Annotated in this window: 218 protein-coding genes, 3 tRNA genes and 1 other RNA gene (2 of these 222 only partly in view); 87 read left to right on the top strand and 135 right to left on the bottom strand. The window is 72.5% G+C overall.

Annotated elements, in window-relative coordinates:
• Together FHU40_RS11845 and FHU40_RS11840 are read left to right on the top strand one after the other, a co-directional pair.
• Window positions 1–536, top strand: the 3' portion of a protein-coding gene (locus FHU40_RS11845) for a hypothetical protein (protein ID WP_183592535.1). 136 nt of this gene lie to the left of the window's left edge; the window shows 536 of its 672 coding nt (coding positions 137–672); the start codon falls outside the window, past its left edge; it ends in the stop codon at window positions 534–536.
• 70 nt (window positions 537–606) lie between these two features.
• Window positions 607–1,617, top strand: coding sequence for a carboxypeptidase-like regulatory domain-containing protein (locus FHU40_RS11840; protein WP_183592534.1), 1,011 nt, complete (start codon window positions 607–609; stop codon window positions 1,615–1,617).
• 6 nt (window positions 1,618–1,623) lie between these two features.
• On the opposite strand, the gene FHU40_RS11835 is transcribed toward FHU40_RS11840, so the two are convergent.
• From FHU40_RS11835 to FHU40_RS11820, 4 genes are all read right to left on the bottom strand, one after another.
• Window positions 1,624–3,078 (bottom strand): DUF7059 domain-containing protein, encoded by a 1,455-nt coding sequence (locus tag FHU40_RS11835; protein WP_183592533.1) that lies wholly within the window; start codon window positions 3,076–3,078, stop codon window positions 1,624–1,626.
• Window positions 3,075–3,881, bottom strand: a complete 807-nt coding sequence (locus FHU40_RS11830; RefSeq protein WP_183592532.1) for a metallophosphoesterase — start codon at window positions 3,879–3,881, stop codon at window positions 3,075–3,077. The genes FHU40_RS11835 and FHU40_RS11830 overlap by 4 nt, the downstream gene beginning before the upstream one ends.
• Before the next feature lie 103 nt (window positions 3,882–3,984).
• Window positions 3,985–6,366 (bottom strand): sodium-translocating pyrophosphatase, encoded by a 2,382-nt coding sequence (locus FHU40_RS11825; RefSeq protein WP_183592531.1) that lies wholly within the window; start codon window positions 6,364–6,366, stop codon window positions 3,985–3,987.
• A 390-nt stretch (window positions 6,367–6,756) separates the two neighbouring features.
• The gene (locus FHU40_RS11820) at window positions 6,757–7,095 is read right to left on the bottom strand and encodes an anti-sigma factor antagonist (RefSeq protein WP_183592530.1); all 339 of its coding nucleotides are present in this window, start codon (window positions 7,093–7,095) and stop codon (window positions 6,757–6,759) included.
• Between the two features lie 223 nt (window positions 7,096–7,318).
• Between FHU40_RS11820 and FHU40_RS11815 the strand changes: the two genes are divergently transcribed.
• Both FHU40_RS11815 and FHU40_RS11810 read left to right on the top strand, forming a co-directional pair.
• Window positions 7,319–9,646 carry a DEAD/DEAH box helicase gene (locus FHU40_RS11815; RefSeq protein WP_343057830.1) on the top strand — a complete coding sequence of 776 codons (2,328 nt, stop codon included), beginning with the start codon at window positions 7,319–7,321 and terminating at the stop codon, window positions 9,644–9,646.
• Window positions 9,647–9,655: 9 nt separating this feature from the next.
• Window positions 9,656–9,955, top strand: a complete 300-nt coding sequence (locus FHU40_RS11810; protein ID WP_183592529.1) for a hypothetical protein — start codon at window positions 9,656–9,658, stop codon at window positions 9,953–9,955.
• Window positions 9,956–10,063: 108 nt separating this feature from the next.
• Here FHU40_RS11810 and FHU40_RS11805 read toward each other — a convergent pair whose 3' ends face one another.
• The 7 genes from FHU40_RS11805 to ssd all read right to left on the bottom strand — a co-directional run bounded on the left by FHU40_RS11805 (window position 10,064) and on the right by ssd (window position 14,902).
• Complete coding sequence (locus tag FHU40_RS11805; protein ID WP_183592528.1) at window positions 10,064–10,405, bottom strand: Rv3654c family TadE-like protein; 342 nt, start codon at window positions 10,403–10,405, stop codon at window positions 10,064–10,066.
• On the bottom strand, window positions 10,402–10,836 hold the full coding sequence (locus FHU40_RS11800) for a TadE family protein (protein ID WP_221199819.1): 435 nt from the start codon (window positions 10,834–10,836) through the stop codon (window positions 10,402–10,404). The genes FHU40_RS11805 and FHU40_RS11800 overlap by 4 nt, the downstream gene beginning before the upstream one ends.
• Window positions 10,833–11,036, bottom strand: coding sequence for a DUF4244 domain-containing protein (locus tag FHU40_RS11795; protein WP_183592527.1), 204 nt, complete (start codon window positions 11,034–11,036; stop codon window positions 10,833–10,835). The genes FHU40_RS11800 and FHU40_RS11795 overlap by 4 nt, the downstream gene beginning before the upstream one ends.
• Before the next feature lie 161 nt (window positions 11,037–11,197).
• Entirely contained in the window at window positions 11,198–11,911 is a 714-nt protein-coding gene (locus FHU40_RS11790; RefSeq protein WP_343057829.1) for a type II secretion system F family protein, read from the bottom strand.
• Complete coding sequence (locus FHU40_RS11785) at window positions 11,908–12,684, bottom strand: type II secretion system F family protein (RefSeq protein WP_183592526.1); 777 nt, start codon at window positions 12,682–12,684, stop codon at window positions 11,908–11,910. The genes FHU40_RS11790 and FHU40_RS11785 overlap by 4 nt, the downstream gene beginning before the upstream one ends.
• Window positions 12,681–13,850: a TadA family conjugal transfer-associated ATPase gene (locus FHU40_RS11780; RefSeq protein WP_183592525.1), complete on the bottom strand. Its 1,170-nt coding sequence runs from the start codon at window positions 13,848–13,850 to the stop codon at window positions 12,681–12,683. Before FHU40_RS11780 ends, FHU40_RS11785 begins: the two co-directional genes overlap by 4 nt.
• The gene (ssd, locus tag FHU40_RS11775; RefSeq protein ID WP_183592524.1) at window positions 13,847–14,902 is read right to left on the bottom strand and encodes a septum site-determining protein Ssd; all 1,056 of its coding nucleotides are present in this window, start codon (window positions 14,900–14,902) and stop codon (window positions 13,847–13,849) included. Before ssd ends, FHU40_RS11780 begins: the two co-directional genes overlap by 4 nt.
• Before the next feature lie 120 nt (window positions 14,903–15,022).
• Here ssd and FHU40_RS11770 point away from each other — a divergent pair, with 120 nt between their 5' ends.
• A complete protein-coding gene (locus FHU40_RS11770) occupies window positions 15,023–15,814 on the top strand; it encodes an HAD family hydrolase (protein WP_183592523.1) in 792 nt (263 codons plus the stop codon).
• A 552-nt stretch (window positions 15,815–16,366) separates the two neighbouring features.
• Here the strand turns inward: FHU40_RS11770 and FHU40_RS11765 are convergent.
• Window positions 16,367–17,086, bottom strand: coding sequence for a Fic family protein (locus FHU40_RS11765; RefSeq protein ID WP_183592522.1), 720 nt, complete (start codon window positions 17,084–17,086; stop codon window positions 16,367–16,369).
• A 35-nt stretch (window positions 17,087–17,121) separates the two neighbouring features.
• Here FHU40_RS11765 and FHU40_RS11760 point away from each other — a divergent pair, with 35 nt between their 5' ends.
• The 11 genes from FHU40_RS11760 (at window position 17,122) to FHU40_RS11710 (ending at window position 28,539) form a co-directional block, all read left to right on the top strand.
• The gene (locus tag FHU40_RS11760) at window positions 17,122–17,964 is read left to right on the top strand and encodes a class I SAM-dependent methyltransferase (RefSeq protein WP_183592521.1); all 843 of its coding nucleotides are present in this window, start codon (window positions 17,122–17,124) and stop codon (window positions 17,962–17,964) included.
• Between the two features lie 15 nt (window positions 17,965–17,979).
• The gene (locus FHU40_RS11755; protein ID WP_183592520.1) at window positions 17,980–19,095 is read left to right on the top strand and encodes a sensor histidine kinase; all 1,116 of its coding nucleotides are present in this window, start codon (window positions 17,980–17,982) and stop codon (window positions 19,093–19,095) included.
• Window positions 19,092–19,847 (top strand): LytR/AlgR family response regulator transcription factor, encoded by a 756-nt coding sequence (locus tag FHU40_RS11750; protein WP_183592519.1) that lies wholly within the window; start codon window positions 19,092–19,094, stop codon window positions 19,845–19,847. Before FHU40_RS11755 ends, FHU40_RS11750 begins: the two co-directional genes overlap by 4 nt.
• Window positions 19,844–20,221 (top strand): DUF485 domain-containing protein, encoded by a 378-nt coding sequence (locus tag FHU40_RS11745; RefSeq protein ID WP_183592518.1) that lies wholly within the window; start codon window positions 19,844–19,846, stop codon window positions 20,219–20,221. The genes FHU40_RS11750 and FHU40_RS11745 overlap by 4 nt, the downstream gene beginning before the upstream one ends.
• A complete protein-coding gene (locus FHU40_RS11740; RefSeq protein ID WP_183592517.1) occupies window positions 20,218–21,723 on the top strand; it encodes a sodium/solute symporter in 1,506 nt (501 codons plus the stop codon). The genes FHU40_RS11745 and FHU40_RS11740 overlap by 4 nt, the downstream gene beginning before the upstream one ends.
• 46 nt (window positions 21,724–21,769) lie before the next feature.
• A complete protein-coding gene (locus FHU40_RS11735) occupies window positions 21,770–22,420 on the top strand; it encodes a histidine phosphatase family protein (protein WP_183592516.1) in 651 nt (216 codons plus the stop codon).
• A gap of 166 nt (window positions 22,421–22,586) precedes the next feature.
• Window positions 22,587–22,943, top strand: coding sequence for a DUF485 domain-containing protein (locus FHU40_RS11730; RefSeq protein ID WP_252274994.1), 357 nt, complete (start codon window positions 22,587–22,589; stop codon window positions 22,941–22,943).
• Window positions 22,940–24,544 carry a sodium:solute symporter family transporter gene (locus FHU40_RS11725; protein ID WP_183592515.1) on the top strand — a complete coding sequence of 535 codons (1,605 nt, stop codon included), beginning with the start codon at window positions 22,940–22,942 and terminating at the stop codon, window positions 24,542–24,544. The genes FHU40_RS11730 and FHU40_RS11725 overlap by 4 nt, the downstream gene beginning before the upstream one ends.
• 88 nt (window positions 24,545–24,632) lie before the next feature.
• On the top strand, window positions 24,633–26,645 hold the full coding sequence (gene acs / locus FHU40_RS11720) for an acetate--CoA ligase (protein ID WP_183592514.1): 2,013 nt from the start codon (window positions 24,633–24,635) through the stop codon (window positions 26,643–26,645).
• 145 nt (window positions 26,646–26,790) lie between these two features.
• Window positions 26,791–28,098 carry a Na+/H+ antiporter NhaA gene (nhaA, locus tag FHU40_RS11715; protein WP_183592513.1) on the top strand — a complete coding sequence of 436 codons (1,308 nt, stop codon included), beginning with the start codon at window positions 26,791–26,793 and terminating at the stop codon, window positions 28,096–28,098.
• 21 nt (window positions 28,099–28,119) lie between these two features.
• Window positions 28,120–28,539 (top strand): phage holin family protein, encoded by a 420-nt coding sequence (locus FHU40_RS11710; RefSeq protein WP_183592512.1) that lies wholly within the window; start codon window positions 28,120–28,122, stop codon window positions 28,537–28,539.
• A 128-nt stretch (window positions 28,540–28,667) separates the two neighbouring features.
• On the opposite strand, the gene FHU40_RS11705 is transcribed toward FHU40_RS11710, so the two are convergent.
• The 4 genes from FHU40_RS11705 to nth are packed head-to-tail and all read right to left on the bottom strand — an operon-like array spanning window position 28,668 to window position 31,933.
• Window positions 28,668–29,843 carry a MarP family serine protease gene (locus FHU40_RS11705; RefSeq protein WP_183592511.1) on the bottom strand — a complete coding sequence of 392 codons (1,176 nt, stop codon included), beginning with the start codon at window positions 29,841–29,843 and terminating at the stop codon, window positions 28,668–28,670.
• Entirely contained in the window at window positions 29,840–30,577 is a 738-nt protein-coding gene (locus FHU40_RS11700; protein ID WP_183592510.1) for an NUDIX hydrolase, read from the bottom strand. Before FHU40_RS11700 ends, FHU40_RS11705 begins: the two co-directional genes overlap by 4 nt.
• Window positions 30,574–31,176 carry a TlpA family protein disulfide reductase gene (locus FHU40_RS11695; protein ID WP_183592509.1) on the bottom strand — a complete coding sequence of 201 codons (603 nt, stop codon included), beginning with the start codon at window positions 31,174–31,176 and terminating at the stop codon, window positions 30,574–30,576. The genes FHU40_RS11700 and FHU40_RS11695 overlap by 4 nt, the downstream gene beginning before the upstream one ends.
• A gap of 28 nt (window positions 31,177–31,204) precedes the next feature.
• Window positions 31,205–31,933 carry an endonuclease III gene (nth, locus tag FHU40_RS11690; RefSeq protein WP_252274992.1) on the bottom strand — a complete coding sequence of 243 codons (729 nt, stop codon included), beginning with the start codon at window positions 31,931–31,933 and terminating at the stop codon, window positions 31,205–31,207.
• Between the two features lie 150 nt (window positions 31,934–32,083).
• Here nth and FHU40_RS11685 point away from each other — a divergent pair, with 150 nt between their 5' ends.
• Window positions 32,084–32,761: a Crp/Fnr family transcriptional regulator gene (locus FHU40_RS11685; protein WP_183592508.1), complete on the top strand. Its 678-nt coding sequence runs from the start codon at window positions 32,084–32,086 to the stop codon at window positions 32,759–32,761.
• 67 nt (window positions 32,762–32,828) lie between these two features.
• Here FHU40_RS11685 and FHU40_RS11680 read toward each other — a convergent pair whose 3' ends face one another.
• From FHU40_RS11680 to sp36, 4 genes are all read right to left on the bottom strand, one after another.
• Window positions 32,829–33,569 (bottom strand): MBL fold metallo-hydrolase, encoded by a 741-nt coding sequence (locus tag FHU40_RS11680; RefSeq protein ID WP_246390564.1) that lies wholly within the window; start codon window positions 33,567–33,569, stop codon window positions 32,829–32,831.
• A 65-nt stretch (window positions 33,570–33,634) separates the two neighbouring features.
• Window positions 33,635–34,504: an NUDIX hydrolase gene (locus FHU40_RS11675; RefSeq protein WP_183592506.1), complete on the bottom strand. Its 870-nt coding sequence runs from the start codon at window positions 34,502–34,504 to the stop codon at window positions 33,635–33,637.
• Window positions 34,505–34,514: 10 nt separating this feature from the next.
• Entirely contained in the window at window positions 34,515–34,979 is a 465-nt protein-coding gene (locus FHU40_RS11670; protein ID WP_183592505.1) for a RidA family protein, read from the bottom strand.
• 1 nt (window position 34,980) lies between these two features.
• Window positions 34,981–35,139 (bottom strand): Sp36 family protein, encoded by a 159-nt coding sequence (gene sp36, locus FHU40_RS11665; protein ID WP_183592504.1) that lies wholly within the window; start codon window positions 35,137–35,139, stop codon window positions 34,981–34,983.
• Window positions 35,140–35,221: 82 nt separating this feature from the next.
• On the opposite strand from sp36, the gene FHU40_RS28940 reads away from it, so the two are divergent.
• The 4 genes from FHU40_RS28940 (at window position 35,222) to FHU40_RS11645 (ending at window position 40,278) form a co-directional block, all read left to right on the top strand.
• Window positions 35,222–36,373 (top strand): DUF7134 domain-containing protein, encoded by a 1,152-nt coding sequence (locus tag FHU40_RS28940; RefSeq protein ID WP_221199818.1) that lies wholly within the window; start codon window positions 35,222–35,224, stop codon window positions 36,371–36,373.
• Window positions 36,370–37,038: a response regulator gene (locus FHU40_RS11655; protein ID WP_183592503.1), complete on the top strand. Its 669-nt coding sequence runs from the start codon at window positions 36,370–36,372 to the stop codon at window positions 37,036–37,038. Before FHU40_RS28940 ends, FHU40_RS11655 begins: the two co-directional genes overlap by 4 nt.
• A 64-nt stretch (window positions 37,039–37,102) precedes the next feature.
• On the top strand, window positions 37,103–37,870 hold the full coding sequence (locus tag FHU40_RS11650) for an ABC transporter ATP-binding protein (RefSeq protein ID WP_183592502.1): 768 nt from the start codon (window positions 37,103–37,105) through the stop codon (window positions 37,868–37,870).
• Window positions 37,867–40,278 carry an ABC transporter permease gene (locus FHU40_RS11645; protein WP_183592501.1) on the top strand — a complete coding sequence of 804 codons (2,412 nt, stop codon included), beginning with the start codon at window positions 37,867–37,869 and terminating at the stop codon, window positions 40,276–40,278. The genes FHU40_RS11650 and FHU40_RS11645 overlap by 4 nt, the downstream gene beginning before the upstream one ends.
• Window positions 40,279–40,385: 107 nt before the next feature.
• Here the strand turns inward: FHU40_RS11645 and FHU40_RS11640 are convergent, their stop codons facing one another.
• Window positions 40,386–41,255, bottom strand: a complete 870-nt coding sequence (locus FHU40_RS11640; RefSeq protein WP_183592500.1) for a sigma-70 family RNA polymerase sigma factor — start codon at window positions 41,253–41,255, stop codon at window positions 40,386–40,388.
• Between the two features lie 186 nt (window positions 41,256–41,441).
• Between FHU40_RS11640 and FHU40_RS11635 the strand changes: the two genes are divergently transcribed.
• Window positions 41,442–42,815 (top strand): MFS transporter, encoded by a 1,374-nt coding sequence (locus FHU40_RS11635; RefSeq protein ID WP_221199817.1) that lies wholly within the window; start codon window positions 41,442–41,444, stop codon window positions 42,813–42,815.
• A gap of 9 nt (window positions 42,816–42,824) precedes the next feature.
• Here FHU40_RS11635 and FHU40_RS11630 read toward each other — a convergent pair whose 3' ends face one another.
• From FHU40_RS11630 to FHU40_RS11620, 3 genes are all read right to left on the bottom strand, one after another.
• Complete coding sequence (locus FHU40_RS11630; protein ID WP_183592499.1) at window positions 42,825–43,553, bottom strand: SDR family oxidoreductase; 729 nt, start codon at window positions 43,551–43,553, stop codon at window positions 42,825–42,827.
• Window positions 43,554–43,625: 72 nt separating this feature from the next.
• Window positions 43,626–44,252: a CoA transferase subunit B gene (locus FHU40_RS11625; RefSeq protein WP_183592498.1), complete on the bottom strand. Its 627-nt coding sequence runs from the start codon at window positions 44,250–44,252 to the stop codon at window positions 43,626–43,628.
• Window positions 44,249–45,022 carry a CoA transferase subunit A gene (locus FHU40_RS11620; protein ID WP_183592497.1) on the bottom strand — a complete coding sequence of 258 codons (774 nt, stop codon included), beginning with the start codon at window positions 45,020–45,022 and terminating at the stop codon, window positions 44,249–44,251. Before FHU40_RS11620 ends, FHU40_RS11625 begins: the two co-directional genes overlap by 4 nt.
• Before the next feature lie 103 nt (window positions 45,023–45,125).
• On the opposite strand from FHU40_RS11620, the gene FHU40_RS29475 reads away from it, so the two are divergent.
• The 3 genes from FHU40_RS29475 to bagB are packed head-to-tail and all read left to right on the top strand — an operon-like array spanning window position 45,126 to window position 48,146.
• A complete protein-coding gene (locus FHU40_RS29475; RefSeq protein WP_215526172.1) occupies window positions 45,126–45,884 on the top strand; it encodes an IclR family transcriptional regulator in 759 nt (252 codons plus the stop codon).
• Between the two features lie 22 nt (window positions 45,885–45,906).
• A complete protein-coding gene (bagA, locus tag FHU40_RS11610; RefSeq protein ID WP_183592496.1) occupies window positions 45,907–46,920 on the top strand; it encodes an ATPase BagA in 1,014 nt (337 codons plus the stop codon).
• The gene (gene bagB / locus FHU40_RS11605; RefSeq protein WP_183592495.1) at window positions 46,917–48,146 is read left to right on the top strand and encodes an ArsA family ATPase; all 1,230 of its coding nucleotides are present in this window, start codon (window positions 46,917–46,919) and stop codon (window positions 48,144–48,146) included. Before bagA ends, bagB begins: the two co-directional genes overlap by 4 nt.
• A 17-nt stretch (window positions 48,147–48,163) precedes the next feature.
• On the opposite strand, the gene FHU40_RS11600 is transcribed toward bagB, so the two are convergent.
• On the bottom strand, window positions 48,164–48,454 hold the full coding sequence (locus tag FHU40_RS11600; RefSeq protein WP_183592494.1) for a WhiB family transcriptional regulator: 291 nt from the start codon (window positions 48,452–48,454) through the stop codon (window positions 48,164–48,166).
• A 222-nt stretch (window positions 48,455–48,676) separates the two neighbouring features.
• On the opposite strand from FHU40_RS11600, the gene FHU40_RS11595 reads away from it, so the two are divergent.
• The gene (locus tag FHU40_RS11595; protein WP_183592493.1) at window positions 48,677–51,073 is read left to right on the top strand and encodes a penicillin-binding protein; all 2,397 of its coding nucleotides are present in this window, start codon (window positions 48,677–48,679) and stop codon (window positions 51,071–51,073) included.
• 15 nt (window positions 51,074–51,088) lie between these two features.
• Here the strand turns inward: FHU40_RS11595 and FHU40_RS11590 are convergent, their stop codons facing one another.
• On the bottom strand, window positions 51,089–51,550 hold the full coding sequence (locus FHU40_RS11590; RefSeq protein WP_183592492.1) for a GatB/YqeY domain-containing protein: 462 nt from the start codon (window positions 51,548–51,550) through the stop codon (window positions 51,089–51,091).
• A gap of 26 nt (window positions 51,551–51,576) precedes the next feature.
• On the opposite strand from FHU40_RS11590, the gene FHU40_RS11585 reads away from it, so the two are divergent.
• The gene (locus FHU40_RS11585) at window positions 51,577–52,527 is read left to right on the top strand and encodes a metallophosphoesterase (protein WP_183592491.1); all 951 of its coding nucleotides are present in this window, start codon (window positions 51,577–51,579) and stop codon (window positions 52,525–52,527) included.
• 64 nt (window positions 52,528–52,591) lie between these two features.
• A tRNA-Pro gene (locus tag FHU40_RS11580) sits at window positions 52,592–52,668 on the top strand.
• An 81-nt stretch (window positions 52,669–52,749) separates the two neighbouring features.
• On the opposite strand, the gene FHU40_RS11575 is transcribed toward FHU40_RS11580, so the two are convergent.
• The 3 genes from FHU40_RS11575 to FHU40_RS11565 form a co-directional block, all read right to left on the bottom strand.
• Window positions 52,750–52,980, bottom strand: coding sequence for a DUF2249 domain-containing protein (locus tag FHU40_RS11575; protein ID WP_183592490.1), 231 nt, complete (start codon window positions 52,978–52,980; stop codon window positions 52,750–52,752).
• A gap of 48 nt (window positions 52,981–53,028) precedes the next feature.
• Window positions 53,029–53,583, bottom strand: coding sequence for a hypothetical protein (locus FHU40_RS11570; protein ID WP_183592489.1), 555 nt, complete (start codon window positions 53,581–53,583; stop codon window positions 53,029–53,031).
• Between the two features lie 90 nt (window positions 53,584–53,673).
• On the bottom strand, window positions 53,674–54,324 hold the full coding sequence (locus FHU40_RS11565; protein ID WP_183592488.1) for a DsbA family oxidoreductase: 651 nt from the start codon (window positions 54,322–54,324) through the stop codon (window positions 53,674–53,676).
• A gap of 39 nt (window positions 54,325–54,363) precedes the next feature.
• Between FHU40_RS11565 and FHU40_RS11560 the strand changes: the two genes are divergently transcribed.
• On the top strand, window positions 54,364–55,083 hold the full coding sequence (locus FHU40_RS11560; protein ID WP_183592487.1) for a helix-turn-helix domain-containing protein: 720 nt from the start codon (window positions 54,364–54,366) through the stop codon (window positions 55,081–55,083).
• A 123-nt stretch (window positions 55,084–55,206) separates the two neighbouring features.
• On the opposite strand, the gene FHU40_RS11555 is transcribed toward FHU40_RS11560, so the two are convergent.
• The 7 genes from FHU40_RS11555 to ffs form a co-directional block, all read right to left on the bottom strand.
• Window positions 55,207–56,244 carry an aspartate-semialdehyde dehydrogenase gene (locus FHU40_RS11555; RefSeq protein WP_183592486.1) on the bottom strand — a complete coding sequence of 346 codons (1,038 nt, stop codon included), beginning with the start codon at window positions 56,242–56,244 and terminating at the stop codon, window positions 55,207–55,209.
• A 124-nt stretch (window positions 56,245–56,368) separates the two neighbouring features.
• Complete coding sequence (locus tag FHU40_RS11550; protein ID WP_183592485.1) at window positions 56,369–57,643, bottom strand: aspartate kinase; 1,275 nt, start codon at window positions 57,641–57,643, stop codon at window positions 56,369–56,371.
• Window positions 57,644–57,682: 39 nt separating this feature from the next.
• On the bottom strand, window positions 57,683–58,294 hold the full coding sequence (locus tag FHU40_RS11545; protein ID WP_183592484.1) for a DUF5063 domain-containing protein: 612 nt from the start codon (window positions 58,292–58,294) through the stop codon (window positions 57,683–57,685).
• The gene (gene recR / locus FHU40_RS11540; protein ID WP_183592483.1) at window positions 58,287–58,886 is read right to left on the bottom strand and encodes a recombination mediator RecR; all 600 of its coding nucleotides are present in this window, start codon (window positions 58,884–58,886) and stop codon (window positions 58,287–58,289) included. The genes FHU40_RS11545 and recR overlap by 8 nt, the downstream gene beginning before the upstream one ends.
• 8 nt (window positions 58,887–58,894) lie before the next feature.
• The gene (locus tag FHU40_RS11535; protein WP_183592482.1) at window positions 58,895–59,281 is read right to left on the bottom strand and encodes a YbaB/EbfC family nucleoid-associated protein; all 387 of its coding nucleotides are present in this window, start codon (window positions 59,279–59,281) and stop codon (window positions 58,895–58,897) included.
• Between the two features lie 16 nt (window positions 59,282–59,297).
• On the bottom strand, window positions 59,298–61,340 hold the full coding sequence (locus tag FHU40_RS11530; RefSeq protein WP_183592481.1) for a DNA polymerase III subunit gamma and tau: 2,043 nt from the start codon (window positions 61,338–61,340) through the stop codon (window positions 59,298–59,300).
• Window positions 61,341–61,532: 192 nt separating this feature from the next.
• An RNA gene (gene ffs, locus FHU40_RS11525) (signal recognition particle sRNA small type) lies at window positions 61,533–61,623 on the bottom strand.
• Between the two features lie 127 nt (window positions 61,624–61,750).
• Between ffs and FHU40_RS11520 the strand changes: the two genes are divergently transcribed.
• Window positions 61,751–61,838, top strand: a tRNA-Ser gene (locus tag FHU40_RS11520).
• Here the strand turns inward: FHU40_RS11520 and eccB are convergent.
• The 4 genes from eccB to FHU40_RS11500 are packed head-to-tail and all read right to left on the bottom strand — an operon-like array spanning window position 61,827 to window position 65,230.
• Entirely contained in the window at window positions 61,827–63,275 is a 1,449-nt protein-coding gene (gene eccB / locus FHU40_RS11515; protein ID WP_183592480.1) for a type VII secretion protein EccB, read from the bottom strand. The two genes, FHU40_RS11520 and eccB, sit on opposite strands and share 12 nt — an antisense overlap.
• Window positions 63,275–64,585 carry a type VII secretion integral membrane protein EccD gene (eccD, locus tag FHU40_RS11510; RefSeq protein WP_183592479.1) on the bottom strand — a complete coding sequence of 437 codons (1,311 nt, stop codon included), beginning with the start codon at window positions 64,583–64,585 and terminating at the stop codon, window positions 63,275–63,277. The genes eccB and eccD overlap by 1 nt, the downstream gene beginning before the upstream one ends.
• Complete coding sequence (locus FHU40_RS11505; protein WP_183592478.1) at window positions 64,582–64,884, bottom strand: WXG100 family type VII secretion target; 303 nt, start codon at window positions 64,882–64,884, stop codon at window positions 64,582–64,584. The genes eccD and FHU40_RS11505 overlap by 4 nt, the downstream gene beginning before the upstream one ends.
• 28 nt (window positions 64,885–64,912) lie before the next feature.
• Window positions 64,913–65,230 (bottom strand): WXG100 family type VII secretion target, encoded by a 318-nt coding sequence (locus tag FHU40_RS11500; RefSeq protein ID WP_183592477.1) that lies wholly within the window; start codon window positions 65,228–65,230, stop codon window positions 64,913–64,915.
• A 229-nt stretch (window positions 65,231–65,459) separates the two neighbouring features.
• Between FHU40_RS11500 and eccCa the strand changes: the two genes are divergently transcribed.
• On the top strand, window positions 65,460–69,434 hold the full coding sequence (eccCa, locus tag FHU40_RS11495; RefSeq protein ID WP_183592476.1) for a type VII secretion protein EccCa: 3,975 nt from the start codon (window positions 65,460–65,462) through the stop codon (window positions 69,432–69,434).
• Between the two features lie 69 nt (window positions 69,435–69,503).
• On the opposite strand, the gene FHU40_RS11490 is transcribed toward eccCa, so the two are convergent.
• The gene (locus FHU40_RS11490) at window positions 69,504–69,953 is read right to left on the bottom strand and encodes a nuclear transport factor 2 family protein (RefSeq protein WP_183592475.1); all 450 of its coding nucleotides are present in this window, start codon (window positions 69,951–69,953) and stop codon (window positions 69,504–69,506) included.
• Window positions 69,954–70,124: 171 nt separating this feature from the next.
• Here FHU40_RS11490 and FHU40_RS11485 point away from each other — a divergent pair, with 171 nt between their 5' ends.
• The 3 genes from FHU40_RS11485 to FHU40_RS11475 all read left to right on the top strand — a co-directional run bounded on the left by FHU40_RS11485 (window position 70,125) and on the right by FHU40_RS11475 (window position 71,200).
• Entirely contained in the window at window positions 70,125–70,295 is a 171-nt protein-coding gene (locus FHU40_RS11485) for a hypothetical protein (RefSeq protein ID WP_183592474.1), read from the top strand.
• Between the two features lie 81 nt (window positions 70,296–70,376).
• On the top strand, window positions 70,377–70,673 hold the full coding sequence (locus tag FHU40_RS11480) for a type II toxin-antitoxin system VapB family antitoxin (protein WP_183592473.1): 297 nt from the start codon (window positions 70,377–70,379) through the stop codon (window positions 70,671–70,673).
• Window positions 70,673–71,200, top strand: a complete 528-nt coding sequence (locus tag FHU40_RS11475; protein WP_246390562.1) for a LytR C-terminal domain-containing protein — start codon at window positions 70,673–70,675, stop codon at window positions 71,198–71,200. The genes FHU40_RS11480 and FHU40_RS11475 overlap by 1 nt, the downstream gene beginning before the upstream one ends.
• 27 nt (window positions 71,201–71,227) lie before the next feature.
• Here the strand turns inward: FHU40_RS11475 and FHU40_RS11470 are convergent, their stop codons facing one another.
• Complete coding sequence (locus FHU40_RS11470) at window positions 71,228–72,715, bottom strand: potassium/proton antiporter (protein ID WP_183593760.1); 1,488 nt, start codon at window positions 72,713–72,715, stop codon at window positions 71,228–71,230.
• A 141-nt stretch (window positions 72,716–72,856) separates the two neighbouring features.
• Between FHU40_RS11470 and FHU40_RS11465 the strand changes: the two genes are divergently transcribed.
• The 7 genes from FHU40_RS11465 to FHU40_RS11435 all read left to right on the top strand — a co-directional run bounded on the left by FHU40_RS11465 (window position 72,857) and on the right by FHU40_RS11435 (window position 80,397).
• The gene (locus tag FHU40_RS11465) at window positions 72,857–74,329 is read left to right on the top strand and encodes an FAD-binding protein (RefSeq protein WP_183592472.1); all 1,473 of its coding nucleotides are present in this window, start codon (window positions 72,857–72,859) and stop codon (window positions 74,327–74,329) included.
• A gap of 371 nt (window positions 74,330–74,700) precedes the next feature.
• Window positions 74,701–75,882: a pyridoxal phosphate-dependent aminotransferase gene (locus tag FHU40_RS11460; RefSeq protein WP_183592471.1), complete on the top strand. Its 1,182-nt coding sequence runs from the start codon at window positions 74,701–74,703 to the stop codon at window positions 75,880–75,882.
• A gap of 73 nt (window positions 75,883–75,955) precedes the next feature.
• The gene (locus tag FHU40_RS11455) at window positions 75,956–76,402 is read left to right on the top strand and encodes a hypothetical protein (protein WP_183592470.1); all 447 of its coding nucleotides are present in this window, start codon (window positions 75,956–75,958) and stop codon (window positions 76,400–76,402) included.
• Complete coding sequence (locus FHU40_RS11450; protein WP_183592469.1) at window positions 76,399–77,778, top strand: alpha/beta hydrolase family protein; 1,380 nt, start codon at window positions 76,399–76,401, stop codon at window positions 77,776–77,778. The genes FHU40_RS11455 and FHU40_RS11450 overlap by 4 nt, the downstream gene beginning before the upstream one ends.
• Before the next feature lie 13 nt (window positions 77,779–77,791).
• Window positions 77,792–78,205 (top strand): hypothetical protein, encoded by a 414-nt coding sequence (locus FHU40_RS11445; protein ID WP_343057826.1) that lies wholly within the window; start codon window positions 77,792–77,794, stop codon window positions 78,203–78,205.
• Between the two features lie 9 nt (window positions 78,206–78,214).
• Window positions 78,215–79,111, top strand: coding sequence for an ESX secretion-associated protein EspG (locus FHU40_RS11440; RefSeq protein WP_183592468.1), 897 nt, complete (start codon window positions 78,215–78,217; stop codon window positions 79,109–79,111).
• The gene (locus tag FHU40_RS11435; RefSeq protein ID WP_183592467.1) at window positions 79,108–80,397 is read left to right on the top strand and encodes a hypothetical protein; all 1,290 of its coding nucleotides are present in this window, start codon (window positions 79,108–79,110) and stop codon (window positions 80,395–80,397) included. Before FHU40_RS11440 ends, FHU40_RS11435 begins: the two co-directional genes overlap by 4 nt.
• A gap of 94 nt (window positions 80,398–80,491) precedes the next feature.
• On the opposite strand, the gene FHU40_RS11430 is transcribed toward FHU40_RS11435, so the two are convergent.
• The 3 genes from FHU40_RS11430 to FHU40_RS11420 form a co-directional block, all read right to left on the bottom strand.
• A complete protein-coding gene (locus tag FHU40_RS11430; RefSeq protein WP_183592466.1) occupies window positions 80,492–81,856 on the bottom strand; it encodes a vWA domain-containing protein in 1,365 nt (454 codons plus the stop codon).
• Window positions 81,853–82,725, bottom strand: a complete 873-nt coding sequence (locus tag FHU40_RS11425; protein ID WP_183592465.1) for an AAA family ATPase — start codon at window positions 82,723–82,725, stop codon at window positions 81,853–81,855. The genes FHU40_RS11430 and FHU40_RS11425 overlap by 4 nt, the downstream gene beginning before the upstream one ends.
• 125 nt (window positions 82,726–82,850) lie before the next feature.
• Window positions 82,851–83,378: a gamma carbonic anhydrase family protein gene (locus FHU40_RS11420; protein WP_183592464.1), complete on the bottom strand. Its 528-nt coding sequence runs from the start codon at window positions 83,376–83,378 to the stop codon at window positions 82,851–82,853.
• Between the two features lie 76 nt (window positions 83,379–83,454).
• Here FHU40_RS11420 and FHU40_RS11415 point away from each other — a divergent pair, with 76 nt between their 5' ends.
• Complete coding sequence (locus tag FHU40_RS11415) at window positions 83,455–83,904, top strand: hypothetical protein (protein ID WP_183592463.1); 450 nt, start codon at window positions 83,455–83,457, stop codon at window positions 83,902–83,904.
• Between the two features lie 226 nt (window positions 83,905–84,130).
• Here FHU40_RS11415 and FHU40_RS11410 read toward each other — a convergent pair whose 3' ends face one another.
• The 7 genes from FHU40_RS11410 to FHU40_RS11380 all read right to left on the bottom strand — a co-directional run bounded on the left by FHU40_RS11410 (window position 84,131) and on the right by FHU40_RS11380 (window position 92,866).
• Window positions 84,131–85,708, bottom strand: a complete 1,578-nt coding sequence (locus tag FHU40_RS11410) for a hypothetical protein (protein ID WP_183592462.1) — start codon at window positions 85,706–85,708, stop codon at window positions 84,131–84,133.
• Between the two features lie 372 nt (window positions 85,709–86,080).
• A complete protein-coding gene (locus FHU40_RS11405; protein WP_183592461.1) occupies window positions 86,081–86,524 on the bottom strand; it encodes a hypothetical protein in 444 nt (147 codons plus the stop codon).
• A complete protein-coding gene (locus FHU40_RS11400; RefSeq protein ID WP_183592460.1) occupies window positions 86,521–88,449 on the bottom strand; it encodes an AAA family ATPase in 1,929 nt (642 codons plus the stop codon). The genes FHU40_RS11405 and FHU40_RS11400 overlap by 4 nt, the downstream gene beginning before the upstream one ends.
• Before the next feature lie 324 nt (window positions 88,450–88,773).
• Window positions 88,774–90,222 carry an argonaute/piwi family protein gene (locus tag FHU40_RS11395; RefSeq protein WP_183592459.1) on the bottom strand — a complete coding sequence of 483 codons (1,449 nt, stop codon included), beginning with the start codon at window positions 90,220–90,222 and terminating at the stop codon, window positions 88,774–88,776.
• Window positions 90,219–91,547 carry a DUF4365 domain-containing protein gene (locus FHU40_RS11390; RefSeq protein WP_183592458.1) on the bottom strand — a complete coding sequence of 443 codons (1,329 nt, stop codon included), beginning with the start codon at window positions 91,545–91,547 and terminating at the stop codon, window positions 90,219–90,221. Before FHU40_RS11390 ends, FHU40_RS11395 begins: the two co-directional genes overlap by 4 nt.
• A 584-nt stretch (window positions 91,548–92,131) precedes the next feature.
• Window positions 92,132–92,500 carry a hypothetical protein gene (locus FHU40_RS11385; protein ID WP_183592457.1) on the bottom strand — a complete coding sequence of 123 codons (369 nt, stop codon included), beginning with the start codon at window positions 92,498–92,500 and terminating at the stop codon, window positions 92,132–92,134.
• Between the two features lie 171 nt (window positions 92,501–92,671).
• The gene (locus FHU40_RS11380) at window positions 92,672–92,866 is read right to left on the bottom strand and encodes a hypothetical protein (protein WP_183592456.1); all 195 of its coding nucleotides are present in this window, start codon (window positions 92,864–92,866) and stop codon (window positions 92,672–92,674) included.
• A 718-nt stretch (window positions 92,867–93,584) separates the two neighbouring features.
• Here FHU40_RS11380 and FHU40_RS11375 point away from each other — a divergent pair.
• Together FHU40_RS11375 and FHU40_RS11370 are read left to right on the top strand one after the other, a co-directional pair.
• On the top strand, window positions 93,585–94,895 hold the full coding sequence (locus tag FHU40_RS11375; protein WP_183592455.1) for a hypothetical protein: 1,311 nt from the start codon (window positions 93,585–93,587) through the stop codon (window positions 94,893–94,895).
• Window positions 94,892–97,018, top strand: a complete 2,127-nt coding sequence (locus FHU40_RS11370; RefSeq protein WP_183592454.1) for a hypothetical protein — start codon at window positions 94,892–94,894, stop codon at window positions 97,016–97,018. Before FHU40_RS11375 ends, FHU40_RS11370 begins: the two co-directional genes overlap by 4 nt.
• A gap of 255 nt (window positions 97,019–97,273) precedes the next feature.
• Here FHU40_RS11370 and FHU40_RS11365 read toward each other — a convergent pair.
• From FHU40_RS11365 to FHU40_RS11345, 5 genes are all read right to left on the bottom strand, one after another.
• Window positions 97,274–97,363, bottom strand: a tRNA-Ser gene (locus FHU40_RS11365).
• A gap of 58 nt (window positions 97,364–97,421) precedes the next feature.
• Window positions 97,422–98,030, bottom strand: coding sequence for a TIGR03086 family metal-binding protein (locus FHU40_RS11360; protein ID WP_221199815.1), 609 nt, complete (start codon window positions 98,028–98,030; stop codon window positions 97,422–97,424).
• A 19-nt stretch (window positions 98,031–98,049) separates the two neighbouring features.
• Window positions 98,050–98,661: a LutC/YkgG family protein gene (locus FHU40_RS11355; RefSeq protein WP_425490176.1), complete on the bottom strand. Its 612-nt coding sequence runs from the start codon at window positions 98,659–98,661 to the stop codon at window positions 98,050–98,052.
• Entirely contained in the window at window positions 98,645–100,087 is a 1,443-nt protein-coding gene (locus tag FHU40_RS11350) for a LutB/LldF family L-lactate oxidation iron-sulfur protein (RefSeq protein ID WP_183592452.1), read from the bottom strand. Before FHU40_RS11350 ends, FHU40_RS11355 begins: the two co-directional genes overlap by 17 nt.
• Window positions 100,084–100,809 carry a (Fe-S)-binding protein gene (locus FHU40_RS11345; RefSeq protein ID WP_183593757.1) on the bottom strand — a complete coding sequence of 242 codons (726 nt, stop codon included), beginning with the start codon at window positions 100,807–100,809 and terminating at the stop codon, window positions 100,084–100,086. Before FHU40_RS11345 ends, FHU40_RS11350 begins: the two co-directional genes overlap by 4 nt.
• A gap of 151 nt (window positions 100,810–100,960) precedes the next feature.
• On the opposite strand from FHU40_RS11345, the gene FHU40_RS11340 reads away from it, so the two are divergent.
• The gene (locus tag FHU40_RS11340; protein ID WP_183592451.1) at window positions 100,961–101,359 is read left to right on the top strand and encodes a nuclear transport factor 2 family protein; all 399 of its coding nucleotides are present in this window, start codon (window positions 100,961–100,963) and stop codon (window positions 101,357–101,359) included.
• Entirely contained in the window at window positions 101,356–101,553 is a 198-nt protein-coding gene (locus tag FHU40_RS11335; RefSeq protein WP_183592450.1) for a hypothetical protein, read from the top strand. The genes FHU40_RS11340 and FHU40_RS11335 overlap by 4 nt, the downstream gene beginning before the upstream one ends.
• 9 nt (window positions 101,554–101,562) lie before the next feature.
• Here the strand turns inward: FHU40_RS11335 and FHU40_RS11330 are convergent, their stop codons facing one another.
• Entirely contained in the window at window positions 101,563–101,994 is a 432-nt protein-coding gene (locus FHU40_RS11330; protein WP_183593756.1) for a nucleoside deaminase, read from the bottom strand.
• A gap of 23 nt (window positions 101,995–102,017) precedes the next feature.
• Window positions 102,018–102,503 (bottom strand): tRNA adenosine deaminase-associated protein, encoded by a 486-nt coding sequence (locus FHU40_RS11325; RefSeq protein WP_183592449.1) that lies wholly within the window; start codon window positions 102,501–102,503, stop codon window positions 102,018–102,020.
• 112 nt (window positions 102,504–102,615) lie between these two features.
• Between FHU40_RS11325 and upp the strand changes: the two genes are divergently transcribed.
• Together upp and FHU40_RS11315 are read left to right on the top strand one after the other, a co-directional pair.
• Window positions 102,616–103,257 (top strand): uracil phosphoribosyltransferase, encoded by a 642-nt coding sequence (gene upp / locus FHU40_RS11320; protein ID WP_183592448.1) that lies wholly within the window; start codon window positions 102,616–102,618, stop codon window positions 103,255–103,257.
• Between the two features lie 51 nt (window positions 103,258–103,308).
• Entirely contained in the window at window positions 103,309–104,805 is a 1,497-nt protein-coding gene (locus FHU40_RS11315; protein WP_183592447.1) for a calcium-binding protein, read from the top strand.
• Between the two features lie 15 nt (window positions 104,806–104,820).
• Here the strand turns inward: FHU40_RS11315 and FHU40_RS11310 are convergent, their stop codons facing one another.
• On the bottom strand, window positions 104,821–104,997 hold the full coding sequence (locus tag FHU40_RS11310; protein ID WP_183592446.1) for a hypothetical protein: 177 nt from the start codon (window positions 104,995–104,997) through the stop codon (window positions 104,821–104,823).
• 73 nt (window positions 104,998–105,070) lie between these two features.
• Between FHU40_RS11310 and FHU40_RS11305 the strand changes: the two genes are divergently transcribed.
• Entirely contained in the window at window positions 105,071–105,829 is a 759-nt protein-coding gene (locus FHU40_RS11305) for a GTP pyrophosphokinase (protein ID WP_252274982.1), read from the top strand.
• Here the strand turns inward: FHU40_RS11305 and thpR are convergent.
• Entirely contained in the window at window positions 105,793–106,371 is a 579-nt protein-coding gene (gene thpR, locus FHU40_RS11300; protein WP_246390560.1) for an RNA 2',3'-cyclic phosphodiesterase, read from the bottom strand. The genes FHU40_RS11305 and thpR overlap by 37 nt on opposite strands.
• A gap of 10 nt (window positions 106,372–106,381) precedes the next feature.
• Entirely contained in the window at window positions 106,382–107,119 is a 738-nt protein-coding gene (locus FHU40_RS11295) for a VIT1/CCC1 transporter family protein (RefSeq protein WP_183592444.1), read from the bottom strand.
• A gap of 167 nt (window positions 107,120–107,286) precedes the next feature.
• Here FHU40_RS11295 and glgX point away from each other — a divergent pair, with 167 nt between their 5' ends.
• From glgX to treZ, 3 genes are read left to right on the top strand one after another with little or no spacing between them, the layout of a single operon-like run.
• Window positions 107,287–109,464 (top strand): glycogen debranching protein GlgX, encoded by a 2,178-nt coding sequence (glgX, locus tag FHU40_RS11290; protein ID WP_183593754.1) that lies wholly within the window; start codon window positions 107,287–107,289, stop codon window positions 109,462–109,464.
• Between the two features lie 4 nt (window positions 109,465–109,468).
• Entirely contained in the window at window positions 109,469–111,811 is a 2,343-nt protein-coding gene (gene treY / locus FHU40_RS11285) for a malto-oligosyltrehalose synthase (RefSeq protein ID WP_183592443.1), read from the top strand.
• Between the two features lies 1 nt (window position 111,812).
• Window positions 111,813–113,585 (top strand): malto-oligosyltrehalose trehalohydrolase, encoded by a 1,773-nt coding sequence (treZ, locus tag FHU40_RS11280; protein ID WP_183592442.1) that lies wholly within the window; start codon window positions 111,813–111,815, stop codon window positions 113,583–113,585.
• On the opposite strand, the gene FHU40_RS11275 is transcribed toward treZ, so the two are convergent.
• From FHU40_RS11275 to FHU40_RS11255, 5 genes are all read right to left on the bottom strand, one after another.
• The gene (locus FHU40_RS11275; protein ID WP_183592441.1) at window positions 113,569–114,279 is read right to left on the bottom strand and encodes a hypothetical protein; all 711 of its coding nucleotides are present in this window, start codon (window positions 114,277–114,279) and stop codon (window positions 113,569–113,571) included. The two genes, treZ and FHU40_RS11275, sit on opposite strands and share 17 nt — an antisense overlap.
• Window positions 114,280–114,467: 188 nt before the next feature.
• Entirely contained in the window at window positions 114,468–115,157 is a 690-nt protein-coding gene (locus FHU40_RS11270; RefSeq protein ID WP_183592440.1) for an NAD-dependent deacylase, read from the bottom strand.
• Between the two features lie 7 nt (window positions 115,158–115,164).
• On the bottom strand, window positions 115,165–115,785 hold the full coding sequence (locus tag FHU40_RS11265) for a class I SAM-dependent methyltransferase (RefSeq protein ID WP_183592439.1): 621 nt from the start codon (window positions 115,783–115,785) through the stop codon (window positions 115,165–115,167).
• Window positions 115,782–116,930, bottom strand: a complete 1,149-nt coding sequence (locus tag FHU40_RS11260) for a GTPase family protein (protein WP_221199813.1) — start codon at window positions 116,928–116,930, stop codon at window positions 115,782–115,784. The genes FHU40_RS11265 and FHU40_RS11260 overlap by 4 nt, the downstream gene beginning before the upstream one ends.
• A 71-nt stretch (window positions 116,931–117,001) precedes the next feature.
• A complete protein-coding gene (locus FHU40_RS11255) occupies window positions 117,002–118,738 on the bottom strand; it encodes a hypothetical protein (protein ID WP_183592438.1) in 1,737 nt (578 codons plus the stop codon).
• Window positions 118,739–118,996: 258 nt separating this feature from the next.
• Between FHU40_RS11255 and FHU40_RS11250 the strand changes: the two genes are divergently transcribed.
• Both FHU40_RS11250 and FHU40_RS11245 read left to right on the top strand, forming a co-directional pair.
• A complete protein-coding gene (locus FHU40_RS11250; protein ID WP_183592437.1) occupies window positions 118,997–119,743 on the top strand; it encodes a FadR/GntR family transcriptional regulator in 747 nt (248 codons plus the stop codon).
• Window positions 119,740–120,474, top strand: a complete 735-nt coding sequence (locus tag FHU40_RS11245; RefSeq protein ID WP_183592436.1) for a cache domain-containing protein — start codon at window positions 119,740–119,742, stop codon at window positions 120,472–120,474. The genes FHU40_RS11250 and FHU40_RS11245 overlap by 4 nt, the downstream gene beginning before the upstream one ends.
• A 77-nt stretch (window positions 120,475–120,551) precedes the next feature.
• Here the strand turns inward: FHU40_RS11245 and FHU40_RS11240 are convergent, their stop codons facing one another.
• The 8 genes from FHU40_RS11240 to FHU40_RS29470 all read right to left on the bottom strand — a co-directional run bounded on the left by FHU40_RS11240 (window position 120,552) and on the right by FHU40_RS29470 (window position 130,205).
• Window positions 120,552–121,946: an ammonium transporter family protein gene (locus FHU40_RS11240; protein ID WP_183592435.1), complete on the bottom strand. Its 1,395-nt coding sequence runs from the start codon at window positions 121,944–121,946 to the stop codon at window positions 120,552–120,554.
• The gene (locus FHU40_RS11235; protein WP_183592434.1) at window positions 121,946–122,983 is read right to left on the bottom strand and encodes an NAD(P)H-dependent amine dehydrogenase family protein; all 1,038 of its coding nucleotides are present in this window, start codon (window positions 122,981–122,983) and stop codon (window positions 121,946–121,948) included. Before FHU40_RS11235 ends, FHU40_RS11240 begins: the two co-directional genes overlap by 1 nt.
• Before the next feature lie 12 nt (window positions 122,984–122,995).
• On the bottom strand, window positions 122,996–123,286 hold the full coding sequence (locus FHU40_RS11230; RefSeq protein ID WP_215526127.1) for a hypothetical protein: 291 nt from the start codon (window positions 123,284–123,286) through the stop codon (window positions 122,996–122,998).
• The gene (locus FHU40_RS11225; RefSeq protein ID WP_183592433.1) at window positions 123,283–124,797 is read right to left on the bottom strand and encodes an FAD-binding protein; all 1,515 of its coding nucleotides are present in this window, start codon (window positions 124,795–124,797) and stop codon (window positions 123,283–123,285) included. Before FHU40_RS11225 ends, FHU40_RS11230 begins: the two co-directional genes overlap by 4 nt.
• Window positions 124,794–126,080: a (Fe-S)-binding protein gene (locus FHU40_RS11220; protein WP_183592432.1), complete on the bottom strand. Its 1,287-nt coding sequence runs from the start codon at window positions 126,078–126,080 to the stop codon at window positions 124,794–124,796. The genes FHU40_RS11225 and FHU40_RS11220 overlap by 4 nt, the downstream gene beginning before the upstream one ends.
• An 11-nt stretch (window positions 126,081–126,091) precedes the next feature.
• On the bottom strand, window positions 126,092–127,528 hold the full coding sequence (locus tag FHU40_RS11215) for an aminobutyraldehyde dehydrogenase (protein WP_183592431.1): 1,437 nt from the start codon (window positions 127,526–127,528) through the stop codon (window positions 126,092–126,094).
• A 74-nt stretch (window positions 127,529–127,602) separates the two neighbouring features.
• Window positions 127,603–129,174, bottom strand: a complete 1,572-nt coding sequence (locus tag FHU40_RS11210) for an AMP-binding protein (RefSeq protein WP_221199812.1) — start codon at window positions 129,172–129,174, stop codon at window positions 127,603–127,605.
• The gene (locus FHU40_RS29470) at window positions 129,171–130,205 is read right to left on the bottom strand and encodes a hypothetical protein (RefSeq protein WP_221199811.1); all 1,035 of its coding nucleotides are present in this window, start codon (window positions 130,203–130,205) and stop codon (window positions 129,171–129,173) included. The genes FHU40_RS11210 and FHU40_RS29470 overlap by 4 nt, the downstream gene beginning before the upstream one ends.
• Before the next feature lie 468 nt (window positions 130,206–130,673).
• Here FHU40_RS29470 and FHU40_RS11200 point away from each other — a divergent pair, with 468 nt between their 5' ends.
• Window positions 130,674–131,831: a Fic family protein gene (locus FHU40_RS11200; RefSeq protein ID WP_183592430.1), complete on the top strand. Its 1,158-nt coding sequence runs from the start codon at window positions 130,674–130,676 to the stop codon at window positions 131,829–131,831.
• Window positions 131,832–132,081: 250 nt separating this feature from the next.
• On the opposite strand, the gene FHU40_RS11195 is transcribed toward FHU40_RS11200, so the two are convergent.
• Window positions 132,082–132,999: a 1,4-dihydroxy-2-naphthoyl-CoA synthase gene (locus FHU40_RS11195; protein WP_183592429.1), complete on the bottom strand. Its 918-nt coding sequence runs from the start codon at window positions 132,997–132,999 to the stop codon at window positions 132,082–132,084.
• Between the two features lie 56 nt (window positions 133,000–133,055).
• Between FHU40_RS11195 and FHU40_RS11190 the strand changes: the two genes are divergently transcribed.
• Window positions 133,056–133,499, top strand: a complete 444-nt coding sequence (locus tag FHU40_RS11190; protein WP_183592428.1) for a nitroreductase family deazaflavin-dependent oxidoreductase — start codon at window positions 133,056–133,058, stop codon at window positions 133,497–133,499.
• A gap of 21 nt (window positions 133,500–133,520) precedes the next feature.
• Here FHU40_RS11190 and FHU40_RS11185 read toward each other — a convergent pair whose 3' ends face one another.
• A complete protein-coding gene (locus FHU40_RS11185) occupies window positions 133,521–134,141 on the bottom strand; it encodes a collagen-like protein (protein ID WP_183592427.1) in 621 nt (206 codons plus the stop codon).
• A 140-nt stretch (window positions 134,142–134,281) separates the two neighbouring features.
• Between FHU40_RS11185 and FHU40_RS11180 the strand changes: the two genes are divergently transcribed.
• The gene (locus tag FHU40_RS11180) at window positions 134,282–135,607 is read left to right on the top strand and encodes an MFS transporter (protein ID WP_343057824.1); all 1,326 of its coding nucleotides are present in this window, start codon (window positions 134,282–134,284) and stop codon (window positions 135,605–135,607) included.
• A gap of 7 nt (window positions 135,608–135,614) precedes the next feature.
• On the opposite strand, the gene FHU40_RS11175 is transcribed toward FHU40_RS11180, so the two are convergent.
• Window positions 135,615–136,691 (bottom strand): class I SAM-dependent methyltransferase, encoded by a 1,077-nt coding sequence (locus tag FHU40_RS11175; protein WP_183592425.1) that lies wholly within the window; start codon window positions 136,689–136,691, stop codon window positions 135,615–135,617.
• 104 nt (window positions 136,692–136,795) lie between these two features.
• Here FHU40_RS11175 and FHU40_RS11170 point away from each other — a divergent pair, with 104 nt between their 5' ends.
• Window positions 136,796–137,722, top strand: coding sequence for a LysR family transcriptional regulator (locus FHU40_RS11170; protein WP_183592424.1), 927 nt, complete (start codon window positions 136,796–136,798; stop codon window positions 137,720–137,722).
• Here FHU40_RS11170 and FHU40_RS11165 read toward each other — a convergent pair.
• From FHU40_RS11165 to FHU40_RS11135, 7 genes are all read right to left on the bottom strand, one after another.
• Window positions 137,676–138,569, bottom strand: coding sequence for an LLM class flavin-dependent oxidoreductase (locus FHU40_RS11165; RefSeq protein ID WP_183592423.1), 894 nt, complete (start codon window positions 138,567–138,569; stop codon window positions 137,676–137,678). The two genes, FHU40_RS11170 and FHU40_RS11165, sit on opposite strands and share 47 nt — an antisense overlap.
• Before the next feature lie 4 nt (window positions 138,570–138,573).
• Window positions 138,574–139,200 (bottom strand): ACT domain-containing protein, encoded by a 627-nt coding sequence (locus FHU40_RS11160; protein ID WP_183592422.1) that lies wholly within the window; start codon window positions 139,198–139,200, stop codon window positions 138,574–138,576.
• Between the two features lie 59 nt (window positions 139,201–139,259).
• The gene (recD, locus tag FHU40_RS11155) at window positions 139,260–141,071 is read right to left on the bottom strand and encodes an exodeoxyribonuclease V subunit alpha (RefSeq protein ID WP_183592421.1); all 1,812 of its coding nucleotides are present in this window, start codon (window positions 141,069–141,071) and stop codon (window positions 139,260–139,262) included.
• 81 nt (window positions 141,072–141,152) lie between these two features.
• Window positions 141,153–144,455 carry a UvrD-helicase domain-containing protein gene (locus FHU40_RS11150; protein ID WP_343057823.1) on the bottom strand — a complete coding sequence of 1,101 codons (3,303 nt, stop codon included), beginning with the start codon at window positions 144,453–144,455 and terminating at the stop codon, window positions 141,153–141,155.
• A complete protein-coding gene (gene recC, locus FHU40_RS11145) occupies window positions 144,452–147,745 on the bottom strand; it encodes an exodeoxyribonuclease V subunit gamma (protein ID WP_183592420.1) in 3,294 nt (1,097 codons plus the stop codon). The genes FHU40_RS11150 and recC overlap by 4 nt, the downstream gene beginning before the upstream one ends.
• A 114-nt stretch (window positions 147,746–147,859) precedes the next feature.
• Window positions 147,860–148,678: an ABC-2 transporter permease gene (locus FHU40_RS11140; protein ID WP_183592419.1), complete on the bottom strand. Its 819-nt coding sequence runs from the start codon at window positions 148,676–148,678 to the stop codon at window positions 147,860–147,862.
• Entirely contained in the window at window positions 148,675–149,613 is a 939-nt protein-coding gene (locus FHU40_RS11135; protein WP_183592418.1) for an ABC transporter ATP-binding protein, read from the bottom strand. The genes FHU40_RS11140 and FHU40_RS11135 overlap by 4 nt, the downstream gene beginning before the upstream one ends.
• A gap of 115 nt (window positions 149,614–149,728) precedes the next feature.
• Here FHU40_RS11135 and FHU40_RS11130 point away from each other — a divergent pair, with 115 nt between their 5' ends.
• From FHU40_RS11130 to FHU40_RS11090, 9 genes are all read left to right on the top strand, one after another.
• The gene (locus FHU40_RS11130) at window positions 149,729–150,220 is read left to right on the top strand and encodes a cupin domain-containing protein (RefSeq protein ID WP_183592417.1); all 492 of its coding nucleotides are present in this window, start codon (window positions 149,729–149,731) and stop codon (window positions 150,218–150,220) included.
• A gap of 35 nt (window positions 150,221–150,255) precedes the next feature.
• Window positions 150,256–151,191, top strand: coding sequence for a Dyp-type peroxidase (locus FHU40_RS11125; RefSeq protein WP_183592416.1), 936 nt, complete (start codon window positions 150,256–150,258; stop codon window positions 151,189–151,191).
• A 73-nt stretch (window positions 151,192–151,264) separates the two neighbouring features.
• Window positions 151,265–151,579 carry a LapA family protein gene (locus tag FHU40_RS11120; protein ID WP_183592415.1) on the top strand — a complete coding sequence of 105 codons (315 nt, stop codon included), beginning with the start codon at window positions 151,265–151,267 and terminating at the stop codon, window positions 151,577–151,579.
• Between the two features lie 102 nt (window positions 151,580–151,681).
• Complete coding sequence (locus FHU40_RS11115) at window positions 151,682–153,076, top strand: hypothetical protein (RefSeq protein WP_183592414.1); 1,395 nt, start codon at window positions 151,682–151,684, stop codon at window positions 153,074–153,076.
• A gap of 296 nt (window positions 153,077–153,372) precedes the next feature.
• Window positions 153,373–154,521 (top strand): cupin domain-containing protein, encoded by a 1,149-nt coding sequence (locus FHU40_RS11110; RefSeq protein WP_183592413.1) that lies wholly within the window; start codon window positions 153,373–153,375, stop codon window positions 154,519–154,521.
• Window positions 154,518–155,336 carry a fumarylacetoacetate hydrolase family protein gene (locus FHU40_RS11105; protein WP_183592412.1) on the top strand — a complete coding sequence of 273 codons (819 nt, stop codon included), beginning with the start codon at window positions 154,518–154,520 and terminating at the stop codon, window positions 155,334–155,336. The genes FHU40_RS11110 and FHU40_RS11105 overlap by 4 nt, the downstream gene beginning before the upstream one ends.
• Window positions 155,333–155,956 (top strand): maleylpyruvate isomerase family mycothiol-dependent enzyme, encoded by a 624-nt coding sequence (locus FHU40_RS11100; protein ID WP_183592411.1) that lies wholly within the window; start codon window positions 155,333–155,335, stop codon window positions 155,954–155,956. Before FHU40_RS11105 ends, FHU40_RS11100 begins: the two co-directional genes overlap by 4 nt.
• Window positions 155,953–157,197 carry an FAD-dependent oxidoreductase gene (locus FHU40_RS11095; protein ID WP_183592410.1) on the top strand — a complete coding sequence of 415 codons (1,245 nt, stop codon included), beginning with the start codon at window positions 155,953–155,955 and terminating at the stop codon, window positions 157,195–157,197. Before FHU40_RS11100 ends, FHU40_RS11095 begins: the two co-directional genes overlap by 4 nt.
• Window positions 157,198–157,245: 48 nt before the next feature.
• Window positions 157,246–158,625: an NAD(P)-binding protein gene (locus FHU40_RS11090; protein WP_183592409.1), complete on the top strand. Its 1,380-nt coding sequence runs from the start codon at window positions 157,246–157,248 to the stop codon at window positions 158,623–158,625.
• A 9-nt stretch (window positions 158,626–158,634) separates the two neighbouring features.
• Here the strand turns inward: FHU40_RS11090 and FHU40_RS11085 are convergent, their stop codons facing one another.
• The gene (locus tag FHU40_RS11085) at window positions 158,635–160,005 is read right to left on the bottom strand and encodes an FAD-binding oxidoreductase (protein ID WP_183592408.1); all 1,371 of its coding nucleotides are present in this window, start codon (window positions 160,003–160,005) and stop codon (window positions 158,635–158,637) included.
• 225 nt (window positions 160,006–160,230) lie between these two features.
• On the opposite strand from FHU40_RS11085, the gene FHU40_RS11080 reads away from it, so the two are divergent.
• Entirely contained in the window at window positions 160,231–160,494 is a 264-nt protein-coding gene (locus tag FHU40_RS11080) for a GlsB/YeaQ/YmgE family stress response membrane protein (RefSeq protein WP_183592407.1), read from the top strand.
• An 815-nt stretch (window positions 160,495–161,309) separates the two neighbouring features.
• Entirely contained in the window at window positions 161,310–162,008 is a 699-nt protein-coding gene (locus FHU40_RS11075) for a hypothetical protein (RefSeq protein ID WP_183592406.1), read from the top strand.
• On the opposite strand, the gene FHU40_RS11070 is transcribed toward FHU40_RS11075, so the two are convergent.
• The 4 genes from FHU40_RS11070 to FHU40_RS11055 are packed head-to-tail and all read right to left on the bottom strand — an operon-like array spanning window position 161,930 to window position 165,828.
• A complete protein-coding gene (locus FHU40_RS11070) occupies window positions 161,930–163,303 on the bottom strand; it encodes a hypothetical protein (RefSeq protein WP_183592405.1) in 1,374 nt (457 codons plus the stop codon). The genes FHU40_RS11075 and FHU40_RS11070 overlap by 79 nt on opposite strands.
• A gap of 19 nt (window positions 163,304–163,322) precedes the next feature.
• Window positions 163,323–163,979 carry a 3-oxoacid CoA-transferase subunit B gene (locus tag FHU40_RS11065; protein ID WP_183592404.1) on the bottom strand — a complete coding sequence of 219 codons (657 nt, stop codon included), beginning with the start codon at window positions 163,977–163,979 and terminating at the stop codon, window positions 163,323–163,325.
• The gene (locus tag FHU40_RS11060; RefSeq protein ID WP_183592403.1) at window positions 163,976–164,632 is read right to left on the bottom strand and encodes a 3-oxoacid CoA-transferase subunit A; all 657 of its coding nucleotides are present in this window, start codon (window positions 164,630–164,632) and stop codon (window positions 163,976–163,978) included. Before FHU40_RS11060 ends, FHU40_RS11065 begins: the two co-directional genes overlap by 4 nt.
• Entirely contained in the window at window positions 164,629–165,828 is a 1,200-nt protein-coding gene (locus FHU40_RS11055) for a thiolase family protein (RefSeq protein WP_183592402.1), read from the bottom strand. Before FHU40_RS11055 ends, FHU40_RS11060 begins: the two co-directional genes overlap by 4 nt.
• A 70-nt stretch (window positions 165,829–165,898) precedes the next feature.
• On the opposite strand from FHU40_RS11055, the gene FHU40_RS11050 reads away from it, so the two are divergent.
• Window positions 165,899–166,780 carry a LysR family transcriptional regulator gene (locus FHU40_RS11050; protein ID WP_183592401.1) on the top strand — a complete coding sequence of 294 codons (882 nt, stop codon included), beginning with the start codon at window positions 165,899–165,901 and terminating at the stop codon, window positions 166,778–166,780.
• A gap of 297 nt (window positions 166,781–167,077) precedes the next feature.
• On the opposite strand, the gene pcaDC is transcribed toward FHU40_RS11050, so the two are convergent.
• From pcaDC to pcaH, 4 genes are read right to left on the bottom strand one after another with little or no spacing between them, the layout of a single operon-like run.
• Window positions 167,078–168,274: a bifunctional 3-oxoadipate enol-lactonase/4-carboxymuconolactone decarboxylase PcaDC gene (pcaDC, locus tag FHU40_RS11045; protein WP_183592400.1), complete on the bottom strand. Its 1,197-nt coding sequence runs from the start codon at window positions 168,272–168,274 to the stop codon at window positions 167,078–167,080.
• Window positions 168,271–169,368, bottom strand: coding sequence for a lyase family protein (locus tag FHU40_RS11040; RefSeq protein WP_183592399.1), 1,098 nt, complete (start codon window positions 169,366–169,368; stop codon window positions 168,271–168,273). The genes pcaDC and FHU40_RS11040 overlap by 4 nt, the downstream gene beginning before the upstream one ends.
• A 4-nt stretch (window positions 169,369–169,372) precedes the next feature.
• Entirely contained in the window at window positions 169,373–169,888 is a 516-nt protein-coding gene (gene pcaG, locus FHU40_RS11035) for a protocatechuate 3,4-dioxygenase subunit alpha (protein ID WP_183592398.1), read from the bottom strand.
• Entirely contained in the window at window positions 169,885–170,670 is a 786-nt protein-coding gene (pcaH, locus tag FHU40_RS11030; protein ID WP_215526098.1) for a protocatechuate 3,4-dioxygenase subunit beta, read from the bottom strand. The genes pcaG and pcaH overlap by 4 nt, the downstream gene beginning before the upstream one ends.
• A 69-nt stretch (window positions 170,671–170,739) precedes the next feature.
• Here pcaH and FHU40_RS11025 point away from each other — a divergent pair, with 69 nt between their 5' ends.
• From FHU40_RS11025 to FHU40_RS11010, 4 genes are all read left to right on the top strand, one after another.
• A complete protein-coding gene (locus FHU40_RS11025; RefSeq protein ID WP_183592396.1) occupies window positions 170,740–171,513 on the top strand; it encodes an IclR family transcriptional regulator in 774 nt (257 codons plus the stop codon).
• A gap of 33 nt (window positions 171,514–171,546) precedes the next feature.
• Entirely contained in the window at window positions 171,547–172,719 is a 1,173-nt protein-coding gene (locus FHU40_RS11020; protein ID WP_183592395.1) for a 4-hydroxybenzoate 3-monooxygenase, read from the top strand.
• 68 nt (window positions 172,720–172,787) lie between these two features.
• On the top strand, window positions 172,788–174,074 hold the full coding sequence (locus FHU40_RS11015; protein ID WP_183592394.1) for a trypsin-like peptidase domain-containing protein: 1,287 nt from the start codon (window positions 172,788–172,790) through the stop codon (window positions 174,072–174,074).
• Between the two features lie 89 nt (window positions 174,075–174,163).
• Window positions 174,164–174,931 (top strand): hypothetical protein, encoded by a 768-nt coding sequence (locus FHU40_RS11010; protein ID WP_183592393.1) that lies wholly within the window; start codon window positions 174,164–174,166, stop codon window positions 174,929–174,931.
• 278 nt (window positions 174,932–175,209) lie between these two features.
• Here the strand turns inward: FHU40_RS11010 and FHU40_RS11005 are convergent, their stop codons facing one another.
• The 10 genes from FHU40_RS11005 to mftA form a co-directional block, all read right to left on the bottom strand.
• On the bottom strand, window positions 175,210–175,689 hold the full coding sequence (locus FHU40_RS11005; RefSeq protein WP_183592392.1) for a PGPGW domain-containing protein: 480 nt from the start codon (window positions 175,687–175,689) through the stop codon (window positions 175,210–175,212).
• 152 nt (window positions 175,690–175,841) lie between these two features.
• Window positions 175,842–176,504: a hypothetical protein gene (locus FHU40_RS11000; protein WP_183592391.1), complete on the bottom strand. Its 663-nt coding sequence runs from the start codon at window positions 176,502–176,504 to the stop codon at window positions 175,842–175,844.
• 237 nt (window positions 176,505–176,741) lie between these two features.
• Entirely contained in the window at window positions 176,742–177,419 is a 678-nt protein-coding gene (gene npdG / locus FHU40_RS10995) for an NADPH-dependent F420 reductase (protein WP_183592390.1), read from the bottom strand.
• Window positions 177,420–177,432: 13 nt separating this feature from the next.
• Window positions 177,433–178,833, bottom strand: a complete 1,401-nt coding sequence (gene mftF, locus FHU40_RS10990) for a mycofactocin biosynthesis glycosyltransferase MftF (RefSeq protein ID WP_183592389.1) — start codon at window positions 178,831–178,833, stop codon at window positions 177,433–177,435.
• Entirely contained in the window at window positions 178,830–179,555 is a 726-nt protein-coding gene (locus tag FHU40_RS10985) for a mycofactocin-coupled SDR family oxidoreductase (RefSeq protein ID WP_183592388.1), read from the bottom strand. The genes mftF and FHU40_RS10985 overlap by 4 nt, the downstream gene beginning before the upstream one ends.
• A complete protein-coding gene (gene mftE, locus FHU40_RS10980) occupies window positions 179,552–180,217 on the bottom strand; it encodes a mycofactocin biosynthesis peptidyl-dipeptidase MftE (RefSeq protein ID WP_183592387.1) in 666 nt (221 codons plus the stop codon). The genes FHU40_RS10985 and mftE overlap by 4 nt, the downstream gene beginning before the upstream one ends.
• A gap of 601 nt (window positions 180,218–180,818) precedes the next feature.
• Window positions 180,819–182,018, bottom strand: coding sequence for a pre-mycofactocin synthase MftD (mftD, locus tag FHU40_RS10975; protein WP_183592386.1), 1,200 nt, complete (start codon window positions 182,016–182,018; stop codon window positions 180,819–180,821).
• A gap of 45 nt (window positions 182,019–182,063) precedes the next feature.
• Window positions 182,064–183,245, bottom strand: a complete 1,182-nt coding sequence (gene mftC / locus FHU40_RS10970; protein WP_183592385.1) for a mycofactocin radical SAM maturase — start codon at window positions 183,243–183,245, stop codon at window positions 182,064–182,066.
• Window positions 183,242–183,526: a mycofactocin biosynthesis chaperone MftB gene (gene mftB, locus FHU40_RS10965; RefSeq protein WP_183592384.1), complete on the bottom strand. Its 285-nt coding sequence runs from the start codon at window positions 183,524–183,526 to the stop codon at window positions 183,242–183,244. Before mftB ends, mftC begins: the two co-directional genes overlap by 4 nt.
• A gap of 15 nt (window positions 183,527–183,541) precedes the next feature.
• On the bottom strand, window positions 183,542–183,649 hold the full coding sequence (mftA, locus tag FHU40_RS29465) for a mycofactocin precursor MftA (RefSeq protein WP_252274969.1): 108 nt from the start codon (window positions 183,647–183,649) through the stop codon (window positions 183,542–183,544).
• 93 nt (window positions 183,650–183,742) lie between these two features.
• Between mftA and mftR the strand changes: the two genes are divergently transcribed.
• On the top strand, window positions 183,743–184,342 hold the full coding sequence (gene mftR / locus FHU40_RS10955) for a mycofactocin system transcriptional regulator (RefSeq protein ID WP_252274967.1): 600 nt from the start codon (window positions 183,743–183,745) through the stop codon (window positions 184,340–184,342).
• On the opposite strand, the gene FHU40_RS10950 is transcribed toward mftR, so the two are convergent.
• Window positions 184,313–184,888, bottom strand: coding sequence for a TetR/AcrR family transcriptional regulator (locus FHU40_RS10950; RefSeq protein WP_183592382.1), 576 nt, complete (start codon window positions 184,886–184,888; stop codon window positions 184,313–184,315). The two genes, mftR and FHU40_RS10950, sit on opposite strands and share 30 nt — an antisense overlap.
• 66 nt (window positions 184,889–184,954) lie before the next feature.
• Here FHU40_RS10950 and FHU40_RS10945 point away from each other — a divergent pair, with 66 nt between their 5' ends.
• Window positions 184,955–186,127 (top strand): acyl-CoA dehydrogenase family protein, encoded by a 1,173-nt coding sequence (locus FHU40_RS10945; RefSeq protein ID WP_183592381.1) that lies wholly within the window; start codon window positions 184,955–184,957, stop codon window positions 186,125–186,127.
• Window positions 186,128–186,137: 10 nt separating this feature from the next.
• Here FHU40_RS10945 and FHU40_RS10940 read toward each other — a convergent pair whose 3' ends face one another.
• Window positions 186,138–186,908, bottom strand: coding sequence for an IclR family transcriptional regulator (locus FHU40_RS10940; RefSeq protein ID WP_183592380.1), 771 nt, complete (start codon window positions 186,906–186,908; stop codon window positions 186,138–186,140).
• A 69-nt stretch (window positions 186,909–186,977) separates the two neighbouring features.
• On the opposite strand from FHU40_RS10940, the gene FHU40_RS10935 reads away from it, so the two are divergent.
• From FHU40_RS10935 to dmpG, 3 genes are read left to right on the top strand one after another with little or no spacing between them, the layout of a single operon-like run.
• On the top strand, window positions 186,978–187,790 hold the full coding sequence (locus FHU40_RS10935) for a 2-keto-4-pentenoate hydratase (RefSeq protein ID WP_183592379.1): 813 nt from the start codon (window positions 186,978–186,980) through the stop codon (window positions 187,788–187,790).
• Window positions 187,787–188,743, top strand: a complete 957-nt coding sequence (locus FHU40_RS10930) for an acetaldehyde dehydrogenase (acetylating) (RefSeq protein WP_183592378.1) — start codon at window positions 187,787–187,789, stop codon at window positions 188,741–188,743. The genes FHU40_RS10935 and FHU40_RS10930 overlap by 4 nt, the downstream gene beginning before the upstream one ends.
• The gene (gene dmpG / locus FHU40_RS10925) at window positions 188,740–189,741 is read left to right on the top strand and encodes a 4-hydroxy-2-oxovalerate aldolase (protein ID WP_183592377.1); all 1,002 of its coding nucleotides are present in this window, start codon (window positions 188,740–188,742) and stop codon (window positions 189,739–189,741) included. The genes FHU40_RS10930 and dmpG overlap by 4 nt, the downstream gene beginning before the upstream one ends.
• A 68-nt stretch (window positions 189,742–189,809) precedes the next feature.
• On the opposite strand, the gene FHU40_RS10920 is transcribed toward dmpG, so the two are convergent.
• From FHU40_RS10920 to FHU40_RS10830, 19 genes are all read right to left on the bottom strand, one after another.
• The gene (locus tag FHU40_RS10920; RefSeq protein WP_183592376.1) at window positions 189,810–189,956 is read right to left on the bottom strand and encodes a DUF1059 domain-containing protein; all 147 of its coding nucleotides are present in this window, start codon (window positions 189,954–189,956) and stop codon (window positions 189,810–189,812) included.
• A 145-nt stretch (window positions 189,957–190,101) separates the two neighbouring features.
• Window positions 190,102–191,190 (bottom strand): ABC transporter permease, encoded by a 1,089-nt coding sequence (locus FHU40_RS10915; RefSeq protein WP_183592375.1) that lies wholly within the window; start codon window positions 191,188–191,190, stop codon window positions 190,102–190,104.
• Window positions 191,187–192,722: a sugar ABC transporter ATP-binding protein gene (locus FHU40_RS10910; protein ID WP_183592374.1), complete on the bottom strand. Its 1,536-nt coding sequence runs from the start codon at window positions 192,720–192,722 to the stop codon at window positions 191,187–191,189. Before FHU40_RS10910 ends, FHU40_RS10915 begins: the two co-directional genes overlap by 4 nt.
• Window positions 192,723–192,789: 67 nt before the next feature.
• A complete protein-coding gene (locus FHU40_RS10905) occupies window positions 192,790–193,866 on the bottom strand; it encodes a sugar ABC transporter substrate-binding protein (protein ID WP_183592373.1) in 1,077 nt (358 codons plus the stop codon).
• Window positions 193,867–193,943: 77 nt separating this feature from the next.
• A complete protein-coding gene (locus FHU40_RS10900) occupies window positions 193,944–194,783 on the bottom strand; it encodes a DODA-type extradiol aromatic ring-opening family dioxygenase (protein WP_183592372.1) in 840 nt (279 codons plus the stop codon).
• A complete protein-coding gene (locus FHU40_RS10895; RefSeq protein WP_183592371.1) occupies window positions 194,780–195,760 on the bottom strand; it encodes a DODA-type extradiol aromatic ring-opening family dioxygenase in 981 nt (326 codons plus the stop codon). Before FHU40_RS10895 ends, FHU40_RS10900 begins: the two co-directional genes overlap by 4 nt.
• Before the next feature lie 115 nt (window positions 195,761–195,875).
• Entirely contained in the window at window positions 195,876–196,640 is a 765-nt protein-coding gene (locus FHU40_RS10890; RefSeq protein WP_183592370.1) for an IclR family transcriptional regulator, read from the bottom strand.
• Window positions 196,641–196,727: 87 nt separating this feature from the next.
• Window positions 196,728–198,821 carry a hydantoinase/oxoprolinase family protein gene (locus FHU40_RS29460; RefSeq protein WP_183592369.1) on the bottom strand — a complete coding sequence of 698 codons (2,094 nt, stop codon included), beginning with the start codon at window positions 198,819–198,821 and terminating at the stop codon, window positions 196,728–196,730.
• The gene (locus FHU40_RS10880; RefSeq protein ID WP_183592368.1) at window positions 198,818–200,590 is read right to left on the bottom strand and encodes a hydantoinase B/oxoprolinase family protein; all 1,773 of its coding nucleotides are present in this window, start codon (window positions 200,588–200,590) and stop codon (window positions 198,818–198,820) included. The genes FHU40_RS29460 and FHU40_RS10880 overlap by 4 nt, the downstream gene beginning before the upstream one ends.
• Window positions 200,591–200,617: 27 nt before the next feature.
• Window positions 200,618–202,042, bottom strand: coding sequence for a M24 family metallopeptidase (locus FHU40_RS10875; protein WP_183592367.1), 1,425 nt, complete (start codon window positions 202,040–202,042; stop codon window positions 200,618–200,620).
• Between the two features lie 71 nt (window positions 202,043–202,113).
• Window positions 202,114–202,524, bottom strand: coding sequence for a Rid family hydrolase (locus FHU40_RS10870; protein ID WP_183592366.1), 411 nt, complete (start codon window positions 202,522–202,524; stop codon window positions 202,114–202,116).
• Window positions 202,521–203,303 carry a 2-keto-4-pentenoate hydratase gene (locus FHU40_RS10865; protein ID WP_183592365.1) on the bottom strand — a complete coding sequence of 261 codons (783 nt, stop codon included), beginning with the start codon at window positions 203,301–203,303 and terminating at the stop codon, window positions 202,521–202,523. Before FHU40_RS10865 ends, FHU40_RS10870 begins: the two co-directional genes overlap by 4 nt.
• Entirely contained in the window at window positions 203,303–204,781 is a 1,479-nt protein-coding gene (locus FHU40_RS10860) for a 2-hydroxymuconic semialdehyde dehydrogenase (RefSeq protein ID WP_183592364.1), read from the bottom strand. The genes FHU40_RS10865 and FHU40_RS10860 overlap by 1 nt, the downstream gene beginning before the upstream one ends.
• A 67-nt stretch (window positions 204,782–204,848) precedes the next feature.
• Window positions 204,849–205,106 (bottom strand): EutN/CcmL family microcompartment protein, encoded by a 258-nt coding sequence (locus FHU40_RS10855; protein WP_183592363.1) that lies wholly within the window; start codon window positions 205,104–205,106, stop codon window positions 204,849–204,851.
• Window positions 205,107–205,110: 4 nt separating this feature from the next.
• Complete coding sequence (locus FHU40_RS10850; RefSeq protein ID WP_183592362.1) at window positions 205,111–205,428, bottom strand: BMC domain-containing protein; 318 nt, start codon at window positions 205,426–205,428, stop codon at window positions 205,111–205,113.
• Window positions 205,429–205,441: 13 nt separating this feature from the next.
• Window positions 205,442–205,732: a BMC domain-containing protein gene (locus FHU40_RS10845; RefSeq protein WP_183592361.1), complete on the bottom strand. Its 291-nt coding sequence runs from the start codon at window positions 205,730–205,732 to the stop codon at window positions 205,442–205,444.
• Window positions 205,733–205,835: 103 nt separating this feature from the next.
• Window positions 205,836–207,602: a hydantoinase B/oxoprolinase family protein gene (locus FHU40_RS10840; protein ID WP_183593747.1), complete on the bottom strand. Its 1,767-nt coding sequence runs from the start codon at window positions 207,600–207,602 to the stop codon at window positions 205,836–205,838.
• A gap of 5 nt (window positions 207,603–207,607) precedes the next feature.
• Entirely contained in the window at window positions 207,608–209,737 is a 2,130-nt protein-coding gene (locus FHU40_RS10835; protein ID WP_183592360.1) for a hydantoinase/oxoprolinase family protein, read from the bottom strand.
• Window position 209,738: 1 nt separating this feature from the next.
• Window positions 209,739–211,001: a M24 family metallopeptidase gene (locus FHU40_RS10830; protein ID WP_183592359.1), complete on the bottom strand. Its 1,263-nt coding sequence runs from the start codon at window positions 210,999–211,001 to the stop codon at window positions 209,739–209,741.
• 198 nt (window positions 211,002–211,199) lie between these two features.
• Here FHU40_RS10830 and FHU40_RS10825 point away from each other — a divergent pair, with 198 nt between their 5' ends.
• The 8 genes from FHU40_RS10825 (at window position 211,200) to FHU40_RS10790 (ending at window position 216,645) form a co-directional block, all read left to right on the top strand.
• Window positions 211,200–212,609 carry an FAD-binding oxidoreductase gene (locus tag FHU40_RS10825; RefSeq protein ID WP_183592358.1) on the top strand — a complete coding sequence of 470 codons (1,410 nt, stop codon included), beginning with the start codon at window positions 211,200–211,202 and terminating at the stop codon, window positions 212,607–212,609.
• A gap of 12 nt (window positions 212,610–212,621) precedes the next feature.
• Window positions 212,622–213,416 carry an aspartate/glutamate racemase family protein gene (locus FHU40_RS10820; RefSeq protein ID WP_221199808.1) on the top strand — a complete coding sequence of 265 codons (795 nt, stop codon included), beginning with the start codon at window positions 212,622–212,624 and terminating at the stop codon, window positions 213,414–213,416.
• Window positions 213,413–213,589: a hypothetical protein gene (locus FHU40_RS10815; RefSeq protein WP_183592357.1), complete on the top strand. Its 177-nt coding sequence runs from the start codon at window positions 213,413–213,415 to the stop codon at window positions 213,587–213,589. The genes FHU40_RS10820 and FHU40_RS10815 overlap by 4 nt, the downstream gene beginning before the upstream one ends.
• Window positions 213,590–213,733: 144 nt before the next feature.
• Window positions 213,734–213,907: a substrate-binding domain-containing protein gene (locus FHU40_RS10810; RefSeq protein WP_183592356.1), complete on the top strand. Its 174-nt coding sequence runs from the start codon at window positions 213,734–213,736 to the stop codon at window positions 213,905–213,907.
• 64 nt (window positions 213,908–213,971) lie between these two features.
• Window positions 213,972–214,223 carry a hypothetical protein gene (locus FHU40_RS10805; protein WP_183592355.1) on the top strand — a complete coding sequence of 84 codons (252 nt, stop codon included), beginning with the start codon at window positions 213,972–213,974 and terminating at the stop codon, window positions 214,221–214,223.
• 25 nt (window positions 214,224–214,248) lie between these two features.
• Window positions 214,249–215,121: an AAA family ATPase gene (locus FHU40_RS10800; RefSeq protein ID WP_183592354.1), complete on the top strand. Its 873-nt coding sequence runs from the start codon at window positions 214,249–214,251 to the stop codon at window positions 215,119–215,121.
• The gene (locus tag FHU40_RS10795; RefSeq protein ID WP_183592353.1) at window positions 215,114–216,241 is read left to right on the top strand and encodes a VWA domain-containing protein; all 1,128 of its coding nucleotides are present in this window, start codon (window positions 215,114–215,116) and stop codon (window positions 216,239–216,241) included. The genes FHU40_RS10800 and FHU40_RS10795 overlap by 8 nt, the downstream gene beginning before the upstream one ends.
• Entirely contained in the window at window positions 216,238–216,645 is a 408-nt protein-coding gene (locus FHU40_RS10790) for a hypothetical protein (protein WP_183592352.1), read from the top strand. Before FHU40_RS10795 ends, FHU40_RS10790 begins: the two co-directional genes overlap by 4 nt.
• On the opposite strand, the gene FHU40_RS10785 is transcribed toward FHU40_RS10790, so the two are convergent.
• The 10 genes in view from FHU40_RS10785 to FHU40_RS10740 are tightly spaced (at most 10 nt apart) and all read right to left on the bottom strand, a layout consistent with a single transcriptional unit that may run on beyond the window.
• A complete protein-coding gene (locus FHU40_RS10785; protein WP_183592351.1) occupies window positions 216,624–216,992 on the bottom strand; it encodes a hypothetical protein in 369 nt (122 codons plus the stop codon). The two genes, FHU40_RS10790 and FHU40_RS10785, sit on opposite strands and share 22 nt — an antisense overlap.
• Window positions 216,989–217,276 (bottom strand): hypothetical protein, encoded by a 288-nt coding sequence (locus tag FHU40_RS10780; RefSeq protein ID WP_183592350.1) that lies wholly within the window; start codon window positions 217,274–217,276, stop codon window positions 216,989–216,991. The genes FHU40_RS10785 and FHU40_RS10780 overlap by 4 nt, the downstream gene beginning before the upstream one ends.
• 1 nt (window position 217,277) lies before the next feature.
• On the bottom strand, window positions 217,278–217,532 hold the full coding sequence (locus FHU40_RS10775) for a hypothetical protein (protein ID WP_183592349.1): 255 nt from the start codon (window positions 217,530–217,532) through the stop codon (window positions 217,278–217,280).
• 2 nt (window positions 217,533–217,534) lie between these two features.
• Window positions 217,535–217,762, bottom strand: a complete 228-nt coding sequence (locus FHU40_RS10770) for a hypothetical protein (RefSeq protein ID WP_183592348.1) — start codon at window positions 217,760–217,762, stop codon at window positions 217,535–217,537.
• Between the two features lie 4 nt (window positions 217,763–217,766).
• Complete coding sequence (locus tag FHU40_RS10765) at window positions 217,767–218,018, bottom strand: hypothetical protein (protein ID WP_183593745.1); 252 nt, start codon at window positions 218,016–218,018, stop codon at window positions 217,767–217,769.
• 10 nt (window positions 218,019–218,028) lie between these two features.
• Window positions 218,029–218,613, bottom strand: coding sequence for an SRPBCC domain-containing protein (locus FHU40_RS10760; protein ID WP_183592347.1), 585 nt, complete (start codon window positions 218,611–218,613; stop codon window positions 218,029–218,031).
• 3 nt (window positions 218,614–218,616) lie between these two features.
• A complete protein-coding gene (locus FHU40_RS10755) occupies window positions 218,617–219,504 on the bottom strand; it encodes an XdhC family protein (RefSeq protein WP_183592346.1) in 888 nt (295 codons plus the stop codon).
• Window positions 219,501–221,903 carry an aerobic carbon-monoxide dehydrogenase large subunit gene (locus FHU40_RS10750; protein ID WP_343057820.1) on the bottom strand — a complete coding sequence of 801 codons (2,403 nt, stop codon included), beginning with the start codon at window positions 221,901–221,903 and terminating at the stop codon, window positions 219,501–219,503. The genes FHU40_RS10755 and FHU40_RS10750 overlap by 4 nt, the downstream gene beginning before the upstream one ends.
• Window positions 221,900–222,427, bottom strand: coding sequence for a (2Fe-2S)-binding protein (locus FHU40_RS10745; protein ID WP_183592345.1), 528 nt, complete (start codon window positions 222,425–222,427; stop codon window positions 221,900–221,902). Before FHU40_RS10745 ends, FHU40_RS10750 begins: the two co-directional genes overlap by 4 nt.
• Window positions 222,424–222,598, bottom strand: the 3' portion of a protein-coding gene (locus tag FHU40_RS10740; protein WP_183592344.1) for an FAD binding domain-containing protein. 704 nt of this gene lie beyond the right edge of the window; only the last 175 of its 879 coding nucleotides appear in the window; its start codon lies off the right edge, out of view; the stop codon is at window positions 222,424–222,426. The genes FHU40_RS10745 and FHU40_RS10740 overlap by 4 nt, the downstream gene beginning before the upstream one ends.

The raw sequence follows: 222,598 nt of genomic DNA, 5'->3' as shown, positions 1-222,598 counted from the left end.
CCGCGCTGGGCGTGCTCGCCGTCGGCGGCACCGTCTTCGCGGCGCTGAGCGGCGACGACGGCGCCGGCCAGAGCGTCGCGGTCGACCCGCCCGCCCGCGAGCTGGTGCTGACCCGGCCCGACGGCTCGACGTACGCCTTCCACGACATCGAGGTGACCTGCAAGCCCCCGGTGGAGGACGAGGCGGCGGGTGGCGGGCCGCAGCGGATCTGGGCGGTCAGCCCGCGCGCGGTCGAGGGCGACCGGGTCATCGAGCCCTTCGTCTACTTCGAGGGGATCGTGCCGAAGATCGAGGGCGATCGGACCTTCACGTTCCCCCACGAGTGGGACATGCGCTCCGACCGCTTCCCGATGGTGCTGTTCGTCGCGGACACCGACGGCAACGAGGCGGCCAGCAGCGCCGGCGGGGAGTCGGGCACGGTCCGGGTCCTCGAGGCGTCCTGCGAGCCGGCGCCGGTGCTGCGGCTGGAGGTCGACATGACGCTCGGCAGCGAGGAGCAGCAGCAGCCGCTCGAGGTGGCCGGCCAGCTCCGCTGACCGGCCTGGACCGGCGACCGGTTCTCGGGATTCGGCTACGAACCGGGGCCGCATTGCCGACCATTCAGGTATGCGCTCCCCCGTCGGCGCCGCCCCGCGCGCGCCCAGGCTCCTCGTCGCCCTGCTCGGCCTCCTCCTGGCCGCACCCGCGCCCGCCGTCCTGCTGGCGCCCGCGGCGACCGCGGTCGAGCCGTTCGTGCTGTCGGGCACGGTGTCCGACCCGGACGCCGAGCCGCTGGTGGGCGTCACCGTGTCGGTGCTGCCTGCAGGCGGTGGCTCCGCCGTCGCGACCGGCACCTCGCAGCTGGTCGACGACGAGGCGGTCTACGCGGTGCGCGTGCCGGCCGGCAGCTACTGGCTCAGCTTCGGCAAGACCGGGTACGCCACGGCGTACCTCGAGAACGACGCGGACGACGACCCGGCGACCGTCGACGTCGACGCCGCGGGCCGGGTCACGTCGTCGGGCGTCGAGCTCGAGGACGGGCTGCTGCCCGACGTCTCCCTGCTGCTGACGGCACCGACGGTGCAGCAGGCGCCGCGGCTGAGCGGCGAGGCGGCCGTCGGTCGGACCCTCACGGTCAGCACGGGCTCCTGGAGCGGCATCACCGTCGACACGGACTACGTGACCGTCGAGTGGTTCATCGGCGGTGTGGTGGCCGACGAGTACAGCGACGGCGCCTGGTGGCAGCGGTTCGAGGTCCCCCTCGAGGCGGTCGGCGCGAAGGTCGGCTTCCGGCTGACCGTGGAGGACCCCGAGGGCGCCCGCGCCGACGCCGTCTACGAGGACTCCTCGGCCGTGGTGCCCCGACCGGTCTCGTCCGTCGCCGCGGCCGTGCGGAAGACCCGGCTCACCGCCGTCGTGACCGTTCCGGGCGTGCCCCGGCCGGTCGGCACGGTGTCGGTCACCGACGGCAGCCGGAGCATGGGCCGGGCCAGGCTCACCGCGCGGAGCAAGGGCAAGGTGGTCGTGAAACTGCGCAAGCTGAAGCCCGGCAGGCATCGGCTCACCGTGGCCTACGCCGGGCCGGCCGCGATCGTCGCGTCGAAGACCGTGGTGAGGGTCAAGGTCCCGCGGCGGTAGCCCGGCTCAGGACTCCAGGAAGCCCTCGACCACGAGCTCCCGCACCACCGGCAGGTAGGTATCCCGGGTCTCGGCCGGGTCCAGGTCGAGCAGCTGGGCGAGCGCGTCGAGGATCTGGCCCACGGACAGCTCGCCGTCGCAGGCGCCGACCAGCGCCGCCTCGACGGTGTCGGCACGGCGCGCGCGGCGCAGCCCGCGCTGCTGCCGGAGCACGACGGTCTCGGGGTCCTCGGCGCCCGGCGCGCCCAGGGTCTCCTGTCGTACGTCGGAGCGGAGCACCAGCCGGGAGTCCAGGTCGACCTCGCGGTCCCCTGCGATCGCCCAGTCGTGCAGGGCCGGGGCGATCGGCTGCTCGACGTCGTAGGGCCACTCCAGCAGCTCGCGCACCGGCCGCTCGGCGCCCGTCCGGCGCAGGTTGATCCACCCGAAGCCGACCGCCCCGATGCCCTGCTCCTCGAACCACGACAGCCAGGTGTCGTAGCGGGTGGCGTAGTCGGGGCCGCCGTGCCGGCCGGCGTCCTTGAGCCAGAGCTCGACGTACGACGCCGGGTCGACGACCTCGCGCTGCACGACGTACAGGTCGCACTCGGGATCCGCCCAGCCGGCCAGCCGGTCCTCCCAGGAGGCGCCGACAGGGATCACCCAGTTGGCGAGCACCTGGCACCAGCCACCGTCGCTCAGGTGCGCGGGCGCGGCGCGCACGATGTGCTCGACCGCACGGTCGCCGGGCAGGCCGGAGTCGCGGTAGACGAGGCGTTCGCCGGTCGCCGGCGAGATCACGAACGGCGGGTTGGTCGCGATCAGGTCGAAGCGCTCCCCCGCCACCGGCTCGAAGAACGACCCGCTGCGCACGTCGACCGGCGTGCCGAGGTCGTTGAGCGCGACGTTGAAGCGGGCGATCCGCAGCGCCCGCTCGTTGACGTCGGTCGCCACGACCGCGGCGCTGTGGCTCGCGAGGTGCAGGGCCTGGACCCCGCAGCCGGTGCCGAGGTCGAGCGAGCGGCCGACCGGCTCGCGGATCGTCAGCTGGGCCAGGGACGTCGACGCCGAGCTGATGCCGAGCACGTGGTCGGGCCCGACCCGGCTGGGGCCGCCGTCGAGCCCGGGGGTCAGGTCGCTGACGACCCAGAGGCTGTCGCCGTCCGCGGCGTACGGGCGGACGTCGAGGCGGGCCGCGACCTCGCCGACGGACCGCTCGAGGAAGCCCTCCGCGGCCAGCCGGTCGACGAGCCCGGGCAGCGCCCGCTCGGCGGCGTCGAGGTCGACGACCGTCTGCAGCAGGAAGAGTCGCACCAGGGTCTCGAGCGGACTCCCGCCCGGCGTACGTCGCAGCGCGGGCGTGGTCTCGTTGCGTCCCAGCGCGTCGTGCGCGGCCGGGCCCAGCAGCTCCGCGACCCGGTCGTAGGTGAAGTCGGCGGCGACCAGGGCCGATCGCAGTCGTGTGGGCAGCGGGGTGCTCATGCCGGAACCCGCTCGTGGTAGCCGGTCGGGCGCTCGCCGGCGCGCCACTGGGCCAGGCCGCCGCGGTAGAGGCCGTGCCGCAGCTCCAGCTCGTAGCCGTCGTACTCCGGCATCCCCAGCTCGCGGGCGGCGGCGAGCTCGGCGTCGACGTCGTAGGGCACCCGGACGTAGGAGACCGACCACGGGGCCGTCTGCTCGCTGTCCACGACGCCCTCCAGCACGCAGTAGAGCGGGGTCGGGTCGCCCATGCAGTTGCCGACCGAGCCGGTGTTGAAGCTGGTCCGCCGCTCGAGCTGGCACTCGTAGTGCGGGTCGTGGGTGTCGGCGTACCCCACCAGGTCGGGCGGCGGGCCCTCTCCGGTCGCCTCCGTGTTGCGGAACAGCCCCTCGAACTCGGCCTGGGAGCGCACGTAGCGCACCCGTCGGTGGACGGTCTCCTCCGAGGCGTGGAAGAGCCGGACGCGGCGCCCGCTGAGCCAGAAGTCGTGACAGAAGGGCAGGCCGCGCAGCCAGGCGCCCTGCCCGGGGCCGAGTTGGTCGAGCCACCAGCGCATCGCGGCGTTGTCGAAGTCCCGGTCGGGGTCGGGCAGGAAGTCGTCCCAGTTGCCCAGCAGGTTGACCTCGCAGCGCTCGCGGCACAGCTCGATGACCTCGCGCCCGCGCGGCCCCTTGCCGACGTAGTCGCCGAGGTTGAAGATCCGAGTGATGCCGCGGGCGTCGATGTCGGCCAGCACGGCCTCCAGCGCCGTCAGGTTGCCGTGCACGTCGGAGATGAGGGCGATCCGCTCGGGTCGGTTGGTCACCGGGCCAGTCTCGCAGCGCGCCGCTGCGGGCGGTCCGCGCCCCGGCCGAACGCGAGCGACCCCGCCCCTGGTCGGGACGGGGTCGCTCGGTCGGCCGGCAGGCTCAGCGCTGCTGCGGGGCCTCGAACTGCTGCGTCGGCGCCGGATCCGCGGGCGGGGCGGGCGGCGCGGTGGCCGGCGGCGGGGGCGGCGGCGCCGTGGTCCCCGACTCGTCGGCGTCGATCGCGATCGGGCGGCGCTTGGACACGTAGACCGCGACGACGATGCCGATGAACGCGGCCAGCGCGATCGCGACGCGCAGCGGCGTGTTGGCGTCCTCGCCGACCGACAGCTTCACGATCGCGGCGACGATCAGCAGCGAGACCAGGTTCATCACCTTGAGCAGCGGGTTGATCGCCGGGCCGGCGGTGTCCTTGAACGGGTCGCCGACGGTGTCGCCGATGACCGTCGCGGAGTGCGCCTCGGAGCCCTTGCCACCGTGGTGGCCGTCCTCGACGAGCTTCTTGGCGTTGTCCCAGGCGCCACCGGAGTTGGCGAGGAACACCGCCATCAGCGTGCCGGTCGCGATCGCGCCGGCCAGGAAGCCGGCCAGGGGTCCGACGCCGAGGCCGAAGCCGACGGCGATCGGCGCGAGCACGGCGAGCAGCCCCGGTGTGGCGAGCTCGCGCAACGAGTCGCGGGTGACGATGTCGACCACGCGCCCGTACTCCGGACGGCCGGTGCCCTCCATGATGCCCGGGATCTCGCGGAACTGCCGGCGCACCTCGTACACCACGGCACCCGCGGCCCGGCCGACGGCACTGATCGCCAGACCCGAGAAGAGGAACACGACCGCAGCGCCGAGCAGCGCACCGACCAGGATGTTCGGGTTGGAGATGTCGAAGCTGAACGACAGCACCGTCAGGTCGCTGACCTCGCCGACGTCGCCGACCTCCTTGAGCGACTCCGCGAGGCTGTTGACGTAGGAGCCGAACAGCGCGCTCGCGGCGAGCACCGCGGTCGCGATCGCGATGCCCTTGGTGATCGCCTTCGTGGTGTTGCCCACCGCGTCGAGCTCGGTCAGGATCTGCGCGCCCTCGTCGTCCACGTCGCCCGACATCTCCGCGATGCCCTGGGCGTTGTCGGAGACCGGGCCGAAGGTGTCCATCGCGACGATGACACCGACGGTCGTCAGCAGACCGCAGCCGGCCAGGGCGACCGCGAAGAGCGCGACGCCGACCGTGCCGCCGCCGATGAGGAACGCGCCGAAGACGGCCGCGCCGATCACCAGGGTGGTGTAGACCGCCGACTCGAAGCCGACCGCGAGACCGGACAGGATGACGGTCGCGGCGCCGGTCAGCGAGGTGCGACCGACGTCCTTGACGGGCCGGTACTCGGTGCCGGTGAAGTAGCCGGTCAGGCTCAGGATGATCGCGGCGAGCACGATGCCGATCAGCACCGCGACCGCGGCGATGATCCGTGGGTCGCCGTCGGACTGGATGGTGGCGTTGGTCAGGTCGGAGAAGTCGCCCGGCAGGTAGACGAAGGCCAGCACGACGCTCGCCACCGCGCCGATCGCGGCCGAGATGTAGAACGCGCGGTTGATCGTCACCAGGCCGCTCTCCCCGGCACGCGGCCGGCAGAGGTAGACGCCGGCGACCGCGGTGAGCGCGCCGATGGCGGGGATCAGGAGCGGGAAGACCAGGCCCTTGTCGCCGAACGCCTGCGAGCCCAGGATCAGGGCGGCGACCAGCGTCACGGCGTACGACTCGAACAGGTCGGCGGCCATGCCGGCACAGTCCCCCACGTTGTCGCCCACGTTGTCGGCGATCGTCGCCGCGTTGCGCGGGTCGTCCTCGGGGATGTTGTTCTCGACCTTGCCGACCAGGTCGGCGCCGACGTCGGCGGCCTTGGTGAAGATGCCGCCGCCGACCCGCATGAACATCGCGAGCAGCGCGGCGCCGAAGCCGAAGCCCTCGAGCACGTGCGGAGCGTGCTCCTGGAAGATGATCACCACGATGCTGGCGCCCAGCAGGCCGAGGCCGACGGTGAGCATGCCCACCGTGGCGCCGGTGCGGAAGCCGATGTTCATCGCCGGGTCGCGGCCCTGGGACTGCGCGGCGGCAGCGACCCGCAGGTTCGCGCGGACGGCGAGCGACATGCCGAAGTACCCGACGGCGGCGGAGAACCCGGCACCGACCAGGAAGAACACGGAGCGGAAGATCCGGACGGTGGTGTCGTCCGCGGGCAGCGCCAGCAACAGGAAGAACGCGACGCCGGCGAAGATCGCCAAGGTGCGGAACTGCCGCTGCAGGTAGGCGTTCGCCCCCTCCTGGACGGCCTGGGCGATGTTCTTCATGTTGTCGGTGCCCTCACCGGCGGCAAGTACCTCCTGGCGGAACATCGCCGCCATCGCGAGCGCGCCCAGCGCGATCAGTGCGACGACGATGACCAGGACGAGATTGCCTCCGGAGACTTCCACGACAGCGGGACTGATCCCCGTCATGTGGTTCCTCCTGGGTGCGATTGGGTGATGCAGATCTCAGCCGGACGCGCCGGAGTCTACGCATGCCCGAGCGTGCAGACCCCCTGGGGTGTGACCCGGAACACACCACGAGTTGCGGTTTGACGCCTGAGGCGGACGGTCCAGACCGGGCCCGGAATGTGCGCGTCGGGCGGGTCTGGGGGCCGCCACCGGGCGCGCGTCCTCTCGTTTCCCCGGTCGCCCGGGGAAACGAGCGCGACACGCCGCAGCGCACCGGCGTGTCGCCGTCGCTTCCGCCGATGGACGGGCTCCCCGGGCGCCGGGAGGACGCCGGCCGACACGCAGATCGCCCCGTCGTCCGGTGGACGACGGGGCGATGCGAGCCGGGTGGCGCGGGCGGGTGGCGCCGGGTCAGCTGCCGGCGAGCGCGGCCTCGGCGGAGTCGTGGATCACGAAGACCTTCGCCAGACCGGTGATCCGGAAGATCTTGAGCAGGCGGTCCTGGTTGCAGACCAACTCCAGCGAGCCGTCATGGGCGCGGACCTTCTTCAGCCCGCCGACCAGCACGCCGAGGCCGGTGGAGTCGAGGAACTCGACCGCCTCCATGTCCACGACGATGTCGTAGCTGCCGGCGGCCACGAGCTCGGTGATCTTGTCGCGCAGCTTCGGAGCCGTGTAGACGTCGATCTCGCCGCCGACGGCAACGATGGTCTTCCCACCGGCATCGCGCGTCGTCAGAGTCAGATCCACCTCAGTACTCCCCGTGCAGTTCGATCGGTCGGCCGGTCCGCCGATGGGCAGCCCATGTCGTCCGGCCTGGTCAATGAAACCACGCTCGTGCCGTCCCGCGCACAAACGAGGTCTCAGCCGGTGGAGCAAGGGCCCGGGCAGCGTACGTCGTGGCGCCCGGCCCGGCCCTGGTGTCCGCGGCCCGCGACGACGCGGTGTCGGCACGCCGCGCGAGAATGGATCGGTGACCACGACCCCGCGCTCCCGCCCGGTCGACGTCGCCGACCTGGTGGACCGGCTGGCGTCCGTACCGGGGCGCGAGGACCGGCTGCGGCACCTCGAGATGCTGCCCCCGCGGGCGGCGACGTACGCCGACTGGCCGGCCTGGGCCGGCGCCGACGTCGTGGCCGCGTTCGAGGCCCGGGGGGTCGAGCGGCCGTGGCGGCATCAGGTCGTCGCGGCGGAGGGGGCGTGGGAGGGTCAGCACGTCGTGCTGGCCACCGGCACGGCGTCCGGCAAGAGCCTGGGCTACCAGCTGCCCGCGCTGAGCGCGATCCGCGCGACACGCGGCGCCCGGGGGCAGCGGGGCGCGACCGTGCTCTACGTCGCCCCGACCAAGGCGCTCGCGCAGGACCAGCTCGCCGGCGTGACCGCGCTGGGCCTGGACGTGCGCGCGACCACCCACGACGGCGACAGCTCGCACGAGCAGCGCGACTGGGCCCGCGACCACGGCGAGTACGTGCTCACCAATCCGGACATGCTGCACCGCTCGCTACTCCCCGGGCACCAGCGGTGGTCGTCCTTCCTCGGCTCGCTGCAGTACGTCGTCGTCGACGAGTGCCACCACTACCGCGGGGTCTTCGGTGCACACGTGTCCCACGTGCTGCGTCGGCTGCGCCGGCTGTGCGCGGCGTACGGCGCCGCCCCGACGTTCGTCCTCGCGTCGGCGACCGTGGCCGAGCCGGAGGTCGCGGCGGGCCGGCTCACCGGGCTCGACGTGCTCGCCGTCACCGGCGACGGCTCGCCCCGGGGCCGGGTCGCGCTCGCGCTGTGGGAGCCGCCGTTCACCTCCTTCACGGGCGAGAACGGCGCGCCCGTGCGCCGGGCGGCGTCGTCGGAGACCGCCGACCTGCTCGCCGACCTGGTCGCCTCCGACGCCCGGACGCTCGCCTTCGTCCGGTCGCGACGGGGCGCCGAACAGGTCGCGATGACGGCCGCGGAGCTGCTCGCCGAGGTCGACCCGTCACTGCCCGGGCGGGTCGCGGCGTACCGCGGGGGTTACCTGCCCGAGGAGCGCCGGGCCCTGGAGGAGGCGCTGCGCAGCGGTGATCTCGCGGGTCTGGCCGCCACCAACGCCTTGGAGCTCGGTATCGACGTCAGCGGTCTCGACGCAGTGCTGATGGCCGGCTTCCCCGGCACCCGTGCCGCGCTGTGGCAGCAGGTCGGCCGGGCCGGGCGCGGTGCGCGCGACGCACTCGGCGTCCTGATCGCCCGCGACGACCCGCTGGACACCTATCTGGTCACGCACCCCGAGGCGCTGCTCGGCCGGCCGGTCGAGGCGACGGTCTTCGACCCGGCGAATCCGTACGTGCTCGGGCCGCACCTGTGCGCCGCGGCCCAGGAGATCCCGCTGACCGAGGCCGACCTCCCGCTCTTCGGGCCGACCGCCGGCGAGATCATGGCCGCCCTGACCGACGGCGGACTGCTGCGCCGCCGGCCGCGGGGCTGGTTCTGGACCGACCGGCGCCGGGCCAGCGACCTCGCCGACATCCGCTCTGCCGGCGGCGCGCCGGTGCAGCTCGTCGAGGCCGAGACCGGCCGCGTCGTCGGCACCGTCGACGCCTCGAGCGCGCACGCGACGGCCCATGCGGGCGCCGTCTACGTCCACCGCGGCGAGACCTGGCTGGTGCGCTCGCTCGACCTCGACGAGCACGTGGCCGTCATCGACCGTACCGAGACCGACTACTCCACGACCGCCCGCGAGATCACCGACATCTCCATCGTCGAGGAGCGGGCGCACGCCGCCTGGGGCGACTGCCGCCTGTCCTTCGGGCTGGTCGACGTCAGCCACCAGGTCGTGGCCTACCTCAAGCGGCGCCAGCCCGGCGGCGAGGTGCTCGGCGAGGAGCCCCTCGACCTGCCCGAGCGGTCGCTGCGCACGGCCGCCGTCTGGTGGACCGTGCCCGAGCACGCGCTGACCGAGGCGGGGCTGACGACGCGCGACCTGCCGGGCGCCGCACACGCGGCCGAGCACTGCTCGATCGGGCTGCTGCCACTCTTCGCGACCTGCGACCGGTGGGACATCGGCGGCGTCTCCACGGCCGTACACCCCGACACCGGGCAGCTGACCGTGTTCGTCTACGACGGCCACCCGGGTGGCGCCGGCTTCGCCGAGCGCGGCTTCCGCGCCGCCCGCGACTGGCTGGGCGCCACCCGCGACACGATCGTCTCGTGCGGCTGCGACGACGGGTGCCCGTCATGCATCCAGTCGCCCAAGTGCGGCAACCAGAACAACCCGCTCGACAAGTCCGGCGCCGCCGCGCTGCTCGACCTGCTGCTCGGAGCGGGATAGCGTCGCGGCATGGTCGCAGGACTGCTGCTCCTCGTGGTCGGTGCGCTTGCGGTCGTAGCGGCCGTGTTCACCGCCGACGGCACCGGAGTCGAGCTGCTCGGCTTCGACGTCACCGCCCTCGGGCTGTACCTGATCGGGCTCGGGAGCGGCGTGGCGATCCTCTGGGGCATCGGCCTCACCAAGTGGGGTACGAAGCGCAGTCTCCGGCACCGCCGCGAGGCCAAGCAGCTCAGCGAGCTGAACGACAAGCTCGACCGGCAGGACGCCGACCGGCAACGCGAGAGCCCGGACGGCGAACGACCCTTCTGAGCCCCGCTGCACGGCACCCGTCCGGCGGTGAGCAGGCAACCGTCGTGGTGCCCGGAACGGTTGCCTACTCACCGCGGCACGGCACCACGACCCGCGCCGGCGCCGGGCTCAGCCGGGTCCCGCGCGCGCCTCGGCGACCAGGTCCGCCGACTGCCCGAGCCACCGGGGACCGGTGACCTCCACGCGCAGCCGCACCTCGCGACCCGCCACCGCACACGACACCAAGCGTGCCCCGTTCACCGTGGCGATCCGGGTGCCCTCGCCGCACCCGTCCGCCCCGTGGGCCAGCGCTCGCGCCGCGGCGAGCGCCGCGAGGTCGGCCGCACTCTGGGCGCGCCGCTGAGCGTGGATCATGGCGGCGACCACGCCGAGGGCGGCCGCGACGAGCACCAACAGGCCCAGGCACGCGACCGCGAACGGCGCCGCCGATCCCCGCTGGTCGCGGCTCACGGCACCGCCTCGGGCGCCGTCTCCTCGGCGACCGCGACCGCGTCGGCCGACACCTGCGCGTGCGGCAGGTCGAACAGTCCACCGGGACCGCGGACCCGGCCCGTGACGGTCACCCGGACCTCGCCGCCGGACCTGTCGACGCTGACCCGGCTGCCCGGCGGGGCGACCTGCTCCCCGCGGCCGACGGCCGCCGCGACGTCGTCGCCACGCGCGACGGCCCGGGCGGTCTCCCGCGCGGCGTCGACGGCGCGCACCTGGGCGGCCCCGACCGCGAGCAGCCAGACCAGTCCGATCGTCGCGGCGAGCAGCAGCGGCAGCACCATCGCCAGCTCTGCGGTGGCGGCACCGCGCTCGGACCGCAGGTACCCCCACGGAGTCGCGGACCGGAGGAGCGCATCGGGGGAGGTCCGCGATCCCGTGGGGTGGCTCATCCGATGCCCAGGAGCCCGAGCACGTGGTCGAAGAGGGTCTTGAGCAGCTGGTCTCCGAAGCCGCCGGTGAGCAGCTTGTAGAGCAGCCCGGCCAGGCCGGCGCCGGCCGCGGTGCCGACGGCGTACTCGGCGGTGGTGATGCCGCGCTGGTCGTGGCAGGCCGGCTCGCGCCGGCGTCGGTCACGGAGGTGGAGGGACATGGAATCTCCTTGTTCTGAAGGCTTCCCGGGCCACCCGATGTGGTCCGGGAGTACGACGATGCGACATCGCGGGGACGGTCCGCCGCCGCGACGGCCGAGGCTGTGGACGATGCGGTCGGAGCGCCGGCGGTGGACGACTCGTGGCCCGGCGCCGGCGACCCTCACAGGTCGAGGCCGCTCAGGAGGGCCACGACGAGCGGGACGATGCCGATCAGCACGAAGGCCGGCAGCAGGCACAGCCCGAGCGGCACGGCGGCCCGCACCCCCACGGCGCGGGCGCGTTCCTCGGTATCGGCCCGGGCGTTGCGGGCGAGCTCGTCGGCGAGTCTCTCGACGGTCGCCACCACCGGTGCGCCGGTCTCGTGGGCTCGCGCGAGGGCGCGGCCCAGCGGCGCGAGAGCGGGCTCCGCCGTGAGCGACGACCAGACCTCGACGGGGTCGAGCCCGAGCGAGAGCCGGGCGGCCGCCCCGAGCAGCCGGTCGGCGGCCGGGCCGGGCAGCGCGGCGCACACCTGGGCGATGCCGTCCTGGGGCGATGCGCCGGCTCGCAGGGTCGCGGCCACGAGCGCCACGACGTAGGGCAGGTCGCGAGTGACGGCGCGACGACGGGCGCGCTCGGACGCGGGCTCGGCGCGCCCGATGACGATCCACACGACGACCGCCGCGACCGCACCGGCGGGGATGCCGGCGGGCCCGGAGACGAACGTCAGTGCGCCGGCTCCGGCGCAGCCTGCCCAGAGCAGGCGGTGCCGATGCAGCCAGCCGACACCCGACGAGGCCGGCGCGGGAGCGGCGACGGTCGGCGGCACCGGTCTGGGCCGCACCAGCATCGCCGCCGCACCGGCCGCGGCCAGTACCGCGAGCCAGAGACTCACGTCGCGTCCCCGGCGTCGCGGGCGATCGTCTCGATCCACCACAGCCCGGCCAGCCCGAAGGCGAGGCCGGCCGCCAGGCAGCCCAGCCCCGCGGGCGTCCGGAGCAGGAACCGCCACGGATCGCCTCCGGCACCCGATCCCATGAGCAGCGCGAGGATCGGGAGCCCGGCGACCAGCCGCGCGGTCGCCCGCGCTGACGCCAGCTCGCCCGCCACCACGCGGCGGGTGCCGGCGTCGGCGCGCAGTGAGATCGCGACCCGGTCGACCGTCGCGGCCAGGCCCTCGCCGGTGCGGTGGGCGACCTGCCACGCGGCGGCGACGACCCGCAGGTCTCCGGCCCCGTCGACCTCGGTGGCGACGGCCCGCAGCGCGGACGGCACGTCGGCACCGACCCGGAACGCCGCCGCGACCGGCGCCAGCGGCACCCAGGTGCGCGCCGCCCGATCGAGGCAGTCGCCCGGTGGCAGCCCGCCCGCGAGCTCGCTCGCCATCGCCTCGCAGGTCTCGAGCACCCGGGCGGCCGTGGCCGCCGCGGCCCGCCTGGCCCGCTGGCGGCGGACGAGCGCGACGCCACCGAGCGCCGCGAGGGCGCCGACGGCGCTCAGCGCCGAGAGTCCGGGGACCAGGACCACCGCGAGCGCGACCACCGCGGCCCCCGCCGCCAGCTGCGAGCGCCCGGACATCCGGGCCCGCCCCGCCAGGCGGGGCGGCGATCGCACCAGCAGGGCGGCGGCCCCGGCCGCGCACCCCGCGGCCAGCACCATCACCGTCATGGGGCGCCGCCCAGCCGGTCGGCCAGCTCGTCGGCCGCCGGACCCGGTCGCGCTCGGCCATCGGCCGCGACGACGAGCGCGGCGCTCATCGCGACCAGCCCGTCCGGCGACCTGCTGGGCACCGCGACCTGCCGGAGCCGGCGCCGACCGTCGCGGTCACGGGAGAGGTGGAGCACGACGTCGACGGCCGAGGCGAGCTGGCTGTGGGCGGCGTCGCGCCCCAGTCCGCCGGCGAGGGCCAGCGCCTCGATGCGCGCCGGGACGTCGAGCGCGGAGTTGGCGTGCAGCGTGCCGCACCCGCCCTCGTGGCCGGTATTGAGGGCCGCCAGCAGATCGACCACCTCGGCGCCGCGCACCTCGCCGACCACGAGCCGGTCGGGCCGCATCCGCAGCGCCTGCCGCACCAGCACGCGGACGTCGACGGCGCCCGCGCCCTCGATATTGGGCGGTCGGCCCTCCAGGGCGACGACGTGGGGATGGTCGGGCCGCAGCTCGCTGGCGTCCTCGACCACGACGACGCGCTCCTGCGGCGGCACCCGGCCGAGCAGCGCCGCGAGGAGCGTGGTCTTGCCGGAGCCGGTGCCGCCGCTGACCAGGAACGCCAGCCGGGCGGCCACGATCGCGTCGAGCAGCTCGGCGGTCGGCTGGCCCAGCGTGCCGGAGTGGACCAGCTCGTCGAGCGTGAACGCCTGGCGCCGCGGCACGCGCAGCGAGATCACCGTGCCCGGCCGGGCCAGCGGGGCGAGCACCGCATGGAAGCGGGTGCCGTCGGGCAGTCGCAGGTCGACGTACGGCGTCGCGTCGTCGAGGCGGCGCCCGCCGAGCGCCGCCAGTCGCTGCGCCAGGCGGCGGACGGACTCCTCGTCGCGGAACCGGACCGTGGTGAGCTCGAGGCCGGCACCGCGGTCGAGGTAGACGTGCTCGGCGCCGTTGACGAGGACGTCGGTGACCTGGGGAGTGCGCAGGAGGGGCTCGAGCGGACCGGCACCGACCACGTCGCGGCGCAGGGTCTCGTAGACGGCGAGCACGGCTGCGTCGCCGACCGGTCGGCCGCTCTCGCGCAGCGCCTCGGCCACGCGGTGGGGCGTCAGCTCTCCCGGCGAGCGCGCCAGCCGGTCGCGCACCGCCTCCAGGTCGACCGGGTCCGCCTCGGGAGCGACGCTCATGCCGCCTCCGCCGACCCGTGCAGCAGGGCCAGCTGGTCGAGCGCGTCGCCGGCGGCCCGCCCCAGCGCCCCGCGGCGAGACCGCACCGGCCCGAGGCCGAGATCGATCGCCTCGGCGAGACCGCGCTGGTCGCCCATCGTCGTGAGCACCGGGACCCGGGTGGCCCGGGCGATCGCCTGGGGGTCGACACCGGCGCCCCGCACCACGAGCCGGACCCGGGACGGGTCGGGGTGGCGTGCGCACACGCGCACCGCGGAGGCGACCCCGGCCACCGTCGGCACCACGACGACCAGCAGCCGGTCGCACCGGGCGGCGACCTCGTCGACCAACGGGTCGCCGGTGCGCGGCAGGTCGACGACCACGAAGTCGTGGCCACGCTGCGCCGCCGAGAGCACCTCACGCACCGCGAACGCCTGCAGCGTGCCGGGTGGCCCGGCCCGCCAGGTCAGGGCGGCCAGCTGCTCGCGGCGCGGCAGCGCCTCGCGCAGGGCCCGGGCGCTCAGCCGGCCGGTCGCGTGGCACAGCCCGTCCCAGCGCACGCCGTCGCGATCTTCGAGGCCGAGCACCCGGTCGACGCCCGGACCGAGCGGATCCGCGTCCACCACGAGCGCCCGGCCACGCCGAGCGGCGAGCTGGCCCAGGGCACACGCGAACGTCGTCGCGCCGGCGCCACCGCTCCCGCCCACGACGCCGACCACCACGCCGGACGCGCGGTGCGGGTCGCCGAGATCGGTGAGCGCCTCCACGAGCCAGGCCTCCGACGCCGGGAGGTCCGTCACACTCTCGGCGCCGAGCGCGACCGCCACCCGGAACAGCTCGTCGGGCACCGGTCCCCACGCCACGACGTGCGCCCCGTCGCGCCGGGCCGGAGAGATGGCCGCCAGCTCGGCGGCGACGTCGGCGCCGACCAGCACCAGGGGCGCCACCGGCCAGCGCCCGAGGGCGGCGCCGATGTCGGGCGCCACCTCGGGTTCGACGCCGGCCGCAGCGGCCAGGCGCAGCAGCTGGTCGAGGAGGGAGCGATCGCGGGTGACGATGAGCGGAGCGTTCATGCGGCGATGCTCCCCGCGCCGCGACGTCCCCACCACCGGGCCGATTCCCCTTGTGGACAAGGGTGCTGGACACCGGGGCTGTGCACGGAAGCTGGGCCATGGCCCCCTACGATTGGGGCCATGGCGCCGACCGCGGCCTTCTTCGACCTCGACAAGACGATCATCGCGAAGTCGAGCACGCTCGCCTTCAGCAAGCCGTTCCAGGCCGGCGGCCTGATCTCACGCCGCGCCGTGCTGCGCTCGGCGTACGCCCAGTTCGTCTACCTGGTGGGCGGCGCCGACCACGACCAGATGGAGAAGATGCGGCAGTTCATGTCGCAGCTGTGCACCGGCTGGGACGTCGCCACGGTCCGCGAGATCGTCGCCGACACGCTGCACAACGTCGTCGAGCCGCTCGTGTACGACGAGGCCGTGTCGCTCATCGAGGAGCACCAGCTCGCCGGACGGGACGTGATCATCGTGTCCGCCTCCGGGGCCGAGGTCGTCGAGCCGATCGCCGCCATGCTCGGCGCCGATCGCGTGATCGCCACCCGGATGGAGATCGTCGACGGCCGCTACAGCGGCAACATCGAGTACTACGCCTACGCCGAGGAGAAGGCCCGGGCGATCCGCGAGATCGCCGACCAGGCCGGCTACGACCTCGAGGGCTCCTACGCCTACAGCGACTCCGTCACCGACGTGCCGATGCTGGAGGCGGTCGGGCACGCCTACGCCGTCAACCCCGACAAGGAGCTGCGCAAGGCGGCGGCCGCGCACGAGTGGCCGATCCTGGTCTTCACCAAGCCGGTCGCGCTGCGCGCCCGGGTACCGCTGCCGGCCCGGCCGACCCTCGCCGCACTCGCCGTGGGCGGCGTGGTCGCCGTCGGCGGGGTCATCTGGGCGAACGCTCGCAAGCGCCGGCTCGGCGCCTGAGCGCCGCGGCGCAGCCCCCTCGAACGGCTCGCCCCGGAACCCATACTTCCCCCGGCAAGTCAAGGGACCTCAGGGCTTGAAGGGCTCCCTCAACGGGCGTACAAACGAAGGCAAGAACTCCATAGTCTGCACGTGAGCCGGGTACCCACGCGGCGATCTACCCTTCCTACAGGGCGTCGGCCGAGCCGGGACACTCCCGGGGCCGCAGTTGATGATGCACGCCTGGTAGCCGTCGGCCTCACGTGTCAGCGGCGGCACCCGGCCCAACCACTCGAGATCCGGGTGCCGTTCGCATGTCTGAGCGCAGTGAGCCGCGACGCAGGAGCGGCTCGCGTCGCGCGAGGAGGTCGAGGGCGCCCACGACCGACGAAGGAGGTCGCGACGGCGCGTCTCGAGACCCGGTGAGACGAACGCCGACGGTGACCACCGCGTTCATGGTGGGTTTCGAGACAGGCGCCAGCGCGCCTTCCTCAACCACCGACATCCCGGGGTTTTCGAGACAGGCGCCAGCGCGCCTTCCTCAACCATCGGAGGGACAGGACCCCGTCCCCCTCAACCACCGTGGACGGGACTGGCCTGCGCGCCGGCGGCGTACGCCTCGGCCGCGTAGAGCAGCCAGGAGTGCACGCCGGCGAGGCCGCCCTCGGCGTACCCCCGCAGGTTCGACTCGTACGCCGCGCGCAGGGCCAGGTGACCCGCCTCCGGGACCACCAGCGACTTCTCGTCCACGCCGCGCGCGACCAGCACCAGCCGCTCGGCGGCCCGGGCGACGATGCCGTTGTGCGACGGGAACGGTGCCCCGGTCACCAGCTCGGCGTGCACGACCGCGGCCACCAGCAGCGCCGGCGCGGCGGTCGCCGCCGACAGCAGGTCGCCGACCCGGCGCAGCCGACCGGCGGCCGCGCCGTCGCGGGGACGGCCGCGGGTGTCGGCCGGCAGGCCGGTCGCGGCCAGCGCGTGGATCCGGGCCAGCGCCTGCAGCGGCGCGCGCCCCAGCACCGGCACCAGCCCGAGCAGCTCCGTCGAGACCCGCACCGCGTCGAGCGCGATCTCGTCCCCCTCGCCGGCCCGCACGTCGGCCAGCGACGAGCCCGACCCCTCCAGCACCGCGCTCGCGTGGGCGCCGCGCAGCAGGCTCTCGCCCGTCAGCTCCGGCGAGGTCCGGCGCAGACCCCGGTCGCGCAGCATCACGTCGATGCCGTCGCGGGCGGCGGCGTACCCCGACGGGACCCCCTCGAGGTCCACCAGGCTCGACAGCGGATCGGCAGTCACGCCCGGAAGGCTATCCAGCGGGTACGGTGAGCCCGATGAGTGACCAGCCCTCGCCCGCCCGCTCCTTCGGCTCCGTGGCGGACGCCTACGACCGCGGGCGTCCGTCGTACCCGCGCGAAGCCGGGGCCTGGCTGGTGGGCGACCAGCCGCAGACGGTGCTCGAGCTCGGGGCCGGCACCGGCAAGCTCACCGAGGTGCTGCTCGGGCTCGGCCACGAGGTGCACGCCACCGACCCCGACGACGCGATGCTGGCGCGGCTGCGGGAGCGACTGCCCGACGTACCCACCTCGGTCGCCTCGGCCGAGGAGCTGCCCGCCGCCGACGGGTCGTACGACGTGGTGGTGGCCGGCCAGGCGTTCCACTGGTTCGACCACGAGCGGGCGCTGCCGGAGATCGCCCGGGCGCTGCGGCCCGGCGGCCGGCTCGCGCTGATCTGGAACAAGCGCGACGAACGCATCCCCTGGGTGAAGCGGCTCGGCCGGATCATCGGCACGCAGGAGCAGGAGACCGATCCGACCGAGACCCTGGTGACGTCGGGCTGGTTCGGCTTCGTCGAGAACGCCTCCTACAAGCACTGGCAGGTCATCGACCGCGAGTCCGTGCAGGACCTGGTGCTGTCACGCTCCAACGTCGCGGTGCTCGACGAGGACGGACGGCGGGCCAAGCTGGCCGAGGTGCTGGCCTTCTACGACGACTACGGGCGCGGCATGGACGGCATGCAGCTCCCCTATGTCGCCTCGTGCTTCCGCGCGACCGTGGTCGACCGGCCGGAGGGCGCGGCCATCGCGACGACCGAGGCGGGCGACGAGGGCCGGCCGGCCACCACGGGGGGCGAGCCGACCGACACCGACGACGTCCTGCTGATCGACTTCCGTTAGCAGCCGGAGACGTCGATGCCCCGACCTTGGCGCCGTCGACACCTGGGCACCGAGGCCGACCGGGCGACCTTCCGCACCCTGCACAGCGCCTCGCTGGCGGCTCCCGCACTGCGCGCCGGCCTGACCACGGAGAGCGCCGAGCGCAGCATCCGGCACCTGCACGACCTGCTCGGCAGCCCGGCTCTCGCGATCACCGACACCGCCGGCTCCCTGGCCTGGCACGGCTCCGGGCAGCATCACGAGGAGCAGTGCGCCGGGCTCGCGGAGCTGACCGTCGAGGCGGGCCGCACCCGGGTCTTCGACCGGCACGACCTGCCCTGTGGCGCCCCCGGCTGCGACGTACGCGGCGCCATCGCCAGCCCGCTCGTCGTCGACGAACGGGTGGTCGGCACCCTCCAGGTCTTCGCCGACGCACCCACCGCGGGCCTGGCCCGCGCCACCGACGAGGTGGCGGCGTGGGTGGCCTCGCAGCTCGAGCTCGCCGAGCTCGACGCGTCTCGCACCCGGCTGATCGAGGCTGAGGTGCGGGCGATGCGGGCCCAGATCAGCCCGCACTTCATCTACAACTCCCTCGGGGCGATCGCGAGCTTCGTGCGCACCGACCCCGACCGCGCCCGCGACCTGCTGCTGGAGTTCGCGGACTTCACCCGCTACTCCTTCCGCCGGCACGGCGAGTACACCACCCTCGCCGAGGAGCTGCGCTCGGTCGAGCGCTACCTGCTGCTCGAGCAGGCCCGCTTCGGCGAGCGGCTCCAGGTGACGCTGCGGATCGCGCCGGAGGTGCTCCCGGTCGCCGTACCCTTCCTGTGCATCCAACCGTTGGTCGAGAACGCCGTCCGGCACGGACTGGAGTCGGCGGAGGGCGGCGGCGCGATCCGCATCGTCGCCCGCGACCAGGACCAGGAGTGCGTGATCGAGGTGGAGGACGACGGGGTGGGCGAGGACCCGGACGTCGTACGCCGCGCGCTGGCCGGCGACGCGGGTCTGGACTCGGTGGGTCTCGGCAACGTCGACGGCCGGCTGCGCTCGACGTTCGGCGACGACTACGGGCTCGTGGTGGAGACCGCGCCCGGCGCGGGTACCAAGGTCGTCGTGAGAGTGCCCAAGTTCGCACCGGGAGTCCATGCATGAAGCCACTGACGGTGCTCGTCATCGACGACGAGCGGCCCGCCCTCGACGAGCTGACCTACCTGCTCGCCGACGACGACCGGATCGGCGAGGTGCACACCAGCAGCTCGGCGACCGACGGGCTGCGGATCCTCCACGAGGGCGCGGTCGACGCGGTCTTCCTCGACATCCAGATGCCCGGGCTGACCGGACTCGAGCTCGGGCAGGTGCTGAGCCGCTTCCGCACGCCGCCACCGATCGTCTTCGTCACCGCCCACGAGCAGCACGCCGTGGAGGCCTTCGACCTGCGCGCGGTCGACTACGTGCTCAAGCCGGTGCGCGCCGAGCGCCTGACCGAGGCGGTACGCCGGGTGGTCGGCATGCTCGACGGCGTTGCGGAGTCGGCCCCGGTCCGCGACGACACGCAGGTCGCCGTCGAGCGCGGCGGGGTCACCCGGTTCGTCCACCGCTCCGACATCACCCACGTCGAGGCGCAGGGCGACTACGCACGGTTGCACACCGCGGCGGAGTCCCACCTGGTGCGCAGCCCGCTGTCGACCCTCGAGGAGGAGTGGGCCGCGGCCGGCTTCGTGCGCATCCACCGCTCGCTGCTGGTCTCGCTGTCGCAGGTGACCGAGGTGCGCATGGACGGCGGCCGCTGCACGGTCACGGTCGGGCCGCGCGGGGTCGAGCTCGTGGTCAGCCGCCGGCACACCCGCGAGCTCCGCGAGCTGCTGCTGGAGAACCGCACGGTGTCACCGCGGACCGACTCGTGACCGAGCCGGGCCCGGCGCCCACCCGGGTCCGGGTCACCGGGCCGCCCCGGCGCCGCCCGCCGACCCGTCGTACGTCGGACATCGACGCGGGCACCCGGCTCGGCGGCGTCTACATGCGCTCGCTGCTGCGCGAGCAACTGCGGCTCGCGGTCGGCGTGCTCGCGGCGATGGGGGTGACGATCGGCCTGCTGCCGCTGGCCTTCTACCTCGTGCCCGAGCTCTCCGACGTACGCCTGCTCGGGATGCCGCTCGGCTGGCTGCTGCTCGGCGTGGTCGTCTACCCGGTGCTGGTCGGGCTCGGCTGGGCCTACGTGCACCGGGCGGAGCGCAACGAGCGCGACTTCGCCGAGATCGTCTCGGAGGCGGAGAGATGAACGCCGCCCCCGGGATCATCGCGATCTCGCTCGTCACGGTCGCCACCCTGGCGATCGGCACCTGGGGGCTGCGGTTCTCGCGGACGACGAGCGACTTCTTCGTGGCGTCCCGCACCGTGCACCCGCGCCTGAACGCCAGCGCGATCGGCGGCGAGTACCTCTCCGCCGCCTCGTTCCTCGGCGTCGCCGGCCTGGTGCTGATCCACGGCGCCGACATGCTCTGGTACCCGGTCGGCTGGACCGCCGGCTACCTGGTGCTGCTGGTGCTGGTGGCCGCGCCGCTGCGCCGGTCCGGCGCCTACACGCTCCCCGACTTCGCGGAGGCTCGACTCGGCTCGCGCGGCGTACGCGCGGTCTGCTCGGTGCTCGTCGTCGCGATCGGGTGGCTCTACCTGGTGCCCCAGTTCAAGGGCGCGGGACTCACACTGCGGTCGGCGGTGGGCGCCCCGATCTGGGTCGGGCCGGTCATCGTCGGCGTCGTGGTGCTCGCCAACGTCACCTCTGGCGGGATGCGCAGCATCACGTTCGTGCAGGCCTTCCAGTACTGGCTCAAGCTCACCGCGCTGCTGGTCCCGGCCGCCGTGCTGCTGGTGGTGTGGGCGGGGGACGGCAGCGCCCGCCCGACGGGCGGCGACTGGTCGGTGCCGCTCGCGCCGGGCGGCGCCGAGGGCCTCTACGTCACCTACTCGCTCATCGTCGCGACGTTCCTGGGCACGATGGGGCTGCCGCACGTGGTCGTGCGGTTCTACACGAACCCCGACGGCCGCGCCGCCCGTCGTACGACGCTGGTGGTGCTCGCGCTGCTCGGGCTCTTCTACCTGCTGCCGCCGATCTACGGCGCCCTCGGCCGGATCTACGCGCCCGAGCTCGCGGCGTCCGGGGCGTCGGACGCGCTGGTGCTCGAGCTGCCGCGGATCATGGTCGACGGCGCCCTGGGCGAGGTGCTGACCGCCATGGTCACCGCCGGCGCGTTCGCGGCGTTCCTCTCGACGTCGTCGGGGCTGTCGATCGCCGTCGCGGGCGTGCTGAGCCAGGACCTCACCGGGCGCGCGCAGGTCCGCGGCCGCCGGCTGGGCGGGGTCACGGCGTTCCGGCTCGGCGCGGTCGTCGCGGTGACCGTGCCCTGCATCGTGGCCCTGCTGGCGCCGGACCTCGGCGTGGCCCGCGCGGTCGGCCTCGCCTTCGCGATGGCGGCGGCGACCTTCTGTCCGCTGCTGCTGCTCGGCATCTGGTGGCGCGGGCTGACCTCCGTCGGCGCGATCGCGGGACTGGTCGCCGGTGGCCTCGGCTCGACCGTCGCGATCCTCTGGACGATCCGCGTCCCCGAGCCGTCGGGCTGGCTCGACACGCTGATGGGCCAGCCCGCCGCCTGGACCGTGCCGCTCGCGCTGACGACGATGGTCACCGTCTCGCGGCTGACCCGCGCTCGCGCGCCGGCCGACGCGGGACGCTTCCTGGTCCGGCTGCACACCCCGGAGACGGTGGAGCTGGATCGCGGCTGATCACGGCCTCACGGCTGTATTTCCGACACCGCCTAGCCTTGCCGATGTGCGCCTGATCCTGATCCGCCACGGCGAGACACCGTCCAACGTCACCGGGGCGCTCGACACCGCTCGACCGGGCGCGCCGCTCACCCCGCTCGGCCACCGGCAGGCGGCGGCGATCCCGGCCGTGCTGACCACGTCGCGGATCGCGGCCGTGCACGCCTCGCCGCTGGTCCGGACCCAGCTCACCGCCGACCCGCTCGCCCGGGCGCGCGGGATCGAGATCGTGGTCAGCGAGGGTCTGGAGGAGATCGGCGCCGGCGCGCTCGAGATGCACACCGCCGCGGAGTCCGTCGACCGGTACGCCGAGACCGTCACGTCCTGGATCGCCGGCGACCTCGGCGTCGCGATGCCGGACGGGGAGGACGGACACGCGTTCTTCGGCCGGTACGACGACGCCGTCCGCGCACTCGCGACCGGCCACGCCGACGACGCCACCGTGGTCGCGTTCAGCCACGGCGCGGCGATCCGCACCTTCGCGGCCCGCCACGGCGGTCCTCCCGAGCAGCGGCTGCGCAACACCGGCGCCGTCGTACTCGACGGCTCGCCGGGCACCGGCTGGGCCGTCACCGGCTGGTCGAGCGACCCGCTCGGCGGTGCGCACCTCATCGACGCCGGAGCAGCCGACCCGACCGGGGAGCCGGACCCGGTCTGAGAGCGAGCCGGACGCCGAGCGACGGAAAATCCGCTCGTCGCGCCAGGAGCACCGCTCGTCGTTTCGACGTCGCCGCTCGGCGCGGATCCCGCTCGCACCGCTGCCCGACCCGGGTGCTCGTGGGCATGGTGACGACGATCACCATCCCCTCGAGAAGGGCGCCCCCGTGACCGAGCCACTGACCCACGATCATGCCCACCGGCACGATCCGGTGTACGACGAGCTGCACGCCCTCCCGGAGTTCGCGCGGCTGCGCGCGCTCTACCGCGGCTTCGTCTTCCCGGCGACCGTCGCCTTCCTGGCCTGGTACCTGCTCTACGTCGTGATGAGCAACTGGGCCACCGACTTCATGAGCACCAAGGTCGTCGGCAACATCAACGTCGCCCTGGTCTTCGGCCTGCTCCAGTTCGCGACCACGTTCCTCATCGCCTGGCTCTACGCCCGCTTCATGAACCGCAACGCCGACCCGATCGCGCGCGACCTCGAGCGGCGCTACAACGACCACGTGGGAGGCGCACAGTGAGCTCCGACAGCCTCACCACGATCCTGTTCGTCCTGGTCGTCCTGGTCACGGTCGCGATCACCTTCTGGGCGAGCCGGCAGACCAAGGGCGCCGCCGACTTCTACGCGGGCGGCCGGGGCTTCACCGGCTTCCAGAACGGCATGGCGATCTCGGGCGACTACATGTCGGCCGCGTCGTTCCTCGGCATCTCCGGCGCGATCGCGCTCTACGGGTACGACGGCTTCCTGTACTCGATCGGCTTCCTGGTCGCCTGGCTGGTGGCGCTGCTGCTGGTCGCCGAGCTGCTGCGCAACTCCGGTCGCTACACGATGGCCGACCAGCTCGCCTATCGGATGCGGCAGCGCCCGGTGCGCACCGCGGCCGCGACCTCCACCGTGGTCGTCTCGATCTTCTACCTGCTGGCGCAGATGGTCGGCGCCGGTGCGCTGGTGGCGCTGCTGCTCGGCGCGGACTCCGACGCCGCGAAGAACATCACGATCGTCCTGGTCGGCCTGCTGATGATCTTCTACGTCACGGTCGGGGGCATGAAGGGCACCACCTGGGTGCAGATCGTGAAGGCGATCCTGCTGATGGGCGGCACGATCCTGATCACGATCCTCGTGCTGGCGAAGTTCGACTTCCACATCTCCGAGCTGCTCGGCGCCGCGGCCGCGAACACCGGCAAGGGCGACGCCTTCCTCCAGCCCGGACTGAAGTACGGCATCGACACCACGTCGAAGATCGACTTCCTCAGCCTCGGCTTGGCGCTGGTCCTCGGCACCGCCGGGCTGCCGCACATCCTGATCCGCTTCTACACGGTGCCGACCGCGAAGGCCGCCCGCACCTCCGTGCTGTGGGCGATCGGCCTGATCGGCGCGTTCTACCTGATGACCCTGGCCCTGGGGTTCGGTGCCGCGGCGCTGCTCGACACCGGCGCGGGCAGCAAGGTCGCCGCCTCGGGCGGCAACCTGGCCTCCCCGCTCCTGGCCGAGGCCGTCGGCGGTGGGGACGGTACGACGGGCGGCGCGGTGCTGCTCGCCCTGATCTCGGCCGTGGCGTTCGCGACGATCCTCGCGGTGGTCGCCGGGCTGACGCTGACCTCGGCGTCCTCGGTCGCCCACGACCTCTATGCGACGGTCTTCCGCCGCGGGGAGGCCAGCGAGCGCGACGAGGTGCGGGTGGCCCGGATCTCGGCGTTCGTGATCGGCGGCATCGCGATCGCGCTCGCGATCCCGGCGCAGAAGCTCAACATCGCGTTCCTGGTGGCGCTCGCCTTCGCCGTCGCCGCCTCGGCGAACCTGCCGTCGCTGATCTACAACCTCTTCTGGCGGCGGTTCAACACCCGCGGCGCGACCTGGGCCATCTACGGCGGCCTGATCGCCAGCGTGGGCCTGGTGTTCTTCTCGCCGGTGGTCTCGGGGTCGGAGACGGCGCTGTTCACCGACCACGACTGGCAGTGGTTCCCGCTGAGCAACCCGGGCATCATCTCGATCCCGATCGGGTTCCTGCTCGGCTGGCTCGGCACGATCACCTCGCACGAGTCGGACACGGCCGCGCGGTACACCGAGCTCGAGGTCCGCGCACTCACCGGCGCGGGCGCTGAGCAGGCGGTCCAGCACTGACCGCCTGCGGACGCCCGGCGACCCTCGGTCGCCGGGCGTCCGAACACGCCCTAATGTGGCGAGTACCACTACGTCTGCAGGAGAGAACGTGAGCGAAGAGACCACCGACGAGACGCTGGCCAACCTGCTCAAGGAGGAGCGTCGGTTCGAGCCGCCGGCAGCGATCGCCGAGCACGCCAACGTGAAGGCCGAGGCCTACGAGCGGGCGCGACGCGATCCGGAGGGGTTCTGGGCCGAGCAGGCCGAGCGGCTCGACTGGTCGCAGAAGTGGGACCGGGTCCTCGACTGGGACGACGCGCCGTTCGCGAAGTGGTACGTCGGCGGCCGGCTGAATGCGGCGTACAACTGCGTCGACCGGCACGTCGAGGCGGGCCGCGGCGACCGGGTCGCGATCCACTGGGTCGGCGAGCCGGTCGACAGCCAAGGAAATGCGGATAGCCGGGACATCACCTACGCCCAGCTGCAGGACGAGGTCTGCCGGGCCGCGAACGCGCTGACCGAGCTCGGGGTGCGGACCGGCGACCGGGTCGCGATCTACCTGCCGATGATCCCCGAGGCCGTCGTCGCGATGCTGGCCTGCGCCCGCATCGGGGCGCCCCACACCGTGGTCTTCGGCGGCTTCTCGGCCGACGCGCTGGCCTCGCGGCTCGAGGACTGCCAGGCGAAGGTCGTGATCACCTCCGACGGCGGCTACCGGCGCGGCGCGCCCTCCGCGCTGAAGCCGGCGGTCGACGAGGCCCGCACGAAGACCTCCCAGAACGGACACGTCGTCGAGAAGGTCGTGGTGGTACGCCGTACCGGCCAGGACCTCGGCGACGGAGGGTGGGACGACGCGGTCGACGTGTGGTGGCACGACGTGGTCGACTCCGCCTCGCCCCAGCACACGCCGGAGGCGTTCGACTCCGAGCACCCGCTCTACGTGATGTACACCTCGGGCACCACCGGCAAGCCGAAGGGCATCCTGCACACGACCGGCGGCTACCTGACCGGCGCGGCGTACACGCACTGGGCGGTCTTCGACCTCAAGCCCGAGACCGACGTCTACTGGTGCTCGGCCGACATCGGCTGGGTGACCGGCCACTCCTACCTGGTCTACGGCCCGCTCGCGAACGGCGCGACCCAGGTGATGTACGAAGGCACGCCCGACAGCCCCGAGCGGGGCCGCTGGTGGAAGATCATCCAGGACTACCAGGTCACGATCTTCTACACCGCGCCCACCGCGATCCGCTCGTTCATGAAGCAGGGCCGCGAGATCCCGGACAAGTACGACATGTCCTCGCTGCGGATCCTCGGCTCGGTCGGTGAGCCGATCAACCCCGAGGCCTACGTCTGGTACCGCCACGTCATCGGCGGCGACCGCACCCCGGTCGTCGACACGTGGTGGCAGACCGAGACCGGGATGATCATGATCAGCCCGCTGCCCGGAGTGACCGCCGGCAAGCCGGGCTCGGCGATGACCTCGATCCCGGGCGTCTCCGCGGAGGTCGTCAACGAGGCCGGCGAGCCGGTGCCGAACGGGTCCGGCGGCTACCTCGTGCTCACCCAGCCGTGGCCGGCCATGCTGCGCACGATCTGGGGCGACGACGAGCGCTTCCGGGACACCTACTGGTCGCGCTTCGCCCAGGAGGGCTTCTACTTCGCCGGCGACGGCGCCAAGAAGGACGACGACGGCGACATCTGGGTGCTCGGCCGGGTCGACGACGTCATGAACGTCTCCGGCCACCGCCTCTCCACCACCGAGATCGAGTCCGCCCTGGTCTCCCACCCCAAGGTCGCCGAGGCCGCCGTCGTCGGCGCCAAGGACGCCGACACCGGGCAGGCCGTCTGCGCGTTCGTGATCCTGCGTGAGGACGCGGGCGACGGCGGCGACGACATCGTCAAGGAGCTGCGCCAGCACGTCCGCAAGGAGATCGGCCCGATCGCCACCCCGCGCCAGATCATGATCGTCCCCGAGCTGCCCAAGACCCGCTCGGGCAAGATCATGCGCCGCCTGCTCCGCGACGTCGCCGAGAACCGCGAGGTCGGCGACGTCACCACCCTCGCCGACTCCTCGGTCATGGACCTGATCTCCCAGGGCCTCGACTCCGGCAAGGAGGACTAGGCCGAGTCGGCGCCAGTTCACCCGCGAGTCGGCGCCAGTTCACCCCGGACATGGTGAACTGGCGCCGACTCGGCATTTGTAGACTGTCCGTGGTGCGCCGGGAAGTCTGGTCGGCAGTCGAGCCCGACCGACCCCGAGGAGCACCGTGACCCGATCCGCCGACACCCGACGTACGCCGAGGCTGTTCGCGCGCGGTTCATGGCTGGAGTCGTCGCGGGCCGCCGACATCCTGCGCGCGGAGACGACCGGCGGCCTGCTGCTGATCGCCGCCGCCGCGGTCGCGCTGGTCTGGGCGAACAGCCCGTGGCACGACGCGTACTTCGCGATCCGCGACCGGGTGGTCGGGCCGGACGCACTGCACCTCGACCTCACCATCGGCGGGTGGGCGGCCGACGGGCTGCTGGCGATCTTCTTCTTCGTGGCCGGCCTGGAGCTCAAACGCGAGTTCGTCGCGGGCGACCTGCGCGACCCGCGGCGTGCCGCCCTGCCGGTGATGGCGGCGGTCGGCGGCATGGCGGCCCCCGCGGTCGTCTTCGTGCTGTGGAACCTCGGCACCGACGACCTGGTCGGCTGGGCGATCCCGACGGCGACCGACATCGCCTTCGCGGTCGCGATCCTGGCGGTGATCAGCACCCACCTGCCCAGCGGCCTGCGCACCTTCCTGCTGACGCTCGCCGTGGTCGACGACCTGCTCGCGATCACGATCATCGCGGTCTTCTACACCGACTCGCTGCAGCTGCCGTACCTCCTGCTCGCCGCGGTGCCGATCCTCGCCTTCGGGATCCTGGTGCAGCGCCGCGTCCACCGCTGGTGGCTGCTGCTGCCGCTCGCCCTGACCGCGTGGACGCTCGTGCACGCCTCCGGGGTGCACGCCACGGTCGCCGGCGTCGTGCTGGCGTTCACCGTGCCGGTGCGCCGCGCCGACGGCAGCGACGGGCCCGGACTCGCCGAGCACCTCGAGCACCTGATCCGCCCGATCTCGGCGGGCGTCGCGGTGCCGGTCTTCGCGTTCTTCGCGGCCGGCGTGTACGTCGGCGGGCTGGACGGTCTCGCCGCCTCGCTGACCGACCGGATCGCGCTCGGCATCGTCTGCGGCCTCGTGGTCGGCAAGACCGTCGGCATCACCGGGTCCACCTGGCTGCTGGCCAGATTCACCCGGGCCGACCTCGACGACGAGCTCAGCTGGGTCGACGTCGTCGGCATGGCGATGCTCGCCGGCATCGGGTTCACCGTCTCGCTGCTGATCGGCGAGCTCGCCTTCGGCTCGGGCACCGTCGCCGACGACCACGCCAAGGTCGGCGTACTCGTCGGCTCGCTCGTCGCGACCGCGCTGGCAGCGGTCGTGCTGCGGGCCCGCAACCGCGTCTACCGGCGGCTGCAGGAGATCGAGGAGCGTGACGACGACCGCGACGGGGTACCCGACGTCTACCAGCGGGACGACCAGCGGGAGTAGGGATTCTGTAGGGTGACGAGCATGGCGAGCAACGACGTCCAGGCAGCCCCTTCGGCTGCGGAGGACCCCACGATCGGCCGGCTGGTCCACGACGCCACCCAGGACATCTCCACGCTGATCCAGAAGGAGATCCAGCTCGCCAAGTCGGAGCTCAAGGTGAGCGTCCGCGCCGGCGGCACCGGCATCGGCCTGTTCCTCGGCGCCGCGTTCCTGCTGGTGCTCGCGATCATCATGCTGTCGGTCTCGATCGCCTACTTCATCAACTGGAACGGCGACGGGCTCGCGCTGCACTGGGCGTTCCTGATCGTGTTCGGCTTCTACCTGCTCGTCGCCGCGCTGATGGTCTTCATCGGCGTGCGCCAGGTGAAGAAGGTCCGCGCCCCCGAGCGGGCGATCGAGCAGGGCCGCGAGATCCCCAAGGCGCTGAAGGGCCAGGCCTAGCCAGCCCCAGCCCTGCTTCTCGGCTCACTGGATTTCGACGCGAGGTCGCTGCGGCTCCTGAGGAGCCGAGGGACGAGGCGTCTCGAAGGGCAATCCTCCTGCGCCACGGGTGCCGCCGCTTCGCGACGTCACCCGGCGCAGTCGCCCGTGTCGACGACGTCGGAGCTGCGCAGGCCCGCACCGGCCGCCTCGGCGACCTGCTCGGCGGTCAGCGCGTAGCCCGTGTCGTGGTCGTTGACCGACGCCGCGAACACCACGCCCACGACGTCGCCGCGCGACGACACGATCGGGCCGCCGGAGTTGCCGGGGCGGATCAGCCCGCGCAGCGAGTAGACGTCGCGGATCACCGTGCCGCGGCCGTAGATGTCGGGCGAGCGCAGCCGCTGCTGCGACCGGATCCGCGCCGGCTGTACGTCGTACGGGCCGTCCTCGGGGTAGCCGAGCACGGCCACGCCGTCGCCGGCGCCCGCGGACTGGTCGAACTCGAGCAGGTCGGTGTCGCCGCTGTCGTAGGCGAGTACGGCCACGTCGACGTCGGGGTTGTAGTAGACGACCGACGCCGGCAGCGTCGTGTCGCCGACCACGACCTCGGGCTCGTCGACGCCGGCGACCACGTGGGCGTTGGTCATCAGCCGGTTCTGTGCGTAGAGGAAGCCGGAGCCCTCGACACCGCGACCGCAGTCGTTGGTGCCGCGGATCTTCGCGACGCTGACGGCCGCGCGCTCGACGTCGGGGTCCTGGAGCAGCCGCCGCGGCCCGGGCCCGACCTCGACGATGCGCTCGGGCGCGAACGGCTCGAGGTAGCGCGGGAAGAAGGTGGTGCCGACGACGTTGTTGAACGCCTGGAGCGCCCCGTCGGCGCTGTTGGGCAGCACGCCGTCGACGCTCGAGAGCACCGTGGACTCCCGCACCAGCGGCGTCACGCCGCTGATCCGGGACCCGGAGATCGCGACGCCGAGCGCCCACGCCACCAGCAGGACGGCGACCGCGCTGAGCAGCGCCCCGCCGACCGCGTCGACCGCGCGGGCCGGCTGCCAGGTGATCCGGTCGCGGATCCGCGACCCGACGAACTGGAACAGCGCCTGGCCCAGCGACGCCGCCAGAATCACGATGAAGAGCGCGCCGAGCGAGACCAGCATCGAGGGGTCGGCGTCGCCGAGCGCGGTCGGGGCAAGCCAGACGCCGAAGAGACCGCCGAACAGCAACCCCGCCGTCGCGAACGCGCCGGTGACGAAGCCCTGCCAGTAGCCGGACAGCGCGTAGGCGAGGACCAGGACGACGAGCAGCCAGTCGAGCAGGTTCACCGGGCACCCCCGCGGCGCTGGTCGTCGTCGATGTCGAGCAGGTCGACGTCGCGGCGGCGTTCCTGCCCCTTGAACATGTACGCCGGCAGGTCCCGCACGCGCGACTCGTCCCACGGGACCGACCAGTCCAGATAGTCCAGCAGCCGGGCGATGATCCCGCCGGTGAAGCCCCAGAGGATCACGTCGTGGTCTGGACCGATGAGGAAGCCCGGGCTCAGGTAGCCGCCGCGCGGCATCCGGACGGTCACCCGGTGGGTGGGGTCGACCAGCTCGGAGAGCGGCACGTGGTGGATCGCGTGCACCTCGGCCTGGCTCACGACGGAGACCTCGGTCGGCCGGGCCCACCAGCCGAGGATCGGCGTCACGGCGTAGTCGCTCGGCGGCAGCCACAGCTCGGGCAGGCGACCGAACACCGCGACCGTGCTCGGGTCGACGCCCACCTCCTCCTCGGCCTCCCGGAGCGCGGCCTCGACCTCGTCCTCGCCGGGGTCCAGCGAGCCGCCCGGGAACGACACCTGACCGGGGTGGGAGCGCATGTCGTGGGCCCGCTCGGTGAGCAGCAGCTCGCCGCCCTGCGGGCCGTCGCCGAAGAGCATCAGGACGGCGCCGCGGCGGGAGGCGCCGCCGGGCGGCGGCACGAACCGGGTGAGGTCCTCGGCCCGGATCTCGCGCGCGGCGCGCTCGATCGGCAGCAGCCAGTCGGGGAGGTCCTCCCCCGGGTCCGATGCGGTCACAGGGTGACCCCGAGGTGCTCCTCGACCAGGTCGACCATCTCGTCGACGCTGTCGATACCGCCCTGCGTGTACGTCGCCGCGCCCTGCTCGTCGACGAAGAGGAAGGAGGGCATCAGGATCTTGAGCGGGAAGGGCTCCTGGGCCTGCAGGTCGCCCTGGGGGTCGGCGAGCAGCGGGTAGGTGACGCCCGACCGCTGCGCCAGCTCCAGCGCGGGGCCGGTCTGCGGGTCCTGGTAGTCGATCCCGATGACCGACACCTGGTCGCCGTACCGGTCGTAGAACTTCGCGAGCGCCGGCATCTCCCGCGCGCACGGCTGGCACCACGCCGCCCAGACGTTGATGACCAGCGGGCCGCGCAGGCTCGCCAGGTCGACGTCGTCGCCGCCGCCCAGGCACGGCAGCGTCACGTCGGGCAGCTCGCTCGCCGCGGGGTCGCCGTCGCCCGGAGCGCACGCCTCGATGCCGGCGTCGGCCCGCAGCTGCCGCAGCTGGGGGGTGTCGACGTCGATCTGCGCCCGACCGGGCCCGGGGACGTCGTCGGTGCAGCCGGACAGCGCGAGCAGCGCCGCGACCAGCGCGGCGGAAAGGGCTCGTCTCATCCGAGGCCCCTGCGGGTGAGCGGGAGGGTCATGCCCGGCCCTCGGTGCGGACCAGCTTGGCCGCGGCGACCGGGTCGGTGGGGCCCTCGCCGTACGCCGGGCACCACTTCGCCACCGGACAGGCACCGCACGCGGGGTTGCGGGCGTGGCAGCGGCGCCGCCCGTGCCAGATGAGGTGGTGGCTCAGCATCGTCCAGTCCTTCTTCGGGAACAGCTCACCGATCGCGTGCTCGACCTTGACCGGGTCGGTCAGCTCGGTCCAGCCGAAGCGCCGGACCAGGCGCCCGAAGTGGGTGTCGACGGTGATGCCGGGGATGCCGAAGGCGTTGCCGAGCACGACGTTCGCGGTCTTGCGGCCGACGCCGGGCAGCTTGACCAGATCGTCGAGCCGCGGCGGGACCTTGCCGTCGTGGTGCTCGACCAGGGCGGCGCTCAGCTTGAGCAGCGACTCGGTCTTGGCGCGGAAGAACCCGAGCGGGCCGACGATGCCCTCGAGCGTGGCCCGGTCGGCCGCGGCCATCGCCTTGGCGTCGGGGTACGCCGCGAACAGCGTCGGGCGCACCGCGTTGACCCGCTTGTCGGTGGTCTGCGCCGACAGCACCGTCACGACGAGCAGCTGGAAGGGGTCGTCGAAGTCGAGCTCGCAGTGGGCGTCGGGGTAGGTCTCGGCGAGCACGCGGTCGATCTTGCGGGCTCGGCGGACCAGGCCGGTGCGGGTCTCCCCGCCGCTGATCACCGTCTCGGGCGCGTCGGACACGCGGCCCAGCGTACGGCGCCGCACCGACAGGGCCGGATTCGCCGTGGGCTCACTCGACTTGCGGGGGCCACTGCTGTCTGTGAGGTTTGCCACTGGCTAGGATCATCGGCGGAACCCGTGCGTTCACGGGCAACGTCACGAGGAGGATCCGTGGACAACGACGTGCTGCGTCAGGCACCGCTCTTCAGCGCGCTCGACGACGAGGCGGCGACCGCGCTGCGGGCGTCGATGGCCGAGACGCGGCTGCGCCGCGGCGACGTCCTGTTCCACGAGGGCGACTCGGGCGACAAGCTCTACATCGTGCTCGACGGCAAGGTGAAGCTCGGCCGCACGTCCTCCGACGGCCGCGAGAACCTGCTCGCGATCCTCGGCCCCGGCCAGATGTTCGGCGAGCTCTCGCTCTTCGACCCGGGCCCGCGCTCGGCGACCGTGACGGCGGTGACCGACGCGACGTTCGCCTCGCTCTCCCACGAGGACCTGCTGCGCTGGCTCGAGGGCCGCCCGGTCGTCGCCCGCGGCCTGCTCGCCCAGCTCGCCGGCCGGCTGCGCAAGGCCAACGACGTGGTGGCCGACCTGGTCTTCTCCGACGTGCCCGGCCGGGTCGCCAAGGCGTTGCTCGACCTCGCCGACCGCTTCGGCCGCACCGCCGACGACGGCGTCCACGTGCACCACGACCTCACCCAGGAGGAGCTCGCCCAGTTGGTCGGCGCCTCCCGCGAGACCGTCAACAAGGCGCTCGCCGACTTCGCCTCCCGCGGCTGGCTGCGCCTCGAGCCCCGCTCCGTCGTGATCATGGACGTCGAACGCCTCTCCCGTCGCGCCCGCTGAGCACCCGGACGTCATACGGACAGTGCGTCCCCTTGCTCGCGACGTATGACGTCTCGAGCCGGTCAGCTCACCGACGCGCGAGATAGGCGAGCTGGGCCCGGACGGACTGCTCGGCGGCGCCCCAGAGCGACTGGTCGACGTCGGCGTACACGATCTCGACCACCTGGCGGGGCAGGGTCCCGTCCTCGGCGAGGTCGGGCGAGATCGACACCGACAGCTCGGCGAGGGCGCCCTCGACCTGCGCGAGGCGTTCGCGACGGTGGGCGAGGTAGAAGTCGAGGACGCCGAGCGCGTCGTCGAGCACGGGGCCGTGGGCCGGCCAGAGGGTGCGGACGTCGCCCGACGCCGCGAGCGCGCGCATCCGCTCGATGGACGTGAAGTACGGGCCGAGCTGGCCGTCGGGGTGGGCGACGACCGTCGTGCCGCGACCCAGCACCATGTCGCCGGTCAGCAGCGCGCCGTCGTCGGGCAGCAGCAGCGAGATCGAGTCCGCGGTGTGCCCGGGCGTTGTCAGCACCCGCAGCGACAGCCCGTCCACGACGATGGACTCGCCGTCCACGATCGGGTCGGCGCCGACGCACAGCGCCGGGTCGAGCGCGCGGACGGCGCAGCCCTTGCGGCGCGCGAACTCCGCCGCCACCTCGGCGTGGTCGAAGTGGTGGTGGGTCAGCAGCACCAGCCCGACGTCACCGAGCTCGGCGGTCAGCCGCTCCAGGTGACCGTCCTCGATCGGCCCGGGGTCGACCACGACCGACGCCGAGGCGCCGGGCTCCTGCAGCACCCAGGTGTTGGTCCCGTCGAGCGTCATCAGACCCGGGTTGGGGGCGAGGAGGCACCGTCCGCGGGACCCGAAGGAGCCGCCCGCCCAGGGGCTCATCCGCGCCGCCGGGCGGCGACGAGCGGCCGCAGCCGGTCGGGCATCGACAGCGTCCAGCCGTCGCCGAGCGGCTCGACCGACGGGGTGAACATCTCCACCGACCGGGCCGCGGCCACGACGAGCACCTCGTCGGGGGAGTCGTGCAGGCCGACCTCCAGCGAGGTGAGGTACGTCGGGGGCATCAGCGCCAGGTCGCCGGCGTCGGCCTGGACCGCCGCGGACCGGGCCGGGATCCAGGCCACGGACGACGACTCGGTCGAGACGTCGCGAGTGACCTGGCCGGTGGGCAGCGAGGCGACGAAGAACCAGGTGCGGTAGCGCTTCGGCTCGAAGATCGGCGTCAGCCACCCGTCCCACGCGCCGAGCAGGTCGGTGCGCAGCACCAGGCCTCGGCGGTTGAGGAAGTCGGTCATCGACAGCTCGCGCGACTCCAGCGCCACCCGGTCGGACTCCCAGTCGTCGGCGGTCGTGTCCGCGACGACCGAGGAGGACGACGTACCGGCGAGCAGCACGCCCGACTCCTCGAAGGTCTCGCGCACGGCCGCGCAGACCAGCGCCCGGGCGGTCTCCTCGTCGCACCCGAGCCGGGACGCCCACGCCTCCGGCGACGGGCCGGCCCAGGCGACGGACGCGTCGAAGTCGCGCGGGTCGACACCGCCACCGGGGTAGACGGCCATGCCGCCCGCGAAGTCCATCGACACCTGACGGCGCAGGTAGTAGACCTCCGGCCCGTCGTCCGAGGGGCGCATCAGGATGACCGTGGCCGCGTTGCGCGGCTCCACCGGCGTCCGGCTGCCCTCCTCGAACCGACGCGCGACGTCGACGAGCTCATCGGGCAGCGGCACCGGCGGGAGTGGGATCCTCACCGGAGCGGCCTCACGGGGCCATCCGGACGACGACCTCCACCTCGACCGGGGCGTCGAGCGGCAGCACGGGCACGCCGACCGCCGAGCGGGCATGCACCCCGGCGTCGCCGAACACGGTGCCGAACAGCTCCGACGCGCCGTTCGCGACCTGCGGCTGCCCGGTGAAGTCCGGCGTCGAGGCGACGAACGCCACGACCTTCACCACCTGCACGACCTTGTCGAGGTCGCCGACCATCGACTTCACGGCGGCGATCGCGTTGAGCGCGCACTGCTGGGCGCAGGCCGCGGCCTGCTCGGGGCTGACCTCGCCGCCGACCTTGCCGGTCGCCAGCAGCTCGCCGTTGCGCACCGGCAGCTGGCCGGAGGTGAAGACCAGGTCGCCGGAGACGACGGCCGGGACGTACGCCGCGACTGGCTTGGCGACGTCGGGGACGGAGAGGCCGAGCTCGGCCAGGCGGTCCTCTGCTGCGCTCATCTCACGCCTCCAGCGGCCGCTTGAAGTAGCCGACCAGGTTCTCGGGGTTCATGCCGGGCGCGATCTGCACGAGCTCCCAGCCGTCGGCTCCGAAGTTGTCCAGGATCTGCTTCGCGGCGTGCGTCAGGATCGGCGCCGTCAGGTACTCCCACTTCGTCATAGCTCGCACCTTACTCAGGGGCTACGCCGGGTCCACCCGTGGTCTGACGTCAACGACCTCGAGCCCAACTAGGGTCGCTCCCGTGACCACCGCGCCCGCCCACCGCCAGCCGTGGCGGCTCGGCCCGCGCGGGCAGTGGTGGTTCGACATCGCCCTGGCCACGGCGCTGGTGACGCCCGCCGCGCTCACCCCGCTGACCGACCCCGGCTGGACCGGCCTGGTGATCTCGCTCGCCCAGCTGGTCCCGCTCTACTGGCGCCGGCACCATCCCGTGGCCGTGTTCGCGGTGGTGGCGCTCGCGAGTGCCGCCCAGGCCGCGCTGATCGACACCCCGATGTGGAGCCAGGTCGCGTTCCCGCTCGCGGTCTACTCGGTCGCCCGCTACGCGTCGGCGGCCTGGGGACTCGCGGCCGTCGGCGTGGGCCTGTGCGGCGCCGTGGTCGCGGCGATCCGCTGGGTGCTCGGCTTCGGGGGGAACCTCGAGCCCGACCCGGTGATCGCGTACGTCGTCACCATCGCCACCATCGTGGTCACCGCGTGGGCGCTGGGCGCCCTGGCCCGCACCCGCCGGGCGTACGTCGACGCACTGGTCGAGCGCGGCGAGCGGATCGAGCGCGAGGCGGCGCAGCAGGTCGCGCTCGCGGCGTCCGACGAGCGCGCCCGGATCGCCCGCGAGATGCACGACGTGGTCGCCCACGGGCTGTCGACGATCGTGGTGCAGGCCGACGGCGCCCGGTACGCCGCGCGGCGGGATCCGGCCGTCGCGGCCGACACCCTCGCGACGATCTCCGCGACCGGCCGCGAGGCGCTCCAGGAGATGCGCCGGATGCTCGGACTCCTCCGCACGGGCGACAGCGCCGACCTGCTGCCCCAGCCCGGGCTCGCCGACCTCGCGGGCCTGGTGGTCGGCACCTCCGTCGACGCGACGCTCCCCGACCCGGCGACCTCGGTGCCGGACGGCATCGGGCTGACGGCGTACCGGATCGTCCAGGAGGCGCTCACCAACGTCCGCAAGCACGCCGGCCCGGACGTCCGGGTGCGCGTCGACGTCACCGTCGACGACGAGGTCACCGTGCTCGTCGAGGACGACGGCCGCGGGGCCGCGGCTCCCGACGACGGGCACGGCCTCGGCCTGCTCGGCATGCGCGAGCGGGTGACCGCCCACGGCGGTGACCTGGAGGCAGGGCCCCGGCCCGGTGGCGGCTTCCGCGTGCGTGCGAGGCTGCCCCGGTGAGCGGCGGGGTGATCCGGGTCTTCCTCGTCGACGACCAGCAGCTGGTGCGCGGCGGCTTCCGGATGCTGGTCGACAGCCAGCCCGACATGGAGGTCGTCGGCGAGGCCGGCGACGGCGGCGAGGCGGTGCAGCAGCTCGCGGTCACCGCCGCCGACGTGGTGCTGATGGACGTCCGGATGCCGCGCATGGACGGCGTCGAGGCGACCCGGGCGCTCACCGGGCGCGGCGAGGTGCCGCGCGTGGTGGTACTGACGACGTTCGACCTCGACGAGTACGCCTTCGCCGCGATCAAGGCCGGCGCGGCGGCGTTCCTGCTCAAGGACGCCCCGCCCGAGGATCTGCTCGCGGCGATCCGCACCGTGCACGCCGGCGACTCCGTGGTCGCCCCGAGCACGACGCGTCGGCTGCTCGACCGGTTCGCGGCCGTCCTGCCCGACGCTCACACCGGGGCCGACGACCGGCTGGCCGGGCTGACCGAGCGGGAGCGCGAGGTGCTGGTCCTCGTGGGGCGCGGGCGGTCCAACCCCGAGATCGCCGCCGACCTCGTCGTCGCCGAGGCCACCGTGAAGACGCACATCGGCCGGCTGCTCGCCAAGACCGGCTCCCGCGATCGGGTGCAGCTGGTCGTGCTGGCGTACGAGACCGGCCTGGTGCGTACGACCTGAGTCGTACGCCGGGCCCGGCCCGCGGGCTGACGATCCGCGCGCGGAAGACCGCGATCGTCGAGGCATGACGATCACCCAGACCTCCGTCCGTCTCGCGGCCAGCGCCCGCGGCCTCACCCGCGTCTACGGCCAGGGCGACGCCTCCGTGCACGCCCTCCGCGGCGTCGACCTCGACCTGCCCGCGGGGCGGTTCACCGCGATCATGGGCCCCTCGGGGTCGGGCAAGTCCACGCTGATGCACTGCCTCGCCGGGCTCGACACCCCCACCGGTGGGTCGGTGCAGGTCGCCGGGCGCGCGCTCGAGGACATGGACGACACCGCCCTGACGATCTTCCGGCGCGAGCACGTCGGCTTCGTCTTCCAGTCCTTCAACCTGCTCCCGATGCTCACCGCGGGCCAGAACGTGCTGCTCCCCCTCGAGCTCGCGGGCCGCCGGGTCGACGCCGAGGTCCGCGACCGCTACGACCTGGTCGTCGACGTGCTCGGCATCCGCGACCGGCTCGGCCACCGCCCCACCGAGCTCTCCGGCGGACAGCAGCAGCGGGTCGCCATCGCCCGGGCGCTGGTCAGCCAGCCCGACATCGTGTTCGCCGACGAGCCGACCGGCAACCTCGACAGCGACGCCTCCGCGGAGGTGCTCGGCTTCCTGCGCCGCTCGGTGCGCGAACTCGGGCAGACCGTGGTGATGGTGACCCACGAGCTCGACGCCGCGGCGTACGCCGACGACGTCGTGGTGATCGCCGACGGGCAGATCCGGGCGCACCTGGTCGAGCCGACGGCCGAGCAGCTGGTCGAGACCCTGCGCGGCGGCCGGCCGGGAGCCGGCCGATGAGGACGGTGCTGCGCGCGTCGCTGCGCACCCACACCCGCCGCTACGTCTCGGCGGCCGTCGCCGTCGTCATCGGCGTCTCCTTCATCGTCGTGACCAGCCTGCTGTCGGAGGCGGCGAGGGCCGGCCTGGTCGCCGGCGTCGAGCTGCCCTACCGCGGCGCGGACGTGGTCGTCACCGACGTCGACGCCGACCAGGCCGCGCGGATCGTCGACCGCGCGGAGCGCGACGGCGACGCCGCCGCCGTGCTCGGCTGGACGCCGCAGCAGGTGCGGATCGGCGACCGGCTCTTCGGTGAGCGCACCGACGTGGGCGGCATCGCAGCGGATCCGGCGCTGCGCTGGCAGGTGCTCCGCGACGGCCGCTTCCCACAGCGGCCGGGCGAGGTCGTCGCGGACGCCAACGCCGTCAAGGGCAAGGACGTCGCCATCGGCGACCGGGTCGAGGTCGGCACCGGCCGTGACTCCGTCGAGGCCATGCTCGTCGGGCTCGTCGACACGCCGTCGGCCAGCGTCGGCGCCCAGCTCTACCTCCCCTGGTCGGACCTGCGGGCCCTCGACGACGACCTCTGGATCGACTCGGTGGCGTACGCCGGCCCCGGCGCGTCGTCGCTCGAGCTCCCGAAGGGCGCGACCGTGCAGCCGCGCGACGAGTTCGTCGAGGACCGCCAGGCCGAGCTCACCAACGAGGTGAACGTGCTGGCGATCATGCTGCTGGTCTTCGCCGCGATCGCGCTGTTCGTCTCGGTGCTGGTCATCGCCAACACGTTCTCGATCCTCTTCGCCCAGCGCGCCCGCGACTTCGCGCTGCTGCGCTGCGTCGGCGCCACCCGGCGCCAGGTGCTCCGCTCGGTGCGGGTGGAGGCGCTGGCGCTCGGCGTCCTGTCGGCGGCGCTCGGGCTGGTCGTCGGCACCGGCCTCGGGTATGCCCTCGTGGCGCTGGCGAAGTCGGCGCTGCCCAGCGGCAGCATGGCGTTCCCGGTGCCGGCTCCGTCCTGGTACGTCGGCGCGTTCGTGGTCGGCGTGCTGGTCACGGTCGTCGCCGCCTGGCTGCCGACCCGGCGCGTGGTGCGGGTCAGCCCGCTGACCGCGCTGCGTCCGGACGACTCGGCGAGTGTGCGCACCGGCGCCGGCCGGCTTCGGGTGCTGCTCGGCCTGGTCACCATCGCCGTCGGTGTCGCGCTGCTCGCACTGTCGATCAGCGCCTCCAGCCCGGGCGCGATGGTCGCCGGCGGCGCGGCGGCCTTCGGCGGCGTGCTGCTGCTCGGGCCGGTGCTGGTGCCCGCGCTGATCCGCGCGGTCGGCGGCGTCGCCGGTCGGCTCGCCGGCGCCCCGGCCCGGCTCGCGGCCGAGAACGCCGTACGCAACCCGCGGCGTACCGCTGCCACGACCGCGTCCCTGCTGGTCGGCGTCACGCTCACCACCGCCGTGCTGGTCGGACTGGCCAGCTCGCGCAGCGCGGTCGAGCAGGACCTCGACCGGGACTATCCCGTCGACGTGACGCTCACCGGCAGCGAGCGCTCGCTGCCCGCCGACCTCGTCGGCCGGGTGCGGTCGGCGCCCGGCGTGGGGTCGGCGGTCGCGCTACCGGGCGCCTCGGCGACCGTGAGCGGTGTCGGCCGGCTACCGCTCGTCTCGACCGGCGAGGTCGGCGGGGTCGTCCGGGGTACGCCGGCGATGGCGGCCCCGCGGCCCGGCCAGGTCTGGCTGCCCTGGGAGGTCATGGACGACCTCGCGGTCGGCGACCGGGTGACGGTGCGGGTCGGCGACCGCAGCGAGGTGCTGCGGGTCCGCGGCGGCGCGGGCTTCGGCGAGGCGGCGATCGTGGCGCCGGCGACCCTGGCCGCGCTCACCGACGCACCCGAGCCGTGGGCGGTCTGGGTGCGGGCCGAGCCGGGCGCGGACGCCGAGGACCTGGGCGGCGATCTCGACGCGCTCGCGGCACCGGCCGGGGCGGACGTGGTCAACAGCCTGCGCGAGCGGTCGTGGGTGACCCTCCAGCTCGACATCCTCACCGGCACGGTCGTGGCGCTGCTCGGGATCGCGGTCGTGATCGCGCTGATCGGCATCGGCAACACGCTCGGCCTGTCGGTGCTCGAGCGCAGCCGCGAGAACGCCCTGCTCCGCGCCCTCGGCCTGACCCGCCGCCAGCTGCGCGCGACCCTCGCGACCGAGGCGATGCTGCTCTCCGTGGTGGCGACCGTCCTCGGTACGGCGATCGGCGCGACCTTCGCCTGGGTGGCCGTGCAGGCGCTGGTGAGGAAGGCCGTCGAGGACGCCCCGATGGTGCTGCCCTGGGGTCAGCTGGCGATCGTCGTCCTGGTGGCCGCGGTCGCCGGCCTGCTCTCGGCCCTGCTGCCGGCCCGCCGCGCGGCGCGGGTGTCGCCCGCGGCCGGGCTCAGCCTGGACTGAGGAGTCCGCTGGGATAGTCCGTCACGAAACGGTCGCTGGGAGCGCTCCCCGACAACCAGAACGTGACGGACTATCCGAAATTCCGGCTCCAGAGGGGCGGCCGGGGGTCAGGCGGAGGCACCCAACGGCACTCGGCGCCGGGCGGCGTGGCGGGCGGCGTGGCGGGCGGCGACGGACGCGGCGTACGCCGTCCTGCGTCGGGCGGCGACGCCGCCCGGATTGGCGGGCTCCTCGGCCAGGTGCGGCTCGAGCCCGGCGGCCAGCGCGCCGCGGAGCAGCGCCAGGGCCTCCGCGCGCAGCTGGGAGACCCGCGACTCGGTGACGCCGAGCTCGGCACCGAGCTCGGCCATCGGTCGCTCCTCGAGGAAGTAGCCGCGGACGACGACCCGGAGCCGCTCGGGCAGCTCGGCGATGGCGTCCGCGAGGTAGGCGAGCCGCTCGGCACGCTCCAGGGCCGCCTGTGGCCCGAGGGCCGTGGTGGGCACGTCGTCCGCGAGGTCGCGGTCGGTGCCGTGGATCGACAGCACGGCGGCGCGGACGACGTCGGCATCGCTGCGCACCACCTCGGCGGTCGAGACGCCCAGCGACTCGGCAACCACCCGGTCGTCGGGGAACTGCCCCATCGCCGTGGCGAGGCGCTGCCGGGCGGCCTCGATCTCGCGGCCCTTGCGCCGCACCGAGCGGGACGCCCAGTCGACCGAGCGCAGCTCGTCGACGAGCGCGCCGCGGATGCGCTGGGCGGCGTACGCCGGGAACGGCACACCCCGGTCGGCGTCGAACGCACGCGCGGCCGCGACCAGCGCGACCAGCCCCGCCGAGCGGAGGTCGTCGCGGTCCACCGACGCCGGGATCCGGCCCGAGACCTCGCGCACCAGGTGCGCTACCAGGGGGATGTGGTCGACGGCGAGCTGCTCGGAGGCGGTGGAGTCGGCGATCGGGCTGGTCACGCGAGCGGAACGGCGTACCTCCGCCCTCATGACGCACTCCTGAGGGCTTTCCGGGCCTACTCGTCCGTAATGGTCGAGACGGGCTACCCGAACCACCGCATGGGCCATCCGAACCAGCCACCCCCGCGTGCCCCAGGTCACACGGCGACGCAGCACACCTGCGCGCGGCCCGAAACCGATTGATCTGAACCGCGGTTGAAGTCCTACCGTCCTGACGTGACACTCACCGCTCCACCGGCCGAGGACCGGCCCCGGCTGCTCTCCCCGACGTACGCCGCCACCACGATCGGCATGTTCGCGCTCTGCGCCTTCGCGGCGTTCGAGGCGACGGCGGTGACCACGGTGATGCCGACCGTCGCCGCGGAGCTCGACGGGGTCGGCCTCTACGCGCTGTCGTTCGCGGCGCCACTGGCGAGCGGTGTCGTCGGCATGGTCGCGGCCGGCGCCTGGAGCGACCGCCGCGGGCCGGTGCGACCGCTCGCGGCGGCCCTGGTCCTCTTCGCGCTCGGGCTCGTGGTCTGCGGTACGGCGACCTCGATGGAGGTGCTGGTCGCCGGACGGGTGCTCCAGGGGCTCGGCGGCGGCGCGCTCACCGTGTGCCTGTACGTCGTGGTCGGCGCGGTCTTCCCGGCGGTGCTCCAGCCCGCGGTGTTCGCGAGCTTCGCGGCGGCCTGGGTGCTGCCCTCCCTGTTCGGCCCGGCGCTCGCGGCGTTCGTGGCCCATGCGGCGGGGTGGCGCTGGGTCTTCCTCGGCGTCGTCGGTCTCGTGGTGCTCGCCGCGCTGCTCATCGTCCCGGCCCTGCGGGGCATCGGGCGGCCCGGTGAGGGCGAGCCCGTGCCGCGCTCCCGGCTGGCCTGGGCGGCGGTCGCGGCGGCGGCCGTGCTCGCACTCGAGCTGCTCGGCTCCCGGGAGGGCGCCGCCGCCCTCCTCGCGATCGCGGCGCTCGCTGCGGTCGTGCTCTCCCTGCGGCGACTGCTGCCGGCCGGCGCCCTGGTCGCCCGGCGCGGCCTGCCCTCCGTCATCGACACCCGCGGGCTGCTCAGCGCGTCGTTCTTCTGCTCCGAGGCCTACATCGTCTTCGTGCTCCAGGACCACTGGGGGCTAACGCCCGGCACCGCCGGCATCGCGCTGATGGTCGTGGGCCTCACGTGGGCGGGCGCGAGCCAGGTGCAGTCCCGGCTCGGCGAGCGGGTCTCCCACGTGGCGGCGATGCGCTGCGGCAGCGGCCTGGCGCTGCTCGCCACGACCGCGCTCGCCCTCGTGGTGGCGATCGACGGGCCCTGGGCACTCGCGATCGCGGCGTACGCCGTCGCCGGGGCCGGGATGGGCTTCGGCTACCCGCGCACCGGCGTCGCGATGCTCGCCGCCTCGACCGACGCCGACCGCGGCTTCAACTCCGCCGCGCTGTCGATCGCCGACTCGCTCGGGGGCGCGCTCGCCCTGTCGGTCTCCGGGATCGTGTTCGGCGTGGCGAACCGGGCCGGCGCCGACCCGTTCCTGTCGGTGTTCGTGCTGGCCTCCGCCATCGGGGTGCTGGCGGTCGTCACGGCCGCGCGGACCGCACCGGGCCGCACGCAGCCGGTCGGCTGACCCGCTCGCTCAGCGGTCGGCCAGCCACGCGTCGAAGGTGATCCGGCCGCGGGGGCCCGGCCCGGTGGGCAGCAGGGCCCCGGAGCGCATCGCGCGACCGGCGGCGCCCGGCAGCGGCACCGGCACCACGCGGCGGCCGTGCGCCACCCGGCGGGCGAGGTCGACCATCTGGTGGACCTCCGGCCCGGCGAGGTCGGGCGAACGGCCGGCCGGTCCCGCCTCCGCGGCGTCGACCAGCGCCTCCGCGACCTCGCGCGCCGCGACCGGCTGGCTCGTCATCCGCGGCACCAGCGAGAACGGGCCGATCCGCGCGAACTCGAGCACCTGCTCGGCGAACTCGTGGAACTGGGTCGCCCGCAGCACCGTCCAGGGCACCTCGCCCTCGGCGACGACTCGCTCCTGGAGCCGCTTGCCGGCGTAGTAGCCGGAGTCGACCCCGTCGATGCCCACGATCGAGAGCACGACGTGGTGGCCGACGCGGGCCCGGCGCTCGGCCTCGAGCAGGTGCCGGGTGACGGCGCAGAAGAACGCCTCCGCCTCGGCGCGCTTCTGCACGGGCCGGTTGCTGGTGTCGATCACGGCATCGACCCCGGCCAGTCGGTCGATCAGCCCCGCACCGGTGGTCAGGTCGATACCCTCCGACCGGCTCAGGACGACGACGTCGTGGCCGCGCTCACGGGCGACCTCGACGACGTGGCGGCCCACGACTCCGGTTCCCCCGGCCACGGCGATCCTCATGGACTCAGTCTCGTCCAGGTCGCGGCGAGACGACAGCCCCGCGAGGCGTGACCTCGCGGGGCCGGCGACGCCTCAGCGGATCGGGGGCTCGGTCTTCTCCCGGACCTCGTCCTCGGTGACCCCCGGGGCCAGCTCGACGAGCCGCAGCCCCTCGGGAGTGACGTCCAGGACGCAGAGGTCGGTGATGATGCGCTGCACCACGCCCCGGCCGGTGTAGGGCAGCGAGCACTCGTCGACGATCTTGTACGACCCGTCCTTGGCGACGTGCTCCATCAGCACGATCACCTTCTTGGCGCCGTGGACCAGGTCCATCGCGCCGCCCATGCCCTTGACCATCTTGCCGGGGATCATCCAGTTCGCGATGTCGCCCGCCGCCGAGACCTGCATGGCGCCGAGGATCGCGGCGTCGATCTTGCCGCCACGGATCATCCCGAACGACGTGGCCGAGTCGAAGAAGCTGGCGCCCCGGCGCAGCGTGACGGTCTCCTTGCCGGCGTTGATCAGGTCGGGGTCCTCCTCGCCGTCGATCGGGTAGGCCCCGACCCCGAGGATGCCGTTCTCCGACTGCAGCACCAGCTCGACGTCGTCGGCGACGTAGTTGGGCACCAGCGTCGGCAGCCCGATGCCGAGGTTCACGTAGGACCCGTCGGACAGCTCGGACGCCGCCCGCGCGGCCATCTCCTCACGACTCCAGCTCATGCCCGCTCCCTGACCGTCCGCTTCTCGATCCGCTTGTCTGCGGCCTGCTCCGGCGTCAGCGCGACCACGCGCTGCACGAAGACCCCCGGCGTGTGCACCTCGTTGGGGTCCAGCTCGCCGGGCTCCACGAGCTCCTCGACCTCCGCGACCGTGACCCGGCCGCTCATCGCGGCGAGCGGGTTGAAGTTGCGCGCGGAGTCGCGGTAGACGAGGTTGCCGTGCCGATCGCCCTTCCAGGCGCGCACCAGGCCGAAGTCGGCCACGATCGCGTGCTCGAGCACGAACTCCCGCGGCCCCTCCGCCGTCTCGAAGGTCTGGGTCTGCTTCGCCGGGCTCGACACCACGACGTTGCCCTCGGAGTCGTACTTCCACGGCAGCCCGCCCTCGGCGACCTGCGTGCCCACGCCGGTGGCGGTGAAGAACGCCGGGATCCCGGACCCGCCGGCCCGCATCCGCTCCGCGAGCGTGCCCTGCGGGGTCAGCTCGACCTCGAGCTCTCCGGAGAGGTACTGGCGGGCGAACTCCTTGTTCTCCCCCACGTACGACGAGATCATCCGGCGGATCCGCTTCTCCGAGAGGAGCAGTCCCAGGCCCCAGTCGTCGACGCCGCAGTTGTTCGAGACCGCCTCGAGGTCCGTCGTGCCCGCCTCCAGCAGCGCCTGGATCAGCACCGACGGGATCCCACACAGCCCGAAGCCCCCGACCGACAGCGTCGCGCCGTCGGGGATGTCCGCGACCGCCTCCGCGGCCGAGCTCACCACCTTGTCCATGCGCACGATCCAAGACGGCCAGCGGGATCGGGTCAACGTCTGCCCACCCACCAGACGCCGATCACTCATCACGTGGACGTGACGAGAAGGTAGCGTCCACTGAGTGAACACCCCAGCAGACGTGGTCGGCCGGGTCGGCGCCGTGCTCCGGGCCGTCTCGGCCCACGAGCCCGACGGCGGCACTACCTCCGCGGTCGCCCGCACCACCGGTCTCGCCCGGCCGACCGCACATCGGCTGCTCACCTCGCTGCTGGGCGAGGGCCTCGTGGACCGGGCCCCGGACGGCCGCTGGCTGCTCGGCCCGGAGCTCTACCTGCTCGGCACCGCCGCGACCAGTCGGTACGACGTGACCGAGGTTGCCCAGCCGTTCGTGCGTCAGCTGGCCCTGGTGACCGGCGAGAGCGCGTTCTTCTCCGCGCGCCGCGGCGACGAGACCGTCTGCCTGCTGCGCGAGGACGGCAGCTTCCCGATCCGCTCGCACGTGCTGCACGAGGGCATCCGCTTCCCGCTCGGGGTCGCGTCGGCCGGCCTGGCGATCCTCGCCTACCTGCCCGACGCCGAGATCGACGCCTACCTGGCCCGCACCGACCTGGTCACGGCGCACGGCGTCACCCACGACACCGAGCCGCTGTGGGCGCGGGTCGCGGCGACCCGGCGGGCCGGGTACGCCGTGAACCCCGGGTTGATCGTCGAGGGCAGCTGGGGCATGGCGGCCGCGGTCTTCGACCGCGACGACCGTCCGATGTGGGCGCTCAGCCTGACCGGGATCGAGCAGCGGTTCGGCCGCGACCGCCGGCGCGAGCTCGGCACGCTGCTGCTGCGCGCCGCCCACGAGGTGACCACAGCCCTACGGCGCGGCTGACCCGCCGCCTACGCTGTCGAGCATGGCCGAGCCGACGGAGCCCGACTGGTCGCGCGTGCGCCTGCACATCGTGACCGGCAAGGGCGGCACCGGGAAGTCCACCGTCGCCGCGGCGCTCGCGCTCGGGCTGGCCTCCCACGGCCAGCAGGTGCTGCTCTGCGAGGTGGAGGGCCGGCAGGGCATCGCGCGGATGTTCGACGTCGACCCGCTGCCCTACGCCGAGCGCCGGATCGCCACCGGGCTGCGCCACGACGGCCGCGCACCCGGCGTCGTGCACGCCCTGCACATCGACGCCGAGTCGGCGCTGCTGGAGTACCTCGCGATGTACTACAAGCTCGGCCGCGCGGGGCGGGCGCTGGACCGCTTCGGCGTCATCGAGTTCGCCACGACCATCGCACCCGGGGTCCGCGACGTGCTGCTGACCGGCAAGGTCTTCGAGGCCGTCCAGCGCAACAGCCGGAACAAGTCCGCGACCCGGTACGACGCGGTGGTGCTGGACGCCCCGCCGACCGGGCGGATCACGCAGTTCCTCAACGTCAACGACGAGCTCGCCGGGCTGGCGAAGGTCGGCCCCATCAAGGGCCAGGCCGACACCGTGATGACCCTCTTCCGCTCGCCGCGCACGGCGGTCCACCTCGTCACCGTGCTCGAGGAGATGCCGGTGCAGGAGACCGCGGACGCGATCGCCGAGCTCGAGGCCGCCGGGCTGCCGGTGGGTGCCGTGGTCGTCAACCAGGTCCGCCCGCGCGACCTCTCGTCGGCCGACCTGGAGGCCGCACGCTCCGGCCGGCTCGACTTCGTCGCGATCGAGGCGGACCTCGTCGAGGCCGGGATCGACCCCGACGACGGCCTCGTCGACGGGCTGCTCCAGGAGGCCTCCGATCACGCCGTACGGCGCGCGCTGGAGGACCAGCAGCGCGAGCTCGTCGGCGGGCTGGGCCGCCCGACGTACGAGCTGCCCCGGCTGCCGAGCGGGATCGACCTCGGTGCGCTCTACGAGCTCGCCGGCGACCTGAAGGCGCAGGGACTGGCATGAGCAGCACCCCCCGCAGCACCCCCCGCAGCACCCCACGAGACCGGTCCCGGGGCCGCGTCGGCCCCCTCGCCAGCCGCCCCGGCCCGGCGCCGGAGCTCGACGTCGACGCGCTGCTCGACGACCCGGGCATCGGCATCATCGTGTGCTGCGGCTCCGGCGGGGTCGGCAAGACGACCACGTCCGCGGCCCTCGCCCTGCGCGCCGCGGAGCGCGGCCGCCGGGTGGTGGTGCTGACCATCGACCCGGCCAAGCGGCTCGCCCAGTCGATGGGGATCGAGCAGCTCGACAACACCCCCCGGCCGGTCGCGGGGCTGCGCACCAACGGCAAGGGCAACCGCAAGGGCGGCGGGCTCGACGCGATGATGCTCGACATGAAGCGCACCTTCGACGAGGTGGTCGAGAGCCAGGCCACCCCGGAGAAGGCCCAGCAGATCCTCTCGAACCCCTTCTACATCGCGCTCTCGAGCTCCTTCGCCGGCACGCAGGAGTACATGGCGATGGAGAAGCTCGGCCAGCTCCACGCCGACGCGCAGCGCGACGGCAGCTACGACCTGATCGTGGTGGACACCCCGCCGTCCCGGTCGGCACTGGACTTCCTGGACGCCCCCGAGCGGCTGTCGAGCTTCCTCGACGGACGGTTCATCCGGCTGCTGCTGACCCCCGCCAAGGGCCCGGCACGGATGATGACCGCCGGCCTCGGGCTGATCACCGGCGCACTCAATAAGGTCCTCGGCGCCCAGGTGCTGCGCGACATGCAGACCTTCGTCGCGGCGTTCGACACCCTCTTCGGCGGGTTCCGGCAGCGCGCCCAGAAGACCTTCGAGCTGCTCCAGGCCGACGGTACGGCGTTCCTCGTCGTCGCCGCGCCCGAGCCCGACGCGCTGCGCGAGGCGGCGTACTTCGTCGAGCGACTCGCCGAGGACGACATGCCGCTGGCCGGCCTGGTCGTCAACCGGGCCAGCCCGGAGCCGTCCGGGGCGCTGTCCGCCGACGAGGCGATGGCGGCGGCCGCCCGGCTGCGCCAGCAGGATCCGTCGTCACTCACCGCGGGACTGCTGCGGCTGCACGCCGACCGGTCGCGGATCGTGCAGCGCGAGGAGCAGTTGCGCGCACGGTTCGCCGCCGCGCACCCGCAGGTGCCGACGGCGGTGGTGCCGGCACTCGCCGGCGACGTCCACGACCTCGCCGGCCTGCGCCGGGTCGGTCAGCTGCTTGCGGGTGCCTGAGCGGTCAACCCGAGCGGTCAGACGGTGACCGCGGCCAGCGAGCCGTCCTTGTCGCGAGCGGCCTCGAGCACGGCTCGCCAGGAGGCATGCGGACGCCGGCGCAGCAGCGCCCGGCGCTCCCGCTCGGTCATCCCGCCCCAGACGCCCCACTCGATCTGGTTGTCGAGCGCCTCGGCGAGGCACTCGGTGCGCACCGGACAGGCGGAGCACAGCTGCTTGGCCTTGTTCTGCTCCGCGCCGCGCACGAACAGCTGATCCGGATGCGATTCCCGACACGCGGCCGCACTGGCCCAATCCTCAACCCACATGGTGATGTCCCCACATCATTCCGAGATAGGCGGCGTCCCCATGACGCCTACCCGGGATACTTCCCCTCGGGAGGCAAAGTTAAGGAACCACCCCGCCCAGAAACAGACTATTTGTGCCCAAATCCCGTAGTCCATTCGGACTAGCCCCCTCGGGTCGGGGCCATCGAGGCGGTACCATCGCGAAATCGGGCGGGCTCGGACCGGTCCCGTACCCTAGCGGGCATGGTTGTCCCACGCGAGGAGCGCCTCTCCGCCGGCCGTGTCGCCTCCCATCTGCTGGTCATGGTGGCGGTCGCGGCGATCCTCGGCGTCGTCGTCGCCGGCCTCGCGATCCCGTTCGCGGGCGTCATGGGCATCGGGGCACGCAACGTCGCCAAGGCCATGGACAACCTGCCGGCCGAGCTCGAGACCGACCCGCTGCCACAGCGGACCCGGCTGCTCGACGACGACGGCAACACGATCGCGACGTTCTACGACGAGAACCGCGTCAACGTCTCGCTCGACCAGATCTCCCGGACCATGGTCGAGGCGATCGTCGCCATCGAGGACTCCCGCTTCTACGAGCACGGCGCGCTCGACCTCAAGGGCACGGTGCGCGCGCTGATCACCAACCAGGCCAACAACGGCGTGGTGCAGGGCGGCTCCTCGATCACCCAGCAGATGGTCAAGATGACCCTGCAGACGCAGGCGAAGACCAAGGCCGAGCGCGCGGAGGCCACCGAGGACACCTACGCCCGCAAGCTGCGCGAGCTGCGCTACGCGATCGCCTTCGAGCAGCACCACAGCAAGGACTGGATCCTCGAGCGCTACCTGAACATCGCCTACTTCGGCGACGGCACGTACGGCATCCAGTCGGCGGCCCGCCACTACTTCGGCGTCAACGCCAAGAAGCTCAACCTGCGGCAGTCGGCGATGCTCGCCGGCCTGGTGAAGAACCCCACCGGCTACGACCCGACCAACTCACCCGACCGGGCGCTCGAGCGGCGCAACATCGTGCTCGACCGGATGGCCCAGCTCAACGTGATCACCCGCGAGAAGGCCGAGAAGACCAAGGAGAAGAAGCTCGGGCTCAACGTCGTGGCCTCCAAGAACGGCTGCTGGTACTCCCGCGCGCCGTTCTTCTGCGACTACGCCTGGAACTACCTCCTCGACGACCCGTCGCTCGGCAAGACCGTCGCCCAGCGCCGGCAGCTGCTGAAGTCCGGTGGCCTCACGATCCGCACCACCCTCGACCTCGCCGACCAGGCGGCGGCCGAGACCGCCGTGTCCGGACACGTCTACAAGGGCGACCGGGCCGTCGGCGCGCTCGCCATGGTCGAGCCGTCGACCGGCTACGTGCGGGCGATCGCGCAGTCGCGTCCGATGGGCCGCAACGAGCAGGCGGGCGAGACCTTCCTCAACTACGCGGTCCCGACGAAGTACGGCGACTCCGCCGGCTTCCAGGCGGGCTCGACGTTCAAGCCGTTCGTGCTCGCCGCGGCCGTGGAGCAGGGCATCCCGCTCCAGACGACCTTCAACGCCCCGCAGTCGATGACGATCGACACCGCCGAGTTCGCCAACTGCAAGGGCGCCGGCAACTTCGTCGGCCCGTGGAACGTGTCGAGCTCCACGACGTACGGCACCATGGACCTCTACCGCGGCACCCGCGAGTCGGTGAACACCTTCTACGCGATGCTCGAGCGCGCGACCGGGGTCTGCGAGCCGTTCAAGCTCGCGAAGCGGATGGGCGTGCAGCTCACCTACCCCGAGGGCGACGGCACGCACCTGCCCGAGCGGGTGCCGACGTTCACGCTCGGCATCGCCGACGCGAGCCCGCTGGAGATGGCCGAGGCGTACGCCACGTTCGCGGCCCGCGGCCTGCACTGCGACTCGGTGCCGATCACCTCGATCGCCGACTCGTCGGGCAACGTCCTGAAGAAGTACGGCAGCTCCTGCCAGCAGGTGATCCAGCAGACGACCGCCGACGCCGTCAACGACGTGCTGCGCGGCGTCCAGGAGCCCGGCGGCTTCGGCTACGGGCAGGGGACCGGCCTGACCGTGCCGTCCGCCGCGAAGACCGGCACCACCCAGGACGGCAAGTCGGTCTGGTACGTCGGCTACACCCCGCAGCTCTCGACGGCCGCGATGATCGCCGGCGCCAGCAAGGACGGACAGAAGCCGATCCCGCTCGCCGGCCAGACCATCGCCGGCAGCTACGTCTACTCCGTCTCCGGCTCCGGCTTCGCCGGTCCCATGTGGGCCAAGGCGATGCATGCCATCCAGGGCAACCTGGACCCGGTCGACTTCACGCCGCCGTCCCAGACCGCGGTGCAGGGCATCCCCGCGACCGTGCCCAGCGTCGGCGGGATGAGCATGGATGAGGCCGAGCGCACGATCGAGCAGGCCGGGTTCAACGCGATCCGCGGCGGCACGACGTACTCCGAGTACGCCGCCGGCACCGCGGCGTACTCCAGCCCGTCGGGCGGCTCGTCGATCGCGAAGGGCTCCGTGGTCACGATCTACGAGTCCAACGGCACCCCGCCGCCGTCGACCAAGCCGAACAAGGGCAAGGGCAAGAACAACGGCAACCGCGGTGGTCGTGGCCACGGCGGGCGCGGCCACGGCGGCGGGGGCCGCTGAGGCCTTCGCGGCGGCTCAGGCCCCCAGCTGGCGGCGTACCTCCGCCGCGACCGCGGCGCCGTCGGCGCGGCCCTTGACCTGGGGCTGCACGATGCCCATCACCTTGCCCATCGCCTTCATGCCCTCGCCGGCCGCGCCGGCCTGGGCGATGGCGGCGGTGACGATGTCGACGACCTCCTGCTCGGAGAGCTGCTCGGGCAGGTAGTCGGCGATCACGGCAGCCTCCGCGGTCTCCTTCTCGGCCATCGCGGGGCGGCCGCCGTCGGTGAACGCCGTGGCGGCCTCGCGGCGCTTCTTCGCCTCCGTGGAGAGCACGCCGATGATCTCGTCGTCGCTGAGCTCGCGAGCCGTCTTGCCGGCCACCTCGGCGTTGGTGATCGCGGTCAGCACCATCCGCAGCGTCGAGGAGCGCACCTCGTCCCGGGCCTTGATGGCGGTGGTGAGGTCGGCGCGGAGACGGTCCTTGAGCACACTCATGACCGCCATTGTGGCAGCCTTGCCAGGTGAGCTCCCGTGACGTCGCGCGCCGTACCGCGCTCGGCGTCCTCGGGACCGGCGCGGTCGCCGGCGCGGCGCTCACGGCGTACGCCGTCGTGGAGGCCCGGGCCTACACGCTGCGCCGGGTCACGGTGCCGATGCTGCCACCGGGGGCACCCTCGCTGCGGGTGCTGCACCTCAGCGACGTGCACCTGACCCCGGGCCAGCGGCGCAAGCGGGAGTGGCTCCGCGGCCTCGCCGAGCTACGGCCCGACCTCGTCGTCGACACCGGCGACAACCTCGCTCACCGCGACGCCGTGCCGGCCGTGCTCGACGGCCTCGGCGAGCTGCTCGACGTGCCCGGGGTGTTCGTCTTCGGGTCCAACGACTACTTCGAGCCGAGCCTGCGCAACCCGGTCCGCTACCTGCTCCCCGACGACGGGCGGCGGAACACCGACACCGCGCAGCTGCCGTGGCGCGAGCTGCGTGACTCCCTCTCCGGCGCGGGCTGGACCGACCTCACCAACCGGCGTGCCTCGGTCGAGGTGCGCGGCCTGCGGATCGCCTGCGCCGGCGTCGACGACCCGCACCTGGGCTACGACCGGCTCGACCTGGTCTCCGGCGCCGCCGACCCCGAGGCCCACCTGCGCCTCGGCGTGACGCACGCGCCGTACCTGCGGGTGCTGGACCGGTTCGCCGCCGACGGGTACGACGCCGTGCTTGCCGGACACACCCACGGCGGCCAGGTGTGCCTGCCCGGGGTCGGTGCGCTGACCACCAACTGCGACCTCGAGCCCGCGCGGGCCAAGGGCCTGCACCGGCATCCGGCCACGTCGCGGCCCGGCGATCCGGGGTCGTCGTGGCTGCACGTCTCGGCCGGCCTCGGGACCAGCCCGTACGCCCGGATCCGGGTCGCGTGCCGGCCCGAGGCCACCCTGCTGACCCTGATCGAGTCCACGACACCGACCACCGTCTGAACCGATTTCAGGGCGCCGCCCGGGCTCCGGTATGGTTGCCCCCGGCCCGCTCCGGTGGGCCGATCGGGCTGTGGCGCAGCTTGGTAGCGCGCCTCGTTCGGGACGAGGAGGCCGCAGGTTCAAATCCTGTCAGCCCGACCAGTGTGATGTCTCAGGACATCGTGGACACCCGGACCTGCAACTGCAGGTCCGGGTGTCGTTCGTTCGGGGGCCGCGGCGTGCTCACGTCCGCCCGATGCGGACCTTCCACACCTCCGGGCCCTGCTCGGTCGGCTCCCAGGTGAACCGACCGGTGTGCTCGGCCTCGAACTGGTAGTACATCGGCTTGGGGTCGTGGTCGTTGACCAGCTCGAACGCCTCCCCCGGAGCCAGCGCGTAGTACGTCTCGAAGATGAGCTCGTGGCGGCGGGCGGGCGGGTGTGGGCGGATGTCGAGCTGCTTGAGATCCTGCATGGTGCCTCCGTTCTGTTGCGGTGGTTCCGATGTGGTGGTTCCGGGTCCTCAGGCCGCCTCGGGCGGCGACTCGTCTCGGGCGCTCGACGTCTCGATGGCGATCACCACGGGCGGCTCGGCCCGGTCCGCTCCGGTCGGCGGAGCGGTGGCGGGTCCGCCGATCAGCAGCGCGTCGAAGTCGAGACCGTAGGTGGGCGGTGTGCCGGGAGCACGTGACGCACCGTGCTGGAGGTCACCGATCGCGGGCCCGGACATGCCGGTGTCGATGGCACGCACGCTCCCGATCGGCAGCAGCCCGACCTCGTCCTGCTCGGCGAACAGGTGCATCACCCGCGCGGTGCCGAGGACCGAGAGCCGGTGCCGCCACGCCGACCACTCGCGGTAGGAGTGCTGCCTGGCGAGGCCGGTGGCCTGGCGCAGGAGCGCATCGGCCCGGTCGAAGGCGCCCCTGACCTCCGCGCTCGCCGCACGAAGCTCGAGGAGGGGCACCTGCTCGGCCCGGGCGCGGGCCAGGTGCGCGCGTGCGGTGTCGACGGCGGCGAGCGCCTCGTCGATCTCATGGACCAGCTGAGCCGGTACTGCGGGTGGTCGCCGCCTTCTCATGATGTGCCTCCTGTCGAGTGGGTCGCGTGGGTCGAGTGGGTTCGGACCTCGGCGTGACGCCCCTGCCGCCTGCCGTCGGGTCACGTGGGGTCACGAGGCGTCGCGAAGCTCCTCCATCGGGGAGGTCCGAAGCGCCGCGAGGGCCGCGGCCCCCGTGGTGAGGTCGTCGGTGGTGAGGTCGTCGGTGGTGAGCGTGAGCGCGAGCGGTGCGCCGAGCGCGAGCCAGTCGCACTGCCAGTCGCGGATGCGTCGGTAGGCGGCAGTGGTGACCGGACCGCGCTGCGAGGTGACCGCGTAGCCGAAGTCCCGGACCGGGTCCCCGGTCGCTCGGCCGGTCGCGAACGCCGGGGGCAGCAGGTGCCGCAGCACCTCGGGGTCGCCGATGTCGTCGCCCTCCAGCCAGTAGGCGCGGAACAGCAGCGACCGCACCTGGTCGGCGACCCCGGCGCCGACGGCCTCGGCGTAGGCCACGACCGCGGCGCCGGTGTGCGGCAACAGGGCCGGGGAGCCGCTCGGCAGCTCCTCGCCCGACTCCGCGAGCCGCGCGACCGCGGCCAGCTCGCGGTCCCGGAGCCGGTGCGCCGCCGGACCCAGGCGCAGCCCGGTGAGCGGCAGTCGGGGTCGGTGCTCGATCGCACGCCAGTCCGGCGTGGCACGGCCGGTGGCCCGCAGTCGGTCCACCCGCAGGCTGGCCAGGTAGCACATCGGGCAGCTGAAGTCGGCGTAGGCGATCGCGCTCATGACTTGTTTTTACAGGAACTTCCGTGAAAAATACAGGGTGTGACCGATCACTTCGCGACTCCGGTCGACCGGGAGCGGCACCGGCTGCTCGCCGGCGAGAGCCGGGTGCGGGTCCTGGAGGCGCTGCGCGCCGCACCCGCACCGCTGACCATCCTCGAGCTCGCCGACCTGGTGGACCTGCACCCGAACACGGTCCGGATGCACCTCGCCCAGCTGGTCGATGCCGGCCTCGCCACCGGTCGGCGGGAGGCCCGGGACCGACCCGGTCGGCCTCGACTGGTGTACGACGCGGTCGCAGCGACGTCCGAGGAGCCGGACGCCGGCCCCGACGACGAGAGCAGCTATCGACTGCTCGCGGAGGTGCTCGTCAACCACGTGGAGCAGACCGCGCCCGAGCCGGTCGCCGAGGCCACCGCGGCCGGCCGCGCCTGGGGTCGGACCCTGGCCCGGGAGCCGTCGGCGCCCCCGTCGGCGGAGCGGGCCACGGCCGACCTGACCGGCCTGCTCGACCGGTTCGGCTTCGCGCCGCACCCGACCGACGCCGGCCGGACCATCGAGCTGCACCGGTGCCCGTTCCGCCAGGTCGCCGAGCAGCACAGCCCGGTGGTGTGCGGGGTGCACCTCGGCCTGATGCAGGGAGCGCTCGAGCGCAGCGGCGCGCCGATCCGCACCGGCGCGCTCAAGCCGTTCGTGACGCCGGAACTGTGCCTGGCCCGCCTCGAGCCGGTCCCGACCGGAGGCGACGGGCGGGCCGCCTGACCGTGCCCGCCGGACCGTCGAGCCCGGCGGCGATGGGTGGTCCACCGTTCCGCCGACCCGAGTCGGTGGAGGATCCACCGCCGGCCGCGGACACCCGCCCGACGGCCGGCTCCGGATCGGGGCTCAGGAGCGGGCGATCAGCTCCGCGATCTGGACGGTGTTGAGCGCGGCGCCCTTGCGCAGGTTGTCGCTGGAGACGAAGAGGGCCAGGCCGCGGTCGTCGTCGACACCCGGGTCCTGACGCAGCCGACCGACGTACGACGGGTCCCGGCCCGCAGCGTGCAGCGGCGTCGGGATGTCGGCGAGCTCGACGCCCGGCGCGGCCGCGAGCAGCTCGCGGGCGCGCTCGACCGGCATCGAGCGCGCGAACTCGGCGTTGATCGCCAGCGAGTGGCCCGTGAAGACGGGCACCCGCACGCAGATGCCCGACACCTTGAGGTCCGGGATGCCGAGGATCTTGCGCGACTCGTGGCGCAGCTTCTGCTCCTCGTCGGTCTCGTTGAGCCCGTCGTCGACGATCGAGCCGGCCATCGGGAGCACGTTGTAGGCGATGTTCCGCACGTACGTGCTCGGCTCGGGGAACGCGACCGCCTCGCCGTCGTAGGCCAGCTCCCGCGCCTTGTCACCCACGGCCGCGACCTGGGTCGCGAGCTCCTCGACGCCGGCGACACCGGAGCCGGAGACGGCCTGGTACGTCGACGCGATCAGCCGGACCAGCCCGGCCTCCGCGTGCAGCGGCTTGAGCACCGGCATCGCGGCCATCGTGGTGCAGTTGGGGTTGGCGATGATGCCGCGCCCCGCCGCGATCACGCCGGCGGCGGCCTCCGGGTTGACCTCGGAGACGACCAGCGGGATGTCGGGGTCCTTGCGGAACGCGCTGGAGTTGTCGACGACGATCACGCCGGCGTCCGCGAACGACGACGCGAGCGCCCGGGAGGTGGTGGCGCCGGCCGAGAACAGCGCGATGTCGAGGCCCGACGGGTCGGCGGTGGCGGCGTCCTCGACGACGATCTCACGTCCACCGAAGGGCAGCACCGTGCCCGCGGAGCGGGCCGAGGCGAAGAAGCGGACCTCGTCGACGGGGAAGGCCCGCTGCTCGAGGATCTGGCGCATCGCGACGCCCACCTGGCCGGTAGCACCGACCACACCGATGTTCACCATGACGACTCCTCGAGGGCACGGGGTCCCCGCGGAGTTGTTCGCGGGGGAGCGCAGCGGAGGAGCGAAGAACTCCGTGGGGTGTGCTGGCCGGTGGCACCGACCACACCGAGGTTGATGCCCATGACTATCGCCCGGTCCCGCCGTAGACGACCGCCTCGACCTCGGTCGAGTCGAGGTCGAACGCCGTGTGCGTCGCGCGGACGGCGTCGTCGACCTGCGCCTCGTCGACGATCACCGAGATCCGGATCTCGGAGGTGGAGATCATCTCGATGTTCACGCCGGCGGCCGCGAGCGAGGCGAAGAACTTCGCGGTGATGCCCGGGTGCGAGCGCATGCCGGCGCCGATCAGCGAGACCTTGCCGATCTGGTCGTCGTACAGCAGCTTGTCGTAGCCGACCTCGTCCTGGATCCGGGCGAGCGCCCCCATCGCGGTCTGGCCGTCGGAGCGCGGCAGCGTGAACGAGATGTCGGTGAGGCCGGTGGCGGCGGCGGAGACGTTCTGCACCACCATGTCGAGGTTGACCTCCGTGGCCGACAGCGCCTCGAAGATGCGGGCGGCCTCGCCCACCTTGTCGGGCACGCCGACGACGGTGATCTTGGCCTCGCTGCGGTCGTGGGCCACGCCGGCGATGATCGCCTGCTCCATCTCAACTTCTCCTGCTCGGCGGTCCGGGATGACCCAGGTGCCCTCCTTCTCGCTGAAGGAGGAGCGCACGTGGATCGGCATGTTGTAACGGCGGGCGTACTCGACGCACCGCAGGTGGAGGATCTTGGCGCCCGAGGCCGCCATCTCGAGCATCTCCTCGGTGGAGACCTGCGCGAGCTTGCGGGCGGCGGGGACGATGCGGGGGTCGGCGGTGAAGACACCGTCGACGTCGCTGTAGATCTCGCAGACGTCGGCCCCGAGCGACGCGGCCAGCGCGACCGCCGTCGTGTCGGAGGCGCCCCGGCCCAGGGTCGTGACGTCCTTGGTGTCCTGCGAGACACCCTGGAAGCCCGCGACGATCGCGATCGCGCCGTCGGCGAGAGCCGCCTCGATCCGGCCGGGCGTGATGTCGATGATCTTGGCCTTGCCGTGCGCCGAGTCGGTGATCACGCCGGCCTGCGACCCGGTGAACGACCGGGCCTTGTAGCCCAGCTGCGAGATCGCCATCGCGACCAGCGCCATCGAGATGCGCTCACCCGCGGTGAGCAGCATGTCGAGCTCGCGCGGCGGCGGCAGCGGGGTGACCTGCTCGGCGAGGTCGCGCAGGTCGTCGGTCGTGTCACCCATGGCCGAGACCACGACGACGACGTCGTGGCCGGCCTTGCGCGTGTTGACGATGCGCTGCGCGACGCGCTTGATGCCGGTGGCGTCGGCAACGGACGATCCGCCGTACTTCTGCACGACAATGCCCACGATGCGGTCCTCGAGGTCGGGGAAGTTCCGCCGCCGATTCTATCGAGCGTCCGGCTCGCCCGACTCGAGCATCTCATCGGCGACGGCGAGCTGCTCCTCCTCCTCGACGAGCGGGTCGGTGTCGAGCCGGTCGTGGGAGACGACGGAGAGCAGCGCGTTCAGCGCCGCACCGGCGAGGTTGCCCCACGAGGAGACGTAGGAGAACTGCCACCACCACAGCGCCTCGGAGACGTTGCCGAGCCGGTAGTGGCGCAGGCCGTTCTCGAGATCGGTCGCGATGCTGGTCAGGTCGTCGGAGAGCTGGCTCTCGACGATCTCGGGCACGTACGGGTCGAACACGAAGGAATAGGTGTCGACCCCGCCCAGCATGCCGGCGAGCGCGAGGCGCATCTCGTCGAGGTCGGCCTCCGGCCCCACGTCGGGCTGGTACTCCGCGGCAGGCGTGAAGTCCTGCTGGGCGCCCAGGCGGGCACCGGCGAGGAGCACCTGGCTGATCTCGAGCAGCAGCAGCGAGATCGCCCGGCCGCCGTCGGCCTCGCGCGCGATCGCGCGCAGCGCAAGCAGGAAGCTCTCGACCTGGTCGGAGATCTGGCTCGCGAACTCCCGGGTCTCGGGGTCCAGCGTGCCCAGCTCGGGCTTGGTGTCAGTCATCTGCGGATCGTCTCCCTGCAAACGCTCGGCCGAGGGTCACTTCGTCGGCGTACTCGAGGTCGCCGCCTACCGGCAGTCCACTCGCCAAACGCGTCACGCGCAACCCGAGCGGCTTCAGCATCCGCGTGAGGTACGTCGCTGTCGCCTCGCCCTCGAGGTTGGGGTCGGTCGCGAGGATGATCTCGATGAGGTTGCCGTCGGAGAGGCGGACCATCAGCTCCCGGATGCGCAGCTGGTCGGGCCCGATGCCGTCGATCGGCGAGATCGCCCCGCCCAGCACGTGGTAGCGGCCCCGGAACTCGCGGGTCCGCTCGATCGCGACGACGTCCTTGTACTCCTCCACGACGCACAGCACCGTCGGGTCGCGGCGCGGGTCCCGGCAGATGCGGCACTGCTCGTCCTCGGAGACGTTGAAGCAGGTGCTGCAGAACTTCACCTTCGCCTTGACCTCGATCAGCACGTCGGCGAGCCGGCGTACGTCGGTCGGGTCAGCCTGGAGCAGGTGGAACGCGATGCGCTGGGCGCTCTTCGGACCCACGCCCGGCAGCCGGCCGAGCTCGTCGATCAGGTCCTGGACGATGCCTTCGTACAACGTGACCTCTAGAAGCCGAGCTGGCCGGGGGCATCGCCCCCGGGCAGGCCGCCACCCGGCAGGCCGCCGGCGAGCGGACCGAGCGCCTCGCCGGCGAGCGCGTCGGCGTTCGCCTTCGCGTCGCGGTAGGCGGCCACGATCATGTCGCCGAGGTCGGCCAGGTCGTCGGGGTCGCTCCCGTCGAAGCCGCCGGCCTTGATCTCGACGCCGACGAGCTCGCCGACGCCGTTGACCTTGACCGTGACGGCACCGCCGGCGACCGTGCCGTCGACGACGCTCTCCTGCAGGCGCGCCTGCGCGTCCTGGAGCTGCTCCTGCATCTGCTGGGCCTGCTGGAGCAGGGCGTTCATGTCGAAGCCACCGCCGCCCAGGGCATCGAAGGGGTTCTGGCTCATGTGGTGCTGCCTCTCGTCACTGGTGGCGGATCTCCTCGATCATCTGGGCGCCCAGCTCGCGCTGGAGCAGCTCGGTGGCGCTCATGCCCTGGTGATCGGCGTCCAGGTCGTCGGGGTGGGCGTCGGCGTCGGCCGAGGCCCAGTCGGGGCCGGACGGCTCGGGCTGATGGTCGGCGGAGCGGGTCTGCTGGATCGCCTCCCGCGCGGCAGCGCTGGCACTCGGCCCGCCGGGTTCGGCGGGCTCGGCGGGTGGCTGCTGGGGCGCCTGCTGGGGTGGCGGCTCGGGCGCAGGCGGCGCCGCAGCCGGCTCCGCGACCGCGGACCGGGTCACCGCCGGCGTGCCCTCGGCCTGGGCACCGGGGTCGACGATGGTCTCGATCTTCCACTCCGCGCCGACCACGTCGATCGCAGCCTGGCGCAGCACGTCGTCGCAGCCCGCGCTGACGAACGAGTCGCGGGCGCCGGAGTTCGCGAAGCCGAGGGTCAGGGTGGTCCCGTCGACCGCGACCACCTGGCAGTTCTGGGTCAGGTGCATCCAGGCGAGGCGGCGGCGCAGCTTGGTGGCGTCGACGATGTCGGGCCACAGCCGGCGTACGTCGACGAGCGACAGGCTGCCCGACGCCGCCGGCGCCGGCGCGGGTGTCGGGGCGGGCTCGGGTGGCGCCTCGACGACCGGCTCGGGCGCGGGAGCCGGCTCGGCCGTCGTACCGGACTCGGGCTCGGACACGGGCTCGGGCACGGGCTCGGGGGCGGGCTCGGCGACCGGTGGGGCCACGGGCTCCGGGCGCGCGGCGGCCGGGTCGGGGGCGTCCGGCCGGTGGGCGGGTGCCACCGGCCGGTCCTGAGCGGGCGGCGCGGGCGGTGCCGACGTCGGCGTGGGCGCGCCCCCGCTGATCGTCAGCCGCTTCTCCAGCCGGTCGAGCCGGGCCAGCACACCGTCGGTCGCGTGGTCGGCACCCGGCAGCAGCACCCGGGCGCAGAGGAGCTCGAGCAGCAGCCGCGGCGCGGTCGCGCCCCGCATCTCGGTGAGCCCGGACGCGACGATGTCGGCCGCGCGGCTGAGCTCGGCCGGGCCGAAGCGCGCCGCCTGGGCGACCAGCCGCTCGCCCTGGTCCTCGGAGACGTCGATCAGCCCGGTGGCGGGCGCGTCGGGGACGGCCGCGACGATCACCAGGTCGCGCAGCCGGCGGAGCAGGTCCTCGGTGAACCGGCGTGGGTCCTGCCCGGTCTCGATCACCCGGTCGACCACGCCGAAGACCGCGGCGCCGTCACCGGCCGCGAAGGCGTCGACGACGTCATCGAGCAGCGTGTCGGGGGTGTAGCCGAGCAGCCCGGTCGCGAGCTCGTAGGTCACCCCCGCCGAGCCGGCACCGCCGAGCAGCTGGTCGAGGACCGAGAGCGTGTCGCGGGCCGACCCGCCGCCGGCGCGCACCACCAGGGGCAGGGCCGCCGGGTCGAGGCTGACGCCCTCCTTGTCGCACAGCTCGGAGAGGTACGACGACAGCAGCCGCGGCGGGATCAGCCGGAACGGGTAGTGATGGGTGCGCGACCGGATCGTCGGCAGCACCTTGTCGGGCTCGGTGGTCGCGAAGATGAAGCGCAGGTGGGGCGGGGGCTCCTCGACGAGCTTGAGCAGGGCGTTGAAGCCCTGCGTCGTGACCATGTGGGCCTCGTCGATGATGTAGACCTTGTAGCGGCTCTTCACCGGCGCGAAGAAGGCCTTCTCGCGCAGGTCGCGGGCGTCGTCGACACCGCCGTGGGAGGCCGCGTCGATCTCGATCACGTCGATCGAGCCGGGGCCGCCCCGGGCCAGGTCGCGGCAGCTCTCGCACTCCCCGCACGGGTCGGCCACCGGCGCCCGCTCGCAGTTGAGCGCACGCGCCAGGATGCGGGCGCTCGTGGTCTTGCCGCAGCCGCGCGGCCCGGAGAACAGATAGGCGTGGTTGACCCGGTTGTTCGCCAGCGCGGCCCGCAGCGGCTCGGTCACGTGGTCCTGGCCGATGACCTCGGCGAAGGACTCGGGCCGGTAGCGGCGGTACAGCGCGAGAGGGGACTCCACGCATGAACCCTAACCAGCGGCACCGACAGCCGGTAGCGGGCGGGGGAAGCGGGTTGCCGTCTCCGCTGTAACGCCGGGTTATCCGCTGTTCCCACCGTGCTGCAACATGGTGGGAACAGCAGATAACCCGGCGTTACATGCGTGAGCCGCGGCCGGGTCGACGCCCTGGCAGGCTCAGGCAACGGGACGTGAAAAGGCCCCCCGCGCACCCGACAGAGCTCGCTTACCCTTGCTGCCTTCCGGCCCTGGGGGAGTTGGGCAAGATGCCGCCACACGGGGGGTTGGCCCCGAGTGTAGGTGAGCCCCCGGCAGCGCTCCAAGACGGGCCTCCTCCGAGCGGCCGACACACCGACCCGACCACGGACCGGTCGATTTCGCGGCGTCGTACGGCGCCCGGTAGCCTCCTCCGCGGAGGTATCGCCTAGTGGCCTATGGCGCTCGCTTGGAAAGCGGGTTGGGTTAACGCCCTCGGGGGTTCGAATCCCCCTACCTCCGCCAGGTAGCCGCGTCGTCCGCCTCAGGACGGTCTCCACACCCTCCTGAGACGGACGACCCGGCTTCATCCTCAGGCGGCGAGAGCGCGGCCTCGCGCGACAGCGTGACGCCGCACCCGAGGAGCCGCAGCCAGGTCTCCGGTACGACGACCGCCCGGTGGTCGCCGTAGCCGAGCGCGGCCGCGGCGTCGTCGCCGACCAGCCGGTTCGCCCGGCCCTGGGCGTCGACGAGGTACGGCGCACCTCGGTCGGGGTCGGTCCAGCCTCCGGAGAGCACGTGGGCGCCGCGGCCCGGCACCACGTCCACGTCTCGCTCACCCGCGAGCACGTCGGCGGCGCCGGCGGACGCACCCGGGCTGCCCAGCCGCACCGCCGGGACGGCACCGGCCTCGGCCACCAGCTCGGCGCACGGCTCGTCGACGGCGGCGTCCGGCACGGTGGCCGGCCAACCGGCGCCCTCGAGCACCGCGTCGCCGCGCGGCACCCGGGGCGCCGTGTCGACCACCTCGGGCGCGACCACCCGGTCGTCGGGGGCGACCACGTTGCGGTAGACGGTCGCCGCGAACTCGGTCAGCGCCACGGGGCCGCTCTCGGTCAGCAGCAGCCGCTCCTCGCCGGTCATCAGCAGGTCGCCGATCTCATGGGCGCCGATCGCGCCGGCCGCGTACTCGGGAGTCGAGCCGTAGCCGGTGAGCCCGAAGCTCCGCCAGTCCAGCGGAGCGCCGACCGGGAAGAGGTCGATCCAGGCCCGGTCGACCGGGATCGCGGCAGCGGTGGTCTGGAGGCCGAGGGCCGCCAGCAGGTTGTCGGTCTGGTCGCCCGGTGCGCCCATCGGGAGCAGCACCGCACCGCCGCCGGAGAGCTCGTCGCTCGGCACCACGACGAAGAGCTCGCCGCCGTTGCTGACGGTCACGCCCCGCGCCCCGGCGGGCAGCAGGTCGGGTCGTTCGGCGATCCGCAGCCTGATGCCGGCGCCGGCGGCCGTGCAGGCCGTCCAGCCGCTGTCGACCAGCCGGTCCGGCGCCGGCAGGCTCGCCGGTGCGTCGACGATGCCGAGGTCGTCGCCGATGCGTTGCTCGTCGATGGCTTCCTGCTCGACGAGCGTCGGCTCGGCGTCGCCGTCGAGGATCAGCCTGGCGCTGGTGGCGTTGACGACCGGCCGCAACTCAGGGTCGTCGCCGACGACGACGTACGCCGCACCGGTGTCCTTCGAGACGACCAGGCCCCGGCGCATCCAGTTGTCGGGCGCGGCCGGTGCGAGCACGCCGGCGATCGCGACGCCCGCGGCGACGAGCACCGCCAGCACCGCGCCCCCGACGATCGATCGGCCCGGTCGCGCCGGCTCGGCCTCCCGTGCGCCCGGGGCACCGGACAGGAACGCGGTGACCAGGCGCCGGCGGCCGAAGGAGAAGGCCTCGACGAGCTCCTTCCTGGTGGCCATCAGCCGCGGATCGCGGAGAGGACGCCGGTGGCGACGACGAGCAGCGGCAGCAGGGCCGCGAGCCCGACGCTCTCGGCGAGGTCGCTGAGCCGGCCGCGGCGTACCGACGGCGTACGCCGGACCAGCCCCTGCGGCAGCAGGACGGCACCGCTCACGACCAGCAGCACCGCGACCGCGGGTCGCCAGTCGGGCTCGAGCCAGAGCGCCGCGACCGCGGCGGAGAGCAGGCCGAGGAGACCCGCGCCGAGCCCGACGATGACCTCCGCCTCGGCGCGATGCCGCCGGGTGCGCAGCATCACGACGGCGCAGCAGGCCACGACCAGGATCGCGCCGGCGCCGCCGAGCGACACCGCGAACGGCGCGATCAGCACCAGCAGCAGGCCGACGCTCGCCGAGACCGCGGCCAGGATCTCGTGGGCCAGCCGAGCGTCGGCCGCGACCCGATCGGCGTCGACGGGCCGAGGCTCGGCGGCGATGTCGGCGTGGAGCAGGTCGACGGAGGTCCCCGCTGCGCCCAGGACGAGCCACGGGAACGCGCTGCCGGCGATCACGACGAGCACCAGCGCGACCGTCAGCACGACGGCAGGCCCGACGTCGGCGACCTCGCGCAGCAGCCCGACGGCGAGGAAGGTCGCACCGGACACGACCGGCGGCAGCACCAGCACTCGCCCGTCGCCGAGGCCCAGCAGGCAGATCAGCCCGGCGCCGAATGCGGCGGCCGAGGCGGCGATCGCGGGCTGGCCGAGCAGCACGCCCGCCACCGCGGCGTACAGCGCGGCGGTCCAGGCGACCACGACCGCGGCGTCCCGCTCGTGGACGACCCGGGAGAGCACGATCGCGCCGGCCGCCAGCCCGGCCGCGATCACGGCGGCGGCGATGCCGGCGAACGGCGACCCGGGCTGGAGCAGCAGGGCCGCGGCGCCGAGCGCCATCGACAGCCCCGCCGCGCCGAGGGCGGTACGCCGGCCCGCGGCGGCCGGCCAGGGCGTCAGCTCGCGCTCGACCGCGTCGGCCATCGCCTCGACGACGTCGTCGTAGATCCGGGGCGGCTCGTCGTCCACCCCCGCGGCCATCGTGAGCAGGCCGCCGTCCGCGACGCCCTGACTCACCAGGCCGGCGTCGGCGGCGAGCCGGCGGCCACCCGCCGTGACGAGGCGGTAGCCGCCGTGGACGGTCCCGGGGTCGAGGAGGCCGACGCTGCGGGCCAGCTCGGGCACCAGCTCGGCGACGGGGACGGCGCCGGGCAGCACCAGGTCGACGCACCGGGTGCCCGATGCGACCGTGACCCGCACCAGCGCCGGGCCGCTCACCCTCGGATGCCGAACGACGCCGCTCCCCGGGCGTCGGCGGCCTGGTACTCGGCGTTCGAGTGGTGGACTGTCGTGCTCGTGTCGTGCAGGAGGGTCTTCATCTCCTGCATCGCGGTGTCCCACGTGGCCTTGGCGACGACGTAGGCCTGCTGGGCGTTGCCGGTCCAGTCGCTGCGCAGCGGGGCCAGCTCCGCCTCGAGTTGGTCGAGCCGGCCGTCGATCTTCTGGACGGCGTCGGCGAGGTCCTGGGCGGCCGTCTCGAGGCCGGCATGGTGGACGCGGAGTCCGTCGAGGGTCATCTCGCTCACTTCCTTCGTTCCGGGCCGGTCAGCCGAGCCGGCCGGCCATCGTCGAGTAGGCGGCGGACTGCGCCTGGTCGGTGTCGAGGTTGTCCTTCTCCGTCGCGGTCAGCGACGCCTCGAACTCGTCGAGCGCGCCGGTGATCACGCGCTGCCGGTCCGTCCACGCCCGGTGCAGGGCGAGGAAGGCGGTGCCGCCGGCCCCGGCCCACCTGCCCTGGAGGCTGGAGATCCGACCCTCGAGAGCCTTGCTCAGCCCGTCGAAGTCCTGCTTGGCGGCGGCCACGAGCGCCGCGGCCTTGGTGAGCGTGCCCTCACCCTGTCCCATCTCTGCTGCGCCCGACATGGCGTCAACTCCTTCTCCTCCGGGCTCCATCGGGCCGCGTCGCCGCCCGAGACCGAATCCGACTCCGGTGCCTGAGCCCGTTCCCGCACCGGACAGGACTCGCTTGCCCGGGTCGAGGGGCCACAAACCCGTCTCCACAGCCCCGGGCCGGCAAGGGAATCTCCCCTGTGGATCACGGGGTGGACCGGTCCCGAGCGGGTAGTTCCGAGGAGCAGGAGAGGAGGGCGCGTTGACGACGCTGCGCAGGACGAGACCGGACCGGCCGGAGCTGCCGTCGGGCGAGCTCGTGCTCCGGCCACCGCCGCGGATCGTGCCGGCTGAGGGCGCCGGAGGCGTGCTGATGAATGCCATCCCGATGCTCGGCAGCCTCGGCTCGATCGTGCTCGTGGCGACCATGAGCCGCACCGAGGGCGGCCGGGCCTTCGTCGCGGCGGGGCTGTTCGCCTTCGCCACGGTCGGCTTCGTCATCGTCCAGATCGACCGCCAACGCAGGCAGCGCGGCCAGCGGACGAGCGGCTCGCGCGCCGACTACCTCCGCTACCTCGCGGGCGTCCGCGAGCAGGTCCGCGACGCCGCGGCCCGGCAGCGTCGGGCGCTCACCTGGCGCCACCCCGAGCCGGCGGCGCTCCCGGCGCTGGCCGCGGAGCGGTCGCGGCTGTGGGAGCGCGACAGCGCCGGCCCCGGCTTCCTCGAGGTGCGGTACGGCGTCTGCGCGCAGTCGCTCGCCCTCACCCTGGTGCCACCCGAGAGCACGCCGGGCGACCAGGCCGATCCGGTCTCGGCATCGGCGCTGCACCGGCTGCTCGCGATCCACCGGCTCCAACCCGACCTGCCCGCGTCGATCGACCTGCGCACCTTCGACCGCATCGAGGTCTGCGGCCCGGCGGAGCCGGCTCGGTCGCTGGCCCGGTCGCTGATCTGCTCGGCGGCGGCGTTCCACGCGCCCGAGCAGCTGGCGGTCGCGGTCCTCGCCGCCGAGCAGAGCCTCGTCCACTGGGACTGGGTCAAGTGGCTCCCCCACGCCCACAGCGGCCGGCGGTCCGACGCCGTCGGCCCGCTGCGGATGGCCTCGACGTCGCTGGCCGACCTGGCCGCGCTGCTGCCCGCCGACCTGCCCGACCGTCCCCGCTTCGGCGCCGACGAGCGGCCCACAACCCCGCACCTGCTGCTCATCGTCGACGGGGGCGAGCTCCCGCCGGGCAACCACGTCGTACCGCCCGACGGCCTGCATGGGGTCACGCTCGTCGACCTGCCCGCGCGCTGGGACGCGCCCACGGACCCGAGGCGGCTGCGGATCGAGTTCGACGAGACCACCGGCACCGACGCGCAGGGCCGCCGGGCCATCCGCGCGCTGCGGCCGCAGGAGGAGCCGATCCGAGCGCGCGCCGACGCGTGCCCCCTCGCGACCGCCGAGGCCTTCGCCCGACGGCTGACGCCGCTGCCCACGCCCTCGACCGAGGTGGTCGGGTCGGGCGGCGAGGTCGCCGCGCCCGACGACCTCATGGAGCACCTCGGCCTCGGCGACGTCCGCGCCCTCGACCCGGACCGGGCCTGGCGACCGCGGCCCGCGCGCGACCGGCTGCGGGTGCCGATCGGCCTCGGCGACGACGGCGCGCCGGTGCACCTCGACCTCAAGGAGTCCGCCCAGCAGGGCATGGGACCGCACGGCCTGGTGATCGGCGCGACCGGCTCGGGCAAGTCGGAGCTCCTGCGCACCCTGGTGCTCGGCCTCGCGATGACCCACTCCCCCGAGCAGCTGAACATGGTGCTGGTCGACTTCAAGGGCGGCGCGACGTTCGCGGGCCTGACCGCCATGCCCCACGTCTCGGCGGTGATCACCAACCTGGCCCAGGAGCTCACGCTCGTCGACCGCATGCAGGACGCGCTCTCGGGCGAGATGGTGCGCCGCCAGCAGTTGCTGCGCGACGCGGGCGACGTCGCGTCGGTGCGCGACTACGAGCGGGCCCGGGCGGCCGGCGAGCGGCTGGCTCCGCTGCCGTCGCTGCTCATCGTCGTCGACGAGTTCTCCGAGATGCTGGCGGCGAAGCCGGAGTTCACCGACCTCTTCGTCGCGATCGGCCGCCTCGGCCGCTCGCTCGGCCTGCACCTGCTGCTCGCCTCGCAGCGGCTCGAGGAGGGGCGCCTGCGTGGGCTGGAGTCCCACCTGTCCTACCGGATCGGGCTGCGCACCTTCAGCGCCACCGAGTCGCGCGCGGTGCTCGGCGTCCCCGACGCCTACGAGCTGCCGCCCGCCCCCGGCCTCGGCTACCTCAAGCCCGACCCGGCGACCCTGCTGCGGTTTACGGCGGCGTACGTCTCGGGTCCGCCGAGGTCCCGGGTGCCGCCAGTACGGCGCGACGAGGGCGGCCGTGCGCGCGGCATCCTGCCGTTCACGATCTCGGAGGTGCGGAGCCTCAACGTCGCCGGCCCCGAGCCCGAGCCCGCGCGGCCGGCACCCGAGGTCGGCGAGTCGCTCCTCTCGGTCGCGGTGCGCCGCCTGGCCGGGCACGGCCCGGCCGCCCACCAGGTCTGGCTGCCGCCCCTGGACCGGCCGGACACGCTCGACCGGCTGATGCCCGACCTCGCCCCCACCCCCGGGCTCGGCCTGGTCTCCGAGCGGTGGCGCCGCCGCGGCGGCCTCGTCGTACCGCTCGGCACCGTCGACCGTCCGCGCGAGCAGCGCCGCGACCCGCTCACCGTCGACCTGTCGGGCGCCGGCGGGCACGTCGCGGTCGTCGGCGGTCCGCGCAGCGGCAAGAGCACCCTGCTGCGCACGATCGTCACCGGCCTGTCGCTGACCACGACGCCGCAGGAGTCGCAGTTCCTCGTGCTCGACTTCGGCGGCGGCACGTTCGCGCCGTTCGCCGGGCTGCCGCACGTCGCGGGTGTCGGCACGCGCGCCGAGCCCGACGTCGTACGCCGGATCGTCGCCGAGGTCCGCGGCATCGTCGACCGGCGCGAGGCGCACTTCCGCGCGCACGGGATCGACTCGATCGAGACCTACCGCTCGTGGCGCGCGGCCGGGCGCACCGACGACGGGTACGGCGACGTGTTCCTCGTCGTCGACGGCTGGAGCACGCTGCGCGCCGACTTCGACGACCTCGAGGCCGAGATCCAGCAGCTCGCGGCCCGCGGGCTGACGTACGGGCTGCACGTCGTCGTGGGCGCCGCCCGGTGGGCCGACTTCCGGGCCGCGATGCGCGACCTCCTCGGCACCCGGCTGGAGCTGCGGCTCGGCGACCCGACGGACTCCGAGATCGACCGCAGGGTCGCGGCCCTGGTGCCGACGGGACGACCGGGCCGCGGCCTGCTGCCGGGCCCGCTGCACTTCCTCGCGGCGCTGCCTCGCATCGACGGCGACCGCGATGCCGACACACTCGGCGCGGCCGTCTCGGACCTGGCCGCGCGGTCGAACGCCGCCTGGGCCGGACCGGTCGGGCCGAAGCTGCGGCTGCTGCCCGGGCTCGTCTCGCTCGACGACGTACGCGCGCGGGCCGGGAGCCCCGGGCCCGGACTGCTGCTCGGTGTGGCCGAGAAGGACCTCGACCCGGTCGCGCTCGACCTCCCCGCCGAGCCGCACCTGCTGATCCTCGGCGACGGCGGGTCCGGCAAGAGCGCCGCGCTGCGGACCTATGCCCACGAGGTGCTGCGCACCCGCACCCCCGCGGACGCCCAGCTGGTCGTCGTCGACTACCGGCGCTCGCTGCTCGGGGAGGTGCCGAAGGAGTACCTCCTCGCCTCTCCCACCTCCGCCACCCAGGCGCAGCCCACGCTGCGCGACCTCGCGGCGTACCTCGAGGGCCGGCTCCCCGGCCCCGACGTCACCGCCGAGCAGCTGCGCAACCGCTCGTGGTGGACCGGTGCCGAGGTGTTCGTGCTGGTGGACGACTACGACCTGGTCGCCACCCAGCAGGGCTCGCCGCTGCACGCCCTGGTGCCGCTGCTGCCGCAGGCCCGCGACGTCGGCCTGCACGTCGTCGTCGCCCGCCGCTCCGGCGGCGCCGCCCGGGCGATGTACGAGCCGGTCATCCAGTCCCTGCGCGATCTGGCGATGCCCGGCCTGCTGCTCTCCGGAAGCCCCGACGAGGGACCGCTGCTCGGCGGCCAGCGGCCGCAGCCCGCGCCGCCCGGTCGCGGCCGGCTGATCACCCGCGACCGGGGCGTAGAGGTCCTGCAGCTGGCGTGGACCGAGCCGTCGCCGTGACCGACTTGGCCGGTGGTTTCGAGGCTCAGGCGCCAGGGCGCCTTCGCACCTCAACCACCGTCGGCGACGTCACACGTGCGTGTGCTCCCCGGGCCCCTTGACCTTCAGGCCGGGCAGGTCGGCCAGGTCGTAGGTGATCTCGAAGGTACGGCGGTAGCCGGTGTGCGCCACCCGCCAGCCGCCGGGCGTGCGCAGGTAGCGGTCGTCGTAGAACGCCGCGCCCTCGAGCATGAACCGGAACGCCGGCACGATCACCTTGTCCTGGAGGTACCAGCGCGCCGTGGCGATGTCGCCGTCGACCTCGATCTCCGGGTGATGCACCTGGTGCAGGGTGAGGAGCCCCTCGCCGAGGTTCTCGCGCATGTAGGAGACCAGCGCGGCCCGGTCCTCGAAGACCAGGCCGTTGTAGTCGCCGGTCGCCTCGGGCAGGAAGCAGTCGGCGAAGGCGTCCCAGTCCTTGGTGTCCAGGGTGCGCAGGTAGCGGTACTTCAACTGGCTGATCGCGGTGATGTCGTCCACGAACTAGAACGTATTCCAGTTCAGTCCGCGGTGCCGACCGAAACGTGTGACGCGCCCGTAACCCGGCGTCAACCTGCCGGCGATGTGAACGATCCAACCTGGGTACCGGCGGTCGTCCCACCACCGACGACGGCCACCGATGTCGATCACCACCGACCAAGGAGGCGGCAGATGAGCGAGCGGACCACCCCGAACGACCTCGACCGGCACGGCACCCGGCGGACCCGGCTGCGGGAGCGGCACCCGGCCGCCCTCGCGTCGCTGCTGGACGAGCGCACCGACCTGCGCGGCGTACACGCCCTGGCGGACCACTTCGACGACGCGATCCGCTGGTCGGCCTGATCCACGCCCGACCCACGCCCGACCCGGTGGCCGGCCCCGACCCGGGGCCGGCGTTCGGAGCGCGTCGTTATAGTCGCGCCCGTGATCTTCAAGCGTGTCGGCGTCGGGCGGCCGTACCCCGATCACGGGCTCTCGTCCCGGGCCTGGGCCGACGTGCCGCCGCGCCAGGTACGCCTGGACCAGCTGGTCACCACGAAGGACACGCTCCAGCTCGCGGCCCTGCTCGACGAGGACTCGACGTTCTACGGCGACCTGTTCGCGCACGTCATCGAGTGGCAGGGCGAGTACTACCTGGAGGACGGGTTGCACCGGGCGCTGCGCGCCGCCCTCCAGCAGCGCCTCGTCCTGCACGCCCGCGTGTACGCACTGGAGGGCTGATGAGCCAGTCGACGACCCCGCTGAGCCAGGGCGCCCGCACCGCCCTGACCCTCGCCGTCCTGTGCCTGCTGCTCGTCGTGGCCGCCATCTGGGGCTGGAGCGCGACGACGAAGCCGCTGCCCGCCAAGGTGGACAGCCCGATCTGCGTGACCACGCCGGTCAGCGCCGGCTCCGACCTCTACCGGCAGCAGGTCACCGTGAGCGTCTACAACGCCGGCCAGCGCGACGGGCTGGCGGGCCGCACGATGCAACTGTTCGTCGACGCCGGCTTCAGCGAGGGCACCTCCGGCAACGCCCGGTCGGCGAAGGTACGCCGGGTCGCGATCTGGACGACCGAGCCGGAGAGCCCCGCGGTCCAGCTGGTCGCGAGCTACCTCCCGGGCGTCGAGATCGAGCGCCGCGACGGCATCGGAGCCGGCGTCACCGTGCTCGTCGGGGACGACTTCGGCTCCACGAAGCTGGCCGCGGGCGAGCAGTCCGTGACGGTCCAGTCGGACACCGAGGTCTGCAGCCCACCGGTGGGCTGACGGTCGACCGGACTGTCGGCCGGGTGGTCAGCGCTGCTGACGACGCGTCCGGTCGCCGAGCCACTGGGCCAGCCGGCCGTGCGCGCTCACCTGGCGCAGCCGCTCCTCGGTCTGCTCCCGGAGCTTGCGGGGCGTGACGACCAGCAGGTCGTCGCCGTGGCGCAGCACGGTACGACGCTCGGGGACGATCGTCTGACCGTCCCGGATCACCATCGACACCGATGCCCCCGGCGGCAGCCGCAGCTCGCCGACCTCGACGCCGTGCATCCGTGAGCTCGGGCTGATCGACACCTGGAGCAGGTCGGCCGCGACCCGCTCCAGGGGCGCGACCTCGACGTCGAGGCCGCGCGGCTCGGAGCGGCGCGCGACCTTGAGCACCCGGGCCACGGTCGGCAGGGTCGGCCCGGTGAGCACGGTGTAGACGACGACCATCACGAAGACGATGTCGAAGAGCCGTTCAGCCTGGTCGACGCCCTCCGCGAGCGGGATCGTCATCAGCACGATCGGTACGGCGCCGCGCAGGCCGGCCCACGAGATGAAGGCGAGCTCGCGCCGCGGTATCGGCTGCACGACCGAGCTGACCAGCACCGAGACCGGGCGCGCCACCAGGGTCAGGATCAGGCCGGCGGCCACGGCGAGACCGACGATCTCGAGGTTGATCCGGCCCGGGGAGAGCAGCAGGCCGAGCATCACGAACAGCCCGATCTGGGCCAGCCACGCCAGACCCTCGGCGAACGAGCGGGTGGCGGCACGGTGGGGCAGCTCCGAGTTCCCGAGCACCAGCCCGGCGACGTACACCGCGGCGAAGCCGGAGGCGTGGACCGAGGTCGCGATGCCGTACCCGAGGAAGGCGAGGGTGAGCACGGCCAGCGGGTAGAGGCCGGAGGACGGCAGCGCGGCGCGGCGCATCACCCAGGCACCGCCGAACCCGGCCGCCAGACCGATCAGGGTGCCGGCGGCGAGCTCGTAGCCGATGATGCCGAGCAGCCCCAGCGGGCCGTGCTCGTCGACGGCGCCTGAGGACACCAGCGTGACGAGTACGACGGTCGGGGCGTCGTTGAGACCGGACTCGGTCTCCAGCGAGCCCGTGAGCTTCTTCGGGAGCGGCACCACGCGCAGCACGGAGAACACCGCGGCCGCGTCGGTCGGCGACGTCACGGCGCCCAGGATCACCGCGAGCTCCCACGGCAGCCCGAGGATGTAGTGCGCACCGAGCGCGACGATGAGCACCGAGATCGCGACGCCGATGGTCGCCAGCGAGACGCCGAGCCGGATCGAGGCCCGCATCTCGTGCCAGTTGGTGGTCAGGCCACCCTCGGCGAGGATGACCGCGAGAGCGGCGAAGCCCAGCGCGTGCGCGAGCTCGGCGTTCTCGAACTGGATGCCGAGGCCGGCCTCGCCCAGGACGACGCCCATGAGCAGGTACATCAACAGGCTGGGCAGTCCGGCCTTCGACGAGACCCGGACGGCCAGGATGGCGAGGAGGGTGACGGCCGACCCGACCAGCACGAACATGTCGAGGTCGTGGACGTCGAACGACACAGGCCTACCTTGGCGATCGTCGGGCGGGGCCGCATTCTATCGGTGCCGGGTCGACCGCCTGTCGACGGTGTCCGACTCGTCGCCAACAAATGGAACTTGTTCTAGATTTGCCCCATGAGCAGCGGAACCGCCATCCCCGAGGCCCTCGACGCCTCCGTGCTGACCGACGACACGGAGCGGTACGACGTCGTCGTCGTCGGCTTCGGCATCGCCGGCGGCTGCGCGGCCCTCGAGGCGGCGCGCGCCGGTGCGCGGGTGCTGCTGCTCGAGCGGGCCGCCGTGCACGGCGGCACGTCGTCGATGTCGGGGGGCCACTTCTACCTCGGCGGCGGCACGCCCGTGCAGCAGGCGACCGGCTGGTCGGACTCCGCCGACGAGATGTACGCCTACCTCGTGTCCGTCTCCAAGGAGCCGGAGCACGAGAAGATCCGCGCCTACTGCGACGGGTCGGTCGAGCACTTCGGGTGGCTCGAGGCGCTGGGCTTCGAGTTCGAGCGGTCCTACTACCCCGAGAAGGCGGTGATCCAGCCCGGCACCGAGGGGCTGATGTTCACCGGCAACGAGAAGGTCTGGCCGTTCAAGGAGCGGGCCGTGCCCGCACCGCGCGGCCACAAGGTGCCGGTGCCCGGCGACACCGAGGGCACCAAGATGGTGATGGACCTGCTGCGCGCGCGGGTCGACGAGGCGGGCGTCGAGGTCCGCTACGAGACCGGGGCGACCAACCTCGTCGTGTCGTCCGGCGCCGTCGTGGGCGTCGCGTGGCGGTCGTTCGACTCGACCGGTGTCATCGCGGCCCCGGCCGTGGTGCTCGCGGCCGGCGGCTTCGTGATGAACCCGGACATGGTCGCGGCGTACACGCCCGCCCTCGCCGAGAAGCCGTTCACGCTGGGCTCGACGTACGACGACGGCCTGGGCATCCGGCTCGGCGCGTCGGCCGGCGCGGAGCTCAAGCACATGGACGAGCCGTTCATCACCGCGCCGTTCTACCCGCCGTCGGCGCTGATGACGGGCTTCATCGTGAACAAGCGGGGCGAGCGGTTCGTGGCCGAGGACTGCTACCACTCGCGCACGTCGCAGTTCGTGATGGAGCAGGAGGACCACGCGGCGTACCTGATCGTCGACAGCGAGCATGTCGAGTACCCGAAGTTCCCCCTGGTGCCGCTGATCGACGGCTTCGAGACCATCGCCGAGCTCGAGTCTGCGCTCGGGCTGCCGGCGGGCTCGGTCGCGGCCACGCTCGAGCGCTACAACAAGATGGCCGCCGCCGGCGAGGACCTCGACTTCCACAAGTCGCCCGACTGGCTCGCCCCGCAGGACGCCGGCCCTTGGGCGGTCTTCGACCTCCGGCTCGGCCACGCGATGTACGCCGGCTTCACCCTCGGCGGCATCCGGGTCTCGGTCGACGGCGAGGCGCTGCGCGCCGACGGCTCGGGGGTCCCCGGCCTGTACGCCGCCGGCGCGTGCGCGTCCAACATCGCCCAGGACGGCAAGGGCTACTGCTCCGGCACCCAGCTCGGCGAGGGCTCGTTCTTCGGCCGCCGGGCGGGGCGAGCCGCCGCGATCCGAGCTCGCGAGGATCGCGAGTAGCGGCGAAGGTTGAGGAGCGTCGGGTCGAGCCGCCGCTGCCCGAGCTCGCGAGGGCAGCGAGAAGCGGCGAAGGTTGAGGAGCGTCGGCTCGGACCGAAGCGGAGCGAGGGCCGAGCGACGCGTCTCGAAACCCGGTGAGACGAGAGGCAGGCTCAAGCACGACAGTCGGCACGGAGGTTTCGAGACGGGCGCAGAACGCCCTCCTCAACCACCGTGCCCCCAACCGCGCGGAACGCCCTCCTCGACCACCGGCACGCTGCGGGTTCGGCTGCTGACAGCCAGAACCCGCACGACACTCCGAGGCCGACCGGCATGTCGCGCGGGTTTCGGCCGCCGGCAGCCAAAACCCGCACGGCCCGTACAGTCGCCCCATGACCGACCGCTTCCAGGTGGCCAGCCGGGCGAACGTGCCGCCGTTCCACGTGATGGACCTGCTGGCGGCCTCGGCGGCCCGCCAGCGCACCCACGGCGACCTGCTCAACCTGCTGGCCGGTCAGCCGATGACCGGGGCGCCGGCCCCGGTGCGCGAGGAGGCCAAGCGGCTGCTCGACTCGGGCGACCCGCTCGGCTACACGCCGGCGACCGGCATCCTCGAGCTGCGCCAGGCGATCGCCCGGCATCACAAGCGGGCGCACGGCATCGAGGTCGACCCGGACGAGGTCGTGGTGACGACGGGGAGCAGCGGCGGCTTCCTGCTGGCCTTCCTGGCGGCGTTCGAGGTCGGCGACCGGGTGGCGATGGCGCGGCCGGGCTACCCCTGCTACCGCAACGTGCTCACCGCGCTCGGCTGCGAGGTCGTCGAGATCCCGACCGGCCCGGAGACCCGGTTCCAGCCCACCGTGGAGCAGCTCAGCCAGCTCGGCGACATCAAGGGCCTGGTCGTGGCCAGCCCCGCGAACCCCACCGGCACGATGCTGCTGCCGGGCGAGCTCGCCGCGCTCGCGACGTACTGCGAGGAGCAGCGCATCCAGCTGATCTCCGACGAGATCTACCACGGCATCGAGTACCGCCCAGAGATGACAGAGCCCCACCTGGCGCGCAGCGCCTGGGAGACCAGCCGCGAGGCGGTCGTCTTCTCCAGCTTCAGCAAGTACTTCTCGATGACCGGCTGGCGGATCGGCTGGATGCTCGTCCCCGAGCGGCTGCGCCGCGCGGTCGACGTGCTGACCGGCAACTTCACGATCTGCCCGCCGGTGATCGCGCAGCGGGCCTGCCTCGCGGCGTTCGACGAGGCGACGTACGCCGAGCTCGACGGCCACGTCGCCCGCTACGCCGAGAACCGCCGGCTCCTCCTCGACGGCCTGCCCCGGATCGGCATCACCGAGCTGGCGCCGGCGGACGGCGCGTTCTACATGTACGCCGACGTCGGTCACCTCACCGACGACACGATGGCGTTCTGCCACGACCTGCTCGCTCGTACCGGCGTCGCGATGGCGCCAGGCATCGACTTCGACACCGTCGACGGGCCCCGGTTCGTGCGGATGAGCTTCGCGGGTCCCGGCAGCGAGATCGAGCAGGCCCTGGAGCGGCTCTCCACAGGCCTCGACCGCTGAGGTTTCTCCACAGCGGCGCTCCGGCGACCCTCCCCACCGACGACCCGATCCACGGGTCGCGGGAGGGGACGAGATGTACGGCGACGCCACCGCGATCCACGGTCTGGCCGGGCAGCTGCGCGACCGCGCGGCGCAGATCCGCGACGTCGCGACCGACCTCGCCGCGGCGATCGACCGGGTGGCCTGGGACGGCCTGGCCGCCGACGCGATGCGCGCGCAGACCGGCCTGCAGCTCGACGCGCTGCGGCACACCGCGGCCCTCCACGACGACGCGGCGGACGCCCTCGACCAGCACGCCGCCCGGGTGCAGCAGCTCCAGGACCTGATCGCCGCGATCGAGCAGCAGGCCGCCCAGCTCGTCGACGCCGCCCATACGCGGCTGTCCGGCCTGGCCCACGGCGTCTTCGACGGGCTCACCGGGCTCGCGCCGGACCCCGTCGACGAGGTGCTGGCGCTCTTCCGGCCACCGCCGCCCGGGCACCTCGACTGGCTCTCCGTCGACCTGCCGGGGCTGCCGTGACCGACGACGGGGCGGCGCGCATCACCGACGTCCGCGGCGGGTCCGGCAGCATCGAGGCGACGTACGACGCCGTCCGCGGCCTGGCCGACGCGATCGACGCCGCGGCGGACCGCCAGCGCGCGTGGGCGCTGTCCGGGGCCGGACTGCTCGCCGACCCCGACCTGCTGGCGTCCGCCCCGCTGTCGCCACCGACGTTCGCCGAGGCCGAGGCCGCCCTGGTCGCGGCGACGACCGGGTCGCTCGGCCTGCTGCCCGGCTCCGCCGGCTGGGAGGCGACCGCCGTACTGATCCGCGCGGCGCTCGACGGGCTGGAGGCCAGCGACGTCGCCGCCCGGGTGGCGATCGACGCGCTCGACTGGCGACTCGGTCTGATGGCCGGCATGGTCCTGCGCCTGGCCGGGCCGGTGGCGCTCGCCACCGCGTCCACGCTGCCGCCCGAGGCCCGCGCCCGCCTCGGTGCCGACCTGCAGCGGTGGCTGGTCGACCATCCGCGCATCGTCCAGCACCTGGTCAACGGCGGCGGTGGACTGCTCACCGGGCTCGGCCCACTCGCGGCGATCGACCGGCGGGCCGCGACGACCCTGCTGGCCCTGGCCTATGCCGACGGCGACCCGGTCACCACGCCGCGCCCCGATCTCCGGGTCCGCGCCAGTCGCCGTCAGCCCGCCTCGGTCGCCGACCTCGTCGATCACCTCGCCCAGGTCGCCGCGCTGTCCCCCGAGGCCGGCTCCGCGGACAACGGCACCATCGAGGTGCAGAGCCTCGACCCCGGCACCGACCGCGCCCGGCACGTCGTCTACCTGCCCGGCACCGACGACCTGGCGACGCTGCCCTGGACCCAGGACCGCGACGTGCGCGACATCGGCACCGATCTCCGGTCCGCGGCGGGCACGAGCACGGCGTACCAGCGCGGGATCCTGCACGCGCTGGCCGATGCCGGAGTGCGACCGGACGAGCCGGTGCTGCTGGTCGGCCACTCGCTCGGCGGCATGGAAGCGGCGGCGCTGGCCGGTCGCGACACCGGCTTCGCGATCACCGACGTCGTCACCGCCGGCTCGCCGACCGCGCACCTGGGTGGCTTCCCCGACGGGGTCCGGGTGCTGTCGCTCGAGCATCGCGGCGACATCGTGCCGCTGCTCGACGGAGCCGACAACCCCGACCGGGTGGAGCAGGTCACGGTGCGCTTCGCCCACCCCGGCGACGGCACGGTCGCGGGCGAGCACGGCTACGACCACTACCGCGCGGGTGCGGCGGCGGTGGACGCGTCGACCGACCCGACCGTGGTCGACCACGTCGACGGGCTGCGCGACCGCGGGTACCTCGGTCGGTCGGCGGAGGTGTCGAGCCGGGTGTTCCAGGTCGCTCGCCACCGTTGAGCGGTTTTGATCCGTGGTGCTGCGGGAATGCGAGCCACTGACCCGCGACGGGAGGCAGGCGATGTACGGCGACTCCGAGGTGATGCGCAGACGAGCGGCAGAGCTCCGCGCGCAGGGCGCCGACCTCCGCACGCTCGCCGACCGACTGGTCGCGAGCACCGAGGGTGCCGGCCGGACCGGCCGGGTCGCGGCCGCACTCGATGAACGGCTCCGGATCCGGGCGGGCCGTCTGCGCGAGGCCGCCGGCCGCCACGACGACGCAGCCGAGGCCCTCACCGCCCACCGACGCGAGGTCGACCGGCTCAAGGAGGCCATCGCCGACACCGAGCGCCGCGCGACCCAGTTGCTCGCGCAGACCGACGCCACCGGGCCGACCCCGCCACCGGGCCACCGCGACTGGCTCACGCTCGACCTGCCGGGGCTCTGACCGCCGCCCATGCCGACCATCGACCTGGGCGTCGCGCCCGTGACCCCCGCTCCGGTCGGCCTGCTCGCCGCGCTGCCCCGGCGGCTCACGCTCACCCTCCCGGAGCTCCACCTGGTGGCGGAGCGCGCCGGCGACGCGCCGCTGCCGTTCGACATCCGACCCACCGGGTTCGCGGGCGCGGACGAGTCGGCCTACCTCGACGCGCTCGCGGCGTTGCCCGAGCCCGACGCCGCCCTCACCCGGCGCGGACTCCTGCACGGCGACGCGGTCGACGAGGGCCTGCTCGGCGCCGTCGGGCTGATCGCGGCGCCCACGGTCGCGCTCGACCTCGACGTACGCGCCGGTCCCGGCCGCACGAAGGCGTGGCACCGACAGTCCGGGGGCGCCGTCGCGGCGCTGGCGACCGCCGACGGCATCGTCTTCGAGCTCGCCTGGTTCCCGGTCGACCGGTGGGGCGAGGAGCTGGCCCGGGCCGCGGTGCTGCCCGAGACGGTCGCCGTCGGCTCCTCGGCCGTCCCCGACGGCCTCGACCTCCCGTACGAGCTGCTGGACGCCGCGGCCGAGGCGGCTCGGAGCGGGCGGCGCGACCTGCTGTCGGTGCTGGTGGCCGAGCACGCCACCGACTGCCGCGGCCCCGGCGGAGCTCCGCTGCCGGAGCTCGACCTGCTCACCCTGCTCGAAGGGCTCACCTCGGAGTGCCGGGGGCGGCTCCGCGCGCTGGTCGCCGACGTCTCCGGCGCGACCACCGAGGTGGTCGGCGTGGTGTCGTGGCTGCTGCTCGCCGACGGGTGGCGTTCCCTGCGACCGCGTCGGGTCGCTAGCGTCAGCCGGATGACCGTCCTGCGAGTGACACCCCCCGAGCTCGCGCTCGCGCTGGCCCCCGTGCTCGCCGAGGTGGCCCGGTGACCCAGCAGACCCTCGACGACGGCCCCGACCGCTACGAGCCCCTGATGCGGCTCGCCGACCTCTTCGATGCCGCGGGCAGCGAGATGCGCACCCGCGCCGGCCTCGGCGAGCGGGTGCTCCGCGACCCCGAGGTCGCCGACTCCGCCGAGCTCGCGCCCGCGACCTGGGCGCGGTTCGACGACGAGACCCGCGCCGCCACCACCGGCCGCCACGGACTGCTGGCCCGCTCGGTGGAGCTGGACGCCGACGCGCTCGCCGTCCGCGCGACCGTACGGACCTACCGCTGGGCCGACGACCTCCAGGCGACAGCACAGCGGACGCTGGGCAGCGTCGCGGCCCGCGCGGCCGGCTACCTCGCCCCCGACGTGGCGCTCGGCGGCGACGTGGTGTCGGCCGGGCTGATCGAGACCGACGCGCTCGACCGCGAGGGGGTCGCCGGGTTCCTCGACGAGCTCGCTGGCCGGCACCCCGAGCTGCTCGAACACGCCGTCACCGTCGGCGGCCTGGTCGACGGGCTGCGGATGCGCTCCCTGCTCGCGACTCCCGTGCTCGCCGGCGACCGCGGGCCGGCCGCCTCCCGCGGCGGGATGGCGGCGCTGGGCGAGGGCCCGTTCGCCGTCGACCTCGGCGCGGCGCTGCGCGACGTCGCCACCGACCCGGGCGAGCGGGGCGACGACGCACCACCCGAGCACGCCTCCGACGGGCCGCCCTCCGGACTCGAGGACCTGATGATCCGGCTGTTCGCCGTCACCCGGTCGGTGGCCGTGCAGCGGGTGGCGCCTGGGGCGTACGTCGCCTTCCTGCCCGGCCCGCACGGCCGCTCCGGCCGGCCCCTGCGCCTGGTCGGGGGCGACCACCTGCCGTACGCCGACCGCGTCACCCGCACGCTCGAGGGCGCGATCCGCCGGCACGACGACCATGCGCGGGTGCTGCTGGTCGGCCACGCCCAGGGCGGACCCACCGCGCTCGACATCGCGGCGATGGCCGAGTCCCCGCTCTTCGACGTCGACCGGGTGGTCACCGCCGGCGCGCCCTCGGCGCTGGTCCCCCGGGTGCCGCGGACCACCCGGATGCTCAGCCTCGAGGACCGCAGCGACCCGGTCGCGCTGCTCGGCTCGCTCGTCAACGCCGCCTCCGACAACCGCCTCACGGTCGTCTTCGACGGCGCCGGCGCCGAGTCCACGGCCGAGCGCTACATCGCCGGAGCCCGCCTCGCCGACGCCTCCGACCACCCCGACCTGGTCCGCGCGATCGACGACCTGCGGGGGCTGGGGTACCTGTCGTAGGTCGTCGCCGATCGGGATAGTCCGTCACGTTCTGGTTGTCCGAGGGCGAGACCCACCACCAGAACGTGACGGACTATCCCAGCATCCCGGTGGCTCACAGGATGTCGTGCACGAACTCCCCGAGCTGGGTGAGGTTGCGGCACTCCACCATCGGCACGATCTCGCCGTACTTCGACGCAGCGGAGTCGCCGGTGTCCCAGTGGCGGCGGTGCTCGGGGTTGAGCCACCAGGAGTGCTTGGCCGACCCGGCCAGCCGCCGCAGCACGTCGAGGTGCAGGTCGCTGTAGTTGGAGCGCGCATCGCCGAGGATCAGCAGCGACGACCGGGGCCCGAGCGCATCGGCGTACGACTCCTCGAACTTGGCCAGCGCGCGTCCGTAGTTCGTGCGCCCCCACAGCGCGGCGTGGGCGGTGCTGGCGGCGAGGCCGGCGAGCACGTCGCCGGGGTCGGCGCCGGGACGGAAGTGCGAGGTGACCTCGTGCACGTGGTCGATGAACGTGAAGGCCCGGACCTTCTCGAACTGGTCGCGCAGCGCGTAGACGAGCAGCAGCGTGAACTGCGCGAAGTTCGCCACCGACCCGCTCACGTCGCACAGCACGACGAGCTCGGTGCGATGCGGCCGCTTCGGCCGGTGATGGGTGACGAGCGGGACGCCGCCGGTGGAGATCGAGGCGCGCACGGTACGCCGGAAGTCCAGCGGGCCACTCCGCTTCGCGTGGTGCTCCTGGGTCAGGCGAGTGGCGAGCCGGCGGGCGAGCGGGTAGATCTCGCGGCGCATCTCGTCGAGGTCGGCCTTGCGCGCGGCGGTGAAGTCGATGCGGTCGATCGACGGTCGCAGCGCGACGTTCGCGACGTGCTCGGGACCCTTCTCCTCGGCGATCCGCCGACGCGCGTCGGCCTCCACGAGACCGGTGAGCTCGCCGATCCGGCGGCGCGCCTCGACGCGGGCGTCCTCCAGGCGGCCCTCGCCGAGCAGCGCCTGGGCGATCCGGTCGACCAGCTCCTGGGGCGAGACCCGCTGCAGGGCGGTGTACGCCGACCACGACGACAGGCCCGGCCCGCGCCCCGGCATCGCGCCGAAGCGGGCGACCATCTCGGCGGCCAGGTCGAGCATCGCCTGCCGGTCGCCCTCGGCCAGCGCGTCGACCAGCTGGTCGCGGAAGGCCGCCAGGGCCTGGGCGTTGTCGACCACGCGGTCCGCGTCGTCGCGCTGCCCGGCCGCGCCGTCGCCGACCATGCGCGGGAAGTAGACGTCGAAGAGCGCGTCGAACGTCGCCCGCTGGCTCTGCTTCTTCACCAGCGTCGCGGCGTACGCCGCCCGCACGGTCTCGCGCCGGTCCCAGTCGACGGCGCCGAGCGCGGCGACGGCGTCGAGGTCCTCGGCGAGCGATACCGACATCCCGGCAGCGCGCAGCGCCTCCAGGAAGGAGATGTGGCGGTCGACCAGCCCCGAGGTCATCCCGCGAACCTCAGCTCCTTCATGGCCTTCTCCCGGTCGGAGTGGTGCTTGAGCAGGACGCCGAGGGTGTCGTCGATCGTCGTGGGGTCGAGGTCGCGGATCTCGAGCGCCACCAGGGTCCGGGCCCAGTCGACCGACTCGGCGATCGACGGCGCCTTCTTCAGGTCGAGGTCGCGCAGCCGGTGCACCACCTCGACGAGCATCCGGGCGGTGCGCTCCTCGAGGTCGGGCACCTGGCTGGTCACGATCTCGCGCTCGCGCTCGGCGTCGGGATAGTCGAGGTGCAGGTAGAGGCAGCGTCGCTTGACGGCCTCCGACAGCTCGCGGGTCGCGTTCGAGGTGAGCACCACGAAGGGACGGCGTACGGCGGCCACCGTGCCGAGCTCGGGGATCGTCACCTGGAAGTCCGACAGCACCTCCAGCAGCAGTCCCTCGACCTCGACGTCGGTCTTGTCGACCTCGTCGATGAGCAGCACGGTCGGCTCGTCGCGCCGGATCGCGGTCAGCAGCGGTCGGGTGAGCAGGAACTCGTCGGTGAAGATGTCGTCGTGGGTCTCCTCCCACGACTGGTCGCCGGAGGCCTGGATGCGGAGCAGCTGCTTCTTGTAGTTCCACTCGTAGAGCGCCCGCGCCTCGTCGAGCCCCTCGTAGCACTGCAGCCGCACCAACTCGGCCCCCGTCACGCAAGCGACCGCCTTGGCGAGCTCGGTCTTGCCGACCCCGGCCGGCCCCTCGACGAGCAACGGCTTCTCCAGGACGCCCGCGAGGTACGCCGTGATCGCCGTCGCCGGATCGGCGAGGTAGCCCGATCCCGCCAGGCGGGTCGCGGCGTCGTCGGGCGAGGAGAACCAGGTGCTCGGCTGCGGCATGTCCCCATCCTCGCCCAACCCGGGGCTCGCCAGGTCGCTGGCTCACACAGGAACCCAGGGGGATAGCCACAGACGAACTGGTTGTTCCCGGTGCGCGGGAACGACCAGTCCGTCGCTGGCTATCCCTAACCGATCTCGCTGGCGCCGGCGGCGTGCCGCTTGGCGAGCTCCTGGTAGTACGGCGCGTTCTGCTCGACCCAGAGCGCCGACGAGCTGCCCTCGACCGGCTTGGTCGGCTTCGCGGGGATGCCGCTCACCACCATCGCGCCGGGCAGCTCGGTTCCCGGCGTGACCACGGAGCCCGCCGCGACCAGCGTGCGCGGACCGATCACCGCGTGGTCGAGCAGCGTGGACCCGTTGCCGATCAGCGCCTGCTCGCCGACCTCCCGACAGTGCACGACGCAGCCGTGGCCGATGGTCGCGTTGCGGCCCACCACCAGCGTCTCCCCCGGCGCGGCGTGCAGCACCGAGTTGTCCTGCACGTTGGCGCCCTCACGGACCACGATCGTGCAGATGTCGGCGCGCAGCACCGCGCCGTACCAGACGCTGGCCCCGGCCTCGACGGTCACGTCACCGATCAGGGTCGCGGTCGGCGCGACGAAGGCCTCGGGATGGACGCTCGGGCGCTTGCCCTCGAACTCGAACAGCGGCATGCGCCCATTCTGGTCGGCCGCCCCTCGCCACCCGGCCCGCAGGGCCCGTCCACGCGACCTCGTAGGGTTGTCGCACATGACCGCGACCGCGGCCGGGGTGTTCCGGCGCACTGCTCTCGAGCGAGCCGACCAGCGGGTCGCCTGGGAGAGATCCGACCAGGCGTTCTTCGCCGCCGGGGCGTGTCACATCCTGGCGTGGACGTGTCGCGAGTCCTATCCGGAGGAGCCGATCGGCATCGCCGCCGTCCGGTTCCCAGGCGAGCGGCAGGTGTTCCACGCGTTCGCGACCTGGAACGGGTGGGCCTTCGACCACTCGGGCTGGAACCGCGAGGGCGACCTGCTGGCCGCGAACGCCGACTTCGAGGGTGGCCCCCTCGAGGTGGTCGAGATCGACGCGGACCTGGCCGAGTTCTGCGACGAGCACTACTCCCGCATGCCGCACCAGTACTGGCGCGACCCGCGGCCCCGTGCCCGCGCCTACCTCGGACTGCACTCGCCACCGTGGGCGGGCGCACCGGCACCGTGATCGGCGGCGTCGCATCCGAGAGACGAAGACGCCGCCTCGCGACCCTTCCGGACCACGAGACGGCGTCTTCGGACTTTCTCCCAGGCTCCGGATCTCGTTCCGCAGCCCCTGGCGGGGCGGCGACACAAAAGCCCCTAACGCGGGTGCACCGAGGTCCGAACACTCCTGTTCTCCACTAACGCGGCCCGCGTTCTACACAGCGTCGAGCGCGACCTGCCTGCGTCGCTCACTGGTCCTCGTCGATGTCGAGTTCCTCCAGCCACGGGTAGGAATCCCATGCCTCCTGGAGCACCACGTTCGGACCTTGCTTCTTGCTACGGTCGAACGCCGTGCCGAGGCTCCAGGTCGAGCGGTCGGGGTCGTTGGCAATCTCGACCAACTGGCGTTCGACCTCGTCGAGAGGCAGGGCGGCGAGCAGTTCGATGTCTCGCAGCGAGGCCGTGAGTGTGGGGAACGGCGCTTGCTGAACGGTCTCTCTGGTCCAGTGGCTGTTTGCGAGGTAGTGCGGCTCGGCGGTCACGAGGACGCCGATCCGTGGACGGTCACTCGGGATGTGCTCGAAGGCGGGGTTGCGGGCGTCGATCTCCGTGGATGACCGTATGAGTTGACCGACCGCCTTGTCGATGAGGCTCTTGGTTCGCTTCTCGAAGCCGGGCGCTGCGGCGCGTTCGAGCAGGCCGAAGCGGGCGGACTTCACCTCGAACATGACGACGACGCTCGGGAGAACCAAGAACCAATCCGTGCTCGCCTGTTCGGGCTTGCCGTACAAGATTTCCGGGTAGAGGTCCGGGGTCGGCTTGATCGACTTCAGTTGTCTGCCGACGTACCGCTCGGTGAGTTTTCCAAGGTCGCGGGCGAACGGCTCGCCGAGCGCTCGGATACCACGGTAGTAAAGGGCACCAGGGGTGATTGTCCGGAGGATGAGTCGAGGTTGCGGAGCCAGGTACCGCCCGTCGTTCATCCGTACGAACGGGCGCTCCACGAGCGGGTTGAAGGAATACCTTTCGTTTCCGTCCGGCGGATGTGGAGCAGCGTGGTACGCAGCCTTGAACTCTTCGAACGTTGAGGAGAGTTCGAGAGCACGACGCTCGATGACCTCGCGGGGCCACACATCGTAGATCTCCTGCATATCCGGACGGTCGAGCCACTTGTGGTCGAACCAGCCCGCGTTCTTGGAGGCAGCCACCTGCAGGAAGAAGGTGGCCCCGACGACCTGGCCGAGCGGTGCCCCCAGCATCTCCTCCCACGCCTTCTCGCTGAGGACTTCGAGGTTGACGGCGGACAGTCCGTCGACCAGGAGCGCGTGGGTGCGGCTCACCTCTTCGAAGATCGACTCTTGGTACGGGAACTGTTCGTAGGCAACCTGCGTGAGCATTCCCAGGACGAAATTGTCGTCCCGCTCGCGCGGCACGCCCACGACGTCGTTGTGCGCGTTGAAGAGCCTGCGCAAGTCGTCTCCAGTGACTCCCTCTTTGCGGTGTTCGTTGCCCCACAAGATGGACTCTCGGGCCGCGAGCGCGATTGCCCACGGCGGCATCGTCGCGAGCCACTGCGCGGAGAACGGCGGATCGCCTCCCGCAAGCGCGAGTGCTGCCAGGGTGGGCAGAAGATCGGACGGCCGGTGCCGACGCACCTCCTGCCGAAAATCGCGGAACGGGATCGTTCTGCGCGGCGACGTGTCCCGATATGGCCGGTGTCTGGCGACCATGGCCACGTAATCGTTGACGGCCGCCCCGGTGCGCTCCTCCCGCTCTCGCCGTTCCGGCGGCGCATCGGACCCGTTGGGGGGCTCCACGTTCATCACGTCCCCAGTATCGGCGGACGTCGGTTGGCGCGCCGACAGGTGCGGCCGAGGCATCGAGGGCTTGTCACGGCCGCACCAATGGCCGGATGTTGTCGACCAGCAGAATCGTCGGGCGCGCGGTGAACAGGTGCACCCGACCGCCGGTGATCCGAGCCGTTGTTGACAGGCGGCTCGGCCCACCGGCGAGGCGCTCCGGAGCGTGGTGTCAGGCGAGCCGGGCTTACGGCGTGGTCCGAGCCGAGTAGCAAGCGGCTCGGACCACCGCCGCCGACCTCGTGCGTCTGTCGTTCAGGGCGGGCCTGCGGTTGAGGCAGAGGCCGAGGCCGATGTGACCTCACGCTCGGCGAGGGTTCGCCAGGTGGTTTGCGAGACCTACCCGAACCTTCGCAGCATGTCGTCCGCGATCTCCTTAACGCGCTTCCATTCGACGTCGACTAGCGCCTTGGCTCGTTCCGTGACTGGATCACGCCGCTCCTCGTCGAGGGCGTCGAGTTCGATGAAGTCGTGCTCGGCACCTTCGCGGACGTACGGGTCCTCCCAGTTGCCGAGATGGTGGCACTCTGCGGCCCAGCCCGACATGGCGATCACGACAGCGTCCTCCAACGTGAACCCCTCCAACGGCGGGCCGAGTCGCACGGGTTGGGTCTGTCCCATGAAGTTTTCTTCGTCGTTCGGCGCGTGGATGACCCAGCCGAGGCCGAAGTGCTCGCACGCCATCGCATGCCCCGCCTCGTGATGCGCCGTTGCCGGAGAAATGGGTACCGGGCCGCGTTCTCCTACGAAGCGCCCCTTCTCGATAGATCCCTCGCTCGTCATGGCAGAAGTTCGTTTAGGTCCTTAAACAGCCGCTCGAAGTTGTCCAGCGCCTCGTCGAGCGACTTGCCACTCACGGCCTCTGGGTGGGTGATCAGGTACTTCGAGGGCGTGTAGTGGTCGTACCTCTTGTCCGACCAGTCAGAGGCGAACGTCTTCGCCTCTTCCACAACACGGTCGTCGGCGTCGGCGGCCTTCTTTGCAGGCATCTTCTTGCCGCCAGTGAGCCCGTAGGCAGCGTTGATGAGGTCGACATAGAAGGCCCTGCCGAGGATGTCTTCGGTGTCAGCGTTGCGCTCGTTGGCGGAGTAGTCGGTGGCGACGAAGACGTGCCCGTCCTGGAGGAGTTCTGAGTCCTGGATCTCGCGGACCTTGTTGCGGACCCCGTCAGCGAGGTCGGCGAGAACGGCGACGTGGAGGTTGTTGCCGGAGAAGAGTGCGAGGAAGGACGGGACCTTGGTGATGCCGCCGCACGGCGTCACGGTCCATCGGTGGTCGAGCCCGACGCGTCCAGCCGCATCCAACGTTTGGCTTGCCCACTGGATGTAGAGGAGGTCGGAGGGACCTTCGACGAGCAGCGTGTGCTCGCCAACGAACAGCGACTGGGAGATGTCGTAGCCGAGCGCTGCGCGCAGCGGGAACAGGGTGTCGCCGTTGGCCTTCAGGACTTCGGAGTTCACCTTGGTGCCGAGGACTTCTCCGTCACCGGCGGTGACGTCTTCGACCGTGCGGCACGAGAGCAGGTTCGAGGAGTCGATCATGAACGGCGAGTGGGTGCTGTAGATGACCTGGTACTTCGTGAGGAGTTCTTCGTTGATGAACCGGAGGAGGTCCTCCTGCGCCTTGGCGTGAAGGCTCAGACCGGGCTCGTCGAGCAGGACGATGAGGTTCTCGCCGTAGGTCTTCTGAACCTCGGAGAACCAGACGAGGAAAGAGAAGAACCAGATGAACCCCGTGCTGCGCTCGTCGAGCGAGATCGTCGCTTCGTGCCGGGTGTTCTCGATGCGGGTCTGGAAGACCTTGCCGGTGTTGAAGGGGGCGTCGTCGCCGGGTGCGGCTTCGTGGAAGCGGAATCTGACCTTGAGATGCTTGTTCTGGCTCCAGTACTTGAAGATCCGCTTGGACATGCGGCTCTCGACGCCCTCCAACTTGCTGATCAGGGCCTCGGAGGTGTTGATGTTGACCAGATCGTCGAGGGACGTGCCGACCATCGAGAGCAGCGCCATGAAGACGTTCGCGCCAACGAGGCTCTCCAACGTCGAGTTGTCGCGATGTTGGATCACCTGGTTGACCGAGATGCGGCCGGGCAGGCGGTCGTACTCGGCGTAGTAGACGAAGACTGGCAAGCGAGTCCGCAGGTACGCCCTGGCTGACGCGCTGAGGCTGCCGTTGGGAAGCAGCGAAGACAGCGTCTGGTGCAGCGCGGTCTGCTTCGGCGTCGGCTCGGGCAGTGCACCAAGGGCCTTGATGAGTTCCTGTGGGTTGGCTGCACTCTTGAGGGGCTCCGCCTCGGCTGCATTCAGGGAGCCGCTCGCGAGAAGAGCCTCCACGGAAGCGCCCATGTTGAGCGGGAGGCTCCAGCCGAGTTCGTTGCCGTAGTTCTTGGTCACGGTGACTTGACGGCTGGTCACAGCGCCTGGATCGCCAGCGAGACGTCCGAGTTCGGCGACTTCTTCGTCGCTGAGGGACCAGACGGTCTCGACGGCGACCTCGCCCTCGTTGTAGTCCTCCGACAGGACGCGCGGGTAGTCGGTCTCGCGGAAGTCGCCCCGCTCGGTTCGGGCCGCGTTGATCTTCTCCAGCGCTTCGAGGATGGCGGTCTTGCCACTCTCGTTCTTGCCGACCAAGCAGGTTAGGTCTTCGAGCGTGAACCACTCGGAGTCGATGACCGCCTTGTAGACCTTGACCCGTGCCTTGACCAGTTCCATGTTCTCCCCGTTCGCCGAGCGTTAATGCCCCTCCGAACCCGTCCCGTGGAGCCGCTCGCGCACGAGATTAGGTGCTTCCACCGACGTTGCGCGTGAGAACTGGAACCCAGGCCCATCGCTCACTGGCATGCGACCACGAAGTTGGCACGTCGCCCGTGCCACCTCTCACACGGCTCGGATCACTACAGACTGTCGGTTGGAGCGGCCCGTCAACCGCCCTCCGACCGACATTCGGAGAGACGTTTCATGACGCCCGGGGCCCGCCGGTGGCTGCCAGCCGTGGCTGCGACGCGGACCGGCTGTTCCAAGTCCGCCCGCGCGGGATCACATGTAGAAGGCGTATCTGGATGCGGGTAGGTCTGTCGGTTCGAGGTGGCGGAGGATGTCGCCGACCTTGTCGGCGGTCCGGAGGGTGATGGGGTCGCGTCCGTCGAGTTGGGTGGCGTTCCAGTTCATCTTGGTGAGGGAGAGCAGTTCGCGCGCGAGGTCCTCGGGGCTGCTCTCGGCCTCGTGGAGTCGCATTCCGACGGCCTGTGGGATGTACATGCCGGGGTAGGTCTTGTAGAAGGGCACGCTGCCTCGCGTGTAGAGGACGTGACGGTCTTCGTCGAGGGTGAGCAGGGTTCCGCGTAGGGCAGCCTGCTGTCCGCGCCGAAACAACCGGACGTGCTCGGACTGGCTGAGCCAGATGAGTTCGAGGATTTCGATGTGCTGCTCGTTCGCGGCTGCACGGAACCCGGCGGCCTCGTCCGGGGTGAACGCGGACGTCTTGTGCAGAACGATCCGGGCGGGGCTCTGCTTGTGCTCGCGGCGGTACTTCTCCAACGCATCACGGAGAAGTTGGTGGGCGTCATCCTCGGCGAGGTGCGCCTGCCGGTCGACCTTGGAGATGCGCGCCTGCCCGCCTCGGACGATTACGCCGTCACCGCGCTGGTTGAAGACCTGGGCCACGCTCGTTTCGAGGGTCTCCTTATCGGCGCTGCCGTAGAACGCGACGCCGACGTAGCAACTCGCGAGGTCTTTGGCGTCGCGAGGGAGCCGCCACGGGACGCCCCCGGCCTTGTAGTAAAGGGCCGTGTGGAGGTTCCACGCGCGGGTCGCCTCGTCCTGCTTGACCTTGACCTCGGCAGCCTTGGGCTCCTTGAAGGTCGGGTCCCAGGTCGAGCGGCGGATAATCTGGATGGGCTGGCTATACCGAAGCGACCGAGCCTTGAGCAGAGAGTGGAAATCACCCTGCCCCGGCGGCAACGGACCCGAGGGCTCCTCGCCATCGGCGGAGGTGGCTCTCCCGCGCGTAGGACGGGTTCCCGTGTCGATGAGGTTGTCAGGGCGGCAGACGATGACGACGTCGCAGTTGGGCTCCTCATGGAGCGCTTCGAGTTCGCGGTCGTAGATGTCGACAGCGGCCTGTGCGGCGGTGAGTGGGTTGGCCCCGTCGAACGCATCGAGGTCGCGCTTGGCGATGGGGCGTTCGAGGCGTCCGTTCCAGACGATGGTGGAGCGGAAAGCGCGATCTGTGTCGAACCCGGGGAACGGCATGTAGAGGTGGCCCAGATGGCTGTCCTTCGCGGCGACGGTGCTGCGGCACGAGTCCAGCCACCGCTTGACGCCGTCGATGGAGGCTTGAGGGCCGACAATGCCGACCCTGATAACCCGGACGGCGGTGTCGTCGAGGTCAGCGGGACCGTAGAAGTCGATGCCGTGGCGTGGGTCGATGTGGTGACCGCCATGGGCGAATTCGAGCGCGGGCTCGTCAAGGACAGTGATCTTCATTCCAGATCCTCGAAGTCGAGCGCCATCTGGTCGGGGTTCTCCTCGGCCCCCGCAGGTGGGAGCCAGTCCTGGTCGTCGATACCTCGGTCGGCTTCGAAGGTGACGAGCGGGCCGAAGGTCAGGATTCGGTCTTGTCCGTCATGGTTCATGAGGGTGGGTTCGACGTCCCCTTGCAGGATGCCTGCCCAGAGTTGAGTTTCGCCAAGGACGGCGGGGTTGCGTTCGCGGCGTTTGAGTTTGCTCAGGTACTCGTCGGCGAACGGGGATTCCTTGTAGCCGTCGCTGGTGAAGAAGTAGTCGGGTCGCAGTTGAACGAACCACTCGCCACCGATCTCGGTGAACGTGTAGCGCAGCGCGGCGTGTCGATAGAACTGCTTGCGGGACGGGTCGTCCTTGCGTTGGTAGTAGCCCTTGAACGCGATGCGGGGATGACCAGACGCGCTGAGCGTCTTCCGTTCGGACAGGTCGTCGGTTGGTCGGTAGTGCAAGAAGCGCCGGTCGTTGTTCCAGCGGCAGGTCTCGCTGAGGTCGTGCTGGAGTGCTGCTCCGAGGAGGCGCACGAACAGGCGGCGCTCGTCGCCGTTCCCGGCAGCGAGTTCGCCGACCGGCGTGCGGCTGGAACCGCTGGTGATGGACCGCACGAGCCCAGTTCCGGCGATCTCGTCCCAGGCGTAAATGCGACCGTGGCTGAGCACGAAGTCGCTCCGCACCGGATACGGCGAGTCACGCTGTGCCGCAAAGATTGCTCCGACGGAGGAGGTTGACGCCGTCGCGCTGAAGAAGGAGTCCGGGAACTCCACCGGCATCAGGTTGCTGACCAGAGTCTCGGCCCGGTGGTCGGCGACCGGCGTGTGCGCCTTCCCGTGTGGGTCCGCCACGGCGAACAGGCGTGGCGTCGTGTCCTTATCGAACCTCTGGGTCGACTTGTCGAAGTCGACGCGCAGCGTTGCGCGACGAGCCGGGTCGCTGAACCAGGACTGCACGTGCGCCCACCACGCCTCTCCCGTCTCGGGGTGGGAGCAGATGAGGATGACCGGGTTGTGTCCGGCCTTCATCCAGTAGTCGACGTCGCGTTCCTTGCAGATGTAGTGGAACTTGGTGTCCGTCTCGCCGGGGAACCGGTCGCTCGCCTTGCTCTGAACGAAGATGTGCTGGTTGCTCATCTCTCCGGTGGCGGGGTCGCGAAGTTCGATGGTGCCGTCGATGCCGGGGTCGATAGTGCGCTCGTGCCAGACCTGCTTCATCTGGCTAACCCGCCGGTGGATGAGCGCGATCCCGGCGTCACCCTTGTGGGTGTTGTCGTCGATCATCTTGCCGAGCGTCACCAGCGTCCCTTCTCCGACGGTCGTGTCGAGTTCATCATGGCGGCAGGCACCGACAGTTCACGTCAGTTATTGCCGAGCGACTTGATCCCTGAGTCTGACCGCGGCGAGAGGATTACTGCTCCTGGTACACCGCGAGGATCATGACGACTTGTTGACGCGGTCGGCGGAGACGAACAGGTCGGCGACATCGTCGGCAGCAGGACGTCGAGTCACTGGTTCGAACACCTTGCCTGGGCGCCGTCGTTGGCCGGATGCTGTCGACCAGCGGTTGTGGTCGGAGCGGCGTAGCCAGCCGCTTCGGTCTCTAGGTGGTCCGAGCCGTAGTTGGCAGGCGGCTCGGCTCACCCGCTCGGGGGCGCGGTTTCCGGCGGCCCGAGTGTCCGGCGAGCGGTGGTGTCAGGCCGCTCGGCGAGTCGGAGCGCGGTGAACAGGTGGTCCGGCTGACAGACCGCAGCGTGGGCCCGAGCCGTCGTGGAAGGCGGCTCGGGCCCTGTTTGCTCACACGAGCGAAGGTCGCCTGGTCACCACGCGGGCTGAGAATCGTTCGCAAACAAGAAGGACCAAGAAGGCCAGTGCGCCGAGGGCTAACCCTGGGTGTCGCCGAGCCACGGGTCATCCACCTGGTCAGGGACACCCCGGAGCCCGGCGAGCAGCCCACACTCGGGGACGGCGGCGAGGTGGGAGAGGAAGGCGAGCGCAGCCTGGTACTCACCGCTCAGGGTCGCCGGGTACTCCACAGACCAGCCGTCGCATCCGGCGCACGCTCCGGCGTTTCTCGGCCCGGTGCCGGGGACCAGTTGAATGTGAAGGCCGCCGAGGACGGCGTCCAGTGAGGCGGGTCGGGTGGCCCACTGTCCGTCGTCTAGGTCGGCGAGAACCTGGGCTGCCTCGGCTCGGTCGACGGGGTCGAAGGCGATGTCAGCAACTTCCTGGCGCAGACCGTCCCTCGTCATGCCTCCAGGTTGCCACGTCCATCGCGGGGGGCGGCGGCCCGGAACATCCGCCTTTCAGCCCGCCGCCAGCGTGGCCAGGTCGGGGACCTCGGTCTCGACCCATCCGTGACGACATCAAGAGCCGCGTACAGGGCCTCATCGACTCGCTGCTCCCAACAAGTTGACCCGACGTCAGGCACCGTCGATGTACTCGGCCATCAAGCCCGCGATGTTGTTCGTCTGGTTAGCGGCAACGAAGAGCGCAGTGAGGTCATCGGTTGTGATGTCGACGTGGAGAAGGAACTGGGCGTGAAGTCGTTCGACCAAGACATCGCAGGCGCGAGCGGAGGCGAGCAGCCCGTCAACCAACTCGGTCGGCAACGCCACGAACGAGGTGCCTTCGGGACGATGCCGCAGGCGATCACGAAACGCTGCGCAGGAGTCGCACCGATGCTTACGTGACGCTGGAGCGAGCGTGTGGTTCCCGTAGGCGCACCAGCGGGTCCCGTCCTGGGCGACCCGCGCCCGGTGGTACTGACCCTGCCCCAGCCCGGGTGCCACCAGTGGCGTGGGATCCGTGCGCGGCCAACTGGACTTGGGGTGCTTGGCAGGGTCGAACCACTCACCTTCACCAAGCGGCATCCGTGTTCCCCTTCTCAACCGTCCGGCGCAGCGAATCGCCGTTGGGGCCGGTCCGTCCATCAACCTCGGAGGACCTCGGAAAGGCTGGCCAGCACACGAATTTCGTCCGCTGGCCGTCGATCTACGCTCACGGAGCCTGCCATCTGCTTGACGCGCCGTATGCGGAACGAGCAAAAAGGCGCTCCGAGGTTCTCCGAGGTTGGGGTATGCGCACTACCTCACGGCCCCGGCACGGGCGTAGCGATGGTGTGGTGCGGCAAGAAGCGGCGGGGCATGTCTCCCGCGCGACGTCGAACACTTGTTCGATGGGTGGTTCGCGTGGTAGGACGTCGCCATGCGCCGCGAGTCGTCGAACAGACGGTGTGCCGGAAGCCCCGGCACACCGGTCTTCGACGACCCCGGCGCACCTGTGCCCTAACACGAGGTGCCCCTGGGTCCCGGCTGTCACCCAGGAGAACCACCGATGCTCGACACCCCGTCGGGCTGCGCTCACCTGCGGCTCGTCGACCCTGACGAACCCATCGAGCCCAACCCGCTTCACCAACGCCACCCCGGCACCCGCGAGTCCCGCGACCCCGAGGTCGTGGCGCGTCTGGCGCACGGCGAGCGACTGGCGCAGTCGTCGCGAGCCGACTACTCCATCAAGTGGACCGAATCAGGGCTGGTCGGAACCATTCCGCCCAGGTCCGAGGGCGACTGGCCTTCGGACCGCTGGCGCGCCCACCTCACGGAGTGCGGCCCGGTTCGCGCGTGCCGCCACCAAGTCCCCGACCCCGAGTGGTGGGTCCTGATGGCGGGCCGAGGCTTGCCCCTCCACGCGGACGCCGAGAGGGCCCGCGCGTTGGCGCACGGCGTCATCAACCGGTGGCGCGGGCACCCTCCCATGCCGGAGCACCTAGTGCGGTTCACCCACGACGTGGTCAGGGACAGCCTCAACGTTGCTCCGCAACCGGTCACCGAAACGTGGGTGAAGTTCGCACTTGCTGCAGTCGGCATGCTGGTGCGGTCGGTCGCGGTCGATAACGGACCGTTGACCCGCGAACACGTCTTCTCCAAGCCCGTGCTGGACCGGTTCTATTACCACCACCTCGCAAAGCACGACGACCGGACAGTTGAGAACTACCGGCGACGCATCGACCTCGTCCAAGTTGCCCTCAAGGGCATCACGATCCGGACTCCGCAGTCCCAGCCTCCGCTATCCAACGGGGACGCGATCCCACCGCTGACACGCGCCCAGGAGGTCGCGCTCTACCAGTGGGCCTGCGGTACGCGGCCCGCACAGCGACGGGGCCGGATGGTCGCCGTCGTTGCTCTCGGCTTGGCGTTCGGTCCCACCACATCAGAACTGTTGGGCTTGACTCCCAAGGACTTCGCCTGTGATGACCGTGGGCTCCACGTCGCGCTCACCACGAACGATGACGAGACCCGCACCGTTACCTGCCGCCGGGAGTGGGAAGACCGGGTGGCTGCACTGCTGGAGGTCACCCCGCCCAGTCACTTCATGACGACCCCGTGGCGCGACACCCGAGTCACCGACGCGACCCACCACGTCGTCCTGGGCCAGGCACAGGAGTTGTACACACCGCCGGTGTACTTCAACTCCACCAGCCTGCGGAACACCTGGCTGGTGCGGCACATGGAAGCCGGGGTGCCGCTCCCGTCGCTGATGAAGGCAGCCGGGCTGCGGTCCACCGAGTCGCTGTCACGCATGATGGGCTACTGCGAGCCACAGACGGACGACGAGATCGCAGCGGCGCTCCGGGGGCACCCGTGAGCCGGAAGCCGAAGCGCCGTACCCGAGCAATCGCCGGGTTCGCCAACCACCCGAACGCCACGGTCCCGGGCCAGTCCAACGACAAACAGGGGCAGTCCGGCAACCCAGCCAAGCGACTTGACGAACGGAAGGCCAAGAAGCGGAAGGACACCGAGAGGGCTGACCAGACCAAGGCGTACGCCGGACGTCCCGTCCGCTCCCGTCCGGCCAAACCCGGGGAACCGTGCGCCGCGACGCACCGGCAGGTCATCCCGACCGGAACCGTCGACGAGTACACCGCCATGCTGCCGCCGGTCACCCCGTTCGAGGCCGATGACCTCGACATCAACAAGCACTTCCACCAGTACACCGATGCCCACGTCCAGTCCGCCTCGGCCTTCATCAAGCGGTCCGGCGTCTGCCGGTTCATGACCGACCTCTACGCCGAGGCCAAGGACAACCGGGGACGGAAGGAGACGATCCCGTTCCACGCGGTAATGGTCGCGTTGTGGCTCATCGCCACCGACGGCGGAAACCTGTGGATGACCAACGTCCGTGACGTGCTCTTCCACAAGATGAGCGCCACCTCGCGCGTCCTGCTCGGAATCACCTACCCGGACCGGCCTACCCGCCCCGAAGACGAAGCCCGAGACGACCGCATGACCGAGGCTGACCGGAACTGGGACGAGGCATCGGAGCGGACGGTGGCCCGCACGTTCGCACGGATGCTCACCGCGATCGATCCATCCGTGTTGCCCAAGAACCGAAACATCGAATGGGCCGAGTTGGAGAAGCAGAAGCGGTTCCTCACCGTCGCTCAGCAACAACTCCGCCAGGCCCGGTTGGACTGGGTCTGCAATCGACTGCTGGAGACGGCGTTCCGATGCCTTCCGCGCAAGGTGCGGCGCAAGTACAGGGGCTCTGGGTGTATCGACGCGACCCCGATGCCGCTGTACTCGGTCATGCGAGGCAAGGACAACGCGTTCTGCTCCTCCGACCCTGACGGCGGCGTGTACGGCCACACCGGCGACCACGCCGAACCCGATGTCCTCTCGCGAGGCGTGTTCTGGGCGTTGGAGATCCACCTCATCGTTGCCGTTGACTGCTCACCCGGCGACCGCCAGTGGCTACCCGCTCTGCCGCTCTGCATGACAACCGACCGGCCCGGATTCGACCCCTCCGGTGCTGCACGGCGCATGTTCGCCTACCTCGCCCAGGTTCGGGATCTCCCGCGCAAGTGGCTAGCCGGTGACCTGCTCTACACCGATCAGAAGCCCGGAAAGTTCCAAGACCCTGCCCGCGAGGTCGGATACAAGCCCGTCCTCGGATACGGACCCAAGCACCACGGCAAACAAGGCACCCACCGGACCGGCTTCGACATGGTCGAGGGGGCCGCCACCTGTCCCGCAATGCCGGAGCACCTGGTCAATGCCACGGTGCTGCGCCGCAGCAAGGGCTCCGACGGCAGGCCACTGCACGAGCACGAGGTATGGATCGGCGACATCAAGTCTCGCGACGACTACCTCATGCGGACCCACGGCAAGGAACACGATGGGAAGCAGCGCCTCGCGTGCCCAGCCGCTGGCAACAACCCCACCGCCCGCTGCCCCCTGAAACCCAGGTCAATGGAGGAACGCAAGACCCGTCAGCCCAACGGCAAGGTCGTCGACGCTCGCCTCACCATCAACCCTACGGAGCACTTCAGCGATGCTGACGGGAAGCCGCTGCTCGACGTGTGCGCACAGGACACGATCACCGTGGACTACAACGAGGGCGGCGACGAGTCGTTCAACCGATACCGCCAAGAACTCCGGTTCGGCACCGCCGAACACCAGACCACCTACGTGCGGCTTCGCCAGTCTCAGGAAGGCTTGCACGGATTCGCCAAGAAGCACGCCGCGCAGGCCCTCGACAACCCCGACGCCCGCCTCGTGCGCGGGAAGGCCGCCCAAACCCTGTTCGCAGCACTCCTGCTCGCTGCGTCCTCCGTCGCAAAGATCCGCACGTTCCTTCGCACCGCCGAGACCAGCCCGCAGACCGGGAACCGCTGGGTTCTGCGTGAATCGCTGGACGCGGCGCTGCGGACTCCACCCGGCGACGAAGCACCTGATCCACCGCCCGGAGAACTACCCGCAGCCGCCTGACGGCCTCGACGCGGGACCTCCAGAACTTCATCACCGTTCTCCAACTAGCCCGGCCCCACAGGTCGGGCTAGACCCATGCCCGAGCGATGCCGGTGAGCGAGCCACGGTCGGTGGTGCACAGCCGGAACCACCGCTCGCGAGCGCTTCGAGCGCCCCCGAACAGCGAAGCGCCCCCACCTTGACCCGATCACGGGCCTCGGTGGAGGCGCTCCAACTATTTTGTCGGCGCAACGGCTTAAAAAAGTCGCTGCCCCCTGGCGGTGGCGGAGGGATTTGAACCCTCGGTGGGCTTGCACCCACAAACGCTTTCGAGGCGTTCTCCTTAGGCCGCTCGGACACGCCACCGCCGGAGAGAGTACCGGAGGCGGTGGGAGCGGGTGAAATCGCGTGGGTGCCGTGTCACTCAGGGCGTCCAGCCCGGGTTGCGACCGGTCGCGCCGGCCAGGCGGTCGAGCGGGGGCGCGTCGGCGGCGACCGGGACCGGCGGGCCGAAGGGGCCGTCGCCGGCGCCCTCCGGCACCTCGAAGCCCTCGGCGAAGGCCAGGCAGGCGAGCACGGCGCCGTCGCCCGGGTCGTAGGCCTGGTCGGTGGCCCGGGCCAGGTCCCACCCGTGCACAACCACTTCGTCGAGGGCGACCAGCGCCGCGATCTCGGCGGGCATCTCGATCGGGCCGGCCAGCGTCATGCCGGCGTACGCCGCGGGGTCGGACCACGCGGCGGCGAGGCGGTCGAGGCCGGCGGGGATCTCCGCACGCCAGCCCAGGCCGAGCCGCGAGCCGTCGAACGACGCGCCACCACCCGGTGCCGACTCCTTCGTCGCCGCGAGCGTGAAGGCCAGCGTCAGGCCGTCGAGGTGGTCGAGCAGGTCGGCGACCGTGAGCCCGGCGCACGGCGTGGGCCGGGCGAGATCGGTGTCGTCGATGCCGGTGACGATGCGGGTGACCGCGTGGACGGCCGGGGCGAAGTCGATCGGGTCCATGCAGGTCCGACCCGGCCCACGCCCGAGACTCATCGGCGGGCTCAGCCTCGGATCAGTCCACCAGCAGCACGTGCAGGGTGCGGGGGCCGTGCACGCCCTCGACCCGGTCGAGCTCGATGTCGCTGGTGGCCGACGGGCCGCTGATCCAGGTGTGCGGGCGGCGGGGGTCGAGGAGCGGCAGCGCGTCGGGTACGTCGGGCACCACCTGGTCGGCGCGCACGATGCACACGTGCCGGTCGGGCACCAGCGAGATCGCGCGGCGGCCCTGCCCCGGGCCGTGGTCGAGCACGATCGTGCCGGTCTCGGCGATGCCGACCCGGGCCTCGGTGACGACGGCGTCGTAGCCGTCGAGCTCCGCCGCGGTGAAGCCGGCGTCCTCGTCGGCGCCCGGCACGGGCACGGTCAGCCCAGCGGGTACGACGACCCGCGCGCCGGCCGGGAGCGCGGCGGCCACCCCAGCCGCGAGGTCGGCGGCCGAGCACCGCTCGACCACGGCCCGGTAGTCGGCGACCCGCTCGGCGAAGTGCGCCACCACGTCGGACACCGGCGCGATCCGCGGCGACGGGGGCACGGCGTACCCGGGCTCGACGCCCGCGAGCGCGCGGCGGACCCGGCCCAGGATCTCCTCGCGTGCGGGTTTCGAGGCCTCAACCACCGTGACCACCCCCCTCGGTGCGCCTCCACCAGGCGCGGAACGACTCCCGTGGAGCCGGGGGCAGGTCGCGGGCCGAGGTCCACTTCGATGCGCCGAACCGGCGCCCGATCCTCAGGCCGAGCCCGGTGAAGCGCTCCCCCAGACCGAGCCTGCGGGAGTCGGAGAGCGCGACCGCTGCGCCCTTGAAGGCGAGGGCCTCGACCTTCGGGCGGCCGCCACGATGTGCGTCGACGACCTTGGCCCGCTGGTCGACGAGCACCGAGGGGATGTCGATGCGCACCGGGCATGCCTCGAAGCAGGCCCCGCACAGCGACGAGGCGTACGGCAGGGAGTCGACCTGGTCGTCGTGTCCCACCCCCTTCAGCAGCGGGTTGAGGATCGCCCCGATCGGGCCGGGATAGACCGAGCCGTAGGCGTGCCCGCCGGTGCGCTCGTAGACGGGGCACACGTTGAGGCAGGCCGAGCAGCGGATACAGCGCAGCGCCTGGCGGCCGACCTCGTCGGCCAGCGCGTTGGTGCGGCCGTTGTCGAGCAGCACGACGTGCACCTCCTGCGGCCCGTCGCCCGGCGTCACCCCCGACCAGGTGGAGGTGTAGGGGTTCATCCGCTCGCCGGTCGAGGAGCGAGGAAGCAGGCGAAGGAGCGAGTCGAGATCGTGGAACGTCGGGACGACCTTCTCGATGCCGACCACCGAGACCAGCACCTCCGGCAGCGTCAGGCACATCCGGCCGTTGCCCTCCGACTCGACGACGACCAGCGTGCCGGTCTCGGCCACGGCGAAGTTGGCGCCCGAGATGCCGACCTTCGCACGCAGGAACTTCTCCCGCAGGTGCTCCCGTGCCGCGGCCGCCAGCGCAGCAGGCTCGTCGGTGAGGTCGGCGGGTGCCGGTCGCCCGGCGGCGGCCATCCGCTCCAGGAAGATCTCGCGGATCTCCGCGCGGTTGCGGTGGATCGCGGGCACCAGGATGTGCGAGGGCAGGTCGTCGCCGAGCTGCACGATCAGCTCGGCGAGGTCGGTCTCCCACGCGGCGATGCCCTCCGCCGCGAGCGCCTCGTTGAGCCCGATCTCCTGGGTCACCATCGACTTGACCTTGACGACCTCGTCGACGCCGTGGGCCTTGACGATCGCCGCGACGACCGCGTTGGCCTCGGCCGCGTCGCGCGCCCAGTGCACGGTCGCGCCGTTGGCGGTCAACGTCTCCTCGAGCCGCTCGAGATGGGTGCCCAGGTCGACCAGCGCCGACTCCTTGACGCCCGCCCCGGCGAGGCGGAGCTCCTCCCACGAGCAGCTGGCGTCGAGCTCGTCGACCAGCCGCTGCCGCTTGGCGCGGATCGTGCCGGTGGCGTGGGCGAGGTTGTGCCGCAGTTGGGCGTTGCCCAGCGCCGCGTGGGCGGCAGCGGGGAAGGCCGGCATCCCGACGAAGGTGGCGCTCATCGCGCGGCACCTTCGGTGGAAGCCAGGATCTCGGCGAGGTGCACGGTGCGTACGCCGGACTGCTGGCGACTCAGCAGCCCGCCGATGTGGGTCAGGCACGAGTTGTCGCCGGCCACCAGCACCTCGGCTCCCGTGTCGCGCACGTGCCGGGCCTTGTCGGAGCCCATCGCCACCGACGTCTCGGCGTTCTTGACCGCGAACGTGCCGCCGAAGCCGCAGCACTGGTCGGCGGCCGGCAGCTCCCGCAGCGTGAGCCCCCGCACCCGCTCCAGCAGCCGTCGCGGCCGGTCGCCGACGCCCAGCATCCGCAGGCTGTGACAGGTCGGGTGATACGTGACCGTGTGCGGGTAGTAGGCACCGACGTCGGTCACCCCGAGCACGTCGACGAGGAACTCCGACAGCTCGTAGACCCGCGCCGAGGTCGCCTCCACGGCCGCCGCGAGCGCCGGGTCGGCGCCCCGGCGGGCCACGATCGCGTGCTGGTGGCGGGCGCAGCCCGCGCACGACCCCGACGGCGTGACGACCGCGTCGTACCCCTCGAACGCCTCGACGAAGTTCCGCACCACCGGCACCGCCTCGTCGAGATAGCCGGTGTTGACCATGGGCTGCGCGCAGCAGGTCTGCGACTCCGGGAACTCCACCTCCACGCCCAGCCGGCGCAGCAGCGTCACCACCGCCCGCCCGGTGTCCGGGTACAGGGCGTCGTTGATGCAGGTGACCATGAGGGCGACGCGCACCCGCTCATCATCGCCCACGCGACGGCGTACTGCTCGAGGACCGGTTCGCCGCCACCCAGGCTGTCGGTCGAGTCCGGAGTCCGGTGTCCAGAAGTCCCGACTCGACCTCGGAGCAGGCCGGCGTACCGTGAGAGACATGGACCACGGCAGCGCGCAGCAGTGGCTCGACCGGTACGTCGCGGCATGGCTCAGCTACGACCCGGCCGAGATCGGCGCGCTCTTCGCCGACGACGTGTCCTACCGCTACCACCCGTACGACGAGCCGATCGTCGGCCGGACGGCCGTCGTCGCATCCTGGCTGGGTGCGGACGCCTCCGGCGTCGCCTCGACCCGGGACGAGCCCGGCACCTACGAGGCGACGTACGCGCCGGTGGCCGTCGACGGCAACGTGGTCGTGGCGCGCGGGTCGACCAGCTACCGACGGCATCCCGGCGGGCCCGTGCACCAGGTCTACGACAACTGCTTCCTGATCCGGTTCGACGACCGGGGGCGGTGCCGGGAGTTCACGGAGTTCTACGTCCTGCGGCCGTCGTGATCCCACCGGACGACTCCTTCGTCGACTCCCTGGTCGGCCGGACCCTCGACGAGGCGACCCGCATCGCGACCGGGGCCGGCTGGCTGGTCCGTCCGTACACCCCCGACTCGATGCTGACGATGGACTACCGCGAGAGTCGGGTGAACCTCGAGCACGACGACGACGGCATCGTCACGCGGGCCTGGGTGGGATAGCCGCGCCGGTCAGCGATGGCTCGCGAAGAACTCCTCCAGCAGCGCCGCGGACTCGGCGGCCCGGACCTCGGCGACCACCTCGGGCCGGTGGTTGAGCCGGCGGTCGCGCACCACGTCCCACAGGCTCCCGACGGCGCCCGCCTTGGGGTCCCAGGCACCGAAGACGACCCGCTCCACCCGGCTGAGCACCGCGGCGCCCGCGCACATGGTGCAGGGCTCGAGGGTCACCACCAGCGTGTGCCCGTCGAGCCGCCACTCGCCGCGTCGCCGGGCGGCCTCGCGGAGCGCGACCACCTCGGCGTGCCCGGTCGGGTCGTGGTCGGCCTCGCGCACGTTGCGACCGCGCCCGGCCGGCGTACCGTCCGGGGCCAGCACGATCGCACCGATCGGCACGTCGCCGGTCGCCAGCGCGGCGCGCGCCTCGTCGAGGGCGGCGCCCATCGCGCCGTCCCACCGGCCAGCGCTCACGCGGAGGTCAGTCCGATGGCGTCGTCGAAGAGCTCGCCGAAGCCGAGCCGGCGGGCGATGTCGGAGAGCATCTCGTCGGGGTAGAGGTCGACGTCGTCGAGCAGGACGCCCATGTCCATCGCGCGCATGCCGAGGTCGCCGAGCAGGTCGAGGTCGCCCGCGGGCACCTGGTCGTCCTCGTCCTCGGGCTGCGGCAGCCCGAGGAAGTCGACGGCGGAGCTGGCCAGCTCCCACTCGTCGGCGGCGGTGATGTCGGAGAGCAGCACCCGAGTCGTCGCGCCAGCGACCCGCACGATGATGAAGAAGTCCTCGTCGACGGCGACCAGCCCGACCGCACCGCCGTCGCCCGGGAAGCGGCGCAGCGCGTGGGAGAGCGTGTCGACGTCGTCGATCAGGTCGTGGGCGAGCTCCGCGACGGCCCAGACCCCCTCCTCGCGGTAGGCGGCGAGGGCGAAGTCCACCGCCTCGATCTGGTCGGCCATGGCACCCCTCCGTTCCGCCCCCGCTGCGTCCACGCCATCGATGCCTCCAGGGTGGCAGACCGGACGGGAGTGGCCAACCCCCTTTCGGCCCTCAGCCATTAGGGTTCGGGGCATGCGCACCCACGTCGTCGACCACCCGCTCGTCGCCCACAAGCTGACCCACCTGCGCGACGAGGGCACCGACTCGCCGACGTTCCGCCGGCTCGCCGACGAGCTGGTGACCCTGCTGGCCTACGAGGCGACCCGCGACGTGCGCGTCACCCCCTACGACATCGTGACGCCGGTGGCGCCGACGACGGGCGTCTCGCTGGCGACCCCGAAGCCGCTGGTGGTGCCGATCCTGCGCGCCGGCCTGGGCATGCTCGACGGGATGATGCGGCTGCTGCCGACGGCCGAGGTCGGCTTCCTCGGCATGATCCGCAACGAGGAGACGCTGCAGGCATCGACGTACGCCGAGCGGCTGCCCGAGGACCTCTCGGGGCGCCAGTGCTACGTGCTCGACCCGATGCTGGCGACCGGCGGCACGCTGGCCGCGGCGATCCGGTTCCTCACCGACCGCGGCGCCAACGACATCACCGCGATCTGCCTGCTCGCGGCTCCCGAGGGCTGCGAGCGGCTGGAGCGCGAGCTCGACGGCCTCGACGTGCCGGTCACGGTCGTCACCGCGGCCCTCGACGAGCGGCTCAACGAGAAGGGGTACATCGTGCCCGGCCTCGGCGACGCCGGCGACCGGCTGTACGGCGTCGCCGGCTGAGCGGATCGTCCGGGGCGTTTACCGCGGCGCCCGCGTGCTCATGATCCACCCATGAGCATTCTCGGGAACCACGCTCGTCCAGCGCGCCACGTCGTCCTCACCGCGGCCGTCACCCTCGTCGTCCCGCTCACCGTCGCCTGGGCCTCGGCACCGGCCGGTGCGGCCCCGGCCGACGTGCTCTGCCAGGGCAAGCCCTCGGACAAGGTCGCGACCGCTGCCGGGCAGACGATCACCGGCACTCCCCAGCGCGACGTGCTGTCCGCCAACGGCTTCGCCCAGGTCACCGTCGTCGGGCTCGGTGGCGACGACGTGCTCTGCGGCAGTCCGTCGGGGTCGAGCGCGGCACCGGCCGCGGTGCGCGGGGGCACCGGGGCCGACTCGATCGATGCCGGCCCGGGCGTGCGCATCCACGGCGGCGACGGCAACGACTCGATCACCGGGGCCTCGGCGGTGCTCCACGGCGACGCGGGCCACGACCAGATCCACGCCTCCGGGGGCGGCGGCACCTTCGCCTACGGCGACGAGGGCAACGACGTCCTCGACTCCACCGGCGGCGACGACCAGCACCTGTTCGGCAACGAGGGCGACGACAGCCTCTCCGCACCCGGCGGCAGCGGGCACGTGCTCACCCCGGGCGCCGGCAACGACACCATCACCGGCCCACCGACCGCGACCCTCGACTACAACGGCTCGGCACCGGTCACCTTCGACGTCGCGGCGGGCACCGCGATCGGCCAGGGCACCGACACCTTCAGCGGCGTCCGCCGGTTCGACGGCGGCACCGGAGCCGACGTCTTCCTCGGCACCGGCGACACCGAGTACTACAGCAGCGTCGACGCGCTCTCCACGAGTACGCCGGGCGTCGACGCGGTGTGGACCGCCGGCGGCGACGACCACGTCACGGTCGCCTCCGGCGACGTGCACGCCGGCCCGGGCGACGACTACGTGCGCATCCTCGGCGGAAGCGCGGCCGGCAACTCCGGCAACGACACGCTGATCGCGTCGTACCAGGGCACGCTCGACGGCGGCTCGGGCAAGGACCGCCTGCGCGGCGAGGTCGACCTCACCGCCAACCTGATCCCGGTGGGCGCCTTCGCCTTCCGCGGCGGCGAGGGCAAGGACCGGATCCGGCTGCCCTACCCGACCCTCGCCTCCGGCGCCGTCACCGCCTGCGGTGCGCTGCCGGCCTGCACCAGCACGGCCCAGGGCGGCGCCGGCGTCGACCTGCTCGACCTGCGCGACGTCCACGGGAGGACCAAGGTCGACCTCGCCGGGCACGGAAAGGTCTCCTACCGGTTCGGCACCTCGACGGCCGCCGGCTTCGAGCGGGTCCAGGGCTCCCAGGGCAAGGACCGGATCCGGGGCAACGCCGCGGCCAACCGGATCGACGGCAACGGCGGGGCCGACCGGATCTGGGGGCGCGGCGGCCGCGACGTGCTGATCGGCGGCGCCGGTCGGGACCGGTTGGTGGGCGGACCGGGTCGCGACATCACCCAGGGCGGCTCCGGCCACGACGTGTGCCGGGGCGAGGTGCGCCGCCGCTGCTGACGCCGGGGCCATGGGTCAGCCGCCCGGGAAGATCTGCACGGTCCCGGTGGCGATCAGCACCATCAGCACCAGCACGAGGACGCCGAGGGCGCCGTAGACCCACTCCTTGCCGATCCGGGTCTCGCGGGACTCGGGCGCGTCGTACCGGTGACCGTCCGGCCGGCCGAGCCGCTCGTCGTCTTCCTCGCTCATGCACCTCCAACGACCGAGTCGTCGGGAGGTCACCGGCACAGCGGGCACCCACCCGCTTCGTAGTGTGGATGCCGTGACCACGGGACCCGGCACCCAGGAGGAGGACTTCCGGCGGTTCATGCTGGAGCACCGGTTCGGCATGGACGAGGTCGTCACCAAGCTCAACATCCTGCGCGACGAGTTCACCCACCTGCACGACTACAACCCGATCGAGAGCGTCTCCTCCCGGCTCAAGTCGCCCGAGAGCCTCCTGGAGAAGATCCGGCGCAAGGGCCTCTCGCTCGACGAGCACCCGTCGTTCGACGAGGTCCGGGCGAAGGTCACCGACATCGCCGGCGTCCGGGTCGTGTGCAGCTTCACCTCCGACGTCTACCGCGTCTTCGACCTGCTCACCGAGCAGCCGGACATCACCACGATGGAGGTCCGCGACTACGTCGGCACACCGAAGCCGAACGGCTACCGCAGCCTGCACGCGCTCGTCGAGGTGCCGGTCTTCCTCTCCGGCGGGGCGAAGCCGGTGACGGTTGAGGTGCAGTTCCGCACGATCGCGATGGACTTCTGGGCCAGCCTCGAGCACAAGATCTACTACAAGTACCGCCGCGACGTCCCGGCCGACCTGCTCGACGGGCTGCGCGAGGCGGCCGAGACGTCGTACGCCCTCGACACCACGATGGAGCGGCTGCACCAGGAGGTGCGGGGGCTCGACGCCCTGCCGTCGTCGGTGGTCACCGAGCTCCAGGACGGCGTCAGCCACCCGGACGCCGCCCTCCTGGCCGCGCTGCGCCGGATCGGCGCTCAGCCGCCGAGCTCGAACTCGCCGACCTCCTCGTAGCGGGGCCGGCCGCGCGGCCCCTCCCCGAGGTACGACGCGACCAGCGTGACCCGGTCGACGCTCCAGCGCGGCCCGGCGTACCCGTCGAGCAGCCGGACCCAGCTGGTCAGCTCCGTGGAGTGGCCGACCCGGGCCACGGTCAGGTGCGGCCGGAAGCGCTGCCCGTCGACCTCGATCCCCGCCCGCGCGGCCGCGGCGCGGCAGCCGGTCGCGAGCCGGTCGAGCTGGGCGCGGGCCGCCTCGTCGAGGTCCAGCCCGGCCCAGAGCACCCGTGCCCGCCCGACGTTCGGGAAGGCGCCGCCGCCGGTGATCGCGGTCTCGAACGCAGTACGCCGTGCGGCCGCCCGGGCCAGCCGCTCGGCGAGGTCGTCGAGCCGGCGCTCCTCGACCCGAGCCAGGAATGCCAGCGTGACGTGGAGCTGCTCGCTGCTCGCCCACCGGAACGGCGCGGCCGACCGGCGCGGCTCGAGGAACTCGTCGAGGTGCTCAATCGCCTCGACCGGCGGCACGACGGCGGCGAACATCCGCATCGCAGTGGGCATCGGCCGCCCGTCACCCGATCTGCGTGCCGAGCGCGGAGCCGATGGCATAGGTCACGGCCATCGCGAAGAGTCCACCGGCCATGTTGCGCACCACGGCGCGCCCGGGCTTGGCGTACCCGAGCCGGGCGCTGACGAAGCCGGTCGCGGCCAACGCGACGACCACGGCCCCGACGGTGAGCCAGAGCCGGAGATCGGGCGCGGCCAGCGTCATCGTCAGCAGCGGCAGCAGCGCGCCGACCGTGAAGGACAGCATCGACGCCCACGCCGCGTGCCAGGGACTCGAGATGTCGTCCGGGTCGATCCCGAGCTCGACCTCGGCGTGCGCCCCCAGCGCGTCCTTCCTCGTCAGCGCCTCGGCGACCTCCTGGGCCAGGGACTCGTCGAGGCCCTTCTCGACGTAGAGCGCCGTGAGCTCGGCGAGCTCCTCGTCGGGCATCTCGGCCAGCTCCTGGCGCTCCCGGTCGAGCAGCGCGAGCTCGGAGTCGCGCTGGGTGCTGACGGAGACGTACTCGCCGGCACCCATGCTCATCGCGCCCGCGGCCAGCCCGGCGACGCCGGCGATCACGATCGCGGAGCGCTCGCTGGTCGCACCGACGGCGCCGATCACGATGCCGGCCGTCGAGACGATGCCGTCGTTGGCGCCGAGCACGGCCGCGCGCAGCCAGTTCAGTCGGCTGGCGAGCCCGCCGGAGCGGTGCGGCTCACCCTCGTGCGGCCCGCTGGGGACGTCGATCTCGCTGGCGGTCATGCCCGAATCCTTCGCCTGCTCGGCACGACCCGCAACCGGGGGTGGTGGCGGGACCGCGGGTTCGGCCCTCCCGCGGGCGGGGTACGTGTGCTTCGATCGTTCCAAGCAGCGGCCGACGGGCGGTGGACCAGGCGGTGGACCAGGCGGTGGACCAGGCGGTGGACAGGGTGGAGTGCTGGCCGGGTCAGGCCTACCCGCTGGGCGCGACGTTCGACGGCAGCGGCACCAACTTCGCGCTGTTCAGCGAGGTCGCCGAGCGCGTGGAGCTGTGCCTCTTCGACGCGGAGGGCACGGAGACTCGGGTCGAGCTGACCGAGGTGGACGCCTTCGTGTGGCACTGCTACCTGCCCGGCGTCCAGCCCGGGCAGCGCTACGGCTACCGGGTGCACGGCCCCTGGGAGCCCGAGCAGGGTCAGCGCGGCAACCCGGCCAAGCTGCTGCTCGACCCGTACGCCAAGGCGACCGCCGGCGAGATCGACTGGGACCAGGCGCTCTTCTCCTACGACTTCGGCGATCCCGACTCCCGCAACGACGACGACTCCGCGCCGCACATGACGTACGGCGTGGTCATCAACCCGTTCTTCGACTGGGAGGGCGACCGGCGCCTCGACTACCCCTACAACGAGTCGGTCGTCTACGAGGCCCACGTCAAGGGCCTCACCGCGCTCCATCCCGACGTGCCCGAGGACCTGCGCGGCACCTACGCCGGCGTCGCGCACCCGGCCGTCATCGAGCACCTGACCAAGCTCGGCGTGACCGCGATCGAGCTGATGCCGGTGCACCAGTTCGTACAGGACAGCACCCTGCTCGAGAAGGGACTGCGCAACTACTGGGGCTACAACACCCTCGGCTTCTTCGCCCCGCACGCCGACTACTCCGCCATGGCGCGCGACGAGGAGCGCCTGGGCCAGCAGGTGCAGGAGTTCAAGGCGATGGTCAAGGCGCTGCACGCCGCCGACATCGAGGTCATCCTCGACGTGGTCTACAACCACACGGCGGAGGGCAACCACCTCGGCCCGACGCTGAGCTTCAAGGGCATCGACAACGCGGCGTACTACCGCCTGGTCGAGGACGACCAGCGCTACTACATGGACTACACGGGCACCGGCAACAGCCTCAACGTCCGGCACCCGCACTCGCTCCAGCTGCTCATGGACTCGCTGCGCTACTGGGTCACCGAGATGCACGTCGACGGCTTCCGCTTCGACCTCGCGTCGACGCTGGCCCGGGAGTTCTACGACGTCGACCGGCTCTCGACGTTCTTCGAGCTCGTGCAGCAGGACCCGGTCGTCAGCCAGGTGAAGCTGATCGCCGAGCCCTGGGACATCGGCCCCGGCGGCTACCAGATCGGCGGCTTCCCGCCGCAGTGGACCGAGTGGAACGGCAAGTACCGCGACACCGTCCGCGACTTCTGGCGTGGCGAGCCGTCCCTCGGGGAGTTCGCGTCCCGGATCGCCGGCTCCGCCGATCTCTACGAGCACTCCGGCCGGCGCCCGGTCGCGAGCATCAACTTCGTCACCGCACACGACGGCTTCACGCTGCGCGACCTGGTGTCGTACGACGAGAAGCACAACGCCGCCAACGGCGAGGGGAACAACGACGGCGAGAGCCACAACCGCTCGTGGAACCACGGCGTCGAAGGCCCCACCGACGATCCTGAGATCCTCGCGGCGCGCTCCCGGTCGCAGCGCAACCTGATCGCCACGCTGCTGCTCAGCCAGGGAGTCCCGATGCTGCTGCACGGCGACGAACTGGGCCGCACCCAGCAGGGCAACAACAACACCTACGCCCAGGACAACGAGCTCTCGTGGGTGCACTGGGACGACGCGGACCAGCCGCTGGTCGAGTTCACCGCGGCCGTCTCCCGGCTGCGCCGGGAGCACCCGACGTTCCGGCGCAAGCGCTTCTTCACCGGCGACACGGTGCGCGTGCCCGACGGGGGCGACGGCGACCGGCTCAACGACATCGTCTGGCTGCACCTCGACGGGCGACCGATGGAGGACGACGACTGGCAGGGCGGGGCGCAGGCGCTCGGCATGTACCTCAACGGCCACGGCATCGCCGGTCGCGACGAGCGCGGACGGCAGATCGTCGACGACCACTTCCTGCTCTACTTCAACGCCGACGGCGAGGCGACGGTCACGCTCCCACCCGAGGAGTACGCCGACGCCTGGGACGTGATCGTCGACACCGGCGGATCCGCCGACGAGGACGGCACGTTCGCCGCCGGCGAGACGTTCCCGATCCCCACGCGCAGCATGGTCGTGCTCCGCGAGCACCGGGAGCCCGCGGTCGAGCCGGACCTGTCCGTGGCGGCGTCGGTCGCGCAGGCGCGGAAGGCCTGAGGCCATGAGGGTGCCTGTCTCGACGTACCGCCTGCAGATCACGCCCGACTTCGACCTCTTCGAGGCCGCACGGCGGCTGCCGTACCTGCACGACCTCGGCGTCGACTGGGTCTACCTTTCCCCGCTGCTCGCGTCGGAGCCCGGCAGTCAGCACGGGTACGACGTCGTCGCGTTCGACCACGTCGACCCGCAGCGCGGCGGGCCCGCGGGCCTCGCCGCGCTGTCGGCCGAGGCGCGCCGGCTGGGCATGGGCGTGCTCGTCGACATCGTGCCCAACCACGTCGGCGTCGCGACGCCGGAGGAGGACCCGTGGTGGTGGGACGTGCTGCGGCTCGGCCGGGAGTCCGAGCACGCGGTCGCCTTCGACGTCGACTGGGCGGCGGGCGGGGGCAAGATCCTGATCCCGGTCGTCGGCGACGGCGACGAGCAGGCGATCGAGGTGCGGGACGGCCACCTCCACTACCGCGACCACCGGTTCCCGCTCGCACCCGGCACGAGCACGCACGACGAGCAGCACTACCGCCTCGTCAACTGGCGCGAGGCCGACGACAACCTCAACTACCGCCGCTTCTTCGCGGTCAGCACGCTCGCCGCCCTACGCGTCGAGGACCCCGAGGTCTTCGCCGAGACGCACGTCGAGATCCGGCGCTGGTTCGACGAGGGGCTGGTCGACGGGCTGCGGGTCGACCACCCCGACGGGCTGCGCGACCCGAAGCGCTACCTCGACGACCTGGCCGCCCTCACCGGCGGTGCCTACGTGCTCGTCGAGAAGATCCTGGAGGCGGGCGAGACGCTGCCGTCGTCCTGGGCGACGGCAGGCACCACCGGCTACGACGCACTGGCCCTGGTCGACCGCGTCCTCACCGATCCCGACGGGCAGGGCCCGCTCGACGCGCTGGAGGCGCGACTGCGCGGCGGCGAGATCCACTGGCCGTCGTTCGTGCTCGCCCGCAAGCTCGAGGTCGCGAACGGCATCCTGCACGCGGAGGTGCGGCGGATCGTCCGCGAGGTGCGGCACCTCGACGACTCGGTCCCGGCGGCCGAGCTCGAGTACGCCGTCGCGCACCTGCTCGCCGCGTTCCCGGTCTATCGCTCCTACCTCCCCGAAGGCCGCGAGCACCTCGACCAGGCGTTCGAGACCGCCCGGATCAACACTCAGCACGTGGACTCCCGGGCCTTCGACGTCCTCGAACCGCTGCTCTCCGACCCGTGGACGCAGCCGGCCCGACGCTTCCAGCAGACCAGCGGCATGGTGATGGCCAAGGGCGTCGAGGACTGCGCCTTCTACCGCTGGTCGCGGCTCACCTCGCTCAACGAGGTCGGCGGCGACCCCTCGATCTTCGCCGTCGACGTCGACGACTTCCACCACGCGATGACGCTGCGCCAGCGCGACCGGCCGCTCGCGATGACGACGCTGTCGACCCACGACACCAAGCGCGGCGAGGACGTGCGCGCCCGGATCACCGTGCTCGCCGAGCTGCCCGACGTGTGGTCCGCGGCCCTCGACGAGCTGCTGCGCCTGGCGCCGGTGCCCGACCCCGGGTTCGGCTCGCTGCTCTGGCAGGCGGTGCTCGGCGCCTGGCCGGCCTCCCCCGCGCGCCTGCACCGGTACGCCGAGAAGGCGATGCGCGAGGCGGGCGACCACACCACGTGGACCGATCCCGACGAGGCCTACGAGTCGGCCGTACACGCCGCCGTCGACGCGATCTTCACCTCCCCGGACGTCGAGCGGGTGCTCACCGACCTCTGCACCCACGTCGACGAGCCCGGCCGCTCGAACTCCCTCGCGGCCAAGCTGATCGCGCTCACCATGCCCGGGGTGCCCGACGTCTATCAGGGCAGCGAGCTGTGGGAGACCTCGCTCGTCGACCCCGACAACCGGCGCCCGGTCGACTTCGACCACCGGGCGGCCGTGCTCGCCGGCACGGCCGGGGACGACGCCGCCACGAAGCTCCACGTCACCTGCACCGCGCTGACCGTGCGACGCGAGCGACCCGAGCTGTTCACGTCGTACGCCCCCGTGCTGGCGCGCGGTTCCGCGGCCGACCACGTGCTCGCGTTCGACCGCGGCGGCGCCGTCACCGTCGCGACCCGGCTGCCGGTCGGCCTCGGGCTGCGGGGCGGCTGGGGCGACACGACGCTCGACCTGCCCGCCGGGCGCTGGCACGACGTGCTCACGGGGCACACGGTGGTTTCGAGGCTCAGGCGCCAGGGCGCCTTCGCACCTCAACCACCGGAGCCGGCGGTTGAGGTGCGAGGAGCGCCAGCGACGAGCCTCGAAACCACCGTCCCGCTGAGCGACCTGCTGGCCACGCACCCCGTCGCCCTGCTGGTCCGGGAGGACTGAGATGAGCCGAGGTGCCTTCGACGTCTGGGCGCCGCGGCCGCATCGGGTGCGGCTGTTGTGCGGGGACAACGCCGGCGGATCGGTGATCGAGATGAGGCGCGGCGCCGACGACTGGTGGACGCCGGCCGAGCCGCTGCCGCCGACGGCCGACGACGAGTACGTCGACTACGGCTACCTGCTCGACGACGACCCCGACCCACGGCCGGATCCGCGCTCGCGCCGCCAGCCCGGCGGGGTCCACGAGCTCTCGCGACGCGATCGCACGACGTACACCTGGACGGACCAGGCCTGGACGGGGCGGCAGCTCGCAGGCTCGGTCGTCTACGAGCTGCACGTCGGGACCTTCACACCCGAGGGGACCTTCGACGCCGCCCTCGGCCGGCTCGACCACCTTCGCTCGATCGGGGTCGACCTCGTCGAGCTGATGCCGGTCAACGCCTTCAACGGCACCCACAACTGGGGGTACGACGGGGTCGGCTGGTTCGCCGTGCACGAAGGGTACGGCGGGCCGGAGGGCTACCAGCGGTTCGTCGACGGCTGCCACGCCGCCGGGCTCGGCGTCATCCAGGACGTGGTCTACAACCACCTCGGCCCGTCGGGCAACTACCTCCCCGACTTCGCGCCGTACCTCAAGGAGGGCACGAACACCTGGGGCGAGCTGGTCAACCTCGACGGGGAGGGCTCGGCCGAGGTGCGGCGCTACGTCCTCGACAACGTGCGGATGTGGCTCGAGGACTACCACGTCGACGGCCTGCGGCTCGACGCCGTGCACGCGCTCAGCGACTCCTCGCCCACCCACCTGCTCGAGGAGATGGCGGTCGAGGTGGCCGCGCTGTCGGCCCACCAGCGCCGACCGCTCACGCTGATCGCGGAGTCCGACCTCAACGACCCGAGACTGATCCGGCCGCGGGAGGCCGGCGGCTACGGCCTGGACGCCCAGTGGAGCGACGACTTCCACCATGCCGTCCACGTCGCACTGACGGGCGAGACGAGCGGCTACTACGCCGACTTCGCGCCCCTGTCGGCGCTGGCGAAGGTCTGCGAGCGCGGGTTCTTCCACGACGGCACGTTCTCGTCCTTCCGCGGGCGCGCCCACGGCCACACGATCGACACGGCCACGACGCCGACCTGGCGGCTGGTCGTGTGCAGCCAGAACCACGACCAGATCGGGAACCGCGCGCGTGGCGATCGGATCACCGAGGTGCTCGACGACGACCAGCTGGGCTGCGCGGCGATGCTGACCCTGCTCGGGCCGTTCACCCCGATGCTCTTCATGGGCGAGGAGTGGGCGGCGTCGACGCCGTTCCAGTTCTTCACCTCGCACCCCGAGCCGGAGCTGGGCCGGGCGACCGCCGAGGGCCGGATCGCCGAGTTCGCGCGGATGGGCTGGGACCCGGCGGTCGTGCCCGACCCGCAGGACCCCGCGACGTACCAGCGATCGAAGCTCGACTGGTCGGAGACCGGCTCGGGGCGGCACGCGCGGCTGCTCGATCTCTACCGGCGGCTCGGGCGACTGCGCCGGGAGCGGCCGGAGCTCACCGACCCGTCGTTCGGCTCCGTGCGCTGCACCGTCGACGAGGAGACCCGGCTGTTCACCCTGCGCCGCGGTCCGCTGCTCGTCGCGCTCAACCTGGGCGAGGGAGTCGTCGCCCTCGCCGCGCGGGGTGGCCTGCTGCTCGAGACGGGCGGGGGCGCAACGCACGACGGCGGGAGGCTGAGCCTCCCGCCGCACGTGGGAGCGGTCGTCGGTCCCGGTCTCAGCCCAGCGAGTTGAGGTCGACGACCTCGCTGTCGCTCGGGGCCTGCACGTCCACCGACTCGTCGAAGTCGCTGAAGGTCACCGACCCGGGCTCGTCGCCCTCGGTCTTCTCGACCTTGACCAGGTAGTGCGGCTCGTCGACGAGCACGTAGCCGGTCGAGGTGCCCTCGTCGTCCTTGCTCTCGATGGCGAGCACCTTGTCGCCGTCGATCTCGTCGTCGCCGGTCTTGGAGTACGTCGTGTCGTCGTCGCCCGCGATCAGCTCGTCGAGCAGCTCGTCGAGGTCGCAGAGCTCCGCGAAGCCGTCCTCGCCGTCGGGCACGACCACCCACTTGTCGGCGACCAGGCTCATGACCTGCTCGGCGTTGTCGCCGGCGAAGGACGTCCAGAACGCCTCGTCGGGCTTCATCCAGACCGATCCGCCGGTGCCGAGGAGCTCGGTCGTGCCCCCGCCGAACCCGAGCGTGCCGGTGCAGTCGGCGTCGGTGTTGAGCTGCATGTCGAGCTCGATCTCCTGGCCACCGGTGCTGACCGATCCCGCGACCCGGACCGAGTCGAGGCCCTCCATGTCCTTCTTGGCGCGCTCGACGATCTTGTCGGCCGACTGGCCCTCGAAGTCGCCACCGCTGCCGTCGTCCCCACCGCAGGCCGTCAGCAGGGCCGCCCCGAGCCCGAGTGCCGCCAGTCCCATGCTCACCTTGATCGTCATGGCGTCCACCCTTTCATCGGCGAACCGGCACTGGCTACCGACTACTCCGCGGCCTAGACGAGGGCCCGGTCACACCGGGGGTTTCGAGGCTCGGGCCTGGCGGCCCTCGCACCTCAACCACCGTGGGCCTGGCGATCCTCGCACCCGGACGCCGACGACACCGGCGACGCCGCCGGCCGGACCCGAGGTCAGGAGCCCAGGACCTCGGAGACCCACCGCGGCACGAGCACGGAGGCCGGACCCTGCCGGGCCTCGGCGAAGAGGGCGGATCCGGCGCTGGGCTCCAGGTTGAGCTCGACGGTGTGCGCACCGCGCCCGCCGGCGTACTGCACGAAGCCAGCGGCGGGATAGACCGCACCCGAGGTGCCGATCGAGACGAAGACGTCGGCCCGGTCGAGGGCGGCGGAGATCCGGTCCATCTCGTAGGGGATCTCGCCGAACCAGACCACGTCGGGCCGCAGCTCGGTCACGCCGCACCGCGGGCACGGCGGATGGTCCGCGAGGTCGTCGTGCCAGTCGGTGCGCCCGTCGCAGGCACGACACCAGGCCGAGCGCAGCCGCCCGTGCATGTGCACGACGCGGGTCGAGCCGCCGCGCTCGTGCAGGTCGTCGATGTTCTGGGTCACCACGAGCAGGTCGTCGCCGATCGCCTCCTCGAGCCGGGCGAGCGCGTGGTGCGCCGGGTTCGGGTCCACGGTCGCGAGCGCCGCCCGCCGGGCGTCGTAGAAGCGGTGCACCACCGAGGGCTGGTACTCGAAGGCCTCGGGTGTCGCGACGTCCTCGACCCGGTGGCCCTCCCAGAGCCCGTCGGCGTCGCGGAAGGTCGGCACCCCACTCTCGGCCGACACCCCGGCCCCGGTCAGGACCACGATCCTCATCGGGCGGTCACCGTCGCGGCTCGGCGTAGAGCGTGATCGCGTAGCCGTCGACCGGATCGAACGCGTCGCCGCCCCAGGTGCCGTAGCGCATCACCGCGTCGAGGCCGAGCACCCCGAACGCCGCGTCGACCTCGGCGAGGTCGGTCGGCGGGCAGTCGCCCGGCAGGTGCGCGGCGTCGAGGCCGTAGCCGCACACCACCACCCCACCCGGCGTCAGGTGGGCGCCCAGGCGCTCGCAGGCGTCGAGCAGCGTGCCCGGCTCGAGCAGCGGGATCGTGTTGCCGGCGACCAGCACGACGTCGAACGTCGCCCCCAGGTCGAAGGTCGCGAGGTCGCCGAGGCGCCAGTCGAGCTGCGGCGCCTCGGCCCGCGCGACCTCCAGCATCGACGCGTCGACGTCCACGCCGACCACGTCGTACCCCAGCTCCGCCAGGCGTACGGCGACGCGGCCGGTGCCGCAGCCCGCGTCGAGGACCCGCGCCGGCGGTGGCAGCAGGTCGGCCACGAACGCCGCCTCGCCATGGACGTCGCCCCCGCGCCCCGCCAGCGCCCGGAACCGCTCGGCGTACCGCGCCGCGTAGTCGTCGCCCGCCTGCGCGCGGGCGATCCGCTGCCACCTCGTGCTCATGTCGACAGCTTCCTCCGGTTCGCCTGTGCCTTGAACTCGCTCATGAAGACCCGGTGGATCGAGTCGCCGTCCAGCGCGCCACCGACCGCCCGCAGCTCGCCGCGGGCGAGCCGCTCGCACACCCGGAGCCAGGCGTGGCCCATCGCGTAGGTGAAGGTGCCGGCCACGGAGGCGTTGATCGTGCCCGCGACCGCCGTCCCGGCGCCCGGCACGAACTTGATCAGGTTGCCGACCAGCGACCGCCCGGCCGTGGTCGCGGCGGCGGTCGCGGCGATCGAGGCGGCCGTCGAGCGCTCGATCGAGATCCCGTAGGTCACCGCGATCGAGGCCATCATCGTCAGCTGGAGGGGGACGAGGACGGCGGCGTCGGAGAAGGGGATGGGGGAGGCCCCGGCGGTGGTCGCCGCGCCCGTCGCCACCTTGATCGCAGCCTCCGCACGCTCGCGCTTGCGGTCGAAGTCAATCCGCTGAGCCGCCGTGATCGCGTGGGCAACGCCCGAGGGCGCGCCGCGAAAGGTGGCATCGAGGAGCTCCTGCAGGCCGTACGCCGTCTGCCCGGTGAACTCGTCGCCCAGCGCCATCGTGTAGTGGATCAGCCCGTCCTGGATCGGCAGGTCCAGGGCGGCGATGCTGGCGGCGAGCGCCTCGGCGTCCGGGTGCACGCGGCCGCCTCCCCCGGGTCCGACACTGCGGGGCACCTGGGTGAGCACCAGGATCACCGGCAGTCCGAGCTCGTGCAGGGCGCGGACGAAGTCGCCCTCGGTCGGCTCGAAGCGCCGGTCGCCGGCGCGCACGCAGTACCACGCCACGTGGATCTGCTCCGTCAGCGGACGCCGCCGCATGTCGCGCAGGTAGTCCTTCAGCTCCGCCAGGAGCTTGTCGTTGTCGCGGCCGACCTCGAGCCCCCGGGTGTCCAGCACGCCGAGCGTCCCGCTCTGGTGCAGGTACAGGTGCTCGGCCCGGGTGACGGGCTCGCCGATGCCGGTGGCCGCGATCTCCGCGCCGAAGATCGCGTTGACGAGCGTGCTCTTGCCGACACCGGTCTTGCCGAAGATCGCCAGGTTGAACCGGCCGATCTCCGCGGCCCGGTCCTGCCACGCCTTCCCGAAGGCCTGGCCGAACCACGCATCCATGGGTTTCGACATGGCACCAGCGTCTCAGGCCGGCGCAAGCACCTTCGTCGTCGAGCCGGCGCGAGCACGCCGGCCGCGCCGGATCAGAACCGTCGCTGGTGCAGCGTGGTCACGCCGTTGCGCGACATCGCCACGCCGAGCAGTCCGCGGTGCGTGGCGGCGGCCAGCCGGAACGGCGAGCTCGCGCCGCGCTGGACCACGCTCGGCCGGGCCACGATGCGGCGGCCGCGCAGGCCGACGTGGTAGACGCCGCTGTGGAGGCAGCCCATCACGCCGCAGGTGGTGTGCGCGACCGTCGAGAAGACCACGTGCGTCAGCGACCCGTCGGTCGCGAGCGCGACCGCCTCGGCAGGGGTGCGGGTGCCGATCCGGCGCCCGTCGGTGAGCACCGTGAGGCGGCGTACCGTGCCGCCCGACCACGCCACCACCGGCTTCCGGCCGGCGTAGGCGACGTCGAAGTCGTGGACCTTCGTGGCTCGGGCGAGCACCCGGAAGGGCCGGTCCCCCGACCGCTCGAAGACGGTGAGCCGGCCGCTGCCCGTGGTGGCGCCCAGGAGAAGTCGGTCGCCGTGGGAGGCCATCCGGATCCGGCGCACCCCCTGCACCGGCAGCGACACCGGCGCCTGGTCCAGCCGGTGGTGCACCAGGCGGCCGTTGACGTCGTAGGCCAGGTGCAGCTGCGAGCCGACCCGCTCGACCTCGGGATGCAGGAAGGCGGACCGCGTCGACGCGGGCAGCGCCCGCAGCAGCTGCGCCGTGCCGCCGGGGACCGCCAGGTGCAGGCGCGGGCAGTAGACGACCCGCCCCGCCACGGTGGTGGGCTTCCGCTCCCCCCACACGACGACCGGACGCCCGTCGGTGCCGAACGACATCCCGACGCCGTCGTTCTGATCGATCGTCCGGTCCAGCGTGCGGGCACCACCGGGTCCGAAGTAGTGCACCGCGTACCCCGTCGCGCCGCGCGCGGCGACGTGCGGCCGGCCGCCCCGGTCGTAGCCGAGCTGGACGTCCATCATCCGGTCCGCGCGTCCGACGACGCGCTTGCTCCAGCGCGGGGCCGGCCGACGCGTCGGCACTGGGAGCTCGGTCCGGGACGCCGCCGCGTCGGGCGCCATCCGCGCCGGAGCTCCGCAGCTCGCCCCGTCCTGCCCCGATCCGTCCGTTCCGGGACCGCCGGCACCACCGGCGCCGCCGCCACCACTGCCGCCACCGGAACCGCCGGCGGTGGTGATGTCGAGACTGACGAGGGCGCGCTGCTGCGGGCGCTCGGCGTACGCGATGGTCCCCGCGGCATGCGCCCCGGCGTGCACCGCGGCCACGTCGTCCGCGCCACCGGTTGCGAGGAACGACGGCCGCGACTCGGCGTCCGCACCCGTCACCTGCAGGGCGACGTAGTCCCCGGCCGCGACCGGCAGGCTCAGGCCGAAGGTGCTGGTGCTGTCGGTGCTCGACGTGGGCGCGAAGGTGACGCGCGCCGAGCGGACCACCGTGTACGACGTGCCGGTCCGCGACAGGACCAGCACGGTCCCGTCGGTCGTCATCAGGCCACCACCGGCGATCGCGCCGTGCCGCACCCGCAGCCGGCTGAGGGTCCCCGCCACCGGCACCAGCGTGGTCGCCGGACCGGACACCTGCAGCGCCGTACAGGTCGCCGTACCGCAGTCGAGCGTCGGCACCCCGTCCAGCGTTCCGATGGTGACCGTGCTCCCGCTCGTGGCCGGCGCACCGGCCGACACCGGCGCCGTCACGACGCTCGGCAGGGTCACGACCAACACCGCCGCGACGAGGGCGGCCAGCAGCGAGAAGGGGCGTCTGCGCATGCGGCCGGACCATAGCCTCACCCGCACGGCCGCACACCTTGTTGCCGACCGGTGTTGCCGACCGGTCTGGACAGGGGCCTGTGACGTACGTCGCGGAAAGCCTCCTGCCGAGCGATCGGCGATCCGGCACTCCGCACCAGGACGTCTCGATCCGCCGATGACGGACCCGTCGCCGCTCACGGATCGAGCAAACATATAGACCTGACGTATTGAGGGCTAGACTCCTGGCCACCGCATCGGGCGAGAGGAGGGGCGGCGATGGGCGCGGAGCATTCGATCCTGATCGCGCCCCTGGGCGCCGCCGGTCGCGCCGACGAGATCGCGGTGCGCATCTCGGAGGCCATCCAACTGGGACTGCTCTCCGACGGCGAGCGGCTGCCTCCCGAGGCGGAGTTCGCCCAACAGTTCGGCGTCTCCCCGGTCACGCTGCGCGAAGCGATCGCCACCCTGCGTGAGCGCGGACTCATCGAGACCCGTCGTGGTCGCACCGGCGGATCCTTCGTGCGCCGCGCTGCCGAGCCGGACGAGTCGCCGGACATCGCGCGCCTCCGCGGGCTGTCGGCGACGGCACTTCGAGACATCGCCGACGAGCACCTGGCGATCGCGACCACGGCCGCGACCCTTGCCGCGGAGCGGGCTTCGGAGGCCAGCATCAAGCGCATCTTCCAACTGGCGGACCAGTTGAGGGTGGCCTCGACCCGCAGCGACCGGATGAAGGCCGACAGCCGATTCCACATCGAGGTCGCGATAGCGACGCGCTCGGAGCGTCTGACTCGCCACGAGGTGGCGATCCAGGCCGAGACGATCGGCCTGCTGTGGACCTCCCACCTCCCCGACGACGAGATCGAGGCCCAGCACGACGAGCATCTGGCCATCGCGACCGCGATCGCCCAGGAGGACAGCGAGACCGCCGGAGCGCTGGCGAAGCAACACGTCTCGAACAACCTGAGGCGACTCACGACCACGTACCTGTCTCTGACGCGACCGACGAGGGGGCAAGCATGACCCGGCCACGCGCCGCCACCAGGACTCGCCTCGACGAGGTCTGCTCCTGGATCCAGGAGCAGATCGACGCGCGCCTGCAACCGCTGCTCGGCTACGCGACGGCCCTGGTCGACCTGGTCGACGCCTCGGGCCAGAGCCCCCTGACCTCGTCGGCCGTCGAATCCCTCAATCCTCAGGTCGAATCGATCATCGACGGGTCGGCAGCCATCATCGGCAGTGGATTCATCGCGGCTCCGGGGACGGTCGACGCTGCCCCGCGCTACATGCTCTGGCTCCAGCAACGCGGCGATGCGATCAAGCGGCTCCGGCTCAACTTCGACACCTCCGACCTCGAGGCCTACGACTACGTCGACATGGACTGGTACCTCCGGACCGACCATCGGCGATGCCCGACGCTGGTCGGTCCGTACCTGGACTACTCCGGCTCCGACGCCCTGGTCATCACCCTCGTGGTGCCCGTCGTCGCGGGCGACACCTTCCTCGGCGTCGTGGCCGTCGACCTCATGGCCCAGGCCGCCGAGGAGCTCATCACGACCGAGCTGTGTCAGCTCCGGGGAGACGCCGTGGTCGTCAACCGCGACCGGACGATCGTCGCGACCAACTCCGTCCGCTGGATGCCCGGCGAGAGGGTCCTACGCATGCCGGACCAGGACCCCGGCGGGTACCGGGAAGTCCTGCCGGTCGGGGACTGGTCGGAGTGGCAGATCGCCGTCGCCGAGCCGGAAGGCTGACGAAAGGGCTGACGCCCTCCCGCACCCGCGAGGGAGCAGAAGGGCGCCAGCCCCGACAGACGCCGTCGTGCTCGGCGCTACCGTGCCGGTTCCGGAACCCGGTGACCACCTGCCGACGATGTCGTCGTGGAACGCGGCGTCCACCGGGCGGCGTCGGTGCCGTTGACCTCGTCCTCCGGGTCGACGCGCAGCCGCATGAAGGTCCCCAGGACACCGACCAGCAGCGCAGCGGAGATCGCGCCGATCGCAATCGTGACGACGATGCCGACGAGCTGCCACCACAGGTTGATCTCGGCGTGCTGGAACCCGAAGTCGCCCTCGAGACCGAAGTAGCCCCCCGTCGGGGTGCCCCAGGCGATCAGGCCGACCAGGATGTCTCCGGCCACCGCCGCACAGGCCAGGGGGAAGACCTTGCCGTCGTCGATCCCACGCTTGCCGACCCAGGTGTAGGCGACCGCGACGACCACCGGTCCGGCGACGGCGACGACCGCCGTCTCCCAGGGCTTGAGGACGTCGAACGCGGTCGTGTTGGCGACGTAGGCGGAGATCGGGCCCAGGATCGCGTGCACCGGGTTCTTGGTCCGGTAGGCGATCGCGGCGCCCACCAGGCCTCCGACGACGAAGGAGACGAAGACGTTGATGTAGACCACGCCCAGGCCCGAGGTCGTCATCGAGACGCCGTAGTAGCCGTCCTCGGGGACGAAGAACCCACAGCCCATCACGATCAACGGGGCGGCGAACAGCAGCACGACCACGCCGAACAGCGCCATCGGCACGCTGTTGGGTGCCCAGGTCGCGGTCTCCCCGGGCTTGGGGAAGAGTCCGATCCGCGGCTTCAGCTTGATGGTGAGCACCAGTCCGAACGCGCCGGCGAAGATGTACGCGCTGTAGGCCCCGACGAAGTCGTGAAGGCCGGCGTTCGTCAGGGGGCTGGTCGACCCCCAGGTCAGCCAGAGCACGACCGGATAGATCACGCCGCCGATGGCGGCGGACATGATGTAGAACGGCCCGCTGCGGACCCGTTCGGACGCCGCCGTGTGCACCAGGGCGCACACGAAGCCACCGTAGACAGCGAGGAAGACGAAGAAGATCTGCGAGTTGCCGACACCGGGCGCAACCGAGGAGTCGATGTTCTGCGCGTAGTCGTTGAGGAAGGTGCCCCCGAACCACCAGTCCTTGAAGGCCTGCGAGAGTCCGTTGTCGACGGCGAACGCCTTGTTGTACTGGTAGTTCCACAGCGCGAACCCCGCGACCATGTAGGCCCCGGTGCCGATCGTGAACGCAACGAGCTTCTGCACGGCCGTCGACAGGGCGTTGACGGGCCGCACGAGCCCCACGTCGACGAGCACCAGCCCCAGCAGACCGAGCACCACGGCGGTCGCGGCCATGATGTAGAAGAAGTTCTGCGTGAAGGCGTCGGAGCTGACCTGGTCGCCGAACGTGTCGGTCGCGGCCAGGATGACCGGGCTCATCAGCGGCCCTTCTCGGTCAGGTAGGTGTGGAGCCCGAAGGCGCGGTACTTCAGCCGAGGCAGCTTCTCGATGGTCACGAAGCCGGGTTCGGCGTTGATGACGTCCGGGATCCGGTTGACCATCTGGGTGCAGGTCGTGATCTGCGTCGGGACGGTGCCGTTGGACAGGACGAGGTCGGGCTCTCCCTGGATCTCCCACTCGTTGATGTCGCCGTCGGCCTCGCCGTAGACGCGGCCCGACATCTCGAAGGTGAGGACCGGACCCTCCTCTGTCTGGATCTCGTCGATGTCGGTGAAGCCGATGACCTGCCCGGCGTCCACGTCGAGGTCGAGCGCCTGGGAGTGCATCGGACCGATAGCGACGTCGGGCCGGGTGGTCGAGGCGATGGACTTGACCGTCAGGCCCGTGTCCGCGACCAGGGCGTCGAGGACGTTGCGCCCGAACGTCGGGGGACGCTCGGCACCCCTGAGCCACTCCTCGAACTCCTCGACGGACCTGCCGACCTGCTGGTCGCTCGCGACCTCGGGGCCGTAGTCGTCGACGTTCCAGCTGGCGTGACCGGTGACGTGGTCGATGTGGTGCGAGGTGCCCATCATCATCGCCACGATGTTGACCCAGTAGGTGTCCTGGTGCCCGGTGCCGGTGAGGGTGGCCCCGGTGCGCCTGGCGATCGTGTCGAGCTCGGCGGTGATCTCGGGCGAGGTGTTCCAGGGGTAGAGGGCCTCCTCGGAGAGCGTCACGGCGTTGACGCCGGCCTCCGCACAGATGCGCAGCTGCTCGACGGCGTCGGCCATGTAGCTGTTGACGGCGATCACGGCCACGTCGGCGCCGGAGGCGGCGAGCGCCGCCTTGGCATCGTCGGTGACGGTGACGCCCAGCTGCCTGCCCAGACCGGTCAGGTCTCCCAGGTCCCTGCCGACCTTGTCCTTGCTCCGGGAGATCGCGGCGACGATGTCGACGTCCTTGTCCAGAAGCATGCGAGTGGCGATGGAGTTCATCGCTCCGACGCCGTAGATGACGGCCTTGATGCGGTTCATTGCCTTGACTCCCTACTCGGTTTCCGAACTGGTCGTCGGTCCGGGGTCGGGCCCCTCGCCGGCGAGTACTACTTCATCTGCGAACTCGGCGTGGACGGCGTCGAGGTGGTCCCACCGCGCGGCGACGATCCGCTTCGTGTCCCAGGTCGCCATCCGCTGTTGCTGGAAGTGGGCTCCCATGAGATCGGGATCCACCTCGAAGACGTGCTCGAAGCGTTGGATGACCTGATCGGTGACGCGCTCGGGCTCCGGCGGAGCCTGCTCCGCCGGCACCCAGCGTCCGAACCGGTACTCCTCACTCACGGCGCCACCTCCTCGTACGCCTCGTCGAGGCTCTGCTTGCCGGGGTTCATGATGTTGTGGGGGTCCAGGGCCCGCTTGATGGTCTTCATGACCTCCCAGGAGGCGCCCATCTCGGTCGGAACCAGCTCGGCGTCTCCGGCCCTGGTAGCGCCGTGGCAGGAGGACATCGACCCGCCGTGGTCGATCGCCACCTGGGCGATCTCTCGCTTGAGGGACACGAATGCCTGCCAGGACTCCTCGTCCATACGGTCCTCCCACAGGCCCATGTCGATCTCGACGAGGACGTCGCCCCAGGGCTTGTGTGCTCCGTTGGTGTACTGGAAGGCACCCCAGTCGTCGAAGATGTCGTACCGCTCGACGTATCGCTGGGCGATCTCGTGCCACTTCCGCAGCACCTCGGGAACCTCGCTGTAGGGGATCGCGGCGTCCTCGCAGTGCCAGGACATCGGCACGACCTTGCCGTCCTTGTCGCGCCCGTGGAGCGGGTTGGCGTAGCGGTCGTGGCGGGCGGCCCAGTCGCCGGCGGCGATCTCGTCGCCGATGTAGCGGCCGCCGAGGCTGCGTCCCAGCTCCATGACCTTCTGCGCGCCGACCTCGACCTCGGCCTTGGTCCCGAAGAGCGAGGCGGCGCACACGGCCTTCACCCAGTCCGGCTGGATGATGTAGGCCTCGTCGTCTCGGCGCAGGTACTCGACCTTCTCCGGGTCGAACATCATGACGCCGCCCAGCGTGGCCAATCCGCTCTTCGCGATGACCGAGAACGTCTGGTACGCCGTCTCGTAGTCCTCGAACAGGAAGAACGCTGCGAACTCGGCCTCGGCCCTGGGGACGAGCTCCAGGGTCGCCTCGGTGACGATGCCGAGGGTGCCCTGGTGGCCCATGAAGAGGTGCTTGAGGTGGTAGCCGGTGGAGGACTTGCGGATCTTGCGTCCTCCCCCGTCGCCGACCTCGATGATCTCCCCCGTGGGGGTCACGATCTCGAAGGAGATGACGAGGTCGCGGGTGTGTCCGTAGCGCGCGCCGAGAAGTGACAGCCCGCTCGTTCCGATCCGGCCGCCGACCAACGCGCACGCGTAGGAGGCGGGGTCGTCGGGGTAGATGACACCGTGCTTCTTCAGGGACCGGTTCAGGGTCTGCATGTTGATGCCGGGGCCGACCGTGACGGTGTTGTTGACCAGATCGATCTCCTTGATCTGGTCCATCCGCTTGATGTCGACGACGATGCCGCCCTTCATGGGCACCGCGCCGTCGGCCAGCCCGGTGCCTCCCGCGCGGGGTACGACCGGGATCTTGTACTCGTTGGCGAGCTTGACGATCTGCGAGACCTGCTCGGCCGTCCGCGGCAGGACGACGACGTCCGGGATGAACTCCTCCCACCGGTGGACGGGGAAGGGCGCGGGGACGCGGGCTCGGTTGAACCGGCTGGACCTGCCGGTCAGGACCGCGTCGTCCTCGCCGAGGATCGCGTGGAGCCGCTCGAGAACCTCGGCGCCGATGCCGGTGGTGGTCACGGGCGCGTCCTTCCGCCGATCTCGATGCCGGCCGACTCCGCGACGAGCTCGATGATGTCCTTGACGTCGATGCCGGCCTCGTCGCCCGCGGCGGTGAGGGGGCGCTCGGACCACACACACGCCGAGACCAGGGTGTCGACCTCCAGCTCCGCCGCCTTCTCCAGTCGCCGTCGGCTGATCTCGGCGGTGATCTCGGGCTTCTCGATCGGCAGGCCGCCGCCACCGCCGGAGCAGTAGGACCACTGGGTGACCCGGTCGACGTCCTTGAAGGTCAGGCCGGGGATCGCCCGCAGGATCTCCCGTGGCGCCTCGTGGATGCCCTTGCGCTTGTTGAGCCGGCAGGGGTCGTGGTAGGTGACCACCCGGTCGATCGGCTTGGTCAGCTTCAGGCGACCGTCGCGGATCAGCTCCGCGACGAGGTCGATGATCTGGACGACCTCGAAGTCGAAGTCGTCGCCGAAGTACGCCGGGTAGTCCTCGGTGAAGTGGACGTAGTCGTGCGGCTCGATGGCGATGATGCGCTTGACGCCGGACTTGCGCCAGTCGTCCACGTTGTGCCGGGCGAAGCGCATCGACTGCTCGACGTAGCCCATCTCGGCGGCGGGACCGCCGCAGCACCACTGCTCGTTCATGAGGCCGAACTCGTAGCCGGCGAGCTGGAGGATCTGGGCGGTGGCTCGCGGGATGGAGGTGCGGTAGTAGGCGGCCTCGCAGTCGACGAACATGATGGTGTCGCCACCGATCGGGATGTCCAGGCCCTCGGCCCAGTCGCGGACCTGCGCCTGACCGTTGGGCTGGTCTCCCTCGACGCCGAGCACGGGCTCGTTCTTGAGCTCGTTGGTCAGGCGGTTCCAGACCTTCCAGCCCTCGCGGTCCAGGCCCTTGTCGACGAGCATGGCGCGCATGGCGCGCACGACCTTCACGGTCTCGGTGCGGGCTCGGTAGAAGTCTCCGACCATGAGGGTGTTGGGGCAGCGGACCTCGCAGCCGCCGCACTGGGTGCAGTGCACGTAGTCGTCGGCGACGTCCTCGACGGTGAGGTGCCCCTTCTCCAGCGCGATGACGTTGGCATGGAAGGCGGTCGGGGTGTGGTTCTCGTTGCGGGTGACCTGGGTGACCGGGCACACCTCGCGGCAGAACTTGTGTCCGGAGGAGAAGCAGCCGGTCGCGTTCTCGTGCCACTTCTCGACGAAGGCCTGCTCGACCTCGCCCAGGATCTGGGGCGTGCCGAGGTCGACCGTCGTCGGGGGCGTGGCCTCGTCGTGTTCGTGCGTGTTGCTCATCGCTGGCCCTTTCAGACGGACTTCGTCATGACGTGCTTGATCCGGGTGTATTCCTCCAGGCTGTAGACCGACATGTCCTTGCCGTAGCCGGACTGCTTGAAGCCGCCGTGGGGCATCTCGGACATCACGGGGAGGTGGTCGTTGACCCAGACGCAACCGAAGTCGAGCTCGCGCGCAGCTCGAGCGGCGTGGTTGAGGTTCTGGGTCCAGATGGAGGAGGCGAGGCCGAAGTCGATGTCGTTGGCCCACGCGAAGGCCTGGTCGACGCTCTCGGCCCGCTGCACCGAGACGACCGGGCCGAACTGCTCGGTCTGGACGATGACGTCGCCCTGGCTGGGGTTGAGGACCACGGTCGGCTCGATGAAGTAGCCCCTGCCGGGGATCGCCCGGCCGCCGGTCGCGATCGTTCCGTCCGTCTTGGCGAGGACGTCGAGGATCGACTGCCGGTGGGCGGCCGAGACGACCGGCCCCAGGTCGAGATCCTCGGTCTCGGCCGGGTTGCCGACCTTGAGGCCAGCCACGGCGGGGACCAGCTTCTCGACGAGACGGTCGTAGACGCCGGGGGTGGCGATGACACGACAGGCGGCGGTGCAGTCCTGTCCGGAGTTGACGAAGCCCCCCAGCAGAATGCCGTCGACGACGGCGTCGACGTCGGCGTCGTCGAGCACGATGACCGGCGCCTTGCCCCCCAGCTCCAGGTGGGCCTTGGCGACATGGTCGGCGGCGACCTTGGCGATGTGACGCCCGGTGCCCGTGTCCCCGGTGACGGAGACGAGTCCGATCCGGCGGTCGCTGACCAGCGAGTCGCCCATGTCGGCGGCCGAGCCCGAGAGGACGTTGAAGACGCCCGCGGGGAAGATGTCCTTCGCGAGCTTGGCGACGTACAACGCCGTCAGGGGGGTCTGCCGGGAGGGCTTGAGGACGCTGCAGTTGCCGGTGGCGAGCGCGGGGCCGAACTTCCATGCGGCCATCAGGAGTGGGTAGTTCCAGGGCGCGATGCCGGCCACCACACCGATGGGCTCACGTCGGACGTAGGACTCGTACCCGTTGAGGTACTCGCCCCCCGCACGACCCTCGAGTGAACGCGCGGCACCCGCGAAGAACCGGAGGTTGTCGACGACGAGGGGGACCTCGTCACGGGCGACGGGCATGGGCTTGCCGACGTTGCGCGACTCGAGCATCGCGAGATGGTCCGCATTGTCCTCGATCGCCCCGGCGAGCGCCAGCAGCATCTCGGCCCGCTCGCCGGGGGTGGTGCGCCGATAGGTCGTGAACGCCTCCGTCGCGGCGGTGACCGCTGCGTCCACGTCCGCGGCGTCACTGGCCGGCACCTGGGCCAGAACCTCCTCGGTGGCGGGTTCGACGACGTCCAGGAGCCGACCGGAGCGGGCCGGCACCAGCTGGCCACCGATCAGGTTCAGGGCGCTCACATCATGGGGATCAAGCATCGTTGTGCTCCTCTGTGGTCTTCTCGAGATCGAGGTCTCGGCCCGGTGTGCGACCGAGCCTCGGGTTGGCGGGCTTAGAGGCCGGACCCGCTGCCTGCGGTGGTCGGCGCTGCGAGCTGCTTCTTGAGCTCGAACTTCTGCACCTTGCCGGTGGAGGTCTTGGGCAGCGTCGCGAACTCGAACCGGTCGGGGATCTTGAATCTGGCGACCCGGTCGACGAGGTGGTCGCGCAGCTCTGCCGCCGAGACGGTGGACCCGTCGCGGAGGGAGACGAAGGCGACCGGTCGCTCGCCCCAGTGCTCGTGAGGCATCGCCACCACCGCCGCCTCCTGCACCGCGGGGTGCTCCAGGATCGCCTGCTCGACCTCGACCGAGCTGATGTTCTCCCCGCCGGAGATGATGACGTCCTTGGCGCGGTCGCGGATCTCGACGTACCCGTCGGGATGCCTGACTGCGAGGTCGCCGCTGCGGAACCAGCCGTCGGGCACGGCGGCGGCCGTCGACTCGGGGTCGAGGTGGTAGCGCGGCGTCACGTTGTTGCCGCGCATGGCGATCTCGCCGACGGTGGTCGCGTCGGCCGGGACGTCGAGACCGTCGCTGTCGACCACCCGCACCACGTCGGAGACGATGTTGCCGATCCCCTGCCGAGCCTTGAGCCGGTCCTGCTCGTGGAGGGGAAGGTCGTGCCAGTGGTCCCGCCACTCGTTGATGACGGAGGGGCCGTAGGTCTCGGTCATGCCGTACAGGTGCACGATCTCGAGACCGCAGCGACGCGCCCGGGCCAGGAGGGCAGGGGCGGGCGGCGCCCCGCCGGTGGCGACCCACACGGACCTGTCGTCGACGGTCGGCCCGGCGGGATCGGCGGTGAGTGTGGAGAGGACGGTCGGTGCCGCGCACAGGTGGGTGATGGAATGGTCGGCGATGGCGTTCCACACGGCGCCCGCTTCGACCCTCTCCAGGCAGACGTGCGTGGCGCCGGCCGCCGTGACCGCCCAGGTGAAGCACCAGCCGTTGCAGTGGAACATGGGCAGCGTCCACAGATAGCTCGACGAGGGCCCCATCCCGGAGTGGAACGCCATCGCCAGCGACTGCAGGTAGGCGCCGCGATGGGTGTAGACCACGCCCTTCGGCGTCCCCGTCGTGCCGCTGGTGTAGTTGATGGCGATCGTCGCCCGTTCGTCCCTGACGGCGGCGCGGTAGGGCATGGCGACGGCCAGCGCGGCCTCGTACTCGGCTCCGGTCACCAGGGTGGTGATGTCCAACCCGCTCAGCCTGATGGCGTCGCGAGCCAGGTCCTCGAGCGCCGCGGCGACGATGAGGATCTTGGCTTCCGAGTGCCGCAGGACGTAGGCGATCTCTGCGGCGCTGAGCCGGGAGTTCAGCGGCACCAGGACCCCGGTGGCGTAGGGAACCCCGTAGTGCGCCTCGAGCATCTCGTGAGTGTTGGGTGCCAGGACGGCGACGCGACCACCAGCACGGAGGTCGAGCTCGAACAGCGCCCCGGCGAGGCGCGTCGCCCGGAGATGCAGCTCCCCGTAGGTGTAACGGGTCTCGCCGTCGATGAGGGCGACCTTGTCCGCGTACGCAGCAGCGGCGCGATCGAGGAAGCCGACCGGGCTCAGCGGGGTGTCGTCGTGCCGCATCATCGGCGCCCTCCCGCGAGACGCGAGCCCTTCGATGCGAGGTCGCGGGCGGCGAGATCTCCCATCGAGAGCAGCCCGGGCCGGGCCTCGATCACGGCCGCCGCGGTGTTCACGGCCGCGGCGATGGTGCTGAGGAACGACTCGAAGCCCACCGTGGAGGAGAGGTCGAGGACCTGCTCCTCGCCCTCGATCCGGTAGTCGTCACCGGCCTGGACCGTGTCGGCGCCGGCGAAGAAGCCGAACATGATCTCCAGGTCGATGACCGCCCGGTCGCCGATGCGGCCGCGTGCCGCATGGGTGACGGCGGCGATCTCACCGGGCTCGATCGTCACGTGGTCGCCGCAGCGGCGTTCCCGGCTCACCAGCGCGGGCGTGACCTGGTCGACGTCGATGCCGTCGAGGCTCCACCCCAGACCGCCGGCAACCGCGCTGATCGCCTGCTCGAAGCCGTAGTGCCCGACGACCTCGCCCTCGGCCTGCGCGGCCGCGAACTCCTCCGGAGTGAGGCCGAGCCCGAACTTCGTCAGGATCGCCCCGTAGCGCGACATGTTCGTGCGGCGCCGGATGACGACCCGCTCGACACGCTGGGTGAGGACCGTCAGGAGCAGCGGGAGCGTGTCCATGAGGACCCCGGGGTTGGCACCCGTGCCGAGCACGGTGACGCCGTGCGACCTGGCCGCGTCGTCCAGCCGGCGGGCCAGCTCGGGATGGCTCGCCCACGGATACGACAGCTCCTCGCAGATGCTGAGGACGTTGTACGAGCGCTCCAGCAGCGGAAGGAGCGTGTCCGCGACCTGGCTCAGGTCCGACGTCGTCGCGACGACGGCGAGCTCGGCCTCGGGGAGCTCGGCCGGGTCGCCGACCACCGACACGTCGAGCGGCCCGGTGCCGAGGACCGCGCCGAGGTCGGTGCCGATGGTCACTGGGTTCTTGTCGGCGGCTCCGACGATCTGCAGGTCGCTGCGCCGGACGAGCGATTGCGCCATCGCCACGCCGGTGGCTCCGAGGCCCACGAGGACCACACGGTTGGTCACGGTTCTGCTCCTTCACTGACCGGGAACAAACCGGAAACATACAGGGTAATCGGATTTAAGGGTAGCCCAGATCACACTCCTTCTCGGTCGACCGGGGAGCGAGCGGCGAAGCGTCCGGGAGTCAGCGCGGACTGGCGCCCGACTGCCGGATGAGCCCGGGGAGCGGGCGGATCATGGGGCTTGGTTGGCTGTACGTCGGATCCTGGAGCACCGCGGTCATCTGTGAGCCCGTCGCGCTCGCCAGAGCGACTACTCCGTCGCAGCTCGCATTACGTCGGCGCTCGCCGTGCGAGGGGTCTAGGTCCGGTCTCCGCGGACCGACCCCTGTCGCTTCACCTGGTTGACGTCCTCGACCCAACGCGACGGGTTGTGCCCCCTGGCCCCACGAGCGCTGTCAGTATGTCTCTTAATAAGTGACATAGCGCGCCTTGCACGATAGTGTTGTCACTTATTAAAGGACATACGGACATGACTTCACTCTTCACCTCCCCCGACCCCGATCTCGAAGATCAGCGCGTCATCAGCGAGATCCACGACACGCGCGCGTCGCTCGCGGACTACCTGCGCGCGCCCAAACGCTGGAACGGACTGCTCCGGCGCACCTCGACCGCGCGCGCGATCCAAGGCTCTAACACCATCGAGGGCTACACCGTCAGCGATGAAGACGCCGTCGCGGCTGTCGATGACGAACCCCCACTCAGCGCTAACCAGGCAACCTGGCTGGAGATTCTCGCCTACCGCCGAGTCCTCACCTACGTCCTCAACGTGGCGACCGAGCCCGGCTTCGTGATCGACGCGGCTGTGCTGCGTTCGATGCACTTCATGCTGCTCGATCACGACCTGTCTAAGACACCCGGTCGTTACCGCACCAAGGAGATCTTCGTCCGCGACGACAAGCGCGGCATCAACGTATACGCGGGTCCGGACGGCGACTTGGTGCCGGAGCTAATGCGGTTGCTATCCAAGTCGCTGTCAACGCCCACAGCCGACGATCCGCTGGTGCGCGGGGCAATGGCGCATCTCAACCTCGTGATGATCCACCCGTTCCGCGACGGGAACGGACGTATGGCCCGGGCGCTCCAGACCATGGTGCTCGCCCAGGACCAAGTAGTCGAGCCGACCTTCTCCAGCATCGAGGAGTGGCTCGGCAACAACACCCAGGACTATTACGACGTCCTCGCCGCGACCGGGCACGGTGCCTGGAACCCCGACAACGACGCGACGCTGTGGGTGAAGTTCAACCTGCGGGCGCATCACATGCAGGCCCAGACGATGCGCCGTCGATTTGACGAGGCCGAGATCCAGTGGCGCAAGATCGACGAACTGGTCGCAGCGCACCGCCTCAACGACAGGATCGGCGCAGCGCTCTTCGACGCGTTGATCGGGTTGCGCGTGACACGGCCCTCCTACGTGAAGCTCACCGAGCTCGACGAACGGACCGCCACACGCGACTTGGTCAACGCCGCCGACATCGGCCTCCTGGAGGCTCGAGGCGAGCGCCGAGGCCGCCACTACGTGGCCGGCGAGCCACTCCGACAGATCCAGGCCGAACTCAGAGCCGAGCGGAAGCCACTGACCGATCCGTACCCCACTCTCATCGGCGAAATCAGACGAGCACTGCCGTGAGGTCTTCGACAAGCAACGTCGCCCGCTGCGCCCCGCCCAAGACATCGCATCGGGGAGGACGTACCACTCGGCGGGTCGCGAGGATCCCTAGTCCTCCTAACACCCTCCTGACGTCAGGCTCGATGAGGAGTGGCCGCGACCGAGCGGGCACTCGGAAGCCTCTGGCGTACCGCACTCGCGACGCCATGTGCACAGTAGGACGCGTGACTAGCGGCCAATCAGCACTCTGACCTGCGCGAACGCGTCAGATCTAGTAGTACCAGGGGTACGGCGACCAGTCCGGGTCCCGCTTCTCGAGGAACTGGTCGCGCCCCTCCTGGGCCTCCTCGGTCATGTAGGCCAGGCGGGTGGTCTCGCCGGCGAAGAGCTGCTGCCCGACCAGGCCGTCGTCGATGAGGTTGAAGGAGTACTTGAGCATCCGCTGGGCCGTGGGCGACTTGCCGTTGACCAGCCGGCCCCACTCCAGCGCGACCTTCTCGAGCTCGGCGTGGGGGACGGCGCGGTTGACGGTGCCCATCCGAACGCCGTCCTCGGCGGAGTACTCCTGGCCGAGGAAGAAGATCTCGCGGGCGTACTTCTGGCCGACCTGGCGGGCGAGGTACGCCGAGCCGAAGCCGCCGTCGAACGAGCCGACGTCGGCGTCGGTCTGCTTGAAGCGCGCCTCCTCGAGGCTCGCGAGCGTCAGGTCGCAGACGACATGCAGGCTGTGGCCGCCGCCGGCGGCCCAGCCCGGGACGACGCAGATGACGACCTTGGGCATGAAGCGGATTAGCCGCTGCACCTCGAGGATGTGCAGCCGTCCGAGCTTGGCCTTGTCGACCGTGTCGGCGGTCTCGCCCTCGGCGTACTGGTAGCCCGCGCGGCCGCGGATCCGCTGGTCGCCGCCACTGCAGAAGGCCCACTTGCCGTGGGTGGCATCGGGTCCGTTGCCGGTCAGGATCACGCAGCCGACATCGCTCGTCGTGCGGGCGTGCTCCAGGACCCGCAGCAGCTCGTCGACGGTGTGCGGCCGGAAGGCGTTGAGCACGTCGGGTCGGTCGAAGGCCACGCGGACCGTGCCGTGCGCCTTCGCCCGGTGGTAGGTCAGGTCGGTCAGGTCCTCGAAGCCGGGCACGGCGTCCCAGTCGGCGGCGTCGAAGATCTCCGACACGCCCTCGATTGCGCTCATGGATCGAGAGGCTATCGCCGGGGAATGCGGGCGCCCCGAGCGGGCATTGACCCGGTATGGCACTAGAAGGCGAGTACGAGCCCAGCCCGCAGCAGTGGGTGCGCGACCAGGTCGAGGAGTTCGAGGCCTCGAACGGCCAGCGCGCGAACATCCTGAGGGGCAAGCCGGAGTGGCCGATCGTGGTCATCACCTCCCAGGGTGCGCAGTCCGGCAAGCTCCGCAAGAACCCGGTCATGCGGGTCGAGAAGGACGGCGTGTACGCCGCGGTCGCGTCGAAGGGCGGCGCGCCCGAGCACCCGACCTGGTACCACAACTTCCTCGCCCACCCGGAGGTCGACCTCCAGGACAAGGCCGAGAAGCACACCTACCGCGTGCGCGTCGCCGAGGGCGCGGAGCGCGCGGAGTGGTGGGAGCGCGCGGTCGCGCAGTACGCGCCGTACGCCGAGTACCAGGAGAAGACCGACCGGGAGATCCCGGTCTTCCTGCTCGAGCGGGTCTGACGACCGCGCCGCCCGGACCGGTCAGCTCGGGCAGTACGCCGTGATCGTGAAGGGGAAGCTGCTCAGCGCCCAGGTGCCGACACCGCCCTGCACGCCGTACCCGTAGGTGCGCACCATCGCGGACGTCGCGGTCTCCGCGTCCGCCCAGATCGTGCGTGGCTGCGCGAAGTCGGATCCGTTCAGCGTCGCCGCCAGGGCGCAGTTCGAGATGTCGCGGCCGAACTCGACGGAGAAGGTGCCGTTCGTGTGCCAGTCGGCCGCCACGACCTCCGGGGCGTGGTGCACCAGGTCGCCGAAGGCGTCGACCGACGCCCAGATGGCGACAGCGTCCCGGCCGTTCCTGCCGGGCTGGCCCTGCTGACCGGCTGGTCCCGTGCCTCCGGACGGGCCGACCGGGCCCGCGGCGCCGTCCCTGCCCGCGGGTCCGGCGGAGCCGCGCAGGCTGGCGACCGTGCCCGGGGCGAGGTCGCGCACCTTGATGGTGCCGTCCTTGATCTTGGGTGAGGTGACGGCGTTCTTGGCCAGTTGCTTGGTGGTGATCTTGGCGGCCGCGTAGGCGCTGGTCATGCCGGTCGCCACGACGAGGGCGAGGATGGCGAGCACGAGGGCAGCAGGGCCGAAGGCCCGGTCGATGCGCTTCACGATGTCCTTTCGAGGGTCCGTGGAGCGGCACGAACGGGATTCTGGTCGACGCCCGCAGGCTGGTCGGGCGTCCTCGTGAGGCTACCGCCCGTTGGCCGATTCGGGACAACGGGGACGGCGGGCGCTCCACAATGTGCGATGTGACGACCGCCAGTCCGCCCGACCCGTCCGCGCTCGGCGTACGCCGCTCCGCGCTGGCCGAGCCGCTGCAGAGCCCGCCCGCGCGCTGGGTGGCGTTCCTGACGTTGGCCAGCATCGGGCTGTGGGCCGGCTTCTTCGGTCCGATCCAGGTCCTGCTCGCGCAGCAGGCCGAGGCGATCGACGCCGACAGCAAGAAGCAGATCCTCTCGCTGGTGCTCGGGCTGGGCGCGGCGACCTCCGTGGTGTGCAACCCGGTGTTCGGGGCGTTCTCGGACCGCACCACGCTGCGGATGGGCCGACGGCTGCCGTGGGTGATCGGCGGCGCGACCGGCGGCGCGCTGTCGCTGCTGGTGCTCGGCGTCGCCGACGGCGTCATGGTGATGGCGATCGGCTGGTGCGGCGTCCAGGCCGCCCTCAACGCGATGCTGGCCGCGGTCACCGCGACCGTGCCCGACCAGGTACCGGTCAGCGCTCGGGGGCGGGTCGGCGGCATCCTCGCGATCGCGCAGACCATCGGCGTGGTGGCCGGGACCGGGATCGCGTCTGCGACCGGCAGCATCGCGGCCGGCTACACGGTGACGGCGCTCGTGCTCATCGCGCTCACCGTGCCCTGGTGCCTCGACTCCCGCGACCTCGCGCTGGCGCCCGCCGAGCGACCGGGTGCGTTCGACTGGGGCGCGTTCCTGCGCGGCTTCTGGATCTCGCCGCGCGCCCACCCCGACTTCGCGTGGGCCTGGATCACCCGCTTCCTGGTCAACCTCTGCAACGCGCTCGGCCTGCTCTATCTCCTCTACTACCTGCAGGACGTGCTCGGCTTCGACAAGGACGAGGCGGCCGACCGGGTCTTCCTGCTCACCGCCGTGTACGCCGTGGTGCTGATGAGCACCGCGGTCGTCTTCGGCATCTGGAGCGACCGCAGCGGCCGCCGGAAGGTCTTCGTGATCTGGTCCGGTGTCGTCGCCGGCGCCGCGACGCTGCTGCTCGCGGTCGCCCAGACCTGGCCGGCTGCGGTCGTCGCGGCGGTGCTGATGGGACTCGGCTACGGCATCTACGTCTCGGTCGACTTCGCCCTGATCACCCAGGTGCTGCCGGGGGCGGAGGACCGCGCCAAGGACCTCGGGGTCATCAACATCGCCAACGCGCTGCCCCAGGTCTTCGCACCCGGCATCGCGGCGGTGATCCTGATCGTCGTCGAGGCCCTCGGCGGGATCACCGAGACCGCCGGCGACGGCTTCTCCGTGGGCTACTGCGTCCTCTACCTGTGCGCCTTCGCGGTCGCGGTGCTCGGCTCGGTCCTCGTCACCCGGATCAGGTCGGTGCCGTAGCCACCGCTCAGGGGCGGACCTCGTAGACGTCGTTGAACGGCGTCTGCGCTGCCAGCCGGAACCGGGTGAACCCCGCCTGCTCGACCACGTCGCGGATCCGGGCCGGGCCCGCCTGGGTGCCGAGCGCGGCGCCGACCGGCTGGGACAGCGAGGCCGGCGTGCAGAGCAGGGTGGAGAAGCCGTAGTAGGCGCGGCCGACCGGGTTGAGGTTGTCCTCCACCCGGTCGCCGGCGGTCGGCTCGACGATCATCCAGGTGCCGTCCGGGTCGATCACCGAGCGCACGTGCCGCGCCGCGCCGACCGGGTCCCCCATGTCGTGCAGGCAGTCGAACATGGTCACCAGCTGGTAGCCCCCACCACCGAGCTCGGTGGCCGAGGCGACCTCGAACCGGATCCGGTCGCCGACCCCCGCCGCGGTCGCCCGGTCGCGGGCGGTCGCGATCGACGCCGCGTGGTAGTCGGACCCCAGGAACGACGAGCGCGGGTAGGCCTGCGCCATCAGCACCGTCGACGAGCCGTGCCCGCAGCCGACGTCGGCGACCCGGGCGCCGCTCTCGAGCTTCGGGACCACGCCGTCGAGCGCCGGCAGCCAGGCGGACACCAGGTTGGCGGCGTACCCCGGACGGAAGAACCGCTCGCACCCCTCGTGGACGTCGCCGGTGTGCTCGTGCCATCCCACTCCCGTGGCCGTCCGCGCAGCCTCGACGATCCGGTCGGCGTCGTGCACGGTGCCGAGGGCGATCTGGAAGAACCCCGGCAGGTACGCCGGGCTGGTCTCGTCGGCCAGCGCCACGGCGTGCTCCGGTGGCAGCGTGTAGCGACCCGAGCCGGCGTCGTACTCGACGTACCCTCCGGCCGCCTGGGCGTTGAGCCACTCGCGGGCGTAGGGCAGCCCCGTCTCCGTCCGGGCGGCGAGCTCCTCGGGCGTCGTCGGCCCGTGCTCGGCGAGGTCGCGGTAGTAGCCGAGCCGGTCGCCCAGGTGCACGAGGGCGCAGCCGAGCGTGGCGCCGACCTCGTCGACGGCCCGGAACACGAAGGCCATCAGCTTGTCGGTGTCGATCTGGGGGGACGCGTCGGTGGTCATGGCGCTCCTCCTTCCGTTCGTCGGTGGAGGGCTGACGCTAGGAAGCGCCTCCATTAGCATCAAGACTGATCACTTCAGGGAGTTCAGTGATGCTGATAGGCCAGGTGCGGTCCATCCGCGTGCTCTGCGCGATCGCGGAGCACGGATCCTTCTCCGCTGCGGCCCGCTCCCTCGGGATGACCCAGTCGGCCGTCAGCCAGCACGTGGCCCTGCTCGAGCGCGAGACCGGACTGCCGGTCGTCGACCGCGGCACCCGGCCGGTCGAGCTCACCGAGGCCGGGGCGGTGCTGGTGCGCCACGGACGGGCCGTGACCCGGCAGCTCGAGGACGCCGAGCAGGCCCTCGCCGAGCTCGCCGGCCGGCGTGCCGGCCGGCTGCGACTCGGCGGCTTCCCGACCGCGCTGACGTCGTTCGTGCCGGCAGCGATCGCCCGGTTCCGCGAGGAGGCCCCCGAGGTCGCGCTGACGATGGTGGACGACCACATGCAGGGCCTGCTCCCCCGCCTGGAGCAAGGTGAGCTGGACCTGGCCGTGGTCTACGAGAACCCCGGCCTCCCCGGCGGGCTGCCCGGTCGGCTCGCGCTGACGCCGCTCTTCGACGACCGCTTCCGGGTGTTGCTGCCGGCGTCGCACCGGCTGGCCCGCCGGCGCGCGCGGCTGCGGCTCGCCGACCTCGCGGACGAGGCTTGGGTGGGCGGCCGCGCCGGCAGCGCCTGGTTCCGGATCGTGCTGCACGCGTGCCGCTCCGCCGGCTTCGAGCCGCGGACCCAGCTCGCCACCGACGACCACCGGGCGGTGCAGGCATTCGTGGCGGCGACCCTCGGAGTCGCCGTCGTCCCCGGACTCGCCGCCGACAACCCCCAGCCCGGCGTCGTCGTCCGCGACCTCGCCGACGCCGTCCCGGTGCGCCGCATCGGTGTCGCGCACCGCGCCGACGAGCCGGCGCCGACGCCGGTACGGCTGATGGTCGACGTGCTCCGCGACGCTACGGCAGTACGCCGTGCCGGACGTGCGGCGCGACGTCGCGCATGACCCGCTCCAGCTGTCGCTCGTGGTCGGCGAGCGGCCACACCAGCACCAGGTCGGCGCCCGCGGCGGCGTAGGCGCTCAGCAGTTCGGCGCACGGCTCGGGTGGCCCGACCAGCACCCGACCCGCCAGCTCGCGCTCCGGACGACCGAGCACGTCCGCAAGCCGCGCGACCCGGTCGCCGCGCTCCCGTTCATCGTCGGTCACCCAGGTCCACAGGGTGGCGACCGTGCAGGGCAGCCGCCGGCCCGCCCGCTCCGCGACCAGCGCACGGCCGCGTGCGAGCTCCGTCGGCGTCGTGTTGTACGCCGAGGCCAGCCATCCGTCGCCGAGCCGGGCCACCCGCCGCAGACCGGCCGGCGATCCCCAGCTGGCGATCCAGATCGGCGGGCCGCCCGGTCGCACCGGCCGCGGCTCCAGCGCGGCCGCCCCGTCGTCGATCCCGAGGTGGGACCGCACCGCCCGGACCGCCTCCTCGAACCGCGACCAGCGTCGGTCGAAGTCCGCGCCGACCGCCGCATGGTCGGCGCGGGACGAGCCGGCACCCAGGCCGAGCACCAGCCGACCGCCCGACAGGACGTCGAGCGCCGCGGCCGCCTTCGCCAGCGCGGCCGGGCCCCGCACGGCCGGGAGGGCCACGGTGGTCGCGAGGTCGAGGTCGCCGCTCGCGCCGACGACCGAGGCGAGCGCCACGATCCCGTCGAGCCACGGCCGCTGGAAGACCAGGTGGTCGTTGGCGGCCAGGGTGGTGAACCCGAGCTCGTCCGCGACCCGCGCGTAGGACGGGAGACTCGACACCGGCCAGCCCCGACCGTCCAGGTCGACCAGCGGCAGGTGCGCGCCGTACCTCATGCCGTCAGTGCGCGTGGGCCTTGGCAGCGGTGCGCGAGATCGACATGGCGAGGCCGACCAGGTGGCCGAGCCGGGCGATCTCGGAGTCGAGGAACCCCGGGCCGCCCCGGCGACCGATCACCACGATCTCCGACTTGTTGAGCCGGGCCGCGCAGGCGACCGCGTTGTCGTCGCCGATCTCCAGCGGCGCGGCGCGGTCGACGGGCACCCAGGTGAGGTCGCCGGGCGCGGCCTCCGTGGTGTATACGATGCCGTCGATCTTGCTCACCCGGACCGCCCAGTCGGCGCGGAAGGTGACCGGCAGCAGGTCGATGAGCCGGTCGAGCGCGCCCTCGGGATCGGCGGTCAGCTCCTCGACGGCCTCGAGGTCGAGGAACAGGTTGCCGCCCGCGGCGTACCGACTGATCCAGACGACCCGGACGCCGTCGAGGGCGTTGCAGGCCGAGACGATGGAGTCGGGCATCGAGCCGGGCGCGATCTCCAGGAGCACGTCGTCGACGGCGGTGCCGTCGTGCCGCTTCTCCACGATCTCGATGGCGCCGATGTCACCGCCGACCTCACCGATGGCACCCGCGAGCCGACCGAGCGATCCGGGGACGTCGGGCAGCTCAACACGCAGCAGGAAGGGCATCACGCACTCCAATCTCCCCCGACCCTAGCCCCGAACTGTTGCGTCCGGGTTTCGTCCGATCACTCCGCGGGCGCCGCCAGCCGCAGCCGGAGCCCGGTCGCGCGCTGCGCGCGGGTGGCGACCGCGGCGCGGACGGCGGCCTCGGAGCCGACCACCCGCACGTGGTGCCGGGCCCGGGTGACCGCCGTGTAGAACAGCTCGAGGGTGAGCAGCCGGGAGCCCTCCTCGGGCAGCAGCACCGTGACCCGGTCGGCCTGGCTGCCCTGGCTCTTGTGGATGGTCATCGCGTGCATGGTCTCGACGGCGTCGAGGCGGCCGGGTGCGAACTCCTTGAGCCGCTCCGACCCCGCCACGAACGCCCGCCGCCGCGCGCCCTGCCGCACCACCACGCCGGTCTCGCCGTTGTAGACGTCGAGCGCGTAGTCGTTGCTCGTCACCAGCAGCGGCCGGCCGACGTACCACGGGCCGTAGACCTCGACGTCGGGGTCCTCGCCGAGCCAGCGCTCGACCCGCTGGTTCCAGCGGCGTACGCCGTAGGGGCCCTCGCGGCGGGCGCAGAGCAGCCGGTAGCGGTCGAGCTCCTCGAGCGCGCGGGCGGGGTCCTCGGCGCTGGCGGCCTCCCAGACCGCCCGCGCGGCAGCGAGCGACTCGGGCCGCAGGGCGGCCTCGACCTCGGCCTCGTCGGAGGTCTCGATCCAGGACACCTGTTCGGACGGCGCCCGGAGCGCGCCGAGCACCGCGTCGGCGTCGCCCGTGCGCAGCGCGTCGGCCAGCGACTTGATGTCCTGCTCCGAGCGGAAGTTGGTGGTGAGCGCCGACACCGGGGAGTCGGGGCGCGCGTCGTAGCCGGCCACGAGGTCGCTGAGCACCGCGCCGGCGCCGACCGACGTGAGCTGGCGCGGGTCGCCGACCAGCACGAGCCGGCACTCGGGGCGCAGCGCCTCGAGCAGGCGGCCCATCATCGTCAGCTCGACCATCGACGACTCGTCGACCACGACCACGTCGTACTTCAGCCGGTTGCCGCGGTCGTGGCGGAAGCGGGTCGCGTTGTCGGGCCGCCAGCCGAGCAGCCGGTGCAGGGTCAGGCCGTCGAGACGCCCGACGAGCCCGGGTGCCTCCGGCCACGACTCGGCGACCGCGCCGAGCTCGGAGACCACGGCCTCCTGGAGCCGGGTGGCGGCCTTGCCGGTCGGGGCGGCGAGCGCGATCGCGAGCCGCCCGTCCTCGCCGGCCGCCTGATCGGCCAGCAGCGCCAGCAGCCGGGCGACCGTCGTCGTCTTCCCGGTGCCGGGGCCACCGGTGAGGATGGTGGTCCGCCGGTGCACGGTCGCGACCACAGCCGCCCGCTGCTCCGCGCTGAAGTGCCCCGCCTCGACGCGGGCCAGCGCGGCCTCCAGCCGGGCCTCGTCGACCGCGGGTGGCGCCAGGGCGAGCCGGGCCTCGAGGTCGTCGTGGACCTGGGTCTCGAGCCGGTGGTAACGGTCGAGGTAGAGCAGCCCGAGCTCCCAGCGGACGGCGCCGGCGGCCACCAGCGGCGACGCCTCGATGGCGGCCACCCAGGCGGCCGGGTCGGGCCAGTCGAGGTCGGGCGCGGTCTCGGCGACCGTGGCGAGGTCGAGGCAGACCGACCCACGGCGTACGGCGCGCACCGCGAGCGCTACCGCCAGCAGCACCCGCTCGTCGTCCTCGTCGCCGAGCGCGCCCATCCGGGTCGCGACGTGGAGGTCGGAGGAGGTGAGCACCCCGGCGGCGTTGTACGTCGCGAGCAGCCCGGTCGCCCCGGTCGCGATCCGCCAGTCGTGCTCGCCGGTCGGCTCGAACAGTGGTTCCTGAGGAGCCGAGGGACGAGGCGTCTCGAAGGGCTCAGTCATCGGGTGTCTCCGTCCGGGAGGCACCGGGCGGCGGTGGGAGATCCACGCGCTGCGCGCCGAGAAGGGTGGCGGAGACACCGCTCATCGCGCACCGTCCAGCAGGTCGGAGAGGTCCTCGACGAGTGCGACCGGAGGGCGCCACGCGAAGACGCCGCAGGGTGCGCCGTCGACCAGCGGCGTCTCGGGTCCGCACATGCCGCGCAGGTAGAGGTAGAGCACGCCGCCGAGGTGCCGCTCCGGGTCGTAGCCGGGCTGGCGCCAGCGCAGGAAGCGATGCAGCACGGCGGCGTAGAGCAGCGCCTGCAGCGGATAGTCGCTGTGGCCCATCGCACCGTCGAGCGCCTCGGGCCGATAACTGTGGGCCGTCAGCGGCTGGTCGGCCGGGCCGAGCCAGTTGGTCTTGTAGTCGACGACCAGGTAGGTCGGACCCTGCTCGGTGCGCACCCGGAGCACGACGTCGACCGAGCCGGTGAGGTAGCCGCGCAGCGTCTGCTCGCCGAGCGGGCCGGTGAGCTGCACGGCGTACGCCCGCACCGGGTCGCCCTCGGGCAGGTGCCGCTCCAGCAGTGGGCCGAGATCACCCAACAGGCCGTCGCCGAGCGGGAGCTCGAACTCCATCTCGCGCAGCCGGTCGGCGAGCGACACCTGGCGCAGCGACGCCCCGCCCGCGAGCGGCCCGAGCGGCGAGTCGCAGACGGCCACCAGCGCGTCGGCGAGCTCCTCGCGGTCGAGGGCGACCGGCCACCAGCCGAGCTGCTCGTCGATGTGGCCGAGCAGCTCCGCGCGCAGGTCGGTCGCGTCGGGGTCGGTGTGCTCCAGCACGGCGTGGACGAGCGATCCGAACGTCGCGCCGACCGGCAGCCCGGCCATCGGCGAGGGCACGTCGCCGGCGACGGGCGCGGGCACCTCGACGATCTCCGGGCCGAGCACTTCGTCGTCCTTGGCCGACACCTCGGGCTCGCTGACCACGGCTCCGGCCGGGCCGGTGGCCACCTCGACCCTGCTGAGGGAGGAGTACGACGCGCGCCGCCACTCGGTGTCGACCTCGCGGGTGAACGAGCGGGCCGCGAGGGAGACCGGGTCGGGCAGCGGCGGGTCGACACCGGGATCCTGGTGCACCGCGAGCTCGGGCGCGGGTCCACCCCGGTCGCGCCACTGCGCGAAGAGCGTGACGACCGCGTCGTCGTCGGGCACCGGCGGCGTCTCGGGGACCTCGGTGGCGTCGGTCGCGCGCATCAGCATGCGGTGCAGCGGCGACGCGACGGCGTTCTTGGTCGGTGCCCACCAGGCGATCACCTGCGACTTGGCCCGCGTGACCGCGACGTACAGCAGGCGCAGCCACTCGCCGGCCTCCTCGTCGGCCCAGCGACGGCAGTGGTCGCCCCACTCGGCACCGGCGCCGCCCACGTCGAGGCAGCGGTGGCCGTCGTCGTCGTGGAAGAGCGGGCGGGTCGGCTTCGGGACGAACCGGTCGGCGAGGGCGGGGAGGTAGACGACGGGGTACTCCAGCCCCTTGCTCGCGTGGATCGTCACCAGCTGCACCGCGGCGGCGTCGGAGTCCAGCCGGCGGGTGCGCTCGATGCCGCGGCCGGCGCGGCCCTCGGCGACCTGCGCGCGCAACCAGGTCAGCAGCGAGACCAGGCCGTGCCGCTCGGTGAGCGTGACCTCGTGCAGCGCCTCGCCGATGTGGCGCAGGTCGGTGAGTCGCCGGTCGCCGCCGACCTCGGCGAGCACCCGCTCGGGCAGCCCGGCCACGTTGGCGGCCTCCAGCACCGCGGCGAGGCCGCGGGTCGTGAACAGCTCGACCCAGCCGCGCAGGGTGTCGGCGACCTCGTCGGTGAGATCGTCGCCGCGCGCGTCGAGCTCGGCAGCGGAGTGGCCGACGAAGCAGGTGAGCGCCGCCGACCGCACGCGGGCGCTGCGGTGCGGCTGCTCGAGCGCCTCCAGCAGCGTCAGCCACTCGACCGCGGCCGGCGTCGCGAAGACGCTGCCGCCACCGGCGATCACGGCCGGCACCCCGACCTCCAGCAGCGCCTCGCGCACGGCGGCGAGGTCGGCATGGCGGTAGCTGATCACCGCCACGTCGCGCGGCCGGATCGGCTCGCCGTCGTACGTCGCGCCGCTGGCCAGCAGGCGGCGGACGTCGAGCGCCAGGTCGCGGGCGATGTGGGGCCGCACATCCTTGACCGACAGCATCGCGTGGCCACGGCGGTTGAAGGTCTCGCGGCGCACCACCCGCACCCGGAACGGCTCCGCCGCTGGCGCCCCGACGAGCCGGCTCTCGCCGTGATGGGCGGTCACGTCGCGCACCACGATCCGGTCGTCGCCGAGCGCCGCCCCGGCCAGCAGCCGCTGGAACCCGTCGAGCAGCGGCCCGTCGCTGCGCCAGTTGACCGCCAGCGTCTGCTTCGTCCGCGCGGTCTCGGCCGCCCGGAGATACGTCGTGACGTCGCCGCCCCGGAACGCGTAGATCGCCTGCTTCGGATCGCCGATCAGCACCATCGTGGCGTGGCCGGAGAAGGCGCGGTCGAGCACCTGCCACTGCACCGGGTCGGTGTCCTGGAACTCGTCGACCAGCACGATGCTCCATCGCTGCCGCATCCGCTGGGCGGCCGCGCCGTCCTCGTCGGCGAGCGCGTCGGCGAGCGCGTCGGCGAGCTGGGAGAGCAGGTCGTCGTAGGACAGGATGCCGAGCCGGCGCTTGCGCCGGTCGAGCTCCTTGCGCACGGCCTCGGCGAAGCTGACCTTGCGGCCCGCGGGCGTGCCGCGCTCCTCGCCGGCCGGCTCCAGGCGCGCCTGCGGGTCGCCCACGGCCGCCCGTGCGATCGCGAGCGCCTCGGCGTGCGTGAAGACCGGCCCACCCTCGTCGTAGGCGAACGCGCGGAGGAAGAGGTCGTCGACGGTCTCCTTGACCAGGTCGTCGAGGTCCTCGACCAGCCGGGCCCGGGAGTCGGTGTCGCCGGCGGTGCCGAGCGAGTCGAGCACCATCGAGCAGAACTGGTGGGTGGTCGCGATCGTCGCCGCGTCGAAGCCGGCCAACGCCTCGGTGACCCGGCGGTGGCCGAGCCGCCGCCGCTCGGGCTCCCAGCCACGCAGCATCCGCACCAGCTCGGTGTCGCCCACGTCGCCCGAGACGGGGTCGTCGCCGAGGACGCGCTCGGCCTCGACCAGCTGGGTACGCACCCGCTCGCGGAGCTCCTGGCTGGCCGCGCGGCCGAACGTCACGACGAGCATCTGCTCCAGGCGGGCGACCCCCTCGGCGACGTACCGGGTCACGAGCGCACCGATGGTCCAGGTCTTGCCGGTGCCCGCGCTGGCCTCCAGGAGCACGGTGCCGGTGGGCAGCGGGTCACTGATGCTGAACGGCGTCATCGGCGCGCTCACAGTGGGCCCACCTTCTCGGCGCCGGTGAGCAGCGGCTCCCAGATCCGCCAGGCGTGCTCGGGCAGCCCGGCGTCGAGCAGTACCCGCACCGGAGCCCGGGCACCGAAGACCCGCTGGTGGTAGGAGTCGTCATCCTCGCCGGGGGTGCCCAACATGTTGTGCGGATCGGTCTCCCACTCCCGGCCCGCGGCCTCGGCGGGCGAGAAGTCCTGGCCCATCAGCTCGCGCGCGTGCGCCTCCGCCCAGGCCCCGGCGCTCTTGACCGGCACCGGCAGCGGCTCGCGCAGCCCGCGCTCGCGCAGATCGACGAGGTCGCGCAGCCAGCCGACGGCGCGGTGGTCGAGGGGCCCCGAGATCGCGCGCTTCGGGCCGGCTCGCTCGCGGCCGATGGCGTGGGCGGTCCAGTGCTGGTCGGGATACGACGCGCTGAGCGCCAGCAGGTCGGCCCAGGCCTGCAGCCGCTGCCGGTAGTTGAGCCGCGAGTAGCCCAGCGAGACCACCCGGCTGCCGTAGACGCCGGGCACCGTGCCGGTGAGCCGGCGGCCGTCGCCGAGGTCGACGTCGACGTCCACGGACCGGCGCTCGCCCTGGCGCACGTCGACCGTGCGAGCCCAGAGCCGCTGGCACTCCTCGACGACCTCGTTGAGCGCGGCCCGGCCGAGGCCGCCCGGCGGGAGGGTGCCGGCGAGCTGCTCGGCGGTCATCACCGCGACCGGGTCCTGCCCGGCGAGCAGCTCGCGCAACAGCCGATCGCCGACCTGCCACTTCTCCAGGCTGTCGAGCGTCACCGGGATCGCGTCGGCGAGGTCGTCGGGCTCGAACGGGGTCGCCACGTCGAGCCGCTCGCGCAGGAAGGTGCGCACCGGGTGGGCGAGGAACGCCTTGAGGTCCTGCAGCGACACGTCCTCGCGAGGTCGCGGGGGCAGCGGGCCGGTGAGCAGCGGCTGGGGCTCGCGGCGGACGCTCCACGCCGAGCGTGCACCGGCCAGTGCGGCGGCGTCGAAGCTGAACGGTCGCTCCGGGGCGAAGTTGCGTGCGTCGTACGGCTGGAGCGGGTGCCGGGTCTCGACGCGGTCGCGCACCGGTGCGGCGGTGGTGCGATCGGCGGCGTCGAGGATCTCGCCGAGGGGTACGGCGGGCGGGCGGCGCGCGCCGGACTGCTCGTCGGCACCGCTGTAGGTGATGACGAGGCGCTCGGTCGCGGCCAGCACGGCGTCGAGGAGGAGCTGGCGGTCCTCGCTGCGGGCGTCCCGCTCGCCGGTCAGCGGCCGCCGGCCGAGCACGTCGTCGCCGTCGACCGCCCCGGCACGGGGGAACACGCCGTCGTCGAGGCCGATCAGGCACACGACGCGGTGCGGCACCGAACGCATCGGCACCAACGTGGCGACCGTGAGCGTGCCGGTGCGGAAGTTGGCGCGGGTCGGGCGGCCGGCCAGGCGGGACTGGAGCATCGCGCGTACGTCGGAGAGCCGCAGCTCGACCTCGCCCTCGTGGGACGAGGTGGCGGCGCGGGCCAGCTCGCGCTCGAACTGCGGCAGCTGCCAGGCGTCGTCGGCGTCGACGTCGGTGAGCGACCGCACGCCGTCGCGCAGCCGGGCCGACCAGTCGGCGACGGTCCGCGCGCCGGCCAGCCCGGTCAGCGTCGTGTCGAGTCGCTCGACCAGTTCGGCGAGCCGGCCGGCGAGGTCGATCTCGCTGCTGCCGATGTCGTCGAGCGGCAGGCCGCGACCGAGATGACGGTGGTCGTCGCCGCTCATGGCGACGCCCAGCAGGATCCGGTCGAGGCCCATCCGCCAGGTGTTGTGGGGGAAGCGCTCCATCTGGAACGCCCTGCGGGAGTCCTCGTCGAGGCCCCAGCGCACCCCGGCGCGGGCGACCCAGCGGCTGACCCGGTCGAGCTCGTCGTCGGTGAAGCCGAACCTCAGGCGACAGGGCTCGCTGCCGGCCAGGTCGAGCACGTCGGCGGCCGTGACCCGACCACCCGAGAGCTCGAGGAGCCGGCCGGCCACGGCGAGCAGCGGGTTGGTGCTGGTCAACGCACGGTCGGCCAGCTTGACCCGGAGCAGGTGCGCGGGGTGCCCCCGCGTCGCGGGGCCCTGGCTCGTCGCGAGGCCGAACCCGGCCGAGATCAGCGGCGCGTAGGACTCGATGTCGGGGCACATCACGAGGATGTCGCGCGGCTCGAGGGTGGGGTCGTCCTGGAGCAGCCCGACCAGCACCTCGCGCAGCACGTCGACCTGGCGGGCCGGGCCGTGGCAGGCGTGCACCTGCAGGCTGGTGTCGGCGGCGTCGAGGAGGCGGCCGGCGCGCTCGTCGTACGACGGAGCATGGTTGGCGCGCAGGTCGTGCTGGAGCCAGCCGAGCAGCGTGGCCGGGTCGCCCTCGGGGGCCGGCACGAGCTCGGCGTCGATGCCGTCGAGCGTGCGGCGCAGCTCGCGGGCGTCGCGGCCGAGCGAGGCGAGCAGCGGGTGCCCGACGCGTTCGGACGAGGCGTCCTCGGCGCGCGACACGACGCCGCCGAGCCCGGCCAGGTCGTCCCAGAGCGTCGGCGACGGCTGCGGGAGGAAGAGGTGGACATCGCGGTGCTCCCCGAGCGCCCGCAGCAGCGCCACCTCGGTGACGGGGATGCGGGTGTGCCCGAAGAGGCTCAGCCGCCCCGGCAGCGGCAGGTCGGCCCCGCCCTCCTCCAGCGCCGCACAGGTCTCGGCGTGCCGGACGTCGGGCGGTGGGGCGGCCACCTTCTCGAGGAGCCGCCGCCACAGCTCCGCCTGCCAGCGCAGGTCGTCGGCGAGGTCACCGTCGTCTCCCTGACGCCAGGCGGTGACCAGGCCGGGTCGCTGTCCGGCGTACGACGCGTAGAGGTGCGCCAGCCGGATCGCGACCGAGTAGCGACGGTTGCGGCGCAGCTCCTGGTCCGGGCCCTCCCGACCGTGGCCGAGATGTCTGGCGAGGGTCTCGAACCGCGGGTCGTCGAGGCTCTCGTCGATCGTCGCGAGCAGCGGCCAGACCAGCCGCTCGGGGTCCCACGGATCGTCGCGCTCGCGGCCGAGCAGCAGGCTGACCAGGCTGCGCGGGTTGAGGAACCGCACCCCCGCGCACACCCCGTCGCCGCCGCGCGGACCCGCGCCGAGCCGGTGGCTGAGCCGCTGGGTGAGCCACCGCTCCACGCCCTTGGCCGGCACCACCACGACCTCCTCGGCGAACGGATCGTCGAGCGGTGCGGCCAGCAGGTCACCGAGGCGGTCGGCCAGCACGTCGGTGCGGGCGGCTCGGTGGATCTGCAGGGGCACGGGCCGACCCTATGGGGTGGCGGGGACAGCTGCTCGTTTCCCCGGCCGCCCGGGGAAACGAGGGCGACACGCCGACGGCGCACGGCGTGTCGCCCTCGCTTCGCCTGACCGGTCCTACGCGTCCCGCCGCCGCACCACGACGTACGCCGCGGCGAGCAGCACGGCGATCTCCACGAGGAAGACGCCGAAGCCGGGCCAGGGGTCGAGCAGGTTCGGGTTGAACGCGACCGGGGTCGAGACCGCGGAGCCGGCGTTGCCGGGCATCAGCTTGGTCAGCCACTCGCCGACCGCACCGGGCACCAGGTTCACCATGTTGCCCAGGATCAGCATCAGCGCGAGGACCACCGAGATGGTGCCGGCGGTGTGCCGGAGCAGGAAGCCGACGGCGAGCGTGAAGATGCCGATGCCGGCGAGGTAGAGACCGGAGCCGTACATCGAGCGGAGCACGTCCCCCTCGAGGGCCATCCCGATGCCCTCGCGGTCCAGGAAGTAGTTGCCGCCGGCGTACCCGACCAGCGCGGTGCCGGTGCCCACCACGAAGAACACGACGGTGACCAGCACGGCCTTCGCGGCCAGCACCCGGCCGCGCGCCGGCACGGCGGCGAACGTCGTGCGGATCATGCCGGTGCCGTACTCCGTCGTGACGACCAGCGCACCGAGCACCACGGCGGTGATCTGGGCGACCATCATCCCCCAGGTGATGAAGGAGCCCGGCGACTCGTCGGCGTCGGCCGAGGCCAGCCAGTCGGCGTTGCCCCAGCACATCAGGATCGTCAGGCCCGCACCGAGGACGAACGTCGCGAGCAGCGTCCACCACGTCGAGCGGACGGTGCGCAGCTTGAGCCACTCGCCCCGCAGCACGGCCGCGAACGACGGCCGGGCAACGTCGCCGCGCTCGACGACGCGGCCGGACTCCATGAGCGTGGCGGTCATCGGGCGACTCCTTCCGAGGGGGCGATCGCGTGGTACTCGACGCTGTCGGCGGTCAGGCCCATGAAGGCGTCCTCGAGCGAGGAGCGCACCAGCGTCAGCTCGTGGACGGCCAGGCGGTGCTCGAAGAGCAGCTCCCCGACCGACGGCGCGTCGAGCCCGACCACGCGGATCTCGTCGTCGTGCCGGCTGACCTCGAGGCCGCGTCCGCCCAGCACGGCCGCCGCGTCGGCGAGGGCCGGCGCCTTCACCCGGACGTACGACGCGGCGTGGTCGCTCATGAACTCGGTCATCGAGCAGTCGGCGAGGATCCGCCCGCGGCCGATCACCAGCAGGTGGTCGGCCATCAGGGCCATCTCGGACATCAGGTGGCTGGAGATGAAGACGGTGCGGCCCTCGTCGGCGAGCTGTCGTGCGAACGTGCGCACCCAGCGGATGCCCTCCGGGTCGAGGCCGTTGACCGGCTCGTCGAGGACCACCACGGGCGGGTCGCCGAGCATCGCGGCGGCGATGCCGAGCCGCTGGCCCATGCCGAGCGAGAACCGCCCGGCCCGCTGGCCGGCCACCGGCTCCAGGCCGACCAGCTCGAGCACCTCGCCGACCCGGGTGGTCGGGATGCCGTTGGACGCCGCCATCCACCGCAGGTGGTCACGGGCGGACCGCCCGGGGTGGATGGCGTGCGCGTCGAGGAGCGCGCCGATCTCGCGCAGCGGCGCGGGCGACGCGGCGTACCGGTGTCCGTTGACGCTGACCGTCCCCGACGTCGGGGCGTCGAGGCCGAGGATCATCCGCATCGTCGTCGACTTGCCGGCGCCGTTCGGGCCGAGGAAGCCGGTGACGCGGCCGGGCTCGACCACGAAGTCGATGCCGTCGACAGCGTTCTTGCTCTGCCCCTTTCCGGTGGTGAAGCGCTTGGTGAGGGAGTGGGCACGGATCATGGGTCGACCCTCCATCGCGCGGGCCCCTCGGCACATCGGGGAGCACCCCCGGACCGACCCCGAGATCCCCTGATCCGCTGCGGGGGTACGCCGTGCGTCCCTACCCTCACCAGACATGAAGCGACTCCTCGTTCCCCTCGCCGGGCTCGGCCTCGTCGGCTCCGGCTTCGCCGCGGGCATCACCGTCACCGCCGCCGCCGCGGACGACGACCCGGCCCCGGTCACCGTGGCCCGCCAGTCGCTCGCCGAGGCCCCCGGCCCGACCGGCTCCCCGAAGCGCACGCTCGGCCTGAGCAAGGTCGTGGTGATGCCGGGTGCCGCCCTCGCCTCGCACCACCACCCCGGCACCCAGCTCGGGTACGTCGCCGAGGGCGTGCTCACCTACACCGTCGAGACCGGCCGCGCGCGGCTGATGACCGGCCCCGGCGACGACGCCGAGCTGGTCCGGGTGATCAAGCCGGGACAGACCGTGAAGGTGCGCCCCGGCCACTGGCTCGTCGAGGAGCAGGGCGAGGTGCACCACGCCCGCAACGCGGGGACCACCCCGATCACGCTCTACGTCGCCACGCTCTTCAAGACCGGCGCGCCGGCGGCGATCGCGGATTGAGCCGGGCAGAGCCGGATTGAGGCACGATGGCGTCCATGCCAGCCTCCGAGCCGCAGCCGGTCACGACGCCGCTCACCCGGGCCGCCATCTTCCTAGTCCTGACCGTGGACGCCGGCGGCGAGTCGACGGTGCGCGAGGTGCTGGCCGACGTGCCCGGGATGGCCCGGGCGATCGGCTTCCGCAACGTCGAGGCAGCGCTCTCGTGCGTGGTCGGGATCGGCAGCGCGGCGTACGACCGGGTGCTCGGCGGTGCCCGGCCCGCCGGGCTGCACCCCTTCGCGGAGATCCGGGGTCCGCGCCACCACGCGCCGGCCACGCCGGGGGACCTCTTCTTCCACATCAAGGCCGAGCAGCAGGACCTCTGCTTCGAGCTCGCCTCCCGGCTGACCCGGCGGCTGCGCGGGGCGGCCACGATCGTCGACGAGGTGCACGGCTTCCGCTACTTCGACCGCCGTGACCTGCTCGGCTTCGTCGACGGCACCGAGAACCCGGTCGGCGTCGCGGTCGACCGGGCGCTGCTCGTCGGCGACGAGGACCCGGACTTCGCCGGCGGCAGCTACGTGGTCATCCAGAAGTACCTGCACGACGTGGACGCCTGGAACGCGATGGCCGTCGAGGAACAGGAGGCCGCGATCGGCCGGGAGAAGCTCTCCGACATCGAGCTGCCCGACGAGCAGAAGGCGCCGGGGGCGCACACCGCGCTCACCAGCATCGAGGACGCCGACGGCACCGAGCTGCAGATCCTGCGCGACAACATGCCCTTCGGCAGCCTGACGGGCGCACCGGGCGGCACCGGCGAGTACGGCACCTACTTCATCGGCTACACCCGCGACCCCGCGGTGATCGAGCGGATGCTGCGCAACATGTTCCTCGGCGACCCGCCCGGCACCACCGACCGCCTGCTCGAGGTCTCCACGGCCACCACCGGCGCACTGTTCTACGTGCCGACCGTCGACCAGCTCGAAGGCTGACGGGGCGGGCTCCCACCGCGCGCTCGTCGCGGGGCAGCGACTCGTCCGGTCCGCGACGGGGTACGGCGTACCCATGACCGATCAGACGCCCGACCCCGAGCCGGAGGTCGCGGCACCCACCCCTCCCACCCAGGACCCGCTGCGCCGATCACGCACCAGCGGCGCCTGGACGGCCGTGATCATCGCGGCGGTCCTGCTGGTCCTGCTGGTCACCTTCATCGCCCAGAACACCGCCGACGTGCACATCTCCTTCCTCGGCTGGGACGGCACCGCACCCCTGGCGGTCGCGCTCCTGATCGCGACCGTGGGCGGCATCGTGCTCACCGCTGCGGTCGGCACCCTGCGGATCTGGCAGCTGCGCCGCCGGGTCCGTCGCGGAGGCCACTGAGATGAAGCCGGCGGACTCGGCGAAGTCGGGGCGACGACGCGGGTTCTCTGAGAAAGTGGGGAGCCGTCGTGGCTCGGGGAAGGCGTTCGGAGGTGGTCGGTGATGACCGGACAGCAGGTGCCGATGGAGCTGGGCGAAGCCGAGCGCGAGGAGTCGTCCGGGGACCGTCAGGAGCCGATGGACCTCGCCGAGGCCGAGCACGACATCGCCATCGGGCAGCACGAGGTGCCCATGGACCTGGCCGTGCCCGACACCACGGCGTCCGGGCCGATCGCGCCGGTGCCGCTGCCGGCGACCGCCGGCGACGTACCGGACCGACCGAGCCCGGGCCGGGGCGGCCGGCCGGCGATCACCCGGCCCGGGCGGTACGTCCACGAGCCGGTGCGCTACCAGGACTCCAAGAGCCAGGTGAAGTACGGCCCGGGTGAGGGCCTCTCGCCCGGAGACCAGACGCGGGCCTACCAGAAGATCTACGGTCAGGCGCCGCCGACGGAGACCGAGGCGGACCCGACGACCCGTCCCCTGCTCAAGAAGCGGCCGCGCCGGGCCAAGGACAAGCAGTCGGCGATCTTCGAGCGCCTGACGCAGTACGACAGCAGCCACGGCGCCTACCTCGCCCACGCCCATCGCACCGGCCGGCCGCTCACCCTCCAGGAGCAGACAGCCCAGGACGCCGGCGACAACGCGCCGGACTCGAGCATCAACCACGTCATCGCCTCCGGTGTCGGCCAGAACACCCTCAACCAGGCCCTGGCGAACTTCTCGCGCGGCGCGGAGACCGCACCCGCCCCGGGGTCGCTGGCCCTGCAGGCGGCCGCGGTCGGACGGGTGCAGATGTACAACCGGGCGATCGCGTTGGAGAACCACAAGTCCCCGGACTCCGCCGACTCGAGCCAGCCGGAGGTGGTCGCCGCACGCAACACCCTGCTGAGGAACACCCTCGCGCTCATGGAGACGGGCGGCCTGGACAAGTACCGGGCGCTCCTGAAGAGCACCTTCGACTCGCCGGGCAACCTGCGCGTGGGCCACGACGGCGCCAACAATGCCGTGTCGACCGGCGTCGACGTCGAGCTGACCCCGCAGGGCCTGCCCACCCAGCGGAGCCAGCGACTCCTCGACGCCCACCTGGCCGCCGCACCCGACCACGACACCGACATCTGGACGACGTTCACCGACGATGCCGACGTGCCCGTGGAGAACCGCCTCGCTGCGCTGTCGAGCAGCCAGGAGGCCCCGAACCCGGAGCAGGCCGACGTCTACCTGGCTCCGGAGCCGGCGCCCGCCCCGTCCTTCGTCAAGCGCCCGAGCAAGCGACCGCGCACGAGTCGGCCGGCCACCACGACCGGGGCGACCCGCACGTCGCTGAAGGCCAGCAGCAGCATCCAGCTCGCCCAGAAGACCGAGGAACGGAAGGCGCGAGCCAGCGTCCGGGCCAAGGAGCGGCGACAGCAGGCTGCCGCGAGACGACGCCGCACACCGTCGGACGACGAACTCTAGGCCAGCGGCGCGAGCGGCGCGGTGTTCCTACCTGCGCACCCCCAGCGCTGGCGGGTCGCGCACACCGGCTACCGCCGTACCTCGAGATCACCTACGACCTGGCCGACCTGGCCGACCTGCCGACCTGCCGACCTGCCGGGCCTGAAGGTCAAGGGGCCCGGGGAGCACACGCAGGTGTAGCCGTTTCCGGCGCACCACGGCGCACCCGAGGAGAGCCGGCCTCGAGGAACGCCCATACATTCTGTCAACCAGAATTCTCTGTTCTTCACAGTGGTGGACGGCCCAGGCTCGTCGGCATGAGCACCACGCAGACCCCCGTCCGGCTGCAGGCCGTCGCTGCGCCGGACCAGCCCGACGTGACCCCCGCGCTGGAGGACCTCTACCGCGGCTTCGAGCGGGAGCTGCTCGTGCCGCTGTGGACCGAGATCGGCGACCTGATGCCGGCGCACCCGCGCTCCCGCGCGGTGCCGCACCTGTGGCGATGGGAGAGCCTGCGCCGGCTGGCCGCGCAGGCCGGCGAGATCGTGCCGGTCGGACGCGGCGGCGAGCGCCGCGCGATCGCGCTGGCGAACCCGAGCCTGGGCGGCCGGCCGTTCGCGACGCCGACGCTGTGGGCGGCGATCCAGTACCTGATGCCGGGCGAGGACGCCCCCGAGCACCGGCACACCCAGCACGCGTTCCGGTTCGTCGTCGAGGGCGAGGGCGTCTGGACGGTCGTGGGTGGCGACCCGGTGCCGATGCGCCGCGGCGACTTCCTGCCTCAGGCAGGCTGGAACTGGCACGCCCACCACAACGCCACGCAGCAGCCGATGGCGTGGATCGACGGTCTGGACATCCCGTTCCAGTACCTCACCGAGGCGCAGTTCTTCGAGTTCGGCCGCGACGAGATCTCCGATGCCGAGCGGATCACCCCCGAGCGCTCCCGCTCCGAGCGGCTGTGGGGCCACCCCGGCCTGCGCCCGCTCTCGGCCGGCAGCGGGGCGACCGCGCTCACACCGGGCTCCCCGCTGCTGGCCTACAAGTGGGAGTTCACCGACCGGGCCCTGGCCGACCAGCTCGCCGTCGAGGCCGAGGGGTACGGCGGGACGGTCGAGCCCGGCCACGCCGCGGTCCGCTACGCCAACCCCGCCACCGGATCCGACGTGCTGCCGACGATCCGCGCCGAGATGCACCGCATCGCCCGCGGCGCCGAGACCGCCCCGGTCCGCGAGACCGGCTCCAGCGTCTACCAGGTCTTCGACGGCTCCGGCACCGTCACCGTCGGCGACCGGACCTGGTCGGTCACCCGCGGCGACCTGTTCGTGGTGCCGTCGTGGGAGCCCTTCTCCGCCCGCTCCGAGGCGGGGTCGACCGACTCCGACTCCGGCGGCCTCGACCTGTTCCGCTTCTCCGACGCGCCCGTCTTCGAGGCGCTCCACCTCGACCGACAGGAAGTCACCCGATGAAGCTCGCCACCATCCGCACCGGCACCGGGACCCGCGCCGTACGACAGGACGGCGACCTGCTCGTCGACCTCGGCCACGCCGACCTCGGCGCCTACCTGGCGGCCGGCTCGCCGACCGCGGCGGCCGACGCCGCGACGTACCCGGTCGAGGGCGCCGACTTCGCGCCGGTCGTCCCGAACCCGTCCAAGGTGATCTGCGTCGGCCACAACTACACCAACCACATCAAGGAGATGGGCCGCGAGCTGCCGGCGTACCCGACCCTCTTCCCGAAGTTCGCCGACACCCTGATCGGCGCCCACGACGACATCGTCAAGCCCGCCGAGACCGACGCCCTGGACTGGGAGGTCGAGCTCGTCGTGGTGATCGGCACGCCGGTACGCCGCGCGTCTGAGGCCGAGGCTGAGGCCGCCATCGCCGGGTTCACGGTCATGAACGACGTGTCGGTGCGCGACTGGCAGTTCCGCACCATCGAGTGGACCCAGGGCAAGATCTGGGACTCCTCCACCCCGGTCGGCCCCTACCTGGTCACCCCCGACGAGGTCGGCGGCGTCCGGCCGGCGCTGTCGGTGCGCACCACGGTCGACGGCCGGGTCATGCAGGAGGACGACACCGCCACCCTGCTCTTCGACCCGGTCCACCTCGTGCAGTACGTCTCCACCGTCATCCGGCTCAACCCCGGCGACCTGATCGCGACCGGCACCCCGGCCGGCGTCGGCCACGCCCGCGACCCCAAGGTCTACCTGGTCGGCGGCGAGACCGTCGTCACCGAGGTCGAGGGCATCGGCGCCTGCACCAACACGGTGGTCAAGGAGTGAGCCGCACGCCGCAGGACGCCCGCCGCTGGGTCGACGAGGGCACCACGCTGCTGCTCGACGCGGTCGCCGGCCTCGACGCACCGGCGTACGGCGAGCCCACCCTGCTGCCCGGCTGGACCCGCCAGCACCTCGTCGCCCACGTGGCGGCGAACGCCGACGCGCTCGGCAACCTCGTGCGCTGGGCGGCGACCGGCGTACCCACCCCGATGTACGCCGGACCCGAGGAGCGCGCCGCGGGCATCGAGCGCGGGCCGCGGCTCTCGGCCGCCGAGCTCGACCGCTGGCTGCACGGCTCCACGGCCGAGCTCGCGGCCGCGATGGGCCGGCTGACCCCCGAGCAGTGGGCCACCGAGGTCACCACCGCCCAGGGCCGCACCGTCCCCGCGACGGAGATCCCCTGGCTCCGGGCCCGCGAGGTGTGCGTGCATGCCGTCGACCTCGACCTCGGCATCACCTTCGCCGACCTGCCGGCCGACTTCCTCACCGCGCTCTGCGAGGACGTCGTCGCCAAGCGCGGCCAGGTGCCCGCGGTCGAGGGCCCCCTCGACCAGCGCGTGGCCTGGCTCACCGGCCGACCGCACGGTCTGGCCGGCGCACCCGACCTGGGAGCCTGGCTGTGAGCGCCGACGCGATCGTCGTGGGCGGCGGCATCGGCGGCCTGAGCACGGCGTACGCCCTGTCCCGTCAGGGGCTCCGGGTGCGCGTGCTCGAGCAGGCCAAGGAGTTCGGCGAGGTGGGCGCGGGCATCCAGATCGCGCCCAACTGCACGCGGATCCTGCACGAGTACGGCCTCCTCGACGAGGCGAAGTCGCTCGGCGTGCTGCCGACCAGCATGGTGATGCGCGACGCCGTCGACGGCACCGAGCTCACCCGGCTCGACCTCGTCGACCTCGAGCGCACCTACGGCTTCCCCTACATGGTGATCCACCGCAGCGACCTGCACGGGCTGTTCCTGCGCGCCTGCCAGCGCGCGGGCGTCGACCTGCGCACCGACCAGCGGGTGGTGGGCTACACCAACACCGCCGACGGGGCACGGGTGCAGCTCGCCGACGGCCGGGTCGAGGAGGCGCCGGTGGTGATCGCCGCCGACGGCCTGCACTCGGTCGCCCGCACGCTGCTCGTCAACGACGAGCCGGTCAGCTCTGCGTACGTCGCCTACCGCGCCGCCGTGCCGATCGCCCAGGTCGAGCGCGAGGTCGACCTGTCCGAGGTGGTCGTGCACGTCGGCCCTGGCTGCCACTTCGTGCACTACGGGCTGCGCGGCGGCGAGATGCTCAACCAGGTGGCGGTGTTCCGATCGCCGAAGGCGCTCGCGGGCGAGGAGGACTGGGGCACCCCGGACGAGCTCGACGAGGCGTTCGACCGCACCTCGGCCGAGGTGCGGGAGGGCATCCCGCTGATGTGGCGGGACCGCTGGTGGCGGATGTACGACCGCGACCCCGTCATGACCTGGGTCCACGGCCGGATCGCGCTCCTCGGCGACGCCGCGCACCCGCCGCTGCAGTACATGGCCCAGGGCGCGATCATGGCGATCGAGGACGGCTGGGTGCTCGCCGAGCACGTCGGCCGGCGGCGCACGGAGACCGGTGCGGTCGACTGGCCGACCGTGCTCGCGGCGTACGAGGCCGTCCGGCCCGAGCACTGCCGCCGCGTGGTGCTCACGGCCCGCGCCTGGGGAGAGCTGTGGCACCTCGACGGCGAGCAGCGGCTGCAGCGCAACGCGCTGCTGCGGGCCCGGGACACCCACGACTACACCTACACGGACTGGATCTACGGGCCCACCGCGCTGACGCCGGACCAGGAACCGCCGATGTACCCGGTCGTCCCGCTGGGCTCGGCCGACCTCGTGGACGCCCCGTAACGCATTCGGGCCATGGACCCCGCCCCTCGGGCGTGCTTGTCTGCGGTGATGAGGCGGACCCTCGACGTGGACTACCTCGTGATCGGCGCCGGTGCCACCGGGATGGCCTTCACCGACGCGCTCATCGACCACGCGGACGTCACGGTCGCGCTGGTCGACCGGCGGCACGCCCCGGGAGGGCACTGGCTCGAGGCCTATCCGTTCGTGCGCCTGCACCAGGCGTCGACGTTCTACGGGGTCGCGTCGACCCGGCTCGGTGACGGACGGCTCCAGACCCGCGGGCCGGAGGCCGGCCTGCACGACCGGGCCGACCAGGCGCGGATCTGCTCCTACTACGCCGACCTGCTGGCCGACCGACTGGCGGCGACCAGTCGGGTGGAACTACTGGCAGGGTGCGAGTACGTCGGGGACCGGACCGTCGTCTCCCGGATCTCGGGTCGGCGGCACACGGTGCCGGACCGGTGCCGGCTGGTCGACGCGCGCTATCTCGCACCGGACATCCCGGCCGAGTCGCCGCCGCGGTTCGGGGTCGGCGACGGAGCGCGGGTGGTCCCGGTCAACTTCCTGCCGCATGTCGCGCAGCCCCCCGGCCGCTACGTCGTCGTCGGCTCCGGCAAGACCGCCACCGACGCCTGCGTCTGGCTGCTGGCGAACGGCGTGGACCCCGACGCGATCTGCTGGATCCGCCCGCGCGATCCCTGGATGCTGAACCGCGCGAAGATCCAGCCCGACCCCGAGGTCTTCCTCGGCATGGTGGCCGACCTGCTGCAGGCGTCCGCCGTGGCCACGTCGCTCCCCGAGCTCTTCCTGCGGCTCGAGGACCTCGACATCATGCTGCGCATCGACCGCTCCGCCAGCCCGACGATGGCCAAGACCCCGACGCTCGCGACCTGGGAGCTCGACCTGCTGCGGAGCATCGAGCACGTCGTCCGCCTCGGGCACATCACCACGGTCGGCCGCGACCGGATCGACCTCGAGCGGGGCTCGATCCCGATCCCGGGCGACGCCCTGGTCGTCGACTGCGCCGCCGACGGCCTGAAGCGGCCGCCGCTGATCCCGATCTGGCGGCCGGAGGCGATCACGCCGCAGCCGATCCGGGCGGGATTCCCCTGCTTCGGCGCCGCGCTGGCCGGGTACGTCGAGGCGACCCGGACCGACGACGCCGAGAAGAACCGGCTCTGCCCGCCCTCGCCGTACGGCGACAGCCTCGCCGAGTGGGCCCGGATGAACGCGCTCGGGATGCGCAACGCGGCGTCCTTCGGCGCCGAGCCCGACATCAGGGAGTGGGCGGCCCGGGTCGCCCTGAACCCGGCGCGCATCCCGCCCGGCCACGACGGCTCCGCGGCGCTCGACGAGGCCGTCGCCCGCATCGGCGCGCACGCGGGCCCCGCGGCCACCCGGCTCGCCGAGCTGGCCGCCGCCGGGTGACGCGCCGCGTCAGCCCGGCTGGATGTTCTGGTTGTGCCGGAAGAGGTTCCCCGGGTCGTACCGCCTCTTGAGCTCCGCCAACCGGTCGTAGTTGCCTCGGTAGTTGGCCCGGATCCGGTCCTGGTCGTCCTCGGCCATGAAGTTGATGTAGCCGCCCTCCTCGGAGTGCGGCGCGATGGCGTCGTAGTACTCCCGCACCCAGGCGGTGTTCCGCTGGTCGTCCTTCTCGTCCGGCCACATCCCCGCGATCACGGTGGCGAAGGTGGCGTCGCGGTAGGCGAACGCGGTCGCGTCGGACGCCACCCGGTGGCAGGCCCCGTTGATCGGGTAGATGTGCATCGTCGAGGTCATCTCCGGCACCTTCGACCCGTGCTCGACGTGGGCGTCGATCGCCTCGTCGGTCAGCTCCCTGACGAAGCTGGCCTTCCAGTAGTGACGCAGGCCCGCGGGGTAGAGGTCGTCGAAGGCGCTGTTCAGGGCGGGGTAGGGCATCGGCCCCACCATCTCCGCCACCACCGGCGCGAGGTCGCGGAACGGCTTGAGCACCTGCTCCCCGCGGTCGAGGTCACCGGACCAGCAGGTCACCATCAGGGCGAGCGTCGTGCCGTGCCGCTCCTCGGGGATGAACGGCAGCGGTGGCGCGATCTGGTAGGCCGGGAACCCGCCGAACTCCTCGGGCGCGTCGGCGATGAACTCCCGGTAGAGACGGAACAGCTCGCCCGCGCGGTCCAGCTCGAAGAACATCGGTCCGCCGTAGATGTCGGTGACCGGACTCAGCCGGAACTCGAACGACGTCACCACGCCGAAGTTGCCGCCGCCACCCCGGATCGCCCAGAAGAGGTCGGCGTCGTCGTCCTCACTGGTGACGTGGAACGTGCCGTCCGCGGTCACCACGTCGGCCGCGACGAGGTTGTCGAGGCTGAGCCCCAGACCGCGCGCGAGGTACCCGATGCCGCCGCCGAGGGTGAGGCCGCCGACGCCGGTGGTCGAGATGATGCCGCCCGTGGTGGCCAGCCCGAACGGGTACGTCGCGGCGTTCAGGTCGCCCCACGTCGCGCCGCCCGCCACGGTGGCCGTCCGCGCCTTCGGATCGACCCGGACGCCGCGCATCGCGGACAGGTCGATCACCACGGCGCCGTCCGCCGTACCGAAGCCGGGCACGCTGTGCGCCCCGCCGCGCACGGCGATCGTCAGCCCGTGGTCGCCCGCGAACCGGACGGCGGTCAGCACGTCGCCGGCGTTCGCCGATCTGACCACCACGGCGGGACGCCGGTCGATCATGCCGTTCCGGACGGCGCGCGCCTCGTCGTAGTCGGCGTCGTCGGGTCCGATCACCGTCCCCCGAACCTGCTCGCGCAACGTGTCCAGCTCTGCGTTCATCTTGACGCCTCCTCGTGGCTCGGCCCGCCGCCACTGCGCCACGGGTGTCAGGAGGACGTCAGGAAGGGCGTCGGAAGGGCGTCGACAAGGCGTCGCTGGGCGCGGCGGGCCGCGGCAGATATGGACCGACGCTAGACCGGACCGCAGGAGTCGTCATCGTCCACGCGTACTAGTCCTCGCCGCCACTCGACCAGGCCGGTTGGGACGTCGAGCAACAATGGACCCATGATCGGTTTCCTCGTCGCCGGCCTGATCATCGGAGCGCTGGCGCGGCTCTTCAAGTCGGGCCAGCAGGACCTGGGCCTCCTCGCGACCCTCGGACTCGGTGTCGTCGGCTCGCTGATCGGCGGCACCATCGCCTGGCTCCTCGGCACCGGCAGCATCTGGGAGCTCAACGTGCTCGGCTTCGTGCTCTCGGTGATCGCGGCCGTGCTGCTCGTCGGCACCGCCGAGGCGGTGGCCGGGAAGAACCGGCCCAGCCTGCGCTGACCGCACCTCGCCCCGGCTCCCACGGTGGTCGAGGCGTGAGGGCCGCCACTGCCCGAGCCGCTCACGGTGGTTGAGGTGCGAGGGCCGCCAGGCCCGAGCCTCGAAACCACCACGTCCGGACGAGGCGCCCCGGTGGTTGAGGAAGGCGCGCTGGCGCCTGTCTCGAAACCACCCGTCGGGACGTCGGGCTGTGGTCGGGGCTGGGTCGCGTTGGGTGCGTGGGTTTCGAGACGGTTGCTAGCGCAACCTCCTCAACCACCGTGCTCGGGGCCCCGGTGGTTGGGGAAGGCGCGCTGGCGCCTGTCTCGAAACCAACTTCCCCAGATCGCGGGGAGTGTCGTCGTCCTCCCGGCGGGCCAGTATTCGTCCTCCGCCAGTGGGGTCAAGGATTCCCTGCGGCGGCTTCGCCGCCCTTGACCCCGCTGTCTCCGGACGATCTGGGCGCCTATCGGGAGGACGCCGACCTGCGGTCGGGACACTGTGGCAGGCGGTGGTTGAGGTGTGAGGGCCGCCAGGCCCGAGCCTCGAAACCACCACCCGGCAGTCCCGACCCCTGCGGCGACGCGGGTCTGCAGTTTCATCAAGGGATGAAGGCGAACCCTCGCCCACCCGGCCGAACTCACCCAGGGATCCGCAACTCCGACCTCATCCCTTGATGAAGCAACACCACCACAGACCCACCCACACGCCTCCCACGGTGGTTGAGGTGTGAGGGCCGCCAGGCCCGAGCCTCGAAACCACCACCCGGACCGAATTCGCCAGGCCTGCCCCGCGACCCCCTTGCGGCCACGGCGACATCGGCGGATCGTGGAGGCATGAAGACGCACGGGATCCCGGACGGCATGCCCGTCCTGTCGCGAGGCAAGCACCGCAGCCCTCGCCGGGGCGCCTGCTTCATGGAGATGGCGTCCGTCCTCGCCAACGAGCCGTGGAGTGACCGGCCGAAGTGCACTCATCCGCTGCTCGCCCAGCTGGCCCGGCTGGTCAACGACTACACCACCGACGAGCATCGCAGCGAGCTGGCCGTTCTCATCCCCGACGTCGTCGGCGTGCACGGCCACGGCGTCGACTGGGAGGCGGCGGTGACCGCCGCGGTCGCCTGCGAGGCGCTGCCCCACGTGGCCGAGGAGTCACAGCGCGCGCTGGCCGCCGGCCTGATCCGCTGCGACGAGGTCGCGGCCCACGACGGCCCGACCACCGTCGACCGCCAGGCGATCGCCCGCGCGCTCGATCAGGTGCCGCTGGCCGCGACCTGGGCGCGCGGCTTCATCGACGGCGCCGCGCCGCTGAAGCCCAAGAACTTCCAGAAGCACTCGGCGCCCGCCGTGCTGCTCAGCGCCGTGCGGGGCACCGCCAAGGCCGCCGTCGGCGACCCCGACCGGCGGCTGCGCAACCTGCTGGTGACCGGCATCGCGGCCGCCCACCGCCAGCCGGCTCAGCCCTCCTCGAACATGCCCGAGTCGACGACGTTGAGGAACGCGATGGCGAAGTCGCGGCCGAGGTCGGTGAGCTGATAGCTGCTGCCGTCGAGCCGCCACAGGTTGCAGTCGGCGAAGTGGAACCACAGGAGGTCCAGTCGCTCCTGCCAGCCGAGCGCGGCGAGATCTCGCAGCTGCTGGGGACACCGGGAATCCCACCACGCGCGAACGGCGTCCACCGGTACCCACTCGTCGTCGGCCACCGCTGCGATCAGCAGCAGCCCGACCATCGGCTCGACGGCGTACCACCCCAGGCGCAGGCACATCCCGACGATCAGGACCAGCGCGAGGTCCCTCCAGCCCTCGTCGTCGACCGGGTCGTCACCCGCGCGCCGAACGGTCGATGACCTCGGCTCGACCAGGCCCGCGGCGTCGCACGCGTACCAGAGTCGGTCGAGCGGCAGGCAGTCGCCGGCGCTGCGCCAGGAGTGGAGGGCTGCGTCGGCCAGGACCGCGTCGGCCTCGGCGGAGAGCTCCTCCTGCACACCGCGGAAGGAGCGTTGCAGCCGGTCGTACTCGCGCTCCCACTGCCAGAGGTCGAGGTGCTGATACGCCTCACGGGCGACGGGCGGACGCAGCAGGCCACGTGCCGTCGCCGGCCGGCCCGCGCCCACCCAGTCGACGAGAGCCAGGCACTGCTGCACGAACGCCGACTCGCGCGCGAGTCGCGCGGACTCGCCGACATCGCCCGGGTCGATGCCCGGCTCCTCGTCGTCCAGATCGGCGTCGTCCAGGTCGTCGTCGAACTCCCAGGGCGGATACGGTCGACCGTCGTTGATGGACGAGGTGAACCGCTCACCGCGCAGGCTCTTCGGCGCCGGGTCCGGCATTCGTGCCACCCGCTCCTCCTGCGGGAGCGCGTTCCAGGCGCTCTGGATCGAAGCGAGTCGCTCCTTCAGCTCTTCGACGTCGGCGGCCCCATCGAGGTCGATCCCGATGCTCCGGCCGAACTCCGCGAGCACGCGCCCCTGGGAGTGCCGCGCCGGGTCGTCGTACGCCGCCGCCATCTTCGGCAATGCCCGCTTGGCCTCCTTGCGCAGATCCGCCGGGCTCGCCGACCCCGTGCTCATCCGACCGGTCGCGCGCAGGAACCCCCAGAACGTGTCCAGCGTCTCGCGCAGCGCCTCGGCGTCCGGAAGCTCGCTCCCGTAGGCGGGCCAGGTCACGAGCAGCAACCGCTCGGCGCTCCCGGACGGCCACGTCCCGAGCGGATAGTCATCGTGCTGCAACCTGAGGTCGACGACCTGCTGGAGCAGCGCGGCGTCCAGGGATCGCTTCTTCTGCTCGGCCCAGGCCGAGGCGTGCCGTACGAGGAGGTCGGGTTGGTCCACGGACCCACGGTAGTAGGGGTCAGCCGCGGTCGTGCGCCCGCCGCAGCGGCACCGCGAGCCGCTGCGCGAGCTCGTCGTACGACGTGCCGAACGTCTCGACCACGGCCACGTCCCGACCGTCGGTGCCGCCGCCGAGCTCGAAGACCGCGAGGTCGGTGTAGACACGCGAGACGCAGCCGACCCCGGTGAGCGGATAGGTGCACTCGGGCACCAGCTTGGCGGTGCCGTCCTTGGCGAAGAGCGTCATCATCACGAAGACGCTCTTCGCGCCGATCGCGAGGTCCATCGCGCCGCCGACCGCGGGGATCGCGTCGGGTGCCTCGGTGTGCCAGTTGGCCAGGTCGCCGGCGGCGCTGACCTGGAAGGCGCCGAGCACGCAGACGTCGAGGTGGCTGCCGCGCATCATCGCGAACGAGTCCGCCGAGTGGAAGTACGCCGCACCCGGCGGCTCGACGACCGGGATCTTGCCGGCGTTGACGAGGTCCTGGTCGACCTCGTCGCCGACCGCGGCGCGGCCCATGTTGAGCATGCCGTTCTCGGTGTGCAGCACCACGCCGGACTCCGCGCCGAGGTGGTCGGCCACCAGCGTGGGCTGGCCGATGCCGAGGTTGACGTAGGCGCCGTGCGCGATGTCGCGGGCGACGCGGGCGGCCATCTGGTCCTTGGAGAGCGTCATACCGCGACCACCCTGTCCACGTAGATGCCCGGCGTGACGACCGCCTCCGGGTCCAGCTCACCGACCTCGACGACCTCGCGCACCTGCACGATCGTGGTGGCCGCCGCGGTGGCCATCACCGGCCCGAAGTTGCGGGCGGTCTTGCGGTAGACGACGTTGCCCATCCGGTCGGCCCGGTGGCCGCCGATCAGCGCGACGTCGCCCTTGATGGGGTACTCGAGCACGTAGGTCCGTCCGTCGATCTCCCGGGTCTCCTTGCCCTCGGCGAGCGGCGTGCCGACGCCGGTGGGGCAGAAGAACGCGCCGATGCCGGCGCCCGCCGCGCGCATCCGTTCGGCCAGGTTGCCCTGCGGCACCAGCTCGAGCTCGATCCGGCCCTCGCGGTAGAGCCCGTCGAAGACGTGGGAGTCCGACTGCCGCGGGAAGGAGCAGATCATCTTGCGCACCCGGCCCTTGGCCAGCAGCGCGGCCAGGCCGGTGTCGCCGTTGCCGGCGTTGTTGGAGACGACCGTCAGGTCGGTGGCGCCCTGGTCGATCAGCGCGTCGATGAGCCGGATCGGCATGCCGGCCAGGCCGAAGCCGCCGATCAGCACGGTCGCCCCGTCCTCGATGCCGGCGACCGCCGCGGCAGCCGAGTCGCAGATGGTGGTCATCGGTCGACGTTCTCCAGGACGACGGCGAGCGCCTGGCCCACGCCGATGCAGATCGCGGCCACGCCGTACCGGTCGCCGGACTCGCGCAGCCGCGCGGCCAGGGTGCCGAGGATGCGGCCCCCGGACGCACCGAGCGGGTGGCCGATGGCGATCGCGCCGCCCTTGGCGTTCACGATCTCGGGGTCGCTCAGCCCATCCTTGGCCCAGGCGTCCACGCACGCGAGCGACTGCACGGCGAACGCCTCGTTGAGCTCGACCGCGCTCACGTCGGCCCAGGTGATGCCGGCCCGGGCGAGCGCACGCGCCGCGGCCTCGACGGGTGCGTAGCCGAACATCGGCGGCTCGACCGCGCTCACGCCGCGCCCGGCGATCCGCGCCAGCGGGGCCGCGCCGATCGTCTCGGCCGCGGCCTCGGAGCCGAGCAGCACGGCGGACGCCCCGTCGTTGAGCGGGGACGCGTTGCCGGCGGTGATGGTGCCGCCCTTCGCCGCCGGGCGGAACGACGGCTTGAGGGCGGCCAGCTTCGTCGCGCTCGAGCCGGGGCGGATGCCCTCGTCGCGGGCGAGGTCGCCCACCGGCACCACGAGGTCGTCGTAGAAGCCGGCGCGCCACGCCTCGTCGGCCAGGTTGTGCGATCGGGCGGCGAACTCGTCCTGCCGCTCCCGACCGATCGCGAACCTCTCGCCGAGCAACTCGTTGGCCTCGCCCAGCGAGACCGTCCACTCCGCCGGCATGTTCTCGTTGACCAGGCGCCAGCCGAGGGTCGTCGAGACCGCGGTGACGTTGCCGGCCGGGAACGCGCGCGACGGCTTGGGCAGCACCCACGGCGCCCGCGTCATCGACTCCACACCACCGACGAGCACGATGTCGGCGTCCCCGGACTCGATCGTGCGCGAGCCGATGATCGCCGCATCGAGCGAGGAGCCGCAGAGCCGGTTGACGGTGGTGGCGGGCACCCCGACCGGGAGCCCGGCCAGCAGCACGGCCATCCGGCCGACGTTGCGGTTGTCCTCCCCGGCCTGGTTGGCGCAGCCCCAGACGACGTCGCCGATCCGCTCGGCGTCGAGCTCCGGGGTCTTCGCCAGCACGCCGCGGATCGCGGTGGCGGCGAGGTCGTCGGGCCGGACCTCGGCCAGGGCTCCGCCGAAGCGGCCGAACGGCGTCCGGAGCGCGGCGTACACGAAGGCGGCGGTCATGCAGCCACCGTAGGCCGGAAGTCACCTCCGCTTCCAATACTGAATCAGGCTTGATTGATAAGTTTCCGGCATGGAACTGCGGCATCTCCGCTCGTTCGACGTGCTCGCCGAGGAGCGGCACTTCGGCCGGGCAGCGGCCCGGCTGCACATCGCCCAGCCCGCGCTCTCCCAACAGGTCAAGCAGCTCGAGCGCGAGCTCGGCGTCTCGCTGCTGACCCGGACCACCCGGCGGGTGGAGCTGACCGAGGCCGGGGCGCGGTTCGCCGCCCACGCCCGAACCGTGCTCGGCGACGTCGCGCGCGCCTCGTCGGACATGGCGCTGCTCGCCTCGGGCGCCGCCGGGCGGGTGTCGATCGGGTTCATCGGCACCGCGACGTACGACGTGTTGCCGCGGGTGGCCCGCGAGGTGCACTCGTCGCTGCCCGAAATCGACCTCGACCTGCGCGGCGAGCTGCTCTCGCCGCAGCTGCTCGACGGCCTCCGGGACCGCACCTTCGACGTCGCCCTGGTGCGGCCGGACCCGCTCAACAGCGGGGATCTGACCCTCCGGCAGCTGCGGTCGGAGCGATTCGTCGCCGTGCTGCCCGCGGGCCACCGGCTCGCCGGGCGGCGCCGGATCCCGCTGTCGGCGCTGGCGGACGAGTCGTTCGTGATGCACCCGTCGGGCCATCGCTCGTCGATGCACGACCGAGTGCGCGCGGCGTGCGAGGCCGCCGGCTTCTCCCCGGACCCGGTGATCGAGGTGAGCGAGACCGCCACGCTGGTCGTCTTCGTCGCGGCCGGCCTCGGCGTCGCGCTGGTGCCCGAGCCGGTGCGCAGCCTCGGCCTCGACGGCGTCTCCTACGTGTCGCTCACCGATGCTCCGACGATCGACCTGGCCCTGGCCACCCGCGCCCGCGACGACTCCCCCGCCGTACGCCGGGTCGCGGAGATCGTGGGCGGCTGCGTCTGAGGTGGTTCCGAGGATCGGGCCTGGCGGCCCTCACACCTCAACCACCGTCACGGTGGTTGAGGTGCGAAGGCGCGCTAGCGCCTGAGCCTCGAAACCACCACGTCAACCACCGTGACCGCGCACTTGTCGACGATCGACGACGGTGGTTGAGGAGGTTGCGCTAGCAACCGTCTCAAAACCCACCAGCCCAGGCATCTATCGATCACTCGCGGGGTGGTGGTTTCGAGACAGGCGCTAGCGCGCCTTCCTCAACCACCGTGATCCCCGGCGTGCGGGCCCTGGCGGCCTCGAGGCACCTCAACCACCGAGCAGCCCCTCCTCCCGGAGCACCTCTGACGCGATCCGGAACGCGGTGTTGGCATCGGGCACCCCGCAGTAGATCGCCGACTGCAGCAGCACCTCCTTGAGCTCGTCGACGCTCAGGCCGTTGCGCAGGGCGGCGCGCACGTGCATCGCGAGCTCCTCGTGGTGGCCGCGGGCGATCAGGGCGGTGAGGGTGATCATCGAGCGGGAGCGACGGTCGAGGCCGGGGCGGGTCCAGATCTCGCCCCAGGCGTACGCCGTGATCAGCTCCTGGAAGTCGCGGGTGAAGTCGGTGGTGCCGGCGACCGCGCGATCGACGTGGGCGTCGCCCAGCACCTCGCGGCGCACCCGTATGCCGGGCGACGCCTCGGGCGCGGCCTCGGGGCTCGACTCACCCAGGAAGTGCGCCCGCAGCAGCCGGGCCACCTCCGCCGGCTGCTCGGCGGGCGCGAGGTGGGCGACGCCGGGCAGCTCGACGAACGACCCGTCCGCCACACCGGAGGCGATCTCACGCAGGCGATCAGGCGGCGTCGCAACGTCGTCGGCGCCGGCGACGGCGAGCACGGGGGGTGTGATCCGGCCCAGCTGCGCGCGCACGTCGAAGCCGGCGAGCGCGCCGCAGACCTGGACGTAGCCCTCGTCGATCGCGTCGGAGAGCGCCCGGAGCAGGGCGCCGCCGCGCTCGGGCTCGCGCTCCAGGAAGCCGGGGCCGAACCACCGCTCGGCCGACCCGCTGACCATGACCGGCGTGCCGGAGGCGCGCACGGCCGTCATCCGCTCGGCCCACGACTCGGGGGTGCCGATCTGCGCGCCGGTGCACAGCAGCGCGGCGGCGACGATCCGGTCCGGCGCGTCGAGCAGCAGCTGGAGCCCGACCGCGCCCCCGACGGAGTCCCCGGCGTAGAAGAACGGCCCGCGCGGCTGACCGCGCTCGGTGAGCACGTCGTCGACCACGTGCAGCACGCCCGCCGCGAGCTCGGCCATCGTGAAGGGCTCCTCGAGCACGGACCGGTTGTGGCCGTGCCCGGGCAGGTCCCAACCCACCACGTCGAAGGCGTCGGTCAGGCCGGCGGCACACGCGGCCCAGAGCGTGGTCGCCGAGGTGCCGAGCGACGGTCCGAGGACCAGCAGCGGCAGGGTGGCGCGGTCGCGCCCGCCGGTGAGCCGGACGACGGTGATGCTCGGGATCAACGGGACTCCTTCGAGAGGGACTCACGGGCTCGCACGACGACCGCATCGACGTGCTCGATCGCGTCGCCGAGGTACGACGGGGCCGGCGGGTGCCCCGCGGCCGCGGCCATCGACCGCTGCTCGGCGAGCACGTCGGCGCCGGCCGCGGCGAGCGTAGCGGCCATCCGGTCGGGGCGCACCACCAGACCGGTGACCAGGTCGTCGGTCTGGGAGACCGCGACCAGCGTGCGCCGGACCAGGTCGCGCAGCGTCGCCCACTCCGCGTGCCAGCCGCCGTCGGCGCGATCGTCGACCTGCTGCGCCGCGGCCAGGTGCAGGGTCGCCGCGAGCTGCGGCGTGGTCAGCGCGGCGCGCCGCACCAGCACCGAGAGCGTCGGGTTCGCCTTGTGCGGCATGGTCGACGACCCGCCGCCGGAGCCCTCGGCGAGCTCGCCGATCTCGGGCCGCGACATCACCAGCACGTCGTTGGCGATCCGCGCGCAGGCGTCGGTGCAGCCGGCGAGCGCGTCGCCGATCCGGGTGATCGGCGCGCGGGTCGTGTGCCATCGCGGCACGCCGCCCGGGGCCGGCCGGCCGAGCTCGGTGAGCGCGGCCCGCGTGCCCGCGGCCCCGCCGAGCTGCTCGGGGAAGTCGAGACGGGCGACGTCGTCGTCCGCGTCGAGGACGGCTGTCAGCCAGGCGGCGACACGGAAGCCGAAGGTCGTCGGCACCGCGTGCTGGGTCAGCGTCCGCGCGACCATCGGCGTCGACCGGTGCCGCTCGGCCAGGCCGACCAGCCGGTCCACCACGGAGCGCAGGTCGTGGCGCAGCGACGCCACCGCCGCGGCCGCCATCCGCATCAGCGCGGAGTCGACGACGTCCTGACTGGTCAGACCGCGGTGGACCCGGGGGTCCTGCTCGCGCAGCAGCTCGACGAGCGCGATCACCGGGTTGCCGCCGAGCTCCGCCTCGTTGGCGAGCCACTCCAGGTGGTCCGGCACCTCCAGGGGCCTGCCGAGCCAGTCCGCCTCGACGTCGACCATCGCCCCCAGGAACGACTCCGACGTGAAGTGGTCGCCGGCCCGGTCGTCCCCGGGCCAGAAGAGATCCGCCATGAGGTCAGTCTCGCGCGTGGGACAGGAAGACGGTCTCGTCCTCTCCTTGGAGCCGGATGTCGAACACGAACCCACGGTCGTCCGGCACCGCCTCGAGCGCGGCCAGCTCGGCCGGCGCGGCACCCGGCAGGTAGGCGCGCGTGAACAGCCGGTCCAGCAGCCCGCGGGCGAAGACCGTCAGCGCGAAGTACGGCGCCCCAGCCGACGACAGGGCGCCCGGTCGCAGCGTCGAGAACCGGTAGTGCCCCGTGCGGTCGGTCTGGGCGCGGCCGAAGCCGGTGAACGTGTACCCGTCGCGACGGAGCGAGCCGGCGACCTGCGGCACCGCGCCGTCCGGGCCGGTCTGCCAGACCTCGACGAGCGCGTCCGGGACCGGGTCGCCGGCCCCGTCGTAGACCCGGCCGTGCAGCCGGATGGCCTCCGCACGCGCGGGCGGCACGAGCTCCGCGTCGCCGGCGTACGGCAGCGCGTAGTGGAAGAACGGCCCGACGGTCTGGCCGGGGGTCGGGGTGAGACTCACTGCTCGTCCTCCTCGAAGACCGTGCGATGGCTGCCGGAGAGCACGATGTCCCAGCGGTAGCCGGTGGCCCACTCGTGGGTCGTCACGTCGTGGTCGTACGTCGCGACCAGGCGGTCGCGCGCGGCCGGGTCGACGATCGACTGGTAGATCGGGTCCAGCGCGAAGAGCGGGTCGCCCGGGAAGTACATCTGGGTGACCAGCCGCTGGGTGAACTCGCGGCCGAAGACCGAGAAGTGGATGTGCGCGGGCCGCCACGCGTTGTGGTGGTTGCGCCACGGGTAGGGCCCGGGCTTGATCGTGGTGAAGCGGTAGCGGCCGTCGTCGTCGGTGAGGCAGCGGCCCATGCCGGTGAAGTTCGGGTCGAGCGCGGCGGGGTGCTGGTCGCGCTGGTGGATGTAGCGGCCCCCGGCGTTCGCCTGCCAGATCTCGACGAGCTGGCGGCGCACCGGCCGGCCCTCGCCGTCGGTGACCCGACCGGTGACGACCATCCGCTCGCCGACCGGCTCGCCGCGGTGCTGGACGGTCAGGTCCGATTCGAGCGGGTCGACGTCGAGTTCGCCGAAGACCGGCGCCCACAGCTCGACGCCCTCCGGGTCCACCTGCCGGGGCGCCTTCGTCGGGTGGCGCAGAATGCTGGAACGGTACGGCGGGTAGTCGAGTCGGGGCGCGGTCTCGGTCGCGCCCTCCCCGGATCCTGGGCGGGCGTCGTACTCCCGCGAGATCGCGGCGATCTCGGCGCTGATCTCGGCCTGGCTGGCGGCCGCTGAGTCGGAGCTGGTCACGCGGCGACCGTAGGGACGGACGTGGGCGCTGGCGACCGATCTCTTCCGGTGAGTGGAAGACTCCCCCGCATGGCCGGCAACACCTCGACCCCGGGCGCCACCGTCACCTCGCGCGCGCTGGCGCTGCTCGGGGCGTTCGACGAGCGGCACCCGCGGCTGACGCTGACCCAGCTCGCCGAGCGGGCCGGCCTCCCGGTGCCCACGGCGCACCGCCTGATCGGCGAGCTGGTCGCGTGGGGAGCGCTCTCCCGCACGGAGACCGGCTGCTACGTCGTCGGCCGGCGGCTCTGGGACCTGGGCCTGCTCGCGCCGGTGCAGACCGGGCTCCGCGAGCTGGCCTCGCCGTACCTCCACGACCTCTACGGCGCCACCCTCGCCACCGTGCACCTGTCGGTGCGCGACGGCCTCGACGTCCTCTACCTCGACCGGCTCGCCGGGCACGCGTCGGTGCCGGTGGTGAGCAGCGTCGGCTCCCGGCTGCCGCTGCACGCGACCGGTGTCGGCAAGGTGCTGCTCGCGCACGCGCCGCCGGAGGTGCAGCAGGCGGTGCTGGCCGACCTGACCCGGATCACGCCGTACACGATCACCCAGCCGGGCCTGCTGCGCCGCCAGCTGGCCCGGGTGCTGCGCGAGGGCCACGCGACGACGTCGGAGGAGATGAGCCTCGGCGCCTGCTCGCTCGCCGTCCCGATCCGGCGCGGCCCGGACGTGGTCGCCGCCCTCGGCATCGTGGTGCCCTCGCTCAAGGACCGGTCCAAGCTGCTGGGCGCGCTCCAGGTCGCCGCCCACGGCGTCGGGCGCGAGCTCGCCCGGACGCTTCCGCCCAGCGGAATCTCCGGATAGTCGCGCCGCCCGCCGTCGCCCGAGACTGCGGCCATGCGCACCCAGGTCGCCATCATCGGCGCGGGCCCGTCCGGCCTCCTGCTCTCGCACCTGCTCGCCGCCGACGGCATCGAGTCCGTCGTGCTGGAGACCCGTTCGGAGGAGTACGTCGCGGGCCGGATCCGCGCCGGCATCCTCGAGCAGTCCACGGTCGACCTGCTGCGCGCGGTCGGGCTCGGCGACCGGCTCGACCGCGAGGCCGACCCGCACCGCGGCATCTACCTGCAGTGGCCCCAGGAGCGGCACCACCTCGACTTCGTCGACCTCACCGGCCGCCAGGTCTTCGTCTACGGGCAGACCGAGGTGCAGAAGGACCTCGCCGCCGCCGCGCACGCCCGCGGCCAGCAGGTGGTCTACGAGATCGCCGACACCGCGCTCCACGATCTCGGGACCGACCGGCCGTCGGTGACCTTCACCGACCGCGACGGCGCGGCCCAGCGCCTCGAGGCCGACGTGGTCGTGGGCTGCGACGGGTCGTTCGGGCCGTCGCGGACCGCCGTGCCCGACGACGTGCGCCGTACCTGGGAGCGGACCTACGACTACTCCTGGCTCGGCGTGCTCGCCGACGTCGCACCCTCGACCGACGAGCTGATCTACGCCTGGCACCCGGACGGGTTCGCGCTGCACTCCATGCGCTCCTCGAGCGTGTCGCGGTTCTACCTCCAGGTGCCCAACGACACCGCGGTCGAGGCCTGGTCCGACGACCGGATCTGGGAGGCCCTCGCAACCCGGCTCGGCCACGGCCAGGACGGCTGGGCGCTCGACACGGGGCCGATCACCGACAGGAGCGTGCTGCCGATGCGCTCGTTCGTGCAGCAGCCGATGCGGCACGGGCGGCTCTTCCTGGCCGGCGACGCCGCGCACATCGTGCCGCCGACCGGCGCCAAGGGGCTCAACCTCGCGGTCGCCGACGTCGCGCTGCTCGCGCCGGCCCTGGTCGCGCTGCTCCGGGGCGACCCCGCGGCCGCGGACGCCTACTCCGACACGGCGCTGCGCCGGGTCTGGCGCTGCACCCACTTCTCCTGGTGGATGACGACGATGCTGCACACCGGCGCCGACCCGTTCGACCAGCAGCTGCAGCTCTCCCAACTGCGCTGGGTCACCTCCAGCGAGGCCGGCGCCAGCGGGCTGGCGGAGAACTACGCGGGTCTGCCGATCGGGTTCTGAGGGGCGATCACAGGAAGTCCACAGTCGTTCCCCGGGGAACCAGCAGGATCGGCAGGTCCACTGGTGGCATGACCTCCCCCGCCTCCGGCTCGACCCCGCCGCCCCCGTTCAACCCGTACTTCGCCGCGCCGACGACCCCGCCGCCCGCCGGTCCGCCGGCCTTCTCGGCCCCGCCGCCGGCTCGGCGTACCGGCTGGAGCTGGCGCGCCACCCTCGCCGGGGCCGTCGCCGGCGGCGTGCTCGCCGCGTCGGTCGCCGTGCCGGTCACCTGGGCGCTCAGCCACGGAGGGTCGGTGGCCGACTCCCCGTCCGCGGCCACGCCGCAACAGCCGAGCACCGGCACCCTGCCCCAGCAGCCCGGCTCCGGCGCGCTGCCGCAGGACCCGTTCGGCGGCTCCCGGGGACTCCCGTACGGCGGCAGCACCAGCGACCGGACCGGCAGCTGGAGCGACGCGACCGCCGACCAGGCGCAGGGCGTGGTGCTCATCGACACCCGCACCACCGCAGGCGAGGCCGCCGGCACCGGCCTGGTGATCGACGCCTCCGGCCTGGTGCTCACCAACTACCACGTGGTCGAGGGCTCGACGCAGGTACAGGTGACCGTCGCGGCCACCGGCGACACCTACGACGCCACCGTCGTCGGCCACGACCAGGAGGCGGACATCGCGCTGCTCCAGCTCGACGGCGCCTCCGGCCTCACCACGGTCGACGTCGACGACGACGGCGGCCCGGCCGTCGCCGACGAGGTGACCGCGGTCGGCAACGCCCAGGGCCAGGGCTTCCTCTCCGCCGCCGACGGCAGCGTGGTGGCGCTCGACCGGTCGATCGACACCCAGTCGGAGGCCACCGTGCAGGGCGAGCACCTCACCGGCCTGATCCAGACCGACGCGTACGTCGTCGGCGGCTTCTCCGGCGGCGCCCTCCTCGACGACGAGGGCGAGGTCGTCGGCATCACCACGGCCGCCTCCAGCGGCGGCGCGGCCCAGAGCTACGCCGTGCCGATCGACGAGGCGCTCGACGTCGCCGGCCAGATCGAGGGCGGCCACGAGTCCGACGGCGTGCAGATCGGCCCGTCCGCCTACCTCGGCATCGCGATCGCCCAGGCGGGATCCGGCGTGGCGGGCTCCGGCGTGCAGGTCGGCCAGGTCGAGAGCGACAGCGCCGCGGCCCAGGCCGGCATCGAGGCCGGCGCGACGATCACCGGCATCGACAACACCGCGATCACGTCGTACGACGGCCTGCGCTCGGCGCTCGCGACGTACGAGCCCGGCGACTCGGTCACGCTGCACTGGACCGACGCGTCCGGCGGGACGCACGACGCGCAGGTGACCCTCGGCTCGTCGCCCGTGAACTAGTGGCGTGACCTTCTGGTCAGACGCTCGTTGCTGCTGGGTACGAGATGCGGGCCCGGCTCAGCGGGGATCGCAGCACCAGAGGGAGAGCCATGATCAAGCACGTATGGAAGGCGCTGCTGGCGCTGGTCGTCGTGTGCGCGCTGTCGCTGGTCGGCGCGACCACGACCGCGTCGGCGAGCACCGGTGGGAGCGAGCGCACGACGAGCGCGGCCGCCCAGGCCGGGCCGTGTGCCAAGCAGAAGCAGAAGGTCGCCAAGTCCAAGAAGCAGGCCGCGAAGGCCAAGAAGCAGGTCACGAAGGCCAAGAAGGCCAAGAAGCGCGCCGACCGCAGTCACCAGCGGAAGGCCGCGACCAAGCTGAAGAAGGCGAAGAAGGCCAACGCCAAGGCACACCAGAAGGTGAAGAAGGCGAAGAAGGCCCTGAAGCGGTGCCGCGCGATCAACGGCGGTGGCGGTAGCACCGGTGGCGGCACCGGCGGAGCCGCCGCGAGCCCGCTGCAGCCGCTCTGCGACGCCGTCGCCCAGCTGCAGCCCCTCTGCGACGCGACCGCGGGCATCCCGCTGCCGCCGTCGAGCGGTGGCGACCCGTCGGCCAGCCCGCTCGCACCGCTGTGCCAGGCGATCCCCCAGGCCCAGCCGCTCTGCGACGCCACGGCGGTGGCCCCCGCGCCCGGAGCCCCCAGCCCGCTGCAGCCGCTCTGCGACGCGGCCGGTCAGCTGCAGCCCCTCTGCGACGCGACCAGTGGCAGCGGCGGGGGCGGCGGCGGCCTGCTCGACCCGGTCCTGCAGCCGCTGTGCGGCGCCCTCCCGGCGCTGTGCTCCGCACTGCCGCCGCTCCCGGTGCGAGCAGTCGCCTGAGCGGAGCCGACCGATCTCCGACCGGGGGTGTCGTCGCAGTCGCGGCGGCACCCCCGGCTCATCCTCGGCGCGGGTCCGGGCCGACTCCACCTGGTCGCCGCCGGCCGGTTTCGGCGGCCGACAGCCGAAACCCGCACGGCACGCCGGGCCGATGCGGCGTGTCGTGCGGCTTTCGGCTGCCAGGCGGAAGGTTGCCGCGGTGGACCCCGAAGCGGGCCGGCGCGACTTGGTGTGAACGGTGGGCGGCCGGCGCGGGCGGCCCCCGCCGGGCCCGACTCTCAGTCGGTCGCCGCATCCTCGTCGCGCAGCGGTGGCACCGGGACGCCCTGCACGCGGTACTTCCAGTAGCTGTAGGCGAGCAGCCCGAGCGCGATGAACCCCGAGAGCACGAGGCTGATGCCGGCGGCCGGGGCCCCCGGCAGCCACCACGACTCCCGGGCCGGCCACCAGCCTGGCACGTCCGGATCCAGCAGCCAGAGCACGCCGAAGCCCACGATCGCGAGGCCGCCGGCGGCCGACAGCACGACCCGCGGCCAGGTCTCGACACCCTCGGCCGCGGCCCGCTTGGCCGCCCGCTCGACCGGGTCGAGACGGCGCTCGGCCCACTCGTACTGCTGCGAGAGGACCACCAGCCCCGCGAACAGCATCAGCAGCCCCGGGCCGGGCAGCACCAGCGCGGCCAGGCCGGCCACGATCAGGACCCAGCCGACGATCTCGAGCACGATCCGCTTCGCCGCGGCGCCGCCCGGAAAACCCATGCCGGAAGCCTGCCAGACCCCGTCAAGCGCCCGGACCAGTGGCCGGCCGGTGCCGGCCCGCCCGCGGTGAGCAGGCAACCATCCGGACCACCACAACGGTTGCCGACTCACCGCCACCCAGACCGGCAGCCGGCCCGCCGGAGATCCGCGGCTCAGGCGGCCAGGCTCAGGTCGTCGCGCGCCACGTCGGGGTCGATCCCCTCGGGCAGGCGCACCAGCCGGGCGTGCAGGTGCGGCGGCACGGCGAGCCGGGCCAGGATCAGCGCGGCGCCGCTGGTGGCGACCAGGGCGTAGATGAGGTTCGCGTCGATGTCCGCGAGCAGCCCGTAGGCACCGGCGAGCGCGGCGTCCACGATCAGCATTGCCCAGGCGGAGGCGGCGATCGCCGAGACGTCCGCCGAGCGCCAGGCCGTGATCGCGGCCGGGACGACCATCAGCGTGATCGAGCAGCCGAGCGCCACGATGAACGGGCGCGAGCCGAGCACCGGCACCAGCGCGGCGAGGGCCGCGATCGACGAGGCCCAGACCACCGGCAGCCACATCCGGTCGCGGTTGCCGCCACGGGACCAGGCGAGCACCATCGCGCCCGCGGTGCCCGGCAGCGTGAGCAGCGCCGGGAGGATCACCCAGATCTCGCGCTCGGCCACGCCGTACGCCGTCCAGGCGGTGCCGCTGATCGTCGAGTTCGCGAGGGCGGCGACGCTGACTCCGGCGGCCGTGCCCGCATGCACGAGCTTGCGCATCTGGGGGACGGTGTAGGCGAACGCGAGGAGCGTGGCCGCCAGGCCGACGGCGGTCGCGAGCGAGATGTTCACGGGCTGCTTTCTCTTCTGCACACAGACGACGGCCGCCGCGTGCAACGCACGCGACGACCGTCGTCGAACCGACTGGGAGGCCGGGGATCCGTCACCCGACACGAGCAATCCTACGGGCCGTTTCGGACCCGACCCGACCAAAAGGAGTGCTTCTCAGGGTGATATCACCCACAGATCCTGTCGTAGTAAGCAGATTCAGCAGGAAGATATTCCGTCGTACGCCCGATGGGCCGGAGGTCAGATGTCGGTGACCCGGACCCCGGCGTGGGCCTGGTAGCGCCGGTTGACGCTGATCAGGTTCGCGGTCAGGGCCTCGACCTGGTGGGCGTTGCGCAGCCGGCCGCCGTACACGCCGCGGACCCCGGGGATGGTGCCCGCGAGGTCCTGGACCAGGTCGGTGGCCGCGCGGACGTCGCCGAGCACCAGCACGTCGGTGTCGACCGAGGCGACCTCGGGGTCCTCGAGCTTGACCGCGCTGACGTTGTGGAAGGCCCCGACCACGGTCGACTCGGTCAGGATCCCCTGCGCCTGCTGGGCCGCCGACCCCTCCTCGACCGGAAGCGCGTAGGCGCCCTGCTTGTCGAAGCCGAGCGGGTTCACGCAGTCCACGACGACCTTGCCGGCCAGCACCGGGGCGAGCTCCTTGAGCAGCTCGCCGTGTCCGTCCCACGGCACCGCGACCACGACCACGTCGCCGGCCTCGGCCGCACCGGCGTTGTCGGCACCGGTGACCGTGCCGCCGACCGCCTCGACCAGCGCCGACGCCGCCTCGGCCGCGCGCTCGGCGCTGCGGCTGCCGATCACGACGGGAAGGCCCGCGGCGGCGAACCGCCGCGCCAGGCCGCGGCCCTGGGGACCGGTGCCACCGAGCACCGCCACGGTCTTGCCGACAAGGGATTCGGGGAGAGAGGTCATGGGGGCCACTCTCTCAGTCGCGGGCGCGGCGCAGCCCTGTGATCTTGGGCACCAAGACGCGCGCCGACCGGGCCCGCAGGGCCCCCCACCACAGCCCGGCGCCGTAGGCCAGGTCGTCGAGTCGGCGGGCGACGAAGGCCTCCGGCGCTCGCGCCGGGGGCACCTCGCGGTGGTCGATCAGGTCCCAGACCAGGGCGGCCGCGACCGCTCGCCGGGCCCGCCGCGAGACCAGCGCGGCGGCCGCAGCACCGGGCCACCAGTGCCGGAGCAGCAGGTGGGAGCCCTGGCGCAGCGTCGACATCGCCACCTCCCCGGTCAGCTCCGTGGCCAGCCGTGAGCGGTCGGGGGTGTCCGGGAGGGTGCGGCCGAGGCGCAGCCGGACCAGCGCGAGTGCGCCGATAGCGCACGGGATCGACCACGTCCGCTGCCACAACAGCGCAAGTGCGCCGAGGGCGGGCACCGGCGAGAGCACCGCCGGTGCCATCCAGTCACCGTGCCGCTGCGCCAGCCAGGCGCCGCCGGTGCCGTAGAAGGCCTTGCGTCCCAGCCACGTCGACCAGGTACCGCGGCTGTCGTGCCTCGCGACGTACGCCGGGTCGTAGCGGACCTGCCGGCCCCGCCGGACCAGTCGCCAGACCAGATCGACGTCCTCGCCCACGCGGCGGCCGGCCTCGAAGCCGTCGCCGTCGAGGTCCGCCATCCGCACCAGCAGGCAGGCGCTCGGCAGCCAGCCCACCTTCGACCACGGCCGCACCAGCGCCGGCTCGGTGCCGAGGTCGAGCGAGAGCCCGTCGACGTCCCAGCGCTCGAAGCGGCGCGGCCGGGTGTTGCGCGCGACCCCGCGCACCCGCGGCCCGACCGCGGCCACCCGCGGGTCGACGAAGTGCCCGGCCAGCCCCCGCAGCGCTTCGGCGTCGACGACCACGTCGGAGTCGACGAAGGCGACGTACGCCGTGCGCACCTGCACCAGCCCGGCGTTGCGGGCGCCGGCGGGCCCGACGTTCGTGGTCAGCGCGACCAGCCGGGCGCCGTGCTGCGCGGCGACCCGCGCGACGGCGTCGGGGTCGCGGGAGGCGTCGTCGACGACGACCACCGGGAGCTCGGCGAGCTTCGCCAGCAGCCGGTCGAGGCGGTCGGCGCGGTCCCGGATCGGGACCACCACGGTCAGGTCGGCCGTCTCCCCGGAGGGCGGGCCGGACAGGAGCGGCGCCGCGAGGTTGGCCGCCAGCAGCCGCTCGGCCACGACGCCGGTGGTCCGGTCGCCGACCTCGAGCACCTCGCCGCGCCCCAGGGCCGGTGCCGGCTCGCGCAGCCGGAGCACGCGCAGCGGCGAGCCGCCGACCAAGGTCCGGCCGCCGTCGTGCACGCGTACGTCGTCGCCGACCCGCACCCGGAAGCCGGCCGGGAGGGTCACGAGAAGCCGCCGGTGGCCGACACGACGCTGCCGTTGAGCACCGCCGCCTCCCGCGAGCAGCAGAAGGCCAGCGTCGCCGCGACCTCGTCGGGGTCGAGCAGACGCCGAAGCAGCTGGTGACCGGCGAAGGTCTCGGCGTCGGGCAGCCCGTAGATGTCGGCGGTGGCGTCGAGCATGGGGGTCCGGGTGGAGCCCGGCGAGACCGCGCAGGCGGTGACGCCGGTGCCGACGAGGTCGGCCGCGAGACCCTTGACCAGCCCGACGACAGCGTGCTTGGCGGCGACGTACGCGCCGAGCCCGAACAGGCCCTGGTGGGCGGCGGCCGAGGCCACCGCGACGAACCGGCACCCCGACGGGTCCGGCCCCGCGAGCATCACCGGCACGGCGGCGACGGCGGTCTGCCACACGGTCCTGGCGTCGGCCTCCCAGAGGTCGTCGAACTCCTCCGGCGGCGTCTCCCACAGTGGCCGGCCGCCCGCGATCACCGCGGCCGCCGCGACCACGGCGTCGAGCCGGCCCCACCGCTCGACGGCGAGCGCCACCGCGGACTCCAGCACGCGCTGGTCGCGTACGTCGCCGCGTACGTGGGCCGCGCGCTCCGACTCGGGCACGACTGCGGCCTCGCGATCGACGCCGACCACGGCGTATCCCTGCGCGAGCAGGCGCGCGACCGTCGCCGACCCGATGCCTCCGGCCGCGCCGGTGATCAGGGCGACCCTCATGCCAGCCGCCCTCGGACGTCGGCGACCATCGCCGCGAGCACCCGCTCGCCCTCGGCGGCGGTCGCGCCGGCCGGATCGCCGAGCACGCCGTTGGCCGAGACCGCGGCGATGCCGCCGGCCAGCATCGCGGGCAGGATCTCGCTCAACGGCTGGGTGTTGCCCGCCTCGGCTCGGTCGAGCCGCACCGACCCGGGCCGCAGGTGGAGCATGAGGCTCGTCTCGGTGTAGCCCGCATGGAGATCGACGTCCTCGGTCGCGCACGGCACCCACGCCACGTCGCGGCCGTCGTGGCCGTCGTGGCGCAGGACCGCGATCGCGGCGTCGAGGGCGACGAGGTTTCCCCCGTGGGCGTTGACGAACACCACCCGCCGCGCCCAGGTGCGCATCGACCGCACCAGCTCGACGACCTGGGTGCGCAGCGCGTCGGTGCCGACCGAGCAGGTGCCGGGGAAGGACTGGTGCTCGCCGCTCGATCCATACGCGATCGCCGGCGCCACCCAGGCACCCGGCAGCCCGGCCGCGACTCCCTCGGCCACCGCGATCGCGATGGTGGTGTCGGTGTCGAGCGGGAGGTGCGGCCCGTGCTGCTCGATCGAGCCGACCGGCACCAGCACCAGCCCGGCCCCCTCCGCCTCGGGGGACGTGGCGTCGGCGAGGCTCATCGGCCGGTCCCGGCCGGCGGTGGGCGATCCACCGAACGCCGGCCTGAGAACGTGGACCGGTCACCGCCGTCCGGCGCACCGACCGGGGAACGGTGGGCGATCCACCGAACGCCGGCCTGAGAACGTGGAGGAGCCACCGCCGCCCTGACCGCCGCCCGGGGAGCGGTGGGCACTCCACCGAACACCCGCCGAGAAACGTGGAGGAGCCACCGCCGCACGGCGCACCGACCGAGCAACGGTGAGCCAGCAACCGATCCCGAACCCCAGAACGTTGCCTGCTCACCGCCGCACGGCGCCAACCCCGGGCAGCGGTGAGTCAGCAACCGACCCGGGCCGCCAGAAGGTTGCCTGCTCACCGCCGCCCGGCACGCCGACCGGGGAGCGGTGGGCGATCCACCGAACCCCGGCCGAGAAACGTGGAGGAGCCACCGCCGCCCGGCGCACCGACCGAGCAACGGTGAGCCAGCAACCGATCCCGACTCCCAGAACGTTGCCTGCTCACCGCCGCACGACGCCGACCCCAGGCAGCGGTGAGCCAGCAACCGACCCGGGCCGCCAAAAGGTTGCCTGCTCACCGCCGCACGGCGACGGCCCCGACGACTCATGACCGGTGGAAGCCCTCGGGCACCAGCAGCGTCTCGGGAGTCAGCTCGTCGATCGAGGACAGCCCGAGGCCGAGCAGCGCCGAGTCGAGGCCGCCGCGCAGGACGTCGAGCACGTTCTCCACGCCCGCCTGGCCGTTGGCGGCCAGGCCCCACAGGTAGGCGCGGCCGATCAGCACCGCGCGGGCACCGAGGGCGAGCGCCTTCGCGACGTCCGAGCCCCGGCGTACGCCGCCGTCCATGAGCACCTCGATCTCGTCGCCCACCGCCCGGGCGATCGGGTTCAGCAGCCGGATCGCGGCCGGCGTGCCGTCGAGGTTGTTGCCGCCGTGGTTGGACACCGAGATCGCGGCGACCCCGGCGTCCACGGCCCGGCGCGCGTCGTCGACCCGGGAGACGCCCTTGAGCACGAACGGCGTGCCGCTGATCTCGCCCCACGTCGCGCGCATCCACGCGACGTCCTCCCAGGAGGGCGGGGGCGTGGTCATCCACTCGTAGTAGGCGCCGAAGAAGGTCGGCGCGGGACCGCCGTCGGGCGGCGCGAGGTTCGGCGCGGTCAGGTCGGGGATCTGGCCGGTGCGGCCGAACTGGTAGAGCCAGCGCGGCTTGGTGGCGACCTTCGGCGCCATCCGCACCATCGTCTTGAGGTCGACCTTCTCGGGGATCTCCGGGCTGCCCCAGTCGCGGCCCATCGAGAACGACCAGTCCAGGGTGGCGATCAGCCCGATCGCTCCCGCCTTGTGAGCGCGCTCCATGCGCTGCACCATCACGTCGCGGTCGCCGGTCCAGTACATCTGGAAGAACGTGCGCGGGCAGGCCTCCACGACCTCCTCGACCGACTTGGAGGCGAAGTTCGACAGGCCCATCAGCGTGCCGCGGGCGTTGGCGGCCCGGGCGACGGCGACCTCGCCGTCGGGGTGCACCGCCTGGACGCCGGTCGGGCTGATCAGCACGGGCAGCGAGACCTCGTGGCCGAGCACGGTGCGCGTCATCGAGCGGTCGGCCTGGTGGCCGGCGACATGAGGCAGCACCCCGATCTCGGCGAACGCCGCCTGATTGTCCGCGATCGTCTGCCCGCGCTCCGACCCGGCGACCAGCGCGCCGTAGACCGGCTTCGGCAGCCGCTTGCGGGCGCGCTGCTGCGCGACCGCGACGGACTCGAACCAGGGGTTCTGCTTCCAGGGGTTCTCGAACTTCATGATGCCGTCCTGTGTGGTGGTTTCGAGGCTCGCTGCGCTCGCACCTCAACCACCGTCCGGCACGAAGCCGGCCAGCGGGCTCTCGGCACAGTCGCTGACGGGCGGCCGGGTCATCAGCTTGAGCATCACCGGCTGGTTGCGGGTGGGCGTCGCCTTGGAGTGGTCCTGGCTGGCGGCCGGGATGGTGCGGGCGCCGGCCAGCGCGAGCTCGCTGTGGCCCTGGACGCACTCGGGGTCGGGGCCGTCGAGCGGCAGGCCGGTGAAGAACTTCGCGGCCATGCAGCCGCCGCGGCAGGCGTCGTAGTGGGCGCACTTCGTGCACGCGCCACCGGTCTGCGGCGAGCGCAGCTCGGCGAAGAGCGGCGAGGTCTGCCAGACCTGCCGGAAGCCGCCGTCGGTGAGCAGGTTGCCGGCGTGGAACTGGTCGTGGATCGCGAACGGGCAGGCGTAGACGTCGCCCACGGGGTCGATCAGGCACACCACCCGGCCGGCGCCGCAGAGGTTGAGGCCCGGCAGCGCCTCGCCGAACGCCGCGAGGTGGAAGAACGAGTCGCCCGTGAGTACGCCGTCCCCGTGAGCGAGCAGCCAGTCGTAGAGCTCGCGCTGCTGCTCCGGCAGCGGGTGCAGCTCGTCCCACACGTCGGCGCCGCGGCCCGAGGGGCGCAGCCGGGTGAGCCGCAGCGTCGCGCCGTACCGGTCGGCGATCGCCTTGAACTCGTCGAGCTGGCCGATGTTCTGCCGGGTGCAGACGACGCTGATCTTGGCGTCGCGGAAGCCCGCGTCCTGGAGGTTCTGCAGGGCGAGCAGCGCGGTGTCGAACGAGCCCGGCCCGCGCACGTAGTCGTTGACCTCAGCGGTCGCACCGTCGAGCGAGATCTGCACGTCGACGTAGTCGGTGCTGGCGAGGAAGCGGGCGCGTTCGGGGGTGATCCGCACCCCGTTGGTCGAGAACTTCACCCCGACCTGGTGCGCCACGGCGTACTCCAGCAGGTGCCAGAAGTCCGGCCGGATCGTCGGCTCGCCGCCGCCGATGTTCACGTAGAACACCTGCATCCGCTGCAGCTCGTCGATCACCGCCTCGCACTGCTCGGTGGTCAGCTCGCGCGGGTCCCGGCGGCCACTGCTCGACAGGCAGTGGGCGCACTCCAGGTTGCACGCGTAGGTCAGCTCCCACGTCAGGCAGATGGGCGCGTCCAGCCCCTGCTCGAAGTGCTCGACCAGCCTCATGAGGCCTCCTCGATGGCGTCGGCTCGCGGTCGGATCATGTCGGCGTCGGCGAGACCCTCGAGGGCGGCGGCGTACGCGTCGTGCTGCGCCTCCGGTACGCCGACGGCGCGCAGCGTCGCGCGCACGTCCGCGTGGTCGGCCAGCTGCTCGACCACCCGCACCAACGCAGGTGTCTTGAGGAAGGTCAGCTTGCGGTTGCCGAAGTGGTAGGCGAGCGCCCCGAACGGTTCGGGACGCAGCGCCACCGACGGCGACAGCCGCCAGGCCTCATCGAGGATCATCGGGTCAGGTCCGGCTCAGTAGACGCCGCACATGCCGTCGATCGAGACCTCCTCGATCAGGTCCTCGCTGGTCAGGGTGGCGGTGACGTCCTGCTCGATGTTCTCGGTCTGCTCCGGGTTCACGGCGGCCTCCTCGGGCGTGGATGAGTGGTGCGGGACACAATAAGTGCACTCATGGCATAAATGGAAGACCCCCGCTCGCCCTACGATCTCCCCGTGCCGCCGCCGACCACCCGCCGCTCCCTCGTGGGCCGACCCGAGGCGACCTCGCACGCCGCGATCGAGCAGGCGGCGTTCGCACTGTTCGCCGAGCGCGGCTTCGACGGCACCACGCTCGACGACATCGCGGCGTCGGTCGGGGTCAGCCGGCGCACGCTGTTCCGCTACTACCGCTCGAAGAACGACATCCCGTGGGGTCAGTTCGCCCGCACCCTCGACAGCTTCCGGCAGATCCTGCGCGAGCTGCCGCAGGAGCAGCCGGTGGCCGAGGTGGTGCAGCAGGGGATGCTGGCCTTCAACGAGTTCGACGAGGACGCCGACCCGCCGCACCGCGAGCGGATGCGACTCCTCCTCGAGACGCCCGCGCTCCAGGCCCACTCGGTGCTGCGCTACGCCGAGTGGCGCGCCGTCATCGCGGAGTACGTCGCGGAGCGCCGCGGCCTCGCGCCCACCGACGCCGTCCCCGAGACGGTGAGCCAGGTCTGCCTGGCGCTGGCCCTCTCGGCGTACGTGCTCTGGCTGCGCGAGCCCGGACCCACCCTCGACGAGCGCCTGCGACAGGCGCTGTCAGACCTGCGCGCCTACCTGGGCGAGTGACAGCCCGTTCATGACCAGGTCGGCGAGCCGGCGGTACGCCGCGGCGTCGTCGAGCCCGGTCGCCGCGCCGATCGCACCGCTCTCGATGCCGGCCATCACCTGCGCCACCGCCGCCCCGACGAACGTCGCGTCGACCTGGCGCAGCGCCCCCGCCCCGACGCCGGCGACGACCAGGTTCTGCACCCGCCGGGCGGCGAGGCGGGTGTTGTCGACGTAGATCTCGGCCGCCGGCGGGTAGGCCACCAGGTCCGCGTGGAAGCGCGGGCTCGCCGGGCTGAGCTCCGCCGCGACCGCGGTCAGATAGACGGCGATCCGGGCGCCCGGGTCGGGCTCCCGCGCGACCTGAGCCTCGATCCGCTCGGCCGCGCGCCGGAAGAAGCCGCGCACGGCGGCGAGCACGATCTGCTCCTTGCTGCCGGCGACGAGGTAGAGCGTCGAGCGCGAGCAGCGGAGCCGGGTCGCGAGGTCGCCGACGCCGAAGTCGAGGAAGCCCTCGGCGAGGAACAGCTCGATCAGCTCGTCGAGCAGCTCGTCGCGACGGGACACGTGATGAAGGCTATCAGTACCAGAACGGGTACTGTAGTACTGTTCCCGTTCCCCGAGGAGTCCCCGATGCCCGCTTCCCGCCTGCTGCCCTCCGCCGAGGCCGTCGACCTGATCGCGCTGGTGCGCGACCTCGCCACCCACGAGCTCGCCCCGCTGGTCGCGACGGCCGAGCGCGACGAGGAGTTCCCCCGCGAGGTCTTCCGGCTGCTCGGCCGGGCCGGCCTGCTCGGCCTGCCGTACCCGGAGGAGCAGGGCGGCGGCGGGCTTCCGTACGAGGTCTACCTCCAGGTGCTCGAGGAGATCGGCGCAGTCTGGTCGAGCGTCGGCGTCGGCACGTCCGTGCACGTGCTGAGCTGCTTCGGCCTCGCGACCGCGGGCACCGAGGAGCAGCGGCAGCGCTGGCTGCCCGACATGCTCGGCGGCGACCTGCTCGGCGCGTACTGCCTCTCCGAGCCGCACGCCGGCTCCGACCCGGCCGCGATGACGACCCGCGCGCGGCGTACCGGCGACGACTACGTGATCACCGGCGCCAAGGCCTGGACCACCCATGGCGGGCAGGCCGACTTCTACACGGTGATGGCCCGCACCGGCGACGGCCGCAACGACATCTCCTGCTTCCTGGTGCCCGCGGACGCCGAGGGCCTGGTCGCCGACCCGCCCGAGCAGAAGATGGGGCTGACCGGCTCGACGACGGCCACGATGCGCTTCGACGGCGTCCGCGTGTCTGCGGAGCGGCGACTCGGCGCCGAGGGCGACGGCCTCAAGATCGCGCTGGCGGGCCTCGACGCCGGACGGCTCGGCATCGCGGCGGTCGCGACCGGGCTCGCCCAGGGCGCGCTCGACCAGGCGGTGGCGTACGCCAAGAGCCGCGAGACCTTCGGCGCCCGGATCATCGACCACCAGGGGCTGAGCTTCCTGCTCGCCGACATGGAGGCGGGCATCCAGAGCGCCCGGGCGATGCTGCTGCACGCCGCCCGACTCAAGGACCAGGGCCTGCCGTACGCCCGCGAAGCGTCGATCGCCAAGCTGGTCGCAACGGACACGGCGATGAAGGTGACCACCGACGCCGTCCAGGTGCTCGGCGGCTACGGCTACACCCGCGACTTCCCGGTCGAGCGCTACATGCGCGAGGCCAAGGTGATGCAGATCTTCGAGGGCACCAACCAGATCCAGCGGCTGGTCATCGGCCGCTCGCTGGACCGCGGCGGCGCCGGCCGGCTGGTCCACGTGGAGTCGTGACACCGCACGGTCAGTGCAGTGAGCGGCGGCGCGCGACCAGAGTGCCCAACCCCTGCGCCGCGGCCCGTACGGCGTCCACGTGCTGCTCGGGCCGGAACCGCCCGACCGGTCCGGTCACGCTGATCGCCGCGATCGGCCGGTCGTCGGCGTCCAGGACCGGGGCGGCCACGCACTGGAGGCCGAGCGCCGACTCCTCGCGCTCGAAGGCGACCCCGGCCTCGATCGCGGCGTCGAGCTGCTGAGCGACCCGCCCGGGGGCCACGATCGTGTGCGGCGTACGCCGCTCCAGCGGTCCGGTCAGGACGTCGCGGCGCAGGTCGTCGTCGGCCCACGCGAGCAGGACCTTGCCGATCGCCGTGCAGTGCAACGGCATCCGGCCGCCGGTCCGCGACGGGCTGGCCGCCTGGCCGCGCCCGGCGATCTTGGCGACGTAGACGACCTCGCGCCCCTCGCGGACGCCCAGGTGCACCGTCTCGTGGGTGCGCTCGTAGAGGTCCTGGAGGTAGGGCATCGCCAGCTCCAGCAGGCTGCGCTCGACCGAGGCGCGCATGCCGAGCTCGAAGAGCCCGCCGCTGAGCCGGTAGCCGAGCGCCGTCCGGTCGAGCAGGCGGTAGCGGACCAGGTCGCCGGCGATCCGGTACACGCTGGTCTTCGGGAGCCCGGTGCGCTCGACCAGTGCGGCCAGGGAGAGCTCGTGGTCGTCGACGGTGAAGGCGTGCAGCACCGCGACGGCCTTGCCCAGCACCGAGCCGAGATCGGGGTCCGTGGGTGTTGTCGCCATCGCCAGGAGCGTACCGGTGAGTGGAACGATCCCCTCGGTGAACGCCGGCCCGGCAGCGACAGTGGGGTCATGAGTGAGACCATCTCGAGCGCGACGGCCGTCCAGGAGGCGGCCGACCGACTGTGGGCCGCGGACCGCAGCGGCGTCCCGTGCCCGCCCGTGCGGGACCTGATCGGCCGCGACGACCTGCCCGCGGCGTACGCCGTCCAGCAGCGGCTCACCGACCGGCGGGTTGCCGCGGGCGCCCGGGTCGTGGGCCGCAAGATCGGGCTGACCTCCCCCGCTGTGCAGGAGCAGCTCGGGGTGGACCAGCCGGACTTCGGCGTGCTCTTCGACGACATGGCGCACGCCGACGGCGACGCCGTCCCCTTCGGCGCGGTGCTGCAGCCGCGGGTGGAGGCCGAGATCGCGTTCGTGCTCGAGCACGACCTGGTCGAGGGCCCGCTCGACGCGGCGCAGGTGCGCGCGGCCGTCGACTACGCGGTGGCCGCCCTGGAGATCTGCGGCAGCCGGGTCGCGGGCTGGGACATCAGCCTCGGCGACACCGTCGCCGACAACGCGTCGGCCGGCGCGTACGTGCTGGGCTCGCAGCGGCGCACCCTGGCCGACCTCGAGCCCCGCGACGTGACGATGTCGATGGGCATCGACGGCCAGGTGGTCTCCACCGGCGACGGCGCTGCCTGCCTGGGCGACCCGCTGGAGGCGGTGGCCTGGCTCGCGCGGACCGCGCGGGAGTTCGGGGAGCCGCTGCGCGCCGGCCAGGTCGTGCTGTCGGGTGCCCTCGGCCCGATGTGGCCGGTCACGCCGGGTGCGTCGGTCCGCGCCGACATCTCGGGGCTCGGCAGTGTCTCGATTCGATTCAGCAGGGAGGACGAGCGATGAGTGGGAAGACAAAGGTCGCGATCATCGGGTCGGGCAACATCGGCACCGACCTGATGATCAAGGTGCTGCGCACCAGCAAGCACCTCGAGATGGGCGCCATGGTCGGCATCGACCCCGCCTCCGACGGGCTGGCCCGCGCCCAGCGGCTCGGCGTGCCGACGACGGCCGAGGGGGTCGAGGGGCTGGTCGGGCTACCCGGCTTCGAGGACATCGAGATCGTCTTCGACGCCACCAGCGCGAAGGCCCACGAGTCCAACGCCGCCCGGCTCCAGCCGCTGGGCAAGCGGATGATCGACCTGACGCCGGCGGCGATCGGGCCGTACGTCGTGCCGGCGGTCAACCTCGACGCGCACCTGGACGCCACGAACGTGAACATGGTGACCTGCGGCGGCCAGGCGACGATCCCGATCGTCGCGGCGGTCTCGCGGGTGGTCCCAGTCGCCTACGCCGAGATCGTCGCGTCGATCGCCTCGAAGTCGGCCGGTCCGGGCACCCGGGCGAACATCGACGAGTTCACCGAGACCACCTCGGCGGCCATCGTCTCCGTCGGCGGCGCGACCGCGGGCAAGGCGATCATCATCCTCAACCCGGCCGAGCCGCCGCTGATCATGCGCGACACGGTCTTCTGCCTGGTCGACGCGCCCGACCCGGCGACGCACGAGCTGATCCGGCAGAGCATCGAGAAGATGGTCGGCGACGTCGCGGCCTACGTGCCGGGCTACCGGCTCAAGCAGCAGGTGCAGATCACCGAGATCCCCGCCGACCAGCCGGTGCACACGCTGGTCCCCGACGGCCTGCCGCGACCGACCCACCAGGTGTCGGTGTTCCTCGAGGTCGAGGGCGCCGCGCACTACCTGCCGGCCTACGCCGGCAACCTCGACATCATGACCTCGGCCGGCCTGCAGGTCGCCCAGGAGATTGCTCAGCGCCTCGCCGGAAGGGACCAGGCATGACCGACATCTTCGTCCAGGACGTCACGCTGCGCGACGGCATGCACGCCGTACGGCATCGGATCGAGCCCGACGACGTACGCCGCATCGTCGCTGCCCTCGACTCCGCCGGCGTCGACGCCATCGAGGTCGCCCACGGCGACGGGCTGGCCGGCTCGTCGGTCAACTACGGCCCCGGCTCGCACACCGACTGGGCCTGGATCGAGGCGGCCGCCGAGTCGATCACCCAGGCCCGGCTGACCACGCTGCTGCTGCCGGGCGTCGGGACCATCCACGAGCTGAGGACCGCCTGGGACCTCGGCGTCCGGTCGGTCCGGGTCGCGACGCACTGCACCGAGGCGGACATCTCCGCCCAGCACATCGCCGCCGCGCGCGAGATCGGCATGGACGTCTCCGGCTTCCTGATGCTCTCCCACATGGCGCCGCCCGACGAGCTCGCCCGGCAGGCCAAGCTGATGGAGTCCTACGGCGCCCACTGCGTCTACGTCACCGACTCCGGCGGTCGGCTCACCATGAACGACGTGCGGGACCGGGTGCGGGCCTACCGCGACGTCCTCGACGCCGGCACCGAGATCGGCATCCACGCCCACGAGAACCTCTCCCTCTCGGTCGCCAACTCCGTGGTCGCCGTCGAGGAGGGCACCTACCGCGTCGACGCGTCGCTGGCCGGCCACGGCGCGGGTGCCGGCAACTGCCCGATCGAGGCGTTCGTGGCGGTCGCGAACCTGTCGGGCTTCGAGCACCGCTGCGACCTCTTCGCGCTGCAGGACGCCGCCGACGACCTGGTCCGGCCGCTCCAGGACCGCCCGGTGCGGGTGGACCGCGAGACGCTGACGCTCGGGTACGCCGGCGTCTACTCCAGCTTCCTGCGGCACGCCGAGAACGCCGCCGCCCGCTACGGCGTCGACGTGCGGGACATCCTCACCGAGTGCGGCAAGCGGCGACTGGTCGGCGGCCAGGAGGACATGATCATCGACATCGCCCTCGACCTGGCCGGCTGAGCCTGACCCCGACCGTCCCGTCGGCCCGGCCCAGCCGGGCTGGGGCCGACGGTCGTTCCGACCGTCGGTCAGGTCGCGATGAACAGGATCTCGTCGCGCCCGTAGGACATCCCCGGGTGCGCCTCGGCGAGGTGCTGCTGGGTCAGTTCGACGAGCTGGTCCTCGTCCTCGCCCTTGATCACCTCGCCGCACGGGCAGGTCAGTCGCGTCTTCATGCGGACAGCCTAGAACGGAACCTAGAACGCGTTCTCACAGGCAGCCGACGCAAATGCCGGACCGGCCGCGGCTCCCGAGAGCGCGCGACCGGTCGGAGGGTGCAAGGGACCGTCCGGGTCACTAGGCCGTGTTGATCAAGACGGCCTAGCCGGAAGTGTCGGCGCGAGCGCGGCCGCCGGAGCGGGCGAGCGCACCCGGGAGCCGGAACTCCAGGGACCGCCAGCCGTCGCGCTGGATCTTGTCGGCGACGGCCGCCGAGGCCAGGATGCAGCCGCTGAGGATCTGCTGCCAGAAGCTCTGCACCCCCGACACGGCGAGCCCGTTGCTCAGCACGCCGAGGAAGACCACGCCCACGGCGGTGCCGCCGACGCCGCCGGAGCCGCCGCGCAGGCTGGTGCCGCCGAGGAGGACCGCGGCCGCCGCGTCGAACATGATCGTCTCGCCGACCAGGGGGCTCGCCGCGCCCAGGCGGGCGACCTGGATGACGCCGCCGAGCGCGGCCGCGCCGCCGGCGATCGCGTAGACGATGACCGTGGTCCGCGAGACCCGGATGCCGGCGAGCCGCGCCGCCTTGGCGTTGCCGCCGACGGCGTACACGTCCCTGCCGAAGTAGGTGAAGCGCAGGACGTACCACGCGATCAGGAGCGTGACGACCATCAGGATCAGCGTGATCGGGATGCCTGCCACCTTGCCGAAGGCGAGGTTGTCCAGCAGCTCGGAGGTCACAGGCTGGGTCTTGGTGTCGGACGCGAGGTTCACCAGGCCGCGGAAGAGCGTGAGCGTGCCGAGGGTGACGACCATGAAGGACGCCTGCATCCGGCCGATCAGGAAGCCGTTGACGCCACCGCCCAGCAGCGCGCCGAAGAGGATGGTCAGCACGATCACCATGACCATCGGCAGGTCGAAAGAGGTGAACAGCCACCCGAGGGCGATGCCCGACAGGGCCAGGTTGGAGCCGACCGAGAGGTCGAAGCCGCCGAGCAGCAGCACGAACGTCAGGCCCAGGGCGAGCACCCACAGGATCGTGATGCTGCTGAGCAGCGTCTGCAGGTTGGCGGTGGTCAGGAAGTTAGGCTGCAGGCTGGCGAAGATCACCACCATCACCGCGATGCCGGCGACGTTCACCGCGGCGCGGTTGCTGAGCAGCGTGCGCCACAGCGGCGCCGAGCGCCGGTCGTCGACGGCGGGCTGGGGCGCCCTCTCGGGCGCGGGCGCGGTCGTGGATTCGTTCATGACTCTTCTCCGGATGCGAGATGGGACAGGCGGGTCTCGGTGACCTCGGTACGTCGCGCCTGCGCCACGACCTGGCCGTCGAAGATCACGACGAAGCGGTCGCAGAGCACCAACATCTCCTCGAGGTCGGAGGAGGTGACGAGGATGCCGAGACCGGCGTCGCGGGCCTGGTGCAGGATGCGGTGGATCTCGGCCTTGGCGCCGACGTCGACCCCGCGCGTCGGCTCCTCGAGCACCAGCACCTTCGGCCGGACGCCGAGGCACCGGGCCAGCAGCACCTTCTGCTGATTACCGCCGCTGAGCGAGCCGACCGGTGCCGACAGCGACGACGCCACCAGGTTCATCGACGCCGCCGCGGCGCGGCCGGCCTCGGCCTCGGCGTTGCGCCGGATCCGGCGCCACCGGCTGTGCCGGGCGGGGCCGCCGAGGTTGAGGTTGTCCAGGATGCTCATCTCGAGGGCGAGGCCCTCGTCGCCGCGGTCCCCGGGCACGAAGCTCAGGCCGCGGCGCCCCGCCTCGAGCGGGGAGGCGGGCACCGAGTCCCGGCCGCCGAGGTCGACGGTCCCGGACGCACCCGGCTCCAGGCCGGCCAGCGCGCGGACCGCCTCGCTGCACCCGGACCCGGCGAGGCCGAAGAGGCCGACGACCTCACCCTCGTTGACCTCGAAAGAGACCTCGCGCAGCGCCCCGGGGACGCTGAGCCCGCGGACCTCGAGGATCCCCTCGGTGGACTCGACCTCCAGGGCCGGCGGGGTGTAGTGCTCGGGCTCGTAGCCGAGCATGTCGGAGACCAGGAGCTGCCGGGTGTACGCCGCGCGGGGGCGGGCCGCGACGGTCCGGCCGTTACGCAGCACGGTGATCTGATCGGCGAGGCCGAGCAGCTCGTCGAGCCGGTGGGAGACGAAGACGACGGCGGTGCCCTGGTCGCGCAGCCGCCGGAGCACGGTGAACAGCGGCTCGACCGCCTCGTCGGTCAACGCGCTGGTCGGCTCGTCGAGGATCAGCACGGGGGCGCCCTGGACCAGGGCGCGGGCGATCTCGACGAGCTGCCGCTGGTCGAGGCGCAGCTGCGAGAGGGGAGTGCGCGGGTCGATGTCGACGCCGAGCTGCCGGATCGCCTCGCGCGCGTCGGCGTACGTGCTGCGCCAGTCGATGCCCCAGGGGCGGCGCCGCTTCGAGTGGCCCAGGTGGATGTTCTCGCCGACGCTGAGGTCGGGAGCCAGGCTGAGCTCCTGGGTGACGATCGCGACGCGCTGGGCGAGCTCCGCCTGGGCGGCGGCCGGGGTCAGGGTCGCCGAGCCGAGGACGACCTCGCCGCCGTCGGCCCGAAACTGCCCGGACAGGATGTTGAGCAGTGTCGACTTGCCCGACCCGTTCTCGCCGATGAGCGCATGGATCTCGCCCCGGCGCAGGTCGAGGCTGCCGTCCCGGAGGGCGTGCACGCCCCCGAATCGTTTGCGCAGTCCGTGGAGCGAGATGAGGTCGTCCCCGCGTCGCTCCTCGGTGCCAGGGCTGGCGATCGCAGTCTCCATGGCGGTCTCCTGTCGGCGTTGTACGGCGGGGCCGGGCGCGGTGGTCGCTCCCGGCCCCGTCGGTCATCTAGCGGTTGCGCATCTCCTCGAGCTGCTCCTCGAACGGAATCGCGTCGTCGATGTTGTCGGCGGTCACCAGCGCCATCCCGGTCGGGTAGACCGTGATCGGCAGCTTCTCGTCGGGCTTCTGGGCGGCGACGTAGGCACCCGCGGTCAGCTGGTCGGCCCAGTCGGCCAACGGCCACTGCATGGTCGCGAACAGCCGGCCGCTCCGGATCGCCTCGAAGGCGTCGCTCGCGCCGTTGGTGCCGATGGTGGTCAGCTGCAGCCCGGCCTCGCGCCCGGCGAGCGAGGCGCCGATGGCGGTGGCGTCGCTGTAGGCGAGCACGCCCTTCAGGTCGGGGTGCTGCGCGGTCGCGCCGGCGACGGCCTCGGAGCCGCCCGCCACGTCGTCGGTCTGGTTCTGCACCGTGTCTACGACGTCGAGCCCGAACTCCTCGGCCCACGAGGCCTGCGCCTCGGTCACCGCGGTGATGAACGGGACGGGCACGACGAAGCCGGCCACGACGACCTTGCCGCCCGGCTGCTGCCGAGCCATCTCCCGCGCGGTCATGAAGCCGATGTAGTCGGTGCCGAGCGTGATCTGGCTGGTGAAGCCGCCCAGGTCGGTCGCGGCGATGTCGGAGTTCGCCTCGACGGCGACGACGGGGATGCCCGCCGCGGTGGCGCGCTTGACGACCGGGCCGAGGGCGCCCGCGTCGAGCGGCCAGACGATGATGGCGTCGACCTTGCGGTCGATCAGCTGCTGCATCTGAGTGACCTGCTCGTCGGGCTTCGCCCCGGCGTCGAGCGTGACCAGGCTGCCGCCGCGCTGCTCGGTGGCGATCTCGATCGCCTCGCCCAGCGACGAGAGCGACTCGACGGCGCCGTTCGGGTTGAGCCAGCCGATGGTGAGGTCCTCGTCCTCCGGCTCGGGGTAGCTGGTGGGCAGCTCGTCGAGGCTGCCGGAGTACTCGGTGTCCGTGGACAGCGCGTCCCCGGCCGGCGCACCGCCGGCGGCCGAGCTGTCGTCGCTGTCGCCGCAGCCGGCGGCCAGCGCCGTGACCAACAGGGCGGCGGCGGCCGCACGAAGAATCCTTCTCATCTTGTCCTCACTTCGGCTGGTACTTCTGGTGGACGAAAGGCCCCGAGCGGCCGGGTGGAGGTCGGGTCGACGGGTCGTCAACCGGGCCAGTGGACGACGGCACCGCCGGTGCCCCACAGCGCGGCGTACTCGAGCACGTCGGCCGCGCCGACCAGCTGGCCACTGCCCTGGAGGAACGCCAGCGCGCGCAGCTGGCTGTCGGCCTGCGCCTCGCGGGCGTACTGCTCGCGCAGCTGCAGCACCTGGTCGACGTCGCCGTCGGCGAGCAGGCCGAGGATGCGGCGGTCCCACTCCTCGTACGTCGGCTCCTCGACCCGGTCCTCCTCCGGCTCGATCCAGCGCTGGGTGAGCGCACTGGACAGGCCGGTGACCGCGACCAGGCCGACCCGCCGCCCGACCGACTCGGCGGCCCGCACCACGGCACGGCCCAGCGTCGCGATGTCCTCGACGCCCGCGTAGAGGTTGCACGACACCTGCGCGATCGAGAGCCCGCCCTGCGGGTCGAGCAGCCGGTTGGCGAGGATCACGCCGGTGTCGACCGGGAAGTGCTCGTAGCGAGTCCGACGCGCCTCCAGGCCGGCGCTCTCGATCTCGGTGGCCCACTGCTCGGCCAGCGCGACGTCGGTGTGCAGGTCGTAGTGCATCGTGCCGTAGTCGAAGTCGTACCAGTTCTCGTCGACCCGGGTGCCGGTGAGGCGCTCGTCGACCTGCACCTGGTGGCCGAGGACGGTGAACCACTGCGTCGAGATCACCACGAGGGTCTCGGCGCCGGCGCCACGCAGCCGCTCCCCGGCCGCCCGGGCGCCGTCGGCCAGGCCCGCCCAGGCCGGGGCCGGCCGCTCGGCGAGCAGCTGGGGCATCCCGGGCACGAGCACCGCGCCCGCGAACGAGGGGGACGTCTCGGTCCTGCTGCTCATCGTGCACCCTTCTCGAGGTCCCACAGGCACACGGCGTTGCCGGTGCCGATCACGGTTCCGTAGGCCAGCACCTCGCCGATGCCCTCCGGCCACCCGAGGGCGGAGAGCATCCAGGTCAGGCTGCCGGCCTTGGTCTCCGACTCGGTCTCGTCGATGTGCTCCGGAATCAGGTCGCGAAGCTCGCGGGTCCGGCCCTGCCGGATCAGCTCGAGGAACCGCATGTCCCAGCGGTACTGGTGGTGGTTGTAGGCGTGCTCGTAGGTCATGTCCTCGGGCAGCCCCTGCTCCCGGTCCCAGTGCAGGTGCGACAGCGAGTTGGACCCGGCGACCAGCGCGCGGCGGCCCAGCGACTCGATGGCCTTGCGGGTCGACTCCCCGAGCACGTGCATCTGGTCCAGCGAGGACGTCGAGTAGAAGTACGGGTTGTTGTTGGCCGACAGCGAGACCACCGGGATGTCCCAGTCGGGGTTGAGCAGGTGCAGCGCGGTGATGGTCGCGTAGTCGACGCGCACCCCGTCGTTGCGCATCTTGCGCGTCACCAGGCCGTCGTCGTGGGCCTGGTCGGCGATCGCCTCGGCGAGCTCGACGTCGGTGTGGAAGGCGTACTCGTAGCGCAGCAGGTGGGGGAAGATCGGCTCGACCGAGAAGCCCCGGGGGTTCGGAACGCAGTTCACGTGGTGCCCGACCATCGTGATCCAGTGCGGGGCGTGGAGCACGATCACGTCCACGTCCATCGCCCGGATCCGCTGCCGCAGGTCCTCGTAGGCCCAGCGCAGGACCTCCCAGCCGCCCTCGGAGCGGGGCTCGTTCTGCGGCGGGTTCTCGGCGTAGAGCAGGTGCGGCGGGTGCGGCGCCAGGACGCCGGCCACGATGCCCGGGAGGCGGGGCGCGTCGCCCTGAGCGTCCGGCGAGTGAGCGGACTGCCCCCGGCGCTGCCAGGTGCGGTCTCCGACCGGGACTCGAAAGACGTTCGACATGGCCGGGACCGTATGCAGTCCCGATCACCGGCAGATCAGGGTCGTCCGGCAGAGCCGGACGCCTTCTCGGCCGCCTGCCCGGCCGCCTGCCCGGTCACCGGCCCGGGGGACCGGCTCAGCGGCTGCGGGCGGCCAGCCGCTGCGAGGTCTCGTGGCAGGCCGCCCGGAGCGTCTCGCCGAGCGCGGCCACCCGGCTGGGGGTGACCGCCTGCCGCGACATCGACACCGACAACGCGCCCACGGTGGCCCCGTCGGGGTCGCGCAGCGGCGCCGCGACCGTGCGCAGCATCGTGCCCGACCGGTCCATCGCCACGTAGCCGCGGCTGCGCGCCTCCGACAGCGCCCGGAGCAACTGGTCGTAGGCCGCCGGGTCCTGGACGCCGGGCGCGCCCAGGTCGCCGGAGGCGCGGATGACGATGTCGCGGATGTCGAGCGCCTCGAACTGCGAGAGGGCCGCGCGCCCCTCGGCGCACTCGTGGGCCGGGATCCGGCTGCCCACCCGGTTGGAGGCCCGGATCCGCGGGTCGCCGATGTGGTGAAGGAACACCATCCACCCCTTGTGCACGTACTGGCTCAGGTCCACGTGCGCGCCCGCGGAGCGCGCCAGCGTGTGCATCGCCGGCGTCGCGGCCTCCACGAGCCCGGTGCGCTCGAAGACCTGGGCGCCCAGCCAGGCGGTGGCCGGCCCGAGCCGGTAGCCGCCCTCGGGGAGGGCCTCCAGCAGCCGCACCTCGACCAGGGTCGTGCACAGCGCGTGACAGGTGCTGCGCGGGATGCCGGTGCGCGCCGAGATCTGGCGCACCGTCATCGCGCCGGTGTGCGGCTCGAACGAGCGCAGCACCCGGGCGGCCTTGACGACCGACTCCACCAACTCGGCCATGTGGCCCCCCTCTTGCGCCGCTCAACGGCCGGAGCCCTGAGCATGCGGCGAAACGTAGCACCGGGTCCCCGGCGGCCGGCGCCTCGGTCAGGTCGCGATGCGGCGCAGGATCTCCTCGGCGCGCTCGCGCAGGTACAGGACGAAGGAGCCGGCGGCGTCGACGAGCACGTCGTACTCGTCGAGCACCACGATCGTGGTCGTCCCGAGCTCGATGATCGCCGGGCCCTGGACCGCGCCCCCGGAGCCCATCGTGAGCCCGTCGTAGACGCGGGCCTCGACCATCTCCCGGCGCAGCGGCGACCAGATGTCCCGGACGCCGGTGACGACCGGCTCGCCGGCCGCGTCGGCGGCCCGGGCCACGGACTGGCCGGGAGCGGCGGCGCCGACCGCGGTCAGTCGCACGTTGATCACCTCGATCGGCATGTCCGCAGACCGGTAGCCGAAGAGCGAGTCGTGCAGGTCGTGGAACGCCGCCGCGATCCGCTCGCGGTCGGGCCCGTCCAGCACGTCGGCCCCAAGCGGCAGGTTGATCTCGAACCACTGCCCGGCGTAGCGGACGTCGAGGGTCGGCTGGTAGCTCACGGCGGCCTCGTCGACGCCCTCGGCGCGCAGCGTCGCCAGCCCCTGGGCGGCCATCGCCCGCCATGCCTCGCGCAGCTCGGCGGGGTCCAGGTCGCCCAGCCGGGCCTTCATGCTGCGCACGTAGTCGTGCTTGAAGTCGCACACGAGCATGCCGGCGGCGCAGAAGATCGACGACTCCCGGGGCGTCACGAGCACGGGGATCTCCAGCTCCCGGGCGATCGCGGCGGCGTGGACCGGGCCGGCGCCGCCGGCGACGACGATCGGGAAGTCCCGGGGGTCGAGGCCGCGGCGCACCGTGATCTCGCGTACGCCGGCCGCCATGCCGACGTTGACCAGGTCGTAGATCCCGGCGGCGGCCTCGATCACGCTCAGGCCGAGCGGCTTCGCCACCTCCCGCTCGATCGCGGCCTTGGCGGCCTCGACGTCGAGCCGCATCCCCCCGCCGAAGCTGTCCGGGTCGAGGTAGCCGAGCACGACGTCGGCGTCGGTGGTCGTCGGCAGGTCCCCACCCCGGCCGTAGCAGGCCGGCCCGGGCACCGCGCCCGCGCTCTGGGGCCCGACCCGGAGCATGCCGCCCTCATCGACCCCCGCGATGCTGCCGCCGCCCGCGCCGATGGTGTGGATGTCGACCATCGGCAGCGCGATCCGCCAGCGGTCGATGACGCCGTCGGTCATCACCAGCGGCCGCCCGTCCTTGACGACGGCCGCGTCGAAGCTGGTCCCGCCCATGTCCACGGTCAGGCACCGGTCCCACCCGTGCGGGGCGACCTCGAGCAGCCCGGCGGTCGGACCGGACGCCGGCCCCGAGAGCAGGGAGAGCGCGGCCCGGCGGGCGAGCTCGTCCGGCGTGGCCACGCCGCCGTTGGACTGCATGATCAGCAGGTGACCCGCGAAGCCGCTCTCCTCCAGGGTGCTGGTCAGCACGGCCAGGTAGCTGCTGATGATCGGGCCCGCGTAGGAGTTGAGCACCGCGGTGCTGGTCCGGTCGTAGTAGCGGGCCTGGGCGATCAGGTCGCTCGAGGTCGTCAGGTAGACGCCGGGCAGCTCGTCACGGAGCACCTCGGCGGCCGCGCGCTCGTGGGCGCCGTCGGCGTGGGAGTGCATGAAGCAGATGGCGACCGACTCCACGCCCTGCTCGCGGAAGAGCGCGGCGGCGCGGCGTACGTCGTCGAGGTCGACGGGCTCGACCTCGGCGCCGGTGCCGTCGAGCCGGCCGCGCACCGGCCGTCGCAGCCGCCGCGGGACAAGCGGGACCGGCTGCGGCAGGCGGTTGTCGTAGGCCTCCTCGCGGGTGCCGTCGCGCATCGCGAGGCTGTCGCGGAAGCCCTCGGTCGCGAGCAGGCCGGTGACCGGCCCGCGCCGGGTCAGCAGGGCGTTCGTGGTCACGGTGGTGCCGTGGACGATGGTGCCCACGCCGGCGAGGAACTCCTGGACGGAGACCTGCCGGACCTCCGCGATCTCGGCGAGGCCCTTGGTCACCGCGCGGGCCGGGTCCGCGGGGATCGAGCTGGTCTTGTGGATCTGCCGCGACCCGTCGGGATCGACGACCAGGAAGTCGGTGAAGGTGCCGCCGACGTCGATTCCGATGCGGATGCTCACTGTGCTGCTCCTTCGCGGGCGAGACCGCGCAGCCGCGTGGTCGCCTCGTGGTCGAGGGTCAGGTCGTCGCGGACGGCGACGCCGTAGTGGTCGCGGGCGTTCTCGATGCTCAGCAGCTCGTCGAGCACGTCGGCGTGGACCAGCTCCGCCGGCCGCCGGCGCGGGTCGCCGTACCCGCCGCCGCCCCAGCTCTGGGCGGTGACCAGGCTGCCGGGCGGCAGCTCCACCATGTCCTTGGAGCCCCACTCGAGCACGGTGCCGTCGGGGTAGTCGACCCGCATCCGGTTGAGGCCGGCGTCGTGCCCGCCGAAGAGACCGCGCGGCGGGGTGGCCCCCTCCGACTCCATGCCCTCGCCGTTGGTGACGCCCACCTCGTCGCGGCCCAGGCAGCGCCACGACGACCGGGTGCCGAGGCCGCCTCGCCACTCCCCCGCGCCCGCGGAGTCGGGCAGGTACTCGTGGTACTCGAGGAAGTGGGGCGAGGAGAGCTCGAACATCTCCGGGTCCGGGGCCCGCATCTGGCCGGCGGTGCCGGTGAAGCCGAGCGCGTCCCAGCCGTCGTGCCCGCGCATCGCGCCCGCGCCGTTGCGCTGGAAGACGGTCAGCGTCACGAACTGCTCGCCGGTGCGCTCGTCGACGCCGTGCAGGATGCCCGAGAGGAACTTCGTCCAGCCCGCGGTGACCCGGTCGGGCAGCGCGTCGGCGAGGGCCGACATGATCGCCTCGAAGATGTCGTCGCACATCTGGTTGCCGTAGATCGTGGCCGCGGGGAACCGCGGGTTGAGCAGCGAGCCCTCGCGGAAGACGGTCCGCACCGCGCCGAAGAGCCCCTGGTTCGTGGGTACGACGATGCCGCCCGCGGCGATCAGCATCAGGAACGCGATGCGCACCGCGCCCGCGGCCGACGCCGGCGGCATGTTGGTGAAGCCGGGGGCCTGGTCGTCGGTCTCGGAGAAGTCGAAGGTGATCTCGTCGCCCTCGATCCGGATCTCGCAGGCGATCCGGTAGCGCTTGGTCTTGTCGAGGCCGTCGGAGACCATCTCGCTCTCGCCGCGGTAGACGCCGTCGGGCCAGCGCTCGATCTCGGCGCGCACCTGCCGCTCCGATGCCTGGAGCACGTAGTCCATGTGGGCGTCGAACGACGCCACGCCGTAGCGGTCGAGCACCTCGGTCAGCCGGCGCCGGCCGACCACGCAGGACCCGATCATCGACTTCACGTCCTCCATGACGAAGTCGAGCCGGATGTTCGCCGCGATCAGGTCCCAGACGTCCTTGCGGAACCGGCCCGACTCGTAGACCTTCACGGGCGGGATCCGCAGCGCCTCCTGCCAGACCTCGCGCGCCTGCGGGTCGTAGCCGCCGGCGGTCATCCCACCGATGTCGGCGAGGTGGCCCTTGCTGGCGGCCCAGGCGACGAGCTCGTCCCCGTGGAAGATCGGGACGTAGACCCCGGTGTCGGCGTTCTGGTTGCCGCCGGTGAAGACGTCGTTGTGCACGATGACGTCGCCCTCGGCGATGTCGTCGCCGAAGTAGTCGATGATGTACTCCAGCGGCGGCTGGGCACCGAACGCGATGATGGCGGCGAACTCCGCCTGCCCGAGCGTGCGGCCGTGCCGGTCGAAGAGCACCGTGACCAGGTCGCCGATCTCGTTGAAGATCGGCGACCGCGACGAGCGCATCAGCAGCGTCGCCATCTCCTTGGTGATGGCGTCCACGCGGCGCTGCAGCACTGACGCGAGGATCGGGTCGACCGGGCCGGTCTGGGTCATGGGTGTCTCCTGGTCATCTCGCGCCGGTCAGACGCGGTAGAGCTGGACGGGGTGCTGGGAGAGGGAGCGGCACACGCCCTCGCTGATCACCAGCGAGTCGGCCATGTAGCCCATGGTCTGGTGCGGCTCGTCCCACGGCGTCGGATGGATCGCGAGGACCATGCCGTCGGCGGCCGCGGTGATGGCACCGGCGTCGCCGCCGTCCTGGACGACGTCCAGGCCCACCCACGGCTCCTCGAGCACGTCGAGGCCCATGCCATGCCCGGACCAGTACGACGTCTTGGTGCCCTCGGCCTCGATGGCCGCGAGCAGCGCGCGCTGCACGTCGCCCATCGCGGCACCGGGGCGCAGCGCGCCGGTCGCCGCGGCGATGCCGCCCGACACGGCGCGGGCCATCCGCTCCACGGGCTCGCGGGGCGGCGCGAACGTCACCATGCGGGCGAACTCGACCCAGTAGCCGGAGGGGCCGACGAGCTCGTAGGAGAAGCACAGCAGGTCGGTGGGCCGCAGCTCCCGGTCACGGGGGACGCCGAACGTCGGCACCGCACCCGTGGGCTCGGGGTCGACGTACATCGTCAGGAACAGCGGGTCCTCGCCCCCGAGCAGGGCGGCGACGCCGTACATCTCGGCCGCGAGGGCGCGCTCGGTCATGCCCGGCCGCGCGATCTCGAGCAGCCGGTCGAAGCAGCGGTCGAGGATGTAGGCGCCCTCCTTGACGGCCTCGAGCTCGGCCGGGCTCTTGGTCGCGCGCACCCGCTCGAAGAGCAGCGAGGCGTCGACGAGTTCGCGGCCGGGCAGTGCGGCCCGCAGCTGGAGGTAGTCCTCGACCTTCATCACCTGGCCCATGCCGACGATGCCGATGCGGGCGACCTGCCGGCGGTCGGCCAGCAGCTTCGCGAGCCCCTCGCCCAGGTTGTAGGGGTACTCGTAGTCGTCGACCCAGGCGGTCGCCGGCCGGCGGCCCGAGACGAGGTTCTGCGGGAGCACCATCACCGGCGCCTCGTCGGCGAACATCACGGCGTACCCGTAGCGGTGCGCGAGGTTGTAGTCCGCGAGGTAGCGCAGGCTGCCCTTGTGCCCGCGGTAGTCGGCGCCGGCGAACACGAGGGCGTCGTAGCTCTCCTCGGCCATCGCTCGGTGCAGCGCGGTCCAGCGCCGGTCCCGCTCGGCGAAGGAGCCGGTGCCGGTGACGCTGTGGGGCCGGCAGGCCCGCGGGTGCGTGGTGGCCTCGCGCGCGCACGGGCTGCAGGCGACCTCGGCCGCGGTGGGCCCAGCGGGCGTGGCGGTGGCGGCGGGCGGGGCGGGCACGGGGACTGCGGGCCGGGGCGTGACCCGCGGCGACGGCGTCCGCGCCGGTGCGGCCGGTACGCCGTGGGGGGCCGGCCGGACCGACCCGGTCCAGCCGCGGTCGGCGCCGTCGCCCCCGTGAGGGACCCGGAAGACTCGTGTCATGGCGGCAACCTAGGCGCTCACCGACCCGCGCCGACGCGCTGGTGTCCGGCAGAGCCGGACACCAGCGCAGGTCACGGCTGCGGCCGGTGCGCGATCCCCTGGATCTCCAGCAGCAGATGCGGATGCGGCAGCTGGTGGACGGCCACGGTGGTGCGGGTGGGGCCGGTGGTGTCGAAGTGCTCGGCGTAGACCTCGTTGTAGCCGCCGAAGTCGTTCATGCTGACCAGGTAGGTGGTGACCTGGACCAGGTCGTCGAGGGTGCACCCGACCGTCTGCAGGATGCGGCCCATGGTGGCGAGCACCTCCCGCGTCTGCACCCGGATGTCCAGGCGCGTGGTGCCGAGCTCGTCGACCTCGGCGCCGACGATGGTGTTGTCGGGCGCCCGGCTGCTGGTGCCGGAGACGAAGACCATGTCGCCGACCACCTTGACGTGGGGGAAGGCGCCGCGCGGTACCGCGAGGTGCGGGACCACGCCGCTCACGGCCGGCACCCGACGACCAGGGAGGCCTCCCCGAGCCCGGCGACGCGCACCCGGACCCGTCCGCTCGCGGGCAGGGCGACCGCCTCGGTCGCGGCGCCGGCGAGCACGACGTAGCCCGCGCGCAGCGCGAGGTGGTCGGCGGTCAGCCCGCGCAGCTGGCGCAGCGCCTCCCACGGATCGCCGAGGATCGCGGCAGTGCTGCCGGCGGCCACCTCGTCGTCGTCGAAGCTCAGGGACACCGCGCGGGCGTCCAGCTCGGGCGGAACCTCCTGCCAGGGGCCGACCACCCACCGGGCGGCCGAGGTGTTGTCGGCGATGACGTCGCCGAGCCGGAACCGGAAATCGCGGTAGCGGGAGTCGATCACCTCAAGCGCGGGTGCCACGGCGTCGACGGCGGCCACGACGGCGTCGGGCGACTCGTCGCGGCCGATGTCGCGGCCGATCCGGAAGGCGATCTCGGGCTCGACGCGCGGGTGGATCAGCCGGCCGCGGTCCAGCTCGCCGCCGTCGGGGACCCGGCTGGAGGCCAGCAGGAACCCGGCGATCACCGAGTCGATCCCCATCTGCTCCATCTTGGCCCGGCTGGTGAAGCCGAGCTTGACGCCCGCCTGGGTGTCGCCGGCGGCGAGCGAGCTGTCCAGCAGACCGCGCTGCACGGCGTACGCCAGGTCCTCGGAGAGCTCGTGGTCCGGCTGCCGCACGGCCTCCGCCCGCTCGGCCGCGCCGTGCAGCAGGGCCGTGAGCCGGCCGGCCGCCTCGGCGTCCGGGTGCGCCTCCATCAGGTCAGCTCCTCGTCGGCGTCCACCAGGGCGACGCACACGTTGGTGGGTGAGGTGTAGAAGTCCAGCGAATGATGCCCGCCCTCGCGGCCGATCCCCGACAGGGCACTGCCGCCGAAGGGCGACCGCAGGTCGCGCAGGTACCAGGTGTTGACCCAGGACATCCCGACCTTCATGCTCGCCGCAACCCGGTGCCCGCGGTCGATGTCCTGCGTCCAGACCGCGGCGGCGAGGCCGTAGTCGGTGTCGTTGGCGAGGCGGATCGCCTCGGCCTCGGTGTCGAAGGGCACCAGACCCGCGACCGGGCCGAAGATCTCCTCACGCATCACCGGCATCGAGTTGTCGACGCCGGTCCACAGCGTGGGCTGGATCCAGGAGCCGCCCTCGAGGCCCGCGCCCATCGCCGGGATGCCGCCGCCGACGGCGACCTTCGCCCCCTGGTCCTCAGCCATCGCGAGGTAGGAGAGCACCTTCTCCCGGTGGGCGTGGGAGATCAGCGGGCCGGTCGTGGTCGCGGGGTCACGCGGGTCGCCCAGCCGCAGCTGCTCGGCGCGCTCCACCAGGCCGGCGACCACCTCGTCGTAGATCCCGCGCTGCACGTAGACGCGCTCGGTGCACAGGCAGACCTGTCCGGTGTTGGTGAAGACCGACCGCGCGAGGCCGGCGACGGTCCGGTCGAGGTCGGCGTCGTCGAAGACGACCGCGGCGTTCTTGCCGCCCAGCTCGAAGGAGACCGGCCGGACCCGGGGTGCCACTGCGCGCATGATGGCGGCGCCGGTGCGGGACTCGCCGGTGAAGGTCACGGCGTCGATGCCCGGGTGCGTGGTCAGCAGCTCGCCGGTCGACCCGGGGCCGAAGCCGTGCACGAGGTTGAACACGCCGTCCGGGATGCCGACCTCCGCGATGATCTCGGCGAGCACGGTCGCCGAGGAGGGCGTCTCCTCCGACGGCTTGACCACCACCGCGTTGCCGCAGGCCAGCGCCGGCGCCACCTTCCAGGTGAGCAGCAGCAGCGGCAGGTTCCACGGCACGATCACCGCGACCACGCCGATCGGGCGGCGCAGCGCGTAGTTGAGCGCCCGCTGCCCGTCGGCGGTCTCGGTCAGGAAGGAGTCGAGTCCGGCCGCGGCGACGACGTCGGCGAAGGCGCGGAAGTTCTGCGCCGCGCGCGCGACGTCGAGGCGCCGCGCCAGGGCCTCCGGCTTGCCGGTGTCGCCGATCTCCGCAGCGAGGAGGTCCTCGGCCCGCTCGTCGATGCGGTCGGCCAGCCGGCGCAGCAGCTGCGCCCGGTCGTTGACCGAGAGCGACGCCCACGGTCCCTCGAGGGCCCGCTGGGCGGACCGCACGGCGCGGTCCACCACCATCGCCCCGGCCTCGTGCACCCGCGCGACCACGCTGCCGTCCACGGGTCCCACCTTGTCGAACTCGGCGGACCCGTCGACGAACTGCCCGTCGACGAAGTTGCGCAACTCCTGCACTGGCTCTTCTCCTGTTCCTGGCCGGCGTACCCCGCCGGCCCTCCTGACCGACCCGCGGCTGCGCGGGTCAGACCTCGACGGCGTCCGCCCCGGCGACCAGTCCGACGACCGCCAGGTCGATGCCGGCCGCGTCGCCGCCGACGGCCGCCTGGGCGGCCTCGTCCTGGGCGACGACGACCAGGTCGGGCGCCGAGACGTCGATGAGGTCGACCGCGACGTACGTCGTGGTCTCACCCACCGGCTGGAGGGTGACGAGGCGGCGCTGGTCGAGGTTGCCGACCGCACGCTCGTGCCACACCCGGCCGGTGACCCTGGCGAGCATCATCGGCTCAGCCCTTCTTCGGCGTACCGCCACCGAGGAGGTCGCGCGTGCCGTTGTCGAGCAGGGCCACCGACTCCTCCGCAGGCCGCGGGTAGAGCTGCGCCGAGCGGAGCTCGCCGTACTGCTTGACCGCCGCGGACCCGGAGTCCAGGGCCTGCCGCACCGCGGCGATATCGCCCTGCACGGCGGCCGAGAAGTAGCCCGACCCGATCCGCTCGACGTTGACCGTCTGCACCTCGGAGGTCTTCATCATCGCCTCGATACCGGCGACCAGGGCCACGATGCCCCGGGTCTCGATCAGGCCGATTGCGTTGTCCTTAGCCATGTCTGTGCACTCCTCAGCCGTCGATGACGGCGGTGTTGGCGGCGATCGCCGCAACGGGGACGCTGGGGCTGGCGAAGATGACCGAGGCCACCTTGCCGCGGGTCAGGGAGCGGGCCGTGGCGACGCCGATCTCGGTCGCCTCCTCCACGGTGGCGAGGTCGCCGCTGAGGGCGACGGCCACGATCCCGCCGCCGAGACGCATGGTCCCCTCGACCGTGACGTCGGTGGCCTTCACCATCGCGTCGACGGCGTCGAAGACGGCGACCATCCCCTCCGCCTCGATGAATGCAGCTGCCTTGCTCATGTCGTTGTTCCTTTCTGGCATGGCATCTCAGGTGGACGGGACGACCGTCCGTTGCCGGTGAAACTAGGTCTGCCGCCCGGATGCGGCGATCACGCTGTCCGGCTCAGCCGGACGACCCCGCGCCGGCCGGTACGCCGGAGCGGCAGGCGGCCGTCGCGGCCGGATCGAGCTCGAGCGACTCCGGGTCGACCACGACGCCGTAGTGGTCGCGGGCGGACCCGACCGAGACGTAGCCGTAGCGGACCTCGCGGGCCACCAGCTCCGCGGGCCGGGCCAGGGGGTCGCCGTACCCTCCGCCGCCGCCGGCGAGCTGCCGGTAGACGGTGCCCGCGGGCAGGTCCGACACCAGGTCCTTGAGGTCGGCGACCTTCGTCGTCCCGTCGGGGTAGGCGATCTCGATCCGGTTGGGCGAGCCGCTGCGGCCGCCGTTCAGCCCCGGGGCAGCGGTCTCGGGGGTGTCCCCGTCGCCGAAGATCGAGGCCTGGACGCCGTCGTTGGTGAACCTGATGACCGTCTCGACCCCGAGGCCGCCGCGCCACTGGCCGGCGCCGCCGGAGTCGCGGGTGTACTCGAACCGCTCCAGGAAGACCGGGTTGTTGTGCTCGAACATCTCCGGATCCTGGGCGCCCAGGGCGCCGCCCGAGGCGATCAGGCCGATGTGGTCGTAGCCGTCGGCGCCCTCGGTGCCGCCGCCACCGCCCTTGAGGCCGTTCATCAGGATGTCGACGAAGGGACGCTGGAGCCGGTCGTTCCAGCCGTTGATCACCGCGCCGTAGAGCGGGTTCCACCCGGCGGTCACCCGGCTGGGCAGGGCTTCCCCGAGCGCCAGCATGATCACGGCGCAGATCTGGTCGGAGAGGTGGTTGCCGAAGCCGGACGCGGCCGGGTAGACGCAGTTGAGCAGCGTCCCCTCGGGGACCGTGACGTCGATGCAGCGCATGATCGCGTCGTTGTGCGGGATGTCCGCCTCGGCGAGCATGAAGAAGGTGATCATCACCGACGACAGGGTGACCGCGAGCGGGGCGTTCACGTAGCCGGGTGTCTGCGGCCCGGTGCCGGTGAAGTCGAAGTGCAGGTGCTCGTCCTCGACCTGGATGCGGACCTTGATCAGCATTTCGGCGTCGTGGTCGAAGCCGTCGTCGTGGCAGATCCACTCGGCCTCGTAGGAGCCGTTGGGGATGCTGCGAATCAGCTGGCGGGCCATCGCCTCGGTGGAGTCGAGGATCGACTCGGTCACCTGCCGGAAGGTGTCCAGGCCGTACTTGTCGACCACGGTCCTCAGCTCGCGCTCCCCGACGGTGCAGGCGCCGATCATCGCCTTGACGTCCTCGGCGACGATGTCGAGCCGCACGTTGCCGAACACCAGGTCCCAGACGTCCTCGCGGACCTCGCCGGCCTCGTGGACCTTGACCGCCGTGAGCCGCAGCGCCTCCTGCCACAGGTCCCGGGCGTACGGGTTGTACGAGCCGGGCACCGCGCCCCCGACGTCCGCCTGGTGCGCGGAGATCACCACCCAGGCGAAGTGCTCGCCGTCGTGGAAGACGGGCTTGGTGACCTTCCAGTCCGAGGCCTGGTTGCCGCCGGTGTAGGTGTCGTTGTGGAGGATCGCGTCGCCCTCGGCGACCTTGCCCTTGAACTTGCGGGCGATGTACTGCATCGCGGGCGCCGCGGCGTACCCCAGGATCGGGATGTACTCCGTCTGCTCCAGCAGCCGCCCGTCGACGTCGTAGATGCCGAGGGAGAAGTCGCGCCCCTCCACCAGCAGCGGCGAGCGCGCGCTGCGCTCGACGACGGTGCCCATGCGCTCACCGACGGCCTTGATCCGGCTGGCGATGACGGAGGTCAGGATCGGGTTCAGGTCGGCGGTCATGGCGATCACCGGCTCCCTTCTGCGGCGACGAGGCGGTCGAGGTCGGCGAGCGAACGGCCCTTCCGGTACATCACGTAGCTGCCGGACCGGTCCAGCACGATGTCGAAGAACTCCGGGACGACGATCGTGGTCTGCGGCTCCTCGACGACGCACGGTCCCTCGACGACGACGTCGACGGGCAGCCGGTCGCCGTCGTAGATCGGCACCTCGACCTTCGCCCGCTCGGTGCGCAGGTAGACCGGCCGGCGCCCCTTCAGCGCCTCGGCGAGGCCGGCCCCGCCCGCGCCGGCGCCACCGAGCTCGAAGCCGGGCCGGCGGCCGACCGCGGTCACCCGCAGGCTGAGGATCTCCACGTCGGCGTCCGGGTTCGCGAAGCCGAACAGCTCCTCGTGCCGTCGGTGGAACGCCGCGGCGACCCGCGCCTTGCCGTCGCCCTCACCCAGGAACTCCTCGGCGCCAAAGCTCAGGATGATCTCGTGGTGCTGCCCGACGTAGCGCAGATCGGCGGAGACGACGACCTCGCGGGTCGCCGGGTCGGAGCCCTCGTCGTCGAGCAGGGCGGCGCCCTCGGCGGCCATCTCGTCGATCAGCGTCCGGGCAACCCCCAGGTCGAGGGTGGAGAGCATCGCGTTGAAGCCGCGGACGAAGTCGTGGCGCAGGTCGGCCATCAGCATGCCGGCCGCGCAGATGACCGAGGACATCTTCGGGATGAACACGAACGGGATGTCGAGCTCGTGGGCGATCATCCCGCTGTGCACCGGGCCGGCCCCGCCGGCCACGACCATCGGGAACTCGCGCGGGTCGTAGCCCGCCTCGACCGAGACGTTCTTGGTGCCCGACGCCATCGCCAGGTTGACCATCTCGTACATCCCGGCCGCGGCTTCGACGACGGAGAGCCCGAGCGGCTCGGCGACGTGGGTGCGGATCGCCTCCTCGGCGAGGTCGGCACGCAGCCGCATCCGGCCGCCGAGGAAGTAGTCGGGGTCGATGTAGCCCAGGACCACGTCGGCGTCCGTCGTGGTCGGCAACGTCCCGCCGCGGCCGTACGCCGCGGGGCCGGGGTCGGCGCCGGCGCTCTGGGGGCCCATCCGCAGCAGGCCGCCGTCGTCAATCCACCCGATCGACCCGCCGCCGGCGCCGATCGTGTGCACGTGGGTCGTCGGCAGCGAGATCATGTGGCGGTTGATCTCGCCCTCGCGGGTGACCTGGACCTCGCCGTCCTTGACCAGGGAGGCGTCGAAGCTGGTGCCGCCCATGTCGACGACGGTGCAGTCGTCGAGGCCGCGCGCGGCGACGTAGGCCAGGCCGGCGACCGGGCCCGCCGCGGGGCCCGACATCGCGATCGAGGCGGGCAGCTCGGCGACCGACGAGGGCTTCGCGATGCCGCCGTTGGACTGCATGATCATCAGCGTCCCGGCGAAGGCGCCCTCGCTCAGCTGGGTGACCAGGTTGCGCATGTACCGCTCGACGACCGGGCCCAGGTAGGCGTTCATCACCGTGGTGCTGACCCGGGGGTAGAGCCGCACCTGCGGCAGCACCTCGGACGACACAGACAGGAACACCTCGGGCAGCTGCTCGCGGATCGCCTGCTTGGCGATCACCTCGTGCTCGTCGTTGCGGTAGGAGTGCATGAAGCACAGCGCCACCGCCTCCACGTCGGCGGCCCGCAGCCGGGCGATCGCCTCGTCGAGGGACGCGGCGTCCAGCGCGGTGACGACCTTGCCGTCGACGTCGATGCGCTCGGTCACCACCGCGCGCAGGTCGCGGGTGGCCAGGGGCGCCGGGGCGACGTACTTGTTGTCGTAGAGGTGCTTGCGACTGCGGATGCCCCGCCGCATCTCGAGGATGTCGCGGAACCCCTCGGTCGTGACCAGCCCGGTGCGGGCGCCGCTGCCGGTGAGCACGGCGTTGGTCGCCACGGTGGTGCCGTGGACGATCAGGTCGATCTCGCCGAAGAACTCCTCGGGTGTCCTCCCCACGATCTCGGCGAGGTCGCGCAGCCCGGTCATCACCCCGTCGGCCGGGTTCGCCGGCGTCGTCGAGGTCTTGTGCGGGATCTTCGCCGTGCCCTCCGTCTCGAGCAGCAGCAGGTCGGTGAACGTGCCACCCACGTCGATGCCGACGGTGTAGGTCATCTCAGCTCCTTCCGATGGGCCGCAGCGCCTGCGGGATCTGCGAGATCGCCTCGGCCCCGCGGGCGGTGACGATGTAGGTGTCGGCGACGCTGGCGCCGACGGTCTCCTCGGGGTCGGTCAAGTTGGGGTGGACGGAGATGACCATCCCCTCCTCGATCGGGGTCTGGTCGCCGCTGGTGATGACCGGGGTGTCGTGGTCGACGCCGACGCCGTGCCCGTGCCAGATGCCCGGCAGCGCCCCGAGCGCGGCCGTCTCGGCCTCGAGCGCCAGCGTCACGTCGGACGCGGTGTTGCCGACGACCATCGCGTCCTGGGCGGCGCGGTGGGCGCGCAGGCAGGTCTCGGCGTACTCCCGCTTGCGGTCGCCGATCTGGCCCACCGTGAAGAGCCCGGCCCGCTCGACCCAGTAGCCGTTGGCCGCGGTCGACTCCAGGTAGACCGTGACCAGGTCGCCGTCGCGCAAGGGGTCGACGTGCGGGCGGTGCAGGAAGTAGGGGCCGGTCCCGACGAAGACCAGGACCTCGCGCGCGCCCAGGCGGCGCACGGCGCGCTCCATCTCGCCGTACAGGTCCCAGCCGCTGACCCCGGCGGCCGCGTGCTCCATGAACGCCCGGATGCCCGCGTCGGCGACCGCACCGGCCGCGCGCACGTCGTCGTACTCCTCCCGGGTCTTGATCGCCTTGATCGCGTTCAGTAGCCGGGTCGCGTCGGAGACCTGCAGGTCGGGGAACATCGCCCGGAGCGCGTCGGCGTCGGCGCTGGCCACGATGTGCCCCAGACCCACGACGCCGAGCCGGCCGCGGGTGACGTGCTGCTCGCGGAGGATGCCCTCGATGACCCCCGGCATGGAGTCCTTGTCGCTGATGACGTCGCCCTGACCGGCGACGCGCACCTCGAAGCCGCTGATCTGCTTCGCGAAGTAGGCGTCCGAGCGCGTCGACATCACGACGACGGGCTCCCGACCGGGCAGGATCACGGCGTACCCCAGCCGGACCACCGGGCAGAAGCCGATCAGGTACTCCAGATAGCCGTACTGCGAGATCAGCCCGCGACCGGAGACGATCAGGCAGTCGAGACCCTGGTCGGCCATCGCGTCCCAGACGGCGGCGAGCCGCTCGCGCAGCCGCTGACGAGAGACCGGGGACGGGGCCGACGCCGGGCCGTCGGACCTGCGGGCCGGTGTCGCGGCTCCAGGCGGGTCTCCATGCGGAGCGCGGTTGCGCCAGGTGCGATCGCCGATCGGCGGATGAAAGACCGAGGACATGCGGCGGAGGCTAGGTGGGGGTCGGCGCCCCGGCTGACCGGGTTGTCCGGCCTTCCCGGACAGGATCCGTTCCCATCGGGTGTCCGGTCGGTCCGGACACCGTCGTCGTGACCTTCGGCACGCTGAGGATCATGGCCGCCGGACACGCGTCCCGGCCCGAGCACGCGGTCCCCACCCCCTCGCCCGCAAGGAGTCACGATGACCAGCACGCTCGACACCTCGGCACTCGACGGCACCGACAACCACCTCGTCCGCCCCGGCACGCAGGAGTACGACGAGGCCCGCACCCTGTGGAACGGCATGATCGACCGCCGCCCCGCCCTGATCGTCCAGCCGGCTTCGACCGAGGACGTCGCCGCAGCGGTGCGCTGGGCGGCCGAGGCCGGGCAGCCGGTCGCCGTCAAGGGCGGCGGGCACAGCGCCCCCGGCTACAGCATGTGCGACGACGGCGTCGTGATCGATCTGTCCCGGATCGACCATGCCGACGTCGACCCGGTCACGTGCACGGCGCGGCTCGGCGGCGGCGCCCTGCTGGGCGATCTGGATCGGGCGACGGCGGAGCACGAGCTCGTGGTGCCGGCCGGAGCGGTGTCGCACACCGGCGCCGGTGGGCTGATCCTCGGCGGTGGCTTCGGTCACCTGATGCGCAAGCACGGGCTGAGCATCGACAGCCTGGTCGGCGCCACCGTCGTGCTCGCCGACGGGCGCGTCGTCGACGCCGACGAGCAGACCGAGCCGGACCTCTTCTGGGCGCTGCGCGGCGGCAGCGGAAACTTCGGGATCGTGACCGAGTTCCGGCTGCGGTGCCACCCGTTCGGCCGCGAGGTCTACGTGTGCGCACCGATCGTCGAGCTCCAGCACGCCCGCGCGGCGCTGGAGATCTGGCGGCGCGAGATGGTCGACGCCCCCGACGAGCTGACCTGGAACAACTTCTTCCGGGGCGCACCGGCGATCGAGGGCTTCGAGTGGGTGCCGGAGCACCTGCGCGAGCAGCCGGTCCTGATGATGCCGATGATCTGGGCCGGCGACCCGGCCGACGGCCGGCGGGAGATCGAGGCGCGGCTGGCGCTGCTCGACGGCCTCGTCTCCGCCTCCACCGGCGGGGTGATGCCGTTCGTCGAGCTGCAGTCGCTCTTCGACGAGGTGTTCGCCCACGGGCGCCGCCACTACGCGAAGGCCGGCTTCCTGACCGGCCTGCCCGACGAGGTGCTCGACGTGCTCATCGAGGCGATGCACCGGCTGCCGCACCACGCCTCACAGATCGAGCTGATGCGGCTGGGCGGTGCCGTGGCCCGGGTGCCGGCCGAGGCGACCGCCTTCCCGCACCGCACCGCCGACTGGCCGTTCAACCTGATCGGTCTCTGGGACGACCCGGCGCAGGACCCCGAGGTCCGGCAGTGGGTCCGCGACCTCTACGCCGCGCTCGAGCCGCACGCGACCGGAGGCGCCTACGTGAACTACGCGGGCGGGGAGGAGGCCGGCGGGTCGCGCTCGGCGTACGGCGACGGCGTCGGCGGGCGGACCTGGGACCGCCTGGTGGCGCTCAAGCGGAGGTACGACCCGACGAACCTCTTCCGCTTCAACGCCAACCTCGCCCCGGCCGAGTGAGCTGAGCAGTCGATGCCACGCATCCTGGAGCTCGTCCCCGTGCCCGTGCCCGACGAGGCGCTGACCGGCTTCCGCACGATGGTCCCCGAGCGAGTCCGGTTCCCCGGCTTCGACCTCACCTTCGTGGCGACCCGGGCCGGCGCGGCGAACGCCATCGACAGTCCCTACGAGCAGACCCTGTGCGACGCGTTCGTGCTGGAGGCCGGGTGCCGCGCCGAGGAGGAGGGGTACGACGCGGTCTGCGTCAACTCGATGAGCGATTCGGGCCTCGGCGCGCTCCGCTCCCGGCTGACGATCCCGGTCGTCGGGGCCGGCCAGGCCGCGCTGCTCGCGGCGTGCCTGCTCGGGAGCCGGGTCTCGGTGATCTCGATGTGGCCCAACTGGCGGTCGCTCTACACCAAGGTCGCGGCGGAGCAGGGGCTGGGCGACCGCCTCGCGTCGATCCGAGACATCGGGGTCCGCCCGGACGCCGAGCGACTGCTGAGCGGCAAGGAGGACTTCGTCTTCGAGCCGCTGGAGCGGGCCTGCCGCCTGGCCGTCGACGTGGACGGTGCCGACGTGCTGGTGCTCGGCTCGACCACCATGCACCAGAGCCACGCCTACCTCAGCGAGCGCCTGGAGGTGCCGATCCTCAACCCGGGCACGGTCGCCTACAAGGTCGCCGAGAGCCTGGTGCTGCTGGGCCTGACGCACAGCAAGCGCGCCCACCCGGCGCCGCAGACGACCCAGGACGGCATCTTCGGCTTCACACCTGCGGTCTTCGGGCCCGGCTCGAGTGCCGGAACCACGGCCGGGATGGTCCGGTGAGGTTCTGGCTGAGCCGTCGACGGCGTGCCCGGCTCCCGGCGTCCGCCGGGAGCCGCGACGTGCGGACCACTCCGGCTCTCTACGCCCTCGACGCCCTGTTCTGCTGGCCCCAGTGGACCGACCCGGCGCCGCCGGATCCGGTCGCCCACGAGGACCGGATCACCGGCCGGTAGCCGCTCGCGCGATCGGCCAGCGGCACTGGCCACCCGGCGACACTGGGCGCCCCATGGCCAAGACGACCCCAGTCGATCGCGGACCGCGTCGGTATCAGCCGGATGACGGACCGGGATGCGCTCGGGGCGGTTCGAACCCAGCGATTGGACCGTTACGCGCGGGCCGGGCCGCTGTCGACCGTGCGCCAGGCCGTGGCCCGCAAGGGCGAGATCGCCGTGGCCTCGCTGCTGGCGGTGATCCGGGGCGGGCCGTCCGCCACCGACACGCTGCTGCCCACCGAGCTGGTGGTCCGGGAGAGCACCTCAGCGTTCCCTTAAGCAGCCCTCCCCCGCGCCGCCGCGCCGACCTACAGTGGAGATGCCGCGACGAGGGGAGGCAGCGATGAGCGACGAAGCCACCGAGGTGCTGCGAGCCCTCTGGTCCGCCGACGAGGCCACCGAGGCCGCCCGCGAGCTCGACGAGTCCACCCCGGCCAAGGTCTGCAAGCGGATGCGCGGCGTCACCTTCGACGGCATGGCGCCGCCGGGCACCGACCTGCGGGAGGCGTGGCGCGACCTGCTGCTCCGCGAGGGCAAGTACGACGGCACCGGCGGCACGATCCGCGACCTCGTGCTCGGCCCTCCCCCGAGATGACTCCCCAGAGAACGACGCAGCGCGGATGACGCGACCGGCGAGCGTCGCGGCGCTGACCGAGACCCTGTGCGCGGGCGGCTACCTGGCCGACCGCGGGCTCTCCACCGCGGCGTACGTCGCCCTGACCCTCGACCGGCCGCTGCTGCTCGAGGGCGAGGTCGGCGTCGGCAAGACCGAGATCGCCAAGACGCTCGCGACCGTGCTCGGTCGGCGGCTGATCCGGCTGCAGTGCTACGAGGGCATCGACACCAACCAGGCCCTCTACGAGTGGGACTACGCCCGCCAGCTGCTGCAGATCCGGGCGCTGTCGGAGGCCGCGCTCGCCGACGAGGGCGCCGTCGACGCGCTGTTCGGCCCGAAGTTCCTGCTCGAGCGGCCGCTGCTCGACGCCGTGCGCACCGGCGACGGCGCGGTGCTGCTGGTCGACGAGGTCGACCGGGCCGACGACGAGTTCGAGGCCTTCCTGCTCGAGCTGCTCTCGGAGTTCCAGATCACGATCCCCGAGATCGGCACGATCCGGGCCGAGCGCCCGCCGCTGGTGGTGCTCACCTCCAACCGGACCCGCGAGCTGCACGACGCACTGAAGCGGCGCTGCCTCTACCACTGGGTCGACTACCCCGACTTCGACCGCGAGGTCGAGATCGTGCTGGTGCGCGAGCCCGGCGTGTCCGAGACCCTCGCCCGCAGGGTGGTGGCCGCGGTCACCCGGCTGCGCGAGCTCGACCTGGCCAAGGCTCCCGGGGTCGCCGAGACCATCGACTGGGTGCGCACCCTGGGCGCCGTGGGCGCCGCCGACCTCGACCCACAGACCGTCGAGGACACGATCGGCGCGGTCGTCAAGGACCGCGACGACCTCGACGTGGTCCGCGCCCACGTGCACGAGCTCTCCCGTGGCTGACGCGACCGGCACCGCGTTCCTCGAGACCCTGGTCGGCTTCGGGCGCGCGCTCCGCGCGGCCGGGCTGCCGGTCGGCACCGGCGACGTGCAGACCTACTGCGCCGCGATGGAGCCGCTCGACCCGACCGACCTGCTCGACCTCTACTGGGCCGGGCGCACCACGCTGGTCGGCCGCCGCGAGCACCTGCCCGTCTACCACCGCGTCTTCCGGGAGTGGTTCCTCGGCGTGCCCGGGGAGCCCGACGAGGCGCGGCCCTTCAACCGGCCCGACGCCCCCGAGGCCTGGGCCGACCTGCAGCTGCCCGAGCCGGAGCGGTCGGGCGAGGAGCGCGAGCAGCAGGAGGCACCGATGGGCCTGGTCGGGTCCGACGTCGCGACGCTGCGTGCGAAGTCGTTCGCCGACTGCACTCCCGACGAGCTGGCCGCGCTGCGCCGGATCATGCGCACCGTGCGGCTGACCCCGCCGCGGCGGCGGTCGCGGCGTACGGCGCCGGCGGTCGACGGCCGCCGACCCGACCTGCGGCGTACCGTCCGCGAGGCGTTGCGCACCCACGGCGACCCGGCCACGCTGCGCTGGCGCGAGCGGCGGGTGCGGCCGCGGCGGCTGGTGCTGGTGCTCGACGTGTCGGGGTCGATGGCCGACTACTCCCGGGCGCTGCTCCAGTTCGCCCACGTCACCTCGCGGGCGGCCCGGCGGGTGGAGGTGTTCTGCTTCGGCACCCGGCTGACCCGGATCACCCGCGAGCTCGAGCACCGGCGGCCCGACGACGCGCTGGCGCGGGCGGCCGACGCGGTCGTCGACTGGGAGGGCGGCACCCGCATCGGCGCATCGCTGGACGCGTTCGTGCGCGAGTGGGGACGGCGGGGCATCGGCCGCGGCGGCATCGTCGTGATCTGCTCCGACGGCCTCGACCGCGGCGACCCCGCGCTGCTCGAGTCGGCGATGCGGCGGCTCGCGCGTCGGTGCCACCGCGTGGTCTGGCTCTCGCCGCACGCCGGCTCCGGCGGCCCGCCGTCGCTGGGCATGACCGTTGCGACGCCGTACGTCGACCGGCTGCTGCCGGCCCGCGACCTCGACGACCTGGAGCGGTTCGCGCGGACGCTGGCGGTGCTCGGATGATCCGGCTGGGCTCGCTCGCCGGCTACCCCTTCGACGGTCCGCGGGTGCTGGCCGGGTGGACCCCGCCGGCGACGGCCGGCGTCTACGCCATCCTCTACCGGCCCGATCCCGACCGCGAGCGCTACGCCGTGATCTACGCCGGACACAGCGAGGACCTGTCAACGGAAGGGTTTCCGTTCCGCCACTCGGCCGCGCCGTGCTGGATCAGGCGCGCGGGCGGCAAGTACGCCGTGCACGTCGCGACGTACGAGATCCCGGGTGGCCTGGCAGGACACCGTCAGCAGGTCACCGACGAGCTGGTCGCGGTCTACAAGCCGCAGTGCAACGACCGTCAGTACGACAGCACCTGGCAGGACCACTGGATCGGGCGGGTGCCCGATGGTCAGCCACCGACCGGCTCGTAGCCGACGGAGTCGTGCAGCCGCGAGCGGCGGCGGCCCGAGGCGGGGACTGCCGGCGGTCGCGCGGCGTCCGCCGGGGCGGGCTCGTACGTCGCCCCGGCGACGATCCCCTCGGCCATGCCGTAGAGCAGCGGCAGCGCGCCGGCGACGACCCCGCCGGTCCGGTTGATGTGCTGCAGCTCCGGCAGGATCGGCTCGGCGTTGGCGACGATGCGGCGCACGATCTCGCCGCACTCCCCGAGGTTTCCGGCGATCCGGGTGAGCTGGGTGCCCACGACGTACAGGTAGAACGCGAGTCCCGCGATCAGCAGCAGGATGTCGACGACGGTCAGCGTCACGAGGAGGGTCACGTCCGCACCTTTCCGAGGACCCGGCCGAGGAAGAGGTGGTGCTCGAGGCCCTCGGCCAGCACCGCGTCGACGCCGGCCGCCGTCGTCGCGAGCAGCGCGGTGTCGTCGGTGTTGCGCTCGGCCTCCAGCAGCGTGTCCCTGACGGAGCCGACCCGCTGGTCGATGGTGCGCACGGAGAGCACCAGGATCGTCAGCAGCGCGGCGACGGCGAGCACGACGACGAAGCCGCCGATCACCGCGCCCCACCACAGGCTCTCCTGGGTGTCGGTCAGGTAGAGGGTCATCTCAGCCTCCCAGCCTGGTGCGGCCACGGTTGAGTCCCGCGACGATGATCTCGGCGCTCTCGATCGTGGTGTGCAGCCCCGCCAGGCCCGCGGTGTTGCGCACCGACTCGCCCAGCGACTCGTCGATCGCGCCGGCCTGACGACCGATCCGGTGCGCGAGCAGCAGGATCGGCACGACGAGCGCGACGACGACCAGCACGACGACGATGCCGACCGTGTAGCCGACCGCCCAACCGGTCTCCACCATCGCCGTCATCGCTACACCCCCTCGCAGAAGTCGCGCACCGGCTTCAGGCTGGTGTTCACGGCGACGACCGAGGCCGGCACGGTCGCGGTCCGGTCCGCGACGACACCGACCCCGGCGATCACCCCGTCGAGGGTCTTCGTCACGGCTAGCAGGTGGCCGATCACGCGGATCAGGCCGAGCGCGGCGGCGGCGATGATCAGCGCGGCCAGCACCACGGTCACCCAGGCGACAACGGGCATCACGTCACCCCAGGAGCTTTCCGACGGAGCCGGCGTACCGGACCGCGCCCTGCGAGACGGCCTCGACGGTGGCGCCGGTCTCGGCGAGCGTCTCGGGCACCCCGTCGAGCTCGGCCGCGAGCGCTCCGCCACCGGCGAGGATGTCGTCGGACGCGGCCCGGATCCGCTCCAGGGCGGCGAGCACGCGGTTGAGCAGCGCCACCAGCACGGGTACGACGACCACCAGCAGCACGATGTTGCCGATCCACCACAGCATCAGGGACACCTCAGCTCGTCGGAGTGGGTTGATAGGGCAGGAAGAACCGGCGGAAGACGCGCAGCAGCGCCATCCGCATGGCCTGGAGGCCGATCGACAGCCCGCTCGCGGGCTTCGCGGTGAGGGCGTCCACGGACTCGCCGCGCTCCAGCGCGTCGATGCGCCGCTGTGCGTTGTCGGCGAACTGGCCCATCAGCACGGTCGTGACGTCGGAGATCATGCCGCGGCCGTACTGCGCGGCGGCGCCGGAGAGCTGGAGGTCCTGCTCCATCCGCACCCGGGTGCCCCGGCCGGCCGGGGTGAGCACGGCGGTCACGGTCATCGCGGCCTGGCCGCGGCCCTTGAGGTCGGAGCCGGAGGCGTCGATGACCATCCGCTTGGCTGCGTCGTCGCGCTCCAGGATCTTCGCCCGGCCCTTGAACTCCATCCGCACCGGGCCCATCCGCACGCCGACGGTGCCGCCGTAGGTGTCGTCGCCCAGCTCCTCGGTGAGGTCCGCCCCGGGCAGGCACGCCGCCACCCCGGGCACGTCCCCGAAGAACTCCCAGACCCTGTCGACCGACTGGCCGACCTCGAACTCGTTGCCGATCCGCACGTCTCAGGCCTCCGTCCTGGTGAGGAACGCATCGCGGCAGCCGACGCAGCAGAAGTGGTACGTCGTGCCGTCGACCTCCAGCGGGAAGTGGGCGTCGTCGGCGGGCACGGTCATCCCGCACACCGGGTCCAGCGCCTCGGCGGTCGGCAGCAGGGGGAGCTCCCGGCGACCCGGCTCGACGGCCAGGCCGCCCGCCGCGCGGACCCGCACCAGCTCGGCCAGGATGGACACCGCGATCTCACGGTGGGTGGTGTGGCCGAGGTCGAGCCCGACGGGGGTGTGCACCCGCTCCAGCAGGTCGGGCGGGACGCCGCGGTCGGCGAGGTAGCCGAGGACGGCCTCGCCCCGCTTGTGCGACGCGACCAGGCCGACGTACGCCGGCCGTGCCGACGCGGCGTGCCGGATCACGTCCTCGTCGTGGTGCCCCTGGGTGGCGACCACGACGACGGCGCGCTCATCGACGTCGGCAGCGGTGAACCCGGCGCCGTCGACGAGCTCGGCCCGCCAGCCGAGGACGCGGGCGAGCTCGGTGAGCAGCTCGGCCATCGGCGACCGGCCGACCACCACGAGGTGCACGGGCGGGTGGACGGGCTCGACGTAGACCTGCAAGGCGCCCTCGCTCTGGCACGACATCGGGATCGCGGTCATCCCCTCGGGCAGCACCAGGTCGTCGCTCGCGCCGAGGTAGAGCAGTCGGGCCTCGCCCTCACGGATCACCCGTTGCGCCTCGCGGATCACCGTCGGCTCGGCGCAGGCACCGCCGATCCAGCCGTGGATCTGCCCGTCGGCGGTGACGATCGCGCGCGACCCGATCTGGCCCGACGACGGCGCCTGCCGCCACACGACCGTCGCCACGGCGTACTCCTGACCGGCGAAGTCCTGCTCGTTCATGAGTCGGTCCTGATCGGTGGGGCGCCGGAGACGTCGGCGCGCGTGGTGAGGGCCTCGTGGACGCGGTCGGGGAGCAGCGGCATGTCGACGTTGCGCACGCCGTGGCCCTTGAGCGCGTCCATCACGGCGTTCACGAAGGCCGCCGGCCCGCCGACCGTCGCGCACTCGCCGATGCCCTTGGCGCCGATCGGGTGGTGCGGGCAGGGGGTGACGACCTCGTGCAGCTCGTAGCCGGGGGTCTCCCAGGCCGTGGGCAGCAGGTAGTCCATGAAGTTCGAGCCGATGCAGTTGCCCTCGGCGTCGAAGGTGATGAACTGCATCGACGACATCGCGTAGGCCTCGGTGAGGCCGCCCATGATCTGACCCTCGACGATCATCGGGTTGATCCGCACCCCGCAGTCGTCGACGGCGACCACCCGCAGCACGTCCCAGACCCCGGTCACCGGGTCGACCTCGACGGTCACGATGTAGCAGCCGAACGGCCAGGTCAGGTTGGGCGGGTCGTAGTAGGCATTGGCCTCCAGGCCCGGCTCGAGGCCGTCGGGCATGTTGGAGTACGCCGCCATCGCGCACTCCTGGATCGTCACGCCGCGGTCGGGGGCGGAGCGGACGTAGAACCGGCCGAGCTCCCACTCGACGTCCTCCTCCGACACCTCCAGCAGGTGGGCGGCGAGCTTGCGCGCCTTGGCCCGCACCTTGCGCGCAGCCATCGCGACCGCGGCGCCCGCGACCGGCGTGCTGCGCGAGGCGTAGGTGCCCATGCCGAACGGCGCCGTGTCGGTGTCGCCCTCCTCGACCACGATGTCGTCGGCGGGCAGGCCGAGCTCGTGGGCGACGATCTGCGCCCAGGTCGTCTCGTGCCCCTGACCCTGCGTCTTGGCGCCGGTGCGCAGGATCGCCTTGCCGGTCATGTGCACCCGCAGCTCGGCGGAGTCGAACATCTTGATGCCGAGGATGTCGTACTCGCGGCTGTTGCCGGCGCCCAGCGGCTCGGTCATGCAGGAGATCCCGATGCCCAGCAGCCTCCCGTTCTTCGCTGCCTCGGCCTGCTCGCGGCGGAAGCCCTCGTAGTCGATCGCGTCGAGACCGACCTGGAGGCACTTCGCGTACTGACCCGAGTCGGTGAGGAAGCCGAACGGCGTCCGGTGCGGGAAGTCGTCGTCGCGCACGAAGTTCATCCGACGGAACTCCGCCTGGTCGATGCCCAGGTCCTCGGCCGCCGCCTGCACCATCCGCTCCTGGAAGAACATCGCCTCGGTGACCCGGAACGAGCACCGGTAGGCGACGCCGCCGGGCGCCTTGTTGGTGTAGACGCCCCGCGCGGTCAGGTGCGCGGTCGGGATGTCGTAGCAGGAGAACGCCGAGTGCAGCAGGCCGATCTTGAACTTGCTCGGCTGGGCGTCGCCGAAGAACGCGCCGTGGTCGGAGTCGGTGTGCATCCGGACGCCGAGGATCTTGCCGTCCTGCCGCAGCGCCATCTCGCCGGTGAGGTAGACGTCGCGGCCGAAGCCGGTCGAGATCAGGTTGCTGGTGCGGTCCTCGATCCACTTCACCGGGCGCTCGGTGAGGATCGAGGCGAGGATCGACATCACGTACCCCGGGTAGACCGGCACCTTGTTGCCGAAGCCGCCACCGAGATCGGGGCTGACGATCCGGATCAGGTGCTCGGGCAGCTCCGCGATCAGCGCGACGGCGGCCCGCACGATGTGCGGCGCCTGCGTGGTCATGTAGACGGTGAGCTTGCCGGTGGCCCGGTCGAAGTCGGCGACCGAGCCGCAGGTCTCCAGCGGTGAGGGGTGCGAGCGCGGGTAGTGCATCCGGATCCGCGACACGACGTCGGCCTCGGCGAACGCACGGTCGGTGCCGTCCTTGTCGCCGACCTCCCAGTTGAAGCAGACGTTGTCGTGCTGCCCCTGCTTGTCGTCGCGGATGATCGGCGCGTCGGCGGCGAGCGCCTGCGTCGGGTTCACGATCACCGGCAGCTGCTCGTACTCGACGACGATCGCCTCGCAGGCGTCCTTGGCGATGTAGGGGTCGTCGGCGATGACGCAGGCGACCTCCTGGCCCTGGAACCGCACCTTGTCGGTGGCCAGCACGGCCTGGGTGTCGTAGCTCAGGGTCGGCATCCACGCGAGGTTGCGGGTCGCCATCATCTCGCCGGTGAGCACCAGGCGTACGCCGGGGACGTCCCACGCGGCGCTGGTGTCGATGGACCGGATGCGCGCGTGCGCGACCGGGCTGCGCAGGATCTCCATGTGCAGCATGCCGGGCAGCACCACGTCGTCGATGTAGTGGCCCTTACCGCGGATGAAGCGGTTGTCCTCCACGCGCTTGCGGCTCGCGCCCATGCCGCCGATCTTGATCTCGTCGAGCGCGCGGCTCGGTTCGGTGAGGGTCACTGGTCGCCCCCGTTCATCTTCTCCGCGGCCCAGAGCACCGCCTTGACGATGTTCTGGTAGCCGGTGCAGCGGCACAGGTTGCCCGAGAGCGCGAACCGGACCTCGTCCTCGGTCGGGCGGGGGTTCTCGGCCAGCAGGGCCTTGGCGGCCAGCATCATCCCCGGCGTGCAGAAGCCGCACTGCAGGCCGTGCTCGTCCTTGAAGCCCTCCTGCAGCGGGTGCAGCTCACTCGGCCCGCCGAGCCCCTCGACCGTGGTCACCTCGTGGCCGTCGGCCTGCACGGCGAGCATCGTGCAGCTCTTCACTGGCAGCCCGTCGACGAGCACCGTGCAGGCACCGCAGTTGGTGGTGTCGCAGCCGGTGTGGGTGCCGGTGAGCCGGAAACCCTGGCGCAGCAGGTGCGCCAGCAGCAGCCGCGGCTCGACGTCCGCGGTGCGCTCCCGGCCGTTGACGGTGACCGTCACCCGGCGTACCGGCACACCGTCGGCGGGTGCCGGGGGGATCTCCTCGAACAGGGTGCTCATGCGGCGTGCTCCGTTGTCGTCGTGGTGACCCGGGTGAGGATCCGGGTCACGAAGGTGTGGATGACGTGGCGCTTGTACGCCGCGCTGCCCCGGTGGTCGGAGTTGGGCTGCGCGGCCTCGGCCGCGAGCTCGGCGGCGCGGGCGATCGTCTCGGCGGTCAGCGCCCGCCCG

The sequence above is a fragment of the Nocardioides soli genome (assembly GCF_014191495.1).
In the GTDB taxonomy this organism is placed as follows: Bacteria; Actinomycetota; Actinomycetes; order Propionibacteriales; family Nocardioidaceae; genus Nocardioides; species Nocardioides soli.
The sequence above is the reverse complement of the archived record's forward strand: the minus strand, read 5'-3'. Positions and strand labels throughout refer to the sequence as shown.

What these genes read in the sequence shown, in the direction of transcription:
- FHU40_RS11840 (WP_183592534.1), top strand. Translation starts at nt 607, where the DNA reads ATGCGCTCCCCCGTCGGCGCCGCCCCGCGCGCGCCCAGGCTCCTCGTC.
- FHU40_RS11835 (WP_183592533.1), bottom strand. Translation starts at nt 3,078, where the DNA reads ATGAGCACCCCGCTGCCCACACGACTGCGATCGGCCCTGGTCGCCGCC.
- FHU40_RS11825 (WP_183592531.1), bottom strand. Translation starts at nt 6,366, where the DNA reads ATGACGGGGATCAGTCCCGCTGTCGTGGAAGTCTCCGGAGGCAATCTC.
- FHU40_RS11810 (WP_183592529.1), top strand. Translation starts at nt 9,656, where the DNA reads ATGGTCGCAGGACTGCTGCTCCTCGTGGTCGGTGCGCTTGCGGTCGTA.
- FHU40_RS11800 (WP_221199819.1), bottom strand. Translation starts at nt 10,836, where the DNA reads ATGAGCCACCCCACGGGATCGCGGACCTCCCCCGATGCGCTCCTCCGG.
- FHU40_RS11795 (WP_183592527.1), bottom strand. Translation starts at nt 11,036, where the DNA reads ATGTCCCTCCACCTCCGTGACCGACGCCGGCGCGAGCCGGCCTGCCAC.
- FHU40_RS11785 (WP_183592526.1), bottom strand. Translation starts at nt 12,684, where the DNA reads ATGACGGTGATGGTGCTGGCCGCGGGGTGCGCGGCCGGGGCCGCCGCC.
- FHU40_RS11780 (WP_183592525.1), bottom strand. Translation starts at nt 13,850, where the DNA reads ATGAGCGTCGCTCCCGAGGCGGACCCGGTCGACCTGGAGGCGGTGCGC.
- ssd (WP_183592524.1), bottom strand. Translation starts at nt 14,902, where the DNA reads ATGAACGCTCCGCTCATCGTCACCCGCGATCGCTCCCTCCTCGACCAG.
- FHU40_RS11770 (WP_183592523.1), top strand. Translation starts at nt 15,023, where the DNA reads ATGGCGCCGACCGCGGCCTTCTTCGACCTCGACAAGACGATCATCGCG.
- FHU40_RS11760 (WP_183592521.1), top strand. Translation starts at nt 17,122, where the DNA reads ATGAGTGACCAGCCCTCGCCCGCCCGCTCCTTCGGCTCCGTGGCGGAC.
- FHU40_RS11755 (WP_183592520.1), top strand. Translation starts at nt 17,980, where the DNA reads ATGCCCCGACCTTGGCGCCGTCGACACCTGGGCACCGAGGCCGACCGG.
- FHU40_RS11750 (WP_183592519.1), top strand. Translation starts at nt 19,092, where the DNA reads ATGAAGCCACTGACGGTGCTCGTCATCGACGACGAGCGGCCCGCCCTC.
- FHU40_RS11740 (WP_183592517.1), top strand. Translation starts at nt 20,218, where the DNA reads ATGAACGCCGCCCCCGGGATCATCGCGATCTCGCTCGTCACGGTCGCC.
- FHU40_RS11710 (WP_183592512.1), top strand. Translation starts at nt 28,120, where the DNA reads ATGGCGAGCAACGACGTCCAGGCAGCCCCTTCGGCTGCGGAGGACCCC.
- FHU40_RS11695 (WP_183592509.1), bottom strand. Translation starts at nt 31,176, where the DNA reads ATGAGACGAGCCCTTTCCGCCGCGCTGGTCGCGGCGCTGCTCGCGCTG.
- FHU40_RS11680 (WP_246390564.1), bottom strand. Translation starts at nt 33,569, where the DNA reads ATGACGCTCGACGGGACCAACACCTGGGTGCTGCAGGAGCCCGGCGCC.
- FHU40_RS11670 (WP_183592505.1), bottom strand. Translation starts at nt 34,979, where the DNA reads ATGAGCGCAGCAGAGGACCGCCTGGCCGAGCTCGGCCTCTCCGTCCCC.
- sp36 (WP_183592504.1), bottom strand. Translation starts at nt 35,139, where the DNA reads ATGACGAAGTGGGAGTACCTGACGGCGCCGATCCTGACGCACGCCGCG.
- FHU40_RS11650 (WP_183592502.1), top strand. Translation starts at nt 37,103, where the DNA reads ATGACGATCACCCAGACCTCCGTCCGTCTCGCGGCCAGCGCCCGCGGC.
- FHU40_RS11645 (WP_183592501.1), top strand. Translation starts at nt 37,867, where the DNA reads ATGAGGACGGTGCTGCGCGCGTCGCTGCGCACCCACACCCGCCGCTAC.
- FHU40_RS11640 (WP_183592500.1), bottom strand. Translation starts at nt 41,255, where the DNA reads ATGAGGGCGGAGGTACGCCGTTCCGCTCGCGTGACCAGCCCGATCGCC.
- FHU40_RS11630 (WP_183592499.1), bottom strand. Translation starts at nt 43,553, where the DNA reads ATGAGGATCGCCGTGGCCGGGGGAACCGGAGTCGTGGGCCGCCACGTC.
- FHU40_RS11625 (WP_183592498.1), bottom strand. Translation starts at nt 44,252, where the DNA reads ATGAGCTGGAGTCGTGAGGAGATGGCCGCGCGGGCGGCGTCCGAGCTG.
- FHU40_RS11620 (WP_183592497.1), bottom strand. Translation starts at nt 45,022, where the DNA reads ATGGACAAGGTGGTGAGCTCGGCCGCGGAGGCGGTCGCGGACATCCCC.
- bagA (WP_183592496.1), top strand. Translation starts at nt 45,907, where the DNA reads ATGGCCGAGCCGACGGAGCCCGACTGGTCGCGCGTGCGCCTGCACATC.
- bagB (WP_183592495.1), top strand. Translation starts at nt 46,917, where the DNA reads ATGAGCAGCACCCCCCGCAGCACCCCCCGCAGCACCCCACGAGACCGG.
- FHU40_RS11600 (WP_183592494.1), bottom strand. Translation starts at nt 48,454, where the DNA reads ATGTGGGTTGAGGATTGGGCCAGTGCGGCCGCGTGTCGGGAATCGCAT.
- FHU40_RS11595 (WP_183592493.1), top strand. Translation starts at nt 48,677, where the DNA reads ATGGTTGTCCCACGCGAGGAGCGCCTCTCCGCCGGCCGTGTCGCCTCC.
- FHU40_RS11590 (WP_183592492.1), bottom strand. Translation starts at nt 51,550, where the DNA reads ATGAGTGTGCTCAAGGACCGTCTCCGCGCCGACCTCACCACCGCCATC.
- FHU40_RS11575 (WP_183592490.1), bottom strand. Translation starts at nt 52,980, where the DNA reads ATGCAGGATCTCAAGCAGCTCGACATCCGCCCACACCCGCCCGCCCGC.
- FHU40_RS11570 (WP_183592489.1), bottom strand. Translation starts at nt 53,583, where the DNA reads ATGAGAAGGCGGCGACCACCCGCAGTACCGGCTCAGCTGGTCCATGAG.
- FHU40_RS11565 (WP_183592488.1), bottom strand. Translation starts at nt 54,324, where the DNA reads ATGAGCGCGATCGCCTACGCCGACTTCAGCTGCCCGATGTGCTACCTG.
- FHU40_RS11555 (WP_183592486.1), bottom strand. Translation starts at nt 56,244, where the DNA reads ATGGTGAACATCGGTGTGGTCGGTGCTACCGGCCAGGTGGGCGTCGCG.
- FHU40_RS11545 (WP_183592484.1), bottom strand. Translation starts at nt 58,294, where the DNA reads ATGACTGACACCAAGCCCGAGCTGGGCACGCTGGACCCCGAGACCCGG.
- FHU40_RS11535 (WP_183592482.1), bottom strand. Translation starts at nt 59,281, where the DNA reads ATGAGCCAGAACCCCTTCGATGCCCTGGGCGGCGGTGGCTTCGACATG.
- eccB (WP_183592480.1), bottom strand. Translation starts at nt 63,275, where the DNA reads ATGGCCACCAGGAAGGAGCTCGTCGAGGCCTTCTCCTTCGGCCGCCGG.
- FHU40_RS11505 (WP_183592478.1), bottom strand. Translation starts at nt 64,884, where the DNA reads ATGACCCTCGACGGACTCCGCGTCCACCATGCCGGCCTCGAGACGGCC.
- FHU40_RS11500 (WP_183592477.1), bottom strand. Translation starts at nt 65,230, where the DNA reads ATGTCGGGCGCAGCAGAGATGGGACAGGGTGAGGGCACGCTCACCAAG.
- FHU40_RS11485 (WP_183592474.1), top strand. Translation starts at nt 70,125, where the DNA reads ATGAGCGAGCGGACCACCCCGAACGACCTCGACCGGCACGGCACCCGG.
- FHU40_RS11475 (WP_246390562.1), top strand. Translation starts at nt 70,673, where the DNA reads ATGAGCCAGTCGACGACCCCGCTGAGCCAGGGCGCCCGCACCGCCCTG.
- FHU40_RS11470 (WP_183593760.1), bottom strand. Translation starts at nt 72,715, where the DNA reads ATGTTCGTGCTGGTCGGGTCGGCCGTCACCCTCCTCGCCATCCTGGCC.
- FHU40_RS11465 (WP_183592472.1), top strand. Translation starts at nt 72,857, where the DNA reads ATGAGCAGCGGAACCGCCATCCCCGAGGCCCTCGACGCCTCCGTGCTG.
- FHU40_RS11460 (WP_183592471.1), top strand. Translation starts at nt 74,701, where the DNA reads ATGACCGACCGCTTCCAGGTGGCCAGCCGGGCGAACGTGCCGCCGTTC.
- FHU40_RS11455 (WP_183592470.1), top strand. Translation starts at nt 75,956, where the DNA reads ATGTACGGCGACGCCACCGCGATCCACGGTCTGGCCGGGCAGCTGCGC.
- FHU40_RS11440 (WP_183592468.1), top strand. Translation starts at nt 78,215, where the DNA reads ATGCCGACCATCGACCTGGGCGTCGCGCCCGTGACCCCCGCTCCGGTC.
- FHU40_RS11430 (WP_183592466.1), bottom strand. Translation starts at nt 81,856, where the DNA reads ATGACCTCGGGGCTGGTCGACCGCCACATCTCCTTCCTGGAGGCGCTG.
- FHU40_RS11425 (WP_183592465.1), bottom strand. Translation starts at nt 82,725, where the DNA reads ATGCCGCAGCCGAGCACCTGGTTCTCCTCGCCCGACGACGCCGCGACC.
- FHU40_RS11420 (WP_183592464.1), bottom strand. Translation starts at nt 83,378, where the DNA reads ATGCCGCTGTTCGAGTTCGAGGGCAAGCGCCCGAGCGTCCATCCCGAG.
- FHU40_RS11415 (WP_183592463.1), top strand. Translation starts at nt 83,455, where the DNA reads ATGACCGCGACCGCGGCCGGGGTGTTCCGGCGCACTGCTCTCGAGCGA.
- FHU40_RS11405 (WP_183592461.1), bottom strand. Translation starts at nt 86,524, where the DNA reads ATGACGAGCGAGGGATCTATCGAGAAGGGGCGCTTCGTAGGAGAACGC.
- FHU40_RS11400 (WP_183592460.1), bottom strand. Translation starts at nt 88,449, where the DNA reads ATGGAACTGGTCAAGGCACGGGTCAAGGTCTACAAGGCGGTCATCGAC.
- FHU40_RS11395 (WP_183592459.1), bottom strand. Translation starts at nt 90,222, where the DNA reads ATGAAGATCACTGTCCTTGACGAGCCCGCGCTCGAATTCGCCCATGGC.
- FHU40_RS11385 (WP_183592457.1), bottom strand. Translation starts at nt 92,500, where the DNA reads ATGACGAGGGACGGTCTGCGCCAGGAAGTTGCTGACATCGCCTTCGAC.
- FHU40_RS11375 (WP_183592455.1), top strand. Translation starts at nt 93,585, where the DNA reads ATGCTCGACACCCCGTCGGGCTGCGCTCACCTGCGGCTCGTCGACCCT.
- FHU40_RS11360 (WP_221199815.1), bottom strand. Translation starts at nt 98,030, where the DNA reads ATGAGTCTCGGGCGTGGGCCGGGTCGGACCTGCATGGACCCGATCGAC.
- FHU40_RS11350 (WP_183592452.1), bottom strand. Translation starts at nt 100,087, where the DNA reads ATGAGCGCCACCTTCGTCGGGATGCCGGCCTTCCCCGCTGCCGCCCAC.
- FHU40_RS11345 (WP_183593757.1), bottom strand. Translation starts at nt 100,809, where the DNA reads ATGGTCACCTGCATCAACGACGCCCTGTACCCGGACACCGGGCGGGCG.
- FHU40_RS11340 (WP_183592451.1), top strand. Translation starts at nt 100,961, where the DNA reads ATGGACCACGGCAGCGCGCAGCAGTGGCTCGACCGGTACGTCGCGGCA.
- FHU40_RS11330 (WP_183593756.1), bottom strand. Translation starts at nt 101,994, where the DNA reads ATGGGCGCCGCCCTCGACGAGGCGCGCGCCGCGCTGGCGACCGGCGAC.
- FHU40_RS11325 (WP_183592449.1), bottom strand. Translation starts at nt 102,503, where the DNA reads ATGGCCGACCAGATCGAGGCGGTGGACTTCGCCCTCGCCGCCTACCGC.
- upp (WP_183592448.1), top strand. Translation starts at nt 102,616, where the DNA reads ATGCGCACCCACGTCGTCGACCACCCGCTCGTCGCCCACAAGCTGACC.
- FHU40_RS11315 (WP_183592447.1), top strand. Translation starts at nt 103,309, where the DNA reads ATGAGCATTCTCGGGAACCACGCTCGTCCAGCGCGCCACGTCGTCCTC.
- FHU40_RS11310 (WP_183592446.1), bottom strand. Translation starts at nt 104,997, where the DNA reads ATGAGCGAGGAAGACGACGAGCGGCTCGGCCGGCCGGACGGTCACCGG.
- thpR (WP_246390560.1), bottom strand. Translation starts at nt 106,371, where the DNA reads ATGCCCACTGCGATGCGGATGTTCGCCGCCGTCGTGCCGCCGGTCGAG.
- FHU40_RS11295 (WP_183592444.1), bottom strand. Translation starts at nt 107,119, where the DNA reads ATGACCGCCAGCGAGATCGACGTCCCCAGCGGGCCGCACGAGGGTGAG.
- treY (WP_183592443.1), top strand. Translation starts at nt 109,469, where the DNA reads ATGAGGGTGCCTGTCTCGACGTACCGCCTGCAGATCACGCCCGACTTC.
- treZ (WP_183592442.1), top strand. Translation starts at nt 111,813, where the DNA reads ATGAGCCGAGGTGCCTTCGACGTCTGGGCGCCGCGGCCGCATCGGGTG.
- FHU40_RS11275 (WP_183592441.1), bottom strand. Translation starts at nt 114,279, where the DNA reads ATGACGATCAAGGTGAGCATGGGACTGGCGGCACTCGGGCTCGGGGCG.
- FHU40_RS11270 (WP_183592440.1), bottom strand. Translation starts at nt 115,157, where the DNA reads ATGAGGATCGTGGTCCTGACCGGGGCCGGGGTGTCGGCCGAGAGTGGG.
- FHU40_RS11265 (WP_183592439.1), bottom strand. Translation starts at nt 115,785, where the DNA reads ATGAGCACGAGGTGGCAGCGGATCGCCCGCGCGCAGGCGGGCGACGAC.
- FHU40_RS11260 (WP_221199813.1), bottom strand. Translation starts at nt 116,930, where the DNA reads ATGTCGAAACCCATGGATGCGTGGTTCGGCCAGGCCTTCGGGAAGGCG.
- FHU40_RS11255 (WP_183592438.1), bottom strand. Translation starts at nt 118,738, where the DNA reads ATGCGCAGACGCCCCTTCTCGCTGCTGGCCGCCCTCGTCGCGGCGGTG.
- FHU40_RS11250 (WP_183592437.1), top strand. Translation starts at nt 118,997, where the DNA reads ATGGGCGCGGAGCATTCGATCCTGATCGCGCCCCTGGGCGCCGCCGGT.
- FHU40_RS11245 (WP_183592436.1), top strand. Translation starts at nt 119,740, where the DNA reads ATGACCCGGCCACGCGCCGCCACCAGGACTCGCCTCGACGAGGTCTGC.
- FHU40_RS11240 (WP_183592435.1), bottom strand. Translation starts at nt 121,946, where the DNA reads ATGAGCCCGGTCATCCTGGCCGCGACCGACACGTTCGGCGACCAGGTC.
- FHU40_RS11235 (WP_183592434.1), bottom strand. Translation starts at nt 122,983, where the DNA reads ATGAACCGCATCAAGGCCGTCATCTACGGCGTCGGAGCGATGAACTCC.
- FHU40_RS11220 (WP_183592432.1), bottom strand. Translation starts at nt 126,080, where the DNA reads ATGAGCAACACGCACGAACACGACGAGGCCACGCCCCCGACGACGGTC.
- FHU40_RS11215 (WP_183592431.1), bottom strand. Translation starts at nt 127,528, where the DNA reads ATGCTTGATCCCCATGATGTGAGCGCCCTGAACCTGATCGGTGGCCAG.
- FHU40_RS11210 (WP_221199812.1), bottom strand. Translation starts at nt 129,174, where the DNA reads ATGATGCGGCACGACGACACCCCGCTGAGCCCGGTCGGCTTCCTCGAT.
- FHU40_RS11200 (WP_183592430.1), top strand. Translation starts at nt 130,674, where the DNA reads ATGACTTCACTCTTCACCTCCCCCGACCCCGATCTCGAAGATCAGCGC.
- FHU40_RS11195 (WP_183592429.1), bottom strand. Translation starts at nt 132,999, where the DNA reads ATGAGCGCAATCGAGGGCGTGTCGGAGATCTTCGACGCCGCCGACTGG.
- FHU40_RS11190 (WP_183592428.1), top strand. Translation starts at nt 133,056, where the DNA reads ATGGCACTAGAAGGCGAGTACGAGCCCAGCCCGCAGCAGTGGGTGCGC.
- FHU40_RS11175 (WP_183592425.1), bottom strand. Translation starts at nt 136,691, where the DNA reads ATGACCACCGACGCGTCCCCCCAGATCGACACCGACAAGCTGATGGCC.
- FHU40_RS11165 (WP_183592423.1), bottom strand. Translation starts at nt 138,569, where the DNA reads ATGAGGTACGGCGCGCACCTGCCGCTGGTCGACCTGGACGGTCGGGGC.
- FHU40_RS11160 (WP_183592422.1), bottom strand. Translation starts at nt 139,200, where the DNA reads ATGCCCTTCCTGCTGCGTGTTGAGCTGCCCGACGTCCCCGGATCGCTC.
- recD (WP_183592421.1), bottom strand. Translation starts at nt 141,071, where the DNA reads ATGACTGAGCCCTTCGAGACGCCTCGTCCCTCGGCTCCTCAGGAACCA.
- FHU40_RS11140 (WP_183592419.1), bottom strand. Translation starts at nt 148,678, where the DNA reads ATGACCGCCACGCTCATGGAGTCCGGCCGCGTCGTCGAGCGCGGCGAC.
- FHU40_RS11135 (WP_183592418.1), bottom strand. Translation starts at nt 149,613, where the DNA reads ATGATCCGTGCCCACTCCCTCACCAAGCGCTTCACCACCGGAAAGGGG.
- FHU40_RS11130 (WP_183592417.1), top strand. Translation starts at nt 149,729, where the DNA reads ATGAAGCGACTCCTCGTTCCCCTCGCCGGGCTCGGCCTCGTCGGCTCC.
- FHU40_RS11125 (WP_183592416.1), top strand. Translation starts at nt 150,256, where the DNA reads ATGCCAGCCTCCGAGCCGCAGCCGGTCACGACGCCGCTCACCCGGGCC.
- FHU40_RS11120 (WP_183592415.1), top strand. Translation starts at nt 151,265, where the DNA reads ATGACCGATCAGACGCCCGACCCCGAGCCGGAGGTCGCGGCACCCACC.
- FHU40_RS11115 (WP_183592414.1), top strand. Translation starts at nt 151,682, where the DNA reads ATGACCGGACAGCAGGTGCCGATGGAGCTGGGCGAAGCCGAGCGCGAG.
- FHU40_RS11110 (WP_183592413.1), top strand. Translation starts at nt 153,373, where the DNA reads ATGAGCACCACGCAGACCCCCGTCCGGCTGCAGGCCGTCGCTGCGCCG.
- FHU40_RS11105 (WP_183592412.1), top strand. Translation starts at nt 154,518, where the DNA reads ATGAAGCTCGCCACCATCCGCACCGGCACCGGGACCCGCGCCGTACGA.
- FHU40_RS11090 (WP_183592409.1), top strand. Translation starts at nt 157,246, where the DNA reads ATGAGGCGGACCCTCGACGTGGACTACCTCGTGATCGGCGCCGGTGCC.
- FHU40_RS11085 (WP_183592408.1), bottom strand. Translation starts at nt 160,005, where the DNA reads ATGAACGCAGAGCTGGACACGTTGCGCGAGCAGGTTCGGGGGACGGTG.
- FHU40_RS11080 (WP_183592407.1), top strand. Translation starts at nt 160,231, where the DNA reads ATGATCGGTTTCCTCGTCGCCGGCCTGATCATCGGAGCGCTGGCGCGG.
- FHU40_RS11075 (WP_183592406.1), top strand. Translation starts at nt 161,310, where the DNA reads ATGAAGACGCACGGGATCCCGGACGGCATGCCCGTCCTGTCGCGAGGC.
- FHU40_RS11065 (WP_183592404.1), bottom strand. Translation starts at nt 163,979, where the DNA reads ATGACGCTCTCCAAGGACCAGATGGCCGCCCGCGTCGCCCGCGACATC.
- FHU40_RS11060 (WP_183592403.1), bottom strand. Translation starts at nt 164,632, where the DNA reads ATGACCACCATCTGCGACTCGGCTGCCGCGGCGGTCGCCGGCATCGAG.
- FHU40_RS11055 (WP_183592402.1), bottom strand. Translation starts at nt 165,828, where the DNA reads ATGACCGCCGCCTTCGTGTACGCCGCGCTCCGGACGCCGTTCGGCCGC.
- FHU40_RS11050 (WP_183592401.1), top strand. Translation starts at nt 165,899, where the DNA reads ATGGAACTGCGGCATCTCCGCTCGTTCGACGTGCTCGCCGAGGAGCGG.
- FHU40_RS11040 (WP_183592399.1), bottom strand. Translation starts at nt 169,368, where the DNA reads ATGGCGGATCTCTTCTGGCCCGGGGACGACCGGGCCGGCGACCACTTC.
- FHU40_RS11025 (WP_183592396.1), top strand. Translation starts at nt 170,740, where the DNA reads ATGGCCGGCAACACCTCGACCCCGGGCGCCACCGTCACCTCGCGCGCG.
- FHU40_RS11020 (WP_183592395.1), top strand. Translation starts at nt 171,547, where the DNA reads ATGCGCACCCAGGTCGCCATCATCGGCGCGGGCCCGTCCGGCCTCCTG.
- FHU40_RS11015 (WP_183592394.1), top strand. Translation starts at nt 172,788, where the DNA reads ATGACCTCCCCCGCCTCCGGCTCGACCCCGCCGCCCCCGTTCAACCCG.
- FHU40_RS11010 (WP_183592393.1), top strand. Translation starts at nt 174,164, where the DNA reads ATGATCAAGCACGTATGGAAGGCGCTGCTGGCGCTGGTCGTCGTGTGC.
- FHU40_RS11005 (WP_183592392.1), bottom strand. Translation starts at nt 175,689, where the DNA reads ATGGGTTTTCCGGGCGGCGCCGCGGCGAAGCGGATCGTGCTCGAGATC.
- npdG (WP_183592390.1), bottom strand. Translation starts at nt 177,419, where the DNA reads ATGACCTCTCTCCCCGAATCCCTTGTCGGCAAGACCGTGGCGGTGCTC.
- FHU40_RS10985 (WP_183592388.1), bottom strand. Translation starts at nt 179,555, where the DNA reads ATGAGGGTCGCCCTGATCACCGGCGCGGCCGGAGGCATCGGGTCGGCG.
- mftE (WP_183592387.1), bottom strand. Translation starts at nt 180,217, where the DNA reads ATGAGCCTCGCCGACGCCACGTCCCCCGAGGCGGAGGGGGCCGGGCTG.
- mftD (WP_183592386.1), bottom strand. Translation starts at nt 182,018, where the DNA reads ATGAAGTTCGAGAACCCCTGGAAGCAGAACCCCTGGTTCGAGTCCGTC.
- mftC (WP_183592385.1), bottom strand. Translation starts at nt 183,245, where the DNA reads ATGAGGCTGGTCGAGCACTTCGAGCAGGGGCTGGACGCGCCCATCTGC.
- mftB (WP_183592384.1), bottom strand. Translation starts at nt 183,526, where the DNA reads ATGATCCTCGATGAGGCCTGGCGGCTGTCGCCGTCGGTGGCGCTGCGT.
- FHU40_RS10945 (WP_183592381.1), top strand. Translation starts at nt 184,955, where the DNA reads ATGCCCGCTTCCCGCCTGCTGCCCTCCGCCGAGGCCGTCGACCTGATC.
- FHU40_RS10940 (WP_183592380.1), bottom strand. Translation starts at nt 186,908, where the DNA reads ATGGCGACAACACCCACGGACCCCGATCTCGGCTCGGTGCTGGGCAAG.
- FHU40_RS10935 (WP_183592379.1), top strand. Translation starts at nt 186,978, where the DNA reads ATGAGTGAGACCATCTCGAGCGCGACGGCCGTCCAGGAGGCGGCCGAC.
- FHU40_RS10930 (WP_183592378.1), top strand. Translation starts at nt 187,787, where the DNA reads ATGAGTGGGAAGACAAAGGTCGCGATCATCGGGTCGGGCAACATCGGC.
- dmpG (WP_183592377.1), top strand. Translation starts at nt 188,740, where the DNA reads ATGACCGACATCTTCGTCCAGGACGTCACGCTGCGCGACGGCATGCAC.
- FHU40_RS10920 (WP_183592376.1), bottom strand. Translation starts at nt 189,956, where the DNA reads ATGAAGACGCGACTGACCTGCCCGTGCGGCGAGGTGATCAAGGGCGAG.
- FHU40_RS10915 (WP_183592375.1), bottom strand. Translation starts at nt 191,190, where the DNA reads ATGAACGAATCCACGACCGCGCCCGCGCCCGAGAGGGCGCCCCAGCCC.
- FHU40_RS10910 (WP_183592374.1), bottom strand. Translation starts at nt 192,722, where the DNA reads ATGGAGACTGCGATCGCCAGCCCTGGCACCGAGGAGCGACGCGGGGAC.
- FHU40_RS10905 (WP_183592373.1), bottom strand. Translation starts at nt 193,866, where the DNA reads ATGAGAAGGATTCTTCGTGCGGCCGCCGCCGCCCTGTTGGTCACGGCG.
- FHU40_RS10900 (WP_183592372.1), bottom strand. Translation starts at nt 194,783, where the DNA reads ATGAGCAGCAGGACCGAGACGTCCCCCTCGTTCGCGGGCGCGGTGCTC.
- FHU40_RS10895 (WP_183592371.1), bottom strand. Translation starts at nt 195,760, where the DNA reads ATGTCGAACGTCTTTCGAGTCCCGGTCGGAGACCGCACCTGGCAGCGC.
- FHU40_RS10890 (WP_183592370.1), bottom strand. Translation starts at nt 196,640, where the DNA reads ATGGCCGAGTTGGTGGAGTCGGTCGTCAAGGCCGCCCGGGTGCTGCGC.
- FHU40_RS10880 (WP_183592368.1), bottom strand. Translation starts at nt 200,590, where the DNA reads ATGACCCAGACCGGCCCGGTCGACCCGATCCTCGCGTCAGTGCTGCAG.
- FHU40_RS10875 (WP_183592367.1), bottom strand. Translation starts at nt 202,042, where the DNA reads ATGACACGAGTCTTCCGGGTCCCTCACGGGGGCGACGGCGCCGACCGC.
- FHU40_RS10865 (WP_183592365.1), bottom strand. Translation starts at nt 203,303, where the DNA reads ATGGAGGCGCACCCGGACGCCGAGGCGGCCGGCCGGCTCACGGCCCTG.
- FHU40_RS10855 (WP_183592363.1), bottom strand. Translation starts at nt 205,106, where the DNA reads ATGATGCTCGCCAGGGTCACCGGCCGGGTGTGGCACGAGCGTGCGGTC.
- FHU40_RS10850 (WP_183592362.1), bottom strand. Translation starts at nt 205,428, where the DNA reads ATGGCTAAGGACAACGCAATCGGCCTGATCGAGACCCGGGGCATCGTG.
- FHU40_RS10845 (WP_183592361.1), bottom strand. Translation starts at nt 205,732, where the DNA reads ATGAGCAAGGCAGCTGCATTCATCGAGGCGGAGGGGATGGTCGCCGTC.
- FHU40_RS10840 (WP_183593747.1), bottom strand. Translation starts at nt 207,602, where the DNA reads ATGACCGCCGACCTGAACCCGATCCTGACCTCCGTCATCGCCAGCCGG.
- FHU40_RS10835 (WP_183592360.1), bottom strand. Translation starts at nt 209,737, where the DNA reads ATGACCTACACCGTCGGCATCGACGTGGGTGGCACGTTCACCGACCTG.
- FHU40_RS10830 (WP_183592359.1), bottom strand. Translation starts at nt 211,001, where the DNA reads ATGTCCTCGGTCTTTCATCCGCCGATCGGCGATCGCACCTGGCGCAAC.
- FHU40_RS10825 (WP_183592358.1), top strand. Translation starts at nt 211,200, where the DNA reads ATGACCAGCACGCTCGACACCTCGGCACTCGACGGCACCGACAACCAC.
- FHU40_RS10820 (WP_221199808.1), top strand. Translation starts at nt 212,622, where the DNA reads ATGCCACGCATCCTGGAGCTCGTCCCCGTGCCCGTGCCCGACGAGGCG.
- FHU40_RS10805 (WP_183592355.1), top strand. Translation starts at nt 213,972, where the DNA reads ATGAGCGACGAAGCCACCGAGGTGCTGCGAGCCCTCTGGTCCGCCGAC.
- FHU40_RS10800 (WP_183592354.1), top strand. Translation starts at nt 214,249, where the DNA reads ATGACGCGACCGGCGAGCGTCGCGGCGCTGACCGAGACCCTGTGCGCG.
- FHU40_RS10790 (WP_183592352.1), top strand. Translation starts at nt 216,238, where the DNA reads ATGATCCGGCTGGGCTCGCTCGCCGGCTACCCCTTCGACGGTCCGCGG.
- FHU40_RS10780 (WP_183592350.1), bottom strand. Translation starts at nt 217,276, where the DNA reads ATGACCCTCTACCTGACCGACACCCAGGAGAGCCTGTGGTGGGGCGCG.
- FHU40_RS10775 (WP_183592349.1), bottom strand. Translation starts at nt 217,532, where the DNA reads ATGACGGCGATGGTGGAGACCGGTTGGGCGGTCGGCTACACGGTCGGC.
- FHU40_RS10770 (WP_183592348.1), bottom strand. Translation starts at nt 217,762, where the DNA reads ATGCCCGTTGTCGCCTGGGTGACCGTGGTGCTGGCCGCGCTGATCATC.
- FHU40_RS10765 (WP_183593745.1), bottom strand. Translation starts at nt 218,018, where the DNA reads ATGCTGTGGTGGATCGGCAACATCGTGCTGCTGGTGGTCGTCGTACCC.
- FHU40_RS10755 (WP_183592346.1), bottom strand. Translation starts at nt 219,504, where the DNA reads ATGAACGAGCAGGACTTCGCCGGTCAGGAGTACGCCGTGGCGACGGTC.
- FHU40_RS10745 (WP_183592345.1), bottom strand. Translation starts at nt 222,427, where the DNA reads ATGAGCACCCTGTTCGAGGAGATCCCCCCGGCACCCGCCGACGGTGTG.